Here is a 189,807-nt window from a genome sequence, read left to right as displayed (position 1 = left end):
ATCAACGGCGGCCTGAGCCTCGGCGCGGCTTTCCACATAGGGCACCATGATGGTCTGCGCGCCCAAATCGAGAACGCGCTTGATGAGCACGGTGTCATTGCCGGCAACCCGCACGGCTGCCGAGGTCAGAGGATAGGCCGCGAGCGCTTGCAAGGCCGGCAGAGCGGCTGTGGCCTCAATCGGGCTGTGCTCGCAGTCGATCATGACCCAGTCATAACCCGCGTTGCCCAGCATCTCTGTGACACCGCTTTCGCCGATAGAGTTCCAGATGCCAAACTGATGCGTCCCGGCCTTCAGTCCCGCTTTGAAAAGGTTCTTTGGGTTCTTCATGACGCCTCCTCAACTCTCATGGCGGCCAGGGTATGTTCCAGACCGCGCAGAATATGGCGTTTCAGCACAGTCGCGGCCTCAGCATCATCGCGCAAGGAGGGTATCAAGAATATGGACCTTGCGACGCAAGACATCTTTAGCACAAAGGCGATCCTCTAGGATCGCGCGCTTCAGAGACTTGAGATCACGGCAAAACGCACCTTTGGATCTATGCACTAGCCTTCCAGCGCGGATCAGTCGCGTGCTATTGAGATGCGGTTCTCTACTTTTTGCCAACGAGTTTATCGGCATGTGCCGCCGCCCAATCGTGCATTGCCCGTAGCAGCGGGATCAGGCTTTGACCCAGCGGTGTCAAACTATACTCCACATGTGGCGGGATCGTCTTGAAGTCTTTGCGCGAGACAATCCCGGCCTCTTGCAACTCATTTAGCTGTCGCGTCAGCGTGCGATGCGTGATGTTGCCAAGATTGCGCTGAAGTTGGTTAAATCGGGACGTTTCTTGCGCCAACCAATAGATCACGAGCAATTTCCACTTGCCCGAGATTGCTTCAATCAGCGGTTCGACGAGGCAATTCTCGTCGGGTTCGAGCTGTGCCATTACAGTATCCTCAATGATCGTACTTGTCGTTTTGATCTTGCATTTCTAAGTAAGCTTCAGACACAGGAAACACAATGAGGATCGTAATGCCGTCTGCCGAGCCACGCCCCACTTCTCGGCAAAAGGTGACTCTTTGCCGCCAAAGGCAATTAGGTCACAAGACACATGAAAGGTAAGGCGCACTTCATCCCCAAATACCGCAAAGCATTTCGGCGATAGAGACAACACCCTAAGGAAAAGTCCGATGACAGGCATTGATCTTCCTAAATACCCGACACGTCACGGCTATATGACCGAGCGCATTCAAGAGGCCTATATCAAGTCGGCCGTCGAGAAAGAACTGCTGCCTGCCGAAGCGCATCGCATGCCCGAAGTCGTGTCCTTGACAGCACCGAGCGACACATCCAAGCCCATCCATTTCTGGCAGCTATACTCCATTCTGGGTCAGGAGCCGATTGTTGGCATCGTGAGCCGTTTCTATGAGCGTGTCTTCGCAGATGAACCCTGGTTCGTCTCCGTTTTTGAACGGGTCGGAGGCCTGAAGCACCACATCGTGACTCAGGCATCTATGTGGATCGACGTCATGGGGGGGGGCCCTTACTATCACGGTGGCGAATATCGCCTGAGCTTTCACCATACACACAACGCTATGGCCCTCATGAACGACAAAGGGGCCGAGCGCTGGGTGACGCTCATGCGTCAGACGTTGGAGGATTCTGCGGATTTGATGACGGACGATCCGCGCGTACGTCAAAGCATCAACACGTTTCTTGCGTTTTTTATGACCAAATATGCCGACGAATTCGCGTTTGAGGATCGCCATATCTTTGGCGAAACCAATCCCCCACTGAAACGCCGCATCAACTTGATGAGAATGACCACTGAAGCCATTGAAAGCCTGAGCCAGCAAGAGCTGAGCGATGCCCTTGCAGAGCGCGGTGTGGATGTTTCGCAATATCAGGACAAACGCGCACTGGTCGAAAAAGCGCTGATGTTGTGATGCATGGCGAAGGGGAAAGTGGCGGAGGAGGTGTCCGTCAAAACGGATCGCCACACTTCATTTTTTTTTAATTTATTTCAGAAATTTACGGGGAATTTCTCGTCCCACGAAAATGTGGTTCATGCGGAATTTCATGCGGGATTTCGCGAACACGAGTAAGCAACATTCCCGCAACTCGGATTGCCGAAAATCATTGCGAAGTTCTGTTCGAACCAAAATCGATAAGTTGAACTTCCCCAGCCTCATTCGAGCGCAGTCAGCCAACCAAATTTAAGATCCCGCCAACTGGTAACAAGCCCACGAGGCAAGACGAAGGCTATTTCTGACTCTCAATATTTCTTTCGCAGCCCCTACCCGATTCAACCGGATGTTTTCTAGATCGAACCCGAAGCTGTTTCCTTGACGCAGCGGCTCAAAATTATCATATTCGAATTTAATAATTCGTATGAGGTCTGCCATGAATTTCTCACGTAGACGGGTTCTAAACCACGCTCTAGCTGCTCCTTTCGCCTGTGCATTACCCCGATTTGCCAAATCAGAAATCGCTTTAGGAAGCGCATCTCTTACTACGGTGAGCGACGGAAGCCTGATACTCCCTGGAAGCTTCATATTTGAACCGATGCCGCAAGATCAGTTGGACGATGTCCTTTCGGAGTTTGGCGTTTCGAAAGACCGCCTGACACCCGAATGCAATCTGGCGCTTTATCGAGATGGAGAAAACACCGTATTATTTGACGTGGGTTCGGGGCCAGATTTCATGCCAAGCGCAGGCACGATCGTGGACAGCCTGGATGCGCTTGGATTGGCTCCGGAAGACATCACCCATGTGGTTTTCACGCATGCGCACCCGGATCACATTTGGGGGCTTCTTGACGAGTTCGATGACCCACTGTTCTACGACGCAACTTACATGATGGGTCGACAAGAGTGGGATTATTGGTGGAATCCCGAGACCGTCTCAACCATCGGTGAGGCCCGCGCGGCTTTCGCGGTTGGCGCTAAGCGACGGATGGAGGCGATTGAAGATTCTGTTGTCCTATTTGACGACGGATCGGAGATTCTTCCGGGGATCGCCGCAGTTTCCTCGCCCGGGCATACTCCGGGGCATATGGGATTTGAAATTCGAAACGGGTCCAACGCAGCGCTTGTTGTTGGTGATGCAATCGGCAACCATCATGTCGCGTTTCAACGTCCCTCCTGGGAAAGCGGATCAGATCAGGACGCAGCGCTGGCCGTCAAAACGCGGCAGATGCTTTTTGATCGGCTGACCTCAGAAGACCTTACGCTGATTGGGTTCCATTTGCCCGACGGTGGCATGGGCAAAGTCGAGCCGTATCGCGATGGTTATCGGTTTATTGGGATCTGATGATGCGCTATGTCCTTCCTTTCATTTTTTTCGCGTCACCACTTCTGGCCAGCGAAGATATTTCGGATCAGTACCCTGCATCTGCGCTTTATTCCAAACCCATCGAAGTCATCCCTCATATTTGGTCTGCAATCGGTGCGACAGCTCCACCGACTTATGAAAACACGGGGCATAACAACAACCTAAGCTTCATTGTCACCGGTGACGGCGTCATTGTTGTTAACGGCGGCGCAGCCTATGTGTTGGCGCAAGCGCTGCATCAAGAGATCAAAGCAATCACGGATCAGCCGGTCAAATTGGTGATCAATGAAAATGGCCAAGGGCATGCCATGTTGGGCAACTCCTATTGGTCTGAGCTTGGCGTCCCTATTCTCGCCCATGTCGATGCAGCGCATGAAATTGCCGAGCGCGGTCCGTTCATTCTCGAGAATATGAAACGCTACAATCGTGACAAATCGGAAGGCACGTTCATCGCGGCCCCGACCATTACCTTTGAAGATAAGTATTCAATTGAAATGGGGTCTTACACGATAGAGGTGCTTCATCTCGGTCCAGCACATGGCCCCGGGGATATTCAGGTCTGGTTGCCGGAACAAAGCCTTGTTATCGCCGGTGACATGGCCTTTCACCAGCGTATGCTTCCGATCTTTGAAGACACGATTGTCTATGACTGGATCGAAACCTGGGAAACCGGGTTTGAAGCGTTGAATGCTACATATGTGATACCGGGACATGGCACGCCAACGAATATGGACCAGGTCCGTCGCTATACGCGTGACTACCTGGTGTATCTTCGCGAGAAAATTGGTGAGCACCTAGACAATGGTGGCGATCTCGCTGAAGCCTACTACGTTGATCAGAGCCCCTATAGACACCTCGATACGTTCGAGGAACTGGCGACCAGAAACGCCGGTCGCGTGTATGAGCAGATGGAGTTCGAGTGAGCAAGTCAGTCGCGAAACCAAGCTATTCCTTTAGGCACATGCACTTTATGTGGTTCAGCGCGGTTCTTTTGGTGGTGATCCTGAAAGCTGGCCAGTTGCTTGCCGAAGCTCCGATCATGAGTGCCGAGCAAGCTTTGGAAAGCGTAGCATCAGGAGACATCGTGTTGATCGACATTCGCTCGGAGCAGGAATGGAAAGAAAGCGGGCTGGCTGCGGGCGCGTGGCCCATTTCAATGCACCGCCCTGATTTCGCAACGCAACTCCAGACGCTGTTGGCTCAATACGCCCCTGAAAAGATCGCACTCATCTGCGCAACGGGCGGACGCTCATCCTATATCGCAGAGGTGCTGGAGCGTAACGGCATCACAGGCATCGTGGACGTATCTGAAGGCATGTTCGGCAATCAGCGCGGCACAGGGTGGATTGAAAAGGGCCTTCCCCTGGTTGATCTAAAAGACGCAGCGGATGCCTATGACGCCGCACGCGACACTTGGGCGGCTACGAACTAAGGTCTTCAAATCCACCTGCGTGTTTGCACCAAATAGGCCTCGGCTTCGCCTCCAAAGGTTTCCTTGAGTAGCTCTTCTTCAATCGCGGCAAAACGTGCATCCAACACGCGCCACAGTGCAAGCGTGACGAATAGACCAAATACGGAGCCCGCGCCCAATGCAGAGGCCGCTGTGAGCATCACAAGCGCAAGATAGATTGGGTTCCGAGACACCTTGTATGGCCCTTCAACAATAAGGGCCTTGGGCGTGTGATGCGGCTCGATTGGTGTTTTCTTTCGCCAAAACAAAATGGCCGACCACATGATCAATGCGAGCGCTGCCGCAAAAATCACACGCGAAAGGAATTCCAAAATGGCGATCTCAGCGTGCAGCCCAGGTGCGACCCAACGAAACGCATGAATGAGAGCAATACTCGCGACCCACCAGATCGGTGGAATATCCGGAAACCCTTTCACTATTGCGCTGCCATAGGCGCGCGTGCGAGCTCACATTGCGTCCAGAGGTCCTCAAGCGCGGACACCAGCCTTTCCACATCCTCAATGCTGTGAACAGGGGATGGCGTGATCCTAAGGCGTTCAGTGCCTTTTGGGACGGTCGGATAGTTTATGGGCTGGATATAGATGCCGTACCTCTTAAGCAGCGTGTCCGAGATAAACTTACATTTTCCCGGATCACCGACAACCACGGGGATGATGTGACTTGGATTGTCGATATGCGGCAGTCCGATCGCATCCAGCCGCGCGCGCACTTCGGCCACGCGAGCCTGATGGGTCTCTCGCTCTGTGCGACTGTTCTTTAGGTGTTTGACAGAGGCCGCCGCCCCTGCCGCAACCGAGGGCGGTAGGGCGGTTGTAAAAATGAACCCGCTGGAAAACGATCTAATAAAGTCGCAGAGCTTAGACGAAGCGGCAATATATCCCCCCACGACACCAAAAGCCTTACCCAACGTGCCCTCGATAACTGTGATCCGATCCATCAAACCACGCTCTTCTGCGATCCCACCACCCCGATGACCATAGAGCCCGACAGCATGAACCTCATCCAGATATGTCATCGCCCCATATTTATCCGCCAGATCACAGATTTCCTTGATTGGCGCGATATCACCATCCATGGAATAGACGCTTTCAAAGGCGATGAGCTTTGGTTGCTCTTTTGGGAGCGCCCGCAACTTCGCCTCTAAGTCGGCAACATCATTGTGTTTCCAGATCACTTTCTGGGCGCGCGAATGACGGATGCCTTCGATCATTGAGGCATGGTTTAGCGCGTCCGATAGCACAACGCAGTTTGGTATCTTTGAGGCCAAAGTTCCCAAAGCCGCCCAATTGGAAACATAGCCCGACGTAAACAGCAAAGCGGCCTCTTTGCCATGCAGGTCTGCGAGCTCTTTCTCCAAGAGTACATGCGCATGCGTGGTGCCCGAAATGTTGCGGGTGCCCCCTGCCCCGGCTCCGGTTCGATCTAGTGCGTCATGCATCGCGGCAAGCACCGCAGGATGCTGCCCCATTCCCAGATAGTCGTTTGAGCACCAAATCGTCACCTCGCCCGGACCATTGTGACACGTGGCATTTGGAAATGCGCCGCGGTGGCGCTCTAACTCTGCAAACTCGCGATAGTTGCCGTCGTTCTTTAGCGATTGCAGTTGCTGTTCGAAAAAGGCTTCAAAATCCATCAGAACGCACTCGCTTCTGTCACAATATCCTGCAGCAGCGCTTGGATTTTTTGCATAGGCCCCTCGGGATAGGTCCGGTGTCCAATGGAGACGTCGCCGTTTTTCTCGGTGACGAAAATTCCGTATGGACAGAATTGGATATTGTTGGGATCTGCCTCCATCACCTCTCGGGACAGGACAGCAGAACAGAAAAGAAAGATGTCGGCCGCGTCAAAGATTGCGGCATCGCTCCCAACATCTGCTCCGGTTCGGTTCAGCATGTCTCCGACGTGACTGACGTAATCAATCACAAGCCCTCGATCCACGATCGCGCTTTCAACGGCAAAAGTCGCGTCTTCGAAACTCCCGTCGTACGGAACGAGCACAGGCGCCTCAGAAATTGCCGGCGTGGCGAGCAACAACAGGGGCAGCACAATGTTGCGCATGGCGAACCTCAACAATTTGGAAAACCCGGGCCACAACAGGCCCGGGTTTTATAGTTCTAGCCAAACATGTCGGCTGTGATACCGGAATACCAGCCTTCGGATTCTTCGTAAGTCGCTTTACGAACATCCGCGGATTCACCTGTCTGAGAGATGAACCCGTCAACCTTGGCGATCTTCTCAGCCGTCGCTTCATAGGTCGCGCCCACTTTGACACCGTCATTGGTGTCAATCAGCGACCAGCACGTGTTGGAGAACTTGGCCGGGAACACTTTCGACCCTGTCAGCGCACCGCGTACCGCGTTTGCACAGACTTTCGCCTGAGAGTTCGCAGAGAAGCCAGACTTCGGCATATCGCCTTGTTGAGAGGCATCGCCCAGGACGTAAACGTCAGGATCAGCTTTGGTGGACATGTCTACCGCGTTGACCGGAGCCCAGTTGCCGTCGGTTACGCCCGCGATATCCGCGATTTTGCCCGCTTTCATGGCAGGGATCACGTTACAAACGTCCACTTTGTTGACGTCACCGTCGATGGACAGAGTCATCGCATCGGCATCAACAGCAACATTGCCGCCACCGAAGTCTTCGCCGACCCATTCGATCATTCCATCATAGTGGTTTGACCAACCTTCTTGGAACAGTCCCATCTTAGAGAACTTTGGCTTCGGATCGGCAATCAGGATCTTGGCCGTAGGGTTATTGTTCTTAAGGTAGTGGGCAACCATCGAAATCCGCTCGTATGGCCCGGGAGGGCAACGATACGGGTTTGGAGGCGCAACCATTGCAAAGGTGCCGCCTTGTGGCATTGCCATCAGTTGAGCTTTCAAAAGCTCAGTCTGGGACCCTGCTTTGTAAGCATGCGGCATTGCGTTTTGCGAGGTGATGTCCCAACCAGGAACCGACATATCGACGAAATCGATACCGGGGCTCAGGATCAACTTGTCGTACTTCAACGTTGAGCCGCCAGCCAGAGTCACTGTCTTGGTGTCACGATCAACGCCAATTGCCCAGTCGTGAACAACATTCACGCCATTCGCTGCGAGCCCACCATAGGTGTGGCCCAGATCGTCCATCTCTTTAAACCCACCAAGATAGAGGTTTGAGAAGAAGCACGTGTAATATTTGCGGGTTGGTTCAACCAAGGTGACGTCGATTTCACCTTTGCTGTCCTTGGCAATGTAACGCGCAGCGGTCGCACCGCCGGCACCACCACCGATGACGACAACCCGTGGCTTACCATGACCTGCACCCAGAACCATTGGTGCCGCAAGCGTTGCCGAAGCGGCCACCGTCGTTCCTAGGAAAGTCCTTCTGTTCATAGTCATATTGGGGTCTCCTCCCTTTTATTTTCGCCTCAGTTCCCGAGGCTTTTGAAATACGCGGCCAAGGCTGCGATTTCGTCATTGGCCAATCGGCCGGTAATCATCTGCATGACTGGGTTTTCGCGGTGCTTTTCCTTGTAGGCGTGCATTGCGATCACAAAGTCTTCAGTTTCCCACCCGATAATCGAAGGTATGCCGTCGTTGCCGCCATTTGCCTGGTGGCAGGTTGTGCATTCTGACCCTAAATACTCCCCATATTCAGGGTCCCCTTCGATCGCCAGGATCTCTTTCGAAACGGTAAAGGCCGTCTCAGGGGCCGCAGCTTGCGCGGCGCCTTCGCCACTAGCGAAAGCTATTCAGGTACGCGACAATCGCTTCCTGATCTCCTTTCTTCTTGAGGCCTGAGAAGGCCATTTTGGTCCCTTTGATGTAGGACTTCGGCTTTGCTAGAAACGCGGCGAGAGACTCTTCATCCCAAACGCGCCCTTCTTCCATCAACGCTTTGAAAGCGTTGGAATATCTAAAGCCGTCAACCGAACCCACCGTGCGCCCAATCAGGCCGTTCAACTGAGGGCCGGACTTGTTCTTGGCACCATCACCGACTTCGTGGCAGGCCTTACACTTCTTGAAGACTTTTTCACCAGCCGCGATCAGTTCCGCGCCGGCATCAGCGCCCTTTGCAGGCTCGGCCGCAGCCTCCTGAGCCGCAGGCGCTTCGGGCTTCGCAGTAGACGCTGGGATGAACGAAGGACCATTCGCCGTGAAAGACGGAATCCCCTCGAGTGAACTGTGGTTCATCACAGAATTCGATCCCCCTTCTGGGGGCGTTTCCACCAGAAAAACAGAGCGCATCGTTACGGCAACTTCGTCTTTACAGTTGCTCATACAGGGCTCGGCGCGCCATTCCGCATATTCCAGCTCAGGCCGATCATCGATCACAAAGCCCTTGGCGTTGTACATGTCGAAATCCGAGAAATTTTCGTTGGAAAGAACGAAGTCGTCATCCACCAAGTCGTTCGAATACAGGATGTAAGCCACAATCGCGTAGGTCTCATCGGCGGTCAGCGTGCCCGCTTCCCCAAAGGGCATAGAGCGGTTGATATAGTCCCAGGCAGTCGAAAGATGTGGCCAATAGGAACCGACAGTTTTGACTGGGTCTTCGTCGGCGAGCGTGTCAAAGCCCCCTGCCAGAACCGGCCAATTGTCTACACCCTCAGCGAAATCACCATGGCAAGACCCGCAACGCTCGGCAAAAACTTCCTCGCCGGTCCAAACGTCACCCTGTCCAGCAGGGAGCCCGCGACCGTCTGGCAAGACATCCACGTCCCATGCGGCAATTTCTTCAGCCAGCGCAGCGCGTCCAAGGCCAAATGTTCCCTCGGAAACCGGCGCTAGTGCGGTCAGAGTTGCGGTCACTGTAGCCGCTTCGGCTTTGGTGGCTTCGAGTTCGAGGGCCAATGCAGACGCAAGCTGTTTGGACTCTGCGGCATGCGCATCAACCTGCGCAATTCTGCCCTCCAGCATCGACATGCGGTCGTCAGCGTATTCGCGGTTTGACATAACCAACGCCACGGCGATGACCAATGAGATCCCACCAAAGGCCGGCAGATAAATCTGATTAAGAGACTTCGACATTCTCGGCCACCCCTTCTACGTTGACGTACCAAGTCTGGATACAGTTGTTGTGATAAACGGCGTTTTCGCCGCGCTGCTCGCGCAGTTGATCTTTCGTGGGTTGCACATAGCCGGTTTCATCCATCGCGCGGGATTGCAGGAGCATCGGCGCGCCATCCCATTCGGTGTCCAGATAGAACCGTGTCAGCGCTTTGGTGTCGCCCTGTTTGCCTAAACGCGCGGTTTCCCAGGTAATCCCGCCATCTTTGGAAACATCGACGCGCGTAATCTGGCCATGGCCTGACCAAGCGAGACCGGAAATCACAAGCGGGCCTGTGCCATGTGTGATAGGCATCTGTGGGCTGGGAGAGGTAATCACAGATTTCGCATCCATGACCCAGGTCCATTTGCGGGCGGTACCGTCCTCATACACGTCCGTGTATTTGGAGGTTTCTTCGCGGCTTTCGACAGCGGTATCAACGACCTCAATTCGACGCAGCCATTTCACCCACATATTGCCTTCCCAGCCGGGCACAACAAGGCGCACTGGATAACCGTGCTCCATCCGCAGCGCTTCGCCATTGGCCTTGAACGCGACGAGAACGTCATCAAGCGCCTTTTCCATTGGGATGGAACGGCCATTGGAAGATGCATCCGCACCTTCTACATAGACCCATTTATCAGACGATATGTCCGCACCCGCCTCTTGGAGCAGTGTCCGCAAAGGCACGCCGGTATATTCCATATTGTGGATCATACCATGGGTGAACTGAGCACCATTCAACTGAGCTCCAGCCCATTCCATCCCTGTGTTGGCCGCGCATTCACAGAAGTATACGTGGTTTTCACGCGGGAAACGCTCGATGTCTTCGTAGGTGAACACCAAGGGGCGATCGACCAAGCCATTGATCATCAGGCGATAGTCTTCTTTACGCAGCTCAATGGCGCCCGAGTGATGACGCTCAAAAGCACAGCCTTGTGGTGTAATCGTTCCATCCAGAGCATGGATCGGCGTGAAGTTGATCGAGGAAATGGGTGAGGCTGTGAGCCATTCCACATTGCGACGCACGACATGGGATTCATACTGGATCGGCATGCCATAGGGCGTTTCATCAACCCCCGCACCGGTGTACGACGCCCAGTCCTGCAATTCGGTGATCAAAGGATCTGGCGTCTGCGCCCCAGCAGCGCCAGCAACGGTGCCAGCTGCGGCAGCGGCGCTTCCCCTTAGGAAGGCTCGGCGGGATGGCTTTGACAGCTTGTTCATTCGTCTCAAAGTCTCCGAGGATTAAATGCCGACAACGTCGACGCTGTTGTTGTCTTGCACCGTGACCGTACCCAGCTTGCGAATGTGGCTTTCAACCACATCCCAAATCTGAGGGCCTTCGGTGCCTTCATTCACGCTGGCCCAACCGGCCACGACATAAGATTTTGAAGGGTCAATCTGCTCGCCAGTCGACAAGAGCGTCATGTTAGAAATGCGCTCACCTTGAGGCTTGCTCACGTCGACGCGGTAGCCGAGGCCACCCGTGCGCACCATATCACCACCCTGCTGGTAATATGGGTCGGGGTTAAAGATGTTATCGGCGACGTCTTCGAGTACAACCTTCAGGAATTCGCCTTTCATTTCAGTGCGGTACGCTTCGCCATATGTCATTGAGGTCACGCCCCAGATGTCTTCGCGGGTAATATCCTGACCTGCGATGAGGCTTGGGCCCCAACGCACCCCCGGGCTCAGAGCAATCTCAGCATCGCGTTCGCTGATCAGCGCATCGCAAATCACATCGTCCCACGTGCCATTGAAGTTGCCGCGACGGTAGAGTGTGCTATCGGTCTTGCCGATCACTTCACCCATCGCCGCCTCATACGGCGCGCGCTGCGCGTCAATCAGGGCGGAAACTTCTGGATCTGGCGCAATAACGTCCGAGAAAATTGGGATGAGCTTCGTGCGATAGCCCATCATCTGCCCATCGCGAATGTCCAGATCAACGCGGCTCACGAACTTACCATTCGACCCTGAAGGTACGATGATCGTCTTACCAACCAAAACCGGTTCTGGCAGCGCATCATGCGTGTGACCTGACAGGATCACATCAATCCCTGGCACAACGCTGGCCATTTTTTTATCAACGTCAAAGCCGTTGTGGCTTAGCACGACCACACATTCCGCGCCCATGGAACGCACTTCTTCCACCATCGCCGCCATGTTCTCATCTCGAATCCCAAATGAGTACTCGGGGAACATCCACCGCGGATTGGCGATCGGCATGTATGGGAAAGCCTGCCCGATAACGGCGATTTTTGTGCCGCCACGCTCAAACATTTTGTAAGGCGGGAAGAGTTCAGTCGGCTCGTCCCATTCTGCATCAAAAATATTCTGGCCAAGCGCTGCAAACGGAAGGCTTTCGACAATCTCATTGACCCGGTCGCTGCCAAGGGTGAATTCCCAGTGGAACGTCATCGCATCTGGTTTGAGCGCGTTCATGACGTTGACCATGTCCTGACCCTGAGTGTGATAGGTCGTATAGGAGCCGTGCCACGTATCACCGCCATCGAGCAGGATCGCATCCGGCCGATCCGCGCGAATTGCGTTTATCACTGTCGCAACACGATCCATTCCGCCGACGCGCCCGTACCCCTCTGCCAAAGCAGCAAAGTCACCGGAACTTAGCGCATAGTGGCTCGGGCTTCCGTCATTGATGCCATAAAGCTTGCGAAAGTCCGCCCCCGTCACATGCGGCACTGCACCCTTATTTGAACCAACACCAATGTTGATGGACGGCTCGCGGAAATAGATCGGTTTAAGTTGCCCATGGATGTCCGTCACATGGATCAGCGACACATTTCCATAGGTGTCAAAGTTCAACAGTTGATCTTGCGTGAGCTTTTGCTGGGCCGCCAGTCGTGCCCAGTTTCCAAACCCCGACGCCCCAAGAAGCGCTGAGGCCGCCATGCTGACTTGCAGAAAGTCTCGACGTGAGATCATTGACTTCTCTTTCTCATATTCGAATTCGTTAATATGTAAAACGCATGAAAACCCCAGAACTCACGCTCCGGGGCCTTCAGAACTAGTTACGTACAGAAGGAGTCTCGACGGATAGGCCTTGCCCACGAGATGCGATGTACAGCTCAAGCGCTTTGAACTCTTCGCTACCTTCGGCGTAAGGCGTCGCGCGAATATTGCTCATGCACCCTTTGAACCGACCGTGGATCGAGTTCAGCTTTGCGTTTTTCAAACGATAGGTCGGGAAGCCATTGATCTGACCCTGGCTGAGGTGGTCCGCACGGATCATCACGCCGTAATTGTCTTCGTGGCAGTTAGAGCAAGCCATATCAAGCTGCCCAACACGTTGGTAATACAGCTCTTTGCCGGCTTCCCAATGGGCCGCTGCGTCTCCGTCGATCGCGACGTTCATAGGCATACCCCGCGATTGCAGGCCAATCAGCGCGGTCATCGCTGTCATGCTGCCGCTAGACCACTTCCAGGGCTCTGCGCCCATATGCTCAACACGGCTTTTGTTGATGAGATCTTCGAGCGTTACTAGCTTGCCATCCTCGACCCGCGGAAGCGTTGCGCGCAAACCGGCAAAGTCCTCTATCGAGTGACAAGACGCGCAGGCTTTCCCCTGAGATCCATCCTCTGTTGCCCAGATTTCTTCTGCCTGTTCCACAAAGACGAAAGCGGGATTGTCAAAGTCGTCCATTTCTAGCGCCTGTGTCTCAGGTGCCCGGAAGCGCCAGCCAGAATAGATGGTGTCGACATTTTCCATGTGTGATGGCGCGGCGATCTCTGTCACCATTGGTACGCCATCAATCATCAAATTGCTGGCATCCTGTGCGGACGCCACCGACCCAAAGATCGCAATCGCGGCGGATGTAACCCACAGTCTAGCTTGCATTGTATTCCTCCCTCGTCGAAGATCTAAGCCCTTACGAAACGCTGATTTTTTTCGCTGTTTCGTAGACAGATCCATCGTCGTCATACCACGTGAACTTGAACTCACCGCTTTCCGGCACAACTGCGTCGAACTGGAAATAAGGGTTGGTCGAGATTGCTGGCTCCAGCGCCACATCAATCACACTTTGCCCATTAAATTCGGCGACAAAGCGGTTGATGATTGAACGTGGGATTGTATTGCCGTCTGCGTCTTTACGCTGGCCGCTTTCCATCTTGTGGCTGATCAAGGTTTTGATCGTAATCGTGTCGCCCGCAGCTGCGGTCTTTGGTACTTTGACGCGTGGTTTTACACCAGATGCCATGATAATTCTCCTTACCGCTTTTAGCCGCCGCAGCCGCCGATTGTGACCTTCACGTTGGCCTTCGCCATCTGGAAAGATCCATCTTCCATTTTTGCCACAGCAATCACATTTTGCGTGGACGCCAAACGAATTCGCGTGGACGCGCTACGCGACGCACTCAGCGGTCCGAACTTGAACGTTGCGACGTTCGGAGTTGGGTTGCCGTCCGCATACAAGGTAACCTCGACAGCGCCCGGCGCATCGACACCGATTGGCACAGTGTTGCCGTTCTCCGCGATTTCCGGAGCGGTCAGGGAAATAGCCCCCTCACCCAGTTCTGCGCCACCCGTCAATGCTGCGATTGCATCGTCTGCCAAGCTTGCAAAAGCTGGCAGAGCGGACAGGCTCGCCATTGCAAAGCTGCCAGTTCCAAGCGCGAGGAGGTCTCGCCGTGTTAGTTTCATGTTACTCTCCATTTCAGGAAATCATTCTTCTTTCAGCGTAAGTAGATACGCGACGACATCTTCAACTTGCTGAGCTGTCAGGATGCTTTTGCCCTCGAATTTCTCGAGCGGGCGTGTGTAGCCGGCATCGATATAGAACGCAGGCATGATGGTATCTTCGAACATCATTTTCGCGTTGCTCACGATCCCGCGCAGCTCTGCTGCGGTCCAACGATCAGCCACGCCATCCAGAGGCGGCCCAACCTCACCGTGGAAGCTTTGTTCGTCCAGGTCGGCATTCATATGACAGGCGAGGCAATTACCTTGCTTTCTATTGGCGAACACCTTGCGGCCGTTGACCGCGTCGCCTGCTGAACCGGTCAATGCATCCGAGACCGCACCATCAGAAAAGGCAACTTTTTGTGGGGTGACATCTGCCGCTATCGCAACAGACGCGCACATTATCAGGCCAACGCCATATCCAATCGCTTGGTTCATAACCCCTCCCTAGGTCGATTCCGTGCCTTGGTTAGAAGTACACTACGGTACACCTGCAATTTCATGCAACAACAAATTCGCTTTTATGAATTTTTTCATATGTTCGCTGTTGCAGAATTTTTTGAAATTTTATTTCGCGATTGCAGAATTTCACCCCTTCTGTTCCGCGAACTTTCGGGCGTGGTACTTTTGAAAGGGCTCGTCGCCAAGATACCCCTCTTCGACGACCCAGGTTAGCATGTTCAATGTCGTCCATCTGCCAAAAGCTCCGGGCATATGAGCGACCGCCGCTTGTGTGGCAACGGCATCCTGAGGCACTTCGGTTGGGAAAAAGTAAATACTGGGCGTAAACAATGCGCCCCACCGTTTGACCATGTCTTTTTCTGGGAGGGTTGTGCCGTCGAAATCAGTCACTTCGACATCTCCGAACATATTGATCTGCACGACAAAGAAGTTCTCGGTGATAAAATCGTGAATTGCGGGAACAGGGAACACTTCTTCATGCATTTTGGTGCAATAGATACAGCCGCGCTGTTCGACCATGACCATAAGCCGCTTGCCTTCGGCGTTTGCTTCTTCCAGGTCTTCACGCAAATCTTTGAATGTGTCGCGCATCCAAGGCGTTTTGTGCAGACCGTCGTCGCCAATCTCTGCGGCGACAAGTGCCCCACCCCAGATCACAAGCACCAAACCTAACAGGAAACGTTTCATCGCAAGTCCTCCATTATCCAATCGTGGCGAACCACGGAATATGTCTCAGCATCCATTCGGCAATGACGTTCACCGAATTCGTCGCAATCAAAAAACCAAACACGACCAGCAAAACACCGGTGATCTTCTCGACCGTCCCAAGATGTTTTCGGAACTTTGACATCCACCGCATGAATGGCCCGACAAACAAAGCCGCAAGCACGAATGGGGCTGTCATCCCGACCCCATAGGCAAAGAGCAAACTGGCCCCATGCGAGGCTGTTTCTTGACCGGCAGCCGTAAACAAGATCGCTGCCAAAACTGGACCAACACAGGGCGTCCAACCAAATGCGAAAGCCAGCCCTATGACATAGGCACCGAGGTATCCCACATTGCTGGTACTTCCGACATCTGCCCGAAACTGACGGTAAAGAATGCCAATCTTGAATATCCCTAGGAAGTGGAGCCCCATTGCAAGGATGATCGCAGCAGCAGCCCAACGCAAAACATCAAAATATTGCCGAACCAACTCACCAAAAACTGTCGCAGTTGCGCCCAGAGCCACAAAAATCGTGATCACGCCCAGCGCAAAACAAATCGCTGACAGAACCGCGCGAATCCGCACAGATCTGGGAATTTCAGCATCCGCTGAGATTTGGTTCATCCCCACGCCAGCGAGGTAACTCAGGTAAAACGGAACAATTGGCAGGATGCAGGGTGACAAAAATGACAACAAACCTGCCACCAATGCCCCAAAAAGCGTGACATCGAACATGAAACGCCCCTCCTCGCCTTGTCATATTCACAAATTATATTATGTTTGAGTTAATAAATGCGTCAACAAGAGTTTCATTGTGAAAACGTTCTTGGCATCAATCACCGCCCTTTGGATGGCGACAACGGCTTTTGCCGAACCTTATCTGCTGATGGCGGAAGAGGATGGGTGCTATTGGTGTGAGCGTTGGAACAAGGAAATCTCTGAGATTTATCCGAAGACACCGGAAGGACACGCCGCCCCTCTTCAGCGTGCTGACATACACGCTTTGCCTGAGAGCGTTTCGTTTGAGCGCCGCGTACACTTTACGCCAACGTTTATCCTGATCGACAACGACAAAGAAATCGCGCGGATCGAAGGCTATCCCGGAGAAGATTTTTTCTGGGGATTGCTGGGAATGATGCTCGAAAAAGCCGAAATACCCTACAAAAATGCTGGTTAATACCCTATGAACCAAAACATGACACAGCAAATCGAAACGAGCACACCGCGCCTACCCGTGTTTGACAAGAACATGTGCGCGAGTGAAATGGATCGCATGGCCGAAAATGCGGTCAATGCAGCGAACTTCCTTAAGGCCCTTGGCCACGAAGGTCGCCTGATGATCCTGTGCCACCTCGTCACCGGCGAAAAGTCCGTTACAGAGCTCGAAGAGCTGTTGTCCTCTCGCCAATCAGCGGTATCGCAACAGCTGACTCGACTACGCCTGGAAGGCTTTGTAACCCCACGCCGGGACGGCAAGACCATCTACTACAGCTTGACAGATGATCGGCCGAAGCAAATCATGGAGATCGTCTACGATCTGTTTTGTCGTAGCGAGTAATCGCGCGCGTAGGTGCGTTTGGTTTTGGGAGGAACCAAATGCTTGAATGGTTTGGCGAAGGTAATTTTGCTGCATTGGTAGGACTGCTGGGCGGGATTGCCCTTGGTCTGGCCGCGCGCATCGGGCGGTTTTGCACACTTGGCGCGATTGAAGACTTCCTTTACGGCGACAGCACTGCGCGCTTGAGAATGTGGGCAATTGCAATCGGCGTCGCTGTTGTTTCCACCCATGTCGCCATTGGATTTCAGCTTTTTGTACCATCAGATGCGGCCTATCTCGACCGCGTTTGGAACCCATTGGGCACCATAGTTGGTGGGCTGATGTTTGGGTACGGGATGGCTCTTAGCGGGAATTGCGGTTACGGCGCACTCGCCCGTTTAGGAGGCGGTGATCTGCGGGCGTTTGTGATCATCCTGGTTATGGGACTTTCGGCCTATTTCGTAATGTCAGGTCCTTTGGCAACAACGCGCGTCTGGCTCTTTCCCGTAGAGACCGATGCGACTTCCCCGCAGGGATTCTCGCAGTTACTTGAAATCTTTGGCATCAAAGCAGCCTATTCTGGCGTGGCAATCGGCTTGGCTATTCTGGCCGGAACACTCTTTTTCTTTAAAGAGTCTCTACCCGCGAAATCCATATTCTGGGGATCGGTGGTCGGCCTTGCTGTCGCATCCGGTTGGATCGGCACCACATGGATTGCTGAAAACGGATTTGCCGTCGAACCGGTCGAGACGCATACATTTGCGGCGCCGATTGGTGATACGATCTTTTACTTCATGACGGCCTCGGGCAATGAACTGTCGTTCAGCGTGGGCTCCATACTCGGTGTGCTCATTGGCGCAGCCATGGGCTCTTATTCCAAAGGCCATTTCCGTTGGGAGGCTTGCGAAGACCCTCGCGAACTCAAGCGTCAAATACTGGGAGCCAGCATCATGGGCCCGGGCGCGATCCTGGCTGTCGGTTGCAGTGTCGGCCAAGGCATTTCTGCGTTTTCGACCCTCGCATTTAGCGCACCGGTCGCGTTGCTCTCGATCTTCATCGGATGCGCATTTGGTTTGAGACAGCTGATCGTCGGTTTCTCGGCGACCTCCAGTTGACGCGGCTACAGAGGGTGGTGAGTTTTGTATTTGGTTCATTATTGAATCCAAACGCAATTCTCCGGTCGAGATCAGTCGTGGGTCAATTCCCGAAACGCATCATTCTGTGACAGGAACACCTTCCCGTTCAGCTGCTCAAGGAGGTGACCACGTTTCAACCGGTCCATCACAGGTCCTTTAACTTCAGAGAAGTGCAATCCGACCCCAATCTCGCCTAGTCTGAAGTTTATCGCTTCGAGGCTTTCCAACGCCGAATAGTCCACCTCATTTACGGCAGAAAACATAAGCACAACGTGCTTGATGTCTGTCCTCTCAGATACGCGGTTCTGCACAAGATCTTCCAGAAAACGCGCATTAGCAAAGTACAGGCTTTCGTCCACGCGCAACGTCAACAAACTTGGATGCGTCTGAACATCATGGCGCAGAACGTTTCTGAAATGCTCGGTACCGGGGACACGGCCGACCTCTGCCACATGCGGGCGTGACGTTTTGTAAAGATGCAGCAGAACAGAGATTATGACTCCGGCGGCCACCCCAACCTCAACCCCTAGCCCAAGGGTTAACAGAATAGTCGCCGCGACCGCCGAAAAATCCGCGTGCGCATAGGACCAGGTCGTCTTTAAGATCGACAGGTCAACGAGGCTCAGAACTGCAACAATGATCGTCGCTGCCAGCGTCGCGTTTGGTAGGTAATAGACCAGCGGTGTTAGAGCCAGCGCGGCGATTGCAAGGCCAATGGCTGTGTAGATACCTGCTGCTGGTGTCTCGGCACCCGCGTCAAAGTTCACAACAGACCGGGCAAACCCGCCAGTGACAGGGTAGCCACCGGTAAAGGCCGCCCCCATGTTCGCAGCGCCAAGACCGATCAATTCCTGGTCCGGATCGATGCGCTGCCGTTTCTTGGCTGCCAGTGTTTGAGCAACAGAAACAGATTCCACGAAGCCGATGACCGAGATCAGGATCGCTGGCAGAAGCAACGCGCCCAACAATTCCGGGGCGAACCCAGGCAGGGTCAGCGGCGGCAGGCTCTGTGGAACCTCGCCCACGATCTTTACGCCTTGGGTCTGCAGCTCAAAGGCCCAGACTGCCACGGTCGTGGCGATGACGGCAAAGACGGGCCCGGCCTTTGTCAGCACATCGGCGAGCTTCTCAGGCGCGCCAAGCTTCAGCAGAAAGGGTTTAAAATGCTTGCGCACCCAAAACAGAAACGAGATCGACAGCCCGCCGAGCCCCAATGTGATCCAATTGATGTCTCCCAAATGCGTGGCGAGCGACAGCAGCATTTCCGGCAGAGTATCACCGTGGCCACTAACTCCCAGAATGTGCTTGAACTGACTTGTGGCAATTAGGATGCCCGAGGCTGTGATGAAGCCAGCGATGACGGGATGACTCAGAAAGTTCGCCAGAAATCCCAGTCGAAGGACACCCATCACCAGCAAGAACCCACCCGACAGAAAGGCCAAAGTCAGTGCGGCAATGGCATAGCCTGCTGTGCCCTGCTCGGCCACCTGCCCCACCGCGGATGCCGTTAGCAGCGAGACAACGGCAACAGGGCCAACCGCCAGCGCTTTGCTGGTGCCAAACAGGGCATAAAGGACTATCGGCGCGATGGAGGCATAAAGCCCTGCTTCTGGCGGAAGCCCTGCCAATAGTGCATAGGCCAGCGACTGGGGTATCAGCATGATCGTGACAATGACCGCTGCAATAAGATCTGCAGACAGTTCCTTACGACCGTAGCGACGCCCCCAGGACAGGACTGGCATGTATCGCGTGATATCCATTTGCTTTAATTTGCCGGCTGAAGGGCCTGCCAGAGCATTCCGGCACGTTTACCAGTGCGGCAATAGCCAAGCACCGACCCGCTCAATCCTTCCATTGCCTTTTCAAAAGCTGCATGGTCAGCCTCAGTGGCTCCGGTGGGGTCTACAGGCACGTATCTCGCGGTAAGGCCAATTTCATCGGCTGCAGCGGCAATTTCGGCAAAGTCTGGCTGATCTTCGCCTTCACCGTCAGGGCGGGCACAAATGATGGCCTTAAAGCCCTGCGCCTTTATCGCATCCAGATCATCCACAGAAATCTGTGCCGTTGTGGCAAAGTGGTCTGACAGTCGGGTGAGTTCCATTTGGGTCTACTCCTATAGCTTATTAACTGGGACTTTGAGCATCGGGTTGCCGTCGGAATCCGTCGGCACCTCACCTGCGCGCATGTTGACCTGCAACGACGGCACAATGAGTTTGGGCATGGCCAGCTGCGCGTCGCGCTCTTCGCGGAACTGCACAAACTGCGCGCGGGTTTTGCCGCCACCGACGTGGATGTTGTGTGCTTTTTCCTCTGCCACGGTTGTTTCCCACGCGATGTCTCGCCCATTGGGACCGTAGTCATGACACATGAAGAGCCGCATTTCGTCGGGCAGCGACAGCACCTTCTGAATGCTATCATAGAGCGTTCCCGCATCACCGCCGGGGAAGTCAGCCCGTGCTGATCCGCCGTCCGGCATGAAAAGCGTGTCACCAACAAAGGCCGCATTGCCCATCACATGCACCATACAAGCCGGAGTGTGGCCAGGCGTGTACATCGCGACGGCCTGCATATTGCCGATTTGATAGGTATCGCCGTCTTCGAACAAAGCATCAAACTGTGAGCCATCCCGCTGGAATTCGGTCCCCTCGTTGAAGACCTTGCCAAAGGTTTCTTGCACAACGGTGATCTGCGCACCTACGCCGATCTTGCCGCCAAGCTTTTCCTGAATGTAAGGCGCCGCGCTTAGGTGGTCCGCATGTACATGCGTTTCGATGATCCACTCCAGCTTGAGGCCTTGCGCTTCAATCTGCCGGATCAGCGTGTCGGCGTGGTCGAAAGTGATACGACCCGCGGCGTAATCGATGTCCATCACGCTATCGATGATGGCAGCAGAGGGGCTTGTAGGGTCCTTCACAATGTAACTAATCGTGTTGGTCGTTTCATCGAAAAAGGCCTGGACCTCGGGGATGATCGTCATATCAACCTTGTATGTCATCTGGATTTCCTTTCAGGCGAGATTGGATTTCGGTATTCAAAACCGTTCGTCCTAGACTGGGGGTTAACTGCGCGCGCGGAGCCTAGTGTCCGCGGCCTTGTTCCATCATCATCTGATGAACAGCCGCCATACCTCGGTCAGCCATGGCTGTGACTTCGGCCGCGTGCAGCTGCATGGCTTCGACCACATCCGGATTGTCTGAGGTTTGAACTACGACCAAACCGACATCCTCCACCGAGACCGTCGACGAAATTTCGTCCCCATGCAGGAAGAACATTTCAAGCGTGGGGCTTTGAATGATGATCTTTGGGTCATCCTTTGCGTGAACGCGATCGATCATGCCAACAGCGTGACTGACGAGAGCATCCATGACAGCTGTATCGCTTGATCGGGTGACCGTTCTGATACCATTCGGCAGATTTTCGACCTCGCGAGTGATTGTCTCGAAGTTGCGGAAGAGTGTGGCCAGCTCGGCGCTTTCTTCGGCAGAAGCATTTTCACCACGCAGGCCCGGCATATTCACTTCGTCATGCACATGGGTTCCGGTCCCGTGGCCATGCATGCTCTGGGCAACTAGGAAACCACCTACACCCGCTCCGACAATGGCAACAGCGATCAGGCTGTAAAGGACGCTCCGTTTCATACCGCACACCTCTCAAAGCAGACTAGGACCGGCACTCTTTGACCAAGCCCAAGGGCTATTTCGCCTCCAAAAGAAGCAAAGTGGGTAAGTACAGTTTCCATGTGGTCACTCCGGTGAATCAGCTTAGTGATTGAATACCGGCATTGCCCTAAGGCTTCAGTGACAATGTCACCTTGGCGTTTTCGAGCTAGACGCTTTCTGCCAAGCGTTTGAGTTCACTCATATTTAAAATGGAAATCTGACCGCGTGTCTGCCCGATCAGGTTTCGTTTCTGGAAATCATTCAAGATCCGCGAAACAACCTCACGCGCGGTACCCAATTCACCGGCCAAGGTCTGATGGGTGACTTTCAGCTGTAGGTCTTCGTCTGCCAGATCCAGAAGTCTTTGCGCAAGACGCACATCCATCCGTCCAAAGGCCACGTCATCAACAACACGCAGTAAATCAATCAAGCGTCTCGAATAGGCCTGAAAAACAAAGGCGCGAAAGCTGTCTTCTTCCGACGCAAGCCTGTCGAACGAGGGTTTTGGTAAGGTGATCGCAACGACCTCAGTCTCAGCGACGCCTTCAGCATTGTAAGCCTCTTCCGAGAGCATGCAGGCTGTCGTCAACACGCAGCTTTCGCCAGCCTCGACCCTATAAAGAACGATCTCACGGCCACTCTCGGAGGATTGAGAGACGCGAATGCACCCCGAGTATAGAAACATGAGACTGTCCGGAATATTTTCCGGGCCGAACACCTCGGTGCCCTTTGCAAACTTGACCACACGTGCCTCACGCAGAAGCTTGTCACGCACATTGCGCGGCAAGTTTCGCGTCCCGACAAAGCTTTCTGTCCAATCTTCAATCGACATACAAATGTCCTTAGTTGAAGGGCCACAGAGTTTGAAGTGCCATCTCGAATGTACAAAATTCCACCGCCTATACACAATACGCGTACCGGTTCCTGTCGCAATTGAGAAAGCCCGAGGCAAATAGGTTCAAGTCACGGCTATTATACCACCCGTCCGCTTCTATTGGTTGGATTGAGTCCGAGTTTTCCAACCCAAACCTCAATAGGCAAAATAGACGGTTTACAGGGACGGATGACAATTCTTGGCATGGTCATTGGATAGCAAGCATACCCAGACTAGCATGCATTTCAGCGCTTTGCTTTTGCGTAGTGCTGGGTCAGTCGTTGCTACCTCAAACCTCGCCAACAATGGGCCCACGATTTACCTCGAGCGCTCTACAATTCGCACGCGGTTTGAACTAACAGCCTAGGTTACTTTCGGCCCAAAGCGGACTTTGTTAAAGTAGCTATCTTTTTTGTTTCTGTGGCGGACATGCGGTGTTTCAAGCGCCTGGTTTAAGGCGTCTTCCATTTCTTGGGCTTAGAGCAAGACCAATTCGTTAGGAAAGGCTCATTCTTGCTCATCGTAGGCCTGCAGCCCTCTCGCTAAGCAATACGATCATTCTCAAATGCTGCATGAGCTGTTGCTTGTCTTTCGCAAAATCTTTTGCCGCGCGGGCTGAGCGTTGTATGTACTCGGCGAGGTCTTCGGGGTTTGTTCCTGCGTCCCTAAGTGCGGTCTCGTAGGGGTCCAGAACGTCCTTTATGACAGCCTGAAACCTGATCGCTGTAACCTCGAGTTCTTCTTTGGTGGCCGAATTAACGCCATCGATGATGTCTTGAGCGTTCGGCGTGGCCCGGACCATGTCGAAGCCCACCACCACCATCTTGTCCAGAACGAATCTGAGTCGCTCGGATAGACCCTCGATTTTATTTAATCCCTTCTCGATCTCAGCAAGTGCAACGTCCGTATAGACCACAATGTGCGTCTTCAGAATATCCTCTTTGCTGCGGAAAGCTTTGTAGAGCGTTTGCCGAGAAATCCCTGCTTCTTCAGCCACATCGCTCATGCTCGCGCGCTTGTAACCGAACCGAACGAAGACACGTTCGGCAGCGCTTAGAATGTTTTTTTCTCTCTCGTTCATACGTTACATGTTGACAAGTTTGGGATGATTGTCAATATTGACACTCATACAGTTTTTGTCACCCTGTTATCAGAGATGACCTCGCCCGAAAAGGATAGAACGATGTTTTCAAGAATGTTTGCCAATCTGGCCACAACAACCCGCGCCCCTTTGTTTGACAGCCCTGCAAATTGGGGGCTGGCCTATGAGGATGTAGAATTCCAAACCGCCGATGGTCTGACCATTCGGGGCTGGCTGATCAATCCTGGTCAGGACAAAGTCATCATCCAAAGCCACTTTGGTCTGTTCGCAAGCCGCGCAGGCTATACCAACGACGGCAAGCCACGCGGTATGCGCGCCTGGCCTCAGGATATTCCGTTCCTCAAGCACATCCAGAAATTCGCAGAAGAGGGCTATACGACCCTCGCGTATGACCTGCGCAACTGTGGTGAAAGCGACAAGACCAGCGACGGGCTGTCCTGCGATGGTCAAGCAGAGTACCAGGACGTTATGGCGGCGGTGAACTTTATGACCTCGCATCCTGACTACAAAGACGCGCCGATTGGCATGCTGAACATCTGCATGGGCTCAAGCTCGATGACGCTGGCGCATGGTGTGCCGGGTGGACTGGAGCATGTGGACAACATCAAAGCGCATGTTGTGATCCAGCCTCTGAACAGTGGCATGTGGTTTGAGCAGATGAAGGTGCCGGGTTTCATGATCCGCGGTGCCGTGCGCTATAACCAACGTCGGGGCGGTGTGGATTTCACACAAAAGCCGATCGTCAAAGCCCATCTGATCAACAAGCCAACCATGGTGATCCAGAACAAGAACGACCCATATGCGGATATGGACTATGTGAGTTCTTATTATAACACGCTGAACGTCGAAAAAGAGATGGTCTGGACCGACAAAGAAAAGAGCCGCATCGCAGGCTATGCGGATCTGACAGAGCGGCCTGAAAAGGTCATCGAGTGGTTCAACAAATACGTTCCAAACAAAGCTCCAGTTGCTCAGGCGTAACGCCTGAGCCCCATTAAAAAAGGCAATTTACAATGAAAACTCTCCTGACAGCCGGTCTCATCGCCCTGGGCGCGACCTCTGCCTATGCCGAAAGCAAGGATATGGTCGTGTCCTGCACTCAACGTGTGCAGGATTACGCCTGGTATCTGGACCATCCCGGTGAGGATATGGTGGCAACGTCCAAAGCCTTTGCCGAGATCTTTACAGAAGACGCGGTTCTGAAACTTAACAACGCGCAGTTTGTCGAAGAGACTTTTGTCGGTCACGACGCGATTGCCGCGCGCTATCTGCAGGGCCGGGACGTCATGCGCTTTTTGCATGTGACCGGCAATGTGCGCATTGTGCCGACCGGAGAAGACACCGCGATGGGTACGAATTACGTGACCGTTTATATCCACCCGATCGGGGGCTCTATGGCGGAAAACAGCATTCAGGGCATTGCGGAATATCGCGATGAATACCGCATGACCGAAGACGGCTGCCGCATTAGCAACCGTTTTGCCTATCTGCGCCTGCTGGGCGATGACGGCGCGATTGCGGATCCGCAACCCTAAGATATCAACGGCTTATCCCTTACGGGATAAGCCCTCTTTCCCCTCCTAACATCATTGCACATTGCACGCGCTCTTGCAGCGCGCCGGAAAGGACATCCTCATGAACGAACAATCCCAACAGATGATGCAAGCCATGCTTCACACCATGGGCGAAGCCTCGCGCACCCCAATCATGCGTCGCCCCAGCGACTATGATCTGGCCTACGAAGATGTGTTCTTCCCCGCCCTTGATGGCACTGTCATCGAAGGCTGGTTCATCCCTGGCACGTCGGACAACATCATCGTGGTCAACCACTTTAAAGGCGCAAACCGCTATGGCTTTCCGGGACACCTTGAGCCGTGGAAATCTCAGGGCGCAGGCTTTGAGGTCAACTTCCTGCCGCTCTACAAGGCGTTGCATGAAGCAGGTTACAGCATCCTCACCTATGACCTGCGCGGCAATGGCCTGAGCGCACCCGGCCCGCATCCGCTGATCGGATCTGGCCTGTTGGAATATCGCGACGTGATCGGCGCGTTGCGCTATGTGCGCAGCCGGGAAGACACCAAGCATATGGATATCTCGATCTATACCCAGTGTTTCGGGGCGAACTCGACCTTTACCGCGATTGAAAAGCACCCCGAAGAATTCGCCGACATCAAATGCATGATGGCGCTGCAACCGCTGTCGTCTTGTGCGTTTATCGACGGTGGCGTGGCTGCGGCGGGCATTCCGGGTGACGTCTGGGAAGCGGAATATGAAAAGCTGACCAGCCTGCGTACCAGCGACATCGACATGCCGCGCTGTGCCAAGGCGATCACCTTCCCGACCTTTGTCGTTCAGGTGCGCGATGACTTTATCACCAAGCCTTACGACATGGAGGCGGTCTATGACGCGATCCCTGTCGAGGACAAAAAGATCTTTTGGATCGAAGGCACCAACATCCGCACCGATTGCTATCGTTACTTCCCCAATGACCCAACCCAGGTCATCGAGTGGTTCGATGCGCATATTAAATAACCACTAAATTAACCAAGACACGACCCCAAAGGGACCGCCGGCCTCCTATACCTCCTGCAGGCGGTCCCGCTTTTGTCACAACGTAGGACACTCCCATGCCCCTTGATACCAAGCATTTTGACTCTTGGCTCAGCCATGTTCCTGACGCCCACGGCACCACAATGGCCATCACTGGCACCACCTCTGGTGTCGGCTATTGGGCCGCTGTTTTTGCGATCCGCAAGAACGTCAAAGCCCTGTTGCTGTTGAACCGCGACTCGAAACGCGCTGTTGATGCCCGCACCCAGCTTGAGCAAGAAAAAGCCGCCGCTGGCAGCACAACCGAGATCTTTAGCATCTCTTGCGATCTCAAGGACGTGGCCTCGGTCAAAGCCGCGGCCGCGCAGGTCAATGCGATCTGCAAGGACTATGGCGGGCTGAATGTGCTGGCCAATAACGCGGGCTTTGGGCCTGTGGCCGACACGCGATCCGACGCCGGTTATGACATTCAGATGCAAGTGAACTTCTTCTCGCATTATGTGCTGGCGCAGGGGCTGATGCCGTCTTTTGATCTGGCCATTGAGCAGGGCGGAGAGGTTCGGATCTGTCAGCAATCTTCGGGCATTCGCTATCAATCGTCCAAGCTGATGCTCGAGCAGAAATACTTTGAAACCTCAGAGCCCGGCACTTTGGGCGGCAGCGGTGTGAACGGCAGCATGGAGCGATATCGTCAGAGCAAGATCGCCTGTGTCGCCTTTGCGCTGAAGTTGAATAAGATGCTGGCCGCACGGGGCTATGACACGACCAAAATCAAAAGCGTCGCGGCAGAGCCGGGTTTTGCGGAAACCAACCTTGTGTCCAATTCCGTCTCCGGCAACACGTTCTTTATCGGCCAGCTCTCCAAAGTGGTCATCCGGGTCATGGCGCTGTTTATGAAACGCCAGACGGCAGCGGATGGCTCGCTGCCGATCGTTCAGGCCAGCCTTGGGGCCGATGTGTCCAGCGGGGATTTCTATATGCCCAAAGACGGCAATACCGGCACGCCCGTGACCTCAATCGCGGGTGGTGTTCTGGACAAGGGCGATGCTGCGCAAGAGCAATATGGTCTGCAAGAGGCAGGTCAGGATCTGTGCTGGGACATGAGCGAAAAGGCCTATGGCGACTTTTTCGAGTTCAGCAAAATGTCTTAGGAATACGGAATAGTTCACTCTTCCGGTGAACTATTCCTATTCAAGCAACCACACTGTGAATTACGGCCCATATTCGAATTTCATTCTTTGGATCAGAATTTCTGGATTTGTTCAGAGCGATCGAAAAACCGAATACTTTTGGGCGTGCGTAAAAAGTTCCCGAGTTCACGCCTTCCAAACAAATCTTCGAATTTTTGGCGAGAGCGTCGGCTGTACGAACTAACAAACACCCAATGCACGGATGCCGCGAATGGCCACATTTCGCCTTCTATGCACTGTCTGCAAGCGGCCCATACCGGACACTAGTGAATTTTGCGGCGAATGACCGGATTGAGCCCAAATCGCCGAATGCTGCGCTTCGTGCAAACGTCGGCATTGCGCAGAAAGCTGCGCTTTGCAACGCTGAGATCTGCTGTCAGCAAAGCCTGTCGCACTTGGCGAACAGGTTGTCCCGACTTCCCGAGCACTTTGCCGAAAAGATGATTGGGTACATTTAGAACAAAATAGTAGCGTCCACGATCTTACGTAATCCCCACTAGAGGCCCTCAAGCAATCAACCCGACTATGCGGGATTCCATGCGGGAATTTATGCGGGAGAAACCTATAACATTCGGTAAAGAATGGGGAGGTATCTGATTTTATTCAGAAAAACCCCAAACACACCAACTCAAATGGCTTGTTCGTGGCGGAGGAGGTGGGATTCGAACCCACGAAGGGCGTTAACCCTTGCTGGTTTTCAAGACCAGTGCATTCAACCGCTCTGCCACTCCTCCGGTTTGATCCGTCTAGCGCCCCCGCTTTGATTCTGAAAGACCGCAATTGAGGGAAAATTCGCCGATTGCCTTACGCAGACTTTCCTTGCTGCATCGCTCTCGTTACACTACCGCATAAATAAAAGGGGTCTTGTGGGCATCACGACCAATAACGACCTTGAAACAAGCGCATCAGGCAAAGGGCAAGGCAGGATGACAGCAGGGCACATGAACAGGCAGTTCACTATTCTTTCCAAATCCTTAGCGGGCGTCTTGGCGCTTGGCCTCTTGGCGGGCTGTGAGGATTTTCAGGGGTTTAACCTTGGCGGCAATGCTGGCGAAGATACGCCGGTGGAAACCACGTCAACCACGGTTGTAGAGCGTGATGTGGAAGCGCCCGAGGTGTTTTACGTCTCGGAAGCGGGTCTTTGGGACGGTCGGCCCTCCTTGGGTGGCGTCTGGGTTGCGCATCCGGATGTGACGGAACCCGAGCGGGTGATCATCAAAAACAAAGCAAATGGCAAGTTTGTCATCGGCGCCCTCTTCCGGCGCGAACGTGCGATCCCAGGACCACGCGTGCAACTCTCGTCTGATGCTGCGACAGCGATTTCTGTCCTTGCGGGTCAACCGGTTGAAATCGAAGTAACCGCCCTGCGGCGCGAGGAAGCGCCTGTGGTTGCGGAAACCGTGGACACTGTGGAAACGGCGGAGGCCGTGACCGAAGAGACGCTGGATCCGATCGCATCGGCTTCGGCGGCAATTGACAATGCCGAAGCCTCTCAACCTGCAGCGGCACCTGCGGTACAATCAAATCTCGCCAAGCCATTCGTTCAGATCGGCATCTTCAGCGTTGAAAACAACGCAAACAATGCTGCGGCTCAGATGCGAAATGCAGGGATGATCCCGACGGTCAAAGCGCAAACGATCAAGGGCAAACCCTTCTGGCGTGTGATCGTTGGGCCTGCGACCACACGGTCCGAGCTGAATTCTTTGATCAAGCGCATCCGCGACAATGGCTTTACCGACGCCTATGCGGTGTCCAACTAACCCGGATCTTTTGGAGACCCGTTTTATGTTTTCATCTGCCAAACGCTTATTGGCTTCTGTTCTTTGTGCGGCCCTTTTGGCGGCGCCAGTGTCTGCATTTGAAAACCGCGCCAAGGCGGGGTTTGTGATCGACCACACCACGGGCACGATCCTGTTTTCCAAGCGCGCGGATGAGGCTCTACCGCCCGCGTCCATGTCTAAGCTGATGACGCTCTATATGGCGTTTGAAGCCGTGCGCGACGGGCGGTTGAACATGGAAGAGAGGTTGCCTGTCTCGCAGCACGCGATGAACTATGGCGGTTCAACCATGTTTCTGGACACGACGGACCGGGTGAAGGTCGTCGACTTGATCCGTGGCATTATCGTTTTGTCCGGCAATGACGCCTGTGCGGTGATTGCCGAGACGCTATCGCCAGACGGAACAGAGGCAGGCTTTGCCCGTCAGATGACCCTGCGCGCGCGCCAAATGGGTATGACCAGCTCGACCTTCGCGAACTCCAACGGCTGGCCCGCGCCCGGGCATCGCATGTCGATGCGAGATCTGGCCTTGCTCGCGAACCGCCTGATTACAGATTTTCCTGAATTCTATCCGATGTTCTCGGAAACCAAATTCGAATTTGACGGGCGCGCGCCTCAGAATGTAAACAACCGAAATCCTTTGCTACGCCTTGGCGTGGGGGCGGATGGCTTGAAGACCGGCCATACTCAGGAAGCAGGCTATGGCCTCGTGGGGTCCGCCAAACAAGGTCCTCGGCGCGTGATCTTTGCGGTGTCAGGCATGACGAGCGCCAAGGAACGTGCTGAAGTTTCAGAACAAATCGTCAATTGGGCGTTTCGTCAGTTCAGCACGAAAACCATCCTTCGGGCAGGCAAACGCGTGGCCGAAGCTGATGTCTGGATGGGGGATGCGCCGCGTGTCGGTCTTGTGGCCACAGATGACATCGACATCCTTGTTCCGGTTTCCGCAGGCGATGAGATCGCGGCCGAAGTGGTCTATAACGGCCCTCTGCAAGCCCCGATTGAGGCCGGCCAAGAGATCGCCGAACTCGTGATCCAAGCAGGTGATCTGCCAGAGGTCCGCGTGCCGCTGGTTGCGGAAAACGCTGTTACTGCGGGCGGGTTTTCGGTACGGATGCGCACGGCGACTGCGGTTCTGATGAAGAACTTCGGGCTTGGGTCCTAAAGGAAATTCAAAGACATGGGCAACGGCGCATTCATCACCTTTGAGGGTATTGATGGGTCTGGGAAATCGACCCAACTTAAGCGGCTGGCCGAAGCGCTTAAGGGCTCGGGTCACAACGTGGTTGTCACGCGCGAACCGGGCGGATCAGAGGGTGCCGAAGAGATCCGCTCTCTTGTGCTTGAAGGTGCCACGGACCGCTGGTCGGCTGAAACCGAGATCCTTCTGTTCACCGCAGCGCGGCGAGACCACATGGAACGCACGATCCTGCCCGCCCTTGAGGCCGGAAAAATCGTGCTCTGTGATCGTTTCGCCGACAGCACGCGCATGTATCAGGGCCTCTCGCGCGGAGACCTGCGCGACCTTGTTGATCAGCTCCACGACCTGATGATTGGGCGCGAGCCAGATCTGACCGTGCTGATCGATATGGACCCTGCCACGGGTCTCGCGCGCGCCAAGGGACGGCAGACCTCCGAAGAACGCTTTGAGGATTTCGGCCAAGAGCTGCAAAATAAAATGCGCGCAGGTTTTCTGGATCTGGCCCGAGAATTTGCCGACCGCTACCGGATCATTGATGGCGATCAAAGCATGGATGACGTCGCCGCTGACGTGCTGAAATCTGTGTTAGACTATCTGAATGACTGACGACGCCCTGCCCCAATCCGACCAGATCGACGGTGCGCCTCACCCGCGTGAGACGGCGATGATCTTTGGGCAAGAGGCGGCAGAACGCGGGTTCCTAGACGTCTTCAACGCAGGCCGTCTGCACCACGGCTGGCTCATCACGGGACCGCGCGGGATCGGCAAGGCCACTTTGGCCTGGCAGATCGCGCGCTTTCTGATCGCAACGCCCAAGGACGACGGTGATAGCCTCTTTGGTGCCCCCCCTGCCACGACCTCGCTCGCGATTGATCCAGAGCATCCGGTTGCACGTCGCATTCAGGCGGGCTCGGAGCCCGGTCTTGTGACAGTCAAACGGCCCTATGACGAGAAAACCAAGAAATTCAAAGCCCAGATCACTGTGGACGAAGTCCGGCGGCTTAAGAACTTCTTTTCTTTGTCAGCAGCCGACGGCGGCCATCGCGTCGTGATTGTCGACAGCGCCGATGAGATGAACGTCTCAGCTGCCAATGCGCTCTTGAAGCTGCTCGAAGAGCCCCCCGCTAACACCACGCTTTTGCTGATCAGCCACCAGCCTTCACGCCTTTTGCCCACGATCCGCAGCCGCTGTCGCGAGCTGCGTCTTGCGCCTTTGTCGCCTGCCGACATGGCGCGCGCATTGGAACAGGCCGATCCGGGCGAGCCTGCCTCGCCAGAGCTCGCTGAACTCGCCGGGGGCTCGGTCGGGGAAGCGATCCGTTTGGCGCAGTCGGGCGGGACGGAAATTTACGCGCAATTGGTGGCGCTTTTTGCAGGCATGCCGCGCCCCGACAGGCAAGCGGCGATGGCATTGGCGGAAAGTGCCGCGATGCCGGGTCAGCAGGATCGGCTGGATCATCTGCTGAACCTCATCGACCTGCTATTGCTGCGCCTCGTACGGGTCGGCGCAACAGGACAAGTGCCGCAAATCGAAGCTGCCCCCAATGAAGCACAAGTGCTGGCAAACCTGTCCAAAAACCCGGCACAGGCGCGGGCCTGGGCGGATGTGGCGCAGGAAATCTCTGCGCGGAGCCGTCACGGCAAGTCGGTGAACCTTGACCCTGCCGCTTTGGTGCTTGATACGGTTTGGAAGATCCAACAAACCGCGCAGCGTTTTTAATGTCCGAACCACTGATCACTGACAGCCATTGCCACCTCGATTTCCCTGACTTTGAGGGCCAAGTCGGCGATTTCGTTGCCAAAGCCGCAGAGGCCGGCGTGCACCGCATGGTAACGATCTGCACGAAGCTGAAAAACGAGCCCTCCGTGCGCGCCATCGCCGAAGCGCATGCGCCGATTTTCTATGCGGCGGGCACGCACCCAATGAGTGCAGCCAGCGAGCCATTGGTGACGGTTGAAGAACTGGTGGAGCTGTCATCGCATCCCAAATTTGTCGGGATTGGAGAAACGGGTCTGGATTATCACTACACAGCGGAGTCAGCTGAGATCCAAAAGACCTCGCTGCGGGTTCACATCCAAGCCGCCCAAGAAACTGGCCTGCCGCTGATCATCCATGCGCGCGCCGCCGATGAGGATATGGCGCGGATATTGGCTGAAGAGCACGCCAATGCGCCCTATTCCTGTGTGATGCATTGTTTCAGCTCTTCCGCAGAGCTCGCAAAAGCCGCTTTAGATCTGGGGTTCTACCTGTCCATGTCCGGCATCGCCGCCTTCCCCAAAAGCCAGGAATTGCGCGATATTTTCGCCAGTGCCCCCGTCGACCGCATCCTCGTGGAGACCGACGCACCCTATCTGGCGCCCCCGCCCTTCCGCGGCAAACGCAATGAGCCGTCTTATGTGGCCCACACCGCGCGCAAAGGGGCCGAGGTCTTTGGCATGGACTACGCAGACTTCGCGGCTCAGACCGAAGCCAATTTCGAACGGCTGTTTTCCAAAGCCACCCTCACGCAGGCAAGCGCTGCATGAGCGGGACGATCACCTTCACCATTCTGGGCTGCGGCAGCTCGGGCGGTGTGCCGCGACTGGGCGGCATCTGGGGGGATTGTGATCCCGAAAATCCGAAAAACACCCGCACCCGCTGCTCTCTGTTGATCGAACGCGAGACCTCTGAGGGCAAGACCACGGTTCTGATCGACACCTCGCCAGACATGCGCCAGCAGTTGTTGCGCGAGAATGTGGGACATATTGACGGGGTCGTTTATACCCATTCCCATGCCGACCATGTGCATGGGATCGATGATCTGCGTATGATCGTTTTCAATATGCGCGAGCGGGTCAAAGTCTATGCCGACGGCCCTACGCAGGACGCGCTTTTGTCACGATTTGGATATGCCTTTGTGCAGCCGCCGAACTCGCCGTATCCCCCGATCCTGGACCTGTATGGCATTGACGGAGACGTCACCGTGTCTGGTGCTGGCGGTGACATTGTGCTGACCCCGATTGAGGTCGAGCACGGAAGCATCGACTCTCTGGGGTTTCGGGTGAATGACGTCTTTTATCTCCCTGATGTTTCAGGGATTTCTGACGACGCATGGGAGCAGATTTCGGGCCTGAAATGCTGGATCCTGGACGCGTTGCGCCGCACGCCGCATCCGTCGCATTCGCATCTGGACAATAGCCTTGAGTGGATCGAACGCGCCGCGCCCGAACAGGCCGTTCTGACCAATATGCATGTGGATCTGAATTACGAGACCGTCGCGGCAGAAACCGCAGACCATATCATTCCGGCCTATGACGGCTTGCGCCTGACCTTCGACCTTTAGAACGGCTGAATATCCACGCCAGCGTTTGACAGATTATCCCGCAGGGTCTGGGCGATTTGCACCGCAGTCTCTCCGTCCCCATGCAGGCAGATCGTATCGACCTGCGTCGGGATCTTCACACCATTCTGCGAGATCAGCGCCTGCTCATCGACCATCCGCAGAATACGCTCCGAGGCCTCTTGCTCGTCATGAATCACCGCGCCGGGCTTGCTGCGATCTACCAAGAGACCGTTGTCCTCATAGGCGCGGTCGGCAAAAATTTCTCCGACCCAGTTGCAGTCCAACGCCCGAACCGCGCGTTCCTGAGCCGTTGCAGCGATGGCCATAATGACGATTTCCGGAGCCACACGCAGCGCCGCACTGTAAGCGGTGCGCGCCATATCCTCGTCCTCGGCACACATATTGGCCAAAGCCCCGTGCAGCTTAAGGTGCCGCAACGATGTGCCCAATGCCGCCGCTGTCGCCTGCGCTGCACCCAATTGATAAATAACGAGGTTTTCCAGCTCGCTCGGGGATAGTTTGATCCGCCGCCGCCCAAAACCCTGCAGATCTGCAAAGCCCGGATGTGCTCCTATGTTGACACCATTGTCCCGTGCCAAGGCCATGGTCTTGGCCATCGTATCCGCATCACCCGCATGCCAGCCACAGGCCACATTGGCGCTGGTGACAATGCCCAACAAAGCCGCGTCATTGCCCATCGGCCATGGACCAAAGCTTTCGCCCATATCCGCGTTCAGATCTACTTTTGCCATTTAGCCCTCCGGGTCCTGTCCGGCTGTGACACCACTGATCAATTGATAGCTCAGAAGATCGCGCATGTCGGCAGGGTTTCTGACGACCGGAGTGATTTTGCTGCGCAACGCACTTAGTTGATCCGCTTCAGATTTGGTGCGCGCCTCGGCTTCTTTGCGAGATATCAGCTTGAACCGAAACGGTTTTCCGGGCTGCGCCTGCGCCAGTTTCGGTAGATCATCCGGTACGACAGTTCCGATGCGCGGATAGCCCCCCATGGTCTGGCATTCGGCCATCAGCACATAGGGCACGCCGTCTCCGGTCTGTTGAATGTCACCCTGCATGATGAAATCCGAGGCAAGCCCTGCCGCCTGATCTGTACCAAACTTGAGGCTTGGATGATCCAAACCAATCCCTTGCCGATTGGCGCGGTTGGATTTGGTGAATTCGGCCTCAAAAAATGCCTTTTGCGTCGCCGCATCAAAAAGATCGGTCTGAGGGCCCGAGACCACATGCAACACGCCGCCGTCAAACCTGTTTTCCGCAGTCAAACCCATTTGAACGGCATAAGGATCGGGATCTTGGGCAAAGGTGATCTCCGCGCCCTTTGCGAGCACCGCGCCAATCCCAGCCATCAGATGCGCGGCCTGACTGCCCAAATGAATGGCGCTTTCAATGCCGCCCGCGAAGGTCAGATATCCGTAGCTGCCTGCGCGACAGGCACCCAGATCCAGACGTGCGCCAGAGGGGATCAAATGGGTCTGGTTCCAGGCTAGCGGCGCGCCGTCCAAACTCGCAACCATCGGCGCGCCGGTCAACGCGATGCGGGTTGTGGCTTTGAAAATGAAAGTGCCGCCAAAACCTGCGATCTCCAGCGCTGGCAAGACCTGCGGAGCCCCCAAGAGCGCCGTTGCTTCAAACAGGGCTAAACGATCCATCGCCCCGCCGCGCGACAGGCCAGCTGCGATCTGTCCCGGGCGTCCGAGGTCTTGGATCGTGATGGCTGGACCGTTGCCCTGAAAAATCACGCTCATCGCAAAACCTCGAGTTTCGCGCGGCCGAGACCGTCGGCATTGTCGGCCAGAATGCTTGCCATCTCAGAGCTTGCAACCGCTTCAAACCTGAGGACGTCGCCTGCGCGCAGCAAGATTGGCTCGGTGCGATCAAGGGCAAAGGGCAGAAATCCGGACTGGCCAATGTGATGCCATCCCGTCGGATTTTCATTCGTAAAAATAATAACTTGTCTTATGGCAAGGATCAGGGCTCCGGCGGGAACGGAGGGGTTTATCGCAGACATTCGGGGGATATCCCACCGTTCTGGCAAAAAGCCCAGATAGGCCTGCCCCGGGGCGAAACCCAGCGTTAGGACTTCGACCTCTTGGGCACATAGCTCTGCAACCGCGTCTGTGTCAGACAGCCCGGTAGCACCTGCGGCTTTCGTCAGATCAGGGCCATAGGCGTCACCAAAAGCGATAGGAATGGTCCAGCGACGCAAAGGGTCGGGCCGCGTCACTTTACTCCAGTCACGGGCATCAAGGCGTTCTTGCAAAGCCTTGGTCACGCCTGCGCGTACGGCAGAGTCACCGTCGACCTCGACCATGACCGTCGTCAGAGAACCCGCCACCTGCGCAACACCGGCGATTGGATCTGACGTCAGATCCGCGACAAAAGCGCGGACCGCAACCGTCAGCTCTGGCCGCGCGGTCAACCCGAACCGCACAATCAAAGACGTGAGGCCAAGGGGTAAAATCACCGGTTGTTCAGGAGTGGACGTCGACATCGGAGCCTTGCTTTGCAACGCCCCGAAAATGTCCCGCGCCGCGCCGGATTACAAGAGGCTTAGCCCACTTGGCGACCGTGGCTCCAAACACCTCGAATGACCGGCATGTAACGCAAAGTGCGAACGCGGATCATATCAGCGTGCATCCCGGGCTCGAACGTGCCGCGATCACTTAGGCCTGAGGCCCGCGCTGGCGCTTTGGTCACGGTTTTCACCGCGCGCGGCAGGTCGTCCCAGAGCTTGGCCAAGCGGAAGGCCGATTGCAGCAAAGCCGCCGGCACATAGTCAGAGGAAATAATATCCAAAAGGCCCAGCTCTGCCAGTTCCAGTGCCGAGACATTGCCCGAATGGCTGCCCCCGCGCATGATATTAGGCGCGCCCATCATGATCGCGATGCCATTGTCGCGGCAGGCCCGCGCGGCCTCGACTGTGGTGGGGAATTCCGCAAGGCGGATACCATGACCTGCCGAGGTCACGACTTGCTCAGTTGTGGTGTCATCGTGGCTTGCCAAGACCGCCCCAAACCGCGCGGCTTCGCTGACGGTCATGGTTTCGTGCTTGTCGCCAAGGCGGGCACGCAGGTCCAAAAGCGTATCGAAATGCTCTTGGTATTCCGCGTCATTCATGCCGGATTTGCCCATGACATAGGCTTTGAACTTCTCGGTGTCGCGGAACTGCCGCTGCCCCGGCGTGTGATCCATCAGGCTGACGATGCCTACACGGTCATTTTCGTCGAACTCGCTGAGTTCTTCGATCAGGGTCTCGGAACAGACCTCAGCGCGCAGATGCAGGAAGTGGCTGATTTTCAACGCATTCTCAGCCCGCAAAGCGAGCATTTCACGCGAGAGTTGGCGGGCGTATTTCAGATAGCGCCCCTTGCCTGTCGGAATAGACCCAACCCGCATGGCATCGAAAACCGTGGTGATGCCACAGCCCGCGAGCTCTGCGTCATGGGCAAGGATAGCTGCGTCATGCGGCCAGTCGACCTTGGGGCGCGGCTGGATATGGCGTTCAAGATTGTCTGTGTGCAATTCGACAAGGCCAGGCAGGATAAAGTCGCGATCACAGTCAATGGCGCCGACGGGGCATTGCCCCCCTTCGACCACGTCAAGGATCTTGCCCTCCGCCACATAGATCGCGCCAGACACAACGCGGTCCTCTAGCACGATCTGCGCATTGGCGAGGCAGAAAACACCGCTATCGACATCGTGGGACAGGCTTGGAGAGTTCATGTCAAAACATCCTCTGAATAGAGCACAGCAAGGGCCGCGGCGATGGTCTCATCAATCGCACCGTCATTGCTGAGATCGGTATAGGTGACGCCCGCAGGCATCGGAAAATCTGCGCGCTTAAGGCGCTGTTCGATATCTTCGGCGGTTTCGCGACCCCGGCCTGACAGACGCGCGCGTAGCGTCGCGTCGCTGGCCGTCAAACGCAAGGTCACGAGATCCGGAAAGGCCTTTTGCGCGGCGGGCAGAACTGCACGGCTGAGGTTCGCGAGCAAGTCTTGACCATTCGCAAGATCATCATGCACCGTCTTTGGAATGCCATAGAGCAACCCATGCGCGGGCCAGTCCAAGGCAAACGCGCCGCGCGCTTTGCGGCTCTCAAACTCTGTGGTTGAGACGGGCTCATAGTCCTCTCCGCCCAGCCCCTTTGGCCGGGTGATCACACGTTTCACCAACCCAAGGCGTGGATGCGCTTTGGCAAGCGCCTCCATGACGCTGTCTTTGCCGACCCCAGAGGGGCCGACGATTGCTATGAGCCGCCCCGCCATCTAGGCCGCCGCCAGAGGGCTGAAGCCCGTGACGTCGATCTCACGATCACAGACCCGCTCGCGCGCGGCCTCGTCGTGGAAGATGCCGACGATGGCAGTGCCATTTGCTTTGGCCTCTTCAATCAGCCCCAGCACAATTTCGCGGTTGGTGGCATCAAGGCTTGCGGTCGGCTCATCCAACAAAAGCGCGGGATAGCTGTGGGCAAAACCGCGTGCGATGTTCACACGTTGCTGCTCACCGCCCGAGAAGGTGGTGGGCGAGAGCGACCACAGAGGCTCTGGGATATTGAGCTTTTGCAAGAGGCTTGCGGCACGGTCTTTGGCCTCGTCCATCGGGGTGCCCAGCGACAAGAGCGGCTCGGCGACGACTTCGATGGTTGGCACGCGCGGCACGACACGGAGGAACTGGCTGACGTAACCCAGCACTTCGCGGCGCAGCTTCAGGATGTCGCGTGGCTCGGATTGGGTGACGTCGACGCCGCCGACCACCACGGATCCACCCGCGGCGAGATAGTTGCCATAGATGATCCGCATCAGCGTGGATTTGCCTGCACCTGAGGCTCCGGTCAGGGCGACACATTCGCCCGCTGGCACGGTCAGGTTCGCGCCCCGCATGACTTCGAGGACGGCGCCACCTTGGTTGTGCAAGGTGAAGGTTTTCGAGACATTTGTCAGTTCAATCATCGTCTTATACCTGCAAATCAGAGCTGACGAGCAGCTGGGTATAGCCATGTTGCGGATCATCCAGAACCTGATCGGTCAGGCCTGTTTCCACCACATGACCGGATTTCATCACCATCAGGCGATCCGCCAAAAGGCGTACGACGGCGAGGTCGTGGGTCACGATAATGGCCGACAATCCAAGATCACGCACCAGACCGCGCAACAGATCCAAGAGGCGTGCCTGGACCGAGACGTCAAGGCCTCCGGTCGGCTCGTCCATGAAGACCAGACGCGGGCCGGTCACAAGGTTGCGGGCAATCTGCAGTCGTTGCTGCATGCCGCCGGAAAAAGCGGTTGGGCGGTCATCAACTCGGTCTTCGTCGATCTCGACGCGGCCCAGCCAATCCACCGCCTGCGCGCGGATATCGCCATAGTGGCGTTGACCCACGGCCATAAGGCGTTCGCCCACATTGCCGCCAGCCGACACGCCCATACGCAGCCCATCACGCGCATGTTGATGCACAAAGGCCCAGTCGGTGCGGCCCAGCATCCGGCGCTCTGGTTCGCTCATTTGCAATGTGTCGCGCGGACCATCGGTGCGGGTGTCAAAGATCACTTCGCCTGTGTCGGGCGCATGGTGACCGGCCAGACAATTCAGCAGGGTCGATTTGCCAGAGCCAGATTCCCCAACAATCCCCATGACTTCGCCGGGATAGAGGTCAAACCCCACATTCGCGCAGCCAATCCGGTTGCCGTAATATTTGCTGACGTCTTTGACTGAGAGCAAAGGTGTCATGCCGCCACTCCTTTCGGTCCAACATGGCCCTCGCCACGTCGGCTTTCGCAGTAATCGGTGTCCGAGCAGACAAACATCCGCCCGCCTTCATCGTCGGTGATGACCTCGTCCAGATAGCTGTGGGTCGCGCCGCAGAGATCACAGACGTGATCCGCCTTGGAGGCCTCAAAGGGGTGATCCTCGAAATCAAGGCTGACCACCTTGGTGTGCGGCGGCAGCGCATAGATCCGCTGCTCGCGCCCTGCCCCAAACAGCTGGATCGCATCCATTTCCATTTTGGGATTGTCAAACTTCGGGATCGGCGACGGGTCCATCACATAGCGCCCTTCGACCTGCACTGGATAGGCGTAGGACGTGGCGATATGGCCGTGTTTGGCGATATCCTCGTAAAGCTTCACATGCATGAGGCCATATTCCTCAAGCGCGTGCATCTTGCGGGTCTCGGTCTCGCGCGGCTCCAGAAAACGCAGAGGTTCCGGGATCGGCACCTGATAGACGAGGATCTGATCCTCAGAAAGTGGTTCCTCGGGGATCCGGTGACGCGTCTGAATGACGGTCGCCTCAGAGGTCGCAGTGGTGGTTTTCACCTCGGCTGTGTTCTCAAAGAACTTGCGGATCGAGACCGCGTTGGTCGTGTCATCCGCGCCTTGGTCGATGACTTTCATCGTGTCCTCAGGCATCAGCGTCGCGGCCGAGACCTGCACGCCCCCCGTACCCCAACCATAGGGCATCGGCATCTCGCGGCTGGCAAATGGCACCTGATAGCCGGGGATCGCGAGCCCCTTGAGGATCGCACGACGGATCATGCGTTTGGTTTGTTCGTCGAGATATGCAAAGTTGTAATCAGACATTTTGATACGAACCTGATTTTAGGAGAGAGCCTTGGAAGTCTTGTTGATCGTTGGATCTCTGGTTGCATTCTTGTTGTTCATCGCCCTTCGCGACATTTTGCGAGATCGCCGCAAATGGAAGACGATGCGCCAAAACGAAGACGGAACTTGGAGCTGGACTGACCGAGATGGGTCGACCCAGACGTCGATGTACCGTCCGCACTTTGCCGGCGACACATCCTACGGAGGCGGCTCGGGCAACTTTGGAGCTGGCGATGGGAGCATCGACGGCGGCGGCAACTAGCGTCATTCAGCGGCCTCCTTCTGCTCTGCAGCCGCCTCGGCGCGCAGTTTTCGGATGAGTTCGAGTTCCGCCTGGAAATCCACGTAATGCGGCAGCTTGATGTGCTCGAGGAACCCCGTCGCCTGGATATTGTCCCCGTGATAGAGCACGAATTCCGCGTCCTGCGCCGGCACGCCTTCGTTGTCTTCGCCAAACTCTTCCCAACGCAACGCGCGGTCCACGAGGGACATCGAGATCGATTTGCGCTCGTTCTGGCCAAAGACCAGACCATAGCCACGGGTGAACTGCGGCGGCTGCGATTTAGAGCCGACGAATTGGTTCACCGTCTCACATTCCGTCAGGGTGACCTCGCCGATCTCGATGGCAAAGCCCAGCTCTGGGATGTCCATTTCAACGGCAACTTCGCCAATGCGCAGCTCGCCCACAAAGGCATGCGTGCGCCCGTAGCCTCGTTGGGTGGAATAGGCCAAGCCAAGGGTGAAACCCTCGTCCGACCGGGTCAGCGCCTGCAGGCGCAACGCACGCTCGGCAGGGAGTTCCAGCGGCCCGCGGGTGAGGTCCGGAGGCGTGGTTTCTTCGGGGAAGGTTTCTTCGATGAGGCCTTCTTTGTTTAGGAATTCAGTGACATGCGGCACGTCAACTGGTTCTGCCTCACGCTCCGCCGCCTGAACCTCTTCGCCCTCGGCTGCCAGTTTGAAATCCAACAAGCGATGGGTGTAGTCAAAGGTCGGGCCCAAAACCTGCCCGCCCGGCAGATCCTTGAAGGTCGCGGAAATCCGGCGCTCACAAGCCATTTTGCTGGTTTCCACCGGATTGGAATTGCCAAACCGCGGCAGCGTCGTGCGATAAGCGCGAATGAGGAAGATCGCCTCGATCAGATCCCCGCGCGCCTGTTTGATCGCCAGCGCGGCAAGGTCTGGATCATAGAGAGAGCCTTCGGCCATCACACGGTTCACGGCCAGCTTGAGCTGCTCTTTGATCTGATCAACGCTCAGCTCTGCGACCGTGGTATCCCCACGGCGTTCCTCAGCCAGCCAGGCATGCGCGTTGTCAATGGCGCGCTCGCCACCCTTTACGGCTACATACATGGGGTGACCTCCGTTGAGCGAGGCAAGGCTGCAAGCTTGGCACCTTGGGTGAAATAGAAATCGCGGCCCAGCGGAAAGAGCGCGCGGTTGTTTTGGAACGGCGCGACCTCTGGCAAAGCAAAGGCCTGCATGTCTTTGATGCCTGGGCCTTTCAGGGTGACGTCCTCAGACCCCTGCCCCTCGATCACCAAAGTCGTAGAGCGATCAGGATATTCCGCGTCGCCAATCGCAAAGCGATCAATTGGCGCGAGTTCATTCCAGCGCCCGACCGCGAAATCTGCTTTCATCGGGGCCACAAAAGGCGCGCCGATGTGAAAGCTGATCCAAGTGCGGATCTCTTCGGTGTCAAATTCGGGTGTCAGATAGATACCCGTATCGCCGTCACAGAGCGTCAGCAGCAGAACGCCCGCCGCAATGGACATCGGTGCCGGCGGCAGCGCGCCCGCAACTTCATGGGTCGTGCCAGGCCGCGCCATCGCATTCATCAGAGCACGAAAGGCGCGCGCTGAGTCATGCGGAGGGTTTTTGAACCCGCCTTCTAAAGCTGTCGCGCTCATCTGTCTTCTCCTCGTGCCATGGTGAAGAAATCCACTTTCGTGGCTGCGGCCTTGCGGGTGCGCAGCGCGCGAGCTTCACGTTGGGCGGTTTCCAGAGGGGTGAGAACCTGCGCCCGGACATCCTCTGCGTGATCCGTCTGCATCAAAGCATCGACCAAGGCCGCGGCCTCGGAGTCAGCTTTGCTGCGGCCCTGCACATAGCCATGCCCGACGACGCCGGCGTCCAGTTTCAGCGCACAGCGCGTCACAGTCATCTCGCCCATATTAAAGGCCGACCCCGTGCCGCCCATGCGGCCCCGGATCATCACGCTACCCACTTCGGGCTTGCGCAACCATTCAAAACCGGTCTCTGCGCGATCTCCTAAGAGATCCGCAATTCGCCCCTTTGGGGCCTTTGCCAACAGCCCTATCCAGGCCTGGCGATCTTGTGTTTCCATCTGTCCCATCTCTGTCTCGACAAATTTTCGTTACACTATACAACTAGACTTATTATGCGAGATTCGAGGCCATCGAGCCAGAAAGATTTTGTGAAACTTGCGTAACGGAGAGACGACATGAGTAAGACACCTCTATGGCAGGCCATCTCAAACGCCCTGCGTGAGGATATGGCTGAGGGACGCTACAGGCCCGGTGACAAGCTTCCGACGGAGGCCGAGCTGGCCGAGCGGTTTGGTGTGAACCGTCACACGATCCGGCATGCGATATCGGTTTTGGTCGAGGATGGGCTGGTGCGTACACGGCGCGGATCGGGGGCTTTTGTGAAAGGGGCTCCGACCGATTACCCCATCGGCAAACGAGTAAGGTACCACCAGAACCTGCGCGCCGCGGGGCGAGCTCCGTCTAAGAAAGTCCTGCATGTGGAAACCCGTCCTGCCACCGCGAAAGAAGCGGCGCGGCTTGATCTGGAAGCGGGTGCCCTCATCACTTTGCGCCACAGCGTGTCTTACGGCGATCATCAGGCAATCGCGCTATCGATCAGCGAATTTCCCGAGGCTCGCCTACCTGGAATTGGCGAGCTCATGCGCCGCGAAAGTAGCGTCACCAAAGCTTTGGAGCTCGCTGGCATCCAAGACTATACCCGCGCATCAACCCGCGTGCGCGCAACTTTGGCGAACGCGACACAAGCGCTGCATCTGGAACTGCGGGAAGGTGCGCCTTTGATCTACACGACCAGTATGAGTGTCGATCAGCATGGACAGAAAGTTGAATTTGGGCGCACCTGGTTCGCTGGGGACCGCGTCACACTAACCCTAGAGGAAGATGCCTAGCGCGGGACGCCTTCGGCGCGAGGATATTTTTGGCAAGAGAATGAGCGCGCGCTTTCATCTTGCCTAAAATACTCTGGGGTGAGGCCCTTGGGCCGAGGGGCAAAGCCCCTATGCGCCCTCGTATTTTTCCAGAAAGGCCGCGGCAGGGAGGCTGCGGAAATCTTCCAATGTTTCGCGCAAACGCGCGTGGTCCCAATCCCACCAGGCAAGGTCTATTATGCGCTCTGCGATGTCGCGTGGTTGGCGCAAGCGCAAAACGGTGGCCGGCGTGCCTGCGACGATTTCATAGGGGCCGACGTTTTTGGTGACAATCGCACCAGCCGCCACGACAGCGCCATGGCCGACCGTCACTTCGGGTTTGATCATCGCGCCATGACCGATCCAGGTGTCATGGCCGATACTGGCACGGCGGGAGGCCCGGTGTTCAAAGAACTCTGCATCGTTGTCCGCATCATCCCAATAGTCTGAAGACCGATACAGGAAGTGATGCAGCGAGGCGGTGGCTAGCGGATGATCCGTGGCCCCCACCCGCACGAAGCTCGCGATGTTTGAGAACTTGCCGATGGTCGTATTGGCGATGTCGCAGAAGCGTTCGCAGTAGGAATAATCGCCAAGCTCGGAATTCAAGAGCCGCGAGCCCTCGCCGACCTCGGTAAACCCTCCAAGCTCGGAGTTCACCACGCTCGCATTGGCATGCAGAACCGGAGCTTCAGCTTTTAGTCGCGCCATCAATGTTTGTCCTCTGCTGTGCCGATCAGGCGGCCACGCAGCCAGCCCGAGACCCAATCCATGAACATCACCATAAGCACGACGAGGACGATGTAGTAGGTGACTTCTTCCCAGTCTTTCTGCGTAATGATCGCCTGGGTCAGCAAGAGGCCAATGCCACCGCCGGTGATCGCACCGATCACGGTTGCTGAGCGGGTGTTGGATTCCAGATAGTAGAGCACCTGACTGAGAAGGATTGGCGTGATCTGAGGGATCACTCCGAAACGGTATCTTTGCAGCGGTTTCGCGCCGGTGGAGCGAATGCCCTCGATCTGCTTTTTATCTACATTCTCAAGGGCTTCGGAGAACATCTTACCAAAAGATCCGGTGTCCGTGATCAAAATGGCCAGCGCGCCGGTCAAAGGCCCAAGTCCGAAGGCGCGTGTTAAAATGATGGTCCAGACAAGCCCGTCTACCCCGCGTACAAAGTCAAAGAAACGGCGCATGGCAAAGCGAACTGTGAGCAGAGGTGTGAAGTTCTTGGCCGCCAAGAACGAAAATGGCAAAGCAACGACCGCAGCCCCGAAGGTGCCAAGGAAGGCCATCAGAATGGTCTCGCCAATCGCCCAGGCCACGTCGCCATGACGCCACATCGCGTTGTTCCAGAAGTCACTTACGATGGCCCCAGCTTCGCCGGTGAGGGCGCGTGAGAGCACCTCGCCAATGGACAGGCCGTGATAGGGGCTGTCCAGCGTGAAGAAAAAGAGCTCCCAACCGCCGAAATAGCGGAACACCTCAGAGCGGTTGCGGGTGACAGTCAGACGTCCGGCCTCGGTTGTGACCGCCATGCGGTTCTTTGAGGCGTTGACCCACGCGGGGATCTCATCCGTTGGATATTCCTGGATCACACCCTGCGCGCGGGTTGGCGTGGCTTTGATCAGACCATAGCCGGGCACGTCATAGGTGATTGTCTCGGGACCAAAGGTCACGATATGACCCTCACCCAGATCGATCACGGTGGTGTCCCCTAGGCTCACCCACTCTGGCGATGTGCCTTCGGGGTAGCGGCCTTTCTTTTCGCCTTCGATCGCCACAGTAACAGCCGCGTTCCGGTTGTCGCGGGTGACGTGGACCTTGTGGCTATAGGTGTCAGCCACCAGCGCACGTGCATTGTCGCCATTGGCCTTTTCGATCACATCCGGGATGTTGAAGGCAAAGAAGACATAGGTCAGGTAGGCCAGGATCAGAGCCGGAATGCTGAACGCCACCAGGCGTTTGCGCAGAAAGATCCGGTCGGCTTGCAGTTGTAGCCCAGCGTTTGTGTCAAGAGTGGCCATCAGTGTGCCCCTTCGCCTGTACCGTGCACCAGACGGTCGCGGTAATAGCTTGAGATTTGGTCGAAAAACATGATTGTCAGGAAGAGCAGGATGAACATCGCACCCGCCTCATCAAAGCGCCCCTGCCCCCAGGAAATCGCGTTCTTAAGCTCATAGCCAAGGCCGCCCGCGCCCACAAAGCCAAGGATCGCCGAGGCGCGAATGTTGATTTCAAACCGCAAGAGCGCGTAGCTCAGCCAGTTGGGCGCAACTTGAGGGACAACCCCAAGAAGCATCTTCTGGCTCCAGGTGGCACCCACAGACGCAAGCCCATCGACAGGCTTGAGGTCAGCGTTTTCATTGACTTCAGAAAAAAGCTTGCCCAGCGCGCCAGCGGTGTGGAATGCAATCGCGATCATCGCAGGCACAGGTCCGCCGCCGAGGATAAAGATCAACACAAGAGCGATCACGATTTCAGGTACGGCGCGCATGATGTCCATGGCGCGGCGAAACACCGGGATCATGCGTGGGAACCGTGCCAAACCACGCGTGGACAAGAGCGAGAGCACGATTGCAAGCAGCGCTCCGATCAAGGTGGAGACCGCCGCGATATTGACCGTCTCGACCAGCGCCGGGAAGTAGGCCACGAAATGCGCAGGCAGTTCTGCGGATTTCTCCACCGCCTCGCTAACCACTTCGGCCGGATAGTCAAAGAAATTGTCGATCCCGCCCCAGAAGGATCCCCCATTGCGCGAGGCTGCGGTGTTAAATCCCGCCACCATCACAAAGATAAAGATCACCAGAGTCAGAAAGCCATAGCGCCTCTTTTTCTGGGTCTGCGCCATATAGGCGTCTTGGATCACGCTGATCCGCGGGGGGCTTACTGCAGCCTCTGTCATGTTGACGTGCCTTATCCTCAAAGCGTTGTGGACTGGGGCTTGCGCGAAGCCTCACACCGAAACGCTTGAAATGTCATGAAAAAGCGGGCCCCGATGGGGGACCCGCCGCAAGCCTGTGTGGCTTATTTGGATTTCAGCTTACGTGCTTCGATGATGGAGACGTAAGTTTCGTGGGTCACTGGCTGGAAGCCCAGAGTGTCGCCCGCTGCGATGTTGTAGGCACATGCCGCGTCGTTTTCGAACATGTCATCAACCAGTTTGGTCATGGTTGCTTTGACGTCCGCTGGCAGGCTCTTGCGCAGAACGATTGGGCCTTCTGGGATCGGCTTGGATTTCCAGATTTGCACCAGGTCGTTCATGTCTACGAGACCCGCGTCAACCGCTTTGCGCAGCGCGCCAGAGTTATAGCCGTCTTCCCAGTCGCCTTGGCCGTCAGCCCAGGTCACGCCGCCGTTGATGTCGCCGTTGTTCACTGCAACGATAGTCTGCTCGTGGCCGCCGGTGAATTTAACTTCGCCGAAGTATGCGCCGGATTCCATGGTGATGCCGTCTTTGTACTGAGGGATCTCGATGGATGGGATCAGGTAGCCAGAGGTGGAGTTCGGGTCACCAAAGCCAAAGACTTTGCCCTGCATGTCGTCCAGAGAGGTGATGCCGCTGTCTTTGCGGGCAAAACCAATGGAGTGATAGCCGATGGAGCCATCCACGTTCACTTTGATCAGAACTGGCTCAACCGCGTCTGCGTCTTGCAGATAGGTCGCCGCGTAAGAAGACGCGCCCAGCCATGCAAAGTCCAGCGTGCCGCCTACGAGGCCCTGGATAACACCCGCGTAGTCCGCTGGTGCGAACAGCTTGGTTTCAACGCCCAGCGCGTCTTCGGTGTAAGAGCGCAGGCACTCGTAAGAGTTCAAACGGTCTTGCGCGTTCTCGCCGCCCAGGATGCCGATGCGGAATTCTTTGATGCCTTCTGCGGAAACCGCGCCAGACAGCATGGTGGTGGCCAGAGCCAGTGCTACTACGTTTTTCATCTCTTTCTCCTAGTGATGAAGTGTCCGCCCGCGTCCCCCAAGGCCACGGGTCGAAAAATTAGGCCGGGACTGCGCGTGCAGAGTCCGACCGATCCAAGGTCTCGATTTCGGTGCTTGTGGCGGCTTCAGAAAAGTCATCGCCCGCGCCGTAGATGTCGCGTGCCACACCTGTGGTCAGTTGCGCGGGTGTGCCGTCAAAGACGATGCGCCCGTCGCGCATGCCGATGACGCGGTCACAATAGCGGCGCGCGGTGTCGAGCGTGTGCAGGTTGCAGATGACCATGCGGCCGTCTTCTTCGTGAATGCGGCGCAGGGCCTCCATCACGATTTGTGCGTTCATAGGGTCAAGTGACGCAATCGGCTCGTCCGCCAGAATGATCTGCGGGTCTTGCATCAGAGCGCGGGCGATGGCGACACGTTGCTGTTGACCGCCAGACAGGGCTTCAGCGCGTTTCGCGGCCTGCTCGGCAATGCCCAAACGATCAAGGATTTCAATGGCTTTGTGGATGTCCACCTGCGGATAGAGGTTGAACATCGACGCCAGCGTCGAGCGGCGATTGAGCGTTCCGTGCAGTACGTTGGACACTACATCCATACGTGGCACCAGATTGAACTGCTGGAAGATCATCGCGCAGCGGGATTGCCATTCGCGCTTGTCAGCACCACGCAGAGACGAGATCTCGACGTCATTATAGACCATCGACCCTTCGCTTACATCTGCGAGCCGGTTCATCATCCGCAGCAAAGTGGACTTACCCGCGCCCGACCGACCGATGATGCCGATCATGGCGGGCTTTTCTACAGTAAAGCTGGCCTTATCGACCGCTGTCTTGTCACCAAACCGTTTGGTCAGGCCTTGAACGCTTAGCATGGCATTCCCCCGAAATTCTGGAGGAACCCTAAGGAGCGCAGTTGAAGTTAAATTAACGCTTCTGTGGCGCTTAGATGTCGGCAATGCAAAGCTTTGGTAACAGAAACAGCGCTGAGGCCGAATTAGTCTAACGACGTCAGAATTTGTCTAATGCGGCGCGATCGTCGCAATTTCGTGCGGAGCAGAGAGAATCTCGGACCAGAATTGCGCGGTGAACTCCCAAACGTCATCCTGCATCGCCAGGTGATGCGTCAACAGCCCGAACGGCTCTTGGTTGTCGTCTTTACCTTGCCGTCGCCGCTTGAGAGTAGCGACCAAATTGCTGACCAGATAGGTCGTGTCATGTAGCCCCTCTCCGTCTCGCCAAGCAATCGGATCAAGATGGGTATTGATTTGCAACAAGCCCTCAAAAGGTTCTGCCGTGTGACGGGCGTCGCAGGTCGAGAGAACTTTGTAGCCCAACCTTGCCAGCTCGTGCGCGGCCCCCGGATCGATGTGGTTCCAGGGTGGCACAAAGACCGGCAGAAGGCGTTCGGGAATCAACCTTCGCATCGCCCGAAGCGCGGCTTCGGCGTCATCGCGATTTGCTTGAGGCGAGCGCGCATCTGTAAACTCGGAGCGATCCCCAAGACCGCGCGCGTGATTGCGATGGGCCCAACCGTGGACAATGGGAACGATATGCGACTCGTTGGCCAAACGCGCCGCCAGTTGCGGTGTCGCATTGCGCGGGATCACGGCAAGGTGCACTGGCACTCCCACTTCCTTCGAGAGAGAAATCAGACGATCCAAAGCAGGCCCATCGGTTTCTGCATCATCATCACGCCACCAAAGCGGCAAGGTCAGCCCCTTTTGGTGCCACTTGGAGAGTTCGTCTCTGAGAGGTGTCCAATCAATCTGCATCTTGCGTCCATCCGCTCACAGATATGCTAGTTTCTTAGCAAAGGAGCAATGCATCTGAATTCGACTGTAATTGCAATCCACTAGCCTCTCTCAAATAGAAAGATCAGTTCTCTCATTTTGCACATCGGAATGAAAGAAAGTTGAACAAATCGCACATTTTTCTCCGTTCTGGCGAATAAGTTAATCGTTTCGTCTTGGTTATTGAGATGCGCTTAGATAATATCTTGGCAGAGGGGATATTATGAAAAAATCAGCGTCTTCGCCTTTTGAGCTGCCCGATTTCTTTCTAAACGAACTGCCTACAGGCTCTGTGAAAACGGCGGTCGATAAATTGGGTCGGATGATTGCACGTGGAGAGTTCGCGGAAGGGGTGACCATCCCCGTCGAGGCGGAACTTTGCGACATGCTGGGTGTGTCCCGAACTGTGGTGCGCGAAGCGACGAAGGTTTTGTCTGGCAAAGGCATGTTGCGGACAGCTCGCCGGTACGGAACGCGGGTGTTGCCATTTGAATCCTGGAACCTTTTGGACCCCGATGTCATTGTCTGGCACGATCCAACCAGCCCTGCAGCGACGCGGATTTATGCAGCCAGCACGCAGATGCGCCTGATGGTCGAACCTGAGGCTGCGAAACTGGCCGCCGAAAATGGAACGTCTGAACAGCGGGAAAAGATCCTAAAGGCGGCGCAGCACATAAATCCCGAGCCCTACGGCATGGATGGTATGCTCGCCGCGGATTACACGTTTCACGCCACAATCCTTGAAGCCACAGGCAACCTGATCCTGGCGCAACTGCGCGGCCTTATTCGCGCCCTTTTGCAATTTAGCTATTCCACCGGCGCCGAAGTGGTGCCCGAGGTGCAAGTGAACCGACAGGCCCATATCGATGTGGCGCAGGCAATTTCCGCCGCAAACCCGATTGAGGCACGGCGGCTGATGTATCAAATGCTGACTGAAAACAGCGACACGGCTGAAAAGATTATCAACGCAAGTCCTGCGGAATAAGCGCCTCGGGCAGGTTCTGATAGCTGACCGCCTTTAAGAAACGACGGATCGACATCGCGCCGACAGAGGTCGCGCCAAAGGTCGTTGACGCCGGATAAGGCCCCCCGTGCATCATTGCATCACAGACCTCGACACCGGTTGGGAAACCGTTTGCCAAGACACGGCCTGCTTTATGTTCCAAGATTGGCATGAGGCTTTGGGCCAGCGCCTCATCGCCTGTTTCCAGATGCAGGGTACAGGTCAGTTGGCCATGCAGGGATTTTGCCACAGCGCGCATGTCTCCTTCGTTTTCACAGATAACGGCCAACCCAAAGGGTCCAAAGACCTCGTCAGCGAGCGTATCGTCAGCCAGCCAATCCGACGCCGAAACGCGTGCAAGAGACGGCGCTGCGCTGCGGGCCGCGAGCTCTGGTGCAATCAAGGAGGTGACTTGGGGTTTGTCCGATATCCGCGCTTGTCCGGCCTGATAGGCTTGGCCAATCCCATCCGTCAGCATGACCTGAGGCGCAACCCCACCCAACGCCGTTTGCGCCGCATCCAAGAAGGCATCGGCGCCCTCGCTTGCAATCATCACAACAACGCCCGGGTTGGTACAGAACTGCCCTGCCCCCATGGTCAGCGATGCCGCCCAGCCCTCGGCTGTGGCTTTGGCTTTGGTGGCAAGAAGTTCCGGCAGAAGGAACATGGGGTTCACGGATCCGAGCTCTCCGAAAAACGGGATCGGTTCGGGGCGGGCCGCGCATAGGTCAAACAAAGCACGCCCACCTTTGAGCGATCCGGTAAATCCGACCGCCTTGATCAGCGGGTGTTGAACCAGAGCCGCGCCGACCTCGAGCGGGCCACCTTGGATCAGACTGAGTACGCCGGCAGGCATGTCGCAGGCTTTAATCGCAGCATCGATGGCCTGAGCCACCAGGTCCGATACGCCGGGATGGGCATGATGACCACGCACAACCACAGGGCACCCAGCCGCCAAAGCCGCAGCCGTGTCACCCCCGGCCGTCGAAAAGGCCAATGGAAAGTTGGACGCTCCAAAGACCGCAACAGGGCCAATCGGGCGTTGCATCAGGCGCAGGTCCGGGCGCGGCAAGGGCGCGCGATCCGGCAAGGCCGCGTCATGGGTGCGGTCCAGATAATCGCCCGTCTCAATCGCATCGGCAAAATAGCGAAGCTGGCCCGTCGTGCGCCCACGTTCTCCTTCAAGACGGGCCTCTGGCAGTCCTGTTTCTTTGACGCCCATCGCCGTGATCTCGGCACCGCGGGCTTCGATTTCATCGGCGATTTTGCGTAAGAAGGCGGCACGCGCGTCTCGCGTGGAATAGCCGAAACTCCAAAACGTATCTTCTGCAGCCCTTACCGCTTGATCGACATGCATCTGAGTACCTGCCGCGAAACTGTCCGCATCCCCGGTCACAGGCTGATTCTCGAACCGCTCTTCTGCGTCCACCCAATCGCCAGCTATCAAATGTTTTTTCTGTAACATGGTCGTTCCACTTAGTGTTTGGCTTACCAGTTGGCGTAGCTGCCGTCTTCTCGGCGTAGCATTGGCAAATGTTCTGGTTCAAATGGGTATTTTGTAAGCGCCTCGATATCAACCTCGACCCCAAGACCGGGCTTGCCGGAACAGGTCAACCAGCCATCTTCCCAGGTCTGATCTGTCGCGATCACATCATCCAGACATTCGCCCGGCCTCTTTGGCAGTTCTTGCACCAAGACATTCGGGCTGGCCATATTCAAATGCAAACAAGCTGCCGTTGACACAGGGCCTATCGGGTTATGGACGGCAAGATCCACCATATGGGCCTCGCACATGGCGGCGATCTTGCGCCCTTCGGTAATCCCTCCGGCAATGCAGAGATCCACACGGCAATAATCCATAAGGTTGTCCTGCAACATCTGCACAAATTGCCATTTCGAGGCAAATTGCTCGCCCGCCGCCAGAGGCACAGCCGTCTTGCCCCTCAGAGAACGGTAGGCATCGGTATATTCACTGCGTAGCGGATCCTCGACAAACATTGGCCGCTGATCGGCGATTGCATTGCAGAAATAAGCGGCCTCAGCGGGCGTAAATTTGGTATGGGCGTCAAAAGCCAGCTCAATTTCGGGACCTAACTCACTGCGCAGCAAGCGAAACTCCTCGATCGCCTTGTCCACAGACCAGCGCCCGCGCATGATCATGTCTTCGCCGTAGCTCGGCTCCCAACGCAGCGCTTTCCAGCCCATGGCGACATGCTCTTTGGCCGAGGCCAATGTCTCTTCGGGTGTAGCACCGCGCAGGTGACAATAACTGAGAACCTTCTGACGTGCCCGTCCGCCCAGCAGCTCATATACGGGCGCGCCAAGTGCCTTACCTTTGATATCCCAAAGGGCGATATCGATGGCTGCGATGGCGCTGGACAGCACCTGCCCCGCAGGATGAAATCCCGCGCGCCACATGGTCTGCCAATGGTGTTCGATGTCAAAAGCATTCTCGCCGATCAGCAGGGTCTTGAGATGATCAATCATCCCCGCGACCGCATATTCGCGACTGGTCAAACCACTCTCGCCAACACCGATTGTCCCGTCATCGGTTTCCACGACGACGAACAGCATAGTGCGCCATTCTTTCAGCAGATGAGTGGTGATATTCTTGATCTTCATGCGTCACCTTTACGGGTGCCATCCACGGTCAACCCGAGGACGTCTTGCCAGTTGTAGTCCGGTTCAAACCCCAAGAGGTCGCGCGCTTTGGCACAGTCCAAAAGCGCCATGTGACCTGTGATCTGGGGATCGAGTTTTGATTGCGGCATCACCGTGTCGACCAGCTCTTTGGTGGGCTGTCGCATCAGCGTGTCTTTTGCGGCGATATTGAACACCTCGGCGCCCGAGATATCCGCCTCAAGCGCCAAGCGCGCCGCCCGCGCCGTATCGCGGCTGTCGATATAGCCCCAGAGGTTGAACTTGCGATACGGCATGTCCTCCCAGTATCCGGGGATTTTCTGAAAACTCGGAACGGCGTTCACGTCGTCATAGAGCACATTGGACAGCCGCAGGCCGATGAACGTCATGCCATAGAGCTTGGCCATTTGTTCAGCCAGGGTCTCGGAGATCATCTTGGACAGCGCATAGCCACCTTGAGGCTGAGGTTCAGAGGTTTCGTTGACCGGCAGCCTTTCTTGATGGTTCGTGTCAAAGGGGAAGCCAAAGATGGTTTCAGATGAGGCCCAGACCACGCGTTTGATCCCATGCGCCTGAGCCGCATTGAAGGCGTTAAACAGGGCGCTGGTGTTGTTGTTGAACCGGTCCGCGGATTCCCAATGGTCAAAGTCAGGTTCCGGATTGCCCGCGAAATGAACCACAGCATCACAGCCGGCCATCGCCTCATAGACGGCCTTATAGTCGGTCATATCGACCTCAATAAAAGGGCAATGCTGGGTCTTGGGCGGTTTGATGTCGATGTTCACACAGTCATAGCCCTGCGCGAGCAGATGCTCGATCACCGCATTCCCAGCGCCGCCACTTCCTCCGGTTACGCAAATTTTCTTCATAGTTTCAAACCCTTTGCACCGATCCATCGTGACCAAACAGATGCATATTTCCAATCATTGGCGTCATGTAAATCTCGTCCCCCGACCGCATCGAGACCTCGCCCACCAGACGTACAGTCATGGCCCCGGTATCAGGGCTTTCGACATAAGCGATGGTGTCAGAGCCAAGGTGCTCGACGTGGCGCAAACGGCCTTTCCAAGCGCCTTCCTCTGGGCTAACGCGGATATGTTCAGGGCGGATCCCGATGGCTTTGGCGTTCAGATCCATCGCGACAGCGCCTTCGATCAGGTTCATCTTTGGCGAGCCGATGAACTCAGCGACAAAAGGCGTGTTTGGCTGGTTATACAGCGTCATCGGAGCACCGGTTTGCTGGATTTCCCCACCTTTCATGATCACGATCTGATCGGCCATGGTCATGGCTTCGACCTGATCATGGGTGACGTAGATCATTGTGGCATCCAGCTTAGAATGCAGCTCTGCCAGCTCGACCCGCATCTGGCTACGCAGGGCGGCGTCCAGATTGGACAACGGTTCGTCAAAAAGGAAGACTTTCGGCTTGCGCACAATCGAACGGCCAATGGCCACACGCTGACGCTGACCGCCAGACAATTGCTTGGGTTTGCGGTCTAAAAGCGGGCCAAGCTGAAGGATCTCGGCGGCTTCTTCGACGCGTTGGTTGATCTCGTCCTTGGCCATCTTTGCCAGACGCAGGCCAAAGCCAATGTTTTGGCGCACGGTCATATGGGGATAAAGTGCATAGGATTGAAACACCATCGCGATGCCGCGATCCGAGGGCTGGGCATTTGTGACATCCACCCCGTCGATATAGATCGACCCGCCCGAGACCTCTTCGAGACCCGCGATCATGCGCAATAGGGTAGATTTACCGCAACCAGACGGGCCCACGAGCACGGTGAAAGAACCCTCTTTGACGGTCAGATCCAGTTGAGGAATGACATTCACGTTGCCAAAGGATTTCTGAACGGAGGTAAGGCGTACTTCTGCCATGGGTTACTCTTTCCTATTACGATACGAGAAGCCGAGGAAATCGGCGTGCAGACCCGACCCGTTCAGGTCTTGGGCCGCCATGCCGACGAAGGCTCCGGTAAAATTTGCGCGGTCGCCGCGGCCGGCTTCGTCAGACAGCAGGGACGCATCGAGGAGAGGACCTGTGGGACACCAGTCCCCTCCTACGCTGCGCCAGCGGAACTGGAGTCCGCTGTGGTCAACATCTACTCCAAGTTCGATAAGCCCGTCGGGCAGGTCCACTGGAGCCTCCAGAGGGAAAGTCAGCTCCCCTTCAGGCCAATCGCCGTTGCAGGATTGAATCTCAAGCTGGCGGCCGCCCTTTGGGCAGACGGTGATATAGAGGTAGTGAAACTGATGGCGGTTATAATAGGCAATGAGCCCCGCCATGGTCTGATAATCGCGCGGGCTGTAATCAACCAGCGTCTCGGCTGAATAGCGCCAACCGGTCTGGCGGCGCGCCACCAAACCCTGTTCATAGTAGGAGCCGACGCTTTCGCGGCCAAAGATCCTAAGGGCGTCCGAGCGGTCTGTCAGCGAGAAGAGACGATCTTTGTCAGGCGAACGCAGCCATTGAAAGGCATCAGGAAGCGCACCGTCAAACGCGTAGGTCTCAGAGTCTTCGTAAAACCCGTCTGTCCTTGTCGTGTGCTGGGGATCCTCTAGCACCAGCCAACCATCATTCCAGTGTGCTTTGGTGATCCCTGTTTCGCGCCCCAGTGGACTGAAGGGCCTGCCAAGCAAGGGGCGTGAACAGAGGAAAGTATGCCACCACGTGTCGTCCTCGCCCTGGACAAGCTGTCCGTGGCCGATGCGTTGCAAGGGCGCGTCCGGTTCGTCCCGCGCTGTCAGCACATTGGGTTTGTCTGGGAGCACATAGGGTCCCGTCAAAACATCGGCACGCGCATAGGTGATACAATGGCCATATCCGGTCCCGCCTTCGGCTGTGCAGAGGTAGTAGCGCCCGTCGTGTTTCAAAAGATGTGGTGCTTCGGTGAAACCCGCCTCGGACCCTTCAAAAATCCGGGTGACCTCTCCGACCAGTTTACCTTGCTCGGGGTCATACTCTTGCAAGATAATGCCCGCAAAGAAACTCCGAGGGTTCGCGCTGTTCCCGCGATGGTCCCAATCCATATTCACCAGCCATTTGCGCCCGTCATCGTCGTGAAAGAGCGAAGGGTCAAAGCCACTGGAATTCAGATAGATTGCGTCACTCCACGGCCCTTCAATAGAGGGGGCCGTGACCAGATAATTGTGGGTATCCTTATAGTTCCCATCATAGCGTTTCACGTCCGTATAGATCAGCCAAAAGAGACCGTCGTGATAGGACAGACAGGGTGCCCAGACACCGCAGCTGTCAGGCTCTCCGCGCATATCGAGCTGTTGAGCGCGGTCCAGAGGACGCGCCACGACCGACCAGTTTTGTAAGTCTGTCGAGGCGTTGATTTCCACGCCGGGGTACCACTCGAAGGTCGAGGTCGCGATGTAATAGGTCTCGCCCACGCGGCAGATCGAGGGATCGGGGTGAAAGCCCGGAAGAATTGGGTTTTTAATAGTCATCCTTTTACCGCACCTCCGGTCAGGCCTGCGACGATGTATTTCTGGGCCGCTAAGAAGAACACCACTGCAGGCGCTAGGGTGGCCGAAACAAAGGCCAGCGTTCGGTTCCACTCGGCCGTATACTCTCCGCGATAGTCCATCGCGCCCAACGTCCAGGTATAGCCCGCCCGGTCATTCAGCATGATCAGTGGCAGAAGGTAGTTGTTCCAGCTCTGCACGAACACAAAGGTCGCGATGGTCGCCAGGATTGGCGTCGAGAGGGGCAGCGTGAAGAGAAAGAAGAACTTGATATAGCCGCAGCCATCGACCCGTGCGGCCTCGAAAAGCTCCGCAGGCATCTGGGAGAAGAACGTGCGGAAGAACATGATCGAGAACGCGAGACCAAAGGCGACTTGGGGCAGAACGACGCCCCAAGGGGTGTCAAGCAAGCCAAGATCTCGGACCGTCAGGAAAAGGGGCATAATGGCTGCGGCGAAGGGGAACATGAGCCCCAACAACATGTAACTGAACAGGAACTCTGACCCGAAAAACCGAACCTGTGCAAAGGCATATGCGGCCATGGCGCCCATCAGCACGGTGAGGAACACCGTCAGCAAAGAGATCACGAGCGAGTTCCAGAGATAGCGCCAGAAGTTCGCATCCGCAAAGATCTCGCCATAGAATTCCATATGCCATTGATCCGGGATCCCAAAGGGCGACACGCGCAGCTCACCCGAGGTTTTGAAACCTCCAAGAACCGTCGCCGCTAAGGGGATCAGGATCAGGGACGAAACTAAAAGCAGCACAGAGATGCGACCGGCGTCTTTCCATTCAAACATCTTACTGCCCCCTCTGGACGGTGTTGCGATAGACCAGCGCAAAGACCACGCCGACTGCGAATAGGAACACGCCAACCGCCGAGCCAAAGCCCACATTCAGGCGCACAAAGCCGAAGTTATAGAGATAGCTCACCAACGTATGGGACGAGTTCGACGGGCCTCCGGCGGTCATCGGCATCACAAGATCAAAGACCTGCAATCCACCCAACACCGAGTAGAAGATCGAGATCGTAATGGCGGGCCACAGAAGCGGGATCTGGATGAAAAAGGCGCGCTGGATGGCAGAGGCTCCGTCAATCCGCGCGGCCTCGATCAGCTCTTTCGAGATCGACTGAAGACCTGCGATATAGATCATCATGTGAAAGCCGAAGTATTTCCAGACGATGACCGCGAGGATGGAATAAAACGCCCAGGGTTTCTCGGCCAGCGGGAAGAAGGCCGTTTCATATCCCATTAGGTCCGAGAACCATTTGGACAGGCCATAGTTGCCATCCAGAACAAAACTAAAGATCAGACCCGTCGCGACTTCTGCCATGATGTAGGGCAGGAAAAACACCAGTCGAAAGATCGTGTTGATGCGGCTGTTTTGATAGATCAACAGCGCCAGAAACAAAGCGATCGGCAATTGAATAAGCAGCGAGACAGCGATCACCAGAAGCGTGTTTTCAAAGGCCTGTTGGAAAGCGGAATGCCCCCACATGCGTTCGAAATTTTGGCTTCCGACCCAGCGGCCAAATTCGCGGCCGGTGTCTTCGTTCAGAACCCAGGGAGCAGGTCCATAGCCAGACCATTTGTAGGGCGCAAAGAAACCGGCCTGGAGCATGGGCAGGATCACGAAGACCGTGAACACTAGCAGTGCTGGTGGCAGGAAGATCAGCAACATCTTAAGCTGGCCGTCTGTCCACATACGGCGGAACACATTTGGCTTAAGCGTTGCTTGGGTTGCGTAGTCTGTCGTGGTGACCATCTGTCTTGCCTTAGGTCGCCTCCCCTTTGGCGGGGAGAGCAATTTCACTTTAGGTCACTGAAACGCGCGGGTTTCTTCGAGCAGTTCGGCAGCGGCTTCGGGCGTGATGTCGCCGGTGGCCATCTGGGCAGAGACGTCGTTGATCGCGCCACCCAGCTCGGAACCGAAGAACTGATCCAGGAACAGCTGGTGATAGGTTGACGCACCCCCGATGGCAGCAAATTGCTTGAGGATCACGTCCTCTACCAACCCACCTGCAGAGGGTACTGTTGGGATATAGACCCCACCGCTCGCGGCAGCTTTCTGAACGTCGACACCCATGAAATACTTCAGGAAATCAATCGCTTCATCCGGTGCGTCCTTGGTCAGAACAAAGCCCGAGGCCCCACCTAGCGTGTCGGTGATTGCGCCTTTGCCGCCTTCAATCATTGGGAATGGGATCACGCCGAGTTGGTCATCAGACAGGCCGCCATTGCTGGCAGCGCCGCGTGACGCGCCAAGATCCCAGTCGCCCATCAGGTGGAACAGAGCCGCTCCGTCACCCCAAAGGCCGGTTGCCCCATCGTATTTCACCCCCATAAAGCCCGGCTGAAACGGCTCGAGCTCGATCAAACGCATGTATTCCTGACCGGCACGCAACCAATCTTCATTGTTAAAGCCGCCATTCTCACCCGCGGCCGAAGCCGCCATACCTTCTTGGCCCATGATGCGCATCGCGATCAGGGAATAGAAGAAATGCAGAGGCCATTTGTCCTGACCGCCGACTACAAATGGGGTCACACCGCCTGCTTTCGCGGTTTCCACTGCCCCCAGAAGGTCGTCATAGGTTTTGATAGACGTCGGGTCGATGCCCAGTGCCGCCGCGTGATCTTTGTTGTACCAGATCGCAACGTTCTGAGAGGCCTCTGGCGCGCCGTAGTATTTGCCGTTGTGAGACAGGGCCGCCATGCCACCCGCGGAAAGATCTTGCTTCCATTCAGCAACAGTGGCGTCATCCAAAGCACGCAGGAAACCCTGCTCGGCTTGTTCATAAAACACGCCGCCGGACCAGCTAAAGAACATGTCAGGCGCCGCATCAGACTGCAGCAAAGTAGGCAGTTTCTGCTTAAACGCCTCATCTTCCATGAACTGCAGGTTCACTTTGACGCCTGGGTTTGCGGCTTCAAACGAGGCAACAGCATCGGTGTAGAGCCCCAGCCAAGGTGTTGAATCCCGGTTGATCGACAAAACGTCAACGGTCACATCCGCAAAAGCGGTTCCGGCAGTGAATGCCAGCGAAGCCGCGAGCGTGAGTGAGACGTGTTTCATAATTTCCTCCACTTTTTTTAACTCTAGACCGGGGTGCCCGGACTTTCATTTGATATTCATCATTGGGTGCCTGAATTCGTCTAAAACTGTTTCCTCCGAACAAGTCCTAGGCAGACACCGGCGCTTTTGGGGAAGCGCCCCTTCAAACCCACTTAGGAGAAGCGCTGTGACAAGCAGCGCCTCTCCTGTTGCGGGGCACTATTTGCGAAAGGAGCTGCATGGTATGGGAGATTGCGTGCAAATAGCGTATTTGAACTGTCCGAAGTGCGCCCGCTGGGGACATCGCCTTCAAAGGACCAAGAGCGCGGTATCGGGATGGGGTCCGCGCCGGCAAGCGGGTTAGCTCACTTGCCGAGTTGACCAAGGCGTCACGGGTAAAATCAGGCAGCGACATCAAAATACTCATACTCTTCCCCCTCCACTCGTCGGCGCGTCCTCGGGGTAAGGCCTGGCCGACCAAAGCACATTTTCATTGCGCTTTAGGTGTGATTTAGAATAGATATTGCATTAATTTCGTCAAGAAAAATAATTCATGATCGCAGTTTGCATCATGTGCTTGCGATGAGGGATTGAACCGCCAATGTGTAAAAAAATGTTTACTTCCATGGGGCTAGAATTTTCAGGAAAACGCCCAACTTTCCTCGATTTTGTTCGAAAAACAGCGGGATTTTTGGGTGTAGCCTCATACGCGCAGCCCCGAATCTATAGATCACACCTGATTAGCGACTCAGGTCATTTCAACTATGGGCTGACCGCAAAATGACCGGGCATGAACCACAGGCACTTGCTGCAACTCTGCTGCTGGATTGCAGGAACCAGCTTGGCGAAGGCATCCAATGGAATTGCACTGATCAACGTCTTTATTGGACCGATATTTTCGGAGAGACGCTTTGGTCCTGCGACGCCAATGGTGGCGATCCTCGGTCGATCCCCCTGCCCGGTAAACTCTGTGCTTTCGCGTTTCTGCCAGACCAAACCCTGCTCGCCGGATTTTCTGACGGGCTTTACCATTTTGATTCGCAATCCGGCGCGCGTGAAAAATTGCGCGGCTATCAACCAGGTGCTCCCAACACCCGCATGAATGACGGCAACCTGGACCGTACGGGGAATTTCGTCATAGGCGGCATAAACGAAGACGCCATGTCCCCAACAACACCGGTTTGGCGCTGGAATGGCAATGGGTGCGAAGCCCTTCTTGAAAACATCGGCTGCGCGAATTCGATTTGTTTTTCACCAGATGGCACGCGGATGTATTTCGCGGACAGCGCAGGCTCCGCCATCTATGCCTATGACTACGACGGGCAAGGCGCGCTTGGTGAAGGGCGTCTTTTTGCGGATATCAAGGACTATGGGGTGCCGGACGGCTCGACGGTAGATGCCGAGGGCTATGTTTGGAACGCACGGTTTGGCGGAGGTGCAGTGCTGCGTTTTACACCTGAAGGCCAACTGGACAAAGTCATCCCCCTCCCCTTGCCCAATGTCACTTGTTGTTGCATTGGCGGCGCAAATCTGGATCGTCTGTTTATCACCACAGCGCGGGTGGGAATGGACGCACAGGCGCTCAAACAGGCACCAGAGGCGGGCGGGCTCTTTGCGCTCGATATCCCAGTCAAAGGCCTGCCGCATGGCCAGTTCATCCCGCAAGAAAGGACCAGTATATGACGTTTTTAACAGAGGCTGAACATGCCGGAACGTGGCTCGGCCGCGTGTGGTCGCCTGAGGCGGGTGGGCCCTGCATTGTCACCCTGCGCGACGGAGAGGTCATTGATATCACGTCCAAATCCACGCCTTTGGTGCGGGATATCTGCGAGATGGACGACCCCGCGCGCTATGTGCAAACCGCAGAAGGCAGATCGATGGGATCGCTTGAGCAGATCGCAGCGGCTCCGGTTGGGGATCGCGCGCAGGTCCATTTCCTTGCCCCCTGCGATCTTCAGGCCGTAAAGGCTTGTGGCGTCACCTTCGCGGGGTCGATGGTGGAGCGCGTCATCGAGGAGCGCGCGAAAGGGGATCCTCAACGCGCCGAAGACATCCGCGCGCGCATCGGTGGCGCCATCGGAGACAGTCTGCGCAACATCAAAGCAGGCTCTGCTGAAGCGCAAAAGGTGAAGGCTGCATTGATCGAAGAAGGTCTGTGGTCGCAATACCTAGAGGTCGGCATCGGCCCTGACGCCGAAGTGTTTTCCAAGGCGCAGGTCCTATCTGCCGTCGGCTTTGGAGCCGATGTCGGGCTGCATCCGGTGTCGACTTGGAACAACCCTGAACCCGAGGTGGTTCTGGCCATTTCCTCAACGGGTCAAATCGTAGGCGCAACATTGGGCAATGACGTCAACTTGCGCGACGTTGAAGGCCGCTCGGCGCTTTTGCTGTCAAAGGCAAAGGACAACAACGCCTCAGCCGCCATCGGCCCGATGATCCGCGTGTTTGACGAGAGCTTTACGCTCGACGACGTCCGCGCGGCTGAACTGACACTGACCGTGCGCTGCGAAGACGGTTTTGAGATGACCGGCCATTCGTCGATGAAAGAAATCAGCCGAGACCCCGAAGACCTTGTCGCTCAAACCTTAGGACGGCATCACCAATACCCCGATGGTCTGATGCTTTATCTTGGCACGCTTTTCGCGCCCACGCAGGACCGGGACGTGCCGGGCGAAGGCTTTACCCACAAGCTTGGTGATCAGGTCGAGATCAAAGCCCCGGGTCTGGGCACGCTGCGCAATCGCGTTCAGCTATCAACCACATGTGATGAATGGACCTTTGGGGCCAGCCATCTGATGCGCAATCTCGCTGCGCGCAATTTACTTTAACGAGGACGAGTAAGACGATGAAACTACAACGCTTTCAGAACGCTGAGGGATCGATCATTCCGGCGGCATCTATGGACGGAGACACGTGGCACGGGCTGGAGACCATCTGTGACGACATCTCGCCTGCTGCCTTTGCAGAGGGGTTGATGGATCGGTTGGCCTCGCTTGACATCAACGATCTGGAACAGCTGGACACCGCGGGCCTCAGCATTGCAACGCCGGTCGCACAACCCCGCAATATCTGGTGCATCGGCCTGAACTATTCCGACCACGCCGAAGAAGCGGGCCTGCCGATCCCTGAGGAACCGATCCTTTTTAGCAAATCCTCGGCCACCTTTTGCGAGGCCAATGCCGACATCCCCTACCCGCCCCATATGACCAAGCTGGATTGGGAGGTCGAACTGGCCTTGGTGATTGGCAAGACCGCGCTTTGTGTGTCGATGGAGGACGCGCTGGACTATGTTGCGGGCTATACGCTAGCCAATGATGTCTCTGAACGCTCTTGGCAGATCGAACGCGGCGGGCAATGGGTGAAAGGTAAAAGCTTTCCAAACTTCTGCCCGACCGGCCCGATGCTTGTGACGCCGGACGAGATCGCCGATGTGCAGGACCTCGATATGTGGCTGGATGTGAACGGCACCCGCAAACAGACGGGCAATACGTCGAAGATGATCTTTGACGTGCGCACGATCATCCACCATGTGTCGCAGTTTGTGCAGCTTGAGCCGGGCGACCTCATCCTGACGGGGACGCCTCCGGGCGTCGGTATGGGCTTTAAGCCGCCGCAGTACCTGAAACCGGGCGATGTCGTGGAACTTGGCATTACAGGGCTGGGCCAACAGCGCCAGACCGTGGTGGCTTGGGACTAACGCCTATTCGCCTTCCCATTCCGGCATTGGGGCTTTGGTCACAAAGGCCCCGATGCCACGTTCTGCGTCCCGCGCCATCATATTGTCAGCCATAGTGCGACCGGCATACTCATAGGCTTTGGCCAAACTCATCTCGGCCTGCTCATAGAAGGCACGTTTGCCGATTTTCACAGCGACCGGAGACTTGCTAACGATCTTTGCAGCCATCTCGCGGGTCGTCTCCGCGACCTGCTCCAAGGGCACCACGCGATTGATAAGGCCCATCTCTAAAGCCTTGTCTGCATGGATAAATTCACCCAGCAACAGCATTTCCATCGCCGCTTTGCGCGGCACATTCCGGCTGAGCGCCACCATGGGCGTGGAACAGAACAGCCCGATATTGATGCCAGAGGTCGCAAAACGCGCCTCTTCAGACGCCACCGCCAGATCACAACTCGCCACCATCTGACAGCCCGCAGCCGTCGCAATGCCCGTGACCTCAGCGATCACAGGTTGCGGCAGGTTCACGACCGACATCATCATCTTGGCGCAGGTGGCAAAGAGGTCGTTGTAATACTGATACCCCCCATCCTCATCGCCCCGCCGCGCGGTCATTTCCTTGAGGTTATGCCCCGCACAAAAATGATCCCCCGCCCCGCGCAGGATCACCACTTTGATGTCGCGACGCGTAGCGATGTCATCAAGCTGCGCTTGTAGCGCTGCCAACATCTCTTCGGACAGCGCGTTGATCGAGCGTGGCCGCTCCATGGTCAGCGTGGCAATGCCGTCGGACACCTCAAGCGTGACCGGGTCCATCGGCGGTGTCGATCCATCATGCATGTCTGATCCTCCCAGAGTGGCTGACAGGATCATGGGGCAAATGCCGAGGCAATTGCAAATAATCCTAGTCGGAACGCCACGTCCTAACGGGCAGAGACCATATGGGTCAGAGTCGCTCCGGCCTCGTAGTAGACTTCCTTAAGGCCCGTCAGCTTTTCATTATGCGCTTTGGTGGGCACCACTGGCAGGTCTTGGCGGTCTCCGGTCAAAAGCGCGTGGGCGGCCGTCGCGCCAAAGACCGTTCCCGGCCCGATCCCGCGACCAGAATAGCCAAAGAGCGCATAGCCTTTGGTGCCAATCTCCAGGATCTTTGGAATGTGGTCACTGGTCATACAGATTGCGCCACTCCACGCCTCTTGCAGGGTTTCTTTTGCCAGTTGAGGGAAAAGATACGCTAGTTTGCGCTGCGCCCAGGCAAGATGCGCGCCCCGCCCGATGCTGTCGAGGGATCCCACCCCGCCAATCACCAGACGCCCCTCGCCGTCCATACGGAACGACGACATGACCATGGCCGTGTCCCAACAACCTTCTTTGCCGGGCAGGATGCTACGCCGCCACGTGGGCTCCAGCGGACGCGTGGCCGCCTGAAAATAGCCGACTTTGGTGAATTGTGGCGCGGGCAAGCCACTCAGGCCGTTCAGATAGGCATTCGTCGCCAGCAACAAAGCTTTGGCGAAAATCACCTGCTCGCCAACAGACACCATCCAACCCGATGAGGTCTTTTTCACATGATGCACCGGCGCGTTTTCAAACAAATCCGCGCCTGCTATCAGGGCCTCTTTGGCCAGACCACGCACATAGGACAAAGGTTGAATGGTCCCTGCCCGCGGATCAAAAAGCGCGCCTTTGAACCGGTCAGAGCCAACGCGATGGCGCGTGGCGTTGGCGTCCAACAGCTCAACCGGAGCGCCGCGCGCGCGCAGTTGGTTCGCGCGCAATTTTAGATCCGCCAGCCCCGTGTCCGCATGGGCGCAATGCAATGTGCCATTGCGGCGCGCATTGCACTCGATATTCAGCCGGTCGATCAGGGAAAACACATGGTCCGGCGCCGCACTGAGGCTATTGTAAAGATGCGAGCCCTCGCGCTTGCCAATCGCGGCCTCGATTTCGTCGGGCGGCGTCCAAAGGCCTGCGTTCACCAGACCGACATTGCGCCCGGACCCTCCGTAGCCGATTGTTTTGGCTTCAAAAACCGCGACAGACGCCCCCAGATCCCGCGCGGTCAGAGCCGCTGAACAGCCGGAAAATCCAGCGCCAATGACCACAAGATCATAGGCGGATTGTGCGCTCGCCAGGATCTTGGTCGCTGGCGGCGCAACGGCGGTTTTTTCCCAGAGGTTTTCCAAAACCATGCAGCAATTTCCCCAATGCTCTTGCCGCGACTATCCGTGCGCGGCATCGCTTTGGCAAGCGCTCAGAAGGCTTTGAAGGTCTGGGTCGTGTGGGTGCGCTCAATGCCGTCGATGTTCAGAAGATTATCGTTGATATAGCGCCCGACGTCCTCGCCTTCGGGAATGTAGAGCTTCATCAAGAGATCATAGTCCCCGCTGATGGAATAAAGCTCGGAATGGATCTCGCGCAGCGCGATGTCATCGGCGACCCGATAGGCCGTGCCGGGGGTGCAGCGGATTTGAACAAAAAGGCAGACCATAGTGATGTCCTTTACTCAGGTGACTTTGGAAACTTGGTGGTATTTCGGGTCCTTCCAGAGACCCTCAGTCATGATGGTCTCAAGGATCTCGGCGGCGCGGATGACGTCGGCCTGGTCAATGTACAGCGGCGTGAAACCAAAGCGCATGATGTTGGGGGCGCGGAAGTCTCCGATCACGCCGTGATCGATGAGGGCCTGCACCACCGGATAGCCCGGATCAAAAGCAAAAGAAACCTGAGAGCCGCGTTGCTGCGCGTCTCGCGGAGAGGCGAGCGTTACCATAGGGCAGCGTGCTTCGACCTCGGCGATGAAGGTCTCGCAAAGGTCAATCGATGCCGCGCGGATATCAGACAGGCTGACGCCGTCCCAGACGTCCAAAGCAGCATCCAACAGAGACAATTGCACCACTGGGGGCGTACCGACACGCAGGCGCTCTGTCGACATGGCGGGGCTGTAGGCTGGGTCCATCGCGAAGGGCGCGGCGTGGCCAAGCCAACCGGCGAGCGCAGGCTCTACGTCCTCGACAATATCAGGCCGCGCATAGATGAAGGCGGGTGCTCCGGGGCCGCCGTTGAGGTATTTATAGGTGCAGCCGACGGCAAATTCAGCGTTGCTGCCCGCCAGATCTACGGGCAAAGCCCCCGCCGAATGCGCCAGATCCCAGATCATTACGGCGCCCGCCGCATGGGCCTTTTCGGTGATTGCCTGCATGTCATGTAGCCGTCCGCTGCGATAATCGACCTGGGTCAGCATGACCACAGCGACCTCATCCGTGATCGCATCCGCGACGTCTTCAGGCGCAGGCGTGCGCAATTCATAGCCCGCGTCCAGCGTCTTGATCAGACCCTGCGCCATATAGAGATCGGTGGGGAAATTGCCTTTGTCCGACAGGATCACCTTGCGCCCAGGTCGCATTTTCAGCGCGGCAGCCAAGGCCTGATAGACCTTGATCGAGAGGGTGTCTCCGGTGGCAACCGAGCCCGGTGCGGCCCCGATCAAACCAGCGATGCGGTCCCCGACCTTTTGCGGCAAAGACATCCAATCAGCGGAATTCCACGCGCGGATCAGCTCTCCGCCCCATTCTTGGGAAATGGTGCGCATGGCACGCTCTTGTGCACCTTTTGGCAATGGTCCCAATGAGTTGCCGTCCAGATAGATCACCCCTTCGGGCAACTCAAACAGATCTTTGCGTGGTAACATTGCTCCCCCCTCGTGTCGCAAATCTTACTGAGCCGGAATGGTCAGAGGTTCGCCAACCCGTACCACATGGGTCGTGATCGCCACCATGGGTGCCTCGCCGATATTGGTCAGACCGCCATGCACCTGCCCGTCCGGAAAATAGAGCGTCGCCCCGATCGGGAATTCGATGACCTGCCCATTTGGGGCCTGTGCCGTCGCCGCAGTGATCACCACTGCATGCTCGTCGCCGGGATGGCTGTGCATTGGGATCGTCGCGCCTGGCGCGACAGTGAGTTTGCTGACGATCACTTCCATGGTCTCGGACCCGGGCACCGGCACGCGGCGAATTTCCTCGCGAGACAGGTCTTGGGCGAAGGCTGCGGTGGCCGAAAGGGCGAGTGCCGCGCAGAAAGAGATAAATTTCATAACATCATCCTTTGATTTGATCAGAGTTCGCCTCTTACGTTCCAGAGTTCAGGAAAGAGTTCGACGCTGAGCATGCGTTTGAGATATTGCACACCAGACGTCCCTCCGGTGCCGCGTTTGAACCCGATGACACGCTCAACGGTGGTGACGTGGTTAAAGCGCCAGCGGCGGAAGTAATCTTCCATATCCATCAGCTTTTCGCCCAGCTCATAGAGCGCCCAATGCGTTGTTGTGTCTTGATAAACCTGCTTCCAACGCGCTTGGACTTCTGGCTGTGCCGCGTGCGGGCTGTCCAACTGCGGTGCGGGCATATTGTCCGTGTGCCCATCCAGCGTTTGAAACAGATGGGCCACCACCTCATCGTAGAAACTGGGACGCGCCAGTTCTGCCTCAAGCAGGGAATGCACCTCTGGCACATGCGCATGTGGTTGCATCATATGCGGGTTGCGGTTGCCTAAGGTGAATTCGATCATCCGGTATTGATAGGACTGAAACCCGCTTGATGGCCCGAGCGCTTCTCGGAAGGTCGTATAGTCCGCAGGCGTCATCGTGCGCAGCACATCCCAAGCGTTGTTAAGTTGCTCAAAGATGCGGCTAACACGGGCAAGGATCTTGAACATCTGCGGCGTGTCGCCGGTCTTTAGCGCAATCCGCGCGGCGCCGAGTTCATGGAGAACCTGTTTCATCCAAAGCTCGCTGGTCTGATGCTGGATGATAAACAGCATCTCGTCATGGGCCGTACTTTGCGGGTGTTGCTGCGCCAAGAGCCCTTCTAGCCCAAGGTAGTCGCCGTAGGACATGGCCTTGGCAAAACCCATTTGCGCGCCGTCTTCGCTGGGGTTGTAGGCGCTACTCATCGTCGCTCTCCAAGAATTTGGTCATGTAATCGAGGCGCAGGATCATGCCCTCGATATCATCAGCGTTTAGGCCGCTGAGGATTTCATCGATCCATCCCGCATGGGCCTTGGCGTGGTCTTCGTAAACCTTGCGCCCCTTGTCGGTCAGTTGCACCAGATGCGCGCGCCGGTCGCCGGGCAAGGGCACGCGCGCGGCTATCCCCTCTTCGCTTAGCTTGTCGACGATACCCGTGATATTGCCGTTCGAGACGCGCAGCTTCGCCGAGATCTCGCTCATCTTGAGGCCGCTACCTGAGGCCGCCAAAGTCGCCATCACGTCAAACCTCGGCAGGGTCGAATTGCACTCGCTGCGAAATCGTCGCCGCAATTCTTCTTCGATCAAACCGCTCGCCTTTAGTAAACGCAGCCACAGCTCAAGACGCTCTTTGCTGAGGTCTCCGTCTGGGGGATCAGGCTTGAAGGGCTTTGACACGCGACGCTCTGTGTTTGGAATTTCACTTGCTTCAAGCATGAAATATATTAACCTAAACAAAACACGCAAGAGATTTTTTGAGGCTTCGCGGATGACAACAGAGATCGACTGGGAAGATGCCTTTTCCAATGGCGACCACATCGAGAATGCAGCGGATTTTCCGCCGATGTGGTCAGAACAGGCCGCAGAGTTTCGCGCCTCGGTGCGTGGCCGGTTGGATCTGACCTACGGCGAGGCTCCGCGTGAAAAGCTTGACCTCTTTTTGCCGACTGAGGCGCCCAAAGGGCTAATCGTTTTCGTGCATGGCGGCTACTGGCAGGCCTTTGATAAATCCAGTTGGTCGCATCTGGCGCGCGGGCCGATAGAACACGGCTGGGCCGTCGCTATGCCGAGCTACACCCTTGCGCCGGAAGCGAAAATTCCTGAGATCACGGCGCAGATTGGTCGTGCGGTATTAATGGTTGCCAAAGAGGTCGAGGGCCCGATCCGGCTGACGGGACACTCAGCAGGCGGACATTTGGTGTCACAGATGGGGTGCGAAACTGCGCCCCTGCCCGATATGGTCGCAAATCGGATCGACAAGATCGTCAGCATAAGTGGTGTTCACGATCTGCGCCCCCTGTTGCGGCACTCGATGAATGGAAAACTTGGCCTGACGAAAGAAACCGCACACGCCGAAAGCCCCGCACTCAGAGCGCCCTATAAAGGATTTGATTTCACCGCTTGGGTTGGGGCCTGCGAACGGCCAGAGTTCCTGCGCCAGTCTGCTTTGATCACTGAAAACTGGGGCTGTGCCGGCGTCCCTGCCCGGCTCGTTGCGGACCCGGGCAAGCATCATTTTGACGTGATCGACGGGCTTGCAGACGCCGATCACCCGTTGTGTTTGGACCTGACGTCCTAGGCCGCAAGCTCTGCAGGCGCTGCCAATTCGGCGTGAACGGACGTGATCTGCACAGCCGCATTCGCAGCCTCTGCACCCTTCTTGACGAAATGCGCGTGGAAATAGGCTTCGTGCTCTTCTGAAGGCTGGAAATGATGCGGTGTCAGCGACACGGACAGCACCGGCACGCCTGTCTCCATGCCTGCTTTCATCAGGCCATCAACCACAGCCTGCGCGACGAAATCATGGCGATAGATACCGCCATCCACGACCAGAGCCGCAGCGATAACAGCGTCATATTTGCCGGTTGCAGCCAGCTTTTGTGCGAGCAATGGCATCTCAAACGCGCCGGGCACGTCGAATGTCTCAATACCGGCATCCACGCCCATCTCGGCCAGACGGTTTTCAAAACCGACCAGAGATTGATCCACAATATCAGAATGCCAGCGCGCCTTGATGAAGGCGAAGTTTGGGGATTTTGTCATAGCTCTAAGTCCTTTCCCAATGACAAGATCCCAGAGCGTTTTGACACGGGTCACCCGCGAAGGATCACCGCATGCTTCTCTACCATCCGGACTTTAACCGTCGGCCCCGGAATTTCACCGGATCTGCTGACACCCAAAACATGGGCCGCTCGCGGGCTATCACCGCCGGTGGGGAATTTCACCCCGCCCTGAGAATATTTGCGCTGTAATGCAGACTCGCGCTCGGCGTCAATGGGGGCCGCGACGAAAAAGGGCCACCCAAACAGATGGCCCTTAAAGTATCTTATGAAACCGCGCTTAGTAATGCACCGAGAGCGTATCCAAAGGCTTGCCTTTACCCGGTGCGAATTTGGTCAGGTCGATGCCTTCGACTGCAACTTTGTACTCTTCCAGAGTTGGCGTACGGCCAAGGATCGCGGACAGAACCACAACCGGGGTCGAGGCCAGCAGGGACTCACCCTTCTTCTCAGGCAAGTCCGCCACAACGCGGCCTTGGAACAGGCGGGTCGAGGTCGCCAGAACGGTGTCACCTTTCGCGGCCTTTTCCTGGTTACCCATGCAAAGGTTACAGCCCGGACGCTCCAGATAGAGGATGTTGTCATACTCGGTCCGTGCGACCTGCTTTGGTGCGCTGTCGTCGAATTCAAAGCCAGAGTACTTCTGCAGAACTTCCCAGTCGCCTTCTTCTTTCAGCTCGTCGATGATGTTGTAGGTCGGCGCGGTCACCACGAGGGGTGCCTTAAACTCGACCTTGCCCTCAGCGGCCTCAAGGTTGCGCAGCATTTGCGCCACGATCTTGATGTCGCCTTTGTGGACCATACAGGACCCAACAAAGCCCAGATCCACCTCTTTTTCCGCCTTGTAGTAAGAAATCGGACGGATGGTATCGTGGGTATAACGCTTGGACACATCGGCGTTGTTCACGTCTGGGTCGGCAATCATCGGCTCGATGATTTCGTCGAGATCCACAACGACCTCTGCGAAGTATTTCGCGTTTGCGTCAGGCACCAGAGCCGGACGGGTACCGGATTTGATTTCCTCGATTCGAGCATCCGCTTTGGCGATCAGACGGGCCAAAGTGCCGTTCTCGTGCTCCATACCCTTGTCGATCATCACCTGGATACGGGACTTCGCCAGCTCCAAAGAGCCGATCAGGGTTTCATCGTTGGAGATACAGACAGAGGCTTTCGCCTTCATCTCTGCGGTCCAGTCGGTGAAGGTGAAGGCTTGGTCAGCCAGAAGCGTGCCGATGTGCACTTCGATCACGCGGCCTTGGAAGACGTTATCACCGCCACATTGATCCAGCATCTGCGCTTGGGTCGCGTGAACCACGTCGCGGAAGTCCATCCACTCGGCCATTTCGCCTTTGAAAGTCACTTTGACAGACTCAGGGATCGGCATAGAGACCTCACCGGTCGCCAGAGCCAGCGCCACGGTGCCAGAGTCAGCCCCGAACGCCACACCTTTGGACATCCGTGTGTGGCTGTCGCCGCCAACGATCACGTCCCAATCGCTGACGGTGATGTCATTAAGAACCTTGTGAATAACGTCGGTCATCGAGTGATAGACGCCCTTCGGGTCACGACCAGTCACCAGACCGAAGTCGTTCATGAACTTCATCAGACGTGGGGTGTTTTCCTGTGCCTTCACATCCCAAACGGACGCGGTGTGACAGCCGGACTGATAGGCGCCATCTACGGCCGGAGACACAACGGTCGCGGCCATTGCTTCAAGTTCCTGCATGGTCATAAGGCCGGTGGTGTCCTGAGACCCCACAACGTTCACGCCGACACGCACGTCAGACCCTGCGTGCAGGACCTTGCCTGGCGTTGCGCCACGCACATTGGCGTTGAAGATCTTTTCAACCGCGGTCAGGCCTTGGCCCTCGTGGCTGATCTCTTTGGAGGGTGCAAAGACCTGAGGGGCTTCGACGCCCAGAGTTTCCGCCGCAAATGTCTGCAGTTTCTTACCAAAGACGATGGCGTAAGAGCCGCCCGCCTTCATGAACTCCATCTTTTGTGGGGTGAAAGAGCCCGCCATATCGACCAGCTCTTCAGAGCCGTCAGAGGAGTAGAGCTTTTTCTCTTTGGTGTTGATCTTGAGGACCGTGCCGGTTTCCACCGAATAGCGCTGTTCCAGAACCGCATCGCCATTGTTGTTCACAACAGGCTCACCGTTCTCGTCCAGCTTTTTGACCCAGTTCTTCAGATCCACACCGATGCCACCGGTCACGCCGACGGTGGTCAGGAAGATCGGAGAAATGCCGTTGGTGCCGGCCACGACGGGTGCGATGTTCACGAAAGGCACGTAAGGAGACGCTTGCTTGCCGGTCCACAGCGCCACGTTGTTCACGCCAGACATCCGCGAAGAGCCAACACCCATGGTGCCTTTTTCCGCAATCAGCATCACGCGCGCGTTTGGATGCTGAAGCTTCAGAGCTTCGATTTCTTTTTGCGCATCGGTGCTGATCATGCACTGCCCGTGCAATTCACGGTCCGCACGCGAGTGCGCCTGGTTGCCCGGAGACAGAAGGTCGGTCGAGATATCGCCTTCGGCGGCGATGTAGGTCACGACTTCGATTTCTTCGTCGATTTCAGGCAGCTTGGTGAAGAATTCAGCTGCTGTGTAGCTTTCCAGCAGGCCTTTGGCGATTTCATTGCCTGCTTCAAAGGCCGTTTTCAGGCGCTCCATGTCGGCGTCGTACAGGAATACCTGAGTCTTCATCACGTCCGCAGCCTGCGCCGCGATGCCTGCGTCATCGCCCAGCGCCAGATCCAGAAGGACCGCAACGGATGGGCCACCTTTCATGTGGGACAGCAGTTCAAATGCAAACTCGACAGAGATCTCAGAGACCTCGACCTGACCGAGAATGATCTCTTTCAGAAAACCTGCTTTTGCACCAGCTGCGCTCGTGGTGCCTGGCAGGGTGTTATAGATAAAGAAATTCAGCGAGTCTTCGCGATGTTCATGACCCGCATCTTTGATCTGAGCAATCAGCTCTTCGACCAGATCTGCCTGATCAATCGGCTTTGGGCTCAGGCCTTGGGTTTTGCGGGTTTCGATCTCTGCGAGATAATCTGTGTACAAGCTCATGATAATACCGGCGCGTTAGAGTTTGTGGATTGCGTCCCTCGCGGCAGTAACTTTCGCGCGCTGGGACAGCTGGCTGAGCCCCTCTTATTTCAGCATACAATGGTATGCAAGCACTTTCGCACGTCAGACAGGGCTTGATCTATGTGGAAAGTCGGCGCTTGAAGTGCCGCTGGTCATTCTTCTCCCTTCAGCCCACAGATCTAAACGCGGGCTAAATCAGAAATAGCATACCACAGTCAGCGCCATCGGCCACATGCGACATCTTTGTGGAAATTTTCTATCCCGAGACGGGGTCCGGTTTCTCACTATTTTCGTGCAAAAAACTTGGCGTTTGCGGCGACTTTCCTCTGCCCGTCAACAATGACACAGAAAAACCGCAAAGTGCTTACCGCCACCAAAGAAGCCAGCTAGGCATTTAAGCCTTCGCTCTCTCTTTATCGGAACACTCAATGAAAAAGCTCCGCACGCTCTTTGCTCTTCTTAGTTTGGTGACATTTTCAGCAACCGCGGGAGTCGCAGATCCAGACCGTGCGTGGATCTCATTGGGATCAGCACATGTCAGCGACAAAGACTTCGAACAGATCAATCCTGGACTTTTTCTGACATGGGAAGGCGAGCACCTTGGCTATACAGTTGGTGCCTTTCGCAATTCCTATGGCGGCTTTTCGACAGCCGCCACCATTGGGGCCCCGCTGATCTATAAAGACGACTTTGAACTGTCGCTCTTCACCGGCCTTGCGACCTATCCCGGATATGCGGATCGATTTCGGTTCTCACAAGGCGATATCGTCGCGATTGCAGGAGCCTCGTTGCGATACAAAAATGTCTTCACACAGCTCTTCCCCGGCAACGGCAATAGCGTCAAACTGACCGCTTCCTTTGGCGTCACCTTTGATCTGGGTGAGTCGCCAAAACACTAGAAGCCCTCAAACATGAGCTCCGTTGGTGGCTGAGCCATTAGAGTATATATACGCGTTTCAGCGCCGTGGTTTAGGCGCTTGACGCACGTCTGGAGCGCATGATTTTTCAAGCGCTCCCTTCAGCCCCCGTGCCAAGATACGCTAATAGTTCAACGCTGCGCGAAACTGCGCAATCGGGCGCGCAACATTATTGCGCGCTCGATTTTCTAACCATCTGAATTTTCGTAGAAATCCGCACAGATTGTAAAATTAATTACGATAAATTCGTTAATCTCATGAATATTTTTACAAAAAAACACAATGATGTGAATGACTTTGAGGAAATTTACAAAACGGTATGTATGTTCACCCTCAGATGCCGCGATACGGCAATTCGCTTTGGGAGAGGCGAAGATTTTGGAGGAGACATTCATGTCAGACGTAGTTTCTGGCGCGGAAATTGACGCGCAGCCAGCACCGAAAACCCAACCCAAACCCCATGTAGACGCCGACGGATATGCGCAAATGTACGCGGCGTCTGTGACCGATCCAGACGCTTTTTGGGGCGAGCACGGTCAGCGCATTGACTGGATCAAACCCTTTACCAAAGTAAAGAACACCTCCTTTGAGCCGGGCAATATCGACATCCGCTGGTTTGAGGACGGCACGCTGAACGCCGCCGCCAACTGCATCGACCGCCATCTGGCGACACGCGGCGATCAAACCGCCATCATCTGGGAGCCGGATGATCCAAACACCACAGAATCGCTGCATATCACCTATGCGGATCTGCATCGCTCGGTGAGCAAGATGGCCAATGTTCTGAAAGGGCTTGGCGTTGAAAAAGGCGACCGCGTGGTGATCTATTTGCCGATGATCCCCGAGGCCGCCTATGCGATGCTGGCTTGTGCGCGGATCGGGGCCATTCATTCTATTGTTTTCGCGGGTTTCTCCCCGGACGCCCTAGGTGCGCGGATCAACGGATGCGACGCAAAACTCCTCATCACCGCTGATTTCGCACCTAGGGGCGGCCGTCAAACGCCGCTGAAATCCAACGCAGACACCGCGCTCGCGGCCTGTAAGGACTCAGTGCAGTGTTTGGTGGTGAAACGCACCGGCGGCGAGGTCACCTGGACCGACCGCGATCATGATTGCAATGCTCTGATGGAGGCGGCCTCAGACGACTGCCCCGCCGAGGAAATGAACGCGGAAGACCCTCTGTTCATCCTCTATACCAGCGGCTCGACCGGTCAGCCCAAGGGCGTCGTGCACACGACTGGCGGCTACATGGTCTATGCGTCGATGACCCATCAATACACCTTTGACTATCACGAGGGCGATGTTTTCTGGTGTACCGCTGATGTGGGCTGGGTCACGGGCCACAGCTATATCGTCTACGGCCCGCTGGCCAATGGCGCGACCACGATCATGTTCGAAGGCGTGCCGACCTATCCTGATGCAGGTCGTTTCTGGGAAGTCTGCGCCAAACACAAAGTCAATCAATTCTACACCGCCCCCACCGCGATCCGTGCCTTGATGGGCGCGGGCAATGAGTGGGTCGAAAAGCACGATCTCTCGGATCTGCGCGTGCTTGGCTCGGTCGGTGAACCGATCAACCCAGAAGCTTGGAACTGGTACAACGAGGTTGTCGGCAAAGGGAACTGCCCCATCGTCGACACCTTCTGGCAGACCGAAACCGGTGGTCACATGCTCACTCCCCTCCCCGGAGCAACGGACCTTAAACCCGGCGCGGCGCAACAGCCTTTCTTTGGCGTGCAACCCGTTGTACTGGAACCAACTTCTGGCGAAATCATCGACGGAAATGGCGTCGAAGGCGTGCTCTGCATGAAAGACAGCTGGCCCGGTCAGATGCGCACGGTCTGGGGTGATCACGAGCGGTTTGAGAAGACCTATTTCTCGGATTACAAAGGCTATTATTTCTCAGGCGACGGCTGTCGTCGTGATGAGGATGGCGACTATTGGATCACGGGGCGCGTCGATGACGTGATCAACGTTTCGGGCCACCGGATGGGCACCGCCGAGGTCGAAAGCGCGCTGGTCGCCCACGCCAAAGTCGCCGAGAGCGCCGTGGTCGGCTATCCGCATGACGTCAAAGGCCAAGGTATCTACGCCTATGTGACGCTGATGAACGGCGAAGAGCCATCCGACGCGCTGCGCAAAGAGCTGGAAACCTGGGTCCGCTCAGAGATCGGACCAATTGCGAAACCAGATCTGATCCAATGGGCCCCAGGCCTGCCGAAAACACGTTCCGGCAAAATCATGCGCCGTATTCTGCGCAAGATTGCCGAGGATGATTTCGGAGCCCTGGGCGATACCTCGACCTTGGCTGATCCGTCGGTCGTTGACGATCTGATCGCCAACCGCATGAACCGGGCGGACGCATAATGGACGGCGCAAATACACCCGCCGTCGCCCCTGTGCTGATCCTGCTTGGCCCTCCCGGGGCCGGCAAAGGCACGCAGGCCCGTATGCTCGAAGAGAGCTTTGGTTTGGTCCAACTCTCTACCGGAGACCTCTTGCGCGCAGCGGTTGCTGCGGGCACCGAGGCTGGCAAGGCTGCGAAAGCTGTCATGGAAGCCGGAGGTCTGGTCAGCGATGACATCGTGATCGCAATCCTGTCGGACAGACTGGATGAGCCAGACTGCGCGAAAGGCGTGATCCTTGATGGCTTCCCGCGCACAACGGTGCAGGCGGATGCGCTCGGCGAGCTGCTCACGCAACGGGGCCAAAAGATCAACGCGGCCATTAGTCTAGAGGTAGAAGACAGCGCCATGGTCGAGCGGATCTCGGGGCGCTTCACCTGTGGCAATTGCGGCGAAGGATATCACGACACATTCAAGCCGACAGCCACCGCAGGCACCTGCGACAAATGCGGTTCCACAGACATGAAAAGGCGCGCGGACGATAAGGCAGAGACCGTCGCCCAGCGCCTGACGGCCTATCACGCGCAGACCGCGCCGCTGATTGCCTATTACGAGAATGCCGGTGCGCTCACACGCATCGATGCAATGGGGGCGATTGAGGAGATCGCGTCCAACCTGAGCTATGTGGCCTCCAACGCCACGCAATAATGCTCAAAAGGCCCCCAACGAGGGCGGTGGGAAAAAGAAGGAGGACTTTCTAATCATGTCCCAAAACGACAACAACGCATATTGGGCAGCCAATGTGCGGCTCATTCGGATCAGCCTTATTATCTGGGCGCTGGTCTCTTTCGGGTTCGGGATTCTCCTGCGCCCCATGCTGTCCGGCATTTCTGTCGGCGGCAGCGATCTTGGCTTCTGGTTCGCCCAGCAAGGCTCGATCCTGGTCTTTCTGGCGCTGATCTTCTTTTACGCCTGGCGGATGAACAAGCTGGATCACGAATTCGGCGTGGACGAGGACTAAAATATGGATCAGTTTACTCTTAACCTGCTGTTTGTAGGCGCATCTTTCGCGCTTTACATCGGCATCGCGGTCTGGGCCCGTGCGGGATCCACCTCGGAATTCTATGCAGCGGGTCGCGGCGTTCACCCTGTCACCAACGGTATGGCGACGGCAGCGGACTGGATGTCTGCGGCGTCGTTTATTTCGATGGCGGGCCTGATTGCCTTCACCGGCTATGACAACTCGTCCTTCCTGATGGGCTGGACCGGCGGCTATGTGCTTCTGGCACTTCTGCTGGCCCCTTACCTGCGGAAATTCGGCAAGTTCACCGTGTCTGAATTCATCGGCGACCGTTTCTACTCCCCGACCGCACGTCTTGTGGCTGTGATCTGTCTGCTTGTGGCCTCTATCACTTACGTGATCGGTCAGATGCAGGGCGTGGGCATTGCCTTTGGCCGCTTCCTTGAAATCGACGCCTTCTGGGGTCTGTTGATCGGCTCTTGTGTGGTGTTCGCCTATGCTGTTTTCGGCGGCATGAAGGGTGTGACCTATACGCAGGTGGCGCAGTATTGCGTTCTGATCACCGCTTACACGATCCCAGCGGTCTTTATTTCGCTGCAGCTGACAGGCACGCCGATCCCGGCGCTGGGTCTCTTTGGTGAGCACACCGGTTCTGGTGAACCACTCTTGGTGAAACTGGACCAAATCGTCACCGATCTGGGCTTTAAGGAATATACAGCCGCGCATGGCTCGACCATCAACATGGTGCTCTTCACCCTGTCCCTGATGATAGGTACCGCGGGTCTGCCCCACGTGATCATGCGCTTCTTTACCGTTCCTAAGGTCTCTGATGCCCGCTGGTCTGCGGGTTGGACGCTGGTGTTCATCGCCCTGCTCTATCTGACCGCCCCTGCGGTGGGTGCGATGGCGCGTCTGAACATCTCGGAGCTGATGTGGCCAAATGGCACGAATGGCGAAGCGGTGAGCGTCGAGCAAATCCAAACCGATCCTGAGTATGCCTGGATGGAAACCTGGCAGAAAACCGGTCTGCTGGATTGGGAAGACAAGAACGGCGACGGCAAGATCCAGTACTACAACGACAAGAGTGCGGACCTGCAAGCCAAAGCAGAAGCCAACGGATGGGCCGGTAACGAGCTGACCAAATTCAACCGTGACATTCTGGTTCTCGCGAACCCAGAGATCGCAAACCTTCCAGGTTGGGTGATCGGCCTGGTCGCAGCGGGCGGTCTGGCGGCGGCGCTGTCCACAGCGGCGGGTCTGTTGCTAGCGATCTCTTCGGCGGTGTCGCATGACCTGCTGAAAGGTCAGCTGACGCCAAATATGTCCGAGCGGTCTGAACTGATGGCAGCGCGTCTGTCTATGGCAGCGGCGATCGTGGTTGCGGTTCTGCTTGGCCTGAACCCTCCAGGCTTTGCAGCGCAAACCGTGGCCTTGGCCTTTGGCCTTGCCGCTGCCTCGATCTTCCCGGCGCTGATGATGGGGATCTTCTCGACCCGCATCAACAACGCGGGCGCGGTTGCGGGCATGCTGGCCGGTCTGGTTGTCACGCTGCTGTACATCTTCCTGCACAAAGGCTGGTTCTTTGTACCGGGCACCAACTCCTTCACGGATGCGAACCCGCTGCTTGGCCCAGTCAAGTCCACCTCCTTCGGCGTCATCGGCGCGGCGGTGAACTTTGGTGTCGCTTACGTCGTGTCCGGCATGACCAAAGAGACCCCACAGGAGATCAAAGATCTGGTCGAAAGCGTACGTATCCCTCGTGGTGCGGGTGGCGCAGTCGACGGTCACTAAACAACATAGGCATCGCCGCAGCATTTGCGGCGGTGCCCTCCCCGCTTTACGCAATAGCCCCAAACCAAGAGACCTAATCCCATGTTCATAGAACTCATCGGCACAATCTTTGCAGGCATCGCCTGCGCGGGGATCGCCATGCTTGTGAACATCGTCTTAGGCCGCCGTTTGCCCAAATGGATCATGCCCGTTGCCGCCGGAGCCGGTATGATCGGCATGACGATTTCCAACGAATACACGTGGTTTGACCGCACCGCGGAAAACCTGCCCGAGGGCGTCGTGATCGCCACCAAGGTGGACGAACAAAGCTGGCTGCGTCCTTGGACGCAGGTATGGCCCTATACCAAACGCTTTGCAGCCGTGGATACAGCCGCCACGCGCACCAATGCGAATGTGCCGGATCAACGCCTGACCGACCTTTATTTCTTTGGCCGTTGGTCGCCGATCAGCCAAGCGCCTGTGCTGTTTGACTGTGCAGGTGCTCGGTCTGCTCTGCTGATCGATGGTGCCAACTTTGAGGCCGATGGCACTGTACAGGACGCCGATTGGCAGGCTTTGAAGTCAGATGATCCATTGCTGGAACTGGTCTGCTCGGCCTGAGGCTCGGCACTCGCAAGCATGTTTTGACGCGCCATACGCCCTTCAAACAGACGACGACAAAAGCAACAAGGGGGCGCCGTGGCACCCCCTTAAATTCGCATGATCTTAACGTGCTTACTTTTCGCCGTCGTCCATCCCCACATGCACATCCAGCAGAACCTGACGTTTCTCTTCCTGGATCACTTTCAGTGCGCGCTGCAGGGCTGCAGGGAAATCCTCTGCCTTTTCAATGGTTTCGGCATAGCAACCGGATGCACCCGCGATATCACCATAGCTTGGGGTCGGCGTGAAGGGCACCATAGGCACGTGGTTGGCTTTGGACGCCTCGCCGTCTGGGTAGATGTCCAAGGTCGAGATCCGCACCGCGTCCCAGCTGCCGTTGTTCAAGATGATGGTTAGCAAAGGCAGATGCTGTGCAGAGGCAACCTGGTGGCATGCGATTGGGTTGGCAAACATATAAGAGCCATCGCCGATCACGCAGACCGTCAGCTTGTCCCGATTGGCCAATTGATAGCCAAGTGCCGCAGGAAGGCCCCAGCCCAGACCACCGGCCTGAGCGTTGCCGAACCATTGGTTCGGACCTTTGACGTTATACAACGGCAGCGGACCGCCACGTTCTGCAAAGACAGTGCCGTCGCCCAGAATGTCAGAAATACATTTTGCAATCCAAGGCTTGTTGGCCAGACCCTGGGAGCCCTGCTCGACTTTGGATGTCATACGCTCGCGGAACTTCGCGTGGCGCGCTTCGATCTCTTCCTGACGTGTGGCGTTGGGCTGACCAGGCAGTGCGGCACGCAGCGCCTTTAGGCCCGCAACCGTGTTACATGGGATCGCTGCGGTGGTTTTATAGCCCCGCACCGGGATCCGCGTGAACATGGGGTCCGGGCCCATGTGGATGACCTCTGCATCTGCACTCGGGCTGGCTTTTGCTTCGATCCAGGCCACGCTTGCGTCAACAACCAGCACCACATCTGCATCAGGAATATGCGCTGCGATATTGCCGCCAACACCGTTTTTCCAATCGGTTGGCAGGACGTTGCGGGTCACGAAGACTTCGGACACAGCAATCGAGTTCTCTTCTGCAATCGCCATGATCTCGGCAGAAACTTCGCCGTCGACATCACCACGCGAACAGATGATCAGCGGGTTCTTGGCGGCTGCCAGTTTCGCTGCAAGATCCGCAATCGCATCTGGATTTGGGTATGGAACCGCAGGGGCAACCTGAGTGGGAGTGCCCGGCATATCCGTCAGTTCGCAAAGGGGTTCGCGAGGAAGAGAGAGGTAGACGGCGCCCTGCGGTTCCATACGTGCAACCGAAGAACCTCGGCTGACAAGATCGGCTGCGTTTTCAGCGTAACGCAGTTCATAATCCCATTTGACCGCTTCACGCACGATGGCGGTTTGGTCAAACATTTCCTGGCCATATTGGATCGGCGTGTGGCGGCTGCCCATGCGCTGCCCCTCGGTCAGAGGGTTGCGGCCGGACATCATAAAGATTGGCACATCATCGGAATGCGCGTTCAAAAGACCCATTGCGGCGTTGGCCAGGCCTACGTTCACGTGCACCGCAGCAGCAGCCATTTTGCCGGTTGCGAGGTAGTAGCCATGCGCCATGGTCACAACCACGTTTTCATGCGCGGCGGTGACGGCTTCTGGGATCTCTTCGCCGCCGGTCTTCGCGTAGGTCTCGATCACAGGTGCAAAGTCCGAACCCGGATTGATAAAGAGATAGTCGACCCCGTTGGATTTAAGGGAACGCAGGATCGCTTCGCCTGCGGAAACTTGTTCAGTCATAGGTAATCTCCATTCAATACGTCGCTTTTTAATGTCACCAGCGTCGCGAGGGTTTTGTTGAGAGGCGTTGGCACGCCAAGGTCTTCGCCTTGCCGCGCAACTTCGGCGCAGAGGCTGTCTATCTCTGTTGGACGGCGGCCTTCGATGTCTTGCAGCATCGAGGCTTTATGTTCGCCGTGTTTGGCCATGGAATTCGCCAGGTGGTCGAACACCGGCTGATATTCCGCCTTCACGCCGCCTGCGCGCGCCACGGCGACCACTTCGCTGGCGACCGCCTGCACCAAATCGCGTGCGTCCTGACTGTCGGCCATCGATTTAACGCGACCGCCGGTCAGCGCATTCACAGCATTCATCCCGCAATTAAACGCGGCCTTTTGCCAAATGACGGTATCCGCGCGGTCTGGTGCGAACTCTAAGGTAAAATGCGCAGACGTTTGTGCGAACTGGGCTGCTTTTTGCAAAGCAACCTCGTTCTTTGCGCCAAACACGATCCGCCCCACCGCTTGGCTGGCCACATGGCCATAATCAAGAAACCGTGCCGGCATCATTGTGCAGCCATACAGCAATTGCTCTTGCGGCACATGCGCGGCCAAACGCACCTCATTTCCAAGACCATTCTGCGCCGACATCACCATCGCCCCAGCCTCGATATGGCTGCGCGCGGATTTCAAAGCGGCGTCACTGTCGCAGGTCTTGGTCATCAGGATGATCAAGTCTTGCGCATGGCCCTCTTCGGGTCGGCAGGCAAACAGCGGTATGACATGGTCGCCATCAAAGGCATCGAACTTCAGCCCGTTGTCGTTGACCGCTTTAATATGAGCTTCATTAATGTCCCAAAGCTCGACGTCATTCCCGGCCAGCGCCAAAGAGCCGCCGACTGCGGATCCCAAAGCACCTGAACCGAGAATGCCGATTTTCATCAGTCTTCTCCGAAGATCCGAACGGTCACGGTCTGAGGCTGCGAGACGAACTCAAGGCTTAGCTTGCCGCCCTCTTCACCAAGACCCGAGGCCCCTGCTCCGCTGAGCGGGCTCAGAAGGTCGCGGATCTGCCAGGAGTTGACCCAGGCGTGGCCGACCCGGATACGCGGCGCGACACGATGCGCGCGGCTGATGTTTTCCGTCCAGATGCAGGTGCCAAGGCCGTAAACAGTGTCATTGGCCAGCGCGATGGCTTCTTCTTCGGTATCAAAGGGTGCCACGTGCAGAACCGGGCCAAAGGCTTCGTTTTTGACAAAACGCGCGTCTTCTGGCAGGCCGACCGCGATGGAAGGCTGGATGAACGCACCGTTGTCACGCTCGTCGCCAAATTCAGGGATGCCGCCACCCGCAACGAATTCGCCACCATCTTCTTTTACCGTATCCAAAAGTTCTTTGACCTTGTCGCGGTGGCCGTGGCTGACCAATGGGCCAATGTTGAACCCATCGTGGTTTTTATCGCCGATGACGATGTTATTGGCGACCTCAGTCATGCGCTCGAGGAATTCGTCATAGCGCGAGCGATGCACATAGGCGCGCTCGGTGCAGAAACAGATCTGGCCACAGTTAAAGAAGGCAGACCGCGTGGTGCCCTCGACGACTTTGTCCATATCCGCGTCTTCGAACACCAGAGACGCGTTCTTACCGCCCAGCTCCAGCGATACGCCGCGCATACCATCTGCGGCGACCTTCATGATCGCTGTGCCGGTGCCGGTTTCACCTGTGAAGGTGATGGCGTCGACCTTTGGGTTGGCGGTCAGGAAGGCCCCTGCGCTGCCAACACCAAAGCCGTGCACCAGAGAAAAGGCGCTGTCTGGGATGTCGGATTCAGCGATGACTTCGGCCAACACGGTGGCCGAGCTTGGGGTTTCTTCAGATGGTTTCAAAACAACCGAGTTCCCCATGACGAGACCCGGCGCGACCTTCATAGAGGCCATCAGCAGAGGCACGTTCCAAGGGCAGATCGCAGCAATCACACCCTTTGGACGACGGGTTGTGTACCACAGGCCCTGAAAGCCCATCTCGCCCTGGAAGGTCTTGGAGCGGTTTTCCAGAGACACGGCCAGATCCGCATAGGCGCGGAACAAATTGGCGGCACGCGCACCGTCAAAGTTACAGGCCTGCCAATAGCTGCGGCCAGTATCGGCCACATCGGCCTCGACCAGATCATCAACGCGCTTCAGCAAGCGATCCGAGAAATCATGTATGATCGCAAGGCGTTGCTTCAGAGGCATATTGCCCCATTCATTCGCCCGCGCACCAATCGAAACTTCGCGGCCTTTGGTAACCGCCTCGTCCACCATCTCTTGTGTGGCTTCGTGCACGGTCGCAACGACTTCGCCGTTGAAAGGGCTCCGTTTTTCAAACGTCTTCTCAGACCCGACCCATTTTCCAGCGATCAGGTTTTTCAATTCTTTGGTCATTGGTACTTTCCTTTACGCGAAATGCTTGGGCCAGGGTCCACGTTCGATGGCATCGAGCATGGCTTGGCTGAGAGTGAACATCATGCTGGATTTTGCCGCGACGGACTCGGGACAATCCCACAGGTTTTTGGTCTCGTTCGGGTCGGCCTCTCGGTCATAGAGCTCGCCCATATCGAGGTCTTTGTAGACGGTCATGCGATGGGTGTCGGTGACCAGGTGGCGCATGTTCGGTCGTTTGTCCAAACCCGGATAAACCTTGTTTTCCTCATGCTCGATCAGCACGAAGTCCCGCGCGCCCTCGCCGCCTTTGATCTGGTTCAGGAACGAACGTCCCTGAATACCGTAGTACGGCGTCAGGCCACAGCGTTCGAGGATCGTCGGTGCGATATCGACAGAGGCCGCGAGGTCGTCCGCCGTCTTGCCGCCCTCTTGGGTTGGATCGACCCAGATAAAGGGAACCCGGTTCACAGAGTCATGCGCGAACGGGCCTTTCAAGAGCAGGTTGAACGCGCCCATATAGTCGCCGTGGTCGGAGTTAAAGATGATGATCGTATTGTCGAGCTTACCCGCAGCCTCAAGGGACTCGAGGATCTCACCGACAGCATCATCAATCATCGTCGTCATGCCGGCGGTCAGGGCCATAGCCTCTTTGACCTGCTGCGTTGACGCCATGAAGGACTGTTGCTCATTTGTTGGCACTTCGCCCTGATCCATCAGTTCCTTCCAGCGTGCCAGCTGCGGCGGAGGGTTCTTATGGGCCTCATATGGCAGATCGACGTCGAAGTCTTCGGGATCATACATGTCCCAATATTTGCCGGGCGGCGTGAACGGGTGGTGCGGATCCGGGAAGGAGACAAAGGCAAAGAACGGATCTTCGCTGTCTTTCTGCTCTGCCAGATAGGCCTTGGCCTCTTCCTTGATGTAGGAAGTCGGATAGAGCTCTTCCGGAGTTTTCATCCGGTAGGCCTGAGGCACCGTGTAATCATGTGGCAACTGATTGTTGCGGTCGCGATAACACGCCCAGTTGTTGGACTTGCTGCGCAGCCATTGCAGGTAGTGGCCGCCACATTGGTCGCTGTGATGCGTGACCATGCGGACGTGATCGAACCCGTAGTATGGCTTTGGAAATTCGAACATTTCCCCAGTTTCATAGTTGCTGGGATGTTCATGCGCATAGTCTGCCCCATCGGGCTTTTTCGCCTCGGGGAAATGTTCGTTCGCCACCCGCTCTTCGTCTGCGCGCACTGCAGGAACATGTCCAAAGGGCTGCAGATGGCTCTTGCCGATGGCGGCGGTGCGATACCCTGCGTCACGCAGGATATCGACAAAGGTATTTGCGTCAGCCGGAAGCGGCAGCCCATTATGCCTCAGACCATTCACCGACGGATAGCGCCCGGTAAAGATCGCCCCTCGGTTCGGCATGCAGACCGGGGTGGTTACGTGGAACTGGGTAAACCGGGTTCCACGCTCGGCGAGCTTGTCGATGTTTGGCGTCTTGACCACCGGGTGGCCGGCGCACCCGAGCCAATCGGCTCGGTGCTGGTCAGTGATGATGTAGAGGATATTTGGGCGGTCACTCATGCTGTCGCCTCTTTCCGGTTCAGGACCGTGTAGTGCAGGAAGATCAGAGCCGCGCTTGCTACAATCGCAGCACCGCTGATCGCGATGACTGGGCTGATCAGAGCCAGACCGACCGCTGCACGTGCCAGGGCTTCCCAGGCAGGCATGCGGGCTTTGTCAAACCGCGAGGCGGCAGAGGCCAGCATATAGATCAACAGCATCAGACGTACGATCATGTAGAGGAACGGACCCATAGCGAATTCAGCGCCACCTTCGGCCACCAGAAGCATTTCTGGGTTAAAGGCGAACATGAATGGGATCGCAAAGATAACGATACCGATCCGCGTTGCGGCCACAGCCGTCCCGATCGCACCACCGCCAGAGATCGACGCCGCAGCGAAAGCTGCCATCGCGACCGGAGGCGTGATTGCAGATGCAACACCGAAGTAGAACACGAAGAAGTGCGCTGCGAGATCCGTCAGACCCAGTGAGGTCAGTGCTGGCCCAAGGATGATGATGATGGTCAGATACGCCGGCAGTGTCGGCATGCCCATCCCCAGCGCCAGAGCAGCCAGAGCCGCAAAGATCAGAGCGACCAGCAGGTTATCGCCTGCAGATTGGCTAATCACTTTCGCGAATTCCAAAGGCAGACCAGTCGCACCCAGAACAGCAACGATGATACCAACGGTGCTGATTGCCATAAGCAGGCGACCAAAGGTCGTGCCGCCGCGGGCAAAGGCTTCGGCCACGGTCAGTGGGCGTTTGCGCATTTCAGGGTTCAGGAAGCTGATCACCAGCAGGATCGACAGAGCGATCATCGCGGAACCAGCGGCCGAGAAGCCTGCGATCAGACAGAAGACAACGGTGGTGATCGGCACAACAACAAGGATCAGGTTGATCCAGTCCTGGCCCGTGATCGGATCCATCTCGCTTTCCGCGGTCTCGCCGACGTTCAGGGAACGCGCTTCGAACACAACGGTTGTGAAGAGCGATGCGTAATAGGCCATCGCAGGGATGATCGCGGCTGTGATGATCAGCAGGTAATCCAGCTCGATGAAGTCAGCCATAACCAGCGCAGCCGCACCCATGATCGGAGGCATAATCTGACCACCGGTCGAGGCTGTCGCTTCGACGCCGCCCGCAAAGGCCGGAGAGAAGCCGCGCTTTTTGATCATTGGAATGGTGATAACACCGGTGCCAACCACGTTGGATACTGCAGAGCCCGAGATCGTCCCAAAGAGCGAGGACGCCATGATCGCTGCGTGTGCAGGGCCACCACGGAAGCGGCGCATCGCGTGGAAGGACAGTTTGATCATGGAATGACCACCGCCAGTGCCTTCAAGAACCGCGCCCATAATGATGAACGGGAAGATGGTGCCGATCAGAATGCCAAGGATCTTACCAAGGACACCGTCGCCGGTATTATACCAAAGCTCTGGTGGGGTATCTTCGATGAAATCAGATCCCGCGTGGCCCAGAATGCCAGGCGCGTTTTCACCAAAGAAGAAATACAGCAGGGTTACCGCGCCAACAATGGCAAGAGGCAGACCCCAGAGACGCCAGCAGAAATACAGGATGATGATACAGCCAATGACCGAGATCCAAGCATGGCGCGCGTCAAAGAAGAACAGACCTTCGTTCAGCTCGATCATCGCGACGTTGTAGTCATAAAGGGCGTAGAGACCTGCGACCAGAAGCGTGAAGTTAAAACCAGTTACAGCGACATCGCGAGGGTTGCTTGAAAAACGCGAGATGCTGATGGTGGCAATCACAAGCCCGATTGCGAGGACAAGTGGGTGAAGGGTTTCAGCGCCAATGATCCCGAAAGGAGACCGGATAGGGCCTAGGTCAGGAAGAGCATTGAAAAATCCCAGTAGTGCAAAAAAGAAACCAATCACCAGCAGAATGTTTCTCTGCATAGCTCCTTGGTGCGCGGCCTGATCAGCCATGGCACGTCTCCTTAAGAAAATTTTGGGTCGCTGTGTGAAGGCGGCAGCTCTGTGCCGCCTTCGAGAGCGAGAGCGCTATGATTAGGAAGCGTCTGGGCGCAGTTCCGCAGGAACTTCTACGCCAGCTTCTTCATAATAGCGGATTGCACCTGGGTGCAGTTTTGCTTTTTGCGAAACAAACGCGTTGCCCAGGTTCAGTGGGGTCAGGCCTTTGTTTACGCTGTGTGCGTCGTCCAGGTTCTCGAACATCGCTTTAGTCAGTTGATATGCAACATCGTCGCTCATGTCTTTGTTTACGCCCATGAACATAACATAGGCAGAGGACAGAACGTCTTCGTCAGCATTGACTTGATTCGCGTAGGTGCCGGCTGGCATCACGTCAGTCGCGCGACCTGGAACCTGCAGGTATTTCGCCCATGCGTCGGTGCCGATAACCTCTTGAGGAACTGACAAGATGCGGAACTGTTTCGCAGAACCGAACTGGTCGATTGCCGCAGAACCCATGGTGCCGGTGCGCATGAACAGATCAAACTTGCCATCTTCGAACGCTTGGTTTGCAGCGCCCCAAGCCAGTTTGATCGCTTCATAGTCTTCGCCAGCTTTATAGCCGGTGATTGCTTCGATCATGTCCATGGACTGACCGGATGCAGAACCCGCTGGTGGGCCAACAAAGACGCGCTTGCCTTTGATGTCTTCCCAAGATTCAACGCCAGAGTCAGCGTATGTCATTGGGTGATAGTGACCGCCAAGGAACGAGAACAGTGCACGTACGTTGCCAGATGCGGCAATCGCTTCTTCAGACACTTTCTTGTATGGACCTTTGCCTTTGACCATTTTGTCATAGGCACCAGCAGGGATGCTGGCCATGTTGATAGAGCCGTTCGCGACTTTCAGAGCTGCGCGAGTCAGCGTCTGGTCGACGTTTACGCGGATCTCATGGTTGTCTGTCGTGTACTTGGACAGCAACTGAGGTACAAGAGCAGACAGACCAGCAGCAGAACCGCCCTCCGCCTTAAGAGTGTCAGCAAAAGACGGCGCAGCGGCCGCAAGAGTCATAGATGCAGCGAAGGCTGCAGTTTTAAGGATGTTCATGGTTTCCTCCCAAATAATCCGATTCTGGTTCTTGCATAAAGGGTGAGCACAAAAGAAATTGAAAAACCACCTTTGGTTATGCATATATTTATAACCATGGATTCTCGCCTGCTTGTTCACCTCGCCGTAGCAATTGATCTTGGCTCACTAAATCGCGCAGCCCAGCGGCTGAATGTGACACAACCGACGCTCACGCGCAGCATAAAGATCATCGAAGACCGCGTCGGCGCGCCTGTTCTGATCCGCGAAAGTTCGGGTGTTGTGGCGACCGATATTGGTGAAAAACTCGCCGAGAAAGGTCGCGCTGTTTTGTCGGAATCTGAATCCGCAGATGATGCCGTCAGGCTTTGGCGTGACGGGCAATTGTCTGAAATACGGCTGGGCCTCGGCCCTCTTTTAGCGGCGACGCTGCTTCCGCAACTGACTGAGCTTTATATGCGGCGCAAATGGCCCTATCGCCTGCGGCTTCATAGTGCTTCTGCAGCACCTTTGATCCGGCGGTTGAATGACCACAGGCTGGATATGGCCCTCGCGCCCGCCCAGCTTCGTCTGCATCAAGAGAGGCTTGTTCAAGAAGTTGTCTTCAAGGATCGGCTCAAGATTTTTGCGGGGACAAAATCGCCCCTGTCAAAGCCGAACGCCAAAGTCACACGCGTTGACCTCGAGAATGGGAACTGGTTGATCGCGGGGGCGCGTGCAGGAATCCACGGCACCGAAGAAGAGATTTTCCAGTATCTTGGGATCGAACCCAAACGTATCCGCATGGCGATTTCCGGCGACTTGCAGATCCCCTTGCATTTGCTCAAGACCACCGATGCTCTGATCGCCCTGCCCGAGCGTTTGACCAATGCTGCAGGGGATCTTGGTGGCGCGCGTATTATCGACTTTGACTTCCCCGAAATTCGGCGCGACATCGCGCTTTGGATGCGCAAGACTGACCAGAATAGAACCGAGTATCTACACTTCCGAAAAGTACTCTTGGAATATCTTGAAGAAAAACAATAGCCGCCGCTTGTTACCGCGCTTCGCCATTGGCGTTATTGCAGACCCCTGAAAAACCTTCGCGCCATAAGAGTAAAGCCAAATAACCTTTCAACCACACGGACATGTGATCAGCGCAAACTTTCGCTTGACGTTCCGCCTCATTTGCCGAGGCTGTTAACGTTACCAACATGGGTGGGAGTGCAAATATGAGTATCCAAACATTTAAACGCAGCGCCTTGGTCGGCACGGCGTTGCTCGTCAGCGCCGCGGGCGCCTCGGCGGAAAGTTTTAAGTGGGCGTCCAATACTGATCCACAAACCATGGACCCGCATGCCGTGAACTCGGCCCCGGTTCTGTCGTTCCTGAACAATATCTACGAAGGCCTCGTGCGTCGAAACCAAGGCATGGCAATCGAAGGCTCGCTGGCCGAATCCTGGGAGCCGCTGGATGGCGAAGACGGATGGCGGTTTTACCTGCGCCAGGGCGTCACCTTCCAGGATGGCTCTGCGTTTAATGCAGAGGACGTGATGTTCTCTTATCAGCGCGCGTCAAGCGAAGCGGCAGACGTCCGGTCCTGGTTTGCGCCTGTCAAAGAGGTGCGCGTTGTTGATGACTACACAGTCGACTTCGTCACCAACGCGCCAAACCCTCTGTTTCCGGATTCTATCGCCAACTTCATGATCCTGGATAAAGGCTGGGCAGAGGCGAATGGCGCCGAACTGCCTGCGCGTGATGCGGAAAACTTCGCGACGATGAACGTTAATGGCACAGGGCCGTTTACGCTCGCCAGCCGGGATCCCGGTGTAAAAACCGTTCTGGTTCCAAACGCCAACTGGTGGGGTGACGTCGAGCACAATGTGACCGAAGCGACCTTCACGCCAATCGGCAATGCGGCCACAGGCTTGGCGGCACTCTTGTCTGGCGAGATCGACTTCATTCAGCCAATTCCTCTGCAGGACGTTGCGCAGGTCGAAAGCCGGGATGGTTTCAAAGTGCTTGAGGGCGAAGAAACACGTGTGATCATGTTCGGCTTTGGCCATGAACATGAAGAGCTGCTTTATTCGACCGATGTAACCGGCACGAACCCCTTCCAGGACGTACGCGTTCGCATGGCGGCAGCGCACGCCATCGACATCGCCTCTATTGACCGGGTTCTGTTTCGCGGAAAAATCGACGGCGCGTCGCAGCTGGTCCCAGCGGGCATTTCTGGCTACTCCGAGGCGAATTCTACACGCCCGGCCTATGACCCAGAAAAAGCCAAGGCCCTGCTTGCGGAAGCTGGCTATCCAAACGGGTTCAGCTTTGGTCTGAAGTGCCCGAACGACCGCTACATCAACGACGAAGCGCTCTGCCGTGCCGCGGCCTCTATGTTTGCGGCTGTCGGTCTGAATGCCGAACTTAGCACCGGTCCGGTACGCGACTACTGGCCTCAGCTGCGTGCGGATGAGTTTGACATGTACCTTCTGGGCTGGTCGCCAGGCACCTTTGACATGGAGCACCCAATTCGCTTCCTGATGTCGACGCCGAACTCTGAAAAGAAACTGGGGTCCTGGAACTTTGGTGGCTATTCCAACGCACGTGTTGACGAGCTGTTGCCGGGTATTCAGCGCGAGGTCGATCCAGCCGCACGTCAGGCGATGGTCGATGAGGTCGTTGCGATCACCCAAGAAGAAGTGGCTTATATCCCGCTTTATACCCAGCCCTTGATCTGGGCGGCAAAAGACAATGTTGATCTGACACAACGTGCGGACAACTTCTTTATGCTGCGTTGGGTAACTGTGAGCTAAGGCACTGAAAACTAAGAAAAGCGATGGCATATTTTATCCTAAAGCGGCTGGTCCAATCAGTCTTCGTGATGATCGCCGTCGCTTTTCTTGCCTTTTCCCTATTCCGGTTTGTGGGGGATCCCATCACACAGATGACCGGCGTGGAAACGGCGATCGAAGACCAGGAACGGCTGCGCGAAGAATTGGGATTAAACGATCCCTTCGTGCTGCAGTTCTACCGATTTACCGGCGACATTCTGCAAGGCGACTTCGGCTTTTCCTATCGTACGCGCCAGCCGGTCGGCGAGATGATCGCCTCTCGCATTCCCGCAACTTTGGAACTTGGCACGGTCGCCTTGTTGATTTCCCTGATCGTCGGCATTCCGACGGGGGTTTACACGGCGTTACGCCCGCGGGGCTTTGTGACCCAATCGATATTGCTGAGCACATTGGTGGGTGTGTCGATCCCCACGTTTGTGATCGGGATCATGTTGATATTCCTGTTCGGCGTGCAATTGGGGTGGCTGCCGACTTTTGGGCGCGGCGGCACTGTTCAGATTGGGGGATGGGAGTCCTCTCTGTTCACCATAGATGGCTGGCGTGCCTTGCTTTTGCCCGCGATCACGCTGGGAGTGTACCAGCTCACCCTCACGATGCGGCTTGTGCGCGCCGAGATGATGGAGGTCCTGCGCTCGGACTATATCCGCTTTGGGATGGCCCGAGGTGTGCCGATGCGCAGCCTTTACTTCAGACACGCTCTATCCAACACGATGGTGCCGGTCATCACGATCATCGGCCTTCAGTTTGGCGGCGTGATCGCGTTTTCGATTGTCACTGAAAGCGTTTTTCAATGGCCCGGCATGGGGCTGTTGTTTCTGGAAAGCATCCGCTTTGTCGATATCCCAGTCATGGGCGTTTACCTCGTCGTGATCGCCTTCTTTTTCGTCCTCGTGAACCTGATCGTTGACCTTCTGTACGTCGCGATTGACCCGCGTCTGCGGATTAAGGATGAGACATGAGGGAGTTCATCAAACGATACGAAGGGCTCTGGCTGTTCACAAGATCACCTGCGGCCATCATCGCGGCGGTTGTGGCGGTCCTGTCCATTCTGGGCGCGGTCTTTGCCCCCCTCATCGCGCCTGCCAATCCCTATGATTTGGCGTCCTTCAGCCTCATGGACGGGCTACTGCCACCGGTTTGGGAAGAATTCGGCAATCCGAAGTTCCTGTTGGGTACAGACGATCAGGGCCGCGATATGGTGTCCTCGATCCTTTACGGCGCGCGATTGTCTTTGATCATCGGACTGTCCGCAATGGCCATCGCTACGGTTCTGGGCGTCGGTTTGGGTCTAGCAGCTGGGTATTATGGCGGCCGTTTTGATATGATCGTGATGCGCATCGCGGATATACAATTGGCGCTGCCTGCGATCCTGACGGCCTTGCTCATTGACGGTATCGCGCGGGGCGTTTTGCCATCGGAAATGCAACAAGATCTGCGGGTAGCCGTCCTGACGCTCGCGATCGCTCTGTCGCTTTGGGTCAACTTCGCGCGGACCGCGCGCGCGTCGACCTTTGTGCAAATGCAAAAGGAATACGTGCAGGCCGCGATCATCACAGGCCAACGCCCAATCCGCGTGATGTTCGTGCATATCCTGCCCAATATTCTGGGACCATTGTTGGTTATCATGACAGTCGACCTCGCCTCGGCGATCCTTCTGGAGGCCACTCTTTCGTTCCTCGGGATCGGATTGCCTGCAGATAGCCCCTCGCTTGGCACTCTGATCCGCATCGGCATGCAGTTCATGCTCTCTGGAGAATGGTGGATCCTGTGGATCCCGACCTTGTTCCTTGTGGCATTGGTGGTCTCGATCAACATCCTCGGGGATTTCCTGCGCGATGTCTTTAATCCGAGGTTGCGTTGATATGCTGAATGTCGAAGGCCTTACTGTTCGCTTCCCCTCGCGCTTCGGGGACATCACGGCAATCGAAGACGTCACGATGTCTGTCAAACCGGGAGAGATCCACGGGCTGGTCGGAGAAAGCGGTGCCGGAAAATCCACTGTCGGTGCCGCGATCATCGGGCTACTTCAAGCGCCTGGATATGTCGCCGAAGGGTCCATGTCATTGGGCGACACAGATCTCAGACGTTTAAGCCCGGTTGAGGCCCACCACCTGCGCGGCAAGCGAATTTCGATGATTTTTCAGGATCCGCAAACCAGCCTAAACCCGCTGATGCGCGTCGAAGATCAGCTGATCGAGACCATGCAGGCACATGAGGATATCTCAACCAAAGAGGCCCGCGCCCGCGCCGTTGATATTCTGGAAGAGATCGGCATCCAAAACGCGTCGGAGCGCATCACAGCCTTTCCACATCAGTTCTCTGGCGGCATGCGTCAACGTGTGCTCATTGCGCTTGCGCTCTGCACCAATCCGGATCTGATCATTGCAGATGAGCCTACGACTGCGCTGGATGTTGCAGTGCAAAGTCAGGTTCTGGACCTGATCAAGGGTTTGGCCCAAAGCCGCAAAATTGGCTTCATTTTGATCACGCATGACATCGGAGTCATCGCCCAGATTGCGGATCGCGTGTCGGTGATGCGCCATGGCAAACTTCTGGAGTCTGGCGAGACAAAACAGGTACTGGGCAATCCGAAACATCCATACACGCGGGCGCTTCTAGATGCGGTGCCGCCGTTGGATAGGAAACTTGAAAGATTTCGAGTTCCCAAAGAAAGCCCAACGACAGGCGGCGACGATTTAGGCGACGTCGCCGAGCGCTGGCTCTTGGAGGGGACGGCGCAAGACAAGACTGGGCTAAAGATAGATGGCCTCTGCGTCGATTTTCCCGGTGTAAGAACCTCACTCTGGCGCAAACCAAGCCCGTTCACCGCGCTCAAGGACGTTAGTTTTGAGGTCAAACCTGGCGGGATCACCGGTCTGGTTGGGGAAAGTGGTTCGGGGAAATCAACGCTCGCCAAAGCGATCACAGGTCTTGTGAACCCAACCGCTGGCACAATGACTCTCGGCAACGAAGTTTTGCCAGACGGTACGAAACGCGGGCGCACACATCCTTCTCGTCAGATCGTACAGATGATCTTTCAAGACCCCTACTCAAGTCTGAATTCCCGCCACAGAATTGGGGCAATTCTGTCTGAACCTCTGTGGCTCTATGGGCTGGTTCCTGACGCCAAAGAAAGACGCGATATCGCGGCGGCGATGCTGGAACTTGTAGGCATGTCTCCGGATGCAATCGATAAATATCCGCACCAATTCTCCGGCGGGCAGCGGCAACGCATCGCGGTTGCCAGAGCGCTCCTTGCGCGCCCTAGGTTCTTGATCTGCGATGAACCCACTTCTGCGCTGGATGTGTCGATTCAGGCGGAAATTCTGAACCTTTTGAAAGACTTGCAGTCCAAATTCGGATTGTCCATTCTGTTCATCAGCCACAACCTCGCCGTTGTTCGGCAAATGTCAGATGACGTCGTGGTGCTTCGAAATGGGCGCATTGAAGAGGCCGGACCCGCGGATCAGGTGTTTGACCATCCAAAGTCGGACTATGCGATCGATCTGCTTTCACTAACGCCAGTTGTGCCGACGTTTTGAAGACCCAGGCACATTCACAATGAAACACCCCAGGGGCACAGCCCTTCGACCTTGCGACGCCCAAGGTTTTCTAGCGTTTTAATGTTGTCCTCATAGATCTTCTGCGGATCTGAAACATGGCTCAGAACCTTGGTCATCTGATCTTGCCGCAGCAGTTGTATCGTCGGATAGGGCGCGCGGTTGGTAAAGTGGCTTAGATCCTCTGACGCCACGCCCTCAAACTGATACTGAGGATGAAACGAAGCGAGTTGCATATGCTCCGTCAGCTCTGCTTGCTCCAACAACTGCTGAAACCAATCGAGTAAACTGAGATAGTCTTCGAACGCGTCCTGGCCCTGGGGAAATATGAGCAAGCTGGTGGCGATATCGTTTTCATGTGTTGCGAGCAGGCGTTGCAATTCGTTCAGATAAAACTGATGAATTTCGGCATCATCCACCGCATCACACACCGCAAAATACACTTGATCTCGGGCAATGACGCTCGCGGAGAACGGACATAGGTTTAAACCCACGACCATCTGTTCAAGCCAATGTTGGGTCAGTTTGACCACGGCTTGATGAGCCTGTGGCAGCGTTGCTAACTCAGGTTTTGTAATATGCGAGCCCTCGGCAGTTTCATTGGCATAAAGTAGCTTACTCAAAGCCCTAACTATTCGGGGGCTTTTCGTAAACTCCTGCCGAGAAATTGTTCGCGAGGGTCAAGCGACGATTGCACCCGCTCAAACAGTCTCGCGGGTGCAACGACCTGCCTTTATCACGCGTCCGGCGCTAGGACAAAATCATGTATGACTTGGTAGAACGGCCCGCCTGGGTGTTCAGCGGCGATGCGTTCTGGATCCTCGATGAGATCGAACTTGGCCAGCAGACTTTCCTTTACGCCAAAGACTGCGTCGGAATGGATGTACTCATCGTCAGGGTCAAAAATATGCGTGACCAGCGTCTCATACCCGTCGGCTTCCAGAATGTAATGAAGATGGGCCGGGCGGAATGGATGCCGACCAAGGCTGCCCAAGAGTTTGCCAACAGGGCCATCATCTGGGATCGGATAAAACCGCGGTTTGGCACCCCAGAAGTGGTATGTGCCATCAGCTCCGGTGCGGAACACACCGCGCAGGTTGAAATCAGGTTGGATGCCTTTCTGCTGAACGTCGTAAAACCCGTCATCGTTGGTTTGCCAGACATCGATTTTGGCATTGGCGACGGGCTCACCCGCAGTGTTCAGGATCCGTCCTTTGATCAACATCGGATGCCCTTTGCCGTCCAGACAGATATTCGCCCCCATCGGAAGTTCAGGCACATCCGGCACATGAAACGGGCCGAGCACCGTCGACTCTGACGCCCCGGAAGGTTTGCGGTTGTTGATCGCATCCACCAGCATCGAGACGCCAAAAATGTCGCTGAGCAAAATGTATTCCTGCCGCCAGTCGTCTGACTTATGCCCTGTCTCGGTCAGGAACTTGATTGCGGTCAGCCACTCGTCTTGTGTCGGTTCGATCTCTTTCACGGCGGCATGGAGGTGTTTGGTGATCACCGAAATAACCTCGGCCAAACGGGGTTCCGTGCTGTCCGCAATCCGGCTGATCACGACATCGGCCGAGTTTTCTTCGGTGAAATAGCCTTTGTTTACTTCGCTCATCTTAGCCTCACTTCGCTAGAATTTGGGACATAACCCGGGTCAGCTCTGCTTCAGGATTATCCGCGAGCGCTTCCTGACGCCAGCACACATGCTGGTCTGGGCGCACAAGGATGCAACCAGAGTCCCCTATTTCGCGGGCACGGGCCCAATCGCCGACGTGATCAACATAGGTTTGACGCGGGCCGATCACATGGGCCTTCAGCGTAATGCCCAGCGCTGCGCTAACCTTCGCGGCAGCCTCGACCCAGGCTTCTCCACCCAGTCCCGTCAGCAGGGTAAAGCTGCCGCCTCCGGTGATGTCGAGTGTGGAATGCTTGCCCCCTTCTGCATCAAAGAGCCAAGCATGCGGGATCCGAGCCCCTGGCCATGTGGTGGGCTGATAATGCAGATCCGCATCCAGAGCGAAATCTGGCTCCATCTGCCCGTCGGTGACGATGGCATCTGACTTATAGCGTTGGTTCATCTCGACGCCATGGGCATCGAATTCGTATTTCTTAAAGGCTATGGCATCACGCAGCGCGGCGCGTTGCTCTTCGGCGGCTGCTGTCGTGTCACAGCGCGCGTCCATATTGGCTTTGATCTTTTCGACATCCGTGCCGCCGGTCATGCCCAAGGCCTCAAAGATCGGGCCGAACTCGGCAATCGACTGGTTCGCGCGGGTGACGATCTGTTTTGCCACGGGTGCGCGCTCTGTGTTGTAGCTCTCCAGCAGGCGCTCTCCGGCCTCGCCTTTCAGCACCGCCGCCAGTTTCCAAGCAAGGTTGAACGAGTCCTGAATAGAAGTATTCGAGCCCAACCCATTGGACGGCGGGTGACGATGCGCCGCGTCGCCCATGATAAAGACGCGACCGCTGGACATCTTTTCGGCATAGGCGTTGTTCACGGTCCAGGTGTTGGCGCTGATGAGTTCAATCTCAAGCTCTGGATCCCCGACCAACTGCCGTGCCACATCGGTGGCCATTTTCTCGTCAACCTCTGGGGCGGGTTCGTTGATGTCATAACCCCAGACAATCAGCCACTCGTTCCAAGGCCGCACCATACGGACAAGCCCCATACCGATCCCGCCCACATCTGCGCCGGGCTGCATGACCCAGTAAAGAACCGAGGGGCGATGCGCGACGTATTTGCTGAGGTCGGCTTTGAACAGAATGTTCATCGACCCGCCGACGCCCATTGCACCCGAAATCTCAAGGCCTTCGTTTGAGGCCACGAGCGAATTGCCGCCATCCGCACCGACCAGATATTTCGAACGGATGGTGAATTCCTTGCCAGACAGGCGGTCCAGGCACGTCGTCGTGACCCCCTCGGCATCTTGCACATGGCTCAGGTATTCCGTGCTCATGCGCGCTTGGGTGCCGCGTGAGCAGGCGGTTTTGAAGAGCAAAGGCTCCATGAAGGTCTGAGGCAGATCGTTCATAAAGGTCGGGCTGCTCAGCAGATGCTCGGCCTTTGACAGAGGATGCGTGCCCCAGCTTTTCATGCGGCCAATCTCTTCCCCCGCAAGGCTTTCGCAAAAAACGTTCTCGCCCATTAGATCCTGACCCGCTGCATGCATATAGGCCTCGTCCTCGACGTCGCGCCCCAGATCCCGCAGGACCTCCATGGTGCGCTGGTTGGTGATATGGGCACGCGGCGTATTGGCCAGCCAGCGATAGCGGTTGATGGCCATATTCTCGATGCCATAGGTCGACAACAGCGCCGCCGTGGCCGAGCCCGCAGGCCCCGTTCCAATGATCAAAACATCTGTGGTCATATCGGCCATGGTTAGTCCTCCAGGTTATCTAGTTGGCCGCCCTTCAGGCGACGTCGAATTGGGAAAAGTTGCAGCCCTGTGCGTTCGGAAATCAGCCCCCAGATGCCGCGTGGGGCGATGAGCATGATGGCAATTGCAAGCACACCAAGGCTCAGCAGATACCAGCTGCCAAAGTCCGCGAGCAGCGATTGCAGGGCAAAGAAGATCAGCACGCCAAGGATCGGGCCTTCGATTGTGCCGATGCCTCCGATCACGACGATAAAGATCACATAGGCGGTCCAGTCGGTGACAGAGAAAGCCGCATCCGGTGAGATCCGGGCCTTTTGCATATAGATGAGACCTCCGGCGAGGCCGGTTCCGAAAGCCGAGGTCAGAAAGACCATCCACTTCATGCGACCGGCATCTACGCCGACGGATTTCGCAGCTTCGGTGTTGTCGCGCACGGCGGCCAAGGCCAGGCCGCGCCGCGTACGCAGCAGCCAATAGATGCCCCCGATGGTCGCCAAGGCGAGCAAGAGCGCCAGCCAATAGGCAAGGATATCACGCGCAGCCGAGGTTTTGACGTCCAACAGCGCTTTGATCGCATCGACAAACCACATGTCCTTGGTGGCCGAGCGCGGCAAAGATGTGCCCGTCCCCCCGCCCAGCGTTTTCCATTGGGCTAGCAGTAGGCGAAAGACTTCGGCGATGACCCAGGTGCCGATGGCGAAATAGGCCCCTTGCAGACGGAAAGCGAAGAAGGCGGTCGGGATCGCGATCACCAAGGCTGAGACGCCGGACAAAAGGATCGCAGGCACCGGATCCATGCCCGCGAGGATCACACCTCCGAAAAGCGCATAGGCGCCCATGCCGACAAAGGCCTGCTGGCCGATGCTCACCAGCCCGCCATAGCCTGCAAGCAGATTCCAGAACTGGGCCAGAACCAGCATGGTCAGGATAAAGAACATGTCCTGAATGGTGCTGCGCCCTGCGTAAAGCGGCAGAAGGATCAGCGCAATCACGAGGGCCATGCCAAGGATGGCCGTCACATTGGACGCGCGGGTGCGGGTTTCTACGACATAGGTGTTCATCAGTCATGCGCCCTTGGGAAAAGTCCACGCGGACGCACAAGCAGCACCGCGAGGAAAGCCAGATGACCCGAGAGGATTTGCCACTCGGGATTGATCGCCGCGCCCACGGTCTGGGCGACGCCAATAAAGATGCCACCGATCAGCGTGCCCCAGAGCGAACCGAGGCCTCCGATTATGACCGCCTCAAAGGCATAAATCAGACGCGCGGGGCCGACACTTGGGTCGAAATTGGCGCGCAGGCCAAGGTAAAGTGCTGCGATCGCGACGATGACCAGCGCGAGCCCGGTGGCGGTGGCAAAGATATTGGCGGGCTTGATGCCCATGAGGCTGGCTGTCACCGCATCGTCGGAGGTAGCGCGGAAGGCTCGGCCCAGCGATGTGCGGTAAAACAGTTGGTTGAGCCCGACGATCACCACGATGGCTGAGGCAAAGGTCAGAAGCGGCATGACGCCGACAGTCACGGGCCCCAGCGACATCGAGGCCGTTGTCAGAGCATCCGTCGGCAACCGCTGGCTGTCGGCAGAAAACCCTTCGAGCAGCGCGTTTTGCAGGACAATCGACAAGCCGAATGTCACGAGCAAGGGCGGCAGGATGTCATCGCCCAGCGTGCGGTTCAGCAGGAACTTTTGCAGCACCCACCCCAGCGCGAACATCAGCGGCATGGCGATCAACAGCGCCACAAAAGGCGAAAGCCCCAAGAGCGTCACGAGGACGAGGATCAGATAGGCCCCCATCACGATCAGATCCCCATGCGCCAGATTGACCAGCCGCATGATGCCAAAAACGAGGCTCAGCCCGGCTGCAAAGAGCGCATAGAGCCCTCCCAGCAGGACGCCTTGAACGAGTGTGTCGATCCAGATCAATGGCTTGCTCCGAAATATGCGTTGTGGATGTCGTCGCGGCTGAGCTCGTCTGGGCGGCCCGACAGAGTAATGCGGCCTTCCATCATGCAATAGACGCGGTCCGCGACAGCCATGGCCTGACCGATGTCCTGCTCAACTACGATCAGACTGGCGCCAGCGGCTTTGATTTTGGGGATGCTCTTGTAGATGTCCTTGATCACCACCGGCGCGAGGCCGAGGCTGATCTCGTCACAGAGCAGAACCCGAGGGTTGGACATCAGCGCGCGACCAATCGCGACCATCTGCTGTTGTCCGCCAGACAGCGCCGTGCCCGGCGAATTGCGCCGTTCTTTGAGGATCGGAAAGAGGTCATAGATCGTCTCGAGCGTCCAATGCCCGTCGATCTTGCGTCCGTAGGTGCCGATCAAAAGGTTCTCTTCGACGGTCAAAGACGGAAAGAGCTTGCGCCCCTCAGGCACCATGGAAACACCCTGCGCCATGATCTCATCGGCGGGAGCGCTTCCGATCTCGGCGGTCTCGAGGCGCACCATCTGTGGTGCATTGCGCAGCACGCCCGAGATCGAGCGCATGAGGGTCGTCTTCCCTGCCCCATTCGCGCCGATGATAGCGATGGTCTCGGCCTCGTTGATTTCGATATCCACGCCAAAGAGCGCTTGGAAGTCGCCATAGTGAGCGGTCAGATTATGTGTCGCGAGCAAGGCCATCAGACATCAATCCCCAGATAGATTTCTTTGACTTCGCGGCTGGCCATGATTTCGTCCGCGTCTCCGATGCCGATCACCTTGCCAAAGTCCAGAACCAAGAGCCGCTCGACCACAGAGGTCAGCGCATGCAGCACATGTTCGATCCAGATGATCGTGACGCCCTGGGCGTGAATGTCTTTGATGGTCTGGATCAACGCCTGACATTCGCCTTCGGTCAGACCGCCCGCGATTTCATCCAGTAACAAGAGCCTCGGTTCCGTCGCCATGGCACGTGCCAGCTCTAGCCGTTTGCGTTCTAAAAGGCTGAGCTGACCTGCCGGTGTATTCGCCCGCCGCAACATCTCGGTTTGTTCAAGAACCGTGGCGCAGGCGTGCTGAACCTCACCCTCGGATTGGTTGCGACCATGAGTGGCGGCAACCAAGAGGTTTTCATAAACCGTCATCTTCTCAAAGGGTTGCGGGATTTGGAACGAGCGCCCTATGCCCGTCAGACAACGCTCCATCGCCGACACATTGGTGACGTCACGCCCATCGAAATGGATCGTGCCTTCATCCGCTTTAAGGTTGCCGGTGATCAGGTTAAACAGCGTAGATTTCCCGGCCCCATTCGGCCCGATGATCCCCAACGCCTGCCCCTGCGGGACATCAAAGCTCGCGCTGTCTGTCACCTTCAAGGCTCCAAAGCTTTTGGATACGTTTTTGAGCGCCAAAATCGACATAGGAATTCCCAGAGAAGAAAGGACTGCGACGCGCACAACTCGCGCGCCGCAGAGGAGGAGGAGCTTAGCTGATCGCTTCCATCGACCCGCCGGTCGGGATGTTTGGATGATCAGAATTGTCCACGATCACGAGGTCATAGCCACCGCCGTCTTTCAGACGCCATTGGCCACCCACCAGCGGGGTTTTCGCCACGTTCTTGGCCGCAAATGGCGGCAAGCCTGCGCCGTCAAAGGCGATGCGGCCGACGATGGACTGCAGCTCGGTTGCGGCAATGGCTTCGGCTACCGCATCCGCGTCGCCGGTGTCATCCACACGCCCCATGACATTAGCAGCCATCTCAAACAGCGCATGCACAAAGCCGATCGGCTGGGTCCATTGCTTGCCAGTGGCTGCGGTATAGGCCCCCGCGAGGTCTCCGGCGGATTGGCCGGTCAGGGATGAGGCGAACGGATGGCTCGGAGACCACCAGACCTCGGAAGACAGGTTATGACCCTGATCGCCCAGCGCCTCGACCGCTTGCGGGAAGAGGATCGCCTTGCCAATAGAGGCCGCTTTCGGCGTAAAGCCCTGCTGCTTCATCTGGGTCCAGAAGGTGGTGAAATCCGGCGGGATCGGCACGCCTGTGATGATGTCGGCATTGGCCTGTTTGAAGGCATTGATCTGCGCGGTGAAATCATCGGTCAGGTTCTGATAGCGACCCGGATCCGTCAGACCATAGCCTTGGGCGGCCAAGGCGGGCGGGAAGCCAACATTTGGATCGCCCCAAGCGTTTCCGTCCCCGTCATTCGGGAACAGCCCACCGACCTGTTTGTTGGTATCGAGCTGGTTCCACATAGCGGTGAAAACAGAGATCACGTCCTCAAGACCCCAGAAGAAGTGGAACGAGTAATCAAACGGCTCCCAGGATCCCGGATCGCCAGGGTTACCCTGCTGGCCAATGAAATAAGGCTGCCACGGCGCAACGGTCGAGATCACCGGGATTTCCTCGGCCTCGCAAGTCGTCGCGACAGGGTTGGTAGTTTCAGGGGTCGAGGCCACGAGCATCATGTCGATTTCATCGTCCAGGATCAGCTCTTTGGCGACTTCGGCAGCACGGTTGGGGTTGGACTGGCTGTCCTTGACGATGACTTCGAAATCCCCACCTGCTGCGGATTTCATAAAGCCGTTGATTATAAAGCTATCCGCCTCGGAAAATGCAGCCAAGGGACCGGATTGCGGGCTGACATAGCCCAGCTTGATCTTTGCGCCCATGGACTGCGCCGGGGCCGCAAGGCCACCGGCGGCCAGGGTCAGACCGCTCGCCGCGGATGTCTTGAGTAGTTTACGTCTGGTGATCATCGTCTTTCCTCCCAAAATGACGTGGTCTTAGAATGCCGGAACGTTTCCGGCCCAAGCAGATTGCAGCAGCGCGCGAATGTCTTCGCGCGTTACAGGTTGTGGATTTGGATAGGGTTTTTGCACCGCGAGATCGGCTGCGTGATCCAGATCGGCCTCAGTGATCCCCAGCGATTTCAGCGCCAACGGAGCCCCAAGCGACTTGCCAAAATCATAAAGCGCCCGCCCTGCGTTCTCGCCGCCCAAGACCTCGGTGATCGGGGCCAGTTCTTCGGCCACAGCGCGTGCATTATAAGCAATCGCATGCGGCAGAATGATCGCATGCGTATCAGCATGGGGCAGATCAAACGTCCCGCCCAGCGTGTGGCAAAGCTTGTGATGCAGCGCCATGCCAACGCGACCAAGCACAGTGCCGCAGGCCCAGGCTCCGCGCTGAGTTAGTGCGCGTGCGTCAAGGTCGTCCGGGGCTTGCACCACTTTCGGCATGCCCTGCGCCAAATCTTTCAAACCTTGGATCGCCAAATTCGTGGTCTCGGGCGTGCGGTTTTCCGCATAAAGCGCTTCGGCGGCATGGGCCATCGCGTTCAGACCAGATGTCACGGTCATGCCAACGGGCAATGTGGCGACAAGTTCGGGGTCGTAAAGAATAACGCTCGGCAGAACTTTGGCGTCCGTCAGGGTCGTTTTGACCCCGTTCTCCGTTTGCCCAAGAATGGGCGTGGCTTCGCTGCCAGCGTATGTGGTGGGGATCGTGATCTGCGGCAGGCCCGTCCGATAGGCCAGCGCCTTGCCCAAACCAACGGTGGACCCGCCTCCGACTGCGACCAAACAATCGGCACCGGACAGAGACAAATGACTTAATACATCCTCGGTGACATCCACCGGCGTGTGCATTGCGGCCTTGGAATAGACCCCAGCGGCGGCATCCCCAAGCGCTTCGCAGATCTCTAACGCGAGGTCGCATTGCTGCGGTGTCGACAGCACCAAGGCCTTCGTGCACCCAAGGCGGGCGACTTCATCCGCGACCTCAAACCGAAGTCCTGCGCCGTCGCGGACGCGCACTGAATCAAAGTCTTCTTGTCTAAGCGCTTGTGCCATATTCGGGCCTCCTTACTGCAAAGCTAGGCGACACAAATTCGCAAGTTGATAAAATTAGCGATCAACAATATACCTTTTTGTTATGCAAATAGACCCAAACCACCTCAGAATACTGGCAGCCATCGTCGATGAAGGCGGTCTGAGCGAAGGCGCGCTGGCTTTGGGCAAGACGCAACCCAGCCTCTCGCGTGTGGTGTCCAACCTTGAACAGCGGCTGAATGAGCCCCTTTTTGAGAAAGGACGCCGCCCTCTAAGGCCAACGGAACTCGGGCGCAGGTTGGCCGATGAAGGACGCGCCATTCATCTGGCGACCCAAGCCGCCGAAGACATTGTGGATCGCTTCACGCGCGGGCAGGCAGGCAGCGTGCGCGTGGCGGGGTCTCCGATTTTCATGGATGGGGTGATTTCCAACATCATCGCCGGGTTTCAGCAAAACCACCCCGACGTGCGTGTGGATCAAAGCTATGGCTATGCCTCAGAACTGATAGACCGGTTAGAGCTGGGCACGATTGATCTGGGCATATGCCCGATGCTTGACGAAGATGTGCCAGATGGGTTTGAATTTCACCCATTCCTAAAGGGGCGAAATGTGATCGCCTGTAGCTCGGGGCATCCTCTCGCGCGCAAAAAGAACCTGCGGCTTGAGGATATTTCAGAATACCCCTGGATCACCCAACCTGCAGGAAGCCCGTTGTATCAAGACTTGCGCGATGTGTTGCGCAGCATTGGGATCACTGATTTCAAAGTGAGTTATTCGGGTGGGTCCCTGTCGTCAATTATCACGATTTTGGCCGGTTCAGACGCTATGACCGTCTTGCCCTATTCGGTGGTCTTCATGCACCCTGGCAAGGTCATCCACGCGCTACCGATCCGCATTCAGCATCCAAAACGCGAACTTGGCCTGCTGATGAAAACGGAAAATGACCGAACACCAGCGGTTCGACAGTTCGTCAAAAATGTATCGCTTCAGTTTCAAAGCTTGTCTCGCGCCATCACCGAGCGCCAACGCACGGAAGTGTGGAGAGCTTAGAAATTCAATGTATTAGGCGCTAGAAAACTGCGTTCTATTCCGCTGATACACATGTCCTACGACAAAGCAGGAACTGGTTCGGTGCAGGCTCTAAATTGCTGTACGGGCTCTGCTGCGCCTTCCAAACTGAAAGACACCGCAAGGTCTGGGGTGAAAGCCGTCACCCGCTGATTAAACTCGAGTCCGTTTAGGACATTTCCAAAGCCGCTGTCCGACACACTCAATGTACTCCCTTGGATCAACTGTCGGTCGGTTCCAATCGTAAGCGCTTGCCCTCCGTCAAAGGCCATACCGAAGTTCGGAGCCGGATCCCAATTCCTGCCTTCCAGAGTGATCGAAAGTTGATACTGCGAAGGCTCGGGATCAAAAGTTACAGTGATCTGTGCAGACGGGTTTTGGTGAAAAAGCGTGCAAATTGGATCTGGCGAGAATTCCCACGCGAGAGCTGGAATGGGAAACAGCAAGAAAAGAACGAAAAAGCGCATACTTGAAACTTAGACTAGAGACCCAATCAGGCAAGAGCCGCGCATCGGTCGATCAACCGTGGAAAATCGCCCCTGTCGATACCCCCCTGTTTAGGCAGATCGACATTCGAAGCACCCAATTGGTGCCGAACAGTTTTCAAATTGGAGTCCCATCCACGCGCGCTATCCTCAACTGATGCGCCTGCAGATTTGGACCAATGTTCAAAATCCGCGCCGCTCCGGGACCTTGCTCACTTTGCTGGTGGCGCCCCTGTTGTTTCACGCTCTACCAATTTCGCTGGAACCAATGTCGTGGACGGCGGCATATTCGGTTCATTCATACGTTCCAACAAAACACGCGCAAGTTTTCGGCCCAGCTCATAAGGCGAAACGGCCAATGTGGTCAGCGGATAGGTCGCGTATTTTGCATCTGGCGTGTCGTCAAATCCGACGACGGAAATCTCGCGGCCCGGGCGCATACCAACTTGACCGATCGCCAAGCTGGCACCAATCGCAACCATGTCGCCGTTACACACAACCGCCGTTACCTCAGGATGCTTCTTCATCAAATTGTGCATGGCTTCGATACCAGCAGAGCGGCTGTCCTGACAGTCAACAATGTGGATGTCATCGATCCCCCGGGCATTGAGCGCCTTGCGACAGCCCTCGATACGTTCAGAACGCACATCCACATTCGCTTCGCCACCCAGATAGGCAATTTTGGTGTGCCCCAAATCCAAAAGATGATTGGTCGCGGCAAATGTTGCAGCCGCGTTCTCAATACCGACGTGATCAAGTTCTCCGAATTCCGGCCGCCTCAGAAAGGTAACGCTAGGCAAACCATGCGTGTTCAATAGATCAAAGGTCGATTCAGGCGTGTCAGCCGCGGGAACCCAAATCAGCCCACCACGAGAGGAACGAATGAACGCTTCAAGCTGTTTTCTCTGGCGCACCACGTCGTCGCGCGCATCAAGCACCGACAAAAGATAGCCCTCGTCTTCCAGCAAATCACTGGCACCGCTAATAATCTCGGCATTGAAACGGTTTGCGATCTTGTGAATGGACAGGCCAATTTCATGGTTGGCGCCAGACCGCATAGAAGCTGCTCTTGCGTCTGGAACGTAGTTCAGTTTTTTGGCTGCTGCCTTCACCAAATTTCGAGTGGTATCAGAAATTCTCCCGGTACCACGCAGCACCTGACTGGCGGTCGCGATGGAAACACCGGCCTGATTGGCGACGTTTGCCAGAGTCGGTTTTTTCGTCATCTTCCCTGCCCCAATCTCGCACAAATAGGATCAAAACGACAAAACGTTGTACCATTTCACCTCGAATTATTTAACATTATTCCCTTTATTAATCAATATTAAAGGCCCTCAAAGGACGGAGCTCTGAAGAAATTACGCGAACATATGATTGACTTTGGTTAAACGTTGCATCACCTTTATCTCGACTTGGATCCGAGTCGGCTTGATGCTGCAATTGCACAATCCTGCCGGACCTAAGCACAGCAAACTGATGGTGTTCGGGAGTGAGCGCCGTGTTGCAAAAGTGGATCTCGCGAAGGCGGACCACAGATAGGGAGAGAGGAATGTCCTTTAATTTTAGACTGGCCGGCGCCGTTTCCGGCCTGGCACTTATTGCATCTGTAAGCGCTGCAGTTGCGCAAGAGATCCGCGTTTGGACGACAGAAACGCAGCCTGCGCGCCTTGAGCGCCAACAGCAAATGGCCGCAGATTACGAGGCGGCATCCGGCGTCAAAGTGGAGATGATCCCTGTTGACGAAGGCGAATACAGCACGCGGGCCACCGCAGCCTTCGCGGCCGGCGACCTTCCAGACGTGATCTACTTCCCACTGCAGCATGCGTTGCCATGGGTTGAAGCGGGCATTCTGGATGCCGAAGCTGCGCAAGAAGTCCTGGAGTCCTTGGGCGCAGATACCTTCGCGCCAGGCGGCGTCGCAATGGCACAGACTGATGATGGCGTTGCGGGTGTTCCGGTCGATGGCTGGACCCAAATGGTTGTCTACCGCAAAGATCTCTTTGAAGAAAAAGGCCTTGCCGCGCCAACGACCTATGCCAACGTGCTGGCCGCGGTTGAGGCATTGCACAACCCACCGGAAATGTTCGGCTTTGTGGCCGCAACCAAGGTTGACGAAGGCTTCATGAGCCAGGTTCTGGAGCATGTTCTGCTTGCGAACGGCGCGACACCGGTGGACGAGAACGGTTTCTCGGGCTTTGACGAAGCGAAAACTGTAGAAGCGCTGGAATTCTACAAAGCGATCGCAGAAGCCTCCCCTCCTGGCGAATTGTACTGGAAACAGTCTCGCGAACTTTATTTCGCGGGCCAAGCGGCGATGATCATCTGGTCTCCGTTCATCATGGACGAGCTGGCAGGTCTGCGTGATGCAGCGCCTGTGACCATCAATGACGACCCAACATCGCGTGAGCTGGCGAATGCAACTGGCTTCATCACCAACTTTGCTGGCCCATCCAACCCTGCTGGTGCAGCATGGGCGGATACGCGTTACTTCGGTATCACTGCAGACGCTGACACCGAAGCCGCGCAGGACTTTGTCGAATTTGCAGTCAGCGAAGGGTATCTCGATACTCTGGCCATCGCGCCTGAGGGCAAATTCCCAATTCGCAACGGGACCGCGGAAAACCCAACCGCCTATATCGACGGCTGGTCCAAACTGGACGTTGGTGTTGACCGCCGCGCGCCACTGTCCGAGCTGTATCCGGCTGACGTGATCGCGAACATCGTGTCCGGTCTGGATGTTGGTCAGCGCTGGGGTGTGTCCGAGGGTCAACTGGGCCTCGCGTCCAAGATCATCAACAGCCAAGCAATCAACCGTGTGACCCGCGAGTACATCGACGGGACCATCAGCGCGACCGACGCTGTGGCAAAAATGAATGCGGAACTCTCTGAGCTAGAGTAACTTTCTCCTCAGAACCTTCAGGCGGCGGCCGATCGTCGCCGCCTGATCCCAAACCAACCTGTTTCTTTCGGAGATCACGAGATGACGAGTGCTGTGCCACCCACTGGTGCAGGGCCGCTAGCCAAGCGCGAGGCGCGACTGGCCTGGGGCTTGCTGTTCCCTACAATCTTCTCAGTGTCCCTTGTGGTCATCCTCCCGCTCCTTGCGATCTTTTGGGTAAGTTTTAAGCCCATCGGCCTCGAAGACCTTCGCCCACCTGAAACCGTCGTGCGCGAACAGCTGCGGGGACGCCCTGCTGAAGCTGGTGATGACGCGACCTTGCGCTATCGGGTGCGTAACTCGAGCCAGAAAGAAGTCCTGACCGGCGTCACAATTTCCGACACGTTGCCAGAAGGCCTGACCATTGTTGCCGTAGATGAACGTTGCACCTTGGATAACCTGTCGCTCTTCTGCGATTTGGGCGATTTTGAAGGCGGTCAGCGCGAAAACATCGAAATCGATGTGAAAGTTAGCCAGGCTTTTCTGGACGCAGATCCGGACCTGGGCGCGACCCCAACCAAGGCCACGGGGCGTGGCGACAATATTCTCACAAACTCAGAATTCACACTCGAGAACTTTGCACGCATCTTCGATGGTCGCGAGTTTTGGGCCGTCCTCTATGCCACGATGTTCTACACGATTGTGGGCACCGTCGGCGCGTTGGTCGTCGGCCTCTTTGCCGCGCTGCTTTTGAACAAGGAATTCCGAGGCAAGGGTATCGTGCGGGGGCTTTATCTGTTCCCTTATGTGGCTCCTGTCATTGCCGTGGCCTTCTCGTGGGTGACGCTGTTTGACCCCTTCTCAGGCTCGGTTAATGCCTTGCTTGTGCAGATGGGCGTCGCTGACAGTCCGATCAACTTTTTCGGACAACGTCCGCAGGCTTTGATCATGGTGACCGTGTTTGAGATCTGGCGCTATTTCCCGCTGTCCTTCCTGTTCATCCTTGCCCGCATGCAGTCCATTGATACCGATATGTATGAGGCGGCGGATATGGATGGGGCCAGCCCGTTTCAGAAGTTCTGGTACCTGAGCCTGCCGATGCTGCTTGGCATTCTGAGCGTCCTGTTCCTGCTGCGCTTCATCTGGACGTTTAACAAGTTCGACGACATCTTTTTGCTGACAGGCGGCAATGCCGGCACGCGGACCTTGACCGTCAACGTATATGAACAGGCCTTCGCGATCTCTAACATTGGCGCGGGCGCGGCGGTGGCTGTTGTGATCTTTGGCTTCTTGCTGGTGTTCTCGATCTTCTTCTTCAAGTTCATGAGCCGGGAGGAAGGGCTATGATCTCCATGCGCAACGGATATCTGACGGCTGCAATCATTGGCTGGTTCTGGGCCTTCACGATCGCAATCATTGTCGCTGTCATCATGTCCTTTTCGACGGGCGACCCTTTTCGTCCCTCCTTCTGGTCAAGCCTTGTCCTTGGCCTGGGTGTTGGCCTGACCACCCTCTTCTTCCGAGACAAGCGCCTGCTTTCCTTGGCGTTTTCTGTGGTGGCCGTCATTGTAAGCCTTGCGGGATTTGGCGCGATCTTGGTCGGCGAGAATGTGTCACCAACGATGCTGATCGTGGCAAATGTGCTTTTCGCGATCTTCACCGCCTGGCCGTTGCTGGTGATTTTGGACAGCCTTGTGCCCGGCCCTGTCGATAAGCACGAATTCGAAGAGGCCGTGATCCGCTTCCTTACCGGGTTTGGCTATATCTTCTTCACGACGATTGTGCTTGTACCTTTTTACGTCATGGTCATGACCAGCCTGAAAAACCAGCAAGAGCTTTTGCAGAACCCGCTCGACTTCACGATTGATCTGTCTAAAGGGCTGGGCCTGTTCCGCAGCTACTTTGAACTCTTCGGGGATTTCGGGTTCGGCTCTTATCTGTGGACGAGCTTTTACGTCTCGGTGATCACTGTCTTCATCACGCTCGCCTTCTCTATTCCCGGGGCCTATGCCGTGGCGCGGCTGCGCTTTAGGGGGCGTGCCGCTTTTGGCCGGTCTATCTTGCTGATCTATATGGTTCCAATGATCGTCCTCGCCCTGCCAATCTATATCGTGTTTTCGATGACAGGCTTGCGCAACACGATTCTGGGCATTGTGCTGATCTACCCGGTAACAACGATCCCCGTCGCGCTTTACATGCTGCAAGGCTATTTTCGAGGCCTTCCCGCTGAGGTCGAGGAAGCAGGCCTCATGGACGGTCTGTCCCGCCTGGCTGTGATCTGGAAAATCACCCTGCCCCTTGCGCTGCCAGCGCTTGCCTCGGTGAGCCTCTACGTGTTCATGATCGCCTGGAACGAATTCCTCCTCGCGCTCATGCTTCTGGACGATCCATCGAAATTCACACTGACGCGCGGCGTTGCCTCGTTGAACTCTTCCGAAGTTCCACGGCAGCACCTTATGGCCGGCGCAGTGATCGCAACTTTACCAATTATGGCCCTTTTCCTTGGACTTGAACGCTTCATGACCAAAGGACTGACCGCAGGGAGTGTCAAAGGATGAGCAACCACGACAACGCCGCACTGGACGCACGTGCACGAGATATTCTGATCGCCAATGATCGCGGTGGATATACCATTCCAACCGAAGGTCTCTATCCATACCAGTGGAATTGGGACAGCGCCTTTTGCGGTTGGGGCTTTAGCACCTTCGATGTCGAGCGCGCCTGGCAAGAGTTTGACACGCTGTTTTCCGGCCAATGGCCAAACGGCATGGTGCCGCACATCTTGTTTCGCCAGAACGACCCTGATTACTTCCCGGGCCCTGATGTCTGGGGCACCGAAGGCATTGGCCCCATTCCCTCAGGCGGCATTAGCCAACCGCCGGTGGCCGCGACTTTCGTGCGCAGCGTCTGGGAGCAAAACAAGGACTTTGGAGCGGAACGCGTTGCGGCTCTGCTTCCAAAGATCAAAGCCTGGCACGCATGGTTCATGAAATGGCGTACCTCAAGCGAAGGTGCCGTGTTCTTAACCCACCCATGGGAAGCTGGGCGCGACAATAGCCCGGATTGGGACAGCTCTATGGCCATGATCAATCCAGAGGGCGTGGGCGAATATTCGCGACGCGACACCTCGCATGTGGATCCCGCCATGCGCCCGACCAAAGACGAATACGACCGGTATTTGTGGCTGGTCTATCGTGGGCGTGAACGTCGCTGGAACGAAGAAGAACTCTCCAGAGACCGCCCCTTCATGGTCGCGGATCCGACCCTCACCTTCATCCTGCTACGTGCGAACAAGGACCTCTCGTTCATGATGAACGCAATGGGGATGGATACATCCGAAGTCGACGCTTGGTCCGAGCGGCTCATGAAAGGCGCGCAGTCGCTGCGCAATCCGGACACCGGTCTGTTCAACGCAATCAACCTGCGCTCGGGCGAACACACTGGCCACGTCACCTCGGCGACCTTCTTGGTGTGGTATGCGGGCATGGAAGATCAAGCCTCTCTTGAGGCGATCCGCCAGGAACTGGCCAATAACACCTACCCTATTCCCAGCCTGGCAAAGACATCGCCTTTGTTTGACGGCATGCGCTATTGGCGCGGACCAACTTGGGCCATCATGAATGCGCTCATCGGCATCGGCTTGCAGGACATGGGCCATCAGGAAGAGGCCGAAACGCTGCGCATTCGGACGCGCGCGCTGATCGCGGAACACGGCTTTGCCGAGTATTTCCACCCCGAGACAGGTTCGCCCGCCGGGGGCGGCACATTTTCCTGGACCGCTGCGGTTTGGCTGGCCTGGGCGTCATCTTCTGTAGGAGACAAATAATGGGCGCGATCGAATTGAAAGCCGTCGAAAAATGGTACGGCGAACTTCAGGTTATCAAAGGCATTGACCTGGATATCAAAGACGGTGAGTTCATCATTTTTGTCGGACCATCGGGCTGCGGCAAATCCACTTTACTTAGAATGATCGGCGGGTTGGAAGAGACGTCACGCGGTGCGATTGTTCTGGACGGCACTGACGTCACGGATCAGCCTCCGTCAAAACGTGGCTTGTCGATGGTGTTCCAATCCTACGCGCTCTATCCGCATATGTCCGTGCGCGATAATATGGGCTTCAGCCTGAAAACGGCCGGCGCTCCGAAATCAGAAATTAAAGAAAAAGTTGAAGAAGCCGCAAGGGTTCTGAAACTTGAGCCGCTGCTGGACCGGCGACCCAAAGACATGTCGGGCGGTCAACGTCAGCGTGTCGCGATCGGGCGTTCCATCGTGCGGGCTCCGACTGCGTTTTTGTTCGATGAACCGCTGTCCAATCTGGATGCCGCCCTCCGCGTAGACATGCGTCTGGAGATCGCAAAACTTCACCGGTCTCTGGAAACAACGATGATCTACGTCACCCACGATCAGGTCGAAGCTATGACATTGGCGGACCGGATTGTTGTGCTGGACGCGGGTCAAATCGCGCAGGTCGGAACGCCACGAGAACTCTACAATTCCCCGGCCAACTTGTTTGTGGCGCAGTTTATCGGGTCACCGAAGATGAACGTGATGGGCTGTTCCTTCAGTGGATCAGATTACCAACTGGAAGGCGCACGAGGCGGAAAATACACGGGATCAGGTCAGCCTGCCCATGTTGGCATCCGTCCCGAGCATATTACCTTCTGCGACGTCGGCTCTGGGCAGTGCGACGGTGAAGTCGAGGTTGTCGAATACCTCGGTGCCGATTGTTTTGTATTCGTCAATTGCGGTCCCTTGGGCGTTCTAAACGTGCGTGTTGGTGGCGGAGAAACCTACGAAGTAGGCCAAAAGGTGGGACTGTCGTTCCAATCAGAGCACGTGCACTTTTTTAGCTCGGATGGGGCTGCAGTTTAATAAAGTTTGCGCGTAGGGCCGACTTTAGTGCGTAGCACAACGATAGTCCGTTTCAACTGAAGGACTATTTAAAGGTCGCGTCGAAATTGCAGCACAATGAGGCCTCCGGTTTGCGCCGGAGGCCTCTCGAGTTTCCCAAAATCTAACGCCCGAGCGTTTCCACAACCAATTCCGCCGCCGCAGCACCAGAGAATTGCTGTTGACCCGTGATGAGGTTGCCGTCCCGAACCGCAAAAGGTTTGAACACTGACTGAACCACAAAATTTGTGTCCTCGAGTTTGCGCGCCTCCTCCTCGATCCAAAATGGCTGGATCTTTTGACCTACGAAGTCGTCGGCGAATTGCTCCTCAGCGTCGGCAAAGCCCGTCCACGTCTTTCCTTTCACAAGGAGATCCCCGTTAGAAAGCCGCGTCTTGAGCAGGATTGACGTGCCGTGGCAAACGATGCTGATAACCTTGCCCGCCTCATAGGCCTTGGCAATGAAGGCGTGCAGTTCCTCATCATCAATCATGGTCACCATCGGAGATTGGCCGCCCGCCACGAAGACTGCATCGTAATCGTCCAATGAGGCCTCGGCGATTGGCTTGGTCCCCTCGAGCAAAGCGCTGTGGGTCGCCGATTTTTTGAACCCCAACGAGATGATGTCATGGGCAGAGTATTGGCTGTCGTCTTCAGGATCTGAAAATCCGTCGGCCATCAGATCCCCTCCTTTTGGGGAAACAATCTCGACCTCGTAGCCAGCTTCCGTAAATGTCCAATATGGGTGCGTGACTTCTGCCCACCAGAAGCCCACAGGCCAGCCGGTGGTCGGCGAGGTGCCAGGGTTCGCGACGATCATGAGAACGCGTTTGGTTCCAAGTGTGTCAATAGATGCAGACATGGTCATTGCCTTTCTAGATTGCTGTTTTAGTTGAAGGAAAAATCCAGCGCGCCAAGAGACGCGTGACGCGCGGCATGATGAAATAGGTCATGAGGATGACCTGAAGGATCACCGTGACCAGAAGGCGAAGGGCCAGCGGCAAGTTGCCAATCACTGGGCTAAGCGCCAGATTCAGCAGCAAAACCAGCACAAACACGACCACGATCAAAACCAGCGCCATACGATGCGGAGACGGTTGCGCGACAACCGTTCCCTTTGGCGCTTCAAACCAAACCTCAAGCCCAGTGGTCCGATCCCACGCCGCGTCTGCCGCCACATGGGCAGCAATCTCATCAAGGTAACGCGCCCGCATTTCAGAACGCTCAAATGCCTCCAGCGCCTCTAGGCTCGCGAAACGGAACACGCTTGTGTAAGGCGCGCCAGTGTTTGAGGGTTTTTGAAACTGCGCTCCAAGATAGCCTTGCAACGCTTGTGCCTCTGACGTCAGTCGGTTCAGCCAATCTTCGTAGACTTGCTCTGAACCTGCCTTGACGCGGCGACGCACGACGATGGTGACTGGTTCGCTCATTTGACAGTCCTCGGCATTGCACCAAAGGCCCAATCACGCCCATGTTTCTGTGCAATGGCTTGATTGATCCAAGTGAGGGCGAATGGTTCAAGCAGCCGCGCTTTGGAAAGCCCACCTGCATCCAGTGGCTCGAACCCCAGATCGACAAGCAAGGATGCAACAACCTTTTTGGCGGCCTCATTGTCACCCGCCAGGAACTGCACCGGAGCGTGGGCGAAACCAGTGGTATCAGCCATCACCTCGGCGCCCACCTGATTGAGCGTCTTGACAACGTGCGCGCCCGGCAATTTCGCTTGCAACTGCTCGGCCCCCGAAGTCGTGTGTCCTATCGCCAGCCCCATGCCGTCTGGACCCATGGCGATGGGGTTTGTGCAATCGATCACTGGCTTGTCTGCAGCGATAATCGTCTGTGCGATGCTCTCAAGCGCTGCAAATGGCACCGCTAGCACTACGACATCGGCCCAGTTTGCTATTTCTGATGCGTTGGGCGAGGTCTCGCGCCCGCCGAGCTGAACCTCGTGGCCAGCAGCTCGCCAACCTACGGCCAACGCGGAACCAACTCGTCCCTTCCCGATAATCCCAATCCGCATGACATCTCTCCATTGCCTTGACGTTGATCGAGAGATAGAGAGATCAAAACTTAAATGAAAACGAATTGGATTAAATGTGAATATCGATGAAATCGAATTGCGCAGGTTAGATCTGACGGTCCTGTTGGTTTTCACCAACCTGATGCGGCTGCGGAAAGCCTCTGATGTCGCCGAGCACATGGGCTTGACACAGTCTTCGATCAGCCATTCGATCAAACGTTTGCGCGAAACCTTTGGTGATCCACTTTTCCTACGCACTCCTAAGGGCATGGAGCCAACCGCAGTCGCACTTGGGCTGGAACCAAAGATCCGCAGCGTTGTCGAAACATTGTCGCAGGCAATAAGCGCACCCGTGATTTTTGATCCGGCGTCATCTACTGAGACCTTACGCTTAGGAGCATTTGACAATGAGATGACAACGCTCGTTCCGCGTTTTCTTCAGGTTGTTCGCTCGGATGCGCCGGGCATGCGCGTCAGCATCCTACCCCTAGGCCGCCGACCAGCAGTAGACGCTTTGGAGCAAGGTGACATAGACCTCGCACTGGGCTTTGCCTGGAGTCTGCCGCGCAGCATCAAGCAGGTAAAGCTATATGAAGAAAGCTACAGTGTCGTGTTGCGTCAGGGGCATCCGCTTGCGCAGGCCCAGATGACCCTTGAGGCTTATGTCCGTGCAGAGCACCTCATCGTTTCTCCCCGCGGCGATCACAGAGGGATCGTCGATGACGCGTTGGAAAAATTCGGAAGTATGCGACAGGTGACAACGGCGGTGCCGCAATTCTTGCCAGCGCTCTCCATCGTCGCCACGACGGACTTGATCGCGACGATGCCGAGCCGGCTGGTTGCGACCCAAGCAGGACGCTACCAGCTCGTGTCATGTCCACCGCCTATCGAAATCCGTCCATTCACCGTTTCCGCCATGCATCATGAGCGCAACTCGAACAATCCCATGCACCAGTGGGCCATCTCAGCTTTGTCAGAAATCGCAAATGATGCGGCTCAAATGTGATGCGCGAAGGCGCGAGATGCCTTTACCAAGTACCCTTTCTAGGAAATTTATGGCGTGTTGGTAAGGCACTGACTTTATTCGTTTCTCTCAACTGATCTCAGGCATCTCAGGTTTGGCTTGTGAGTGCTATGGGTGTGGCAAGAACGGTTGCGGCGCGTCATCGACAAACCAATGCCCACGTTCAGCTTCAAACGCCAAAGCAGCCTGGAAAACGGTGGCTTCATCGAATGGTCGTCCGACGATTTGGATTGCAATTGGCACTTGATTTTCCGCCTGTGACACCGGCACGGACAACACCGGATGTGTGCTTAGCATGTTGAACGGTGACGTCATGACCCAGCCCAGCATTGGGTCGACAGTTTGGCCTGCGATCTGCAAACTCTGGGAACCTGGATCGAAGTCGGCAGCGACTGCTGGGACAGTTGTCGTCGGACATATGAAAAGATCATACTGCGACATGACTGCGCCAAAACTCTGAGCTGCCGCGCCGGCTGTTGTCAGTGCTGCAAAATAGTCTTTGGGAGTTACCTCCAAACCGGCTTGTGCAAAGGATCGGGCGTAGGGTGTAAGTTTTTCCCAATCCTGTGCGGTGTCTGGCGCAATCGATGTCCCGAAAATATGCCGGAGATGGGTCAGCGTGGCGTCCAGCACGCCTGCCTTCCATGGTAGAACGACCTCCTCAACCTGTGCGCCCAGATCGGTGAACAGCTGGATTGCTTTGTCCAGAGACGCCACGACCTCTGGATCGACTGGAAAAAATCCGAGGTCTGAAGAGACCGCTATACGAAGGCCTTTGATACTGGCATCGTCTGGCGCAATCCGCTGATAGGGCAGCGTTGTGGGGTCTTCAGCATGGGGACCTGACAGAACGTTTTGAAACAACAAGGCGTCCGCAACGGTGCGCGCCATCGGACCAGTGTGACAATAGGGATCCAGATTAAACGGCGCATCGACAGGGTTTCTCCCACGCGGTGGCTTGTAGCCGACGACTCCACAACATGCGGCTGGGATTCTGATCGATCCAGCGATGTCAGATCCGGTTGCCAAGGTGGCCGAGCCCGCGGCAAGCGCAGCCGCAGCCCCGCCCGATGACCCGCCGGGCGTCATGTTTAGGTTCCACGGATTGCGCGTGATCCCCCAGCGTTTTGACCAAGTCACTGCGGCGCAGGAATATTCGGGGGTCGCGCTGCGCGCATGCACAATTCCGCCCGCCTGGAGCACCCGTTGGTTGATAGGTGAGGTTGCGGGCTGTGCAATGTCCTGGGATAGAAGTGAGCCCGCCGACGTTGGTTGCCCCGCAATATGGCCGGAATCCTTCACTGCGACGCAGATGCCATCAAGAGGAGATGGGCTATGAGCACTTTTGCCCATATATCGTTTTTCGGCCTCGCGGGCCGCATCGCGCGCCTGATCGAAATAGGTATAGGTCAGCGCATTTACATCCGGCTCAGTTTGCCTCGACCGCGCTATAACAGCATCCACCACCTCGACCGGCGACAATGTTCGTTGCCTATAGGCCGTCAAAATTTCCGAGGCAGAAAGATAGGCCAGTTGCGTCATTGCGGTACCGCTTGGGCCTCAACCGCCTTCCTCATGACAGAGGTAATTTCTTCGATGTCCGCATCGGTACATATATACGGTGGCGCGATTGCCAAAACCGAGCCTATAATTCGGAAGAAGACGCCCATGCGTTCAGCTTCCTCGCCTACAGCACGAGCAAGCGCGTCGGTGTTGAATTCGACGGCGGCCAACATGCCACTATGACGGACATCCAAAACACCAGGCGCGTCTCGCAATCGCGCCAACCCATCTGCGATCAAATTGCCTAATCGCCCGACGTGAGCGGGTAAATCCATCTCTTCATAAATGTCGAGACATTCCAGTGCGACTGCTGCCCCTACCGGATGGCCCCCGTAAGTGACCCCATGGCCCAAAGTGCCGTTTTTACCTGCTAGCGCCTCTATCGCTTCATAGACTTTTCCAGACACCGCAACGGCTGACATCGGAAAGACCGAGGCCGTGAGTTGCTTGGCCAGTGTCATCATGTCGGGACGGATATCGTAGGTTTCGCAAGCGAACCATTCTCCAGTCCGCCCGAACCCGCAAATGATCTCATCAGCGATAAGCAGAACATCGTGTTTGGCCAGAACGTTTTGAATTTCGGCCCAATATCCATCTGGGGGCAGGATAACTCCGCCCGCTCCCATCGCTGGCTCGCCGATGAACGCACCAACCGTTTCAGGATCAGCAGCAGTGATCAAAGCATCAAGCTCACGCGCGCGGCGCTTGGAAAAGTCGGCCTCGCTCTCGCCGGGTTCTGCATCCCGCAGGTAATGGGGCCGCCCCGTGCGCAAGACCGCATCCAACGGCAGATCGAACCCGTCATGACAATAGGTTAAGCCGGTCAATGCCGCGCTCATTTGACCCGATCCGTGATATGCGCCTTCCCGCGATATGATCCGTTTTTTCTGTGGGCGATCTTTGGCGTTCCAATAGTAGCGGACAAATTTCGATGCTGTTTCGACGGCCTCGGATCCGGATGTTCCAAAAAACACCCTTTCCATACCTGGCAAACGCGCGATAAGGCGAGCCGCCAATTGATCTGCAACCTCGGGCGTTCGTCCCATGAACGAATGGTAATAGGCAAGTTTACCCATTTGATCCGCCATCGCACGGGTCAACCTTTCAGGGGAAAAACCAAGCGAGGCGCACCAAAGCGCAGACACGGCATCAATGTAGGATTTGCCATCGGCATCGACGACTCTCACGCCGTTTCCGCGCACAAATTGTGTCGGCGGCGTGGTTTCGACCGCGACCGGATCCGTAAACGGAAATATCTGAGCCAAGCGAGCCTCCACACGTCGTTTCACCTCAAGATGATACGAGCGCGAAACTCAGTCAAATTTAAAAAACCGCTTCATTTGGATAGGCTGCTTAAGACAAAACAGCCGTTTCAAGACCGGACTTACTTATCGGTGTATGGAAACCGTATCTTCCGTCTTCGGTCGCTTGTTCGCTAGTTTTGTTCTTCCGCATTCTAAGCAAATGGGTGGATCAGATTTACGCTATGGATCTCGAAATAAGCAGCACAGCCACAGCGAAGAGTAATAAGAGGATAGACCGGTCAAACAATCGACCCGATACAAATCGCGAGACTTTTTCACCGGCCCAAATAGCCAAGCCAAATGGCAAAAGCGCTAACCCGCAATACAACACGTGCTCGAGTTTAAGAATATTCAAGACAGCGAGTGTGGGGATTTGAAACAACGACATTATGCAAAAGAAGGCCGAAATAGTTCCAATAAACTCGGGTCTTGGGAGTTTCAGGGCACTCAAGAAGGTAATTGATGCTGGCGCAGACAGCCCCCCTGCCCCTTGCAACAGACCACCTAGCAACCCGGCCGGTATAACCAAGCGATCTCCTGCTTCGCGGGATAGCTTCCAATTGGGCTTGGTCAGTTTGAAGCCGACATAGAACAATACGACGCCAGACATGGTCAGCATCAACGGTGCGTCAGGCAAAGAAGCCAATAGCAACGACCCGAGTATTGCGCCCAAAGCTCCGGCGAATGCGAACCGGAGAACAAAGGACTTATTGGGCACTTTGTCTCTGAACGCGATCGTGTGCCAAATATTGGAAAGCAGGTTCAAGATGGAGAAGATCGCTACGGCGAAAGCTATGTCAAAGAGCGCGGTTAAAATCGGGACCCCTACAACTGGGGCACCAACGCCAGTTGTTCCTTTGACAAATCCAGCAAGTAGAATTGCCGCTAGTGCAATAACCAGAGTTTCGGCCTGCAAATTAAGTATCTGACCCAGGTCCACGGGCATTCCTAACTTTTTGGGCATAGACATTTCGCCCAAAACAAATGCCCAGCTAAGCTGAGCATTGTCATTATTTTGGAATGGACTTCAAGCTGCGGTCGTCACTCAAAACCTTTCTGCACGTAGGACCTGCGCATCGGTGACTGAAACAACACCGATGTGACGCTCTACCACCGCGAAGGCGGCCTCCAGCAGACTGTCGAGTCGGTCAGGGCGAATAAGGCAGACGATCATCACCATGCCTGCGCGTCCGACTTGCCCCTCGCGCGTCCAAGGGCCGGAACGCCCAGATCCGCCACGCACAGGCACAATGGTATAGCCGGTCACACCGGCTTCGTTCAGTGCATCGGTCAGGCGGCTCTCCAGAGGCCTTTCGATTACAATTTCAACGCGTTTCGCCGAGTGCATTTGCATGTCAGCCTCCAATGAACATCGTGGCAAGCGCGACATAAAGGGGGATGCCGAGCGTCAAGTTAAATGGGAACGTCACGCCCAAAGACAAAGTCAGGTAGACAGAAGGATTGGCTTCGGGCAAGGCCACACGCATGGCTGCGGGCACTGCTATATACGACGCAGATGCTGCGAGAACCATCAGCAAAACCACACCTCCCATTGAAAGGCCAATCATGGCGCCAAGGCCCAAGCCAATTGCTGCACCCATCACGGGCATTGTGACGCCGAAAACAACGGCACTGCTGCCCAGCGCCCCTTTTGATTGGCGCAACCCACGTCCAGCGACCAAACCCATGTCCAGAAGGAACAGGCACAATACGCCTTTGAAAGGTGCCACAATGAATGGCGCGATCTCGGCAAGCCCTTGTTCACCAGTCACCGTGCCTATTGCGAAACTACCGACCAAAAGGACAATAGAACCATTGAGCAGAATTTCCCGTAGAAGTCCCGGCTCCATCTGCCCGCCCGTGTCACTGCGCGCAACGAGCCATAACGCCGAAAGGATCGCAGGGGCTTCCATCGCGGCCGCCACCGCCACCATATAGCCTTCAGACGGAATACCTCGCCCTTCCAGAATGGATGTCGCGGCAACAAAGGTCACGATGCTGATCGAGCCATAGTGGGCCGCAACCGCGGCCGCATCTAATCGAGACATTCCTGTAATGGTTCTCAAAACCGCAAAAGCGATGAACGGAAGGCTAAATGACAGGAATATTCCGGCCGCAAGTGCCTTCAACAGGGTGCCGTCTATTCCATGAGACGCGACAGATGCGCCTCCTTTGAAACCAATGGCAAACAATAGGTAGATCGACATCCCTTTGGCGACGGCCTCTGGAATGGACAGATCCGATCTTGCGAGGGCGGCCGCGAGACCAAGAGCGAAACACAAGATGATCGGAGAGGCCAGGTTGCTACCTGCCAAAGAAAGGATTTCAGTCATATCTTGAGGTCTATGCCGCAGAAGGTCCGGAATGGCTGTCGTGCTGAGACCAGGCCTGAGCCTCCGACAGAGTGTCGATAAGGTCTTCTCGACCCTGCTCAAGCCTTTGAATCAATTCAAGGCTTGGGTGCGGTTTGCTCCGCTCTTGCTCAAGCCTTTGATCCACAAGGGAAACAAAGATCTGGAGTTCGTGGACGCGGTCACGAAGCGGATTTTGCATGGCGGTCATTATGGTCACCTAAACCCCTTAAATTCCGGGAAGTATCGTTGCTGAACGGCGATATCGCCCGAAACGACATAAGAATAAATCCACTGAAGGGTGAAAGTTTGATAGGAAAAACCTATATTAACATCGAGATTTTGGAGGCCCGGCATGAACCCTGACGTTACGCTTCGCCAATTGCGTTATTTTGTTGCCTTGGCTGACACCAGTCACTACCGCAAAGCCGCCGAGTTGGTCGGTGTGAGCCAGCCATCCTTGAGTCAACAGATTGTCGGGCTTGAGGCGGCTCTTGGATTGGAACTGGTCGAGCGTGGCAAGCGCGGTGCTATTCTGACACCCGGCGGCAGAGATGTGCTGGAACAGTCACGCATCATTCTGGACCACGTCGAAAGCCTCAGGACCTCTGCACATGGCGCAAAGGAAGGTATAAGTGGCACATTGCGACTTGGATCGACACCGACGCTTGGGCCTTACTTCCTGCCGCAGGTTATGCGCCGAATTCACAAAGAGTACCCAGCTCTGAAAGTGCTCGTCAGGGACGCAGCACCCGCTATCCTCAAAGAAGAACTGCTTCAGGGCCGCCATGACTTTATCCTTACGCAATTGCCATTTCGCTCTGCCGACGTTTCGGTTCGTCGCCTGTTCCGAGAGCCGCTGATGCTCGCTGTTGCGCGCGATCATGCATTGGCCCAAAAGCCGGAGGTACAGGATGCCGATATTGGCGACCTGGATGTGCTCAGCCTCTCTACGGCCTATACGTTGCACAACCAAATTGCGTTATTGTGTGACGAACTAGGAGCGCATCTTCGTTCAGAGTACGAAGGCACAAGTTTGGATGCGATCCGGCACATGGTTTCCCTAGATATGGGCGTTGCGTTTTTGCCTGCACTTTATGTGAAATCGGAAGTTGGCAAATCCGCAAATGACGTGACAGTTTTGCCCTTCCGCAACAATAGGCTGACGCGCTCCATCGGGATGGTATGGCGCAAACAATCGCCTCACGGGACCACTTTGGAGCGGCTCACAGAGATCGTGAAAGAGGTGTCACAGCAGCATTTTGCGCAACAGCTAAAAGCGGAATAGTTGGAAGCGCAAGAGCATTCGCGCATAGTCCGACCGATTGATCGACCGAAATTTCTGCAGCGCCTACGCACGTTAAGCTGCATTACAATTTTCACCAATTCGGTTCGCAGTTGCTGGCACAGGTAGCGTACCCGAGAAACCGAATTGGACCGCCTTTAAGTTCTGGACGCTTCGAACTTTGCCCACGCCTCTTCAAATTTCGCGAAATCGAAGTCGCTACCTTTCGCGGCATCAAGTATAATCCGCTCGGTCTCCAAAAGTTTACGCACGCCAGCCTCCAACTGGCCCATATGCTGTGAAGGGACAACAAGTGCTCCGTGACGATCTGCGTGAACGAAGTCACCATCATTGATCGTGAGGCCGAAAATCGTAACAGGAGTCGCGATTTCCTTGACGTGAACGAAACCATGGCTCGGACCAATCGACCCCGCGATCACAGGAAAGCCTTCTGGCAGATCACCCAAGTCCCGCATGACGCCATTTGTCAGCGCACCGTTTAGGCCAAAGCCTTTGTGGATTGTGGTATTGATTTCGCCCCAATAGGCGCCGATAGCATCGGCGCCATCGACATCTTCGACCACGGCAATCGCCGGTCTCGGACCACTGGCCATGTGGCGGTAGTAGTCCATGCGCCGTGCTTTGATGACCTCTGGCGCCTCGGATGGCGGAGCGATGGCCGAGATCTTGGCCGTCCGTGCATACCCGACAATCGCCCCCTCTTCTGGAGCGCTGGACAGCATGGTGCCACGGGTGAATTGGTCAAAGCCGCGCTTGCCTTCGACCACCTCAATCGCGTTGCAAACTGTTGGCGTATCCACTTGTTTCAAAAGGGTCAAAAGATCGTCGTTCATGCAGCCTCCAGCCAGCGCGCCAGCGCTTGGTTTGTTGCGTTAGGGTTTTCGAGCGTGGGCAGGTGGCCCGCGTCCTCTATGACTTCAAAGGCGGCATGCGGCATCAAAGAGGCCATATATTCATGCCGGGTGATTGGGCAGAGTTTGTCGTAGCGACCACAAAGGATCAGGGACGGAACAGTGCTGCCGCGCAGGGTTTCAGATTGATCGGGGCGATCCATCAAGGCGCGGGATTGGCGCAGGAATGCATGTGGTCCTATGTCCAGTGCCATTTTCATGCAAAGATCCAGAACGTCCTTACGACCGGGCCCGGGCGCGAGGTATTTGGGTTTCATCTCGTCCCGCATCACAGATGCAAGCCGCCCTTCACGCACGGCCATCATCTGGGGGATACGACCAGCTTTGACCTGTTCCGTTTCAGCCATCGGATTTGTGTCCATCAGTGCAATTCGCTCGATCCGCTCTGGCGCGATCCGCAGCATCTCCATCGCGACGATCCCCCCCATCGAGAGGCCAGCAACGGCGAAATGCTCGGGCGATTGGCTGAGGACGCGCTCTGCCAGTTTTGTGACGCTGGCCTCTTCCGTGATCGACGCGAAGATCAGATGGTAATCCTTTGAAAACGCGTCAACTTGTGGCCCGAAAAGCCGCGCGTCGCACATCATGCCTGGGATCAGAACAAGCGGTGTCATCCCGCCAAAGCTGCGCCTTTTGAAAGGGATCCGAGCTTGGCATAGGCAATATCAGGATCGACAGCTCCAAAGCCCGCAAAGGTGCCGAACCCGCAATCGGACCCCGCAATCACGCGATCTGCCCCAACGATGTCGACAAAGCGCGAGACGCGCTCGGCCACAAGCTCGGGGTGTTCTACGAAGTTCGTCGTCGTATCGACCACACCTGGCACGAGAACCTTATCCTCTGGAATATCGGCTTTGCGGTCGCGGAAGACGCTCCATTCGTGGCCGTGTCGCGGGTTTGAAGTTTCAAACAACACATAGCGCGATTTCGTCGACATCAGCGTATCAAACATCTTGGACATGGGGATATCGCAGACGTGTGGCCCTTCGTAGTTGCCCCAACAGATGTGAACGCGCACCTTTTCGGCCGGCACGTCTTGCAGCGCGTGGTTTAGGGCTTCGACATGGGATGCGGCGATCTTGAGGAATTCGTCGTCAGACAAATCATTGAACAGCATGTGCCGCGACAAAGCGAGATCGGGGCAGTCGAGCTGCAAGTCCAAGCCTGCACCGACGATGGTTTCATATTCCTCTTTCATGGCATCGGCGAGCGCCGCCAGATAGGCCTCGCGCGTGGCGTAGTGATCGTTTTGCAAAAACAGCGAGATCACCCCGGGCGAGGCCGCATTCATAAAGCCGCGTTCAACCCCATGTTCCGCCATCGCGTATTTGAGGTTTGTGATATCCTTCTGAAGCTCTCCCTGCCCCTTGGATTTCACCTCTCCAACACACATGGGGCGCGCATATTGCGGTGTGCCGCCATCATCCGCCAACCGTTTGAGAAAGCTCGGGAATTGCTTGAGGTCCGCAGGCGCATTGCGCGGGCTATCGCCGTCAAAGCCTGTGTAACGGTCTTTCACATAGGTCGCGTATGAAATCTTTGAGGTCTCGCCATCACTTACGATATCGACGCCCGCCGCAAACTGCTTCCGCACGGTGTCGTCCACCGCTGCCGCCATGCAGGCATCAAAGGCGTCTTGGTCATAGTCTTTGCCGTGTTCACGGGCGAAAATGAAATCCACGACGTCTTGGGTGCGTGGCAAAGAGCCGACATGGGTCGTCAAAATCTTGGTCATGGCGAGGCCTCTCCTTTTGGCGTCAGTGTCCAGTCCAGGTCAGACCTGCGGGATCGTCGGTTGCAATGATGTGATAGAGCGCGGCTTCGCCGGTCATCGAAGGCGTTGCCCGGTGTGACAGACCTTCTGGGATCGACATAGTGTCGCCCGGCGCGAGCGTTGTCGTGCCGCCGTCCCAATCCACGCGCCAATGGCCTTTGACCGGCATCAAGACCGACGGCTTGTCGTGGCTGTGCATTTGATCGCTGGCGGAAGCGCGCGAAATGAAGTCGACTTCAAACCCGGGCTTATCCTTCAAAAGGCCGGTTTCCCCGATGACTTTGCAGGGCGATTTGTCGGAATAGGCCATCATGTCCAAATAACGCGCGACATGGTTGGGCAAAACGTCGGCCGTGGTGGGCTCGGGTCGCAAGGCGAGTTCTTCGGCCGTCAGCAAAGGCATCGGTTTGACGCCGTCGGGCAGTGCTTCGCCTTTTTTGGTGTCATAGAGCTTGCCGGTTTCAGCGAGGATCAACCCATGGTCGGCGGCGTCCTCGATCACCTGAGGGGCCCACATGACACCGCCGCCGGCATCATTACCGCCGAGGATTGCCATGATCATCCCATAGTCGGTGCCGATGTTCTCAAAACCTCGGAAAATGCCGGTTGGAATGTTGAAGATATCGCCGGGCTCCAGAGTGACTTCGCCCGCATCGCCCCAGCGCCCCCAAAAGAACCGCCAGCGGCCTGAGAGCACAAAGAATACTTCAGCCGTGCGGTGATCGTGCAAAGAGTTGCGGCACTTTGGTGGCTGCCCTGCCGCGCCGATGTTAAACCCATGGGGCGTTGTGATGTGAACGTGCTGGTCGGGGCTTTCGCTGACGCCGCCGCCGATGATCGTGAAGTTTTCTTTCTGATCACTGCCGGGCGTATGTGCGTCGATAAAGGCAGTCTTACAGGGTTTCAGGTCGCCATATCGAACGATGCGGACTTCCATGTCTTGGGGTGTCATTTCGTATTTCCTCTTGAATTTCCGTGGGTTGCGTGTGCGAGACACGCCCACCCTGGAGGATGAGGATTGAGCCGCCGCGCACGTAGCGACGAACGGTGAATGTGAAAGCGGCACAGCGTTTGACTGCTGTCCAACCGATATGTGCCGCAATCGATCACTTATAAGTCTCCAGTTTGCAGGAGGATCTGTTTCCAGACCGAAGTCTCATCAAACAACGTCCATTCGCGACGCAGCTTGATATCACCAGCGATAAGTTCGCCAAATTCGGCCTGCGTGATGCCAAGGACAAAGACATCCTTGCCCGTAGGTGTGCCAAAAGACCCCCAGCCGTCGTGCTTGCCGCTTAGCGTCCAACGTACTGCGGCGCGGGGCGGCATGTTCGGATCGTCGCGGCCAATGACGTGCTGCACTTTGAATTCCGCATTCGGGAAGCTCGCGCGCAGCCCCATCCAGAATTCGTCCGCTCCGTCGAACGACAGTGCCTGAACGCCGCCCGGATATTCCAAGTTTGCGGCGCGGTCGTATTCTTTTGGGATGACAGTGAAGTCCGCATTCATCATCCGCGTGAGGATATCGGCAAGACGTTGACCCCATTCGTTGTCATTGCCTTTGCCCTTGTACGGCCCATCGACCTCATTTGCCTGCGTGTAGGGCTGAACGCAATTCTCAGGCCCACCTTCACGCGCGATCAGATCACGGGCGTAATCCTTGGGATCCCAGCCAAGTTGACGCACAATCGCGCCTTGGTCCCGGATCAGCCACTCATCGTTGATCTGGTTGTTGATCGCGTGGCAATCCGCGAGAATTCGGTAGTGCAGTTTTTTGCCCGTCGGAGCCCCGTAAACACCGGGTTTGGCATGGGTCGCGGTGGAATGCAGGCGGTGCGAAGAGAGCATGCCTTCTTCCGGTGTGCCCGACCAGATCACGTCTTCGCCAAACAGTGTGCGATCCGGAAATTCCGCCAAAGTCGCCATGGTCGCGCCGATGACATTCTGATTGCCGACCACAACAGAGGCCGGAGACCTAACGACAATATCGGGCGCATAGTATTCATGCAGCGTAGCGATGCCGCGATCTTCCCAGATCTCTTTGGTGATCCCGATGATGTAATCGGGGAAGTCTACGAAACGGTTTGAGAACCCCTTCATTCTGTCCATCCTTCTGGCACGCGGGCCGATTTGCGCAGGACCAGCGGCCCGTCAATTTCCACCTTGCGCGGATTTACGTCTATATCGTTGATTTTGCTTAGAAGTATGTCGACTGTCTCCGCCACCATACGGTTTGCAGGCTGGCGCACCGTCGTCAGGCCATAGGCCGGCCAAGCCGCGGTTGGCACGTCGTCGTAACCGACAACCGACACATCTTCGGGCACTTTAAGGCCCAGTTCAAACCGCAGCGTGTCCATGACGGCCATCGCCATATGGTCGTTGGCGACAAAGACCGCATCAGGCGCGTCCTCTGAGAACATCTCAAGCGTTGCAGCGCGGGCGTCTTCCATGCCGAAGTTGCCGACGCCCCGCTTGTGCAACGTGGTGCCCGCATCCTTTAGACCTTGGGTAAATCCGGCCTCGCGGTCTCTTTGGGTCGAGGCCCCTTCCCAACCGGCGATATAGCCGATTTTCTGGTGTCCTCCGGCGATCAGGAATTCAGCAACCTTGCGGCCTCCGGCGATGTTGTCACTTGTGACTGCAGACATATGCGGCGTGTCTTGCGAGCGGTTGAAAAGGACCATCGGCACGCCCGCTGCGCGGCATCTTTCGCTAAGGTCCGACGTCATGGCCACAGAGGCCGCGATGATCCCATCCACTTGATAATCAAGGATTTCATCCACCACGCCTTCTATGTTCCCCGCTGTCTGCGAGGCCATAAAGATCAGCACGTGATAGCCTTCGGCCTGCAGCGCATTGGACAGCTTTTCCAGCACATCCGGATAAAACTGGTTTTCCAGATAGGCGACCACAAGACCAATAATCCGCGACTTGCCCGAGACCATCGCGCGCGCCAGAGCATTTGGTCGATAGCCAAGTTCCATCGCCGCCTTGCGCACCTTTTCAGCGGTCTTGCGCGAGGCTGAAGCGCCAGGTGTAAACACGCGGCTGACAGCCGACTGGCTGACCCCGGCGCGTTCTGCGACTTCTGCGGATGTGATCTTAACGACTGTCATTAATCTGCGGTCCAACCTCCATCAATCAGCAAGGCGGATCCTGTGATAAGCGCGCTTGCATCAGAGGCGAGGAATACGACCGCACCCATGATGTCTTCAACCTCTCCGATGCGACCGAGCTTGATCTTTTCTTCGACCCAGGCCCGTCGCTCGGGGCGATCAAAGGTCTGTTTGGTCAGAGGCGTGACGATGAACGTCGGGCAGATTGTGTTAATGCGGATACCCTTGGGGCCCCATTCAATCGCCATCGATTTGGTAAAGCCTTCGACAGCGTGCTTCGTCGCCGCATAGACCGCGCGATCAATGCCCCCGACTTTCGCCATTTGGCTTGAGATATTAATCAACGACCCGCCCCGCCCGGCGTCGACCAGACCTTGCGCAACGGCCTTTGTCAGAAAATATGCGCCTTTGAAATTCAGGTCAGCGACTGCGTCAAAGTCCTCTTCCGTGGTTTCCAAAGCGGCGCTATGGCGCGCAAGGCCTGCAGAATTCACAAGAATATCAAAAGGCCCCGCCTGCGTGACAGCGGCGGTCGTGGCCGTGACATCCGAGACGTCGACAGGCAAGGTCTGTACATCCCACCCTTGCTCCGACATCTGGCCCGCGATCTCTCGCAGTTTATCACCAGACCGCGCGGCCAAAGTCACTTCGGCCCCATATTCGGCCAAAGCCGTCGCGCAAGCCAAGCCAATCCCCGAAGACGCCCCCGTCACGAGCGCGCGTTTGCCCTTCAGGTTAAAAGTTGGCGTACGTGGCAATGTCATCAGATGTCTCCTACCGGGAACGGAATGCTCCCTTGCACACGTACTTTATTGAACTCTCGCATGCGCGCCAGAACATCCACACCAAGTTGGCGATATGCGTCCAATAGATCGACCATAACCCAGTTTTCACGGATCAGCCCGTCCTCGATCCTCCAGAAATCCAAGGACTTCATCGTGATCTTTTTGCCTGCGGGCGCGATCCCCATCCAGCCATCGTGTGTCACGGTCTGGATCATATTCGGCCAACCGGTCACGGCAATGTAGTCGGCGTCTCCGAAGAAGTGATAGGTGATTTTGTGGCGCTCAAAACCGCGGTCGGGCATCGCGTTCAAAAACGGGATCTGGTGCCAGTTGCGAAAACCAGCAATACCCCGCCCCGTTCCGATACCCGCGGGTCCGTACCAGTTCATCTTTGGGTGCCAGAACTTTTCCATCTCCATCACTTCGGGCCCGCCCTGCGAGGGGTGCTTTTTTAGATGTTCCAGCATGTCGATGACATGATTGCAGGAGGCGGTAGACCGTTCCTTGTCCCACGGACCTTCGACAATGCCATCCAGAGTTGCTGGTCCCGGAATGCAGAATTCAAGGCCGAGCGAAGGCGCCATGGGCCAGGCCCCGGCTTGCATCATCAGCTCGGGAATATCCCAAAGCGCCTGAACTTCAACGACTTTGCCGTCAACGAAACGGAAAAATTCGTGAAAGCGCATATGGGCCAGATGCCCCGTCGGTGGGATGTCCAGCCAAGGCGCAACGAACGTGCCGATGTAGTGGCCACCACAGCCAATCCAATCCTCTTCGTGATCGGCGGTCAGCCCACCCATGACGATCCAGTCCCGGCGTTCCAGATCCGGCATGGACTGAAAAAGTGGCGCGTAGCAGGTGTAATAAAAGGCATCGGGGCCTGTCATGTCATCCAGCGGATAGGGCATGTGGATGATTGCGTCTTCGGCAATCAGGGCGCGCAGGGCTGCTCGAACGCCCTCTTCGTCAAAGTTGTACATCGCTTCGCGCAGGGGCGCGATCAGGGCTTTGTTGGTTGTGTGTACGTCGTTCATTCTTGTCTCATTGGTCTTGCGACAGCGCCCTTAGGGGCGCGTCACACTCAGTCTTGGCTATTCCGCGGCCATCCGGCGTGGTGCACCCGTGCCATAGGGCACATTCACACCCCCATAGCGCCGCACGCGGACGTTGCATTGTTCAGCGTGGCCGACAAAGCCCTCTAGCATACACAACCGAGAGCCATATTCCCCGATCATCGTCGCGGCCTCATCGGTCAGAACCTTCTGATAGCTATGCGTTTTCAGGAACTTACCGACCCAAAGACCACCGGTGTAGCGGCCCGCTTTCTTGGTGGGCAGCGTGTGGTTCGTGCCAATGACCTTATCGCCATTGGACACATTGGTACGTGGACCAAGGAACAACGCGCCATAGCAGGTCATATTCTCAAGGAACCAATCATCGCGATCGGTCATGACCTGCACGTGTTCAGACGCTATGTCGTTAGCCACTTCGAGCATTTCATCATAGGTGTCACACACGATGACCTCGCCATAGTCCTCCCAGCTCACAGAGGCGGTGCTGGCGGTTGGCAAGATTGTCAGAAGCCGATCAATTTCGCTGAGGGTATCCTCGGCCAGTTTGCGCGAATTCGTAAGCAGGACAGCGGGCGAGTTATAGCCGTGCTCGGCCTGTCCCAACAAATCTGTGGCACAAAGCTCTGCGTCGACGGTTTCATCGGCGATAACCATGGTTTCGGTCGGACCAGCGAAGAGGTCGATACCGACCCGACCGAAAAGCTGCCGCTTCGCTTCGGCGACAAATGCGTTGCCCGGGCCCACAAGCAGGTGCACAGGATCAATACTTTCAGTGCCAATCGCCATCGCGCCGACCGCTTGGATGCCACCCAGCACATAGATTTCATGCGCGCCGCCAAGATGCATCGCAGCAATCACGGCGGGGTTCGGCTCTCCGTTAAAGGGCGGTGTGCAGGCGATGATACGTGGCACGCCTGCCACTGATGCGGTGGCAACGGACATATGTGCAGAGGCAACCATCGGGAATTTGCCACCGGGCACATAGCAGCCGACGGACTGCACAGGGATGTTCTTGTGACCCAAAATCACACCGGGCAGCGTTTCCACTTCGATATCCAGCATCGAATCCCGCTGCGCTTGCGCAAAATTGCGCACCTGTTCCTGCGCGAATTTAATGTCGGCCATGTCTTCGGGGCTGACCTTGGCGATGATCGCCTGAATTTCGTCGTCTGACAGCCGATAGCTTTCGCGATCAAAATTGTCGAACTTATTGGCCAGCTCTCGCACAGCCGTGTCACCGCGTTGCTCGATGTCTTTCAGCGTTGCCGCAACAATCGCTGCTGTTTTCGCGTCGTCCTCGGCTCGATCCGCTTCGGGTTTTCCGCGTTTCAGATACTCAATTGCCATGACTTTCACCTTCATTTTGTGGGGAGACCCCATCGAATTTTTCCCAGCCTTCGCCGTCGAACACATCAACGCCCAACTGCGCGGCCACATGGGCGAAATCCACATTCACCCAATTGTCGACGATCTTGCCGTCGACGACTTTCCAGAAATCCATGTAGCGGATTTCAACACGTTTCCCGGTCGGCGCGATCCCGAGGAATTCGCCCGAATGGGTTGCTTCTTGGCGCCCAAAGGCCGCTGCCCATTCGCCCATGTAGAGGCGGGCTTCATCGATACAGACCTTGTCACTAAAGGCTGCCTGGAACGGGCGTTGCCAATTGTCTTGAAAGGCTTTCAGACCCAATTTGGTGCCGCAGCCCTGGTTGCCCATCCAGCGAAACCCGTCGCTAAAGAACTGGCCAATATCGTCGATCCGGTGATCGTTCAGACCATCCACCATGCCTTCGATCACGGCACGGGTTTCATCGGTCTTGCTCATGTCTGTGTCGCGGGACAGAACCGCTTGCTCGGGGCGAGAACCTTTCATCTGAGGTCTCCTTTCAGTGTGCTTTGAGGGAAAAAAGAAGGCGCAGAGCCGCTCTTAATAAAGTCCCTCGGCATCCTGTTCAGAGCCGGATGACGCGTCATGGCGCTGTTGCGGGCGGAAGAGCTCATGCGGCGTCCTCCGCGATAAATTCTGCGCCTTTCCAGCCGATCATCATGCTGGGCGCATTGGTGTTTGCTGATGTGACGGACGGCATAATGCTGGCATCGGCCACCCAAAGGTTTTCAACGCCTCTAACGGACAGCCGTTCTGAAACCGGCCCGCCCAAACGCAAGGTGCCGACCGGATGATAGGCCGTGCCACAGTTCGCGCGGATGTGCTCTTTCAGTGCGTCCCCTTTGACAGCTGCGCTGGGATAAACCTCCGGCGCGCGTCGAGTGCCGAAATCCGCCGCCTGCAATAAGCCGCGAAGCCTCTCGAGCCCGGCAGCCAGCGTCTCAAGATCATCAGGGTCTTTGAGCAACCCAAGATCGATCAGAGGCGCGGCTTTTGGATCCTTGGACGCAAGACTAAACCGTCCACGCGATTTCGGGCGACACAGGCACACATCAGCGAAATATCCGGACTTCTTTTGAAACCGGGGACCCATGTGGGCCAAATGGAACGGAATGAAATGGCTTTGCACGTCAGGAGCTTGATCTACGCCGCGGGCATTGAAAAACATGCCGCCCTCAACGGTTGGAGACGCAAAGGGGCCTGTGCGCGACAGCGCATACTTAAACGGAGCCAATGCCCAATTGAGCCACTGCGCCGCTTCTAGCCCATATCCCGAACCCGCTCCTTCGAAATGCAACCCAACACCCGGATGGTCGTGCAAATTCTCACCGACCTCGGGCGCTCCTTCGCGGCAGTCGATACCAAGTTTTTCAAGATCGCCCTTGGGGCCAACACCCGACCGCATCAGAATACCCGGGGACGCAACCGATCCAGCGCTTAGGACAACGCCCTTTGACACACGGATTTCGCTACCGTCGACAAGGACGGCACCTACGGCTTTGTCTCCGTCCCAGAGCAAGCGATCCACATGGGCATCCGTGCGCAGCTCGACCAACTTGCCAAGATTCATTGCACGCGCTGCCGAGTTTCTGCGGCCGCCGACCAAGTTATAGGCAAACACACCAGAGCTTTCGGTCTCGGGCGTTGGGGGTGTTTCTGGGAAAACTGATGAAAGCCCCGTCGTCAAAGGATGCGGTGTCGCAAGACGGCTTGGTTTTAGTGCGGCCTCAACTGCTTCAAACGCAGGCGCGACCTCTTCATAGCTCCAACCCGGGACGTTCCAATTGTCGAAATCATCCCGACGGCCACGGAACCAGACCATCGAGTTGATCGATCCAGACCCGCCGACCATCCGCCCGCGTGGCACTTTGATTTCGCGGTTTCCAGCGGCCTTTTGCGGAGTGGATGTAAAACACCAATCCCGCTTGCTGCCCATGACCCAAATTAGCCCCATCGGGGTTTGAACCAGAGGATGGCGATCACTTGGCCCCGCCTCGAGCAAGAGCACCGACCCAGCCCCTCGTCGCACCAATTCGGCGGCCAGAACACAGCCCGCCGAACCGGCACCTATGACAAGGAAGTCCTTCATCAGCCTTTGACAGCCCCCGCGGTCAGGCCGCTGACAATCTGGCGTTGGAAGAACAGGATCAGCACAAAGAGAGGTGCGGTCGCCGACACAACGGCTGCGACTGCGAACATGATGTTGCCCTGCACCTGAACCGAGCCAAGGAAGCTTGCAACGGCAGGTACCATGGTCTCATTCGGTTTGCTGAGCAGCATCGAGGTCACCGCATAGTCGTTATAGGCGAGCAAGAAGCTGAACAGACCAGTGGTGATCACGCCCGGCCACATCACCGGCACGATCACATGACGGAAGGCTTGGAACCGGGTGCAACCGTCAACCATGGCGCTTTCGTCCATATCTTTGGGGATGTTCTTGAAGAAACTGTGCAGCATCCACAATGTGAACGGTTGGTTGATCGCCACGAGCACAATAATAGCCGTGCCCTTAAGCCCCCAAATATTCCATTCAAAGAACGGGAGCATATAGCCCGAGACCAGCGTGATATGCGGCATCGCACGGAAGATCAGCGCGGCCATCAAGATCCAGAACGCATAGCGGAAACCAGAGCGCGCCAAAGCATAGCCACCAAGTGTGCCGAACGTCAGCGAGATAATCACCGTAAAGAACACGATGACCATTGTGTTCAGAACGTTGCGCCAGAAGGATTCCTGAACCCATGCGCCATAATACCCGTTGCCGGTGAAGGCGCCACCGGTCTCGCGGGTGGTGAAGACACCATAAAGCGCGTTGGTCCAGTCCGCCTTAGAGAAAAAGTCGCCCTGAACCTTAAAGCTGCCCCAGAAGGTCCAAAGGAAAGGGAAAGCCGCAATCACGAGCCAGGTGATCACCAGCGCATAAGAAACGATCTTGAACGGTGTAAGACGGTTTTGTGCCTGAGTTGCCATGATGCGTTCCCTTAATGAGACTTAGCGTTGAAGTCGCGCCATGTGCGGATCAACACAGGTGTGAGAAGGATAGCGACGCCGATGATCGTCAGGATCGAGGTCGCGCCTGCCGATGCATAAAGCGGGTTGCCTGCTTCGCGCAGATCGCTCCAGATGAAGATACTCAGCGATTGGGCGTGGGCCTCGGCGTTAAAGCTGACGATCGGTTCAAAGACGCGGAAGTTGTCCATCAACAGCATCAGGGTCACGAAGGACACCAGCGGCATGAGATGCGGCACGACGACGTGGATCATGGATTGCCACTTGTTAGCCCCATCAATCTGCGCGGCCTCAAGCGTGTCTTTGGACACGGTTTGCAGCCCCGCATAAAAGGTGATGAAGCTAAAGGGCAGCGTGTGCCAGATCCCGTAGACGATCAGCGCGATCCACATCAGCGGGGTCGACGATTTGATCGTCAAACTCGGGTCATTAAAGATGTTCTGCAGCGTCGCGCCAATAATACCTTCGCCGTCCAGCATCCACGACAGGATCATCGAGCCAACGACTGTCGCCACAAGGAACGGCAACAGCGAGATAAAGATCGCGACACCGCGGAAGGCACGTGGGAGGTTGTTCACGCCAACCGCGATTGCCAGCCCCAGGATCAGAACCGCTGGGGTTACAGTGAAGGTGTAGGTCAGAGTAAAGATCAGAGCGCGATAGAACTTCAGATCCATCAATCCATTGACAAAAGAGGCAACACCAGTCGACTCGCGCCAGATCTCGGCTACTTCGGCGGATGCCAAGTGGGACCGGTCAAAATATGTGCTGAGGCCGTTAAAGCGACCCAAGGGTTTCTCTTCGCGCAGCGCTGCGGTGGCCTCTGCGTCAATCGATGTGGTTTGGTTACAGCCAAAAGGCCCGCAGCTTTCGGAGACAACAAGCACCTGCTCGTGCTCAACGAAAAGCGATTGGATAAAGACCGAAACAATCGGCAACGCGATAAACAGGATCATGGCCGAGAGCGTCGGCAGAATGAACCAAAAGAACGTGCGGTGTTTCATGTCCTAGACCTTTTTGGCATGTCAGAAATCAGAGGGTGAAGGGGGCCGAAAAGCCCCCTTCCTCAGGCTCTTAGTTCAAGAAGCCTGCTTCTTTCGCTGCGGTCACATAGGCCGCTTCGACGTCCGCCAGCGCGTCTTCTGCGCTCTCGGTGCCTTTGTAGAAGTCAACCAGTTCAGACCCCAGTGCGTTGTGCATCAGGTTCACGAATGGGATCATTGGGTAAGGCTTGGCCCCTGCATTTGCAGTCGCGGACACACCTGCCGCCGCTGGACCAGGCTGGAAGCCGTCGATCAGCCAGATGGCTTTGTCGTTGTGCTCTTTCATCAGGTCTGCGTTCAGGCCGCTAACCAGAGCTGCAAAGCTTGCTTCGGCGTCGGCATCAGGCACGTTCTTGGCAATGGTCACACCATCCCACCACAGAGTCGCCGCTGGCGTAGATCCACCGTTTGCGGTTGGCGCCATCGAGAGCAGAGTGTTCTCGGTGACATCTGCAGTAGAGCCTTCGTCATCCAGAACCGCGCCACCGCGAGAGCCCCACATGATAGCCATTGCCGCTTGACCTGCTTCCCAAAGTGCCTGGGTTTCGTTGGATGCATGGCTGAGGTGATCTGGGTGGGTGTACTCAAGCAAGGATTTGATCGAGTTCAGCGCCGCGACACCTGCTGCGGAATTCACTGCTGGCTCAGCCGTACCAGGCTTGAACAGCTCGCCGCCGTTTGCGAAGTAGAACAGGTTGAAGATCTCGCCAACGTTCCAGCCGACTTTCATGTTCATCGCAATCGGATATTCCATGATGCCTGCTGCACGGATTTTTTCTGCCGCGGCCACCATTTCTTCGACGCTGGACGGAGTGCCTTCGACGCCCGCTTGCGCGAGAATGTCGGTCCGGGTGAAGAGGTGCTGAGAGTTCGCCATGAAGGCAATCGCCATAACGTTACCGTCAATGGTGATCAGCTGATGCGGCTTGAGGTTTGCACCGTATTTGTCGACCAGATCGTTCAGAGGACGCACGAGGTCATCATTCATCAACTGAGTGAGCGTAGAGTTCGCCACGATCACGCTGGTATATTCCGCCGGGTTTGGCGTCAGCGCTTGGTTCATCATGTCGCGTGTATCGTCACGCAGGTTGATGGTGAACTCGCCCGCGCTGCCAGAGCAGTTTGCTTCGGCCGCACCAGCAACCGCTTGGATCGCAGGAAAGTCTGACCCGAGAATACGGACCGACGCGCCATCAGGACCACACATTGCGTGACCACCTGCATAGGCAGAGGTCCCCAGTAGAGCTGACATTGCACCAGCAACCATTACTTTCTTTAGAAACATGTCTTTCTCCCTGTTTCTTGTCATTTTGGATGCGTCTTGCAATCACGCACCCAGCGAAAGACGCTTATTAATTGCGCCATATTTCAGGGGCTTACCCCCCTACACGCTCACCTGTTTCAGCATCAAACAAGTGGCAATGTTCCATTGGAACTTTGATAGAGACGATATCTCCAATGTCCGCGCGATAGTTCTTGTCAGCCTTAACGCTGACCAAAGAGCCACCGATCCGGACCGAAACCATTGTCGCTTCGCCCAAAAGTTCCATCGTATAGATCGGCGCGTTGATTTGACCGCCGCTTTCCACAACTTCGGCATCCTCTGCACGGAAGCCCAAAGTCGTTTTCGCGTCAGGTGCCGTGAGGCCTTTGACCTCTACGCCTTCCGCCTTGAATGTCCCGCCTTCTACCGCGCCATCCATCAAGTTCATGGCCGGGTTGCCGATGAAGCTTGCTACAAATGCATTGGCTGGGCGGTCGTAGATTTCCGTTGGGCTGCCAACCTGCTGCACAACCCCCTGCTTCATGACCACCACGCGATCCGCGAGGGTCATGGCCTCGATCTGGTCGTGGGTCACATAGATGGTAGTTACGGCCAGCTCGTGGGAGAGATTCTTGATCTGCGCTCGGGTCGAGACCCGCAGTTTTGCGTCAAGGTTGGACAGCGGTTCGTCCATCAGGAACATATTCGGTTCGCGCACAATGGCGCGGGCCAAAGCAACACGCTGACGCTGACCGCCAGAAAGCTCGGCTGGCTTGCGGTGCAGGAATTCGTCCAGTTCAACCATCGCCGACGCGCGACGCACTTTTTCGTCGTGTGTGCTTGGATCAACGCCGCGCACTTTCAGTGGAAAGCGGATGTTCTCGTAGACGTTCATGTTCGGATAAAGCGCATAGCTTTGGAACACCATCGCTACATCTCGGTCCTTGGGCTCCAGATCATTGACCCGCGTTCCGTCGACCAAGATGTCGCCTTCGGTTGCATCCTCTAGGCCCGCGATCATACGCATCGTCGTGGTCTTGCCGCAGCCAGACGGCCCCAAGAGCACAAGGAACTCTTTGTCAGCAATCGTAAGATTGAAATCATCAACGCCAACGAAGCTGCCCCAGCGCTTGCTGAGGTTCTTGAGCTGGATTTCGGCCATGAAGGCTCCTCCCGAGTGTCATCAATGCGATTTTTGCATACGCTTGCAACAGGGTAGACTCGGGTTCCGGATTTTGGCAAGAAGTTTTTGCAAACGTGTGCAAAAATCCATCAAAGGGAGAGGTCGTGTGGTCGACTTTCAAGCGGAAAAACATTTAGTTAGAGAATACTATGCTGCTTTGGACGACGCCGATTCTGGCGAAATAGCTGGTGTTCTGGGTCAATATATTTCAACGGACTATCTGTGGCGCGGCTTTCATCCCTTTAACGAAATGACGGACTCGATTCGTGTAGCCTCAGAATTCTGGGCACCCCTGAAAATATCCTTAAAACGGCTTCAACGGCGTCAGGATGTCTTCATGGCGGGCAAGAATGAAACCGACGGCTTTGACGGCACATGGGTTGTGTCCATGGGCCACCTTATGGGGCTCTTTGATGAACCTTGGCTTGGCATCGCGCCGACGGACAAGATGGCCTTCCTGCGGTATTGCGAGTTCAACAAGGTCGCGGGCGGCAAGATCGTCGAAACCGCCATGTACTTCGATATCCCGCATTTGATGATGCAAGCGGGTCTAAATCCCTTCCCGCCTCAAACCGCAGCGCATCTGGTTCAGCCCGGGCCTATGACGCATGATGGATTGCTCTTTGATGCGCAACCAAAGGCCGAAGGTGACGCGACCCTTGCGGCGATCAACGCGATGATTGGCGATCTGGGCACTTGGCAACTTGGACTGCCACTCGAAGAAGAACTGGCGCGGACATGGCACGACGACATGATCTGGTGGGGGCCAGCCGGGATCGGTGCGACCTACACAATCGAGCGCTACGCCAAACAGCACTCCGGCCCCTTCCGCGCGGCCTTTTCTGAAAGATCCAAGACAAACCACATTTGCCGCATGGCCGAAGGGCACTACGGCGGTTTCTTTGGCTGGCCGAATTTCACCGCCCGCCATGATGGCGGGTTTATGGGCATGCCTGCCAGTGACAAACATGGCGAGATGCGCGTGATCGACATCTATCGCCGCGAGGGCGACAAGCTGGCCGAGAACTGGATCTTCATTGACCTTCTGCATTTCTGGAAAGGCCTTGGCGTCGATATACTGGCCCGCATGCAAGAGGTGCCCCGCACATGATCGACGCCCATCACCATCTCTGGGATTTGAACGCGGTGCATTACCCTTGGCTGATGGCCCAAGGTGTAGAACGCTTTTTCGGAGATCCCTCCCCTATTCAGCGCGACTACCTGATCAATGAGTTCCGAGCTGAGGCGAGTGCCTGCGGGATCACGGGATCCGTACACATTCAGGTGGGCGCAGAGGACCCGTTGGCCGAGGCAAAATGGGTTCAATCGGTTGCCGACGCCACGCCGGATTGGCCAATGGCGCAAGTTGTGTTTTGTGATCTCACAGCGCCGGACCTGTCTACTCAACTGGATGAATACCAGCGGCTTTCAACAGTCAAAGGTGTGCGCCAAATCATCGGACGAGCGCCTGGCGAAGATGCGGTGACAGGCACGAACGACTTGCTGGACAACCCTTTATTCCTGAAAGGTCTTAATGAAGCGGGTGACCGCGGGCTGAGCTTTGACTTGCAGCTTATTCCGGAGCTCATGGAGAAAACCGCCACCGTAATTGCACAGGCACCTAATACGCCCGTCGCGCTTTGCCACGCAGGCTCCCCGCATGATCGAACGGAAGCGGGTCTGGCCAATTGGGCGCGATCATTGCAGCATCTTTCAGACCTGCCTCATGTGACTTGCAAACTCTCTGGACTTGGAATGTTTGAACACAATTGGACGCAGGAAAGCCTCGCGCCGATTGTAGAAGACGTCATTGGGCAATTTGGTCCGGATCGCGTCATGTTTGGATCGAACTTCCCGGTCGACAAACTCTATTCGGACTATCAAAAAATGTTTGAAACCCAAAGAGCCTTGATCCCATCAGACCACTACGATCAGGTCTTCAATTCAGTGGCGCGCGCCTTTTACTTTTAAGCCTGAACGTTAACGGGCGAGCGCAAGGCAAGCACAACTGCCCATCAAGAAGCTGCGGATGCAAGTTCGCGTTGCCAGACGAACCTTTTCTACGCACAAAGCTTAGTGGCATTTACTTGCGAACTCGGGCCGACGCCGCATGACGCCGGGCCCGATCTGTAATCTGCCACTCACGGGTTATCGATTGATGTCGTAGCGTGCCATAGCCATTGTAGAGACATCCATCATGCCCATGAACTCTGCCGCCGCTGGGGCCGACCCAAAGCTGTCCATAGAGGCCTGCGCGGCCTCGGCACTTTCCCAGTGCACAATCGCGATCCAACCGGTGTCAGTCGCACCTGTTTCGCGCGACACAAAGCCGGGTTGCAGACTCACGTGTTCAGCTTCGACTTGCGCATCGACGATGGCAAAGGCCTCGTGAGTCACGCCGTCTGCCAGTTCAAACGTCGCAATTTCGACAACTTGGGCGATTTTGGTTTCAGCCATTGTGACGTTAGCTCCTGTGATAAAGGCAAGTGTTGTCAGAAGTTTAAGCATGCTTCAGGCCCGATCTCAGCGGGTCCAATACTCTGGGATCAGGCTCAGCAGGAACTCTCCGGTATAGGCTGGGAAGGCCGCTTTTAGCTGCGCGATGGCATCATCTGGCGAGGCGGCAGAGTTCATGACCTCGTCCATCACGCGGATATAGGCGATGGCGGTGTCCAGATCGCCGCGCGTCGTCGGCAGGCCATGACCCACCAGCAGGGTATCAAACGCGGGATCGTCGCTCATCTCTTGCAGGGTCGCGATCCAATTGGCGCGGTCTGTGCCGGGGGCGAAGTAGACGCCGTTGTAAACTAGGTCCTGCACCACAGCGACTTGCTGCTCTGGCAGAACCGAGACCAGCATATGGGGCGCTTCAACGTCTTTGTAGTGACGGAATTCGACCTCAACGCCGGACAAGGTCGTGGTCCCAACCGTGATATCTCCGCCGGTCAGTACATTCACAGGCTCCGGCCAATTGCCACCGGTTGCCTCAGCGCGCATGCCCTCGCGCACTTCAGGCAATGTCGAGAAGCTGACGCCTTCGATGAAAGACGCGCCACCCCAATGATCAGGATGCTCATGGCTGAGAACCGCCAGACCAACAGGCTTGCCTGTTGATTTGATCAAGGCGCTAACCTCTTGTGCGGTCGGCGGTAGCATAGTCGCGTCGACCACCATCAGTTGATCACCCAGGTCGATCACATGGCTGGTGACATTCACGGTCTGCGCCGGCGAGACGTAAGTGTGAAAATTAACGCCCGCTTTTGCGAAGGAATGCACGGTGCCTGCGGGCAGCTCACCTTGCGCCTTGGCGATGGTTGGGGTCAGCCCCGTGCGCAGCAGCGCGACTGCGCCAGCGGTGAGCGTTGCGCCTTTCAGCAGGTTGCGACGGGAAACTGTTGTTTCAAGGGACATCGGGTTTTTCCTTTACTCGTTATTGCATTTTCTTGGGTCGTTGACAGGCAATGTAGAGCGGGCTTATCGTTTCGATTAGTGAACAATACTTGCATTCTGATTTCGAAATATTGGAAAGATGATCGACGACTTCAAAGGATTGGCCGTCTTTGTTGCCGTGACCGAAGCAGGCAGCTTTAGCGCTGCGGGGCGGCGGCTTAATCTGTCGACCTCGGTGGTAAGCCACCATGTCTCGCGGCTGGAATCCAAGCTGGGCGTGTCGCTGTTTTTCCGTTCCACCCGCGCGCTGTCTTTGACCAGTGAAGGGCACAAGATCCTAGACGCTGCGAAACGCATGGTGAGCGCTGGCAGCGAGGCGATTGATGCCTTGGCCGGAGAGATCGACCAGCCGGTCGGCGCTCTGCGCTTGACGATCCCGGCCTTTGGACAATACTCCCCCATGCATCGCGCCATTTGGGCCTTTGCAGCGGATCATCCGCTGGTGTCCCTGACGGTGCATAGTCTGGACCGACAGGTGGATCTGGTGAGCGAAGGCTATGATCTGGCGATCCGCTTGGGCAAGCTCGTGGACAGCAGTCTTAAGACCAAACGAATCGGCATGTTCCGTCGTGTCATGGTCGCCTCGCCACAGTATATGGCGACACGCGCGCCCGTTAAAACGCTGGAGGATCTGGCGCAATGCGACTTTGTCGGGATCGCGATGCTGAGCAATGCGATAACGCTGATGAAAGACGGCGAAAGCGCGACGATAGAGGTCAAACGGCTGCGCCTTGAAGTCGATACAATCACAGCAGCGATTGCGGCTGTAAAATCAGGGCTTGGCTGTCAGCATTTGCCAGAGGCGGAAATTGAAGCGGAACTGCAAAACGGCGCATTGGTCGAGGTCCTGCCAGATTGGAAATTGCCTGACCTTGGTGTCTATGCGGTTTGGCCCGAAAGTGGTCCGCAAAAACAATTGACGCGACGCATGCTCGACTACCTCGTCGCGGTGAATAAGGGCAGGACTTAAGGCCCTGCCCTTATAATTTGGACTACATAGCGCCAACTTCTTTGTAATAGCGCGCAGCACCCGGATGCAACTCCATCAGCCCGCGTTTAGACGCCGCGAAGTTGATGTCCAACGCCTTGGCCCAGGGTGCATCAGAGGTCACCTGCTCGATGTTGTCCCAGAAGGTCTTGGTCAGCAGATAGACAGTTTCTTCGTCGAGATCGCCCCGCACGCCGATGCCGACGGCTGTGTCAAAAGAAATCACAGTGTCTTCGTTCTTTTGACCACCATAGAGGCCCGGTTCGATATTGCCGCGATAGCGCCATTTGCCGAGGAACTTCTCTACGGCTTCGCCCTGATCATCTTCTGGGCCGATGAACCGCAGGTCCTCTGTTTCTGTGAACTGAATGAAGTTGCCGCATGGGTCGAGACAGCCGTTCACATAGACGTCGATTTTTCCATCTAGAAAGGCCTGGAAACCAGTCTGCCAGTTGGCCTTGATCGCGTCATAGTCTTCGCCCGCGACCAACCCCGTTGTGGATTCAATCCACCCGCGCGCCGCGTTGTAAGCGCCGCCGCCCTGTGGGCCCAAAAAGACCGATGCGCCTTCGAGGTCATCCAGAACTTCGATGTCGCTGTCCGCACGCACCGCGAAGTGATAGGCGCCATAGGGGAACCACATCAGCAGGGACAAGTTTTTGCTAAGCTCAGGTGCTTCGGCCTGTTTGGCGTACATGGCCTTGCCCGCTGCCATCAGGTTGTAGACAACTGGGCTGGTCATAGACATGTCGAGGTTGCCGCGCGCGACTTCCATCATATGAACCGTCGCCGCGCCACCGCCTGAAACCTCAATCGAGATGTTGTCGAGGTTATCCGTGACCACATTGGCGAAGGTCGCCATCGTGACGGCCTGCCCCAAACTTGGGGCGATCGTGGCCATTTTTAGGGTCGTCTCTTGGGCTTGGGCAAAGGATGCCAAAGCGAGACTTGTCGTAAGTGCAGTAAGTGTCAAACGCATGAAGTTCCTCCCGTTAAATATTTGCGTTTCATGAAGTTTTTACGTCCACTGGCGACGGCTCTCCTCCTAAGAACCGATGCAAGATGACTAGGCCCAGACCGGCGCAGGCCGCTGGGATTGCGATGATCATGCCGGGAACCAGCACAAGGAAGCCGACGGCCACGCGCAGCAGGCGTTCAAGACCGTTGAGTTTGTTCTTTTCAAACCCTGTGAGGGCCGAGCTCAGCAGCCAGATTGCGAGGGTGAAGGCAAAGATGATCCATCCCAGATCCAACCAGGACACCGTCGCGATATCGATCATAGCCTTGGAGTTTGGCAGGTCTCCGCCAAACCAGACGAACAGGATTTGCAGCTGATAAAGAACCGCTGGGTGATAGACAAAGACGAAGGGGATCAGAAAACCTGCCAGCGCCAAACGGGCGGCCTGGAACCCGGTTTGAACTGGATCTGCTCCGGCGATGGGTGCGGCGGCAAAGGCGGCTAAGGCGACTGGCGGTGTGACCGTTGAAATCACCGCAAAGAACACAACGAACAGGTGCAGCGTCAGGGGCGGAATGCCCACCGCGTCAATCCCGGAACTGAGCGCAATCACGATGATGAAATAGGTCGCGCCCGGTGGTAGGCCCATCCCAAGCACGATAGCCCCCAAGGCGACGACGATCAGCGTCGAAAACAAAGGTCCACTGGCAAGCTGTGCGAGCAAGAGCGAGAAACGCCCGCTGAAGCCCGAGACTTGGATAAGTCCCACGATCAGTCCAATCGCAGCTACAATAATGATGATCGCCGCCGACATCCGCCCTGCGCTGACAAAGGCCTGATAGATGCTCGGCCAGTTGCGGAATCCTTTGAACAGGATGAGTGCGCACGCGAGGGCAACGACGAAGCCGTAGAAGCCTGCTTTTTGCACAGAGGGTTGCGCGAAGAGGAAGTAGCTCAGCACGCCGAGGGGTATGATAAACACAAGACATTGCACAAGCTCGCTGGAGCTCAGCTTTGGGCGATCTTCGGCAGGCAGCGGGCCCACACCTTGGCGACGCGCCTCGAAATAGACGGTCATGAAGGTCCCCAGATAAAAGAAGGCCGCAGGGACAATCGCAGCCACCACGATGTAGCGGTATTCCAACCCGATCTGGCCCGCAACAAAGAAGGCCACAACGCCCATAACCGGAGGCATGACCTGCCCACCCGTCGACGCAGCGGCCTCGACCGCAGCAGAGAAGGCTGGTTTGAAACCGGATTTCTTGATGACCGGAATGGTCATGACGCCCGTGGAGACCACATTGGAAATCGCAGCCCCGCTGAGCGTCCCAAAGAGCGCGGAGCTTGCGACTGCCGCATGCGCCGCACCGCCCGTGAAGCGGCCAGTCAGTCGGTTGGCGATCTTCATCAGCAAACCGCCTGCCCCACTGGCCATAAGGACGGCTCCGAACACAATGAAAATCAAGACGTTACCGGACACAACCTGAAGCGGTTGCCCGAACATGCCCCCCGTCTGCGCCCAGAAATTCAGTACCATCGAGCGCATGCTTTGCGAGAAGCTGGACTCGGAACCCGCAAGGATCCCTGTCCAATCTGGCAAGGCTCCGCGGATGAAGAAATAGACTACCCAAAAGAGGCAGAAACCCACAATAAAGGTGCCAAACATGCGCCAGGTCAGAAACAGCACTAGGGCCGTGGCCAGTGGAAAGAGGATGAAATCCTGCGGGTTTGCTGAGGGCAACGCGCCTCCGTCCACGGCAAAGAGCCCCGCGATCCAGAAGAACAAAACGCCTGCGGACAAACCAGCACCAAGCCAGCGAGCCCAGTTTGGTGTGTCTGCGACGCAAAGGTAAGAGATCACGAATGCAAACAACAAAGGCAACCCGAGGATCAGGCCCGTGGGCAGCAAAAACCCTTGCTCAAAGCTGCGGAACCCCGCGCCGAGCCAGTGCTCGCGGAACAACATCCGTTGATCGCGGCGTGACAGCTCTTCGAAATCCGGTGTGGTGGCCTCAATCACCCAACGCACGAATTCCGACATCGGACCCGAGGCCGCGTAGAGCAAAATTACCAGAGTGAAGACAAAAGCAAGGCTGTCACCAAGGCGTTTGATCAGGCTTGTGTCGCTCATGAGGTTTCTCCTTCGCGGAGTTTCTTGGCTTCCCAGAGGTAGGTGTTGCGTGCGGTTGCGTTGATTTCGGTTTCAGCCAATGTCACCATCGTGTCGGCCTTGAGACCCTGTGCTGGTGCTCCCAATGCGATCAGGTGATCGCAAAGCTCTAGCCGCCATTGCAGATCCTCTGCTTGCTTGGCTTGTTCGAATAGCGCTTCCACACCGCCTGCCAAATCCGCCATGTGTTGTGCGCGTTTGGCCGAGGACAAAGTGCCCAAATGCGTCGGGTTACCGTCATACCAGCCCAAAGTACCCGTCGCGAAGGCGCGCGCTGACCAGGAGGCCTTGCCATAGAACTCGCCCAGCCACGGTTTGTCGGCGAGGTCGTCCGGCAACGTCAGCGAGGCCGCGATATCGTCCATCGAATGCCCCGCATCCATGCCGTCTGCTGTGTGTTGCATCACATGCAGGATCGCTGCTCGCGTGGTCATTAGGACTTCGCGTACCTTTTCCGCGCCGAACACAGGTTGCGTGTGACCCGGCGCAAGAACCTCTGCACCAAGATCCGCAAGATTTCCAAGTGTTTCCGCCCATTTGGCGAAGTCACGATAAGGCGTGCCGCGGATCGCATAGAGGTTTGGGAAGGCATGATACCAATTGTCTCCGGGAAACAGAATTTTCGCATCTGGCAACCAGACCGCCATATGGTCGGCGGTTTCTCCGGGCGCATGAATGAGGCGCGCCGTGACGCCGTCGAGGTCGATCTCCTGATCGTTGGAAATAAGCTGGTTTGGCGGGATATGCCCCGCGCCCATGCCCTCCATCGGGCGGTCTCCAGGCCCGCAGCCAAGTGAAATCCGTTCTGACGGTGACAGGCCAATGCCAAACTGCGCCATTGTCCGGCGACCCAAGGCTTTGTTGGGTGCAATGCGGGTTTCATCCTGGCCGACGAGATCAGAGCTAAAGCCCGCACTGGCTAGGATCGGCACGTCGCGGCCTTCGCTAAAGACCGTCGCGCCAGAAATATGATCGCGATGGCTGTGCGTGTAGATGATCTGTTCGATTGGCTTGTCCGTCAGCTCGCGAAACGCCGCGAGGACATTCGTGGCGGCACCGGTGCTCTCAGAGGTGTCGATGATCGTGACCGACGTCTCGCCCTCTATCATATGCTGGGTGGAGGCGGCGAAACCGACCGCAGTCCAAACACCCGGCGCAAGCGTCACCACATGCTTTTTGAACTGCGTTTCGTTGTGATCGATTAGGCGATTGTTGGGCATTAAGTCATTCCCCCACATATCTTTTTTGAGCAGACCCGCGATAGGCCGCAATCAGGTCATCAGACACCTCAGAGCCGTCCACCAGGAAGGGCAAGATGCCTTTTCTAAGCGACGCGCCGCGCATTGCGCGGATGTCATCATCAGACTTCGTGACACGCTGCGCACTGCGCCGCGCCCATTGAAACAGCAAGCCATAGAGCCGTTCGATCTCGGCCTCATGGCCCTCAGTTTTGGCCAGATCGATGAACTCCTCGGGATCATTTTGCAGATCAAACAGCATCGGACGGAACCCGCCCTCTGCGTGCATCATTTTGAACCGCCCATCAAAAATCATGAACAGGCGGCACTCGCTGGGCTCTAGCCCTAGTTTTACAGCTTGCGGAGTCACAGAATAATCGTATTCCGAAACAACGAAATCCCGCCACTCAGGTTTCTCACCATGCAACCATGGCTCCAGAGACCGCCCTTCCAAGATATGCGGCACGGCCTTTCCCTTAGCGGCATCTAAAAAGGTCGGCACCAGGTCAATCGACTCGACCAAAGCATCACACACTGTGCCACGGGTCGCATCGGCCTCGGGACGCGGATCATAGACAATCATTGGGATTTTGACCGAAGGATTGTGAAACAGGTCCTTCTCGCCCATCCAATGATCGCCGAGATAATCGCCATGGTCCGAGGTAAGCACAATCATTGTGTCTTTGAGGCGATCCGTCGCCTCTAGATGATCCAACAAAATACCCAGTTGATCATCGCATTGCTTGATCAGGCCCATATAGGCCGGGATCACCTTTTGACGCACATCCTCGCGCTGAAAGGCCTGACAGATCTTGTTGTCCATATAGGCCGCGTAAACAGGGTGCGCGTCCTCTTGTTCGACAGCGGAACGCTGCGCGGCGGGCACATGGTTGGCGCCAAACATGTCGTGATAAGGCGCTGGCACGATATAAGGCCAATGAGGTTTGATATAGCTGACATGCGCGCACCAAGGGCCTTTGGCCTGGTCGATAAAATCAATCGTGCGTTGGGTCAGCCAAGGCGTTTCGCTGTCCTCTTCGCGGATATTTGCAGGCTTGTCGGCGTTCTGAAACATCCAGCCAGAGGCGATGTCACCTGCATCATCAACACCCGCGTTGGCATGGCTCGCCCAGGGGTTCTCGGCCTCATACCCCTTTGATTTCAGATATTCGTTATAGGGAGAGCGACGTTCATCATAAAACCCGTCGGGCCCCTGCCCCCAAAGCCCATCATCGCGGATCCAGACGTCAAAGCCGCATTCCGCCTGACGCGCTCCAATTTCGCTGTCGGGGCTTAGGCCAAGCCGCGCCAGGCCTTCGGCGTCGGCTTTCATATGGGTCTTGCCGATCAGCCAACAATCCATGCCCGCGCGGCGCAGGTGATCTCCCATGGTCAATTCGCCGACGCGTAGCGGAAAGCCATTCCAAGCGGCCCCATGCGAGGACACATAGCGGCCAGTATAAAAACTCATCCGGCTGGAGCCACAGACCGGCGACTGCACGAATGCATTGGAAAATCGCACGCCCATCTCTGCCACGCGGTCAAAATTCGGCGTATGCAGATGCGGATGGCCCGCGCAACTCAGGTAATCAAACCTGAGCTGGTCATACATGATGAACAGAATGTTCATCCGTCTCCTCCCTTTTGGTTGAGCGCCTCCGAGCTCAATCTTGAGATCAGTATTGTCCAACTAGGATGCATGATCTAATCTGCAGTCCACTAGGTGGACCGATGTCAGAAACTCCAAACCAAGGCTCTTCCAAAACCATTCGCGCCCTTGATCGGGGGCTGCATATTGTCGAGCTGTTGTCGCGGCGTGGGCATATGTCGTTGGCGGATCTGCGCAAGGCTTCAGGCCTGAGCAATCCGACGCTCTTGCGTATTCTGCTGACTTTACAAGAACGTGGCTGGGTGCGACGCAACATTGTCGAAGGTCGCTTTGAACTTGCGCATTCCCTTGGCAAGCTGCTGGGAGACAACGCCCGCGCGCATCCGCTTGCCGAACTGGCCGCACCGTACTTGCTGGACCTTATGGGGCGACAAGCTGGCTGGCCGTCTGAGATTTGCGGGATTGTGGATGCGGGACGAATAGAGATTATTGAAAGCACCCGCTTACGCGGTCCAATGGCTTTGACGAGAACCGCATTGGGGGTGCGGATTTCCATGGTCATGTCCGCCCATGGGCGCGTGGTTCTGGCCTTTTGCGACCCGGATGAACGGCAAAAACACATTGAAACTATTCGACAAATCGGCACCAAAGAAGAAGTACTTTGGATCGACTCAGGCAAGTTCGACGAGGAAATCGCGAAGACACGGGCGCGTGGGTTTGGGCTTCGTGAAGCGAACTACTGGCAACCTCCGTTTGACCCCGGCCCAGAACTCGCGGCGATGGCTGTGCCGATTTTGTCAAAGACTGGCGTGCATGGTTCGATCAGCCTGATTTGGGTGGCCGCGGACATGGAACTTGACGAAGTTCTCGCGCTTGGGTCTTTGCAAGATCTGCAAAATGCCTCGGCGCGGATTGGCGTGTCGCTTGATCGCGCCAAGGTAGACGCGCCGAGTTTCGTTTAGACCCCGGCACGACCCTTCACGTTAGGCTTAGCCGTTTAGCCCCAAGGCATCGCTCATGCCCATGGCGCTCATGCCGCCATCAATCACGATGTCTTGCCCCTTGATCCAAGCGCTCTCAGTTGACGCCAGAAAGACGATGACATCCGCGATCTCTTGCGGATGACCGGGGCGCCCAGCGCGCGCAATTGCGTTCGCGGCCTTGGCCCCAAAGGCCGCTTTGAAGTCATCCAGAATGCCGGTGCTGACAGCCGCAGGGCTGACGGAATTCATGCGCAGCCCGCGCGCGACCATGGCTTCGGTCTGGGACATCGTGTAAGCGATCACCGCTTCTTTTGAGAGGTTATAGGCGCGCACATGTTCGATCTCATGCTTTTCAATGAAACCGCTCACCTCTTCGGCTGAACTGGCCAACAAGGCCTTTACCTCGTCCAGATTCTCGCGCCATTGCGCCCCAGCGCGGGAGGCGACATTGACGATAGAAGCCCCCTCGCTGAGCTTGTCCAGAAAGCCCTCCAGAAAACTGCGAAAGCCGAAAAAGTTCACCCCAAGGATTACCTTTTCCAGCCCTTCCCGAGGTGGCAGGCCCGCGTTGTTGATCAAGGCGTCAAACGGCCCCTCTGCCATGGTCAAAGCGATCGCAATGGAACTTGGATCATTCAGATCCGTCTTGATCCAGCGCGCGACATTTTCCGACGGCTCAGAAATATCAAAAGCCGTGACGTGATGGCCTTGCGCCGTCAGCTTTTTGGCAACCTCGGCCCCGATCCCAGTTGATCCGCCTGTGAGTGCGATCCTCATGTGAACTCTCCCCTATACGCGTACGACTTTCAGCTTTGTCTTCAGATCTGTGCGGCAGAAGGCATGCAAGAAGCAAGTCTGCTCGGAGATATCCAGCATCTCTTGCGCGGTCTCGTCGCTCTCGGACGTCTCGAGGTAGACGTGGGTTTCAATCGGATCGGCTTCGCCCGCTTTGCCTGTGCCACCGGATGCACCACCAAGACTGAAATGGGTGTCCTGAACGATGCGGTAATCCGGCAAATCCAGTTTCAGCATCGATACAAACCTACCAAACTGGGTCATGAAGCAAAACCCGATGCCCGCGCTGATATAGCTGTTGGCGTCAGGAGCACGGCCGTCCTCGGAGCTGAGGAACCGGAAGGATGTGCCATAAGGCGAATATTGCATCTGTTGGATGTCTTTGATGCCATCTTCGCGCAGCACAGCGACAGCGCCGATATTCAGGCGACGGTCCTGTTCATCCGCCAAAGACGACGCTCCAGCCGACGTACCCATGACCACGTCTTTTTTAGGTGTCGGTCCAATAGGTTCCATCAGGGTCAGATCGCTGGTCTCGGCCTCGGATTTCGCGAAATGGTTGCCGGGATCGGGGAACAAGGCTCCGTCAAGTTCGGCGACTTTGGCGGTAGGCAGTTCGGTGCCGTTTTTACCCAGTTTGAACAGGCTTTCCAGCTGGCCGCGCATCAACCCGTTCAGAGGCGAGGCATGCACCGCGTTCATCAGAAAGGTCGTCAGATCGCCATCAGACAGATCACAGTCGATCTCAACCCGCAGTTCCACCGGCTCCGCGCCGCCCACCATGGTGCGCTTGGGCATCGAGCCTTTCATTGTGTAGTAGTTGTCTTGAATAAGCCGCAGCTTGCGGATCTCGACGCCTTGTTTTTCGGCCAAGGCGACGATCTCGTTCATGTAGCTTGCGACCATACCCGTCGACAAAAACGCAAGCGGACACGGCGCAGCGTCATGGCCGTTCAGATATGGGCCTTCGTCTGACACCAGACGCCACGTTTCGCCGGTCTTGGCAGAGCGCACCAGAGCCTCTTTCTGAAACCCACTCAACGATCTTACCCATGTGCGCAGCGCATCGCCTTTGCGGTTTTCGGGGGCGTCGATAGAAACCGCATCCGCATTCGTCACCTTAAAGAACGGCGCGACACCTGCGGTGCCAATGATATTTTCGCCAATAGTTGCCATCTGTGTTTACTCCACCAAAAATCCTGCGGGGGCCGAGACCGAATGCGGTTCTGCAAAGGCCAACACGCCGTCATAGCCAAGGTTGCGGCCAATGCCACTTTGTTTAAATCCGCCAAAGGGGCCGCGTCCGTCCTGTGCCATTGGGCCGTGGCCGTTGACATAGGTATAGCCTACTTCAAGTCGCCGCGCGAGGCGCATGACGCGCTCTGAGTCCTGGCTCCAGATCGAAGAGCACAGCCCAAAGATGCTGTCGTTGGCCGCCGTGATCGCCTCGTCCTCGGTGCTGAATTTCATGATCGGCAAGCAAGGGCCGAATTGTTCGTTCTTCACCATAGAAAGCGCGGGATCGGCGTCATAGACAAGCGCGGGCCTTTGGAAATAGCCGCCACCGCTATAAAGCTCTTCGTCAGGCACCTGCCCGCATTCTTTTAGGTCAGCCCCCTTCGCGCGGGCTTCGGCAATCATATCGGTGACGACCTTGAACTGGCGAGCGTTGTTTACCGGGCCCATGGTTGTCTCGGGCAGTAGCCCATCGCCAATGACCGCGCGCTCACAGGCTGCCGTAAAGCCATCAACCACGTCGTCATAGCGGCTTTCGTGCACATAAAGCCGCTTCATCGCCATACAGATCTGACCCGAGGATCCAAAGGCACCCCAGTACATCTTGTTGAAGGCCTCTTCGTCGAGCACCGCATCCTCAAGCACAATCGCCGCATCATTGCCGCCCAGCTCCAGAGTCACCGGCGTCAGGTTTTCCGCGGCGACTTTCATGACGTGTTTGCCCACGCCAATAGAGCCCGTGAAATTCACCATCCGCACCAGCGGGTGGCCGGTCAGAGTATCCCCGATCTGTTTAGCGTCTCCGGTGATGATGTTGATCACGCCGGGCGGCAGTAGGTCTGCGATGATCTGCAACGTCAAAACCGGAGCCATTGCGCTGTCCTCGGACGGCTTCACCACCACGGTGTTACCTGCCACCAGCGCCTGTGGCAGTTTCGCCCCAAGGATCGACAAAGGCCAGTTCCACGGCACGATCAAGGCTGCCACACCGCGTGGTTGCCGCATAACGACAGTGTCAAACTGAGGTCCCACTTCTGCGGGCCCCATCACCTCGTCAATCGCCATGCGCTCGCCATAAGCGGCGGCCTGCATGAACCGGTCTCCAAGGCGGGACATTTCCAGAAGGGTTTCACGTGCGATCTTACCGTGCTCGCGGGTAAAGAGCCGCGAGCGGTATTTGACGTCGTCTTCGTCGGCAGTCAGCGCTTTGGCGATCTCGCGCAGTTTTTCGGCGCGAGCTTTGTAGCCAAGCTCGGCCCAGGCCGGAAAAGCCGCATGGGCGGCTTCGACCGCTGCGTTCATGTCCTCTTTGGTGGCCGCTGCGGCGTGGCCCACCAATTCCGAAGGACGTGCGGGGTTATAAAGATCATAGGTCGCGCCGCCAGACGCGGCACGCGTTTCGCCATTGATGACGATCTCGGTCGTGATGATTTGGTCCATATTACTCATGACAATCTCCTTGAGCGTCAGTCTTCAAAAGGCAGCCCGATGTACTCATGTGCCAAAGCGTGTTGCGCTGGCTCTGAGGTTAGAAGGAGCTGGTAATCGTTGGTGCGGATCTTGCGATCAAAGGGGTCTTCGTTCGGGAAGACATGCAAAAGCTTGGTCAGCCGCCACGAGATGTTTTCGGCCGACCAGATCCGGCGCAAGGCCATTTCGGAATAGCAATCCAGATAGTGATCCGAGCCTTCCTCGTAATGCGTCCTCAGCGCACGGCTGAGGTAAAAGACATCCGAGAAGGCAAGGTTCAGACCCTTGGCGCCCGTTGGCGGCACAATATGGCCTGCGTCTCCGGCGAGGAAGAGCTTGCCCCAGCGCAGGGGTTCGGAAACGAAGCTGCGCAGGGGCGCGATGCTTTTCTCAATCGACGGGCCGGTTTGAATTTGGTTCGCGTAGCTGTCTGGGAAGCGGCTAAGCAACGTGTCCCAGAAGCGTTGGTCAGACCAATCCTCAACCTTATCGGTCACGGGCGCTTGCACATAATAACGGCTAAGCATTGGATTGCGTTGCGCGGCCATTGCCATACCGTCGGAGTGGTAAGCGTAAATGAAATCTTGCAGTGGCGGCTTTTCGACCATGATGCCGAGCCAGCCAAAGGGATAAACCCGCTCGTATTCACGACGCACCTCGCGCGGCATGGCTTGTCGAGATGGGCCGTGGAACCCGTCGCAGCCGGCGATAAAGTCGCAGCGAATGCGATGCTGAGCGCCGTCCTTAGTGTAGGTAACAGACGCATCCCCGGTAATGTCGTGCAACGCGACGTCTTTGGCTTCGCAGATGATCTGCGCGTCGGCCTTTTCGCGGGCCTCATAGAGGTCTTCGGTGATATAGGTCTGCCCCCAGGCCCACATCTGTTTGCCGGTCCATTTCTTGACGTCGATAAAAAAGTCGTCCTGACCTTCCCAGACAATCAGCGTGCCGTCTTTAGGCTTGCCTTGACGGGTCATCCGGTCGCCGAGACCATGCTCGATCAGCATCTGTGCGGTCCCATGCTCCAGCACTCCGGCGCGGATGCGGCCGAGCACATAGTCTTTGGTCTGACGTTCCAAAACGATAGAGTCGATGCCGAACTCGGCCAGAACATGGCTCAGCATTAGCCCTGCGGGTCCGCCGCCGATGATGCAAACTTGTGTGCGGTGCTCTTGCATCAGAACTTCCCCTGATTGTTCCAATGTTCGGGCGCGAGAATTTTCTCCATCACGTCCCAATGCTCGACAATCAGCCCGTCTTTCAGGCGGAAGATGTCAAAGACACAGAAATGCGCATCGCCCATCTGCACATGGCTGAGCGTCACAACAAAATTCCCCTGCCCGATAAGCTTGTGCACCTTCCAATAGCGCATCGAGAGGCCTTTTTCGGCCAAACCCGCAGCGAAGGCGCCAAAACCATCCAGACCATCGCCAACTTGCGGGTTGTGCTGGTCATATTGCTCAGTCGAGATGAACTCTGTGACGCGGTCATAGTCGCCGCCGATCAGGACAGCTTCGCAGAATTCCGCGATCTTGGCTTTGTTGGCCTCGGATTGGTCGAAGTCCTCGATCTCGGTTGGTCCATCCACCATGCTGCGCCCCGATACGGTGGTGGTGGCGAACTCTTGGATGACGTCCCAATGCTCAATGACTTTGTCATCGGCATCCGTGTCAAAGAGGTCGCCCGTAACCCATTGGCTCTCACCATCGTTCAGGCTCTGGTAGACGTGCAGAAAGACATAGGGCCCGTCCTCAATCGCACGCACCACTTGGATGTCGCGGATCGGATTGCGCTCTAGAAACGGGCCGAAGAAATCCGCAAAGCCCTGCTGGCCATCGCCCACGCCGGTGGAGTGCTGCGTATAGCGCGCGCCCGTATGGGCGTTCAGCGCGTCCCAGATTTTGCCGTCTCGAATACCCTCAAGGTACAGCCCCTGGGCGTGTTCGATTTTGCGCGTCTTTGTCATGTTTTCTCCCTCAAGCGCGCGGCGCTTGCCCATAGGAACGACCATAGGCGGCCAATGTGTGTTGGTGAAACGAGCGGTCCACAGAGCGGACCGCTCTTGCAGAATTACAGCCCGTGGATGCCTGACAGGATGTGGCTGGACATGCCGCCATCCACCATCAGATTAGTGCCTCGGAACCATTTTGCGTGGTCGCTCAGGGCAAAGCTGACGACAGGGGCCACGTCTTGCGGCGTGCCCGGACGATCCATGACTTTCATGTCCTCTTCGGCGCGCGCGCCCAGTGTTTCGATGAAATCGCCCAGAATTGGCGTGTCCACAGGCCCCGGGCTGACGCAGTTCATGTTGATCCCGCGATCGCGCCAGCTCCAACGGTTCTGCATAGTCCAAACCACGAGAGCTTCTTTGGACAGAAAGTATGACCGCCCGCCCTCAGCGCCTTCCAAAGCATGCTCTGCGACGAAAGCGTCGATGTCATCTTCCAATGACAGTGCGAGCGCGGCCTTGCATTGCTCTACCGCGTTGGGCCAGCCAAATCCGGCCAGAGAGGCAAGGTTCGCAATCGACGCCCCATCCGCGAGCTTTGGCAACAGTCTCAACGTCAGCCGTTGCAACCCATAAAGATTGACTTTCAACACAACAGCGGCGGGCGCGGTTGGCGGGACACCCGCGATATTGGCGAGCCCGTTGAGGCCGCTTGGCAGGGCCTCCACCAGTGCATCAATGGACTGAGGATCGCTGAGGTCCGCTTGAAAGAACTGATCAACGCCCCCAGCCGGGTTGCGATCAACGCCAATGACATGTGCGCCTTGGGCCTTGAGGGTCTTAACGGTCTCGGCCCCGATCCCGGACGCCGCACCGGTGACAACATAGGTTTTGCCTTCGTGCATCATTCACTCCTATTTCGGTCAACCGACCATTGTTTGTGGTAAGAAAATTGCGATCTGTGGAAAGATCATCAGTAAGATCAGCATCAGCGCCATGGCGAACCAGAACGGCCAGATGCCTCGGAAAATCTGTCCCATGGGCACGCCCGGCGCGATGGATTTCACGACGAAAACATTGAGCCCGACAGGGGGCGAGATCATCCCCATTTCCAAGACGATCACGACGATAATCCCGAACCAGATCATCTTCATATCGGCCATCGAGGGATCAAACCCAAAGTCCAAAGCGGCGATGATTGGCAGGACGACCGGAATGGTTAGAACCAGCATCGCGATGCCCTCAAGGAACATGCCCAGGAACATGTAGATCAGGATGATCAGCAGCAGGACGCCGTAATCTCCGATCGGCAGCGAGGTCATGAGGGTCACGAGCTGGCTTGGCAGTTCGGTGAGCGACATGAAGGGGATAAAGATGAACGCGCCGATAATGATCATAAAGACCGTGGCCGAGGCTTTGACCGTTTGCAGGATCACCTCGCGCAGGGCCGCCGCGTTCAGAGACCGCCGCCAGATCGCGACAACCAGCGTGAGGAAAGCGCCGACGGATGAGGCTTCGACCGGGGTGAAAAAGCCCGTGTACATGCCACCAATTGTGATGCCGACAACAGCCAGAAACGGAAAGGCTGCCAAAAGCGCGTCGCGGCGTTCAGGCCAAGAGGCTTTTTCGCCCGATGGGCCGGCTTCTGGCTTGCGCAAGACGGTGAAATAGATCGCTCCGATAAAGAGCAAGGTCATCAGGATGCCTGGAATGACACCAGCCATGAAGAGGCGACCAATAGATTGCTCTGTCAGGACCGCATAGATGATCATGCCGCCTGAGGGTGGGATCAGGAACCCAAGCGTACCGCCTGCTGCAACGGACCCTGTCGCGAGGCTGTCGGCGTAGTTGAATTTCTTCATCTCAGGCAGAGCCACCCGCCCCATTGTGATCGCGGCCGCCAGTGAGGATCCCGAAAGCGCGGCAAAGCCAGCGCAGGCGGCGATGGTGGCAGAGGCGAGACCTCCCTTAAGGTGCCCCATCCAGCGATAGGCCGCCCCGAAAAGGTCTGCGGACATGCCCGACACACCGGCAAGATTGCCCATCAGGACGAACATCGGAATGACAAGAAGGTTGTAGTTTGACGCAGCCTCAAAGGTCTCGCCCGATAGGTTGGACATGGCGGTTTTAATTCCCCGCGCCCAGGCCTGATCCGACGCCATGCCCAAAAGCAGGAAGCGGTTCGCGGTTGCGAGGATCGTGCCGACGACACCCACAAGCACCATGGACAGCGCCACGGGCACGCGCAGAGCCAAAAGGCCAAAGAGCGCAAGCAGGCCAAGAATGCCCAGAGTGGTCATACTGATCATAGCGCCTCTCCCAGTGGGATTTGTTCGATCTTGCCAGTGCGTGCCAGTTGCAAAGCGTCTGAGGCGCAGACCAGCGCGTAGATCGCGACGCAGACGGCGAGCAGGTAGTAAAACGGCTCATAGGAAATCAGCAGCTGCTGCGTGGTTTCACCGAACTTCGGCGCGTTTTGACCGGCTATGATCAACTCCCATGCCATCAGGAGCATCAGGGCGCCGCACACCACGCGCACAGCAAACAAGGACCATTGCGCAAAGGATTTGGACATGCGGGATTCAAGAATTTCGATTTCAATATGTGCTCCGACCCGCCCGCCAAATGGGATCGCGATGGCGACAAGGATGACAAGCGACAGGATCATAAGGTCCTCTGCCCCTCGGATCGGCGCATTCAAGAGCTTGCGCATCACCAGAACATTGACCGTGCCAAAGAGCGTCATGAAGGCCAGCATCGCGCCGCCGATCAAAAGCGAAACCCAGATCAGGATCTGGTCCAGCGTGGCAAGATAAGCAGGTTTAGACATGCACCAATCCTCCGGTTGGAACATCAAGGGGCGACACATGGGCCGCCCCCCGAGGGGAGATTATTGGTTGATCGCGTTATAGACCGCGCGGGCGTCAGAGATGCCGCGGGCCTCATAATCGGCAAAGATCGACTCCAGACCCTCGGCCACAGCCTCATCCATCTTGGCGCGCTCTTCTGCACTGACCTCGATCTGGGTGACATTCGCCATCTGTTCGGCGGTCTGCATGATCTGGAACGAGTTGGAATCCGCGCCATCAAAGCTCGCAGCGCCTTGCAGCGAGAATGTCTCGCCCGCCAGATCGTCGATGATCGCGCGGTGCTCATCGCTGAGGCCCATGTAGCGCTCTTTATTCATCGCAACGAAGAAGACCGCGTGTTGCACGGGAACATTGGTCACAAGATGCGTGGACACATCCCAGAAGTTCCAAGGCGCGGTGATGTTGTTGTAGGTCGCGGTCGTGGCATCAATCGTCCCTGTAGAGAGACCCGTATACATCTCGGTCACCGGCATTTGCACCGGCACCCCGCCCAGCGCTTCGATGATCGGCGTGGTCATGGCGGCATAGGGCACCATTTTTGACCCCTTCAGACCGTCCAAGGTCGACACGTCGCGTGTCGCGGCCCAGATATTGCCAGCGGTGGTGAAGATGCCGAGCAGTTTCACATCTTCATATTCATCGGCCAGATGTTCGTCATAGACAGCTAGCAGGCGCTTGGTTGCTTCATTCGCGTCCTTGGCTTTGCCCGGAGGAATGATCAGCATGGATTTCGGGAAAATCGCGGGGGTATAGGCCTGAAGGCCAAAGGTGATGTCTGCGACACCTTCTACGGCGCGCTTATATTGCTGCACCGGGCCTGCGCCCAACTGACCTGCGGGATAGACTTTAACAGTTAAAGACCCGCCAGAGCGTTCGGCGACCTCATCCGCGAACCATTTGAACAGGAACGCGTTGGTATGGTGCTGCGGCGGTACGAAATTGGCGACGGAAAGCTCTTCGGCAGAGCTCTTGAACGGAAGTGTCGACGCGACTGCAATGGCGGCCACGCCCAACAAAGACGTGAGTTTCATGGTATCCTCCCAATGTGGAGCCACACAGTTAGGAGGAAATTGACATCGAATAAATCGATATGCATTAATATATAATATGAAAGATTTCGATTTCGAAAAGCTCGACGGTCAACTTTTAAAGACCTTCCTCTTGATCCTAGAGGAAAATTCCGTGTCGATGGCGGCCGAGCGTTTGGACGTTAATCAGTCAACGGTCAGCCACTCCTTGAACAAGTTGCGCAGGATTTTGGGCGATCCATTGTTTGTGCGTTCGGGACAGGGGCTGACACCTACCGAAACGGCTTTGGCGCTTAAGGCCCCGGTGCTTGAAGTTCTGGACAAGCTGCAGTCGCTTACGGATTTGCGCCCCTTTGATCCCAAGTCCGAAAAAATGCATTTCGTGGCGGCGGCCAATGATATGCAGCGCGATCTGATATTTCCGCACCTGTTGAGGCAGGCCTGGGCTGACAATATTGCTTTGACAATGGAGCTGCGTCCTTCGGGTGTACCGAGCGTCGGGCTCTTGCGCGATGCGAGATGCGACCTGATTTTGACCCCCCTGCCCCCGGATGCACCAGACCTTATGCAGCTCAAGCTTTTTACCGGAGAGATGCATGTGTTCTACGACCCCGCCTGTCGCGACGCGCCAAAGTCCTTAGACGACTATGTACAATCGGACCATGTGTCTGTGCATTTTGCGCTCGGCGGCTCGTCAGACGAAGTGATCGTATCCCGGGACTTGCAAGCGCCGCCGAAACCGAAAGTCACCGTGTCGAACTTCGCGGGCCTGCCCGCGTTTATTCGTGGCACCGAACTGCTGACCACGCAGCTTAAATTGATGGGTAAAGCTTTGCTGCAATCTCTTGCCTCTGCTCCGATACCCTTCGAAATAGAACCCGTGAGCGTCTATATGGTTTGGCACCAGCGCTCAACGAATGACCCGGCGCATCGGTGGCTGAGGGAGCAGATTACCGAGATCAGCCGCAAAACGATGGTTTAGCGTTGGCTTTATTCAGAGCGCAGCAACACTCGTTTCCGCGCAAGTCAGCGCAAAACCAAATGCCGGACATGATTGTGAGGCGAAGGTTATGAGGGAACAAAGCGCAGGGCCATTCCGCCAAGCTGCGACATGTCAGATGCAATAAGATGTTCGTCAGTTTCTGACAGGGTCACAGAGGCGCAATCCTTCACGACCTCAAGATTTTTGACACGAACATCCAAAGCTGAAATGCGCGGTCCATTTGCCAAGAAAGCCTGGGATAAAGTAACTCTGTAGAAAGCCTCAAATTGGTCGGGCGCCATGATGCGCCAATGTCCGTTGGTGGTCTCAACGGCGTCAAACCCTTCGGCATCTTTTGTGGCAGGCACATTGTGAATACGGGTGAACCAATCCAGCACTGGTGCTTTGTCCTCGGCCACAATAGTTGCGGCCGCAAAGCCTTGCGCGCCGTTGGGATGGGTCATCCTGTCAGGAAACTCCAGCAGGTCGCGTCGGTGTTGTTGGCATGCAAAAACGGACAAACGCGGCAGGCTGTCATTGTGGAAAACCTTAAGCGTGGTTTTGGTTCGATCAGGCTCCCCGTCTGCACGGACAACATCGCGACCAAAATCAATCGTGCCAGTGCATTGAATACCGCGCGCGGCCAGTTGTTCCTCGGCCTCTTCTGCGTCCTCGGTGAACAGCGCCGTCAGAGCTACGCCTTCAGAGCTGTTCAGGAATCCTTCAACATGTCGACCAAAGCGAAACCCGCCCGTGTCATATCCGTCCAGCAAAGTCTCATCACCGATGCTCACGATCTCTATGATCTGATGGCGGAACAAAGCCAGCGCAGTCGAGGTTCCCCAAGGGTGCTGTCCCGGAGGCGCGATAAAGAAGCCCAAATCACGGTAAGTCTCAATCGCTTTGTCGAGATCATGAACAGCGATCAGCGGATGGTCGATCCCAAGATATGCCATTGAAGTCTCCTACAGAAATCCGCTGAAACTGCCGGGCTGTCGGTCGCGGATGGCAGCCTTGGGACCATAAACCGTTTTGCCAGCGGGAACTGATCTGGTCACGATTGCCCCTGCGGCGACAACTGCGTTTTCGCCAATATCAATGCCGCCCAAGATGATCGAATGACCGCCCAACACAGCCCCTTTGCAGATAAGCGGGTGTCGGCGGTCGCCCATACTCACAAAATTCGACCCCAGAGTGACGCCGTGCCAGATGCTCACGTCTTCTTCGATGATCGTAGTGCGTCCGATCACAACGCCAAGCCCGTGGTCAAGCCAGACCCGACGACCGATATCGGCCTCTGGGGCTATGTCCACGCTCAGCTGTCGCCCTAGAATGGCTTTGACCGCAGCGGCGGCGGTGTCACGGCCCGACAAGAACAAAGCCCGAGATGCGCGATAGGACAGCAGCCCCTGATAACCCGCTGCAAACAGCAAAACCCGCGCAGGGTCAGTGCTCAGATCGCGCGCGGCAGTGGCTGCGAGATCCTCCAAAGCGACCGAAACAGCTTCACTGTCCTCAGCAAATCCCTCACCTACCAAGTCACGCACCCGATGTCGCGCATGCGCGTCTGGCACGAGCCCGGCCAAGACAGCGGCGAGCAGTTGGGCATCGTTGTGTACCTCGTCCGGTTCAAACCCAAGAAGCGCCGACAAGGCGGGTTCTGAGTGAAAAAGGCGGGCGACGTCTTCCTGAAGGTTCATGTCATTCGCTCGGGGCATAACCAAAAGCCACGCGGGGCACTTCTGCTGTTTCAACCCATACGCTTTTGGGCTCTGTGTATTCCATGAGTACGTCCATACCAGAGGATCGACCAAATCCCGAAGAGCGTGAGCCACCAAAGGGGGTTGAGACATGGATGGCTTTATACCCGTTTACCCAGAATGTCCCTGCCCGCACTTTTGCTGCCATACGGTGGGCAAGGCTAACGTTGTTGGTCCAAACTGCACCAGCCAGCCCGAAATCGGTGCTATTGGCAATGCGCAGGGCATCGGCTTCATCTTCAAAGCTCAGAGCCGTCACGACGGGTCCGAAAATTTCGGTTTGAGCAGCACTTGCTTCGGGCGGCAGGCCGGCGAGGATCGTAGGCGGCACCATCAGCGCATCGCCTTTGGTGCTGGGACCTGTCAGAACCTTGGCTCCGTCTTGCACAGCCTGATCGACCATAGCTGTCACGTGATCGAACTGACGTCGATTACTGATCGGGCCAATTTCTGTCGCATCATCCAATGGATCACCAACTTTCAGGTGATTCATACCATCCGCGACCATCTCTAGAAACTGGTCTTTGATTGATGCTTGCACCAAGAGTCGCGAGCCCGCGACGCAGCTTTGACCTGCCGTGGCAAAGATCGCGGCCTGCGCGCCCTTGCAGGCGGCTTCCAGGTCGGCGTCCTCAAATACAATGTTGGCAGATTTCCCACCCAGTTCCAGCACGACCGGTTTCAACGCCCTCCCAGCCGAAGTAGCCACAACTCGACCGGTTGCCGGCGATCCTACAAACACCACTTTGCGCGTTGCGTCATGCGCAATGGCTGCTTCACCGGCTGTTGGTCCAAGCCCTGCCAGCACATTGACCAGTCCCTTTGGGGCGCCTGCTTCCTCGCAGAGGGCAGCCAAGGCAACCGAGGTTACGGGCGTCAGCTCGCTGGGTTTCAAAACAACGCCGTTCCCGCAGGCCATTGCAGGAGCAATCTGCCAACCGGCTGTGAACATCGGCGCATTCCACGGAGTGATTTGGAAGATCACGCCCAAAGGCTCGCGGATGGTATAATTCAGATGGCCCGAGGGTACTGGGATCACTTGCCCGTGCAGCTTGTCGGTATAGCCGGCGTAGTAGCGGAACATTTCAGAGACCTTGGCCACCTCAACACGACAATCGCGGATTGGCTTGCCCGATACGACCGCCTCAACCTGCGCCAAGGTTTCCTGCCGTTCATCAACCAAGGCTGCTATCTTCTGCATCACCACGCCGCGCCCCGCTGCGGTGAAATCTGCCATCCAGGACTTTTGCGCTGCCTCAGCCGCCTCGCAGGCCTGATTTGCGATCGTCGCACCACAGTCGGAATATTCGGCCAGTACAGCACGGGAATACGGGTCCTCCAAGGCGATCATCGCGCCACTGCCAGAGACAAACTCACCCCCAACGTAACTTTGAGGCGTGTCCGCGAGCCCCAGCGTGCTGCAGAGCGACTTGTAGTGAGCAATTCGGTCAAGCATTAGACGTGTTCCGGAGTTTGAAGATTTCATTGAAGTCGGCGCTGTCATCCAGCTCCTCGCGGCTGCTCTCCCAAATTGCGGCAATCGCCTCGGTCGCCGGAAGGTCGATACCCAAGCGGCCGGCCAACCCGGTGGCCAGGCCGACGTCCTTTCGCATCAATCCCATGGTGAACCCCGAGTCATAAGCTTCGTTGGTGATCCACTTGGGAAAGTTCACCTCGCTAACGCCCGATCGACCGGACCCAGCGTTGATGCCTGCAAGAAGCTCTGACAAAGAAATGCCGGCACGCTCGCCCATCTGCGCCATTTCACTCATCAAAACAAGGTTCGCGGCGCACAAGAGATTGTTGGCGATCTTTACCGTATGACCCGCGCCAGACGGACCTATATGGAGCAGCTTGCCCGTCATTTTCTCGAGCAGTGGTCGGACTTTGGCAAAGGCGGTTTTGTCGCCGCCGACCACCATCGTCATTGTGCCGCTGCGAGCTCCGAAAGGTCCGCCGCTGACAGGGCCATCAAGGAAAACATAGCCCTGACGTTCAGCAGTCGCAGCGAGCTGCTTGGTGGTGTCGGGCTCCGACGTTGATGTGTCCACAACAATGGTGCCCGGTTTCAGATGTGGACCAAGCTCGTCCATGACCGACGCTACAATCGCGGCTTTGGGCAAAGACAGAAGGACCGTTTCGCAAGCGCAAAAATCAGCAAGACTGTGAGCTACACTAGCGCCCATCTCACGCGCGCGGTCGCGAGCTTCCGGCATCGCATCACAGCACAATAGATCAATTTTCTGATCCATCAGACGAGAGACATATCCGCCCCCCATTGCACCTAATCCAATCAATCCGATCATGAGCTCCTCCCCAACGTTTTGTGAAAGTTAGCTCATCACCCAAGTTCCGTGAATTGCATGCGTTCGAGTAAAATGTTGCAAAATTTGCAACATCAACTCTTGATCAAGCCTTGAACGCCAGCATCGACCGCATCGCGTGGTTTGCCAACTTCATGGCGACATCAGGCAGGCGCCGACCCGAACGAGCGATCATGCTGACTTCGCCTTTTGCAAATTCAGGTATGTCCACAGGCAAACCTACGATAGAGCCATCTGCAATCTCTTGCGCGACGACGAACGAAGGAAGGACAGTGACACCCAGCCCCTCTCGAACAAAGTTGCGTACGGCTGCGAGCGAGTTCGCTTCTAAAGCTCGATTCAAGCGGACCCCATAGGTTGTCTCGACCTGGCGCACCATCGCGCCAATGCCGGACCCTGACGACAACAGGGCCATTCTCATACCGGCAAGAGAGTTGATTGAAACAGGGGCGACTGTATTGGCGCATTCTGATGACGGACTGACCAAGAGTTGCAGCGGCTGCGTTATATGCGCCAATACTTTACACTGGCGATCTGGCATCGCGTTGAAAACAAAACCCAAATGCGCCACATCATTGAGAACATCTTGCATGACGGTTTTGGTTGAACCACTTCGCATGTTGAAAGTGATTTCTGGGTGCATCCTCTTGAAACCGGGCAGTGCGTTCTTGATCAAATCGCTGATAAACCCATCTCCGACCGCTAGTGAAACGGTACCCCTGCGCATACCTCTCAAAGCGTCAAACTCAGCTGTAAGTGCCTCTAACTCAGCCATCTGAGCACGCAAATGGCGCAAGAGCAACGCGCCCGCTTCGGTCGGTGTGACACCTTTCTTTCGCCGCTCGAGCAATTGAATGCTGAGCTCTTCCTCCAACGAGGTCAGTCGGCGGCTTATGGTTGAAGGCTCTAGTTCCAAAGCGACAGCGGCTGCTCGAATAGAGCCCTCTTGGCAAACACGCAAAAAAGTAGAGGTGAGTTTTTGATCCATATCGAGTCAGACTGTTGCAAATGATGCAACTTATTTTACGAACACAGACACTATGTGCAACAATTGGGCAATGGGGGCTTCTCGCACAGAAAGACTACTGTGACTTGAAAGGCGACGATTGTTTGACCGCAAAGAACGACGTCATCGATTTGGGCTCTCAAATGGTGGTGTGAAAAAGGAGTCTGGCGGCCTCTTCGATCAGAACCCGCCAACATCATGTTGATTTTTTTGAGGTCGTGGGCGGCGGAGACGAAAACTACCACGCGACTTCATCAAAGTGAAAGTAAGCTTTTCAAAGCAATAATTTAATGGATTCTCATGACGCGCTAATGGTTACCGCCATGCGGGACAATAAACCCTACAATCGAAGGAATCCTTCCTGCGTTTTCGGAGTTAAAAGGAGAGGAAAGTAAACACAAACCCGAACTGCGCCACAGAGCCGCATCTCCATTAAGTTTCAAGTTGGTCAGCATATATACCAGCTAAGAATGCAAACCAGTCCAAAGGTGCGTTTATGGATACGCTTCTGCTTTCAAGAATTCAGTTTGGAGCGAATATTTCGTTCCACATTCTTTTCCCGACGATAACCATCGCTCTTGGGTGGGTTTTGCTTTTCTTCAAATTGCGGTTCAACGCGACGCAAAACCCGAAATGGTTAGCGGCCTATCAATTCTGGGTCAAAATATTTGCGCTATCCTTCGCGATGGGAGTCGTGTCGGGTATCACCATGTCATTCCAGTTTGGCACAAATTGGCCCGGGTTCATGGAGACTGTGGGAAACATTGCCGGTCCCTTGCTCGCTTACGAAGTCCTGACAGCGTTTTTCCTTGAGGCCGTTTTCCTGGGCATTATGCTTTTTGGCTTTTCAAAGGTTCCAAACTGGTTGCATTCGCTAGCTACGTTTTTGGTCGCTTTTGGAACCACAATGTCAGCGTTCTGGATTTTGGTTTTGAACAGTTGGATGCATACTCCAGCTGGGTTTGAAATGCGGGATGGAGTTGCACATGCAACCGATTGGCTTGCGATCATCTTCAACCCTTCAATGCCCTATCGCCTTGTTCACATGTTGCTGGCCAGTGGGCTGACTGTGTCGTTCTTGATACTTGGTATATCAGCGTATCGCTGGCTGCGACATGATCGTGGTGAAGATGTCCGTGCAACATTCAAAACTGCTGCATGGCTGGGAGCTGTCCTTATTCCAGCTCAGATATTCATGGGGGACATGCACGGCCTGAATACGCTCGAGTATCAGCCTCAGAAAGTTGCCGCGATGGAAGGTAATTGGGAGACACAGTCAAACGTTCCTTTGCTTTTGTTTGCCCTCCCTGACGAAGATGCGCGTGAAAACCGATTTGAAGTTGGTATTTCAAGCCTCGCGTCGATCATTCTAAAACACAAAGCGGATGGCGTTGTCCCTGGATTGAATGATTTTGTTGCCGAGGATGGAACGGTTCTGCATCCACCGGTTGCCCCAGTGTTTTGGTCTTTCCGCATCATGGTGGGAACTGGGCTGGCAATGTTGCTGCTGAGTTGGTCCACCCTGTTTTTCATGAGAGGGGGACGTGGGCCAGCCGGAATTCCTAAACTGATCCAGTTCGGGATGGTACCGATGGCTTTCTCTGGCTGGGTAGCTACTCTTGCAGGCTGGTATACGACAGAGATTGGGCGTCAACCGTGGTTGGTGCAGGGTGTCTTGACCACAAAACAAGCTGTTGCGGACGTTCCTGCGCCGATGGTTGGTTCGACGTTGGCCGTATACTTGACGATTTACGCAATGCTGCTGTTTGCCTACGTAACCGTCTTGTTCTACTTGGCAAAAAAGGCCGGTCACTCGGGCTTCAAGCCGCCACAGTCTCGGGATGTCGATCCCCTCCCAGCGGAGTGATTATTGATGACGTTATTCGGTGACCCATCTCAATGGCTTCCTCTCACATTCGCAATGCTGATGGGGGTGTCGATCCTTATCTATGTGATCTTGGATGGCTTTGACCTCGGTGTAGGGGTCTTGTTTCCTTTCGCGGAGGACGATGAGAGGGACAGGATGGTCGCGTCGATCGGGCCCTTCTGGGATGCCAACGAAACCTGGCTGGTTCTCGCGATAGGCATTTTGCTCGTCGCCTTTCCAACGGCGCACGGTTTTATTCTCACGGCTCTCTACCTTCCGGTCGCCATCATGCTCGTTGGCTTAATCCTTCGAGGAGTGGCTTTTGAGTTTCGGGCAAAAGCCCCAACTCGCCAAAAGAGGTACTGGAACTTCGCCTTTTTCAGCGGTTCGCTAATGACCTCACTTTCCCAAGGCTTCATGCTCGGGAAATATATTATGGGTCTGGAGAGCACATTAGGAACTTGGATTTTCGCAGCCATAACCTCATGTTTCTTGGCCGTTGGCTATTCCTTCATTGGTGCTTGTTGGCTGATCCTGAAAACCGACGGTGAATTGCAGGAAAAGTCGGTGAAATGGGCGCGCGGGGGTATTTGGGGGCTCGTCATTGGCATTGCATTGGTTTCCATCGCAACGCCATTGGTGAGTGACCGCATTTTCGATAAATGGTTCGCTTTTCCTGAATTCTTTCTGTTGGCCCCTTTGCCTTTAGTTTCGGGGTTGCTCATCGCTTTGCTTTGGTACGGTCTGCGCTATTTGCCAACCAAAGACGACAGGTTGGCCTGGTTCCCATTCGTAGCATCTATTTCTCTGTTTTCTATGTCTTTTTTTGGGATGGCATACAGTTTCTATCCATATGTTGTTCCCGAAAAACTAACCATCTACGACGCCGCAAGTGCACCCGAAAGTCTGTTCATAATTTTGATAGGCACAATTTTCGTATTGCCGGTCATCGCGGGATACACAGTGCTTGCTTATACGATTTTCCGAGGTAAGGCGACTGAACTCCGGTACGACTAATTGGTATTCAAAGGCACCGGCTAACACTATTTTCGCTCAGGCGTCCAGCAATGGAAGCTGCACTGCGCGCCAATTTCCCAGCGTCGCCACATCAGTTGATCATTTCGGCTTCCTATGGACAACCAATGTCCAGATCCGTTATCTAGCCCAAGATAGTAAGGAGTTGTCAGATGGATTTCCCGTCGCAGGGCTAATTGCCTGTTAAATTTCCGGAGCTTGAACCTCCGTTTCGCGACGACATTGCTAGGGCTTTCACCCGAAGGAACATCCATGCCTTTCCAATCACTTACCAATCCGGCGACAACGCGTGCCGAACTGATGCCTGTTATCCGGTTAAGCATTCCGCTCATGGTCGGGCTCGCGGCTGCCCTTCTGATCGGTGTCGTAGATACTGCGATGATCTCACCTCTCGGGACGGTGCCGTTGGCCGCGGCTGGGGTGACAACGGCTGTTCTGATCATATTGATCTCGGCGCTTTGGGGCGTCATTACCGTGATTTCCGTCCAAATCAGTCAAGCGCATGGAGCTGGCAACTTTGCCCGTGTGGCTGCCGCATTGCGAGGTGGCGTAATTCTATGTCTGATCGGTGGCAGCGCTGGCGCGCTGCTGATGCTGGCACTCTTTCCGCTCCTAAAGCCACTTGGACAACCCGAAGAGGTTCTGACAATCCTTTGGCCCTACTGGGTCTCTATGGCCCTTTGGATGATCCCGTTCACTCTGTTTTTTGGCCTAAAATCGCTTTTTGACGCTGTGGAGTGGCCTTGGACAGCCGTAGCTCTTTCATACATCGGCGTCATCGTGAACATTCCCGCGAACTATACGTTCATTCATGTGCTGGACATGGGGCTTTTGGGCGCGGGCTTGGCCAGTATCCTTTCGCAGTGCGCCTCACTTGTCGCGGCCGCTTTCGTCCTCCTGCGTGCATCAGGTCTTGCACCCTATCGTCAACGAGTTTCAATTTCTTGGGTCAATGTAAAAGAACAAGGCGCTGAGGCCATGCCGCTTTGCTTGGGATACGCAGGTGAAGGAGGAGCTTACGCTGTTGTGGGAGTCATGATGGGTTGGCTGGGAGCCGAAGCTTTGGCCGCGCATCAAATCGTCAATGCGCTGGCCGGTTTGGCATATATGATCCCGCTTGGTGTCGCTGGCGCGGCATCAATCAGGATTGGCCAAGCCGTTGGGCGAGACCATCAAGAACGCCTTCGCCCGATACTTAAAGCGTCCTTTGCCTTGGTTACTTTTTGGCAAATCCTGGTGGCCACTCTCTTTATTTTGGCGGGTCGGCACTTGGCAGCAACCATGTCTACGGATCAAGTCGTCATCGACCTCGCCACAGTTCTGTTTTTCATAGTAGGACTGTTGCAGGTCGCTGATGGTATCCAGGGCACCGCACTAGGGGCTCTACGCGGCATGTCCGACATGCGTAGGCCAACAACAATTACCCTTACCGCATATTGGGTTCTAGCACTTCCGGCATGTTATGCCTTCGGCTTTCTCTTCAACCTCGGTGCCACAGGCATTTGGCTGGGTTACACATTGGGCCTTGTCGTCGCAGCGGTTGCATTGCCACTAAGGTTCTGGCGATTAACCAATGTGCCAATCAGAGCCGAGAAAAATGAATAATGTAGTCTCAGCTATCCGAGCTGACCCGCCTGGATCAGTCTATCAAGGCAATTGGCCCAACCATTCGAACACTGCGCTGCAGCGCACCAATCGTGGGACAGTATTCTGTAAGCCAAAACACAGCGGCCTCGCGGCCCGCTTTCATACCGCGATACGGCCCTGGGCTGAAACCAGAAAATGCGAAAAACAGTGCTCGGATAGTGATCCAAACGAGATGGGACGTCGTAACTAATAATATGTTTCTTCAACATATTTCTGTATTCGATACGGGTGGTCTCGATGAATAAAGTGGACGCAATAACCAAACCTGTGCATCACAGTGACGAGATTTTTTTTCATGATGCGTTTGAACAACCGACACCGCAAACCAGTTCTGTTTTGGTTACGGGTGCTGCGAAACGCTTAGGTCGGGCGATTGCATTGGATTTGGCCGCGTCGGGCTGGTCCGTTGCAATACACTACAACGGCTCAAAGGACGCGGCCGACCATCTAAAGGGTGAGATCGAAGCTTCTGGTGGCCATGCGGAAATCGTACAGGCCGATCTTTCCCTTGCAGGGGAAGCGGCAAAGCTCATTCAACGCGCCGAAAACCTTTGTGGCCCAATAGGTGTCTTGATTAACAATGCGTCGGTTTTTGAATGGGACGATGTATCGACAGCAACCTCGGAGTCTTTTGAAAATCACATGGGCGTGCACCTCAAATCGCCCCTTTTATTGTGCCAGCACTTTGCAGATCGTTTGCCGGATCGGGCGGGCGGATCCATTGTTAATGTGATCGATTCCAGGGTGCTTAACCCTTCGCCTAGACACCTCACGTACACCCTATCAAAAACAGGTCTTTGGAACCTGACCCAAATCTTGGCGGAAGAGTTTGCACCAAGAATTCGGGTGAATGCGATCGGGCCTGGCCCGATTTTGCCAGAAGCGGGCCGGACGGAAGAGCATTTTCGTGAACGATGTTCACACCTGCCCCTGCAACGGCCTGCATCTCTGACTGAGGTATGCGAAACTGTCCGCTTTCTGATGTCCCAAAAGGCCATTACGGGGCAGATGATCGCTTTGGATGGCGGGGAACACCTTACGGGCTATCGCCCTCGGCAGGTGTTGTAGCCTCCCTGCCCTACCCAACGTGATACAGGGATGCGAACATTCTGTGGTCGTAACTCACCTGCTCGAATGTGCTGCCCTTTGTGAGGATCGACACCGCATCGTGGCTATGGAGCGACTCTTGGTGGCTCGCGATCACTCGGAAGTCGCCGATGTGGCTGACTTCGTCCAGAGCAGCATAAATGAGCCGTACTGCGTCTTCGACGAAGATCGGATTTGACCCGTTCAACTCGGCGAACGCCTGCTCGTCTTCGCGCTTCACCATCACTTGGGTTTCTGTGGGAATAGCTTTCAGGCAAAGGTCCACAAGATCTTCGACCCAAATCGCTTTATCTTCTTCGATGACAGCTGAAATGCGCGCCACGGAACGCTGCGAATGCGGTGTCGCGATCTGCCCGCGGCTGTTCCGGGCATGTTCAGACAGCTCTAACGAACATGGGCAGGTCGACGAATAGACATAATCGAAATGCATAATTTTCGTTGATGACTTTCCTTTACGGATCACCTCGTAAGCCACGTCGTAGTACTGGTACCCCTCTAGATTGCTGCGCAAGGAGCGTTTCAGCATCGGATAGCGAAAGCTGAGCTGCAAACGCGCATCGAAGCTTTCCAGATCATCCAAATAGCTTTTCAGAATTTGTCCCGCGGTCTCAAGATCGAATGGCGTATCGGCATATTTGTAGAACGAGCGCATAATGCGGCTCATATTGATGCCCTTCTTCGATGCCTCAAGCGAGACGGACCCAGTCACGGATGTCTCTAGCGCCAAGGACTCGCCCGAGCGCGTCCGCCATTTCAGAGGTAGGCGGAAGTTTGAAATGCCAACGTGTTGGATTGCAGTTTTGGATCCCTTGATTAGGCTCGACGGGCCGTTTTGCAGATCAGGCATGCTGGCTTTGTATGCATCATTGACTACAAAATTCTCGGGGTAACTGCGGTTTAATCCAATGGGGTCTTTATCAAGTGCGCGACCAAAATCGTTGTCTACCTTTGATGGTGTGGCGCGGCTGATGGCTTCCATCTTTTCTTCGCCAAAAGAGGCGCCAGTAGATGCTTTCGCATTGTTCAACTGCTTGGGTAGCACGATCTCGTTCATGGTGATCAACTCCTTAAAGAACAAAGAGTAATACGCATCATGTCGCGTTCCGGATCACTTCATGAGGACCATAATTGTCGTCGGAGAGAGTAATTATTTCTAACTTGGCTCTCGAAGAACTCCCGGCTCTGAGGGATTGCCGGGAGGGCGCGTAGAGCTGAAGTTTTTGTCTCTAGGAAAACCGCCAATCGCCAAGCTAATCCACTCGCGCGCCTCTGGAACAACGTCTTCGAGTTGTGGCAAATCGTTGACGCATAAAAACTTGATCTCGGGGCTGGTCGCCTTTTGCAACAACGAACGGGTTTCAGACGGGCATTGCCCGATCCCTTGTCCACTCACGATATGAAGGTGATCGGTGGCTGTCTCAAAAACAGCGTCCTGCGCAATGATGCATGCGTGATTGTGAAGGCCCTGCGGTAGGAACTGGCTCAGATCGCGAAACCGATGTGCCACGTTATTACGAAAGGCCTCCCTGTGCTGATCGAACAAGCGTGACATGACCGAACGCCGCAGCGGATGAACCACATGGGCCGATGAGAACAGTCGAGTGGCCTCAAATCCCATCATGGTTGCTGCATTCAACTGCATGTAATGGTTGAATTTTGCCGGATCACGGCGCACTTCCGGACTATTCAGAGCTTCGCTATAGTCTACCCATTTTCCTCGTAAAATAGGAGAACTCCCACTGAACACATCAGTCGGTTTTAGGGGCGCCGCTAGGAATACGTCATCGTTGAAATACATAAAGCGCTCGCTGAGCCCTTCGATCCTCCAGAGCATGCTTTCGATTGCCAGCGAATTGAATGTCGGCAGCGCATCGGCAAACTCGGCAAATATCTCTGGATGGAACACGAACCGTATCTTTGCCCGAGTGTTTTCAGAAAGCGACCGGAGGTCTGGCGTTTCATCGTCGACAACAATCCAGATTTTTCGAACCCAAGGCGCGCTATTCTCCAGCGATTGCAGGCAGTAGAGGATTTCATCGTTGCAGGCCCACCGATGTGGGTTGATTGCGTTTTCATGCAGGGCGCGACCTGCTTGCGCTAAGTACCGCTGTCGCTTGCGGCTATGTTTCTCCGAGCTCCCGTCTACCCAGGTAATAACCGCATCAATGGGGTCGCCCGTCTTGTCTTCGTCCACAGGCCGCTGTGTCATTATCTCTGGCATCAAATCCAGTCTCGTAATTGTGGTCGGTAGTGTAGCTCACTTGCCAACTACATGACCAAGAATACGCGACTGCAGCCAAATTAGATCACAACCGGCGGAGCTGACGCCAAAACGAAAAACAGTCACCGACTTAAGCCGCGGCAAATGATCCACATCGCCCGACCATTCGTATTTTGAATGTCTAGACACTTGGGAGGCGGACAATGCGTAACTCAATTCTTTCTGCTGTAGTCATTGGAACAATAGCGTTCTCAAGCCCGGCGCTGGCGGAAATACGTGTGGAATTCATTGAGGGCGCCCCGAAAGATCGCTTCGTATTCACGAACTTCAGCGATTGCGATATTGGCGCTGGCATCTTCAAAATCGATTTCACAAATTCGAATGCAGGGTTGATCTTTGATGTTTCAGGATCAGGCGCGGGAGTTGAAGTTTTCCAACCTTTCGAGCTGACGTCCGGGGCAGAATTTTTGACCACACTCCCCATAATTTCAGACGGGGATCAACTCGCAGTTCTGGATATTTCGGGCCTGAAAACGAACGCGTCGATAGCGTTCACCATCGATGTTGACGATACACTTGGCGCACGTGCGATCACTGTCTCTGATAGCGAGATAAGCGGGACCACCGTCAGCTTCCAATCAGAGAGCACCACAGTTTCAACGGTCATGGAGGAAGAGGCTGAGGTAAAGCTGAGCCTGCAAGAATGTGACGCTTAGAGGTTGGTTAAAGCGGACCTGACGCCTCACCGCCCATTCGACGCGTGGATCTGAGCAGATGTCACAATCCCCATGCATTGTCTGGTTTAAGCGCGACTTGCGCGTTCACGATCATGCGCCACTGTTGGCGGCATCTCAGTCAGGGCGCCCAGTGATCCCGCTATACATTGTAGAGCCGGACTACTGGCAACAGCCGTTTGCGTCACGGCGTCATTGGCATTTTATCCACGATTGTTTGGTCGACCTGAACAAGGCGCTTTCGGTTCTGGGGCAGCCACTTGTCGTGAAGGCTGGTGATGCATGCGAGGTCTTTGGCAAGTTGTTTCGAGATTTCGGGGTCGCCGAAGTCTTTGCGCATGAAGAATCCGGGAACGGTTGGACCTACGCGCGAGATATTTCCGTAGCTCGGCTTTGCGCAGATCATGGGATCAAGTTTCGCGAATTTCCATCCAACGGTGTCGTGCGCAGGCTCAGCAGTCGCGACGACTGGGCAAAAATCAGAAACGCCCGCATGAAAGATGAAATCCTCGCGAAACCCAGCAAACTTGAACCAACAACCGTCAAAACAGATGTGTTGCCAGACAAAGACTCCCCTATTTTTGGCGCGCCGCTTCGCGGCAGAGTGCAACGTGGCGGAAGACTCGCGGCCATCGAAGACTTGCGAAGCTTTTTGATGAACCGATCGCGTCGCTACCTTTCTAACATCTCAGCGCCCGACTCGTCGGAATATCATTGCTCCAGACTTTCTGCGCATCTCGCTTGGGGCACGCTGTCCGTGCGAGAAGTTGTGCAGTCATTTTCGAAGCGTAGCTCTCAGTTATCTCCCATGGAGAAACCGATCTATGGTCGAAACTACAGCGCTTTTGGCTCTCGGCTCGCTTGGCGTTGTCATTTCGTCCAAAAAATCGAAGACCAGCCTTCTATCGAAACGAAATGCATGCACCCTGCATTCGAAGGATTGCGCGAGCACGCACACAACGAAACTCATTTCAAGGCCTGGGCATCAGGGCAGACCGGGTTCCCGTTCATAGACGCCTGTATGCGCAATCTCATTTCTGAGGGCTGGATCACCTTCCGTATGCGTGCCATGTTAGTGAGCTTTGCCAGCTATCAGTTGTGGCTAGATTGGCGCGTGGTTGGCCATTTCCTTGCAAGAGTATTCACCGACTACGAACCTGGGATCCACTATAGTCAGCTCCAAATGCAGTCGGGTGTGACAGGGATCAATGCCATTCGCGTTTACAACCCCGTGAAGCAATCCAAAGAACATGACCCAACGGGTGCCTTTATCAGAAAGTGGGTCCCGGAAATGGAAGCGGTGCCAGACGAATTCATTCACACACCATGGACGTGGGATCGAACTTTGTTCGAAGATGACACGTTCAAGTTAGGAAGAGACTATCCTCACCGCATCGTGGACCATGAAGTCGCAGCGAAAGAAGCCAAGAAGCGTATTTTCGAAATTCGCAAACAGGACGGTTTTCGAACGTCTTCTGCCGCGGTCTATCAAAAATTGGGAAGCCGCAGTCGTTCTAGTAAGCGGGTAATGCTCAATAACGAGGAAGATAAACAATTTAAGTTGTTCTAATGGCGGGAAACTAGCGCAGAAATTCCTAGCAAGAAACTCCGTAAAGGCCCGATTGTCGGTATCCTAAGGAGTATTGCAAGCCGGAAGTGTTGGCGGAGACGAAGTCTGTCATGCGACTCACTTGAAGCAAAAATAAAAAAATAAAAGCAATGGCTTAATAGATGCTCTTGACGTACCACAAGTTGCCGCCACGCGAGACAATGAACCCTACAATCGGGGGGATCTCCCCTACGTGTTTGGAGCTAAAATGGAGAGAAAACTAAAAACGAAGCCGATTTAGCAATAAATCGATTCAACTCTCCAGAACGTTGAAGCCTTGAGCTTTCAAGGTAATTCCAATTTGGATCGCAGGAGACAACTCAGTGAAACAGCTCTGGCGTACTGGGGCTCATCGCATCAAGTCACGGACTCGATCACGCCGGTGTGATATGCGGAAACCGGCCGAAAATGGACGCAGGCATGAGCGGCGGCAAATAGCAGCATAATGAACCTGATCCTTTAAAACCCAAATCGACCTGGCGTTTGGGTCTAGCTCGGCTCTGTCCATTTCGGCGCTCGGCCTACGTGTTCGATCAAGAAATCAATGAGCGCGCGCACTTTGGCGGAAACGACGTTGCTCTTAGGATAAATTAGCCAGAGCGACGGAGTGTCAGCTACTTCATAGTCGGGCAATACACGCAAAAGCGTCCCGTCTTTGAGCGCATCGTGAACCAACCACATTGAATTAATGGAAATACCAGCGCCTTCGAGAGTTATTCGCTTCTGGGTCGCGCCGTCATTCAAAAGGAGCCGACCGACGGCATGTCTGGGATCAAATTTGGCTGAGCGACCATCCGATGGGGGCACGCCAACCTAGCGCCCTATGTTTTTGACTATCTTTTGGTACATGGCCAAAAGTTCCCGCTCGTCTATGCACGCGATCGCCAAGTTTTATCTTCTGAGGCGCTTAGTAAACTAACACTTGCTCTTCGGCGATACCGCAACACTGGTTCGCAACATGACAATGAGGTGCATTGCGAGAAACAAGCGTTCCTACCCTGCCAATCGTTTTCGCTGGGCGTCACGGATCAACGCAGCCAGCCGATAGAAGCCATGCGCCATCTTAGTGAACGGCGTCAGAAGGAAAAACGCCAGCACCGCACCCAAGTGCACCGCCAAAAGAGCGGGCATGGCAGCTGTTCCACTTAATGCGTAGAGCACCAATCCCGAAAAGCCGACAAATCCCAAGAGTGCGATGAAGGCTATGTCTCCGCCCCAGGCTTGGGTATCTCCCAGTTCTCGATCTGATTTCAATTTCAGCGCCACCATACCGATGCAGCCCACTGTTAACAGCAAACCGCCCGAGATGCCGAAGAGCTTTGGCAAGGAAAACAGCGGATACGGCGCAGGCATGTCAAAGAAATAGTGCATAAGCGTAGCCACCGAGGTGGACGCAAAACACAACAAGAAACCGTACATAATCGCCTGATGAACGTGGCGACGGCCCTGGCTGAAACGGTCCTCATCCTCAAAGTTGCAGCCTTCTCCATGTCCTGCCGCAAGATCCTGCATCTTGACCGCTCGACCAAAAGCGCCGGTGATGTCGCCTAGCGCAATGCGCTGCCCCCCTACCTCGCGCCAGAAACGCCTTATACCGACGGCGATACTTACCAGCGGCAGCAAAAACGCAGGTGCAAAAATTGCGACCATGGCGTTATGCGACAACACGGCGTAGAACCCTTCTCCACCTGCTGAGCCAATCGCCTTGATAGCCGCAAAGAGCAGCGCAAATCCGACAACTAAAGCCAAGATGATTGCCCCGCCGTGCGTGTGAAACTTACGTGCCAGCGGTTGCGGCCACGCAAAGCTTTCCCAGCTGTCGCGGCGCACTTCGGCAAGCGCGGCAGGCAGGTTCAAGTCAAACTCATGCGGCGCGGTGTATTGGCAGGCGTAATAGCAGCCGCGACAGTTGTGGCAGAGATTGGCCAATTGAGTGATGTCACCATCGCTGAAAGCGCGGTTTGCGTGCAGCGAAGGAAAGACTGAACAATAGCCTTCGCAATATCGACAGGCGTTGCAGATTTCCGCCTGACGGCGAGCTTCTTGAATGAGATCAGCTTGCATAGGCCGCGGCCTCCTGTCCTGCGATGCGTCCAAAAACTGTTCCGATGGTCATGCCGTAGCCGGCCAAATACCCTTGTCCCAGAATGGAACCAGCCATGGTTTCCCCTGCAGCCCAGAGGTTTTTGATCGGCCCCTTTTCGGTGCTGCACTGGGCGTTTTCGTCCACTTTCAAACCCAAGTAAGTGAATGTAACGCCAGTACGCAGGGAATATCCGTAGTACGGAGGTTCATTGATTGGCCGTGCCCAATTCGTTTTTGCAGGCGTCAAACCTGAGGTTGCCACACCGTCCAATTCTGTTGGATGGAAGGCTGATGTGTCGCCGCAGGCCGCGTTGAACTCTTCTACCGTGGAATTGAGCGTGGCGCCGTCGATCCCCATCATCTCGGCGAGACCTTCCAATGTATCTGCTTTGAGAGGCGGGAAGACTGACGGCATGAACAAGTTGATCGACTTACTATCAATCACCACATGGCCGACCTGATCGGGCTGCGCCGCAACCAGACGGCCCCATATCGCATACCGCTTGGGCCAGACGTCTTCGCCTTCGTCATAAAACCGTTCGGCATTTTTGTTCACAACGATCGAAAATGGTACACAGTCCAGCCGGGTCACGATCCCGCCGTCGAATTTCGGCGCGCGCCCGTCAATGGCCACAGCATGGCATTGATCCGCATCACCGACTTGATTTACCCCTTGCTCCAAAAGGTCTGCCAGCACGACACCCCGGTTGTAGGGTGTTCCCCGGATCAGAAAGTTTTTTGCCGCTGGTCCCCAGGCTCGCGTCAGCCAGTCTGTGTCAGCTTGAAAGCCGCCAGAGGCCACAACGACAGACCTGGGAGTAGTTCGGTGAGATTGGCCACCATAGGTGTAGTCGACCCACGCGATTTGATCACCGTCAAGCTCCAAGTGTGTGACAGCCGCTTCATAAAGAACATCTACACCCAGATTAGCGGCTGTTCGGTAGTACGCATTCACAAGGCTTTTTCCGCCGCCCATGAAAAACGCATTGGTGCGCGCCAGAGATAAAGTTCCAGACAACGAGGGCTGAAAGCGCACACCATGCTCTTCCATCCAAGGCAAACACTCTTCGGATTTGCGGATTGCTAGACGCGCGAGTTTTTCGTCGGTTTTTCCCTTGGTAACCTTCATCAAGTCTTCGAAGTATTCCTCCTCGCCGTAGTCATCGACAAGCGGCCCAAGCGGGCCTTTATGCATACAGCGGAAGTTACGCGTGTGTCTGGAATTGCCGCCACGATAAGATTTGGGAGCAGACTCAAGGATAAGCACTTTGGCACCCGCCTCGGCCGCGGTCATGGCTGCGCAAAGAGCTGCATTTCCGCCACCAATCACTGCTATATCATACTGTGTCATGATCTTATTCCTCTGATGCCAAACGGGGTACTTCAGCAGTGTTAATTTGACAAATTCCGATAACTGAGAAATTAATGCTTTATGAGCATCAATTATGACTTTGGCGACTTGGAAGCCTTCTTGGCGGTTAAAGACACAGGCTCCTTCCATAAGGCCGGTACCAAGCTAAACCTGTCTCAATCCGCCATTACACGTCGAATTCGTAAGCTTGAGGATGCGCTGGACAGTCAGCTTTTTGTTCGTACAACCCGTAGTGTGAAGCCGACTTTAGCGGCCAAAAGACTGCAAGCTCGTGCTGAAGCTATGCTGGAAGATGCGCGCGAAACGTCCGAAGCAATGCGTGACGAAAGCGTCGCTTTCGCGCATCAACGCAACGCGCTCATAACCGTCGCGGTTATACCCACGGTCATCGAAAGAATAGTTCTTCCGGCGCTTCAACAGTTTCGAGACGACGGTTATTCCGCCCGTGTGCGCATTCTGGATTTGGCAACCAACGAAGTCGCAGACGCCGTCGCGGAAGGAGAGGCGGACTTTGGTATCTCCTCAATACCTTCGCTTGAAGCGACGACACAGTTTGAACCTCTGTTTGAAGAACAAATTGTCGTGGCGCTTCCTAAAAATCATCCTTTGGCTGACAGCCACGAGATAGGTTGGAACGACCTGCGAGAGCTTTCTCTCATACTTCCGTCTCGCGGAACAGGAAACCGAGTGCTCATCGACGAAGCCTTGGCCCGCGCCAGACAAAAAGTGACGTGGAGTTTTGAAGTGGTGCGAACCGCCACGTCTCTGGAAATGGTTAGAAACGGTCTAGGCGCTGCTTTGATCCCAGAGTCGGCTATGGTGGGTGCCGAAGTGGTTGGCATCCCTTTAAAAGACGCGAGCCTTAAGCGCAGCATCGGCATTCTGCGGCGGACAAACCACGTTGAAACTTCAAACGTGAAAGCCCTCATGAAAGCTGTGAAGCATATCACAGAGTGACCAATGTCCGCCCTGGGATTTGATCCACGATGGCATATCCGCTGATGTGCTTTAGCGGGATTTGAGTTCGCCTTATGACCCCACCTCGATTGCGCCTATGAGTGCGGATGTGAAGTCTTGCGTCGTTGCCGTCCCGCCTAAATCCCGTGTCCGCGTGTGAGGCAGGGTTTTTGCGATCGCAGTCTCAATGACCTCCGAGGCACGCGCCTCACCAAGGTGACGCAACAGCATGGCGAGCGACAGGATGAGGGAAATTGGGTTCGCAATCCCCTGATCAGCGATGTCGGGCGCAGATCCATGCTGTGCCTGAGCAACTGCAAAACGAGGCCCGAGGTTTAGCGAACCTGCGACGCCCAGGCCACCGGAGAGCTCTGAGGCTAAATCCGACAGAATGTCTCCGAACATGTTGGTTGTTACAATCACTCCGAAGGCCGCTGGATTTCGAACGAGATGTGCAGCGGCTGCGTCCACCAACAACTCATCGTAGGTGATGGCGGGATAGTCATTCGCTACAGCGCGGCAGCATTCGAGGAACAATCCGTCCGAAATCCGCATCACGTTGGCCTTGTGCACGGCGGTGACCCTAGAAAACCCATTTTGTTCCGCGTGCATAAATGCCTCCTCAGCAATGCGGGTGGATGCCCCTCGAGTGATCTTCCGAAAAGCGAGTGCTGTATCAGGTTCGGGCATGAATTCACCGGGGCCTTGATACATGTTTCGATCTGCATAGAACCCTTCAAGGTTTTCGCGCATGACAGTCAGGTGAAATGCTTGAGTTGAGAGCCGCGGCACGCCCTCCCAAATCCGAGCTGGCCGGACGTTGGCATAAAGATCCAGGTCCTTGCGCAACGTCCCAGAGGGGTTGAGCCCGCCCTGTTCTGCAGGGGGATAGGCGTTGTGCGACACAGGCCCCAAGACAACGCCGTCCGCCTCTTTTGCGGCAGCACGCACGGAGTCTGGAATTGTGCAACCGCTGGCTTCTAGCGCGCGGAATCCGATATCAGCTTCTGTCACAGTGATCGCCCGATCGCAGACAGGCGTCACCGCAGAAAGCACAGTTTTCGTGGCCGCCGTAATCTCTGGACCGATCCCATCCCCAGCAAGGAAGAGAAGTCGCAAAGGCGATGAGGTGTTAGATTGAAGCATAGGCAGGGCCTTTCTGAAACTTGTTGCCTTTCTTCGTTGTTATTCTCGGCGCTCCCTGAACCGCGCGATTGTTTAGTGCAAAACCTCAGGATTGATCATATTCAATGGTGCTCCGTTTTCGAACGCCTTCACTTGCCTAAAAATATCGTCGAACTGAACGTTTAACTCGTCCTCGGTGACGAACCCAATGTGAGGAGTAGCAGTGACCTTTGGGTGTGCCGCCAATGGATCATCTGCCCAGGTGATCGGTTCTTGGTCAAAGACATCCAGCGCTGCAAATCCTGGTTTGCCTGCGTTTAGAGCATTCACCAAAGCATCAGGTTCCACGAGCCCAGCGCGCGATGTGTTCACAAAAACGGCTGTCTCACGCATGGCAGCAAGATCCTGAGCGGTGATGAGGCCACGTGTTTCTGGCTTTAGCCTCACGTGAATTGATACCAAATCCGCTTGGGCAAAGAACGCCTCGCGGCTCGCGGCCAACTTACGCCCGTCTGAGGCCGCCCGAGCGCGCCCGTCGTCAGAGCCCCACCAGACAACGTTCATTCCAAAGGCTTCGGCATAACCTGCAACCACCTTTGCAATGCGACCATAGCCGTAGAGACCCAATGTACGGCCATGCAGCGTTTTGCCGACGCCTATTTGCCAATTGCCTTCCCGCAGACTTTGCATCTGTTGTGGGAGCTGGCGCATGGCGGCCATGATCAAGGCCCAGGTATGTTCCGCCGCGGCATAGGGGGGCGTTCCCCCCTTCATGTTTGAGCACAGTAGAACGCCATTCTTCGTGCAGGCCTCAACATCCACATGAGGAAAAACTGATCGCTGGGATATCAGCCTTAACTTAGGCAAACTCGCCAAAAGTCCTGCGGTGATGGGGGTACGTTCTCGGAAAAGTGTGATCGCGTCGAACTCGGCGAGGCGCTTAGCCAAACGAGCTTCATCAGGCTCGTGATCCGTGAACACGGTGACGTCCATTCCCTGCAGGTGTTCATAGCAAGGTAGATGCCTAAGCGTGTCAAACCAATCGTCTAGAACCGCGACTTTCATTGACCGTCCCAAACGTCTTTGGGCACAAAGACATGACCGTCTGCCAGCTTGCGACAGGTGCGGATGATACCCGTCGATTGATGCTGAAACCCGCCCTGCCCCTCGGTATAATCTACGATGACATCCATGCTGCCCATCGGATGCTCCAACTGGATTGTGATAGGCGGCTCGCCCTGAACTTCCAGCATACCATCGGCAATCGTACCCTTGGCAAGCGCACAGGAGGCCAGACATTGGCTACCCGTTACTGCCATTGTGGGATGTGTGTTCCAAGGCATGAAATAGCGCGTGCGAATGGTGTTTGGCGCATCGGACGGGGCCAAAAGGCCGAACTTAGGTGTGACGGATTTTGTGCAATCTCCCATGCCCATGAGCTCTCCGGCCTTGAGGCGGATCGCTTCCATCTTGGCAAAGAACGCTTTGTTTTCGTCAAGTTCTGCGACGGTCTCTGTTGCCGTCAGGCCAAAGTCGGCCGCGCGCGCGATCACCATAGGCATCGCGACATCCATGCAGGTAACTTCTATACCGTCGATCACATCGATCAGATTGCCCGTTGGCAGGAACTTGTTGGTCAGCGATCCGGCGACCTCAAGGAAATTGAGCGCGACAGGTGCAGCGGAGCCCGGCACGCCGTCGATTTGCGCCAGTCCATCATAGGAAATCTGCCCACCCGGTGTTTGAACCACAGCTTTCGTTTTGGATTCTGTGTTCACGGCCCGAATATTGACGACGGTCTCGCCCTCGGTTGGGGCCACCAACCCCATTTCGATCGCCGCCGAAGCCACGCCCGCGAGTATATTTCCACAGGACGGTTTGAAATCGACCAAGCCATCCAACACGCTGACCTGCGCGAAGAAGTAGTCAACGTCGGCCCATGTGTCTTCAGACTTGGACAGCATCGCCACCTTAGTGGTCACCGCATTACCGCCCCCGATGCCGTCAATATTCAACTGATGCCCAGAGCCGAGCAAGGACACCAATACATTTGCAAGCGTGTCCCGATCCTTGGGAAGGTCTGTTGCGTTAAAGTAAGGGCCGCGCGAGGAGCCGCCGCGCATGAACACAAATGGAATAGCTGTCTGGCTCATCTCAACCTCACGTAAATGGCCAAGGCAGATCGAAGTAGCTCTGCAAAAGTCCGGGTGGGAAATCGCGGTTTAGCAGCCATGCCATGAACATCATGAAGAGGATGCCGCAGACCGCGTAGATCAGGCTGAAGACCCATCCCATTCCGGCGCGCAACCGCATGAAACTGATCAGGAAAACGGCGAGTGCGATGATGAAACCGGTGAGCGATGTCAGGATCAAGAGCCCGGCAAACCACGCCAGCGTTTGCCACAGACCATAGGCACGGACCTCGCCATTGCGCTCACGATCCGCGAACAGGGCATCGCTTTCTGGACGACGCATCATCTGCACAAGCAAGATCAAGGCGCCCACCATCGTCACGGCTCCGACAAAGAACGGGAACACGCGGTCGGTGGCTGCATAATCCGGGATCGAGCCCACATCGATCAGCGCATAAGCAAGGAACGCGATCACGGCCAAAAGGAACATCAGCGGTGCTCGTTTACCTCCTGACGGAACATCGCCTTCTGCCATGATGCTTTTGGCTTGGCGCAGCCCGACCACCACAGAGACGACCGTGATGATCAAAAGGATGATAACTATTGGGGAGGCGATATAGGACATGCCTGCCTCAAACCCTGACCGGAACTTGATCCCCGCGATTTGGTTGGCGTTGTTGGAGTAATTCTCGACTGGATTGGACAGCACAAAACCGATCAGAAACGCGGGGCGAGACCAATCGAAACGGCGCATCAGCAAGCCAAGGAAACCAATGGCAAAGAGCGCCACGAGGTCCATCAGGTTTTGCCCAGACTGGAACGCCGCGAACGAAATGATCATAAAGATGAACGGCGCAAGCAACGCAAAGCGGATGTTCGTCAGCCGCGCGATCTGCCCCGAGAGCAGGATGCACATCACCGTGCCCACCACATTCGCGAGCGCAAGCAGCCAAACGATGGAATAGGTGAAGTCGAGGTTATTCTCCAAGAGGCTTGGACCCACGTCGATCCCCGACCCCAACAAGGCAAGCGCACCGATGAAGATCGCCATGGATCCAGAGCCCGGGATACCAAACAGTAGTGTCGGTACGAGTCCCCCGCCCTCTTTGGCATTGTTGGAACTTTCAGGCGCGACAACCCCGCGGATTTCACCTTTGCCAAAGTTGGATTTGTCAGGCGTTGATTGAACCGCGTGGCCGTAGGCGATCCAGTCCACCACAGAGCCACCAAGCCCCGGAATAACGCCAACGATCACCCCAATGATGGAACAGCGCATCGAGAGCCATTTATTGGCCCACCAATCCTTGATGCCATCCAGCCAACCACCGCCCAGCGCAGGCGTTTCTGAAATCGCGCGGTCTTTGCGCAAGAGGGCGACGATCTCTGGGACGGCGAAAATGCCCAAGCCAACAATGACCAGTTTCAACCCGTCCGTCAGATAGGGAAAGTCATAGCTCGACATGCGCAACTCGCCGTTGAACGGGCCTTCCCCGATAGTGCCAATCAACATGCCCAATCCGGCGGCAACGATCCCCTTTATCGCCACGCGCCCTGCAAGGATGCCGACCATGGAAAGGCCGAAAATGGAGATCATCAAGAGCTCAGGTGACTTGAACAGCAGAACGACCGGCCGCGCGACGAGGATAAAGACTGTCAGGAAAGCAGCACCCACAAGCCCACCGAACAGCGACGAGGCAAAGGCCGCCGATAGCGCGCGCGCGGCTTGACCACGTTTGGCCATGGGAAAGCCGTCCAGAACCGTGGCCTGAGACGCCGACGATCCGGGAATACCCATCAAGACAGAGGCAAACGTGTCAGACGTCGGCACTACGGCGACCATCCCGATCATCAGCGCAAGACCGAGGATCGGGTCCATGCCAAACATAAACGGCAACAGCAAAGACAAGCCCGCGATGCCCCCCAAACCGGGGAACACGCCAATGGCCAGCCCCATCATCACGCCCACCACAAGATAGCCAAAGACGATGGGTTGCAAGATGAGCCCCCATGCCTGACCGAGCGCGGGGAGTGCGTCTAAAAAAATGTCCATGAGGGTTACTCGCTTTGCTTAATCAAGTGCCCCGCCGCAATCAGCGGGACACTCGGAAAGCAAATCGGGCTTAGTTCAGCGAAACCCCGAAGTCGTCTTTCAGCCAGTTGACCACGAAGTCTTTGGCAGTGTCGTCAACCGTGATCGCTGTGGCCAGTGCGGCTTCTGCACCTTCACCGACATACATTGGGTATTTACCCAGACGCGCGGCAGAGATTTCGGCGAAATCATCACGTGCCCGGATTTTTGCGAAGGCATTCGCGAAGGTATCTACGATCTCTTGATCTGTGCCTGCAGGCAGGAATGCGATCTTTTGGCTTGGGAAGCCTGCAACGAAGAAGGCCTTCCATGCATCCCACTCAGGACCAGAGGTTTCACACCCATCCGTCGCTTCGCAAACCTCTTTAAAGGTCGGCATGTCTGGGAATGTTGGGTCACGCACAATAGAACCATCGGCGGCCAAAGAGCCCCAGGACATCATTGGAACCGCTTTACCTGCCTCAACGAGCTCCATAGACCCTTTCAGGTACCCGGACGAGGTCTGATAGTCGATGGTAGCTTCGCCGCTTTCAAACATCTTGCGGCCATCGCCACGACCTTTGATGCCCAGTACGTGTTCGACGTTCATGCCCAGCATTTTCCACGCAAGCGCCGGGATCAGGTCAAGGCGAGTTGCACCCTGGTTGCCGTAGATGAATGTCATGTCCTGTAGATTGTTGGCAGAACCATCAAACTTTGCACCTGCTTCAGCGTTCAAGTAGGCAACACCGCCGGTGCCGGTCGCCATCACAGGCTCCCAGTCGTTGTACTCATAGCGCACACGGGGATCGCCAAGCAGATATGGGAACTGCGTAGAGCCCGAAGAGCCAAACATCACGGTACCGTCGCCGTTGGTTTGCTCCTGGAACCAGTTCGCGCCTTTGGTAGAGCCTGCACCTGGCATGAATTTTACGACAACCGTCGGATTGCCAGGCAGCGCTTCAGACAGAAGCGGCGCAAAGAAGTTTGCCCATTTAGCAGAACCGCCGGTCTCCGAGAATGGAATGGTCCACTCGATAGTTTTGCCGGACATGTCCACATCAGCTTGTGCGGGTGCCACCAAAGCAGCGGTCGCAATCATCGCCGCAGCAACGCGCTGCGTGAATTTGAATTTCGTCATTCTTTCCTCCCAAATTGACCCTTCAGGTCAATACTCCAACAGGCTTTGGCCTCTTGATTCTTCCAACATAACCGTGAAAGCTTGCATTAAGCTTTCGTAAGTAGTTCAGGCCCATGAGAATCGTAATTATTGAAGATAATCAAACGCTTGCAGAAGGAATGGGGCATGTTCTCAGAGATGACGGGCACTCTGTAGACATTCTTTTTGACGGCCAGGAAGGTCTGGATTTTCTCAAAACCGAAGACGCCCCGGACCTGATTATTCTGGATATCAATCTGCCGTCAGTAGATGGTCTTTCACTCATTTCGACGCTCCGCAAAGGAGGCCTAAACACACCATGCATTTGCCTGTCCGCTCTGGGTGAAACCGACGACCGGATTGCAGGGCTGGACGCTGGCGGTGATGACTATCTGGTGAAACCTTTTGAGATGGCCGAACTGAAAGCACGCATCAGAGCTCTTATGCGGCGAAGGCCAAGCACGGCACGTCAGGACGAGGCGTTCGGACGCCTAAACTATGATCGTGCGACACGCCTTCTTAGCCACGACGGGCAGCCCTTGGCGCTTCCCAAAAAGGAGCTTGCCACATTCGAGTGTCTTTACGATCGCGTGGACCAAATGGTGTCAAAGGCGACACTCGCCAGTCACCTCTATGGAACCGGAGCTGATGTCGAAGAAAAGGTCGTCGAGGTCTATATTTCGCGCCTTCGCAAGCGTCTGTCTGCCTTTGGCATAGAGATCCATACCGCTCGGGGCCTTGGCTACATGATCAAGGAGAGTTCCTCTTGATTTTGCGCGGGTCTCTTCGCCTCAGGCTTCTTGCGTTGATCCTGCTGCCCCTGGCTGTGATTTCTTTATTTGCGATGCTGTGGCGCTATTCCGAGGCGCGCACAACGGCACAAGAGATCTTCGATCGAAATCTATTGTTGATGGGTTTTGCTGTTGCCAGAGATGTCGCACTTTCAGGTGGCGACACGCTTGCACCAAGCACGCAAGCCGTTTTCAAAGACGCAAGCGGAGGCGATGTTTTCTATCACGTCTACGGACCTGACGGCAGTTTTGTCACCGGGTACTCTTCGCCCCCGACGACAAGCCTTTCTTCGCCATCATCGGACGAACCCATTCAGCAATATGATGCGACACACCAAGGTGTCCCGGTTCGCGTTGCACGGCTGTTTGAAGAAGCCTCAGTTGACGGCATCGAAGGCAATACCGTCGTCACGGTCTGGCAGCGATTGGATCAACGAGACGCATTTGTTCAGCAAACGGGACGCCGGGCAATCGCCGTCGTTCTTTTGCTGCTTGGGTCAGTCGCAATGCTCGTATTATTCGGGGTGGGTATCGGCCTTAGGCCGCTGAATGAACTCGAGGACGCTATTCAAAAGCGGAGTGGAGCCGACCTCAGCCCAATTCTGAGGCAAGTTCCGGAGGAGACAAAAGGCATTGTTGCGCGCCTGAATTCGCTTTTTGCTAAAGTGACCGAGGCCCAAGAAGCGCAACAGCGGTTTGTGTCACTTGCGGCGCATCAACTTCGAAATCCTGTCGCCGCTATTCATACAATGGCTGAAGCCACACAAAATGCTCAGACTCTGCAAGAAAGCAAAAGCCGAGCGGACACACTTGTCGAAGGAACCCGCAATGCCGTGCGGTTGACCAATCAGCTCCTGTCATTTGAGCGTGTCAAAGGCGGCATTCCAAAGTTCGAGGTGGTCGACCTTTCTGACTTGCTACAAAGTGTTGCCCAAACAATCGCCCCCAAAGCCAGCAGAGCCGGAGTAGACCTAGAAATCGTAATGGAAAATGGACCGCCCTCTTGTCTCGGCGACCAAACACTCCTTCGCGAAGCACTTATCAACCTCGTAGAGAACGCCTTGCTTCATGGCGGGAAAAACATCAGCTACATCCGCGTGAGCGTCGAGAAAACGGCCGCGGAAATCTGGCTGACGGTGGAGAATGATGGAAATGCAATCGATCCAAGTGATCGACAAAGGATCTTTGATAGATTTTCGCAAGCGTCGCATGACACGGGGGCTGGATTGGGGTTATCCATCGCAAGTGAAATCGCCAAATTACACAGTGGAGCGCTAGAGCTTGATAATTTGCAGCCGGTTCGATTCATCTTGAGAATTGGTCGGCAGAGCAGGTAAAACTTCTTACCCGCAATTTGTAATCCTGCATTCTTGCTCGATGATCTATTTTGGTGGTCTTGGCGCTGTTGTTATTTGTTCGCGTCCAACTTTCCATGAATTCATCTTAGATGTTAACAACAAAACTTTGAGGGAGTTGCCCTGACCTGCAGCAATGAAACAAGACTTCAATTTGAACGCATAAGAGATTTTGGTTCAAAAATGTTCGAACAGGTCTCACACGTTAAATCCTTTTTTCAAACCAGAGAAAGCCTTCGCTGGATAGTTGTAGCAACCACTAGCACCTTGACCACAGACTTGACGCTTCCTTGACCAAATCTGATAGTCTTGTAAAAACAGGGCGTTGCGACTGTTGGGGGGCAAAACGTTGTGTTGCAAAGTTTGGCAGCTTACAAATCAAATAGTGCAATCAAACTAATCCAATCGATTTAAATCTAGTTGCCGCTGGGCTAATCCGGTAAAATAGTTGTGCTAGCCTGACTTATCGTCCTCTGTCAGGCTACTTTGAGCTAAAGTGGCTGCGAGATTAGCCCCCATCTCGCTGGCATAGTCAGCCAATAAAGCAGCAAAACCCGCCGCCTTCGTTTGTTCTTTAGTGTTTTTTACTCCCATCCAGCCTGTGAATGCAGGATAGGGTCTGGTTACATTTTCGCAAAGACGAGCGGCGATTTTGACCCCATCGCTTTCAGGGTCGCACAAAAGGTATTTAAGTCCGTAGGTTGGGGCCACCGATTTGAGATTTCTTTAAACGGGTTCAAGGAATTGGTGACCGCATTTTTAACGCCTGATGTGGGCCGGCGACTGCGTTCAAAGGTTCGGGACACAACGTCCGCTTTCTGCTAGTGAATATAGCATTTTGCACCGGCAGCGAATGTCGGCTTTCCGCCGATTCTGTGGAAAAACAACGTGTTGCTGACGCAGAAAGCGCGGTGCTGAACATAGCGCGAGCGCCTTTTCTATCAGGCTTTGCGCGTTTGCTGCGGTGCGGGAAAGATCTTTGCCAGTTTG

Annotated in this window: 185 protein-coding genes, 1 tRNA gene, 1 pseudogene and 1 riboswitch; of the genes and pseudogenes, 57 read left to right on the top strand and 130 right to left on the bottom strand. The window is 55.9% G+C overall.

Annotation, left to right across the window (positions count from 1 at the left end; all coding sequences use genetic code 11):
• Together WG622_RS13710 and WG622_RS13705 are read right to left on the bottom strand one after the other, a co-directional pair.
• Window positions 1-330 (bottom strand): aldolase/citrate lyase family protein (locus WG622_RS13710; RefSeq protein WP_339404130.1); only part of this gene is annotated, 330 nt, incomplete at its 3' end.
• A 262-nt stretch (window positions 331-592) separates the two neighbouring features.
• On the bottom strand, window positions 593-928 hold the full coding sequence (locus tag WG622_RS13705; RefSeq protein WP_339404129.1) for a winged helix-turn-helix transcriptional regulator: 336 nt from the start codon (window positions 926-928) through the stop codon (window positions 593-595).
• 244 nt (window positions 929-1,172) lie between these two features.
• Between WG622_RS13705 and WG622_RS13700 the strand changes: the two genes are divergently transcribed.
• The 4 genes from WG622_RS13700 (at window position 1,173) to WG622_RS13685 (ending at window position 4,747) form a co-directional block, all read left to right on the top strand.
• A complete protein-coding gene (locus WG622_RS13700) occupies window positions 1,173-1,928 on the top strand; it encodes a globin domain-containing protein (RefSeq protein WP_339404128.1) in 756 nt (251 codons plus the stop codon).
• A gap of 457 nt (window positions 1,929-2,385) precedes the next feature.
• The gene (locus WG622_RS13695; RefSeq protein ID WP_438839171.1) at window positions 2,386-3,294 is read left to right on the top strand and encodes an MBL fold metallo-hydrolase; all 909 of its coding nucleotides are present in this window, start codon (window positions 2,386-2,388) and stop codon (window positions 3,292-3,294) included.
• Complete coding sequence (locus WG622_RS13690; protein WP_339404126.1) at window positions 3,294-4,238, top strand: MBL fold metallo-hydrolase; 945 nt, start codon at window positions 3,294-3,296, stop codon at window positions 4,236-4,238. The genes WG622_RS13695 and WG622_RS13690 overlap by 1 nt, the downstream gene beginning before the upstream one ends.
• The gene (locus tag WG622_RS13685) at window positions 4,235-4,747 is read left to right on the top strand and encodes a rhodanese-like domain-containing protein (RefSeq protein ID WP_339404125.1); all 513 of its coding nucleotides are present in this window, start codon (window positions 4,235-4,237) and stop codon (window positions 4,745-4,747) included. Before WG622_RS13690 ends, WG622_RS13685 begins: the two co-directional genes overlap by 4 nt.
• Window positions 4,748-4,752: 5 nt before the next feature.
• Here the strand turns inward: WG622_RS13685 and WG622_RS13680 are convergent, their stop codons facing one another.
• From WG622_RS13680 to WG622_RS13615, 14 genes are all read right to left on the bottom strand, one after another.
• Entirely contained in the window at window positions 4,753-5,202 is a 450-nt protein-coding gene (locus WG622_RS13680) for a methyltransferase family protein (protein ID WP_339404124.1), read from the bottom strand.
• Entirely contained in the window at window positions 5,202-6,419 is a 1,218-nt protein-coding gene (hemA, locus tag WG622_RS13675; RefSeq protein WP_339404123.1) for a 5-aminolevulinate synthase, read from the bottom strand. Before hemA ends, WG622_RS13680 begins: the two co-directional genes overlap by 1 nt.
• Window positions 6,419-6,844: a DUF302 domain-containing protein gene (locus WG622_RS13670; RefSeq protein WP_339404122.1), complete on the bottom strand. Its 426-nt coding sequence runs from the start codon at window positions 6,842-6,844 to the stop codon at window positions 6,419-6,421. The genes hemA and WG622_RS13670 overlap by 1 nt, the downstream gene beginning before the upstream one ends.
• Before the next feature lie 56 nt (window positions 6,845-6,900).
• Window positions 6,901-8,166 (bottom strand): FCSD flavin-binding domain-containing protein, encoded by a 1,266-nt coding sequence (locus WG622_RS13665; RefSeq protein WP_339404121.1) that lies wholly within the window; start codon window positions 8,164-8,166, stop codon window positions 6,901-6,903.
• 29 nt (window positions 8,167-8,195) lie between these two features.
• Entirely contained in the window at window positions 8,196-8,345 is a 150-nt protein-coding gene (locus tag WG622_RS13660) for a c-type cytochrome (RefSeq protein ID WP_339404132.1), read from the bottom strand.
• A gap of 160 nt (window positions 8,346-8,505) precedes the next feature.
• Window positions 8,506-9,798 carry a c-type cytochrome gene (locus WG622_RS13655; RefSeq protein ID WP_339404120.1) on the bottom strand — a complete coding sequence of 431 codons (1,293 nt, stop codon included), beginning with the start codon at window positions 9,796-9,798 and terminating at the stop codon, window positions 8,506-8,508.
• Window positions 9,782-11,044 carry a sulfite dehydrogenase gene (soxC, locus tag WG622_RS13650; protein WP_209355865.1) on the bottom strand — a complete coding sequence of 421 codons (1,263 nt, stop codon included), beginning with the start codon at window positions 11,042-11,044 and terminating at the stop codon, window positions 9,782-9,784. Before soxC ends, WG622_RS13655 begins: the two co-directional genes overlap by 17 nt.
• 21 nt (window positions 11,045-11,065) lie before the next feature.
• Entirely contained in the window at window positions 11,066-12,763 is a 1,698-nt protein-coding gene (gene soxB, locus WG622_RS13645) for a thiosulfohydrolase SoxB (RefSeq protein ID WP_339404119.1), read from the bottom strand.
• An 82-nt stretch (window positions 12,764-12,845) separates the two neighbouring features.
• Window positions 12,846-13,676 carry a sulfur oxidation c-type cytochrome SoxA gene (gene soxA / locus WG622_RS13640; protein WP_339404118.1) on the bottom strand — a complete coding sequence of 277 codons (831 nt, stop codon included), beginning with the start codon at window positions 13,674-13,676 and terminating at the stop codon, window positions 12,846-12,848.
• A 31-nt stretch (window positions 13,677-13,707) separates the two neighbouring features.
• Window positions 13,708-14,037 (bottom strand): thiosulfate oxidation carrier complex protein SoxZ, encoded by a 330-nt coding sequence (gene soxZ / locus WG622_RS13635; RefSeq protein WP_209355862.1) that lies wholly within the window; start codon window positions 14,035-14,037, stop codon window positions 13,708-13,710.
• 20 nt (window positions 14,038-14,057) lie between these two features.
• The gene (gene soxY, locus WG622_RS13630; RefSeq protein ID WP_339404117.1) at window positions 14,058-14,480 is read right to left on the bottom strand and encodes a thiosulfate oxidation carrier protein SoxY; all 423 of its coding nucleotides are present in this window, start codon (window positions 14,478-14,480) and stop codon (window positions 14,058-14,060) included.
• A gap of 21 nt (window positions 14,481-14,501) precedes the next feature.
• Entirely contained in the window at window positions 14,502-14,957 is a 456-nt protein-coding gene (gene soxX, locus WG622_RS13625) for a sulfur oxidation c-type cytochrome SoxX (protein WP_339404116.1), read from the bottom strand.
• A gap of 150 nt (window positions 14,958-15,107) precedes the next feature.
• Window positions 15,108-15,668: a thioredoxin family protein gene (locus WG622_RS13620; RefSeq protein WP_339404115.1), complete on the bottom strand. Its 561-nt coding sequence runs from the start codon at window positions 15,666-15,668 to the stop codon at window positions 15,108-15,110.
• 13 nt (window positions 15,669-15,681) lie between these two features.
• Window positions 15,682-16,422, bottom strand: a complete 741-nt coding sequence (locus WG622_RS13615) for a cytochrome c biogenesis CcdA family protein (RefSeq protein WP_339404114.1) — start codon at window positions 16,420-16,422, stop codon at window positions 15,682-15,684.
• A gap of 79 nt (window positions 16,423-16,501) precedes the next feature.
• Between WG622_RS13615 and WG622_RS13610 the strand changes: the two genes are divergently transcribed.
• The 3 genes from WG622_RS13610 to WG622_RS13600 are packed head-to-tail and all read left to right on the top strand — an operon-like array spanning window position 16,502 to window position 18,339.
• Window positions 16,502-16,864: a thioredoxin domain-containing protein gene (locus WG622_RS13610; protein WP_438839170.1), complete on the top strand. Its 363-nt coding sequence runs from the start codon at window positions 16,502-16,504 to the stop codon at window positions 16,862-16,864.
• Between the two features lie 18 nt (window positions 16,865-16,882).
• Complete coding sequence (locus WG622_RS13605) at window positions 16,883-17,245, top strand: ArsR/SmtB family transcription factor (RefSeq protein WP_339404113.1); 363 nt, start codon at window positions 16,883-16,885, stop codon at window positions 17,243-17,245.
• A 38-nt stretch (window positions 17,246-17,283) separates the two neighbouring features.
• The gene (locus tag WG622_RS13600) at window positions 17,284-18,339 is read left to right on the top strand and encodes a YeeE/YedE family protein (protein WP_339404112.1); all 1,056 of its coding nucleotides are present in this window, start codon (window positions 17,284-17,286) and stop codon (window positions 18,337-18,339) included.
• Window positions 18,340-18,410: 71 nt separating this feature from the next.
• Here the strand turns inward: WG622_RS13600 and WG622_RS13595 are convergent, their stop codons facing one another.
• The 6 genes from WG622_RS13595 to WG622_RS13570 form a co-directional block, all read right to left on the bottom strand.
• Window positions 18,411-20,102, bottom strand: coding sequence for a SulP family inorganic anion transporter (locus WG622_RS13595; RefSeq protein ID WP_339404111.1), 1,692 nt, complete (start codon window positions 20,100-20,102; stop codon window positions 18,411-18,413).
• Between the two features lie 23 nt (window positions 20,103-20,125).
• The gene (locus tag WG622_RS13590) at window positions 20,126-20,461 is read right to left on the bottom strand and encodes a protein tyrosine phosphatase family protein (protein WP_339404110.1); all 336 of its coding nucleotides are present in this window, start codon (window positions 20,459-20,461) and stop codon (window positions 20,126-20,128) included.
• A 12-nt stretch (window positions 20,462-20,473) separates the two neighbouring features.
• Complete coding sequence (locus tag WG622_RS13585; protein ID WP_339404109.1) at window positions 20,474-21,355, bottom strand: MBL fold metallo-hydrolase; 882 nt, start codon at window positions 21,353-21,355, stop codon at window positions 20,474-20,476.
• An 82-nt stretch (window positions 21,356-21,437) separates the two neighbouring features.
• Window positions 21,438-21,998, bottom strand: coding sequence for a hypothetical protein (locus WG622_RS13580; protein ID WP_339404108.1), 561 nt, complete (start codon window positions 21,996-21,998; stop codon window positions 21,438-21,440).
• A gap of 187 nt (window positions 21,999-22,185) precedes the next feature.
• The gene (locus WG622_RS13575) at window positions 22,186-22,851 is read right to left on the bottom strand and encodes a Crp/Fnr family transcriptional regulator (protein ID WP_339404107.1); all 666 of its coding nucleotides are present in this window, start codon (window positions 22,849-22,851) and stop codon (window positions 22,186-22,188) included.
• Window positions 22,852-23,410: 559 nt separating this feature from the next.
• On the bottom strand, window positions 23,411-23,974 hold the full coding sequence (locus WG622_RS13570; protein WP_339404106.1) for a TetR/AcrR family transcriptional regulator: 564 nt from the start codon (window positions 23,972-23,974) through the stop codon (window positions 23,411-23,413).
• 102 nt (window positions 23,975-24,076) lie between these two features.
• Here WG622_RS13570 and WG622_RS13565 point away from each other — a divergent pair, with 102 nt between their 5' ends.
• The 4 genes from WG622_RS13565 to WG622_RS13550 all read left to right on the top strand — a co-directional run bounded on the left by WG622_RS13565 (window position 24,077) and on the right by WG622_RS13550 (window position 27,696).
• Window positions 24,077-24,976 (top strand): alpha/beta hydrolase, encoded by a 900-nt coding sequence (locus WG622_RS13565; protein WP_339404105.1) that lies wholly within the window; start codon window positions 24,077-24,079, stop codon window positions 24,974-24,976.
• A gap of 32 nt (window positions 24,977-25,008) precedes the next feature.
• Entirely contained in the window at window positions 25,009-25,530 is a 522-nt protein-coding gene (locus WG622_RS13560; protein WP_339404104.1) for a nuclear transport factor 2 family protein, read from the top strand.
• A 100-nt stretch (window positions 25,531-25,630) separates the two neighbouring features.
• A complete protein-coding gene (locus tag WG622_RS13555; protein WP_339404103.1) occupies window positions 25,631-26,527 on the top strand; it encodes an alpha/beta hydrolase in 897 nt (298 codons plus the stop codon).
• A 95-nt stretch (window positions 26,528-26,622) separates the two neighbouring features.
• Window positions 26,623-27,696: an SDR family NAD(P)-dependent oxidoreductase gene (locus tag WG622_RS13550; protein WP_339404102.1), complete on the top strand. Its 1,074-nt coding sequence runs from the start codon at window positions 26,623-26,625 to the stop codon at window positions 27,694-27,696.
• Between the two features lie 683 nt (window positions 27,697-28,379).
• On the opposite strand, the gene WG622_RS13545 is transcribed toward WG622_RS13550, so the two are convergent.
• A tRNA-Ser gene (locus tag WG622_RS13545) sits at window positions 28,380-28,469 on the bottom strand.
• Window positions 28,470-28,661: 192 nt separating this feature from the next.
• Between WG622_RS13545 and WG622_RS13540 the strand changes: the two genes are divergently transcribed.
• Genes WG622_RS13540 through WG622_RS13515 form a run of 6 tightly spaced genes read left to right on the top strand, consistent with a single transcriptional unit; the run spans window position 28,662 to window position 34,037 of the window.
• Window positions 28,662-29,495: an SPOR domain-containing protein gene (locus WG622_RS13540; RefSeq protein WP_339404101.1), complete on the top strand. Its 834-nt coding sequence runs from the start codon at window positions 28,662-28,664 to the stop codon at window positions 29,493-29,495.
• A gap of 25 nt (window positions 29,496-29,520) precedes the next feature.
• The gene (locus WG622_RS13535) at window positions 29,521-30,678 is read left to right on the top strand and encodes a D-alanyl-D-alanine carboxypeptidase family protein (RefSeq protein ID WP_339404100.1); all 1,158 of its coding nucleotides are present in this window, start codon (window positions 29,521-29,523) and stop codon (window positions 30,676-30,678) included.
• A 15-nt stretch (window positions 30,679-30,693) separates the two neighbouring features.
• Window positions 30,694-31,320, top strand: coding sequence for a dTMP kinase (gene tmk, locus WG622_RS13530; RefSeq protein WP_339404099.1), 627 nt, complete (start codon window positions 30,694-30,696; stop codon window positions 31,318-31,320).
• Window positions 31,313-32,434 (top strand): DNA polymerase III subunit delta', encoded by a 1,122-nt coding sequence (locus WG622_RS13525; protein ID WP_339404098.1) that lies wholly within the window; start codon window positions 31,313-31,315, stop codon window positions 32,432-32,434. Before tmk ends, WG622_RS13525 begins: the two co-directional genes overlap by 8 nt.
• Window positions 32,434-33,240 (top strand): TatD family hydrolase, encoded by an 807-nt coding sequence (locus WG622_RS13520; RefSeq protein WP_339404097.1) that lies wholly within the window; start codon window positions 32,434-32,436, stop codon window positions 33,238-33,240. The genes WG622_RS13525 and WG622_RS13520 overlap by 1 nt, the downstream gene beginning before the upstream one ends.
• Window positions 33,237-34,037: an MBL fold metallo-hydrolase gene (locus WG622_RS13515; RefSeq protein ID WP_339404096.1), complete on the top strand. Its 801-nt coding sequence runs from the start codon at window positions 33,237-33,239 to the stop codon at window positions 34,035-34,037. Before WG622_RS13520 ends, WG622_RS13515 begins: the two co-directional genes overlap by 4 nt.
• Here WG622_RS13515 and WG622_RS13510 read toward each other — a convergent pair.
• Genes WG622_RS13510 through WG622_RS13475 form a run of 8 tightly spaced genes read right to left on the bottom strand, consistent with a single transcriptional unit; the run spans window position 34,034 to window position 40,636 of the window.
• Window positions 34,034-34,789, bottom strand: coding sequence for a LamB/YcsF family protein (locus tag WG622_RS13510; RefSeq protein ID WP_339404095.1), 756 nt, complete (start codon window positions 34,787-34,789; stop codon window positions 34,034-34,036). The genes WG622_RS13515 and WG622_RS13510 overlap by 4 nt on opposite strands.
• Window positions 34,790-35,803 carry a 5-oxoprolinase subunit C family protein gene (locus tag WG622_RS13505; RefSeq protein ID WP_339404094.1) on the bottom strand — a complete coding sequence of 338 codons (1,014 nt, stop codon included), beginning with the start codon at window positions 35,801-35,803 and terminating at the stop codon, window positions 34,790-34,792.
• A complete protein-coding gene (locus tag WG622_RS13500) occupies window positions 35,800-36,549 on the bottom strand; it encodes a 5-oxoprolinase subunit B family protein (protein ID WP_339404093.1) in 750 nt (249 codons plus the stop codon). The genes WG622_RS13505 and WG622_RS13500 overlap by 4 nt, the downstream gene beginning before the upstream one ends.
• 59 nt (window positions 36,550-36,608) lie before the next feature.
• Entirely contained in the window at window positions 36,609-37,781 is a 1,173-nt protein-coding gene (locus WG622_RS13495) for an alpha-D-ribose 1-methylphosphonate 5-triphosphate diphosphatase (protein WP_339404092.1), read from the bottom strand.
• Entirely contained in the window at window positions 37,778-38,326 is a 549-nt protein-coding gene (gene phnN / locus WG622_RS13490; RefSeq protein WP_339404091.1) for a phosphonate metabolism protein/1,5-bisphosphokinase (PRPP-forming) PhnN, read from the bottom strand. The genes WG622_RS13495 and phnN overlap by 4 nt, the downstream gene beginning before the upstream one ends.
• On the bottom strand, window positions 38,327-39,010 hold the full coding sequence (gene phnL, locus WG622_RS13485; protein WP_339404090.1) for a phosphonate C-P lyase system protein PhnL: 684 nt from the start codon (window positions 39,008-39,010) through the stop codon (window positions 38,327-38,329). It abuts the gene before it with no gap.
• Between the two features lie 4 nt (window positions 39,011-39,014).
• Window positions 39,015-39,785 carry a phosphonate C-P lyase system protein PhnK gene (gene phnK / locus WG622_RS13480; protein WP_339404089.1) on the bottom strand — a complete coding sequence of 257 codons (771 nt, stop codon included), beginning with the start codon at window positions 39,783-39,785 and terminating at the stop codon, window positions 39,015-39,017.
• Window positions 39,782-40,636: an alpha-D-ribose 1-methylphosphonate 5-phosphate C-P-lyase PhnJ gene (locus tag WG622_RS13475; protein WP_339404088.1), complete on the bottom strand. Its 855-nt coding sequence runs from the start codon at window positions 40,634-40,636 to the stop codon at window positions 39,782-39,784. The genes phnK and WG622_RS13475 overlap by 4 nt, the downstream gene beginning before the upstream one ends.
• Window positions 40,637-40,667: 31 nt before the next feature.
• On the opposite strand from WG622_RS13475, the gene WG622_RS13470 reads away from it, so the two are divergent.
• Window positions 40,668-40,919 (top strand): hypothetical protein, encoded by a 252-nt coding sequence (locus WG622_RS13470; RefSeq protein WP_339404087.1) that lies wholly within the window; start codon window positions 40,668-40,670, stop codon window positions 40,917-40,919.
• 2 nt (window positions 40,920-40,921) lie between these two features.
• On the opposite strand, the gene WG622_RS13465 is transcribed toward WG622_RS13470, so the two are convergent.
• From WG622_RS13465 to phnG, 3 genes are read right to left on the bottom strand one after another with little or no spacing between them, the layout of a single operon-like run.
• Window positions 40,922-42,007, bottom strand: a complete 1,086-nt coding sequence (locus WG622_RS13465) for a carbon-phosphorus lyase complex subunit (RefSeq protein ID WP_339404086.1) — start codon at window positions 42,005-42,007, stop codon at window positions 40,922-40,924.
• Window positions 41,998-42,564 (bottom strand): phosphonate C-P lyase system protein PhnH, encoded by a 567-nt coding sequence (phnH, locus tag WG622_RS13460; RefSeq protein WP_339404085.1) that lies wholly within the window; start codon window positions 42,562-42,564, stop codon window positions 41,998-42,000. The genes WG622_RS13465 and phnH overlap by 10 nt, the downstream gene beginning before the upstream one ends.
• Entirely contained in the window at window positions 42,561-43,001 is a 441-nt protein-coding gene (gene phnG, locus WG622_RS13455) for a phosphonate C-P lyase system protein PhnG (RefSeq protein WP_339404084.1), read from the bottom strand. Before phnG ends, phnH begins: the two co-directional genes overlap by 4 nt.
• A gap of 117 nt (window positions 43,002-43,118) precedes the next feature.
• Between phnG and phnF the strand changes: the two genes are divergently transcribed.
• Entirely contained in the window at window positions 43,119-43,832 is a 714-nt protein-coding gene (phnF, locus tag WG622_RS13450; RefSeq protein ID WP_339404083.1) for a phosphonate metabolism transcriptional regulator PhnF, read from the top strand.
• Window positions 43,833-43,940: 108 nt separating this feature from the next.
• Here phnF and WG622_RS13445 read toward each other — a convergent pair whose 3' ends face one another.
• From WG622_RS13445 to WG622_RS13420, 6 genes are all read right to left on the bottom strand, one after another.
• A complete protein-coding gene (locus tag WG622_RS13445) occupies window positions 43,941-44,561 on the bottom strand; it encodes an LbetaH domain-containing protein (protein ID WP_339404082.1) in 621 nt (206 codons plus the stop codon).
• Complete coding sequence (phnE, locus tag WG622_RS13440; protein WP_339404081.1) at window positions 44,561-45,877, bottom strand: phosphonate ABC transporter, permease protein PhnE; 1,317 nt, start codon at window positions 45,875-45,877, stop codon at window positions 44,561-44,563. The genes WG622_RS13445 and phnE (WG622_RS13440) overlap by 1 nt, the downstream gene beginning before the upstream one ends.
• Window positions 45,877-46,755 (bottom strand): phosphonate ABC transporter, permease protein PhnE, encoded by an 879-nt coding sequence (phnE, locus tag WG622_RS13435; RefSeq protein ID WP_339404080.1) that lies wholly within the window; start codon window positions 46,753-46,755, stop codon window positions 45,877-45,879. The genes phnE (WG622_RS13440) and phnE (WG622_RS13435) overlap by 1 nt, the downstream gene beginning before the upstream one ends.
• A gap of 122 nt (window positions 46,756-46,877) precedes the next feature.
• Complete coding sequence (gene phnD / locus WG622_RS13430) at window positions 46,878-47,783, bottom strand: phosphonate ABC transporter substrate-binding protein (protein WP_339404079.1); 906 nt, start codon at window positions 47,781-47,783, stop codon at window positions 46,878-46,880.
• A 58-nt stretch (window positions 47,784-47,841) separates the two neighbouring features.
• A complete protein-coding gene (phnC, locus tag WG622_RS13425; RefSeq protein WP_339404078.1) occupies window positions 47,842-48,654 on the bottom strand; it encodes a phosphonate ABC transporter ATP-binding protein in 813 nt (270 codons plus the stop codon).
• A 147-nt stretch (window positions 48,655-48,801) separates the two neighbouring features.
• Window positions 48,802-49,554, bottom strand: a complete 753-nt coding sequence (locus WG622_RS13420) for a polysaccharide deacetylase family protein (protein WP_339404077.1) — start codon at window positions 49,552-49,554, stop codon at window positions 48,802-48,804.
• A gap of 241 nt (window positions 49,555-49,795) precedes the next feature.
• Here WG622_RS13420 and WG622_RS13415 point away from each other — a divergent pair, with 241 nt between their 5' ends.
• Window positions 49,796-50,557, top strand: a complete 762-nt coding sequence (locus WG622_RS13415; protein WP_339404076.1) for a FadR/GntR family transcriptional regulator — start codon at window positions 49,796-49,798, stop codon at window positions 50,555-50,557.
• On the opposite strand, the gene WG622_RS13410 is transcribed toward WG622_RS13415, so the two are convergent.
• Genes WG622_RS13410 through WG622_RS13375 form a run of 8 tightly spaced genes read right to left on the bottom strand, consistent with a single transcriptional unit; the run spans window position 50,535 to window position 59,764 of the window.
• The gene (locus WG622_RS13410) at window positions 50,535-52,040 is read right to left on the bottom strand and encodes an aldehyde dehydrogenase (NADP(+)) (RefSeq protein WP_339404075.1); all 1,506 of its coding nucleotides are present in this window, start codon (window positions 52,038-52,040) and stop codon (window positions 50,535-50,537) included. The genes WG622_RS13415 and WG622_RS13410 overlap by 23 nt on opposite strands.
• 23 nt (window positions 52,041-52,063) lie before the next feature.
• Entirely contained in the window at window positions 52,064-53,197 is a 1,134-nt protein-coding gene (dgoD, locus tag WG622_RS13405) for a galactonate dehydratase (RefSeq protein WP_339404074.1), read from the bottom strand.
• Entirely contained in the window at window positions 53,194-54,084 is an 891-nt protein-coding gene (locus tag WG622_RS13400; protein ID WP_339404073.1) for an NAD-dependent epimerase/dehydratase family protein, read from the bottom strand. Before WG622_RS13400 ends, dgoD begins: the two co-directional genes overlap by 4 nt.
• Window positions 54,085-54,088: 4 nt before the next feature.
• Complete coding sequence (locus WG622_RS13395; protein ID WP_339404072.1) at window positions 54,089-55,093, bottom strand: ABC transporter ATP-binding protein; 1,005 nt, start codon at window positions 55,091-55,093, stop codon at window positions 54,089-54,091.
• A gap of 3 nt (window positions 55,094-55,096) precedes the next feature.
• Entirely contained in the window at window positions 55,097-56,671 is a 1,575-nt protein-coding gene (locus WG622_RS13390) for a glycoside hydrolase family 43 protein (RefSeq protein WP_339404071.1), read from the bottom strand.
• Window positions 56,668-57,489 carry a carbohydrate ABC transporter permease gene (locus WG622_RS13385; protein WP_339404070.1) on the bottom strand — a complete coding sequence of 274 codons (822 nt, stop codon included), beginning with the start codon at window positions 57,487-57,489 and terminating at the stop codon, window positions 56,668-56,670. Before WG622_RS13385 ends, WG622_RS13390 begins: the two co-directional genes overlap by 4 nt.
• 1 nt (window position 57,490) lies before the next feature.
• Window positions 57,491-58,456 carry a carbohydrate ABC transporter permease gene (locus WG622_RS13380; protein ID WP_339404069.1) on the bottom strand — a complete coding sequence of 322 codons (966 nt, stop codon included), beginning with the start codon at window positions 58,454-58,456 and terminating at the stop codon, window positions 57,491-57,493.
• A gap of 54 nt (window positions 58,457-58,510) precedes the next feature.
• Window positions 58,511-59,764 (bottom strand): ABC transporter substrate-binding protein, encoded by a 1,254-nt coding sequence (locus WG622_RS13375; RefSeq protein WP_339404068.1) that lies wholly within the window; start codon window positions 59,762-59,764, stop codon window positions 58,511-58,513.
• A 759-nt stretch (window positions 59,765-60,523) separates the two neighbouring features.
• Here WG622_RS13375 and WG622_RS13370 point away from each other — a divergent pair.
• Genes WG622_RS13370 through WG622_RS13360 form a run of 3 tightly spaced genes read left to right on the top strand, consistent with a single transcriptional unit; the run spans window position 60,524 to window position 63,440 of the window.
• Window positions 60,524-61,426, top strand: a complete 903-nt coding sequence (locus tag WG622_RS13370) for an SMP-30/gluconolactonase/LRE family protein (protein WP_339404067.1) — start codon at window positions 60,524-60,526, stop codon at window positions 61,424-61,426.
• On the top strand, window positions 61,423-62,571 hold the full coding sequence (locus WG622_RS13365) for a fumarylacetoacetate hydrolase family protein (RefSeq protein ID WP_339404066.1): 1,149 nt from the start codon (window positions 61,423-61,425) through the stop codon (window positions 62,569-62,571). The genes WG622_RS13370 and WG622_RS13365 overlap by 4 nt, the downstream gene beginning before the upstream one ends.
• A 17-nt stretch (window positions 62,572-62,588) precedes the next feature.
• Window positions 62,589-63,440 (top strand): fumarylacetoacetate hydrolase family protein, encoded by an 852-nt coding sequence (locus WG622_RS13360; RefSeq protein ID WP_339404065.1) that lies wholly within the window; start codon window positions 62,589-62,591, stop codon window positions 63,438-63,440.
• A 3-nt stretch (window positions 63,441-63,443) separates the two neighbouring features.
• Here the strand turns inward: WG622_RS13360 and WG622_RS13355 are convergent, their stop codons facing one another.
• From WG622_RS13355 to WG622_RS13325, 7 genes are all read right to left on the bottom strand, one after another.
• Window positions 63,444-64,259 (bottom strand): enoyl-CoA hydratase, encoded by an 816-nt coding sequence (locus tag WG622_RS13355; RefSeq protein WP_339404064.1) that lies wholly within the window; start codon window positions 64,257-64,259, stop codon window positions 63,444-63,446.
• A gap of 83 nt (window positions 64,260-64,342) precedes the next feature.
• Complete coding sequence (locus WG622_RS13350; protein ID WP_339404063.1) at window positions 64,343-65,611, bottom strand: NAD(P)/FAD-dependent oxidoreductase; 1,269 nt, start codon at window positions 65,609-65,611, stop codon at window positions 64,343-64,345.
• Between the two features lie 62 nt (window positions 65,612-65,673).
• Window positions 65,674-65,910: an Lrp/AsnC family transcriptional regulator gene (locus WG622_RS13345; protein WP_339404062.1), complete on the bottom strand. Its 237-nt coding sequence runs from the start codon at window positions 65,908-65,910 to the stop codon at window positions 65,674-65,676.
• A gap of 15 nt (window positions 65,911-65,925) precedes the next feature.
• A complete protein-coding gene (gene kynU / locus WG622_RS13340; RefSeq protein ID WP_339404061.1) occupies window positions 65,926-67,110 on the bottom strand; it encodes a kynureninase in 1,185 nt (394 codons plus the stop codon).
• Between the two features lie 24 nt (window positions 67,111-67,134).
• Window positions 67,135-67,515: a cupin domain-containing protein gene (locus tag WG622_RS13335; protein ID WP_339404060.1), complete on the bottom strand. Its 381-nt coding sequence runs from the start codon at window positions 67,513-67,515 to the stop codon at window positions 67,135-67,137.
• A 20-nt stretch (window positions 67,516-67,535) separates the two neighbouring features.
• Window positions 67,536-68,372, bottom strand: coding sequence for a tryptophan 2,3-dioxygenase (locus tag WG622_RS13330; RefSeq protein WP_339404059.1), 837 nt, complete (start codon window positions 68,370-68,372; stop codon window positions 67,536-67,538).
• Window positions 68,365-68,883 carry a MarR family winged helix-turn-helix transcriptional regulator gene (locus WG622_RS13325; protein ID WP_339404058.1) on the bottom strand — a complete coding sequence of 173 codons (519 nt, stop codon included), beginning with the start codon at window positions 68,881-68,883 and terminating at the stop codon, window positions 68,365-68,367. The genes WG622_RS13330 and WG622_RS13325 overlap by 8 nt, the downstream gene beginning before the upstream one ends.
• Before the next feature lie 52 nt (window positions 68,884-68,935).
• Here WG622_RS13325 and WG622_RS13320 point away from each other — a divergent pair, with 52 nt between their 5' ends.
• Window positions 68,936-69,745, top strand: a complete 810-nt coding sequence (locus WG622_RS13320; protein WP_339404057.1) for a hormone-sensitive lipase — start codon at window positions 68,936-68,938, stop codon at window positions 69,743-69,745.
• On the opposite strand, the gene WG622_RS13315 is transcribed toward WG622_RS13320, so the two are convergent.
• Both WG622_RS13315 and WG622_RS13310 read right to left on the bottom strand, forming a co-directional pair.
• Window positions 69,742-70,209, bottom strand: coding sequence for a 6,7-dimethyl-8-ribityllumazine synthase (locus WG622_RS13315; RefSeq protein WP_339404056.1), 468 nt, complete (start codon window positions 70,207-70,209; stop codon window positions 69,742-69,744). The two genes, WG622_RS13320 and WG622_RS13315, sit on opposite strands and share 4 nt — an antisense overlap.
• A gap of 70 nt (window positions 70,210-70,279) precedes the next feature.
• A riboswitch (FMN riboswitch) is annotated at window positions 70,280-70,409 on the bottom strand.
• 97 nt (window positions 70,410-70,506) lie between these two features.
• Window positions 70,507-73,302 (bottom strand): bifunctional aconitate hydratase 2/2-methylisocitrate dehydratase, encoded by a 2,796-nt coding sequence (locus WG622_RS13310; RefSeq protein WP_339404055.1) that lies wholly within the window; start codon window positions 73,300-73,302, stop codon window positions 70,507-70,509.
• A 449-nt stretch (window positions 73,303-73,751) separates the two neighbouring features.
• On the opposite strand from WG622_RS13310, the gene WG622_RS13305 reads away from it, so the two are divergent.
• The 6 genes from WG622_RS13305 (at window position 73,752) to WG622_RS13280 (ending at window position 79,997) form a co-directional block, all read left to right on the top strand.
• A complete protein-coding gene (locus WG622_RS13305; protein ID WP_339404054.1) occupies window positions 73,752-74,222 on the top strand; it encodes a hypothetical protein in 471 nt (156 codons plus the stop codon).
• Between the two features lie 411 nt (window positions 74,223-74,633).
• A complete protein-coding gene (acs, locus tag WG622_RS13300) occupies window positions 74,634-76,607 on the top strand; it encodes an acetate--CoA ligase (protein ID WP_339404053.1) in 1,974 nt (657 codons plus the stop codon).
• Window positions 76,607-77,293 carry an adenylate kinase gene (locus WG622_RS13295; protein ID WP_339404052.1) on the top strand — a complete coding sequence of 229 codons (687 nt, stop codon included), beginning with the start codon at window positions 76,607-76,609 and terminating at the stop codon, window positions 77,291-77,293. Before acs ends, WG622_RS13295 begins: the two co-directional genes overlap by 1 nt.
• Window positions 77,294-77,348: 55 nt before the next feature.
• Complete coding sequence (locus tag WG622_RS13290) at window positions 77,349-77,606, top strand: DUF4212 domain-containing protein (protein WP_209355803.1); 258 nt, start codon at window positions 77,349-77,351, stop codon at window positions 77,604-77,606.
• A 3-nt stretch (window positions 77,607-77,609) separates the two neighbouring features.
• Window positions 77,610-79,397, top strand: a complete 1,788-nt coding sequence (locus tag WG622_RS13285; protein WP_339404051.1) for a sodium:solute symporter family protein — start codon at window positions 77,610-77,612, stop codon at window positions 79,395-79,397.
• Window positions 79,398-79,478: 81 nt separating this feature from the next.
• Window positions 79,479-79,997, top strand: coding sequence for a hypothetical protein (locus tag WG622_RS13280; protein ID WP_339404050.1), 519 nt, complete (start codon window positions 79,479-79,481; stop codon window positions 79,995-79,997).
• Window positions 79,998-80,111: 114 nt separating this feature from the next.
• Here WG622_RS13280 and WG622_RS13275 read toward each other — a convergent pair whose 3' ends face one another.
• The 6 genes from WG622_RS13275 to WG622_RS13250 form a co-directional block, all read right to left on the bottom strand.
• Window positions 80,112-81,791, bottom strand: a complete 1,680-nt coding sequence (locus WG622_RS13275; protein ID WP_339404049.1) for a thiamine pyrophosphate-requiring protein — start codon at window positions 81,789-81,791, stop codon at window positions 80,112-80,114.
• A complete protein-coding gene (locus WG622_RS13270; protein WP_339404048.1) occupies window positions 81,788-82,711 on the bottom strand; it encodes a ketopantoate reductase family protein in 924 nt (307 codons plus the stop codon). Before WG622_RS13270 ends, WG622_RS13275 begins: the two co-directional genes overlap by 4 nt.
• Window positions 82,711-84,192: an aldehyde dehydrogenase family protein gene (locus WG622_RS13265; protein ID WP_339404047.1), complete on the bottom strand. Its 1,482-nt coding sequence runs from the start codon at window positions 84,190-84,192 to the stop codon at window positions 82,711-82,713. Before WG622_RS13265 ends, WG622_RS13270 begins: the two co-directional genes overlap by 1 nt.
• Window positions 84,193-84,204: 12 nt before the next feature.
• Complete coding sequence (locus WG622_RS13260; protein ID WP_339404046.1) at window positions 84,205-85,773, bottom strand: sulfatase family protein; 1,569 nt, start codon at window positions 85,771-85,773, stop codon at window positions 84,205-84,207.
• Window positions 85,770-87,701 carry a TRAP transporter permease gene (locus WG622_RS13255; protein ID WP_339404045.1) on the bottom strand — a complete coding sequence of 644 codons (1,932 nt, stop codon included), beginning with the start codon at window positions 87,699-87,701 and terminating at the stop codon, window positions 85,770-85,772. Before WG622_RS13255 ends, WG622_RS13260 begins: the two co-directional genes overlap by 4 nt.
• An 81-nt stretch (window positions 87,702-87,782) precedes the next feature.
• Window positions 87,783-88,793 carry a TAXI family TRAP transporter solute-binding subunit gene (locus tag WG622_RS13250; protein ID WP_339404044.1) on the bottom strand — a complete coding sequence of 337 codons (1,011 nt, stop codon included), beginning with the start codon at window positions 88,791-88,793 and terminating at the stop codon, window positions 87,783-87,785.
• Window positions 88,794-88,889: 96 nt separating this feature from the next.
• On the opposite strand from WG622_RS13250, the gene WG622_RS13245 reads away from it, so the two are divergent.
• From WG622_RS13245 to WG622_RS13225, 5 genes are all read left to right on the top strand, one after another.
• Window positions 88,890-89,798, top strand: coding sequence for a LysR family transcriptional regulator (locus tag WG622_RS13245; RefSeq protein ID WP_339404043.1), 909 nt, complete (start codon window positions 88,890-88,892; stop codon window positions 89,796-89,798).
• A 185-nt stretch (window positions 89,799-89,983) separates the two neighbouring features.
• Window positions 89,984-91,564, top strand: coding sequence for an ABC transporter substrate-binding protein (locus tag WG622_RS13240; RefSeq protein WP_339404042.1), 1,581 nt, complete (start codon window positions 89,984-89,986; stop codon window positions 91,562-91,564).
• Window positions 91,565-91,587: 23 nt separating this feature from the next.
• Window positions 91,588-92,562, top strand: coding sequence for an ABC transporter permease (locus WG622_RS13235; protein ID WP_339404041.1), 975 nt, complete (start codon window positions 91,588-91,590; stop codon window positions 92,560-92,562).
• Window positions 92,559-93,464 carry an ABC transporter permease gene (locus WG622_RS13230; protein ID WP_339404040.1) on the top strand — a complete coding sequence of 302 codons (906 nt, stop codon included), beginning with the start codon at window positions 92,559-92,561 and terminating at the stop codon, window positions 93,462-93,464. The genes WG622_RS13235 and WG622_RS13230 overlap by 4 nt, the downstream gene beginning before the upstream one ends.
• 1 nt (window position 93,465) lies before the next feature.
• Window positions 93,466-95,145 (top strand): dipeptide ABC transporter ATP-binding protein, encoded by a 1,680-nt coding sequence (locus WG622_RS13225; protein WP_339404039.1) that lies wholly within the window; start codon window positions 93,466-93,468, stop codon window positions 95,143-95,145.
• Between the two features lie 14 nt (window positions 95,146-95,159).
• Here WG622_RS13225 and WG622_RS13220 read toward each other — a convergent pair whose 3' ends face one another.
• From WG622_RS13220 to WG622_RS13180, 9 genes are all read right to left on the bottom strand, one after another.
• On the bottom strand, window positions 95,160-95,786 hold the full coding sequence (locus tag WG622_RS13220) for a DUF1415 domain-containing protein (protein ID WP_339404038.1): 627 nt from the start codon (window positions 95,784-95,786) through the stop codon (window positions 95,160-95,162).
• A 113-nt stretch (window positions 95,787-95,899) separates the two neighbouring features.
• A complete protein-coding gene (locus tag WG622_RS13215) occupies window positions 95,900-96,781 on the bottom strand; it encodes an intradiol ring-cleavage dioxygenase (protein WP_339404037.1) in 882 nt (293 codons plus the stop codon).
• Window positions 96,782-96,788: 7 nt separating this feature from the next.
• Window positions 96,789-98,543, bottom strand: a complete 1,755-nt coding sequence (locus tag WG622_RS13210) for an FAD-dependent oxidoreductase (protein ID WP_339404036.1) — start codon at window positions 98,541-98,543, stop codon at window positions 96,789-96,791.
• A 2-nt stretch (window positions 98,544-98,545) separates the two neighbouring features.
• Window positions 98,546-99,604: a branched-chain amino acid ABC transporter permease gene (locus tag WG622_RS13205; RefSeq protein ID WP_339404035.1), complete on the bottom strand. Its 1,059-nt coding sequence runs from the start codon at window positions 99,602-99,604 to the stop codon at window positions 98,546-98,548.
• A complete protein-coding gene (locus WG622_RS13200; protein WP_339404034.1) occupies window positions 99,604-100,467 on the bottom strand; it encodes a branched-chain amino acid ABC transporter permease in 864 nt (287 codons plus the stop codon). Before WG622_RS13200 ends, WG622_RS13205 begins: the two co-directional genes overlap by 1 nt.
• Window positions 100,464-101,171, bottom strand: a complete 708-nt coding sequence (locus WG622_RS13195; protein ID WP_339404033.1) for an ABC transporter ATP-binding protein — start codon at window positions 101,169-101,171, stop codon at window positions 100,464-100,466. The genes WG622_RS13200 and WG622_RS13195 overlap by 4 nt, the downstream gene beginning before the upstream one ends.
• Complete coding sequence (locus WG622_RS13190; protein WP_339404032.1) at window positions 101,171-101,890, bottom strand: ABC transporter ATP-binding protein; 720 nt, start codon at window positions 101,888-101,890, stop codon at window positions 101,171-101,173. The genes WG622_RS13195 and WG622_RS13190 overlap by 1 nt, the downstream gene beginning before the upstream one ends.
• 64 nt (window positions 101,891-101,954) lie before the next feature.
• A complete protein-coding gene (locus WG622_RS13185) occupies window positions 101,955-103,229 on the bottom strand; it encodes an ABC transporter substrate-binding protein (RefSeq protein WP_339404031.1) in 1,275 nt (424 codons plus the stop codon).
• A 27-nt stretch (window positions 103,230-103,256) separates the two neighbouring features.
• On the bottom strand, window positions 103,257-104,324 hold the full coding sequence (locus WG622_RS13180; protein ID WP_339404030.1) for a maleylacetate reductase: 1,068 nt from the start codon (window positions 104,322-104,324) through the stop codon (window positions 103,257-103,259).
• Between the two features lie 82 nt (window positions 104,325-104,406).
• Here WG622_RS13180 and WG622_RS13175 point away from each other — a divergent pair, with 82 nt between their 5' ends.
• A complete protein-coding gene (locus WG622_RS13175; RefSeq protein ID WP_339404029.1) occupies window positions 104,407-105,354 on the top strand; it encodes a LysR family transcriptional regulator in 948 nt (315 codons plus the stop codon).
• Between the two features lie 56 nt (window positions 105,355-105,410).
• On the opposite strand, the gene WG622_RS13170 is transcribed toward WG622_RS13175, so the two are convergent.
• Together WG622_RS13170 and WG622_RS13165 are read right to left on the bottom strand one after the other, a co-directional pair.
• Window positions 105,411-105,839: an excinuclease ABC subunit B gene (locus WG622_RS13170; RefSeq protein ID WP_339404028.1), complete on the bottom strand. Its 429-nt coding sequence runs from the start codon at window positions 105,837-105,839 to the stop codon at window positions 105,411-105,413.
• Window positions 105,840-106,069: 230 nt separating this feature from the next.
• Window positions 106,070-107,083, bottom strand: a complete 1,014-nt coding sequence (locus WG622_RS13165; RefSeq protein WP_339404027.1) for a LacI family DNA-binding transcriptional regulator — start codon at window positions 107,081-107,083, stop codon at window positions 106,070-106,072.
• Window positions 107,084-107,406: 323 nt separating this feature from the next.
• Between WG622_RS13165 and WG622_RS13160 the strand changes: the two genes are divergently transcribed.
• From WG622_RS13160 to WG622_RS13140, 5 genes are all read left to right on the top strand, one after another.
• Entirely contained in the window at window positions 107,407-108,756 is a 1,350-nt protein-coding gene (locus WG622_RS13160; protein ID WP_339404026.1) for an ABC transporter substrate-binding protein, read from the top strand.
• Between the two features lie 81 nt (window positions 108,757-108,837).
• Window positions 108,838-110,082: a sugar ABC transporter permease gene (locus WG622_RS13155; protein WP_339404025.1), complete on the top strand. Its 1,245-nt coding sequence runs from the start codon at window positions 108,838-108,840 to the stop codon at window positions 110,080-110,082.
• Window positions 110,079-111,293 carry a carbohydrate ABC transporter permease gene (locus WG622_RS13150; protein WP_339404024.1) on the top strand — a complete coding sequence of 405 codons (1,215 nt, stop codon included), beginning with the start codon at window positions 110,079-110,081 and terminating at the stop codon, window positions 111,291-111,293. Before WG622_RS13155 ends, WG622_RS13150 begins: the two co-directional genes overlap by 4 nt.
• The gene (locus tag WG622_RS13145) at window positions 111,290-112,561 is read left to right on the top strand and encodes an MGH1-like glycoside hydrolase domain-containing protein (protein WP_339404023.1); all 1,272 of its coding nucleotides are present in this window, start codon (window positions 111,290-111,292) and stop codon (window positions 112,559-112,561) included. The genes WG622_RS13150 and WG622_RS13145 overlap by 4 nt, the downstream gene beginning before the upstream one ends.
• The gene (locus WG622_RS13140) at window positions 112,561-113,607 is read left to right on the top strand and encodes an ABC transporter ATP-binding protein (protein WP_339404022.1); all 1,047 of its coding nucleotides are present in this window, start codon (window positions 112,561-112,563) and stop codon (window positions 113,605-113,607) included. The genes WG622_RS13145 and WG622_RS13140 overlap by 1 nt, the downstream gene beginning before the upstream one ends.
• A gap of 142 nt (window positions 113,608-113,749) precedes the next feature.
• Here WG622_RS13140 and WG622_RS13135 read toward each other — a convergent pair whose 3' ends face one another.
• The 3 genes from WG622_RS13135 to WG622_RS13125 are packed head-to-tail and all read right to left on the bottom strand — an operon-like array spanning window position 113,750 to window position 115,645.
• A complete protein-coding gene (locus WG622_RS13135; protein WP_339404021.1) occupies window positions 113,750-114,487 on the bottom strand; it encodes a type 1 glutamine amidotransferase domain-containing protein in 738 nt (245 codons plus the stop codon).
• Window positions 114,488-114,500: 13 nt separating this feature from the next.
• Window positions 114,501-115,055, bottom strand: coding sequence for an antibiotic biosynthesis monooxygenase (locus WG622_RS13130; RefSeq protein ID WP_339404020.1), 555 nt, complete (start codon window positions 115,053-115,055; stop codon window positions 114,501-114,503).
• On the bottom strand, window positions 115,052-115,645 hold the full coding sequence (locus WG622_RS13125; RefSeq protein WP_339404019.1) for an NADPH-dependent F420 reductase: 594 nt from the start codon (window positions 115,643-115,645) through the stop codon (window positions 115,052-115,054). Before WG622_RS13125 ends, WG622_RS13130 begins: the two co-directional genes overlap by 4 nt.
• A gap of 124 nt (window positions 115,646-115,769) precedes the next feature.
• On the opposite strand from WG622_RS13125, the gene WG622_RS13120 reads away from it, so the two are divergent.
• The gene (locus WG622_RS13120) at window positions 115,770-116,651 is read left to right on the top strand and encodes a LysR family transcriptional regulator (protein WP_339404018.1); all 882 of its coding nucleotides are present in this window, start codon (window positions 115,770-115,772) and stop codon (window positions 116,649-116,651) included.
• A 126-nt stretch (window positions 116,652-116,777) separates the two neighbouring features.
• Here WG622_RS13120 and WG622_RS13115 read toward each other — a convergent pair whose 3' ends face one another.
• The 6 genes from WG622_RS13115 to WG622_RS13090 form a co-directional block, all read right to left on the bottom strand.
• Window positions 116,778-118,211 carry an amidase gene (locus WG622_RS13115; RefSeq protein WP_339404017.1) on the bottom strand — a complete coding sequence of 478 codons (1,434 nt, stop codon included), beginning with the start codon at window positions 118,209-118,211 and terminating at the stop codon, window positions 116,778-116,780.
• On the bottom strand, window positions 118,208-119,497 hold the full coding sequence (locus tag WG622_RS13110) for an aminotransferase class III-fold pyridoxal phosphate-dependent enzyme (RefSeq protein ID WP_339404016.1): 1,290 nt from the start codon (window positions 119,495-119,497) through the stop codon (window positions 118,208-118,210). The genes WG622_RS13115 and WG622_RS13110 overlap by 4 nt, the downstream gene beginning before the upstream one ends.
• A gap of 214 nt (window positions 119,498-119,711) precedes the next feature.
• Entirely contained in the window at window positions 119,712-120,500 is a 789-nt protein-coding gene (locus WG622_RS13105) for a sulfite exporter TauE/SafE family protein (RefSeq protein ID WP_339404015.1), read from the bottom strand.
• 81 nt (window positions 120,501-120,581) lie between these two features.
• Window positions 120,582-120,890 (bottom strand): DUF3240 family protein, encoded by a 309-nt coding sequence (locus tag WG622_RS13100; RefSeq protein WP_209355767.1) that lies wholly within the window; start codon window positions 120,888-120,890, stop codon window positions 120,582-120,584.
• Window position 120,891: 1 nt separating this feature from the next.
• The gene (locus tag WG622_RS13095) at window positions 120,892-121,869 is read right to left on the bottom strand and encodes a sodium-dependent bicarbonate transport family permease (protein ID WP_339404014.1); all 978 of its coding nucleotides are present in this window, start codon (window positions 121,867-121,869) and stop codon (window positions 120,892-120,894) included.
• A 10-nt stretch (window positions 121,870-121,879) separates the two neighbouring features.
• Complete coding sequence (locus tag WG622_RS13090; RefSeq protein WP_339404013.1) at window positions 121,880-122,098, bottom strand: hypothetical protein; 219 nt, start codon at window positions 122,096-122,098, stop codon at window positions 121,880-121,882.
• Between the two features lie 144 nt (window positions 122,099-122,242).
• Between WG622_RS13090 and WG622_RS13085 the strand changes: the two genes are divergently transcribed.
• Window positions 122,243-123,175, top strand: coding sequence for a hydrogen peroxide-inducible genes activator (locus WG622_RS13085; protein WP_339404012.1), 933 nt, complete (start codon window positions 122,243-122,245; stop codon window positions 123,173-123,175).
• A gap of 155 nt (window positions 123,176-123,330) precedes the next feature.
• Here WG622_RS13085 and WG622_RS13080 read toward each other — a convergent pair whose 3' ends face one another.
• From WG622_RS13080 to WG622_RS13010, 15 genes are all read right to left on the bottom strand, one after another.
• Window positions 123,331-124,026: an RraA family protein gene (locus WG622_RS13080; protein WP_339404011.1), complete on the bottom strand. Its 696-nt coding sequence runs from the start codon at window positions 124,024-124,026 to the stop codon at window positions 123,331-123,333.
• A complete protein-coding gene (locus tag WG622_RS13075) occupies window positions 124,023-124,718 on the bottom strand; it encodes an alpha/beta fold hydrolase (protein ID WP_339404010.1) in 696 nt (231 codons plus the stop codon). The genes WG622_RS13080 and WG622_RS13075 overlap by 4 nt, the downstream gene beginning before the upstream one ends.
• Window positions 124,715-125,839, bottom strand: a complete 1,125-nt coding sequence (locus WG622_RS13070) for a cobalamin-independent methionine synthase II family protein (protein ID WP_339404009.1) — start codon at window positions 125,837-125,839, stop codon at window positions 124,715-124,717. The genes WG622_RS13075 and WG622_RS13070 overlap by 4 nt, the downstream gene beginning before the upstream one ends.
• A gap of 22 nt (window positions 125,840-125,861) precedes the next feature.
• On the bottom strand, window positions 125,862-126,830 hold the full coding sequence (locus WG622_RS13065; RefSeq protein ID WP_339404008.1) for a cupin domain-containing protein: 969 nt from the start codon (window positions 126,828-126,830) through the stop codon (window positions 125,862-125,864).
• Window positions 126,831-126,988: 158 nt separating this feature from the next.
• A complete protein-coding gene (locus tag WG622_RS13060; RefSeq protein WP_339404007.1) occupies window positions 126,989-127,978 on the bottom strand; it encodes a nuclear transport factor 2 family protein in 990 nt (329 codons plus the stop codon).
• Complete coding sequence (locus WG622_RS13055) at window positions 127,975-128,994, bottom strand: LacI family DNA-binding transcriptional regulator (RefSeq protein ID WP_339404006.1); 1,020 nt, start codon at window positions 128,992-128,994, stop codon at window positions 127,975-127,977. Before WG622_RS13055 ends, WG622_RS13060 begins: the two co-directional genes overlap by 4 nt.
• Window positions 128,994-129,758 (bottom strand): SDR family NAD(P)-dependent oxidoreductase, encoded by a 765-nt coding sequence (locus WG622_RS13050; RefSeq protein WP_339404005.1) that lies wholly within the window; start codon window positions 129,756-129,758, stop codon window positions 128,994-128,996. The genes WG622_RS13055 and WG622_RS13050 overlap by 1 nt, the downstream gene beginning before the upstream one ends.
• A complete protein-coding gene (locus WG622_RS13045) occupies window positions 129,758-130,813 on the bottom strand; it encodes an ester cyclase (protein ID WP_339404004.1) in 1,056 nt (351 codons plus the stop codon). The genes WG622_RS13050 and WG622_RS13045 overlap by 1 nt, the downstream gene beginning before the upstream one ends.
• 57 nt (window positions 130,814-130,870) lie before the next feature.
• Window positions 130,871-132,199: a histidinol dehydrogenase gene (gene hisD, locus WG622_RS13040; RefSeq protein ID WP_339404003.1), complete on the bottom strand. Its 1,329-nt coding sequence runs from the start codon at window positions 132,197-132,199 to the stop codon at window positions 130,871-130,873.
• Window positions 132,189-132,725 (bottom strand): ester cyclase, encoded by a 537-nt coding sequence (locus WG622_RS13035; RefSeq protein WP_209355754.1) that lies wholly within the window; start codon window positions 132,723-132,725, stop codon window positions 132,189-132,191. Before WG622_RS13035 ends, hisD begins: the two co-directional genes overlap by 11 nt.
• Window positions 132,726-132,849: 124 nt before the next feature.
• Window positions 132,850-134,328, bottom strand: coding sequence for a GMC family oxidoreductase (locus tag WG622_RS13030; protein WP_339404002.1), 1,479 nt, complete (start codon window positions 134,326-134,328; stop codon window positions 132,850-132,852).
• Window positions 134,328-135,209, bottom strand: a complete 882-nt coding sequence (locus tag WG622_RS13025; protein WP_339404001.1) for a carbohydrate ABC transporter permease — start codon at window positions 135,207-135,209, stop codon at window positions 134,328-134,330. Before WG622_RS13025 ends, WG622_RS13030 begins: the two co-directional genes overlap by 1 nt.
• 11 nt (window positions 135,210-135,220) lie before the next feature.
• A complete protein-coding gene (locus tag WG622_RS13020; protein ID WP_339404000.1) occupies window positions 135,221-136,252 on the bottom strand; it encodes a carbohydrate ABC transporter permease in 1,032 nt (343 codons plus the stop codon).
• A 70-nt stretch (window positions 136,253-136,322) separates the two neighbouring features.
• Window positions 136,323-137,576, bottom strand: a complete 1,254-nt coding sequence (locus WG622_RS13015; protein WP_209355750.1) for an ABC transporter substrate-binding protein — start codon at window positions 137,574-137,576, stop codon at window positions 136,323-136,325.
• A gap of 91 nt (window positions 137,577-137,667) precedes the next feature.
• On the bottom strand, window positions 137,668-138,717 hold the full coding sequence (locus WG622_RS13010; RefSeq protein ID WP_339403999.1) for an ABC transporter ATP-binding protein: 1,050 nt from the start codon (window positions 138,715-138,717) through the stop codon (window positions 137,668-137,670).
• Between the two features lie 127 nt (window positions 138,718-138,844).
• Between WG622_RS13010 and WG622_RS13005 the strand changes: the two genes are divergently transcribed.
• Window positions 138,845-139,849 carry a nuclear transport factor 2 family protein gene (locus tag WG622_RS13005; RefSeq protein ID WP_339403998.1) on the top strand — a complete coding sequence of 335 codons (1,005 nt, stop codon included), beginning with the start codon at window positions 138,845-138,847 and terminating at the stop codon, window positions 139,847-139,849.
• Complete coding sequence (locus WG622_RS13000; RefSeq protein ID WP_339403997.1) at window positions 139,846-140,709, top strand: amidohydrolase family protein; 864 nt, start codon at window positions 139,846-139,848, stop codon at window positions 140,707-140,709. The genes WG622_RS13005 and WG622_RS13000 overlap by 4 nt, the downstream gene beginning before the upstream one ends.
• Before the next feature lie 177 nt (window positions 140,710-140,886).
• On the opposite strand, the gene WG622_RS12995 is transcribed toward WG622_RS13000, so the two are convergent.
• Both WG622_RS12995 and WG622_RS12990 read right to left on the bottom strand, forming a co-directional pair.
• Complete coding sequence (locus WG622_RS12995) at window positions 140,887-141,195, bottom strand: hypothetical protein (RefSeq protein WP_339403996.1); 309 nt, start codon at window positions 141,193-141,195, stop codon at window positions 140,887-140,889.
• A gap of 66 nt (window positions 141,196-141,261) precedes the next feature.
• Window positions 141,262-142,149, bottom strand: coding sequence for an MBL fold metallo-hydrolase (locus tag WG622_RS12990; protein ID WP_339403995.1), 888 nt, complete (start codon window positions 142,147-142,149; stop codon window positions 141,262-141,264).
• Between the two features lie 118 nt (window positions 142,150-142,267).
• On the opposite strand from WG622_RS12990, the gene WG622_RS12985 reads away from it, so the two are divergent.
• Window positions 142,268-143,158, top strand: a complete 891-nt coding sequence (locus WG622_RS12985; protein ID WP_339403994.1) for a LysR family transcriptional regulator — start codon at window positions 142,268-142,270, stop codon at window positions 143,156-143,158.
• A 22-nt stretch (window positions 143,159-143,180) separates the two neighbouring features.
• On the opposite strand, the gene WG622_RS12980 is transcribed toward WG622_RS12985, so the two are convergent.
• The 4 genes from WG622_RS12980 to WG622_RS12965 are packed head-to-tail and all read right to left on the bottom strand — an operon-like array spanning window position 143,181 to window position 149,172.
• A complete protein-coding gene (locus tag WG622_RS12980) occupies window positions 143,181-144,155 on the bottom strand; it encodes a TAXI family TRAP transporter solute-binding subunit (RefSeq protein ID WP_339403993.1) in 975 nt (324 codons plus the stop codon).
• Between the two features lie 28 nt (window positions 144,156-144,183).
• Window positions 144,184-146,265 (bottom strand): TRAP transporter permease, encoded by a 2,082-nt coding sequence (locus WG622_RS12975; protein ID WP_339403992.1) that lies wholly within the window; start codon window positions 146,263-146,265, stop codon window positions 144,184-144,186.
• The gene (locus WG622_RS12970; RefSeq protein WP_339403991.1) at window positions 146,262-147,524 is read right to left on the bottom strand and encodes an alkyl sulfatase dimerization domain-containing protein; all 1,263 of its coding nucleotides are present in this window, start codon (window positions 147,522-147,524) and stop codon (window positions 146,262-146,264) included. Before WG622_RS12970 ends, WG622_RS12975 begins: the two co-directional genes overlap by 4 nt.
• 4 nt (window positions 147,525-147,528) lie before the next feature.
• On the bottom strand, window positions 147,529-149,172 hold the full coding sequence (locus tag WG622_RS12965) for an alkaline phosphatase family protein (protein WP_339403990.1): 1,644 nt from the start codon (window positions 149,170-149,172) through the stop codon (window positions 147,529-147,531).
• 101 nt (window positions 149,173-149,273) lie between these two features.
• On the opposite strand from WG622_RS12965, the gene WG622_RS12960 reads away from it, so the two are divergent.
• Complete coding sequence (locus tag WG622_RS12960) at window positions 149,274-150,113, top strand: helix-turn-helix domain-containing protein (RefSeq protein WP_339403989.1); 840 nt, start codon at window positions 149,274-149,276, stop codon at window positions 150,111-150,113.
• Between the two features lie 27 nt (window positions 150,114-150,140).
• Here WG622_RS12960 and WG622_RS12955 read toward each other — a convergent pair whose 3' ends face one another.
• The 9 genes from WG622_RS12955 to WG622_RS12915 all read right to left on the bottom strand — a co-directional run bounded on the left by WG622_RS12955 (window position 150,141) and on the right by WG622_RS12915 (window position 159,484).
• Window positions 150,141-150,911, bottom strand: coding sequence for an SDR family oxidoreductase (locus WG622_RS12955; protein ID WP_339403988.1), 771 nt, complete (start codon window positions 150,909-150,911; stop codon window positions 150,141-150,143).
• A 12-nt stretch (window positions 150,912-150,923) separates the two neighbouring features.
• Window positions 150,924-152,105, bottom strand: coding sequence for an OsmC family protein (locus WG622_RS12950; protein WP_339403987.1), 1,182 nt, complete (start codon window positions 152,103-152,105; stop codon window positions 150,924-150,926).
• Between the two features lie 6 nt (window positions 152,106-152,111).
• Window positions 152,112-153,614, bottom strand: coding sequence for an aldehyde dehydrogenase family protein (locus tag WG622_RS12945; protein ID WP_339403986.1), 1,503 nt, complete (start codon window positions 153,612-153,614; stop codon window positions 152,112-152,114).
• A gap of 17 nt (window positions 153,615-153,631) precedes the next feature.
• Window positions 153,632-154,813, bottom strand: coding sequence for a 4-hydroxybenzoate 3-monooxygenase (pobA, locus tag WG622_RS12940; protein WP_339403985.1), 1,182 nt, complete (start codon window positions 154,811-154,813; stop codon window positions 153,632-153,634).
• The gene (locus tag WG622_RS12935) at window positions 154,813-155,601 is read right to left on the bottom strand and encodes a nuclear transport factor 2 family protein (RefSeq protein ID WP_339403984.1); all 789 of its coding nucleotides are present in this window, start codon (window positions 155,599-155,601) and stop codon (window positions 154,813-154,815) included. The genes pobA and WG622_RS12935 overlap by 1 nt, the downstream gene beginning before the upstream one ends.
• Window positions 155,602-155,705: 104 nt before the next feature.
• The gene (locus tag WG622_RS12930; RefSeq protein ID WP_339403983.1) at window positions 155,706-156,488 is read right to left on the bottom strand and encodes a coniferyl-alcohol dehydrogenase; all 783 of its coding nucleotides are present in this window, start codon (window positions 156,486-156,488) and stop codon (window positions 155,706-155,708) included.
• A gap of 18 nt (window positions 156,489-156,506) precedes the next feature.
• Window positions 156,507-157,889 carry a TRAP transporter large permease gene (locus WG622_RS12925; RefSeq protein ID WP_438839172.1) on the bottom strand — a complete coding sequence of 461 codons (1,383 nt, stop codon included), beginning with the start codon at window positions 157,887-157,889 and terminating at the stop codon, window positions 156,507-156,509.
• Window positions 157,889-158,413 (bottom strand): TRAP transporter small permease, encoded by a 525-nt coding sequence (locus tag WG622_RS12920; RefSeq protein ID WP_339403981.1) that lies wholly within the window; start codon window positions 158,411-158,413, stop codon window positions 157,889-157,891. The genes WG622_RS12925 and WG622_RS12920 overlap by 1 nt, the downstream gene beginning before the upstream one ends.
• A 60-nt stretch (window positions 158,414-158,473) precedes the next feature.
• The gene (locus WG622_RS12915; protein ID WP_339403980.1) at window positions 158,474-159,484 is read right to left on the bottom strand and encodes a TRAP transporter substrate-binding protein; all 1,011 of its coding nucleotides are present in this window, start codon (window positions 159,482-159,484) and stop codon (window positions 158,474-158,476) included.
• Window positions 159,485-159,560: 76 nt separating this feature from the next.
• Here WG622_RS12915 and WG622_RS12910 point away from each other — a divergent pair, with 76 nt between their 5' ends.
• Window positions 159,561-160,463, top strand: coding sequence for a LysR family transcriptional regulator (locus WG622_RS12910; RefSeq protein WP_339403979.1), 903 nt, complete (start codon window positions 159,561-159,563; stop codon window positions 160,461-160,463).
• An 86-nt stretch (window positions 160,464-160,549) separates the two neighbouring features.
• On the opposite strand, the gene WG622_RS12905 is transcribed toward WG622_RS12910, so the two are convergent.
• From WG622_RS12905 to WG622_RS12885, 5 genes are all read right to left on the bottom strand, one after another.
• Window positions 160,550-161,419, bottom strand: coding sequence for a VOC family protein (locus WG622_RS12905; protein ID WP_339403978.1), 870 nt, complete (start codon window positions 161,417-161,419; stop codon window positions 160,550-160,552).
• Between the two features lie 9 nt (window positions 161,420-161,428).
• Entirely contained in the window at window positions 161,429-162,163 is a 735-nt protein-coding gene (locus WG622_RS12900) for a serine O-acetyltransferase (RefSeq protein WP_339403977.1), read from the bottom strand.
• A gap of 1 nt (window position 162,164) precedes the next feature.
• Window positions 162,165-163,679: an aldehyde dehydrogenase family protein gene (locus WG622_RS12895; RefSeq protein ID WP_339403976.1), complete on the bottom strand. Its 1,515-nt coding sequence runs from the start codon at window positions 163,677-163,679 to the stop codon at window positions 162,165-162,167.
• Window positions 163,672-164,529: an NAD(P)-dependent oxidoreductase gene (locus WG622_RS12890; RefSeq protein WP_339403975.1), complete on the bottom strand. Its 858-nt coding sequence runs from the start codon at window positions 164,527-164,529 to the stop codon at window positions 163,672-163,674. The genes WG622_RS12895 and WG622_RS12890 overlap by 8 nt, the downstream gene beginning before the upstream one ends.
• A 103-nt stretch (window positions 164,530-164,632) precedes the next feature.
• On the bottom strand, window positions 164,633-165,535 hold the full coding sequence (locus WG622_RS12885; RefSeq protein ID WP_339403974.1) for a LysR family transcriptional regulator: 903 nt from the start codon (window positions 165,533-165,535) through the stop codon (window positions 164,633-164,635).
• A 514-nt stretch (window positions 165,536-166,049) separates the two neighbouring features.
• Between WG622_RS12885 and WG622_RS12880 the strand changes: the two genes are divergently transcribed.
• The 4 genes from WG622_RS12880 to WG622_RS12865 all read left to right on the top strand — a co-directional run bounded on the left by WG622_RS12880 (window position 166,050) and on the right by WG622_RS12865 (window position 171,170).
• The gene (locus tag WG622_RS12880; protein WP_339403973.1) at window positions 166,050-167,420 is read left to right on the top strand and encodes a cytochrome ubiquinol oxidase subunit I; all 1,371 of its coding nucleotides are present in this window, start codon (window positions 166,050-166,052) and stop codon (window positions 167,418-167,420) included.
• Window positions 167,421-167,426: 6 nt separating this feature from the next.
• Window positions 167,427-168,437, top strand: coding sequence for a cytochrome d ubiquinol oxidase subunit II (locus WG622_RS12875; protein WP_339403972.1), 1,011 nt, complete (start codon window positions 167,427-167,429; stop codon window positions 168,435-168,437).
• A gap of 270 nt (window positions 168,438-168,707) precedes the next feature.
• Complete coding sequence (locus WG622_RS12870) at window positions 168,708-170,060, top strand: MATE family efflux transporter (RefSeq protein ID WP_339403971.1); 1,353 nt, start codon at window positions 168,708-168,710, stop codon at window positions 170,058-170,060.
• 279 nt (window positions 170,061-170,339) lie between these two features.
• Window positions 170,340-171,170, top strand: coding sequence for an SDR family oxidoreductase (locus WG622_RS12865; RefSeq protein ID WP_339403970.1), 831 nt, complete (start codon window positions 170,340-170,342; stop codon window positions 171,168-171,170).
• A gap of 10 nt (window positions 171,171-171,180) precedes the next feature.
• Here the strand turns inward: WG622_RS12865 and folE2 are convergent.
• Together folE2 and WG622_RS12855 are read right to left on the bottom strand one after the other, a co-directional pair.
• Window positions 171,181-172,182 (bottom strand): annotated as a pseudogene (gene folE2, locus WG622_RS12860) (GTP cyclohydrolase FolE2); the annotation flags it as partial.
• A gap of 180 nt (window positions 172,183-172,362) precedes the next feature.
• On the bottom strand, window positions 172,363-173,430 hold the full coding sequence (locus WG622_RS12855; protein ID WP_339403968.1) for a stealth family protein: 1,068 nt from the start codon (window positions 173,428-173,430) through the stop codon (window positions 172,363-172,365).
• A gap of 203 nt (window positions 173,431-173,633) precedes the next feature.
• Here WG622_RS12855 and WG622_RS12850 point away from each other — a divergent pair, with 203 nt between their 5' ends.
• Together WG622_RS12850 and WG622_RS12845 are read left to right on the top strand one after the other, a co-directional pair.
• Window positions 173,634-174,146, top strand: coding sequence for an aggregation factor core (locus tag WG622_RS12850; protein WP_339403967.1), 513 nt, complete (start codon window positions 173,634-173,636; stop codon window positions 174,144-174,146).
• A gap of 58 nt (window positions 174,147-174,204) precedes the next feature.
• Complete coding sequence (locus WG622_RS12845) at window positions 174,205-175,734, top strand: FAD-binding domain-containing protein (RefSeq protein WP_339403966.1); 1,530 nt, start codon at window positions 174,205-174,207, stop codon at window positions 175,732-175,734.
• Between the two features lie 528 nt (window positions 175,735-176,262).
• Here WG622_RS12845 and WG622_RS19240 read toward each other — a convergent pair.
• The 3 genes from WG622_RS19240 to tcuA all read right to left on the bottom strand — a co-directional run bounded on the left by WG622_RS19240 (window position 176,263) and on the right by tcuA (window position 179,209).
• The gene (locus tag WG622_RS19240; RefSeq protein ID WP_369077073.1) at window positions 176,263-176,580 is read right to left on the bottom strand and encodes a LysR substrate-binding domain-containing protein; all 318 of its coding nucleotides are present in this window, start codon (window positions 176,578-176,580) and stop codon (window positions 176,263-176,265) included.
• 186 nt (window positions 176,581-176,766) lie between these two features.
• On the bottom strand, window positions 176,767-177,837 hold the full coding sequence (tcuB, locus tag WG622_RS12840; RefSeq protein ID WP_339403965.1) for a tricarballylate utilization 4Fe-4S protein TcuB: 1,071 nt from the start codon (window positions 177,835-177,837) through the stop codon (window positions 176,767-176,769).
• A complete protein-coding gene (tcuA, locus tag WG622_RS12835; RefSeq protein ID WP_339403964.1) occupies window positions 177,827-179,209 on the bottom strand; it encodes an FAD-dependent tricarballylate dehydrogenase TcuA in 1,383 nt (460 codons plus the stop codon). Before tcuA ends, tcuB begins: the two co-directional genes overlap by 11 nt.
• 81 nt (window positions 179,210-179,290) lie before the next feature.
• Here tcuA and WG622_RS12830 point away from each other — a divergent pair, with 81 nt between their 5' ends.
• A complete protein-coding gene (locus WG622_RS12830) occupies window positions 179,291-180,187 on the top strand; it encodes a LysR family transcriptional regulator (protein WP_339403963.1) in 897 nt (298 codons plus the stop codon).
• Window positions 180,188-180,259: 72 nt separating this feature from the next.
• On the opposite strand, the gene WG622_RS12825 is transcribed toward WG622_RS12830, so the two are convergent.
• The 5 genes from WG622_RS12825 to WG622_RS12805 form a co-directional block, all read right to left on the bottom strand.
• Complete coding sequence (locus tag WG622_RS12825) at window positions 180,260-181,333, bottom strand: isocitrate/isopropylmalate dehydrogenase family protein (protein WP_339403962.1); 1,074 nt, start codon at window positions 181,331-181,333, stop codon at window positions 180,260-180,262.
• 72 nt (window positions 181,334-181,405) lie between these two features.
• Window positions 181,406-182,377, bottom strand: a complete 972-nt coding sequence (locus tag WG622_RS12820; protein WP_339403961.1) for a D-2-hydroxyacid dehydrogenase family protein — start codon at window positions 182,375-182,377, stop codon at window positions 181,406-181,408.
• A complete protein-coding gene (locus WG622_RS12815; RefSeq protein ID WP_339403960.1) occupies window positions 182,374-183,465 on the bottom strand; it encodes a 4-oxalomesaconate tautomerase in 1,092 nt (363 codons plus the stop codon). The genes WG622_RS12820 and WG622_RS12815 overlap by 4 nt, the downstream gene beginning before the upstream one ends.
• Before the next feature lie 7 nt (window positions 183,466-183,472).
• On the bottom strand, window positions 183,473-185,494 hold the full coding sequence (locus WG622_RS12810; protein WP_339403959.1) for a tripartite tricarboxylate transporter permease: 2,022 nt from the start codon (window positions 185,492-185,494) through the stop codon (window positions 183,473-183,475).
• Between the two features lie 70 nt (window positions 185,495-185,564).
• Window positions 185,565-186,653 (bottom strand): tricarboxylate transporter, encoded by a 1,089-nt coding sequence (locus tag WG622_RS12805; RefSeq protein ID WP_339403958.1) that lies wholly within the window; start codon window positions 186,651-186,653, stop codon window positions 185,565-185,567.
• 113 nt (window positions 186,654-186,766) lie between these two features.
• On the opposite strand from WG622_RS12805, the gene WG622_RS12800 reads away from it, so the two are divergent.
• Both WG622_RS12800 and WG622_RS12795 read left to right on the top strand, forming a co-directional pair.
• Window positions 186,767-187,441 carry a response regulator transcription factor gene (locus WG622_RS12800; RefSeq protein ID WP_339403957.1) on the top strand — a complete coding sequence of 225 codons (675 nt, stop codon included), beginning with the start codon at window positions 186,767-186,769 and terminating at the stop codon, window positions 187,439-187,441.
• Window positions 187,438-188,799: a sensor histidine kinase gene (locus tag WG622_RS12795; RefSeq protein WP_339403956.1), complete on the top strand. Its 1,362-nt coding sequence runs from the start codon at window positions 187,438-187,440 to the stop codon at window positions 188,797-188,799. Before WG622_RS12800 ends, WG622_RS12795 begins: the two co-directional genes overlap by 4 nt.
• 471 nt (window positions 188,800-189,270) lie before the next feature.
• Here the strand turns inward: WG622_RS12795 and WG622_RS12790 are convergent, their stop codons facing one another.
• The gene (locus WG622_RS12790) at window positions 189,271-189,528 is read right to left on the bottom strand and encodes a hypothetical protein (RefSeq protein ID WP_339403955.1); all 258 of its coding nucleotides are present in this window, start codon (window positions 189,526-189,528) and stop codon (window positions 189,271-189,273) included.
• A 78-nt stretch (window positions 189,529-189,606) separates the two neighbouring features.
• A partial coding sequence (locus WG622_RS12785; RefSeq protein ID WP_339403954.1) for a hypothetical protein occupies window positions 189,607-189,807 on the bottom strand: 201 nt, incomplete at its 5' end.

It is taken from the genome of Cognatishimia coralii (assembly GCF_037478305.1).
Classification (GTDB): domain Bacteria; phylum Pseudomonadota; class Alphaproteobacteria; order Rhodobacterales; family Rhodobacteraceae; genus Cognatishimia; species Cognatishimia coralii.
This window is presented reverse-complemented; position numbering and strand designations above follow the sequence as displayed.

Coding starts and splice junctions, on each gene's coding strand:
- WG622_RS13705 (WP_339404129.1), bottom strand. CDS start 928: ATGGCACAGCTCGAACCCGACGAGAATTGCCTCGTCGAACCGCTGATT.
- WG622_RS13700 (WP_339404128.1), top strand. CDS start 1,173: ATGACAGGCATTGATCTTCCTAAATACCCGACACGTCACGGCTATATG.
- WG622_RS13695 (WP_438839171.1), top strand. CDS start 2,386: ATGAATTTCTCACGTAGACGGGTTCTAAACCACGCTCTAGCTGCTCCT.
- WG622_RS13690 (WP_339404126.1), top strand. CDS start 3,294: ATGATGCGCTATGTCCTTCCTTTCATTTTTTTCGCGTCACCACTTCTG.
- hemA (WP_339404123.1), bottom strand. CDS start 6,419: ATGGATTTTGAAGCCTTTTTCGAACAGCAACTGCAATCGCTAAAGAAC.
- WG622_RS13670 (WP_339404122.1), bottom strand. CDS start 6,844: ATGCGCAACATTGTGCTGCCCCTGTTGTTGCTCGCCACGCCGGCAATT.
- WG622_RS13665 (WP_339404121.1), bottom strand. CDS start 8,166: ATGACTATGAACAGAAGGACTTTCCTAGGAACGACGGTGGCCGCTTCG.
- WG622_RS13655 (WP_339404120.1), bottom strand. CDS start 9,798: ATGTCGAAGTCTCTTAATCAGATTTATCTGCCGGCCTTTGGTGGGATC.
- soxC (WP_209355865.1), bottom strand. CDS start 11,044: ATGAACAAGCTGTCAAAGCCATCCCGCCGAGCCTTCCTAAGGGGAAGC.
- soxB (WP_339404119.1), bottom strand. CDS start 12,763: ATGATCTCACGTCGAGACTTTCTGCAAGTCAGCATGGCGGCCTCAGCG.
- soxA (WP_339404118.1), bottom strand. CDS start 13,676: ATGCAAGCTAGACTGTGGGTTACATCCGCCGCGATTGCGATCTTTGGG.
- soxZ (WP_209355862.1), bottom strand. CDS start 14,037: ATGGCATCTGGTGTAAAACCACGCGTCAAAGTACCAAAGACCGCAGCT.
- soxY (WP_339404117.1), bottom strand. CDS start 14,480: ATGAAACTAACACGGCGAGACCTCCTCGCGCTTGGAACTGGCAGCTTT.
- soxX (WP_339404116.1), bottom strand. CDS start 14,957: ATGAACCAAGCGATTGGATATGGCGTTGGCCTGATAATGTGCGCGTCT.
- WG622_RS13620 (WP_339404115.1), bottom strand. CDS start 15,668: ATGAAACGTTTCCTGTTAGGTTTGGTGCTTGTGATCTGGGGTGGGGCA.
- WG622_RS13615 (WP_339404114.1), bottom strand. CDS start 16,422: ATGTTCGATGTCACGCTTTTTGGGGCATTGGTGGCAGGTTTGTTGTCA.
- WG622_RS13605 (WP_339404113.1), top strand. CDS start 16,883: ATGACACAGCAAATCGAAACGAGCACACCGCGCCTACCCGTGTTTGAC.
- WG622_RS13600 (WP_339404112.1), top strand. CDS start 17,284: ATGCTTGAATGGTTTGGCGAAGGTAATTTTGCTGCATTGGTAGGACTG.
- WG622_RS13595 (WP_339404111.1), bottom strand. CDS start 20,102: ATGCCAGTCCTGTCCTGGGGGCGTCGCTACGGTCGTAAGGAACTGTCT.
- WG622_RS13590 (WP_339404110.1), bottom strand. CDS start 20,461: ATGGAACTCACCCGACTGTCAGACCACTTTGCCACAACGGCACAGATT.
- WG622_RS13585 (WP_339404109.1), bottom strand. CDS start 21,355: ATGACATACAAGGTTGATATGACGATCATCCCCGAGGTCCAGGCCTTT.
- WG622_RS13580 (WP_339404108.1), bottom strand. CDS start 21,998: ATGAAACGGAGCGTCCTTTACAGCCTGATCGCTGTTGCCATTGTCGGA.
- WG622_RS13575 (WP_339404107.1), bottom strand. CDS start 22,851: ATGTCGATTGAAGATTGGACAGAAAGCTTTGTCGGGACGCGAAACTTG.
- WG622_RS13570 (WP_339404106.1), bottom strand. CDS start 23,974: ATGAACGAGAGAGAAAAAAACATTCTAAGCGCTGCCGAACGTGTCTTC.
- WG622_RS13565 (WP_339404105.1), top strand. CDS start 24,077: ATGTTTTCAAGAATGTTTGCCAATCTGGCCACAACAACCCGCGCCCCT.
- WG622_RS13560 (WP_339404104.1), top strand. CDS start 25,009: ATGAAAACTCTCCTGACAGCCGGTCTCATCGCCCTGGGCGCGACCTCT.
- WG622_RS13555 (WP_339404103.1), top strand. CDS start 25,631: ATGAACGAACAATCCCAACAGATGATGCAAGCCATGCTTCACACCATG.
- WG622_RS13550 (WP_339404102.1), top strand. CDS start 26,623: ATGCCCCTTGATACCAAGCATTTTGACTCTTGGCTCAGCCATGTTCCT.
- WG622_RS13540 (WP_339404101.1), top strand. CDS start 28,662: ATGACAGCAGGGCACATGAACAGGCAGTTCACTATTCTTTCCAAATCC.
- WG622_RS13535 (WP_339404100.1), top strand. CDS start 29,521: ATGTTTTCATCTGCCAAACGCTTATTGGCTTCTGTTCTTTGTGCGGCC.
- tmk (WP_339404099.1), top strand. CDS start 30,694: ATGGGCAACGGCGCATTCATCACCTTTGAGGGTATTGATGGGTCTGGG.
- WG622_RS13525 (WP_339404098.1), top strand. CDS start 31,313: ATGACTGACGACGCCCTGCCCCAATCCGACCAGATCGACGGTGCGCCT.
- WG622_RS13520 (WP_339404097.1), top strand. CDS start 32,434: ATGTCCGAACCACTGATCACTGACAGCCATTGCCACCTCGATTTCCCT.
- WG622_RS13515 (WP_339404096.1), top strand. CDS start 33,237: ATGAGCGGGACGATCACCTTCACCATTCTGGGCTGCGGCAGCTCGGGC.
- WG622_RS13510 (WP_339404095.1), bottom strand. CDS start 34,789: ATGGCAAAAGTAGATCTGAACGCGGATATGGGCGAAAGCTTTGGTCCA.
- WG622_RS13505 (WP_339404094.1), bottom strand. CDS start 35,803: ATGAGCGTGATTTTTCAGGGCAACGGTCCAGCCATCACGATCCAAGAC.
- WG622_RS13500 (WP_339404093.1), bottom strand. CDS start 36,549: ATGTCGACGTCCACTCCTGAACAACCGGTGATTTTACCCCTTGGCCTC.
- WG622_RS13495 (WP_339404092.1), bottom strand. CDS start 37,781: ATGAACTCTCCAAGCCTGTCCCACGATGTCGATAGCGGTGTTTTCTGC.
- phnN (WP_339404091.1), bottom strand. CDS start 38,326: ATGGCGGGGCGGCTCATAGCAATCGTCGGCCCCTCTGGGGTCGGCAAA.
- phnL (WP_339404090.1), bottom strand. CDS start 39,010: ATGATTGAACTGACAAATGTCTCGAAAACCTTCACCTTGCACAACCAA.
- phnK (WP_339404089.1), bottom strand. CDS start 39,785: ATGACACCTTTGCTCTCAGTCAAAGACGTCAGCAAATATTACGGCAAC.
- WG622_RS13475 (WP_339404088.1), bottom strand. CDS start 40,636: ATGTCTGATTACAACTTTGCATATCTCGACGAACAAACCAAACGCATG.
- WG622_RS13465 (WP_339404086.1), bottom strand. CDS start 42,007: ATGTATGTAGCCGTAAAGGGTGGCGAGCGCGCCATTGACAACGCGCAT.
- phnH (WP_339404085.1), bottom strand. CDS start 42,564: ATGAGCGCGACAGCTTTAGAAGGCGGGTTCAAAAACCCTCCGCATGAC.
- phnG (WP_339404084.1), bottom strand. CDS start 43,001: ATGGAAACACAAGATCGCCAGGCCTGGATAGGGCTGTTGGCAAAGGCC.
- phnF (WP_339404083.1), top strand. CDS start 43,119: ATGAGTAAGACACCTCTATGGCAGGCCATCTCAAACGCCCTGCGTGAG.
- WG622_RS13445 (WP_339404082.1), bottom strand. CDS start 44,561: ATGGCGCGACTAAAAGCTGAAGCTCCGGTTCTGCATGCCAATGCGAGC.
- phnE (WP_339404081.1), bottom strand. CDS start 45,877: ATGGCCACTCTTGACACAAACGCTGGGCTACAACTGCAAGCCGACCGG.
- phnE (WP_339404080.1), bottom strand. CDS start 46,755: ATGACAGAGGCTGCAGTAAGCCCCCCGCGGATCAGCGTGATCCAAGAC.
- phnD (WP_339404079.1), bottom strand. CDS start 47,783: ATGAAAAACGTAGTAGCACTGGCTCTGGCCACCACCATGCTGTCTGGC.
- phnC (WP_339404078.1), bottom strand. CDS start 48,654: ATGCTAAGCGTTCAAGGCCTGACCAAACGGTTTGGTGACAAGACAGCG.
- WG622_RS13420 (WP_339404077.1), bottom strand. CDS start 49,554: ATGCAGATTGATTGGACACCTCTCAGAGACGAACTCTCCAAGTGGCAC.
- WG622_RS13415 (WP_339404076.1), top strand. CDS start 49,796: ATGAAAAAATCAGCGTCTTCGCCTTTTGAGCTGCCCGATTTCTTTCTA.
- WG622_RS13410 (WP_339404075.1), bottom strand. CDS start 52,040: ATGTTACAGAAAAAACATTTGATAGCTGGCGATTGGGTGGACGCAGAA.
- dgoD (WP_339404074.1), bottom strand. CDS start 53,197: ATGAAGATCAAGAATATCACCACTCATCTGCTGAAAGAATGGCGCACT.
- WG622_RS13400 (WP_339404073.1), bottom strand. CDS start 54,084: ATGAAGAAAATTTGCGTAACCGGAGGAAGTGGCGGCGCTGGGAATGCG.
- WG622_RS13395 (WP_339404072.1), bottom strand. CDS start 55,093: ATGGCAGAAGTACGCCTTACCTCCGTTCAGAAATCCTTTGGCAACGTG.
- WG622_RS13390 (WP_339404071.1), bottom strand. CDS start 56,671: ATGACTATTAAAAACCCAATTCTTCCGGGCTTTCACCCCGATCCCTCG.
- WG622_RS13385 (WP_339404070.1), bottom strand. CDS start 57,489: ATGTTTGAATGGAAAGACGCCGGTCGCATCTCTGTGCTGCTTTTAGTT.
- WG622_RS13380 (WP_339404069.1), bottom strand. CDS start 58,456: ATGGTCACCACGACAGACTACGCAACCCAAGCAACGCTTAAGCCAAAT.
- WG622_RS13375 (WP_339404068.1), bottom strand. CDS start 59,764: ATGAAACACGTCTCACTCACGCTCGCGGCTTCGCTGGCATTCACTGCC.
- WG622_RS13370 (WP_339404067.1), top strand. CDS start 60,524: ATGACCGGGCATGAACCACAGGCACTTGCTGCAACTCTGCTGCTGGAT.
- WG622_RS13365 (WP_339404066.1), top strand. CDS start 61,423: ATGACGTTTTTAACAGAGGCTGAACATGCCGGAACGTGGCTCGGCCGC.
- WG622_RS13360 (WP_339404065.1), top strand. CDS start 62,589: ATGAAACTACAACGCTTTCAGAACGCTGAGGGATCGATCATTCCGGCG.
- WG622_RS13355 (WP_339404064.1), bottom strand. CDS start 64,259: ATGCATGATGGATCGACACCGCCGATGGACCCGGTCACGCTTGAGGTG.
- WG622_RS13350 (WP_339404063.1), bottom strand. CDS start 65,611: ATGGTTTTGGAAAACCTCTGGGAAAAAACCGCCGTTGCGCCGCCAGCG.
- WG622_RS13345 (WP_339404062.1), bottom strand. CDS start 65,910: ATGGTCTGCCTTTTTGTTCAAATCCGCTGCACCCCCGGCACGGCCTAT.
- kynU (WP_339404061.1), bottom strand. CDS start 67,110: ATGTTACCACGCAAAGATCTGTTTGAGTTGCCCGAAGGGGTGATCTAT.
- WG622_RS13335 (WP_339404060.1), bottom strand. CDS start 67,515: ATGAAATTTATCTCTTTCTGCGCGGCACTCGCCCTTTCGGCCACCGCA.
- WG622_RS13330 (WP_339404059.1), bottom strand. CDS start 68,372: ATGAGTAGCGCCTACAACCCCAGCGAAGACGGCGCGCAAATGGGTTTT.
- WG622_RS13325 (WP_339404058.1), bottom strand. CDS start 68,883: ATGCTTGAAGCAAGTGAAATTCCAAACACAGAGCGTCGCGTGTCAAAG.
- WG622_RS13320 (WP_339404057.1), top strand. CDS start 68,936: ATGACAACAGAGATCGACTGGGAAGATGCCTTTTCCAATGGCGACCAC.
- WG622_RS13315 (WP_339404056.1), bottom strand. CDS start 70,209: ATGACAAAATCCCCAAACTTCGCCTTCATCAAGGCGCGCTGGCATTCT.
- WG622_RS13310 (WP_339404055.1), bottom strand. CDS start 73,302: ATGAGCTTGTACACAGATTATCTCGCAGAGATCGAAACCCGCAAAACC.
- WG622_RS13305 (WP_339404054.1), top strand. CDS start 73,752: ATGAAAAAGCTCCGCACGCTCTTTGCTCTTCTTAGTTTGGTGACATTT.
- acs (WP_339404053.1), top strand. CDS start 74,634: ATGTCAGACGTAGTTTCTGGCGCGGAAATTGACGCGCAGCCAGCACCG.
- WG622_RS13295 (WP_339404052.1), top strand. CDS start 76,607: ATGGACGGCGCAAATACACCCGCCGTCGCCCCTGTGCTGATCCTGCTT.
- WG622_RS13290 (WP_209355803.1), top strand. CDS start 77,349: ATGTCCCAAAACGACAACAACGCATATTGGGCAGCCAATGTGCGGCTC.
- WG622_RS13285 (WP_339404051.1), top strand. CDS start 77,610: ATGGATCAGTTTACTCTTAACCTGCTGTTTGTAGGCGCATCTTTCGCG.
- WG622_RS13280 (WP_339404050.1), top strand. CDS start 79,479: ATGTTCATAGAACTCATCGGCACAATCTTTGCAGGCATCGCCTGCGCG.
- WG622_RS13275 (WP_339404049.1), bottom strand. CDS start 81,791: ATGACTGAACAAGTTTCCGCAGGCGAAGCGATCCTGCGTTCCCTTAAA.
- WG622_RS13270 (WP_339404048.1), bottom strand. CDS start 82,711: ATGAAAATCGGCATTCTCGGTTCAGGTGCTTTGGGATCCGCAGTCGGC.
- WG622_RS13265 (WP_339404047.1), bottom strand. CDS start 84,192: ATGACCAAAGAATTGAAAAACCTGATCGCTGGAAAATGGGTCGGGTCT.
- WG622_RS13260 (WP_339404046.1), bottom strand. CDS start 85,773: ATGAGTGACCGCCCAAATATCCTCTACATCATCACTGACCAGCACCGA.
- WG622_RS13255 (WP_339404045.1), bottom strand. CDS start 87,701: ATGGCTGATCAGGCCGCGCACCAAGGAGCTATGCAGAGAAACATTCTG.
- WG622_RS13250 (WP_339404044.1), bottom strand. CDS start 88,793: ATGAACATCCTTAAAACTGCAGCCTTCGCTGCATCTATGACTCTTGCG.
- WG622_RS13245 (WP_339404043.1), top strand. CDS start 88,890: ATGGATTCTCGCCTGCTTGTTCACCTCGCCGTAGCAATTGATCTTGGC.
- WG622_RS13240 (WP_339404042.1), top strand. CDS start 89,984: ATGAGTATCCAAACATTTAAACGCAGCGCCTTGGTCGGCACGGCGTTG.
- WG622_RS13235 (WP_339404041.1), top strand. CDS start 91,588: ATGGCATATTTTATCCTAAAGCGGCTGGTCCAATCAGTCTTCGTGATG.
- WG622_RS13230 (WP_339404040.1), top strand. CDS start 92,559: ATGAGGGAGTTCATCAAACGATACGAAGGGCTCTGGCTGTTCACAAGA.
- WG622_RS13225 (WP_339404039.1), top strand. CDS start 93,466: ATGCTGAATGTCGAAGGCCTTACTGTTCGCTTCCCCTCGCGCTTCGGG.
- WG622_RS13215 (WP_339404037.1), bottom strand. CDS start 96,781: ATGAGCGAAGTAAACAAAGGCTATTTCACCGAAGAAAACTCGGCCGAT.
- WG622_RS13210 (WP_339404036.1), bottom strand. CDS start 98,543: ATGGCCGATATGACCACAGATGTTTTGATCATTGGAACGGGGCCTGCG.
- WG622_RS13205 (WP_339404035.1), bottom strand. CDS start 99,604: ATGAACACCTATGTCGTAGAAACCCGCACCCGCGCGTCCAATGTGACG.
- WG622_RS13195 (WP_339404033.1), bottom strand. CDS start 101,171: ATGGCCTTGCTCGCGACACATAATCTGACCGCTCACTATGGCGACTTC.
- WG622_RS13190 (WP_339404032.1), bottom strand. CDS start 101,890: ATGTCGATTTTGGCGCTCAAAAACGTATCCAAAAGCTTTGGAGCCTTG.
- WG622_RS13185 (WP_339404031.1), bottom strand. CDS start 103,229: ATGATCACCAGACGTAAACTACTCAAGACATCCGCGGCGAGCGGTCTG.
- WG622_RS13180 (WP_339404030.1), bottom strand. CDS start 104,324: ATGGCACAAGCGCTTAGACAAGAAGACTTTGATTCAGTGCGCGTCCGC.
- WG622_RS13175 (WP_339404029.1), top strand. CDS start 104,407: ATGCAAATAGACCCAAACCACCTCAGAATACTGGCAGCCATCGTCGAT.
- WG622_RS13170 (WP_339404028.1), bottom strand. CDS start 105,839: ATGCGCTTTTTCGTTCTTTTCTTGCTGTTTCCCATTCCAGCTCTCGCG.
- WG622_RS13165 (WP_339404027.1), bottom strand. CDS start 107,083: ATGACGAAAAAACCGACTCTGGCAAACGTCGCCAATCAGGCCGGTGTT.
- WG622_RS13160 (WP_339404026.1), top strand. CDS start 107,407: ATGTCCTTTAATTTTAGACTGGCCGGCGCCGTTTCCGGCCTGGCACTT.
- WG622_RS13155 (WP_339404025.1), top strand. CDS start 108,838: ATGACGAGTGCTGTGCCACCCACTGGTGCAGGGCCGCTAGCCAAGCGC.
- WG622_RS13150 (WP_339404024.1), top strand. CDS start 110,079: ATGATCTCCATGCGCAACGGATATCTGACGGCTGCAATCATTGGCTGG.
- WG622_RS13145 (WP_339404023.1), top strand. CDS start 111,290: ATGAGCAACCACGACAACGCCGCACTGGACGCACGTGCACGAGATATT.
- WG622_RS13140 (WP_339404022.1), top strand. CDS start 112,561: ATGGGCGCGATCGAATTGAAAGCCGTCGAAAAATGGTACGGCGAACTT.
- WG622_RS13135 (WP_339404021.1), bottom strand. CDS start 114,487: ATGTCTGCATCTATTGACACACTTGGAACCAAACGCGTTCTCATGATC.
- WG622_RS13130 (WP_339404020.1), bottom strand. CDS start 115,055: ATGAGCGAACCAGTCACCATCGTCGTGCGTCGCCGCGTCAAGGCAGGT.
- WG622_RS13125 (WP_339404019.1), bottom strand. CDS start 115,645: ATGCGGATTGGGATTATCGGGAAGGGACGAGTTGGTTCCGCGTTGGCC.
- WG622_RS13115 (WP_339404017.1), bottom strand. CDS start 118,211: ATGACGCAACTGGCCTATCTTTCTGCCTCGGAAATTTTGACGGCCTAT.
- WG622_RS13105 (WP_339404015.1), bottom strand. CDS start 120,500: ATGCCCAAAAAGTTAGGAATGCCCGTGGACCTGGGTCAGATACTTAAT.
- WG622_RS13100 (WP_209355767.1), bottom strand. CDS start 120,890: ATGCAAATGCACTCGGCGAAACGCGTTGAAATTGTAATCGAAAGGCCT.
- WG622_RS13095 (WP_339404014.1), bottom strand. CDS start 121,869: ATGACTGAAATCCTTTCTTTGGCAGGTAGCAACCTGGCCTCTCCGATC.
- WG622_RS13090 (WP_339404013.1), bottom strand. CDS start 122,098: ATGACCGCCATGCAAAATCCGCTTCGTGACCGCGTCCACGAACTCCAG.
- WG622_RS13085 (WP_339404012.1), top strand. CDS start 122,243: ATGAACCCTGACGTTACGCTTCGCCAATTGCGTTATTTTGTTGCCTTG.
- WG622_RS13080 (WP_339404011.1), bottom strand. CDS start 124,026: ATGAACGACGATCTTTTGACCCTTTTGAAACAAGTGGATACGCCAACA.
- WG622_RS13075 (WP_339404010.1), bottom strand. CDS start 124,718: ATGACACCGCTTGTTCTGATCCCAGGCATGATGTGCGACGCGCGGCTT.
- WG622_RS13070 (WP_339404009.1), bottom strand. CDS start 125,839: ATGACCAAGATTTTGACGACCCATGTCGGCTCTTTGCCACGCACCCAA.
- WG622_RS13065 (WP_339404008.1), bottom strand. CDS start 126,830: ATGACACCCCAAGACATGGAAGTCCGCATCGTTCGATATGGCGACCTG.
- WG622_RS13060 (WP_339404007.1), bottom strand. CDS start 127,978: ATGAAGGGGTTCTCAAACCGTTTCGTAGACTTCCCCGATTACATCATC.
- WG622_RS13055 (WP_339404006.1), bottom strand. CDS start 128,994: ATGACAGTCGTTAAGATCACATCCGCAGAAGTCGCAGAACGCGCCGGG.
- WG622_RS13050 (WP_339404005.1), bottom strand. CDS start 129,758: ATGACATTGCCACGTACGCCAACTTTTAACCTGAAGGGCAAACGCGCG.
- WG622_RS13045 (WP_339404004.1), bottom strand. CDS start 130,813: ATGAACGACGTACACACAACCAACAAAGCCCTGATCGCGCCCCTGCGC.
- hisD (WP_339404003.1), bottom strand. CDS start 132,199: ATGGCAATTGAGTATCTGAAACGCGGAAAACCCGAAGCGGATCGAGCC.
- WG622_RS13035 (WP_209355754.1), bottom strand. CDS start 132,725: ATGAAAGGTTCTCGCCCCGAGCAAGCGGTTCTGTCCCGCGACACAGAC.
- WG622_RS13030 (WP_339404002.1), bottom strand. CDS start 134,328: ATGAAGGACTTCCTTGTCATAGGTGCCGGTTCGGCGGGCTGTGTTCTG.
- WG622_RS13025 (WP_339404001.1), bottom strand. CDS start 135,209: ATGGCAACTCAGGCACAAAACCGTCTTACACCGTTCAAGATCGTTTCT.
- WG622_RS13020 (WP_339404000.1), bottom strand. CDS start 136,252: ATGAAACACCGCACGTTCTTTTGGTTCATTCTGCCGACGCTCTCGGCC.
- WG622_RS13015 (WP_209355750.1), bottom strand. CDS start 137,576: ATGTTTCTAAAGAAAGTAATGGTTGCTGGTGCAATGTCAGCTCTACTG.
- WG622_RS13010 (WP_339403999.1), bottom strand. CDS start 138,717: ATGGCCGAAATCCAGCTCAAGAACCTCAGCAAGCGCTGGGGCAGCTTC.
- WG622_RS13000 (WP_339403997.1), top strand. CDS start 139,846: ATGATCGACGCCCATCACCATCTCTGGGATTTGAACGCGGTGCATTAC.
- WG622_RS12995 (WP_339403996.1), bottom strand. CDS start 141,195: ATGGCTGAAACCAAAATCGCCCAAGTTGTCGAAATTGCGACGTTTGAA.
- WG622_RS12990 (WP_339403995.1), bottom strand. CDS start 142,149: ATGTCCCTTGAAACAACAGTTTCCCGTCGCAACCTGCTGAAAGGCGCA.
- WG622_RS12985 (WP_339403994.1), top strand. CDS start 142,268: ATGATCGACGACTTCAAAGGATTGGCCGTCTTTGTTGCCGTGACCGAA.
- WG622_RS12980 (WP_339403993.1), bottom strand. CDS start 144,155: ATGCGTTTGACACTTACTGCACTTACGACAAGTCTCGCTTTGGCATCC.
- WG622_RS12975 (WP_339403992.1), bottom strand. CDS start 146,265: ATGAGCGACACAAGCCTGATCAAACGCCTTGGTGACAGCCTTGCTTTT.
- WG622_RS12970 (WP_339403991.1), bottom strand. CDS start 147,524: ATGCCCAACAATCGCCTAATCGATCACAACGAAACGCAGTTCAAAAAG.
- WG622_RS12965 (WP_339403990.1), bottom strand. CDS start 149,172: ATGAACATTCTGTTCATCATGTATGACCAGCTCAGGTTTGATTACCTG.
- WG622_RS12960 (WP_339403989.1), top strand. CDS start 149,274: ATGTCAGAAACTCCAAACCAAGGCTCTTCCAAAACCATTCGCGCCCTT.
- WG622_RS12955 (WP_339403988.1), bottom strand. CDS start 150,911: ATGAGGATCGCACTCACAGGCGGATCAACTGGGATCGGGGCCGAGGTT.
- WG622_RS12950 (WP_339403987.1), bottom strand. CDS start 152,105: ATGGCAACTATTGGCGAAAATATCATTGGCACCGCAGGTGTCGCGCCG.
- WG622_RS12945 (WP_339403986.1), bottom strand. CDS start 153,614: ATGAGTAATATGGACCAAATCATCACGACCGAGATCGTCATCAATGGC.
- pobA (WP_339403985.1), bottom strand. CDS start 154,813: ATGCAAGAGCACCGCACACAAGTTTGCATCATCGGCGGCGGACCCGCA.
- WG622_RS12935 (WP_339403984.1), bottom strand. CDS start 155,601: ATGACAAAGACGCGCAAAATCGAACACGCCCAGGGGCTGTACCTTGAG.
- WG622_RS12930 (WP_339403983.1), bottom strand. CDS start 156,488: ATGCACGAAGGCAAAACCTATGTTGTCACCGGTGCGGCGTCCGGGATC.
- WG622_RS12920 (WP_339403981.1), bottom strand. CDS start 158,413: ATGTCTAAACCTGCTTATCTTGCCACGCTGGACCAGATCCTGATCTGG.
- WG622_RS12915 (WP_339403980.1), bottom strand. CDS start 159,484: ATGAAACTCACGTCTTTGTTGGGCGTGGCCGCCATTGCAGTCGCGTCG.
- WG622_RS12910 (WP_339403979.1), top strand. CDS start 159,561: ATGAAAGATTTCGATTTCGAAAAGCTCGACGGTCAACTTTTAAAGACC.
- WG622_RS12905 (WP_339403978.1), bottom strand. CDS start 161,419: ATGGCATATCTTGGGATCGACCATCCGCTGATCGCTGTTCATGATCTC.
- WG622_RS12900 (WP_339403977.1), bottom strand. CDS start 162,163: ATGAACCTTCAGGAAGACGTCGCCCGCCTTTTTCACTCAGAACCCGCC.
- WG622_RS12895 (WP_339403976.1), bottom strand. CDS start 163,679: ATGCTTGACCGAATTGCTCACTACAAGTCGCTCTGCAGCACGCTGGGG.
- WG622_RS12890 (WP_339403975.1), bottom strand. CDS start 164,529: ATGATCGGATTGATTGGATTAGGTGCAATGGGGGGCGGATATGTCTCT.
- WG622_RS12885 (WP_339403974.1), bottom strand. CDS start 165,535: ATGGATCAAAAACTCACCTCTACTTTTTTGCGTGTTTGCCAAGAGGGC.
- WG622_RS12880 (WP_339403973.1), top strand. CDS start 166,050: ATGGATACGCTTCTGCTTTCAAGAATTCAGTTTGGAGCGAATATTTCG.
- WG622_RS12875 (WP_339403972.1), top strand. CDS start 167,427: ATGACGTTATTCGGTGACCCATCTCAATGGCTTCCTCTCACATTCGCA.
- WG622_RS12870 (WP_339403971.1), top strand. CDS start 168,708: ATGCCTTTCCAATCACTTACCAATCCGGCGACAACGCGTGCCGAACTG.
- WG622_RS12865 (WP_339403970.1), top strand. CDS start 170,340: ATGAATAAAGTGGACGCAATAACCAAACCTGTGCATCACAGTGACGAG.
- WG622_RS12855 (WP_339403968.1), bottom strand. CDS start 173,430: ATGCCAGAGATAATGACACAGCGGCCTGTGGACGAAGACAAGACGGGC.
- WG622_RS12850 (WP_339403967.1), top strand. CDS start 173,634: ATGCGTAACTCAATTCTTTCTGCTGTAGTCATTGGAACAATAGCGTTC.
- WG622_RS12845 (WP_339403966.1), top strand. CDS start 174,205: ATGTCACAATCCCCATGCATTGTCTGGTTTAAGCGCGACTTGCGCGTT.
- tcuB (WP_339403965.1), bottom strand. CDS start 177,837: ATGCAAGCTGATCTCATTCAAGAAGCTCGCCGTCAGGCGGAAATCTGC.
- tcuA (WP_339403964.1), bottom strand. CDS start 179,209: ATGACACAGTATGATATAGCAGTGATTGGTGGCGGAAATGCAGCTCTT.
- WG622_RS12830 (WP_339403963.1), top strand. CDS start 179,291: ATGAGCATCAATTATGACTTTGGCGACTTGGAAGCCTTCTTGGCGGTT.
- WG622_RS12825 (WP_339403962.1), bottom strand. CDS start 181,333: ATGCTTCAATCTAACACCTCATCGCCTTTGCGACTTCTCTTCCTTGCT.
- WG622_RS12820 (WP_339403961.1), bottom strand. CDS start 182,377: ATGAAAGTCGCGGTTCTAGACGATTGGTTTGACACGCTTAGGCATCTA.
- WG622_RS12815 (WP_339403960.1), bottom strand. CDS start 183,465: ATGAGCCAGACAGCTATTCCATTTGTGTTCATGCGCGGCGGCTCCTCG.
- WG622_RS12810 (WP_339403959.1), bottom strand. CDS start 185,494: ATGGACATTTTTTTAGACGCACTCCCCGCGCTCGGTCAGGCATGGGGG.
- WG622_RS12805 (WP_339403958.1), bottom strand. CDS start 186,653: ATGACGAAATTCAAATTCACGCAGCGCGTTGCTGCGGCGATGATTGCG.
- WG622_RS12800 (WP_339403957.1), top strand. CDS start 186,767: ATGAGAATCGTAATTATTGAAGATAATCAAACGCTTGCAGAAGGAATG.